At 65.2% G+C, this 230,686-nt stretch carries 196 protein-coding genes, 1 pseudogene and 1 CRISPR repeat array (2 of these 198 cut by a window edge); of the genes and pseudogenes, 104 read left to right on the forward strand and 93 right to left on the reverse strand.

Annotated features, from left to right (window positions below; translation table 11 throughout):
• The 3 genes in view from B0E46_RS03055 to fabG are tightly spaced (at most 16 nt apart) and all read left to right on the forward strand, a layout consistent with a single transcriptional unit that may run on beyond the window.
• Positions 1-1,771, forward strand: partial view of an MMPL family transporter gene (locus tag B0E46_RS03055; protein ID WP_174567055.1) — the 3' portion only. Its footprint begins 563 nt before the window's first position; only the last 1,771 of its 2,334 coding nucleotides appear in the window; its start codon lies beyond the left edge, outside the window; its stop codon occupies positions 1,769-1,771.
• Positions 1,755-2,189, forward strand: coding sequence for a phosphotransferase (locus B0E46_RS03060; RefSeq protein ID WP_077554235.1), 435 nt, complete (start codon positions 1,755-1,757; stop codon positions 2,187-2,189). The genes B0E46_RS03055 and B0E46_RS03060 overlap by 17 nt, the downstream gene beginning before the upstream one ends.
• Before the next feature lie 16 nt (positions 2,190-2,205).
• Positions 2,206-2,943: a 3-oxoacyl-ACP reductase FabG gene (fabG, locus tag B0E46_RS03065; RefSeq protein ID WP_077554236.1), complete on the forward strand. Its 738-nt coding sequence runs from the start codon at positions 2,206-2,208 to the stop codon at positions 2,941-2,943.
• Between the two features lie 83 nt (positions 2,944-3,026).
• On the opposite strand, the gene B0E46_RS03070 is transcribed toward fabG, so the two are convergent.
• Genes B0E46_RS03070 through B0E46_RS03085 form a run of 4 tightly spaced genes read right to left on the reverse strand, consistent with a single transcriptional unit; the run spans position 3,027 to position 5,964 of the window.
• A complete protein-coding gene (locus B0E46_RS03070; RefSeq protein ID WP_077554237.1) occupies positions 3,027-3,227 on the reverse strand; it encodes a hypothetical protein in 201 nt (66 codons plus the stop codon).
• A 3-nt stretch (positions 3,228-3,230) separates the two neighbouring features.
• Positions 3,231-3,986 carry a glycosyltransferase family 2 protein gene (locus tag B0E46_RS03075; protein WP_077554238.1) on the reverse strand — a complete coding sequence of 252 codons (756 nt, stop codon included), beginning with the start codon at positions 3,984-3,986 and terminating at the stop codon, positions 3,231-3,233.
• A complete protein-coding gene (locus B0E46_RS03080) occupies positions 3,983-4,774 on the reverse strand; it encodes a beta-ketoacyl synthase chain length factor (protein WP_077554239.1) in 792 nt (263 codons plus the stop codon). Before B0E46_RS03080 ends, B0E46_RS03075 begins: the two co-directional genes overlap by 4 nt.
• Positions 4,771-5,964, reverse strand: a complete 1,194-nt coding sequence (locus tag B0E46_RS03085; protein ID WP_077554240.1) for a beta-ketoacyl-[acyl-carrier-protein] synthase family protein — start codon at positions 5,962-5,964, stop codon at positions 4,771-4,773. The genes B0E46_RS03080 and B0E46_RS03085 overlap by 4 nt, the downstream gene beginning before the upstream one ends.
• Before the next feature lie 159 nt (positions 5,965-6,123).
• Here B0E46_RS03085 and B0E46_RS03090 point away from each other — a divergent pair, with 159 nt between their 5' ends.
• The 3 genes from B0E46_RS03090 to hemF all read left to right on the forward strand — a co-directional run bounded on the left by B0E46_RS03090 (position 6,124) and on the right by hemF (position 8,431).
• The gene (locus tag B0E46_RS03090; RefSeq protein WP_174567056.1) at positions 6,124-6,831 is read left to right on the forward strand and encodes a YdcF family protein; all 708 of its coding nucleotides are present in this window, start codon (positions 6,124-6,126) and stop codon (positions 6,829-6,831) included.
• Between the two features lie 135 nt (positions 6,832-6,966).
• Positions 6,967-7,401, forward strand: coding sequence for a hypothetical protein (locus tag B0E46_RS03095; protein WP_077554241.1), 435 nt, complete (start codon positions 6,967-6,969; stop codon positions 7,399-7,401).
• Positions 7,402-7,528: 127 nt separating this feature from the next.
• Entirely contained in the window at positions 7,529-8,431 is a 903-nt protein-coding gene (gene hemF, locus B0E46_RS03100; protein ID WP_077554242.1) for an oxygen-dependent coproporphyrinogen oxidase, read from the forward strand.
• A gap of 90 nt (positions 8,432-8,521) precedes the next feature.
• Here hemF and B0E46_RS03105 read toward each other — a convergent pair whose 3' ends face one another.
• Positions 8,522-9,181 (reverse strand): hypothetical protein, encoded by a 660-nt coding sequence (locus B0E46_RS03105; RefSeq protein WP_077554243.1) that lies wholly within the window; start codon positions 9,179-9,181, stop codon positions 8,522-8,524.
• 144 nt (positions 9,182-9,325) lie between these two features.
• On the opposite strand from B0E46_RS03105, the gene gpmA reads away from it, so the two are divergent.
• From gpmA to B0E46_RS03120, 3 genes are all read left to right on the forward strand, one after another.
• Complete coding sequence (gene gpmA, locus B0E46_RS03110; RefSeq protein ID WP_077554244.1) at positions 9,326-10,069, forward strand: 2,3-diphosphoglycerate-dependent phosphoglycerate mutase; 744 nt, start codon at positions 9,326-9,328, stop codon at positions 10,067-10,069.
• A complete protein-coding gene (locus B0E46_RS03115) occupies positions 10,069-10,446 on the forward strand; it encodes a cupin domain-containing protein (protein WP_254425021.1) in 378 nt (125 codons plus the stop codon). Before gpmA ends, B0E46_RS03115 begins: the two co-directional genes overlap by 1 nt.
• A gap of 98 nt (positions 10,447-10,544) precedes the next feature.
• Positions 10,545-11,078, forward strand: coding sequence for a DUF1453 family protein (locus B0E46_RS03120; protein WP_077554245.1), 534 nt, complete (start codon positions 10,545-10,547; stop codon positions 11,076-11,078).
• A 10-nt stretch (positions 11,079-11,088) separates the two neighbouring features.
• Here B0E46_RS03120 and B0E46_RS03125 read toward each other — a convergent pair whose 3' ends face one another.
• The 8 genes from B0E46_RS03125 to B0E46_RS03155 all read right to left on the reverse strand — a co-directional run bounded on the left by B0E46_RS03125 (position 11,089) and on the right by B0E46_RS03155 (position 18,016).
• On the reverse strand, positions 11,089-11,946 hold the full coding sequence (locus B0E46_RS03125; RefSeq protein WP_077554246.1) for a type 1 glutamine amidotransferase domain-containing protein: 858 nt from the start codon (positions 11,944-11,946) through the stop codon (positions 11,089-11,091).
• Positions 11,947-11,962: 16 nt separating this feature from the next.
• Positions 11,963-13,264, reverse strand: coding sequence for an amidohydrolase (locus B0E46_RS03130; protein ID WP_077554247.1), 1,302 nt, complete (start codon positions 13,262-13,264; stop codon positions 11,963-11,965).
• A gap of 156 nt (positions 13,265-13,420) precedes the next feature.
• Complete coding sequence (locus B0E46_RS17170) at positions 13,421-13,786, reverse strand: hypothetical protein (RefSeq protein WP_139350401.1); 366 nt, start codon at positions 13,784-13,786, stop codon at positions 13,421-13,423.
• A gap of 88 nt (positions 13,787-13,874) precedes the next feature.
• Positions 13,875-14,387, reverse strand: coding sequence for a hypothetical protein (locus B0E46_RS03135; RefSeq protein WP_254425022.1), 513 nt, complete (start codon positions 14,385-14,387; stop codon positions 13,875-13,877).
• A gap of 88 nt (positions 14,388-14,475) precedes the next feature.
• Positions 14,476-15,753, reverse strand: a complete 1,278-nt coding sequence (locus B0E46_RS03140; protein WP_077554249.1) for an MFS transporter — start codon at positions 15,751-15,753, stop codon at positions 14,476-14,478.
• Complete coding sequence (locus tag B0E46_RS03145; RefSeq protein WP_077554250.1) at positions 15,740-16,078, reverse strand: cupin domain-containing protein; 339 nt, start codon at positions 16,076-16,078, stop codon at positions 15,740-15,742. Before B0E46_RS03145 ends, B0E46_RS03140 begins: the two co-directional genes overlap by 14 nt.
• 71 nt (positions 16,079-16,149) lie before the next feature.
• Positions 16,150-17,268, reverse strand: a complete 1,119-nt coding sequence (gene zapE, locus B0E46_RS03150) for a cell division protein ZapE (protein WP_077554251.1) — start codon at positions 17,266-17,268, stop codon at positions 16,150-16,152.
• A gap of 58 nt (positions 17,269-17,326) precedes the next feature.
• Positions 17,327-18,016, reverse strand: coding sequence for an alpha/beta fold hydrolase (locus B0E46_RS03155; RefSeq protein ID WP_077554252.1), 690 nt, complete (start codon positions 18,014-18,016; stop codon positions 17,327-17,329).
• 48 nt (positions 18,017-18,064) lie between these two features.
• Between B0E46_RS03155 and B0E46_RS03160 the strand changes: the two genes are divergently transcribed.
• Positions 18,065-18,658, forward strand: a complete 594-nt coding sequence (locus B0E46_RS03160) for an ACP phosphodiesterase (protein WP_077554253.1) — start codon at positions 18,065-18,067, stop codon at positions 18,656-18,658.
• A 119-nt stretch (positions 18,659-18,777) separates the two neighbouring features.
• Here B0E46_RS03160 and B0E46_RS03165 read toward each other — a convergent pair whose 3' ends face one another.
• Positions 18,778-19,257 (reverse strand): c-type cytochrome, encoded by a 480-nt coding sequence (locus B0E46_RS03165; RefSeq protein WP_174567057.1) that lies wholly within the window; start codon positions 19,255-19,257, stop codon positions 18,778-18,780.
• 528 nt (positions 19,258-19,785) lie between these two features.
• Between B0E46_RS03165 and B0E46_RS03170 the strand changes: the two genes are divergently transcribed.
• From B0E46_RS03170 to B0E46_RS17175, 4 genes are all read left to right on the forward strand, one after another.
• The gene (locus B0E46_RS03170) at positions 19,786-21,048 is read left to right on the forward strand and encodes an efflux RND transporter periplasmic adaptor subunit (protein WP_077554254.1); all 1,263 of its coding nucleotides are present in this window, start codon (positions 19,786-19,788) and stop codon (positions 21,046-21,048) included.
• Positions 21,049-21,214: 166 nt separating this feature from the next.
• On the forward strand, positions 21,215-24,448 hold the full coding sequence (locus tag B0E46_RS03175) for an efflux RND transporter permease subunit (RefSeq protein ID WP_077554255.1): 3,234 nt from the start codon (positions 21,215-21,217) through the stop codon (positions 24,446-24,448).
• 227 nt (positions 24,449-24,675) lie between these two features.
• The gene (locus B0E46_RS03180) at positions 24,676-27,807 is read left to right on the forward strand and encodes an efflux RND transporter permease subunit (RefSeq protein ID WP_077554256.1); all 3,132 of its coding nucleotides are present in this window, start codon (positions 24,676-24,678) and stop codon (positions 27,805-27,807) included.
• Between the two features lie 157 nt (positions 27,808-27,964).
• Complete coding sequence (locus B0E46_RS17175) at positions 27,965-28,240, forward strand: hypothetical protein (RefSeq protein ID WP_139350402.1); 276 nt, start codon at positions 27,965-27,967, stop codon at positions 28,238-28,240.
• A 106-nt stretch (positions 28,241-28,346) separates the two neighbouring features.
• Positions 28,347-28,969: a CRISPR direct-repeat array (repeat unit 36 nt; unit sequence GCTTCAATGAGGCCGCAGCGAATCGCTGCGGAGCAC).
• Positions 28,970-29,075: 106 nt separating this feature from the next.
• Here the strand turns inward: B0E46_RS17175 and B0E46_RS03185 are convergent.
• Positions 29,076-29,987 carry a DUF6429 family protein gene (locus B0E46_RS03185; RefSeq protein ID WP_077554257.1) on the reverse strand — a complete coding sequence of 304 codons (912 nt, stop codon included), beginning with the start codon at positions 29,985-29,987 and terminating at the stop codon, positions 29,076-29,078.
• Between the two features lie 327 nt (positions 29,988-30,314).
• Between B0E46_RS03185 and B0E46_RS03190 the strand changes: the two genes are divergently transcribed.
• A complete protein-coding gene (locus B0E46_RS03190; protein WP_077554258.1) occupies positions 30,315-32,540 on the forward strand; it encodes an NADP-dependent isocitrate dehydrogenase in 2,226 nt (741 codons plus the stop codon).
• A gap of 170 nt (positions 32,541-32,710) precedes the next feature.
• Positions 32,711-33,799, forward strand: a complete 1,089-nt coding sequence (locus tag B0E46_RS03195; RefSeq protein WP_077554259.1) for a TraB/GumN family protein — start codon at positions 32,711-32,713, stop codon at positions 33,797-33,799.
• Here the strand turns inward: B0E46_RS03195 and B0E46_RS03200 are convergent, their stop codons facing one another.
• Together B0E46_RS03200 and B0E46_RS03205 are read right to left on the reverse strand one after the other, a co-directional pair.
• On the reverse strand, positions 33,800-34,747 hold the full coding sequence (locus B0E46_RS03200) for an aldo/keto reductase (protein ID WP_077554260.1): 948 nt from the start codon (positions 34,745-34,747) through the stop codon (positions 33,800-33,802). It lies immediately after the preceding gene.
• 104 nt (positions 34,748-34,851) lie between these two features.
• Positions 34,852-35,034, reverse strand: a complete 183-nt coding sequence (locus B0E46_RS03205; protein ID WP_077554261.1) for a hypothetical protein — start codon at positions 35,032-35,034, stop codon at positions 34,852-34,854.
• A 107-nt stretch (positions 35,035-35,141) separates the two neighbouring features.
• Between B0E46_RS03205 and B0E46_RS03210 the strand changes: the two genes are divergently transcribed.
• The 5 genes from B0E46_RS03210 (at position 35,142) to B0E46_RS03230 (ending at position 39,627) form a co-directional block, all read left to right on the forward strand.
• Complete coding sequence (locus B0E46_RS03210; protein ID WP_077554262.1) at positions 35,142-36,062, forward strand: LysR substrate-binding domain-containing protein; 921 nt, start codon at positions 35,142-35,144, stop codon at positions 36,060-36,062.
• Between the two features lie 71 nt (positions 36,063-36,133).
• Positions 36,134-37,246, forward strand: a complete 1,113-nt coding sequence (locus B0E46_RS03215; protein ID WP_077554263.1) for an S-(hydroxymethyl)glutathione dehydrogenase/class III alcohol dehydrogenase — start codon at positions 36,134-36,136, stop codon at positions 37,244-37,246.
• A 129-nt stretch (positions 37,247-37,375) separates the two neighbouring features.
• A complete protein-coding gene (locus B0E46_RS03220) occupies positions 37,376-38,038 on the forward strand; it encodes an NYN domain-containing protein (RefSeq protein WP_077554264.1) in 663 nt (220 codons plus the stop codon).
• A 105-nt stretch (positions 38,039-38,143) separates the two neighbouring features.
• Entirely contained in the window at positions 38,144-39,067 is a 924-nt protein-coding gene (locus B0E46_RS03225; RefSeq protein ID WP_254425023.1) for a methyltransferase, read from the forward strand.
• 23 nt (positions 39,068-39,090) lie between these two features.
• Positions 39,091-39,627 carry a pseudouridine synthase gene (locus tag B0E46_RS03230; RefSeq protein WP_077554265.1) on the forward strand — a complete coding sequence of 179 codons (537 nt, stop codon included), beginning with the start codon at positions 39,091-39,093 and terminating at the stop codon, positions 39,625-39,627.
• Between the two features lie 48 nt (positions 39,628-39,675).
• On the opposite strand, the gene B0E46_RS03235 is transcribed toward B0E46_RS03230, so the two are convergent.
• Positions 39,676-40,473, reverse strand: coding sequence for a TatD family hydrolase (locus tag B0E46_RS03235; protein ID WP_077554266.1), 798 nt, complete (start codon positions 40,471-40,473; stop codon positions 39,676-39,678).
• Positions 40,474-41,030: 557 nt separating this feature from the next.
• Between B0E46_RS03235 and B0E46_RS03240 the strand changes: the two genes are divergently transcribed.
• The 20 genes from B0E46_RS03240 to B0E46_RS03330 all read left to right on the forward strand — a co-directional run bounded on the left by B0E46_RS03240 (position 41,031) and on the right by B0E46_RS03330 (position 68,598).
• A complete protein-coding gene (locus B0E46_RS03240; protein WP_077554267.1) occupies positions 41,031-41,450 on the forward strand; it encodes a hypothetical protein in 420 nt (139 codons plus the stop codon).
• A complete protein-coding gene (locus B0E46_RS03245) occupies positions 41,447-43,468 on the forward strand; it encodes a PA domain-containing protein (protein WP_077554268.1) in 2,022 nt (673 codons plus the stop codon). Before B0E46_RS03240 ends, B0E46_RS03245 begins: the two co-directional genes overlap by 4 nt.
• Before the next feature lie 84 nt (positions 43,469-43,552).
• Positions 43,553-44,074 carry a hypothetical protein gene (locus B0E46_RS17180; protein ID WP_139350403.1) on the forward strand — a complete coding sequence of 174 codons (522 nt, stop codon included), beginning with the start codon at positions 43,553-43,555 and terminating at the stop codon, positions 44,072-44,074.
• Positions 44,068-46,080 carry a S8 family serine peptidase gene (locus B0E46_RS03250; protein ID WP_077554269.1) on the forward strand — a complete coding sequence of 671 codons (2,013 nt, stop codon included), beginning with the start codon at positions 44,068-44,070 and terminating at the stop codon, positions 46,078-46,080. Before B0E46_RS17180 ends, B0E46_RS03250 begins: the two co-directional genes overlap by 7 nt.
• A 454-nt stretch (positions 46,081-46,534) precedes the next feature.
• Positions 46,535-51,178, forward strand: coding sequence for an ESPR-type extended signal peptide-containing protein (locus B0E46_RS17865; RefSeq protein ID WP_217316312.1), 4,644 nt, complete (start codon positions 46,535-46,537; stop codon positions 51,176-51,178).
• A gap of 196 nt (positions 51,179-51,374) precedes the next feature.
• Complete coding sequence (locus B0E46_RS03260) at positions 51,375-53,414, forward strand: sulfotransferase (RefSeq protein ID WP_077554271.1); 2,040 nt, start codon at positions 51,375-51,377, stop codon at positions 53,412-53,414.
• Positions 53,415-53,808: 394 nt separating this feature from the next.
• Positions 53,809-55,503, forward strand: coding sequence for a type II secretion system ATPase GspE (gspE, locus tag B0E46_RS03265; protein WP_174567058.1), 1,695 nt, complete (start codon positions 53,809-53,811; stop codon positions 55,501-55,503).
• Position 55,504: 1 nt separating this feature from the next.
• Positions 55,505-56,722, forward strand: a complete 1,218-nt coding sequence (gene gspF, locus B0E46_RS03270) for a type II secretion system inner membrane protein GspF (RefSeq protein ID WP_077554273.1) — start codon at positions 55,505-55,507, stop codon at positions 56,720-56,722.
• 35 nt (positions 56,723-56,757) lie between these two features.
• Entirely contained in the window at positions 56,758-57,183 is a 426-nt protein-coding gene (gspG, locus tag B0E46_RS03275; protein ID WP_077554274.1) for a type II secretion system major pseudopilin GspG, read from the forward strand.
• A 3-nt stretch (positions 57,184-57,186) separates the two neighbouring features.
• Positions 57,187-57,645 (forward strand): GspH/FimT family pseudopilin, encoded by a 459-nt coding sequence (locus tag B0E46_RS03280; protein ID WP_077554275.1) that lies wholly within the window; start codon positions 57,187-57,189, stop codon positions 57,643-57,645.
• Positions 57,642-58,076, forward strand: coding sequence for a prepilin-type N-terminal cleavage/methylation domain-containing protein (locus B0E46_RS03285; RefSeq protein WP_077554276.1), 435 nt, complete (start codon positions 57,642-57,644; stop codon positions 58,074-58,076). The genes B0E46_RS03280 and B0E46_RS03285 overlap by 4 nt, the downstream gene beginning before the upstream one ends.
• Entirely contained in the window at positions 58,073-58,741 is a 669-nt protein-coding gene (locus B0E46_RS03290) for a prepilin-type N-terminal cleavage/methylation domain-containing protein (RefSeq protein ID WP_077554277.1), read from the forward strand. Before B0E46_RS03285 ends, B0E46_RS03290 begins: the two co-directional genes overlap by 4 nt.
• The gene (locus tag B0E46_RS03295) at positions 58,738-59,616 is read left to right on the forward strand and encodes a type II secretion system protein GspK (RefSeq protein ID WP_077554278.1); all 879 of its coding nucleotides are present in this window, start codon (positions 58,738-58,740) and stop codon (positions 59,614-59,616) included. The genes B0E46_RS03290 and B0E46_RS03295 overlap by 4 nt, the downstream gene beginning before the upstream one ends.
• On the forward strand, positions 59,613-60,803 hold the full coding sequence (locus B0E46_RS03300) for a type II secretion system protein GspL (protein ID WP_077554279.1): 1,191 nt from the start codon (positions 59,613-59,615) through the stop codon (positions 60,801-60,803). The genes B0E46_RS03295 and B0E46_RS03300 overlap by 4 nt, the downstream gene beginning before the upstream one ends.
• Positions 60,800-61,474 carry a type II secretion system protein GspM gene (gene gspM, locus B0E46_RS03305; protein WP_077554280.1) on the forward strand — a complete coding sequence of 225 codons (675 nt, stop codon included), beginning with the start codon at positions 60,800-60,802 and terminating at the stop codon, positions 61,472-61,474. Before B0E46_RS03300 ends, gspM begins: the two co-directional genes overlap by 4 nt.
• Positions 61,471-62,187 carry a hypothetical protein gene (locus B0E46_RS03310; RefSeq protein WP_077554281.1) on the forward strand — a complete coding sequence of 239 codons (717 nt, stop codon included), beginning with the start codon at positions 61,471-61,473 and terminating at the stop codon, positions 62,185-62,187. Before gspM ends, B0E46_RS03310 begins: the two co-directional genes overlap by 4 nt.
• 3 nt (positions 62,188-62,190) lie before the next feature.
• Positions 62,191-64,599, forward strand: coding sequence for a type II secretion system secretin GspD (gspD, locus tag B0E46_RS03315; protein WP_077554282.1), 2,409 nt, complete (start codon positions 62,191-62,193; stop codon positions 64,597-64,599).
• Between the two features lie 154 nt (positions 64,600-64,753).
• Entirely contained in the window at positions 64,754-67,279 is a 2,526-nt protein-coding gene (gene hrpB, locus B0E46_RS03320; protein ID WP_077554283.1) for an ATP-dependent helicase HrpB, read from the forward strand.
• Positions 67,280-67,342: 63 nt separating this feature from the next.
• Positions 67,343-68,035 (forward strand): metalloregulator ArsR/SmtB family transcription factor, encoded by a 693-nt coding sequence (locus B0E46_RS03325; RefSeq protein WP_077554284.1) that lies wholly within the window; start codon positions 67,343-67,345, stop codon positions 68,033-68,035.
• A 206-nt stretch (positions 68,036-68,241) separates the two neighbouring features.
• Positions 68,242-68,598 (forward strand): DUF1161 domain-containing protein, encoded by a 357-nt coding sequence (locus tag B0E46_RS03330; protein ID WP_077554285.1) that lies wholly within the window; start codon positions 68,242-68,244, stop codon positions 68,596-68,598.
• Positions 68,599-68,697: 99 nt separating this feature from the next.
• On the opposite strand, the gene B0E46_RS03335 is transcribed toward B0E46_RS03330, so the two are convergent.
• Both B0E46_RS03335 and B0E46_RS03340 read right to left on the reverse strand, forming a co-directional pair.
• Complete coding sequence (locus B0E46_RS03335; RefSeq protein WP_077554286.1) at positions 68,698-69,636, reverse strand: DUF2167 domain-containing protein; 939 nt, start codon at positions 69,634-69,636, stop codon at positions 68,698-68,700.
• 334 nt (positions 69,637-69,970) lie between these two features.
• Positions 69,971-72,637: a PKD domain-containing protein gene (locus B0E46_RS03340; RefSeq protein WP_077554287.1), complete on the reverse strand. Its 2,667-nt coding sequence runs from the start codon at positions 72,635-72,637 to the stop codon at positions 69,971-69,973.
• 790 nt (positions 72,638-73,427) lie between these two features.
• Between B0E46_RS03340 and B0E46_RS03345 the strand changes: the two genes are divergently transcribed.
• Entirely contained in the window at positions 73,428-74,663 is a 1,236-nt protein-coding gene (locus tag B0E46_RS03345; RefSeq protein WP_077554288.1) for a TIGR03862 family flavoprotein, read from the forward strand.
• 18 nt (positions 74,664-74,681) lie between these two features.
• Here the strand turns inward: B0E46_RS03345 and B0E46_RS03350 are convergent, their stop codons facing one another.
• The 10 genes from B0E46_RS03350 to B0E46_RS03395 all read right to left on the reverse strand — a co-directional run bounded on the left by B0E46_RS03350 (position 74,682) and on the right by B0E46_RS03395 (position 89,236).
• Positions 74,682-76,142 (reverse strand): efflux transporter outer membrane subunit, encoded by a 1,461-nt coding sequence (locus B0E46_RS03350; protein WP_077554289.1) that lies wholly within the window; start codon positions 76,140-76,142, stop codon positions 74,682-74,684.
• A 2-nt stretch (positions 76,143-76,144) separates the two neighbouring features.
• Positions 76,145-79,450, reverse strand: coding sequence for an efflux RND transporter permease subunit (locus B0E46_RS03355; protein ID WP_077554290.1), 3,306 nt, complete (start codon positions 79,448-79,450; stop codon positions 76,145-76,147).
• Positions 79,447-82,566: an efflux RND transporter permease subunit gene (locus B0E46_RS03360; protein WP_077554291.1), complete on the reverse strand. Its 3,120-nt coding sequence runs from the start codon at positions 82,564-82,566 to the stop codon at positions 79,447-79,449. The genes B0E46_RS03355 and B0E46_RS03360 overlap by 4 nt, the downstream gene beginning before the upstream one ends.
• Positions 82,567-82,583: 17 nt before the next feature.
• The gene (locus B0E46_RS03365) at positions 82,584-83,843 is read right to left on the reverse strand and encodes an efflux RND transporter periplasmic adaptor subunit (protein ID WP_077554292.1); all 1,260 of its coding nucleotides are present in this window, start codon (positions 83,841-83,843) and stop codon (positions 82,584-82,586) included.
• Positions 83,844-84,022: 179 nt separating this feature from the next.
• Positions 84,023-84,805, reverse strand: a complete 783-nt coding sequence (locus B0E46_RS03370; protein ID WP_077554293.1) for a glutaminyl-peptide cyclotransferase — start codon at positions 84,803-84,805, stop codon at positions 84,023-84,025.
• 40 nt (positions 84,806-84,845) lie between these two features.
• On the reverse strand, positions 84,846-86,243 hold the full coding sequence (gene dbpA / locus B0E46_RS03375) for an ATP-dependent RNA helicase DbpA (protein WP_077554294.1): 1,398 nt from the start codon (positions 86,241-86,243) through the stop codon (positions 84,846-84,848).
• A 57-nt stretch (positions 86,244-86,300) separates the two neighbouring features.
• Positions 86,301-86,720: an OsmC family protein gene (locus B0E46_RS03380; RefSeq protein ID WP_077554295.1), complete on the reverse strand. Its 420-nt coding sequence runs from the start codon at positions 86,718-86,720 to the stop codon at positions 86,301-86,303.
• Positions 86,721-86,760: 40 nt separating this feature from the next.
• The gene (locus B0E46_RS03385; protein ID WP_077554296.1) at positions 86,761-87,333 is read right to left on the reverse strand and encodes an NADPH-dependent FMN reductase; all 573 of its coding nucleotides are present in this window, start codon (positions 87,331-87,333) and stop codon (positions 86,761-86,763) included.
• Between the two features lie 84 nt (positions 87,334-87,417).
• A complete protein-coding gene (locus B0E46_RS03390; RefSeq protein WP_254425024.1) occupies positions 87,418-88,794 on the reverse strand; it encodes a DUF2867 domain-containing protein in 1,377 nt (458 codons plus the stop codon).
• A 121-nt stretch (positions 88,795-88,915) separates the two neighbouring features.
• On the reverse strand, positions 88,916-89,236 hold the full coding sequence (locus B0E46_RS03395; RefSeq protein WP_077554298.1) for a metalloregulator ArsR/SmtB family transcription factor: 321 nt from the start codon (positions 89,234-89,236) through the stop codon (positions 88,916-88,918).
• A 209-nt stretch (positions 89,237-89,445) separates the two neighbouring features.
• On the opposite strand from B0E46_RS03395, the gene folB reads away from it, so the two are divergent.
• From folB to B0E46_RS03410, 3 genes are all read left to right on the forward strand, one after another.
• On the forward strand, positions 89,446-89,805 hold the full coding sequence (gene folB, locus B0E46_RS03400) for a dihydroneopterin aldolase (protein ID WP_077554299.1): 360 nt from the start codon (positions 89,446-89,448) through the stop codon (positions 89,803-89,805).
• Complete coding sequence (gene folK, locus B0E46_RS03405) at positions 89,805-90,293, forward strand: 2-amino-4-hydroxy-6-hydroxymethyldihydropteridine diphosphokinase (protein WP_077554300.1); 489 nt, start codon at positions 89,805-89,807, stop codon at positions 90,291-90,293. The genes folB and folK overlap by 1 nt, the downstream gene beginning before the upstream one ends.
• Positions 90,294-90,370: 77 nt before the next feature.
• On the forward strand, positions 90,371-91,231 hold the full coding sequence (locus B0E46_RS03410; RefSeq protein WP_077554301.1) for a DUF6159 family protein: 861 nt from the start codon (positions 90,371-90,373) through the stop codon (positions 91,229-91,231).
• A 39-nt stretch (positions 91,232-91,270) separates the two neighbouring features.
• Here the strand turns inward: B0E46_RS03410 and B0E46_RS03415 are convergent, their stop codons facing one another.
• On the reverse strand, positions 91,271-92,017 hold the full coding sequence (locus B0E46_RS03415; protein ID WP_077554302.1) for a pteridine reductase: 747 nt from the start codon (positions 92,015-92,017) through the stop codon (positions 91,271-91,273).
• Positions 92,018-92,090: 73 nt separating this feature from the next.
• Positions 92,091-92,873 (reverse strand): hypothetical protein, encoded by a 783-nt coding sequence (locus B0E46_RS03420; protein ID WP_077554303.1) that lies wholly within the window; start codon positions 92,871-92,873, stop codon positions 92,091-92,093.
• Between the two features lie 208 nt (positions 92,874-93,081).
• Between B0E46_RS03420 and B0E46_RS03425 the strand changes: the two genes are divergently transcribed.
• Positions 93,082-95,256 carry a TonB-dependent receptor gene (locus B0E46_RS03425; RefSeq protein ID WP_077554585.1) on the forward strand — a complete coding sequence of 725 codons (2,175 nt, stop codon included), beginning with the start codon at positions 93,082-93,084 and terminating at the stop codon, positions 95,254-95,256.
• 165 nt (positions 95,257-95,421) lie between these two features.
• Entirely contained in the window at positions 95,422-96,615 is a 1,194-nt protein-coding gene (locus tag B0E46_RS03430; RefSeq protein ID WP_077554304.1) for an SAM-dependent methyltransferase, read from the forward strand.
• 54 nt (positions 96,616-96,669) lie between these two features.
• Here B0E46_RS03430 and B0E46_RS03435 read toward each other — a convergent pair whose 3' ends face one another.
• Positions 96,670-98,874, reverse strand: a complete 2,205-nt coding sequence (locus B0E46_RS03435) for a sulfatase-like hydrolase/transferase (RefSeq protein WP_077554305.1) — start codon at positions 98,872-98,874, stop codon at positions 96,670-96,672.
• Between the two features lie 89 nt (positions 98,875-98,963).
• The gene (locus B0E46_RS03440; RefSeq protein ID WP_077554306.1) at positions 98,964-100,211 is read right to left on the reverse strand and encodes a multifunctional CCA addition/repair protein; all 1,248 of its coding nucleotides are present in this window, start codon (positions 100,209-100,211) and stop codon (positions 98,964-98,966) included.
• A 132-nt stretch (positions 100,212-100,343) separates the two neighbouring features.
• On the opposite strand from B0E46_RS03440, the gene B0E46_RS03445 reads away from it, so the two are divergent.
• On the forward strand, positions 100,344-100,931 hold the full coding sequence (locus B0E46_RS03445) for a histidine phosphatase family protein (protein ID WP_077554307.1): 588 nt from the start codon (positions 100,344-100,346) through the stop codon (positions 100,929-100,931).
• A 103-nt stretch (positions 100,932-101,034) separates the two neighbouring features.
• On the opposite strand, the gene B0E46_RS03450 is transcribed toward B0E46_RS03445, so the two are convergent.
• Positions 101,035-103,080 (reverse strand): transglycosylase SLT domain-containing protein, encoded by a 2,046-nt coding sequence (locus B0E46_RS03450; protein ID WP_077554308.1) that lies wholly within the window; start codon positions 103,078-103,080, stop codon positions 101,035-101,037.
• Between the two features lie 133 nt (positions 103,081-103,213).
• Between B0E46_RS03450 and B0E46_RS03455 the strand changes: the two genes are divergently transcribed.
• Positions 103,214-104,812 carry a glycoside hydrolase family 17 gene (locus B0E46_RS03455; protein ID WP_077554309.1) on the forward strand — a complete coding sequence of 533 codons (1,599 nt, stop codon included), beginning with the start codon at positions 103,214-103,216 and terminating at the stop codon, positions 104,810-104,812.
• Here the strand turns inward: B0E46_RS03455 and B0E46_RS03460 are convergent.
• The 5 genes from B0E46_RS03460 to B0E46_RS03480 form a co-directional block, all read right to left on the reverse strand.
• Positions 104,723-105,157 carry a hypothetical protein gene (locus B0E46_RS03460; protein WP_254425025.1) on the reverse strand — a complete coding sequence of 145 codons (435 nt, stop codon included), beginning with the start codon at positions 105,155-105,157 and terminating at the stop codon, positions 104,723-104,725. The genes B0E46_RS03455 and B0E46_RS03460 overlap by 90 nt on opposite strands.
• Positions 105,154-105,969: an endonuclease/exonuclease/phosphatase family protein gene (locus B0E46_RS03465; RefSeq protein WP_077554310.1), complete on the reverse strand. Its 816-nt coding sequence runs from the start codon at positions 105,967-105,969 to the stop codon at positions 105,154-105,156. The genes B0E46_RS03460 and B0E46_RS03465 overlap by 4 nt, the downstream gene beginning before the upstream one ends.
• 132 nt (positions 105,970-106,101) lie before the next feature.
• Positions 106,102-106,752, reverse strand: coding sequence for a thiol:disulfide interchange protein DsbA/DsbL (locus B0E46_RS03470; protein WP_077554311.1), 651 nt, complete (start codon positions 106,750-106,752; stop codon positions 106,102-106,104).
• A gap of 67 nt (positions 106,753-106,819) precedes the next feature.
• A complete protein-coding gene (locus B0E46_RS03475) occupies positions 106,820-107,698 on the reverse strand; it encodes a thiol:disulfide interchange protein DsbA/DsbL (RefSeq protein WP_077554312.1) in 879 nt (292 codons plus the stop codon).
• A 99-nt stretch (positions 107,699-107,797) separates the two neighbouring features.
• Complete coding sequence (locus B0E46_RS03480) at positions 107,798-108,544, reverse strand: c-type cytochrome (RefSeq protein WP_077554313.1); 747 nt, start codon at positions 108,542-108,544, stop codon at positions 107,798-107,800.
• 116 nt (positions 108,545-108,660) lie between these two features.
• Between B0E46_RS03480 and B0E46_RS03485 the strand changes: the two genes are divergently transcribed.
• Positions 108,661-109,365, forward strand: a complete 705-nt coding sequence (locus B0E46_RS03485; protein ID WP_077554314.1) for a GTP-binding protein — start codon at positions 108,661-108,663, stop codon at positions 109,363-109,365.
• A gap of 49 nt (positions 109,366-109,414) precedes the next feature.
• On the opposite strand, the gene B0E46_RS03490 is transcribed toward B0E46_RS03485, so the two are convergent.
• A complete protein-coding gene (locus tag B0E46_RS03490) occupies positions 109,415-109,906 on the reverse strand; it encodes a GAF domain-containing protein (protein WP_077554315.1) in 492 nt (163 codons plus the stop codon).
• 122 nt (positions 109,907-110,028) lie between these two features.
• Here B0E46_RS03490 and bioD point away from each other — a divergent pair, with 122 nt between their 5' ends.
• From bioD to B0E46_RS03515, 5 genes are all read left to right on the forward strand, one after another.
• Positions 110,029-110,706 carry a dethiobiotin synthase gene (gene bioD, locus B0E46_RS03495; protein WP_077554588.1) on the forward strand — a complete coding sequence of 226 codons (678 nt, stop codon included), beginning with the start codon at positions 110,029-110,031 and terminating at the stop codon, positions 110,704-110,706.
• Positions 110,707-110,759: 53 nt separating this feature from the next.
• The gene (locus tag B0E46_RS03500) at positions 110,760-111,107 is read left to right on the forward strand and encodes a hypothetical protein (RefSeq protein ID WP_077554316.1); all 348 of its coding nucleotides are present in this window, start codon (positions 110,760-110,762) and stop codon (positions 111,105-111,107) included.
• Positions 111,108-111,222: 115 nt separating this feature from the next.
• Positions 111,223-113,433, forward strand: a complete 2,211-nt coding sequence (gene dcp, locus B0E46_RS03505) for a peptidyl-dipeptidase Dcp (protein WP_077554317.1) — start codon at positions 111,223-111,225, stop codon at positions 113,431-113,433.
• A gap of 137 nt (positions 113,434-113,570) precedes the next feature.
• Complete coding sequence (locus B0E46_RS03510) at positions 113,571-115,406, forward strand: monovalent cation:proton antiporter-2 (CPA2) family protein (RefSeq protein ID WP_077554318.1); 1,836 nt, start codon at positions 113,571-113,573, stop codon at positions 115,404-115,406.
• Positions 115,407-115,495: 89 nt separating this feature from the next.
• The gene (locus tag B0E46_RS03515; RefSeq protein WP_077554319.1) at positions 115,496-116,620 is read left to right on the forward strand and encodes a glycosyltransferase family 9 protein; all 1,125 of its coding nucleotides are present in this window, start codon (positions 115,496-115,498) and stop codon (positions 116,618-116,620) included.
• Here B0E46_RS03515 and B0E46_RS03520 read toward each other — a convergent pair.
• The 8 genes from B0E46_RS03520 to putA all read right to left on the reverse strand — a co-directional run bounded on the left by B0E46_RS03520 (position 116,596) and on the right by putA (position 131,511).
• A complete protein-coding gene (locus tag B0E46_RS03520; RefSeq protein WP_077554320.1) occupies positions 116,596-120,045 on the reverse strand; it encodes an ankyrin repeat domain-containing protein in 3,450 nt (1,149 codons plus the stop codon). The two genes, B0E46_RS03515 and B0E46_RS03520, sit on opposite strands and share 25 nt — an antisense overlap.
• Positions 120,046-120,118: 73 nt before the next feature.
• Positions 120,119-120,412: a YcgL domain-containing protein gene (locus tag B0E46_RS03525; protein ID WP_077554321.1), complete on the reverse strand. Its 294-nt coding sequence runs from the start codon at positions 120,410-120,412 to the stop codon at positions 120,119-120,121.
• A gap of 84 nt (positions 120,413-120,496) precedes the next feature.
• On the reverse strand, positions 120,497-121,912 hold the full coding sequence (locus B0E46_RS03530; protein ID WP_077554322.1) for a coniferyl aldehyde dehydrogenase: 1,416 nt from the start codon (positions 121,910-121,912) through the stop codon (positions 120,497-120,499).
• An 85-nt stretch (positions 121,913-121,997) separates the two neighbouring features.
• Positions 121,998-124,511 carry a TonB-dependent receptor gene (locus tag B0E46_RS03535; RefSeq protein ID WP_077554323.1) on the reverse strand — a complete coding sequence of 838 codons (2,514 nt, stop codon included), beginning with the start codon at positions 124,509-124,511 and terminating at the stop codon, positions 121,998-122,000.
• A gap of 62 nt (positions 124,512-124,573) precedes the next feature.
• Complete coding sequence (locus B0E46_RS03540) at positions 124,574-125,731, reverse strand: SO2930 family diheme c-type cytochrome (RefSeq protein WP_077554324.1); 1,158 nt, start codon at positions 125,729-125,731, stop codon at positions 124,574-124,576.
• A 17-nt stretch (positions 125,732-125,748) separates the two neighbouring features.
• Positions 125,749-126,984, reverse strand: coding sequence for a parallel beta-helix domain-containing protein (locus tag B0E46_RS03545; RefSeq protein WP_077554325.1), 1,236 nt, complete (start codon positions 126,982-126,984; stop codon positions 125,749-125,751).
• Positions 126,985-127,128: 144 nt separating this feature from the next.
• Positions 127,129-128,205: an AraC family transcriptional regulator gene (locus B0E46_RS03550; RefSeq protein ID WP_077554326.1), complete on the reverse strand. Its 1,077-nt coding sequence runs from the start codon at positions 128,203-128,205 to the stop codon at positions 127,129-127,131.
• A 150-nt stretch (positions 128,206-128,355) separates the two neighbouring features.
• Complete coding sequence (gene putA / locus B0E46_RS03555; RefSeq protein WP_077554327.1) at positions 128,356-131,511, reverse strand: bifunctional proline dehydrogenase/L-glutamate gamma-semialdehyde dehydrogenase PutA; 3,156 nt, start codon at positions 131,509-131,511, stop codon at positions 128,356-128,358.
• Positions 131,512-131,793: 282 nt separating this feature from the next.
• Between putA and B0E46_RS03560 the strand changes: the two genes are divergently transcribed.
• The 5 genes from B0E46_RS03560 (at position 131,794) to B0E46_RS03575 (ending at position 136,080) form a co-directional block, all read left to right on the forward strand.
• Positions 131,794-132,258 (forward strand): DUF2244 domain-containing protein, encoded by a 465-nt coding sequence (locus tag B0E46_RS03560; RefSeq protein ID WP_077554589.1) that lies wholly within the window; start codon positions 131,794-131,796, stop codon positions 132,256-132,258.
• Positions 132,255-133,190, forward strand: coding sequence for a cytochrome c oxidase subunit II (coxB, locus tag B0E46_RS03565; protein WP_077554328.1), 936 nt, complete (start codon positions 132,255-132,257; stop codon positions 133,188-133,190). Before B0E46_RS03560 ends, coxB begins: the two co-directional genes overlap by 4 nt.
• 66 nt (positions 133,191-133,256) lie before the next feature.
• On the forward strand, positions 133,257-134,873 hold the full coding sequence (gene ctaD, locus B0E46_RS03570) for a cytochrome c oxidase subunit I (RefSeq protein ID WP_077554329.1): 1,617 nt from the start codon (positions 133,257-133,259) through the stop codon (positions 134,871-134,873).
• Positions 134,874-134,930: 57 nt separating this feature from the next.
• On the forward strand, positions 134,931-135,077 hold the full coding sequence (locus B0E46_RS17660) for a hypothetical protein (protein ID WP_168171120.1): 147 nt from the start codon (positions 134,931-134,933) through the stop codon (positions 135,075-135,077).
• Between the two features lie 115 nt (positions 135,078-135,192).
• The gene (locus B0E46_RS03575; protein ID WP_077554330.1) at positions 135,193-136,080 is read left to right on the forward strand and encodes a cytochrome c oxidase subunit 3; all 888 of its coding nucleotides are present in this window, start codon (positions 135,193-135,195) and stop codon (positions 136,078-136,080) included.
• 160 nt (positions 136,081-136,240) lie between these two features.
• Here the strand turns inward: B0E46_RS03575 and B0E46_RS03580 are convergent, their stop codons facing one another.
• Positions 136,241-136,456: a twin transmembrane helix small protein gene (locus tag B0E46_RS03580; protein WP_077519187.1), complete on the reverse strand. Its 216-nt coding sequence runs from the start codon at positions 136,454-136,456 to the stop codon at positions 136,241-136,243.
• 59 nt (positions 136,457-136,515) lie between these two features.
• Between B0E46_RS03580 and B0E46_RS03585 the strand changes: the two genes are divergently transcribed.
• The 4 genes from B0E46_RS03585 to B0E46_RS03600 are packed head-to-tail and all read left to right on the forward strand — an operon-like array spanning position 136,516 to position 139,914.
• Positions 136,516-137,277, forward strand: a complete 762-nt coding sequence (locus B0E46_RS03585) for an SURF1 family protein (protein ID WP_139350404.1) — start codon at positions 136,516-136,518, stop codon at positions 137,275-137,277.
• Entirely contained in the window at positions 137,274-137,843 is a 570-nt protein-coding gene (locus tag B0E46_RS03590; protein WP_077554331.1) for a hypothetical protein, read from the forward strand. Before B0E46_RS03585 ends, B0E46_RS03590 begins: the two co-directional genes overlap by 4 nt.
• Positions 137,843-139,012 carry a COX15/CtaA family protein gene (locus B0E46_RS03595; protein ID WP_077554332.1) on the forward strand — a complete coding sequence of 390 codons (1,170 nt, stop codon included), beginning with the start codon at positions 137,843-137,845 and terminating at the stop codon, positions 139,010-139,012. Before B0E46_RS03590 ends, B0E46_RS03595 begins: the two co-directional genes overlap by 1 nt.
• Positions 139,009-139,914 (forward strand): heme o synthase, encoded by a 906-nt coding sequence (locus B0E46_RS03600; RefSeq protein WP_077554333.1) that lies wholly within the window; start codon positions 139,009-139,011, stop codon positions 139,912-139,914. The genes B0E46_RS03595 and B0E46_RS03600 overlap by 4 nt, the downstream gene beginning before the upstream one ends.
• A gap of 10 nt (positions 139,915-139,924) precedes the next feature.
• On the opposite strand, the gene B0E46_RS03605 is transcribed toward B0E46_RS03600, so the two are convergent.
• Entirely contained in the window at positions 139,925-141,502 is a 1,578-nt protein-coding gene (locus B0E46_RS03605; protein ID WP_077554334.1) for a sulfotransferase, read from the reverse strand.
• A gap of 361 nt (positions 141,503-141,863) precedes the next feature.
• Here B0E46_RS03605 and B0E46_RS03610 point away from each other — a divergent pair, with 361 nt between their 5' ends.
• From B0E46_RS03610 to B0E46_RS03630, 5 genes are all read left to right on the forward strand, one after another.
• Complete coding sequence (locus B0E46_RS03610) at positions 141,864-142,103, forward strand: hypothetical protein (protein ID WP_077554335.1); 240 nt, start codon at positions 141,864-141,866, stop codon at positions 142,101-142,103.
• Positions 142,104-142,259: 156 nt separating this feature from the next.
• A complete protein-coding gene (gene mgtA, locus B0E46_RS03615) occupies positions 142,260-144,905 on the forward strand; it encodes a magnesium-translocating P-type ATPase (RefSeq protein WP_077554336.1) in 2,646 nt (881 codons plus the stop codon).
• A gap of 351 nt (positions 144,906-145,256) precedes the next feature.
• A complete protein-coding gene (locus B0E46_RS03620) occupies positions 145,257-146,396 on the forward strand; it encodes an efflux RND transporter periplasmic adaptor subunit (RefSeq protein ID WP_077554337.1) in 1,140 nt (379 codons plus the stop codon).
• Positions 146,389-149,484: a CusA/CzcA family heavy metal efflux RND transporter gene (locus tag B0E46_RS03625; protein WP_077554338.1), complete on the forward strand. Its 3,096-nt coding sequence runs from the start codon at positions 146,389-146,391 to the stop codon at positions 149,482-149,484. The genes B0E46_RS03620 and B0E46_RS03625 overlap by 8 nt, the downstream gene beginning before the upstream one ends.
• Positions 149,485-149,486: 2 nt before the next feature.
• The gene (locus B0E46_RS03630; protein WP_077554339.1) at positions 149,487-150,992 is read left to right on the forward strand and encodes an efflux transporter outer membrane subunit; all 1,506 of its coding nucleotides are present in this window, start codon (positions 149,487-149,489) and stop codon (positions 150,990-150,992) included.
• Between the two features lie 21 nt (positions 150,993-151,013).
• Here B0E46_RS03630 and B0E46_RS03635 read toward each other — a convergent pair whose 3' ends face one another.
• Together B0E46_RS03635 and dnaG are read right to left on the reverse strand one after the other, a co-directional pair.
• Complete coding sequence (locus tag B0E46_RS03635; RefSeq protein ID WP_077554340.1) at positions 151,014-151,634, reverse strand: DedA family protein; 621 nt, start codon at positions 151,632-151,634, stop codon at positions 151,014-151,016.
• A 114-nt stretch (positions 151,635-151,748) separates the two neighbouring features.
• Positions 151,749-153,485, reverse strand: coding sequence for a DNA primase (dnaG, locus tag B0E46_RS03640; protein WP_077554341.1), 1,737 nt, complete (start codon positions 153,483-153,485; stop codon positions 151,749-151,751).
• A gap of 176 nt (positions 153,486-153,661) precedes the next feature.
• On the opposite strand from dnaG, the gene B0E46_RS03645 reads away from it, so the two are divergent.
• The gene (locus B0E46_RS03645; RefSeq protein WP_254425026.1) at positions 153,662-154,279 is read left to right on the forward strand and encodes a GNAT family N-acetyltransferase; all 618 of its coding nucleotides are present in this window, start codon (positions 153,662-153,664) and stop codon (positions 154,277-154,279) included.
• Between the two features lie 40 nt (positions 154,280-154,319).
• Here the strand turns inward: B0E46_RS03645 and B0E46_RS03650 are convergent, their stop codons facing one another.
• Positions 154,320-154,490, reverse strand: a complete 171-nt coding sequence (locus B0E46_RS03650) for a DUF1328 domain-containing protein (RefSeq protein ID WP_077554343.1) — start codon at positions 154,488-154,490, stop codon at positions 154,320-154,322.
• Positions 154,491-154,648: 158 nt separating this feature from the next.
• Between B0E46_RS03650 and B0E46_RS03655 the strand changes: the two genes are divergently transcribed.
• The gene (locus tag B0E46_RS03655) at positions 154,649-154,948 is read left to right on the forward strand and encodes a hypothetical protein (RefSeq protein ID WP_077554344.1); all 300 of its coding nucleotides are present in this window, start codon (positions 154,649-154,651) and stop codon (positions 154,946-154,948) included.
• 4 nt (positions 154,949-154,952) lie between these two features.
• On the opposite strand, the gene B0E46_RS03660 is transcribed toward B0E46_RS03655, so the two are convergent.
• Positions 154,953-155,399, reverse strand: coding sequence for a GatB/YqeY domain-containing protein (locus B0E46_RS03660; protein ID WP_077554345.1), 447 nt, complete (start codon positions 155,397-155,399; stop codon positions 154,953-154,955).
• Between the two features lie 214 nt (positions 155,400-155,613).
• A complete protein-coding gene (gene rpsU, locus B0E46_RS03665; protein WP_007081639.1) occupies positions 155,614-155,829 on the reverse strand; it encodes a 30S ribosomal protein S21 in 216 nt (71 codons plus the stop codon).
• Between the two features lie 110 nt (positions 155,830-155,939).
• On the opposite strand from rpsU, the gene tsaD reads away from it, so the two are divergent.
• Positions 155,940-156,962, forward strand: coding sequence for a tRNA (adenosine(37)-N6)-threonylcarbamoyltransferase complex transferase subunit TsaD (gene tsaD / locus B0E46_RS03670; protein WP_077554592.1), 1,023 nt, complete (start codon positions 155,940-155,942; stop codon positions 156,960-156,962).
• Between the two features lie 18 nt (positions 156,963-156,980).
• Here tsaD and B0E46_RS03675 read toward each other — a convergent pair whose 3' ends face one another.
• The 5 genes from B0E46_RS03675 to B0E46_RS03695 all read right to left on the reverse strand — a co-directional run bounded on the left by B0E46_RS03675 (position 156,981) and on the right by B0E46_RS03695 (position 160,234).
• Positions 156,981-157,328 (reverse strand): type II toxin-antitoxin system PemK/MazF family toxin, encoded by a 348-nt coding sequence (locus B0E46_RS03675; protein ID WP_077554346.1) that lies wholly within the window; start codon positions 157,326-157,328, stop codon positions 156,981-156,983.
• Complete coding sequence (locus B0E46_RS03680) at positions 157,325-157,576, reverse strand: AbrB/MazE/SpoVT family DNA-binding domain-containing protein (protein WP_077554347.1); 252 nt, start codon at positions 157,574-157,576, stop codon at positions 157,325-157,327. Before B0E46_RS03680 ends, B0E46_RS03675 begins: the two co-directional genes overlap by 4 nt.
• 98 nt (positions 157,577-157,674) lie before the next feature.
• Positions 157,675-158,394 (reverse strand): pseudouridine synthase, encoded by a 720-nt coding sequence (locus B0E46_RS03685; RefSeq protein WP_077554348.1) that lies wholly within the window; start codon positions 158,392-158,394, stop codon positions 157,675-157,677.
• A gap of 119 nt (positions 158,395-158,513) precedes the next feature.
• A complete protein-coding gene (locus B0E46_RS03690; protein WP_077554349.1) occupies positions 158,514-159,293 on the reverse strand; it encodes an ABC transporter permease in 780 nt (259 codons plus the stop codon).
• On the reverse strand, positions 159,290-160,234 hold the full coding sequence (locus B0E46_RS03695; RefSeq protein ID WP_077554350.1) for an ABC transporter ATP-binding protein: 945 nt from the start codon (positions 160,232-160,234) through the stop codon (positions 159,290-159,292). Before B0E46_RS03695 ends, B0E46_RS03690 begins: the two co-directional genes overlap by 4 nt.
• Before the next feature lie 95 nt (positions 160,235-160,329).
• Here B0E46_RS03695 and B0E46_RS03700 point away from each other — a divergent pair, with 95 nt between their 5' ends.
• The 4 genes and pseudogenes from B0E46_RS03700 to B0E46_RS03715 form a co-directional block, all read left to right on the forward strand.
• On the forward strand, positions 160,330-161,076 hold the full coding sequence (locus B0E46_RS03700; protein WP_077554351.1) for an FAD-binding oxidoreductase: 747 nt from the start codon (positions 160,330-160,332) through the stop codon (positions 161,074-161,076).
• Positions 161,077-161,102: 26 nt separating this feature from the next.
• The gene (locus B0E46_RS03705; protein WP_217316314.1) at positions 161,103-161,477 is read left to right on the forward strand and encodes a hypothetical protein; all 375 of its coding nucleotides are present in this window, start codon (positions 161,103-161,105) and stop codon (positions 161,475-161,477) included.
• Positions 161,399-162,151, forward strand: coding sequence for a nucleotidyl transferase AbiEii/AbiGii toxin family protein (locus B0E46_RS03710; protein WP_217316315.1), 753 nt, complete (start codon positions 161,399-161,401; stop codon positions 162,149-162,151). Before B0E46_RS03705 ends, B0E46_RS03710 begins: the two co-directional genes overlap by 79 nt.
• 268 nt (positions 162,152-162,419) lie before the next feature.
• Positions 162,420-162,596, forward strand: a pseudogene (locus B0E46_RS03715) (ferredoxin--NADP reductase); the annotation flags it as partial.
• Positions 162,597-162,701: 105 nt separating this feature from the next.
• Here B0E46_RS03715 and B0E46_RS03720 read toward each other — a convergent pair.
• The 4 genes from B0E46_RS03720 to B0E46_RS03735 form a co-directional block, all read right to left on the reverse strand.
• Positions 162,702-163,817: a fimbrial protein gene (locus B0E46_RS03720; RefSeq protein ID WP_168171121.1), complete on the reverse strand. Its 1,116-nt coding sequence runs from the start codon at positions 163,815-163,817 to the stop codon at positions 162,702-162,704.
• Positions 163,818-163,860: 43 nt separating this feature from the next.
• The gene (locus B0E46_RS03725; protein WP_077554356.1) at positions 163,861-166,578 is read right to left on the reverse strand and encodes a fimbria/pilus outer membrane usher protein; all 2,718 of its coding nucleotides are present in this window, start codon (positions 166,576-166,578) and stop codon (positions 163,861-163,863) included.
• Positions 166,575-167,318, reverse strand: coding sequence for a molecular chaperone (locus B0E46_RS03730; protein WP_077554357.1), 744 nt, complete (start codon positions 167,316-167,318; stop codon positions 166,575-166,577). The genes B0E46_RS03725 and B0E46_RS03730 overlap by 4 nt, the downstream gene beginning before the upstream one ends.
• A 75-nt stretch (positions 167,319-167,393) precedes the next feature.
• A complete protein-coding gene (locus B0E46_RS03735) occupies positions 167,394-167,984 on the reverse strand; it encodes a fimbrial protein (RefSeq protein WP_077554358.1) in 591 nt (196 codons plus the stop codon).
• A 420-nt stretch (positions 167,985-168,404) separates the two neighbouring features.
• Between B0E46_RS03735 and B0E46_RS03740 the strand changes: the two genes are divergently transcribed.
• Genes B0E46_RS03740 through B0E46_RS03765 form a run of 7 tightly spaced genes read left to right on the forward strand, consistent with a single transcriptional unit; the run spans position 168,405 to position 173,373 of the window.
• Complete coding sequence (locus tag B0E46_RS03740) at positions 168,405-169,013, forward strand: hypothetical protein (RefSeq protein ID WP_077554359.1); 609 nt, start codon at positions 168,405-168,407, stop codon at positions 169,011-169,013.
• Positions 169,010-169,477, forward strand: coding sequence for a hypothetical protein (locus B0E46_RS03745; protein WP_077554360.1), 468 nt, complete (start codon positions 169,010-169,012; stop codon positions 169,475-169,477). Before B0E46_RS03740 ends, B0E46_RS03745 begins: the two co-directional genes overlap by 4 nt.
• Positions 169,474-169,671, forward strand: coding sequence for a helix-turn-helix transcriptional regulator (locus B0E46_RS03750; protein WP_077554361.1), 198 nt, complete (start codon positions 169,474-169,476; stop codon positions 169,669-169,671). Before B0E46_RS03745 ends, B0E46_RS03750 begins: the two co-directional genes overlap by 4 nt.
• A gap of 3 nt (positions 169,672-169,674) precedes the next feature.
• Positions 169,675-171,255: an alpha/beta fold hydrolase gene (locus B0E46_RS03755; RefSeq protein ID WP_077554362.1), complete on the forward strand. Its 1,581-nt coding sequence runs from the start codon at positions 169,675-169,677 to the stop codon at positions 171,253-171,255.
• Between the two features lie 11 nt (positions 171,256-171,266).
• Positions 171,267-171,440: a hypothetical protein gene (locus B0E46_RS17665; RefSeq protein WP_168171122.1), complete on the forward strand. Its 174-nt coding sequence runs from the start codon at positions 171,267-171,269 to the stop codon at positions 171,438-171,440.
• Entirely contained in the window at positions 171,437-172,171 is a 735-nt protein-coding gene (locus tag B0E46_RS03760) for an ATP-binding cassette domain-containing protein (protein WP_077554363.1), read from the forward strand. Before B0E46_RS17665 ends, B0E46_RS03760 begins: the two co-directional genes overlap by 4 nt.
• Positions 172,168-173,373 (forward strand): ABC transporter permease, encoded by a 1,206-nt coding sequence (locus tag B0E46_RS03765; RefSeq protein WP_077554364.1) that lies wholly within the window; start codon positions 172,168-172,170, stop codon positions 173,371-173,373. Before B0E46_RS03760 ends, B0E46_RS03765 begins: the two co-directional genes overlap by 4 nt.
• Positions 173,374-173,478: 105 nt before the next feature.
• On the opposite strand, the gene acpA is transcribed toward B0E46_RS03765, so the two are convergent.
• Genes acpA through B0E46_RS03780 form a run of 3 tightly spaced genes read right to left on the reverse strand, consistent with a single transcriptional unit; the run spans position 173,479 to position 178,339 of the window.
• Complete coding sequence (acpA, locus tag B0E46_RS03770) at positions 173,479-175,179, reverse strand: acid phosphatase (RefSeq protein WP_139350406.1); 1,701 nt, start codon at positions 175,177-175,179, stop codon at positions 173,479-173,481.
• Between the two features lie 31 nt (positions 175,180-175,210).
• Positions 175,211-176,773, reverse strand: coding sequence for a peptidase S10 (locus B0E46_RS03775; protein WP_077554366.1), 1,563 nt, complete (start codon positions 176,771-176,773; stop codon positions 175,211-175,213).
• 15 nt (positions 176,774-176,788) lie between these two features.
• Positions 176,789-178,339, reverse strand: coding sequence for a peptidase S10 (locus tag B0E46_RS03780; protein ID WP_077554367.1), 1,551 nt, complete (start codon positions 178,337-178,339; stop codon positions 176,789-176,791).
• A 321-nt stretch (positions 178,340-178,660) separates the two neighbouring features.
• Between B0E46_RS03780 and B0E46_RS03785 the strand changes: the two genes are divergently transcribed.
• Positions 178,661-179,584 (forward strand): bestrophin family ion channel, encoded by a 924-nt coding sequence (locus B0E46_RS03785; RefSeq protein ID WP_077554368.1) that lies wholly within the window; start codon positions 178,661-178,663, stop codon positions 179,582-179,584.
• Positions 179,585-179,596: 12 nt separating this feature from the next.
• Here B0E46_RS03785 and B0E46_RS03790 read toward each other — a convergent pair whose 3' ends face one another.
• Positions 179,597-180,097, reverse strand: coding sequence for an Lrp/AsnC family transcriptional regulator (locus B0E46_RS03790; protein WP_077554594.1), 501 nt, complete (start codon positions 180,095-180,097; stop codon positions 179,597-179,599).
• Positions 180,098-180,219: 122 nt separating this feature from the next.
• Between B0E46_RS03790 and B0E46_RS03795 the strand changes: the two genes are divergently transcribed.
• Entirely contained in the window at positions 180,220-181,140 is a 921-nt protein-coding gene (locus B0E46_RS03795) for a DMT family transporter (protein ID WP_077554369.1), read from the forward strand.
• A gap of 22 nt (positions 181,141-181,162) precedes the next feature.
• Positions 181,163-181,861 carry a glutathione S-transferase family protein gene (locus B0E46_RS03800; RefSeq protein WP_077554370.1) on the forward strand — a complete coding sequence of 233 codons (699 nt, stop codon included), beginning with the start codon at positions 181,163-181,165 and terminating at the stop codon, positions 181,859-181,861.
• A 7-nt stretch (positions 181,862-181,868) separates the two neighbouring features.
• Here the strand turns inward: B0E46_RS03800 and B0E46_RS03805 are convergent, their stop codons facing one another.
• The 7 genes from B0E46_RS03805 to B0E46_RS03835 form a co-directional block, all read right to left on the reverse strand.
• Complete coding sequence (locus B0E46_RS03805) at positions 181,869-182,555, reverse strand: Pr6Pr family membrane protein (RefSeq protein WP_254425027.1); 687 nt, start codon at positions 182,553-182,555, stop codon at positions 181,869-181,871.
• The gene (locus tag B0E46_RS03810; RefSeq protein ID WP_077554372.1) at positions 182,518-183,228 is read right to left on the reverse strand and encodes a TMEM175 family protein; all 711 of its coding nucleotides are present in this window, start codon (positions 183,226-183,228) and stop codon (positions 182,518-182,520) included. Before B0E46_RS03810 ends, B0E46_RS03805 begins: the two co-directional genes overlap by 38 nt.
• Before the next feature lie 57 nt (positions 183,229-183,285).
• Positions 183,286-184,038 (reverse strand): bifunctional demethylmenaquinone methyltransferase/2-methoxy-6-polyprenyl-1,4-benzoquinol methylase UbiE, encoded by a 753-nt coding sequence (gene ubiE, locus B0E46_RS03815; RefSeq protein ID WP_077554373.1) that lies wholly within the window; start codon positions 184,036-184,038, stop codon positions 183,286-183,288.
• 98 nt (positions 184,039-184,136) lie between these two features.
• Positions 184,137-185,510, reverse strand: a complete 1,374-nt coding sequence (locus tag B0E46_RS03820; protein ID WP_254425028.1) for an amidohydrolase family protein — start codon at positions 185,508-185,510, stop codon at positions 184,137-184,139.
• A 100-nt stretch (positions 185,511-185,610) separates the two neighbouring features.
• On the reverse strand, positions 185,611-188,280 hold the full coding sequence (gene plsB, locus B0E46_RS03825; RefSeq protein WP_077554375.1) for a glycerol-3-phosphate 1-O-acyltransferase PlsB: 2,670 nt from the start codon (positions 188,278-188,280) through the stop codon (positions 185,611-185,613).
• A gap of 25 nt (positions 188,281-188,305) precedes the next feature.
• Complete coding sequence (locus B0E46_RS03830) at positions 188,306-189,244, reverse strand: hypothetical protein (protein ID WP_077554376.1); 939 nt, start codon at positions 189,242-189,244, stop codon at positions 188,306-188,308.
• 313 nt (positions 189,245-189,557) lie between these two features.
• Positions 189,558-190,463 carry an HAD family acid phosphatase gene (locus tag B0E46_RS03835; RefSeq protein ID WP_077554377.1) on the reverse strand — a complete coding sequence of 302 codons (906 nt, stop codon included), beginning with the start codon at positions 190,461-190,463 and terminating at the stop codon, positions 189,558-189,560.
• A 139-nt stretch (positions 190,464-190,602) separates the two neighbouring features.
• On the opposite strand from B0E46_RS03835, the gene B0E46_RS03840 reads away from it, so the two are divergent.
• On the forward strand, positions 190,603-191,634 hold the full coding sequence (locus B0E46_RS03840; protein ID WP_077554378.1) for an AI-2E family transporter: 1,032 nt from the start codon (positions 190,603-190,605) through the stop codon (positions 191,632-191,634).
• Here B0E46_RS03840 and B0E46_RS17225 read toward each other — a convergent pair.
• On the reverse strand, positions 191,600-192,034 hold the full coding sequence (locus B0E46_RS17225) for a hypothetical protein (RefSeq protein ID WP_139350407.1): 435 nt from the start codon (positions 192,032-192,034) through the stop codon (positions 191,600-191,602). The two genes, B0E46_RS03840 and B0E46_RS17225, sit on opposite strands and share 35 nt — an antisense overlap.
• Positions 192,035-192,188: 154 nt before the next feature.
• On the opposite strand from B0E46_RS17225, the gene B0E46_RS03845 reads away from it, so the two are divergent.
• On the forward strand, positions 192,189-195,032 hold the full coding sequence (locus tag B0E46_RS03845; protein WP_254425040.1) for a TonB-dependent receptor: 2,844 nt from the start codon (positions 192,189-192,191) through the stop codon (positions 195,030-195,032).
• A gap of 242 nt (positions 195,033-195,274) precedes the next feature.
• A complete protein-coding gene (locus tag B0E46_RS03850; RefSeq protein ID WP_254425029.1) occupies positions 195,275-198,379 on the forward strand; it encodes a TonB-dependent receptor in 3,105 nt (1,034 codons plus the stop codon).
• Between the two features lie 136 nt (positions 198,380-198,515).
• On the opposite strand, the gene B0E46_RS03855 is transcribed toward B0E46_RS03850, so the two are convergent.
• The 5 genes from B0E46_RS03855 to B0E46_RS03875 all read right to left on the reverse strand — a co-directional run bounded on the left by B0E46_RS03855 (position 198,516) and on the right by B0E46_RS03875 (position 205,621).
• Positions 198,516-200,093 (reverse strand): sulfotransferase, encoded by a 1,578-nt coding sequence (locus tag B0E46_RS03855; protein ID WP_077554381.1) that lies wholly within the window; start codon positions 200,091-200,093, stop codon positions 198,516-198,518.
• A gap of 94 nt (positions 200,094-200,187) precedes the next feature.
• Positions 200,188-201,768: a tetratricopeptide repeat-containing sulfotransferase family protein gene (locus B0E46_RS03860; RefSeq protein ID WP_077554382.1), complete on the reverse strand. Its 1,581-nt coding sequence runs from the start codon at positions 201,766-201,768 to the stop codon at positions 200,188-200,190.
• Positions 201,765-201,950, reverse strand: a complete 186-nt coding sequence (locus tag B0E46_RS03865; protein WP_077554383.1) for a hypothetical protein — start codon at positions 201,948-201,950, stop codon at positions 201,765-201,767. The genes B0E46_RS03860 and B0E46_RS03865 overlap by 4 nt, the downstream gene beginning before the upstream one ends.
• Positions 201,947-203,524, reverse strand: coding sequence for a sulfotransferase (locus B0E46_RS03870; RefSeq protein WP_077554384.1), 1,578 nt, complete (start codon positions 203,522-203,524; stop codon positions 201,947-201,949). The genes B0E46_RS03865 and B0E46_RS03870 overlap by 4 nt, the downstream gene beginning before the upstream one ends.
• 114 nt (positions 203,525-203,638) lie before the next feature.
• A complete protein-coding gene (locus B0E46_RS03875; protein WP_077554385.1) occupies positions 203,639-205,621 on the reverse strand; it encodes a UvrD-helicase domain-containing protein in 1,983 nt (660 codons plus the stop codon).
• A 122-nt stretch (positions 205,622-205,743) separates the two neighbouring features.
• Between B0E46_RS03875 and B0E46_RS03880 the strand changes: the two genes are divergently transcribed.
• The 3 genes from B0E46_RS03880 (at position 205,744) to B0E46_RS03890 (ending at position 208,601) form a co-directional block, all read left to right on the forward strand.
• Positions 205,744-207,075, forward strand: a complete 1,332-nt coding sequence (locus B0E46_RS03880; protein WP_077554386.1) for an NAD(P)/FAD-dependent oxidoreductase — start codon at positions 205,744-205,746, stop codon at positions 207,073-207,075.
• Positions 207,076-207,177: 102 nt separating this feature from the next.
• Positions 207,178-207,810 carry a thymidine kinase gene (locus tag B0E46_RS03885; protein ID WP_077554387.1) on the forward strand — a complete coding sequence of 211 codons (633 nt, stop codon included), beginning with the start codon at positions 207,178-207,180 and terminating at the stop codon, positions 207,808-207,810.
• A gap of 23 nt (positions 207,811-207,833) precedes the next feature.
• Positions 207,834-208,601 carry a hypothetical protein gene (locus tag B0E46_RS03890; protein ID WP_077554388.1) on the forward strand — a complete coding sequence of 256 codons (768 nt, stop codon included), beginning with the start codon at positions 207,834-207,836 and terminating at the stop codon, positions 208,599-208,601.
• A 5-nt stretch (positions 208,602-208,606) separates the two neighbouring features.
• Here B0E46_RS03890 and B0E46_RS03895 read toward each other — a convergent pair whose 3' ends face one another.
• The 6 genes from B0E46_RS03895 to B0E46_RS03920 all read right to left on the reverse strand — a co-directional run bounded on the left by B0E46_RS03895 (position 208,607) and on the right by B0E46_RS03920 (position 214,184).
• Positions 208,607-209,389: a sel1 repeat family protein gene (locus tag B0E46_RS03895; RefSeq protein ID WP_139350408.1), complete on the reverse strand. Its 783-nt coding sequence runs from the start codon at positions 209,387-209,389 to the stop codon at positions 208,607-208,609.
• 584 nt (positions 209,390-209,973) lie between these two features.
• Positions 209,974-210,801 (reverse strand): bifunctional DNA-formamidopyrimidine glycosylase/DNA-(apurinic or apyrimidinic site) lyase, encoded by an 828-nt coding sequence (gene mutM, locus B0E46_RS03900; protein WP_077554390.1) that lies wholly within the window; start codon positions 210,799-210,801, stop codon positions 209,974-209,976.
• A 15-nt stretch (positions 210,802-210,816) separates the two neighbouring features.
• A complete protein-coding gene (locus B0E46_RS03905) occupies positions 210,817-211,308 on the reverse strand; it encodes a hypothetical protein (RefSeq protein ID WP_077554391.1) in 492 nt (163 codons plus the stop codon).
• Positions 211,309-211,312: 4 nt separating this feature from the next.
• Positions 211,313-212,668 carry a GldG family protein gene (locus B0E46_RS03910; RefSeq protein ID WP_077554392.1) on the reverse strand — a complete coding sequence of 452 codons (1,356 nt, stop codon included), beginning with the start codon at positions 212,666-212,668 and terminating at the stop codon, positions 211,313-211,315.
• A complete protein-coding gene (locus B0E46_RS03915) occupies positions 212,668-213,423 on the reverse strand; it encodes an ABC transporter permease subunit (protein WP_077554393.1) in 756 nt (251 codons plus the stop codon). Before B0E46_RS03915 ends, B0E46_RS03910 begins: the two co-directional genes overlap by 1 nt.
• On the reverse strand, positions 213,420-214,184 hold the full coding sequence (locus tag B0E46_RS03920; RefSeq protein WP_077554394.1) for an ABC transporter ATP-binding protein: 765 nt from the start codon (positions 214,182-214,184) through the stop codon (positions 213,420-213,422). The genes B0E46_RS03915 and B0E46_RS03920 overlap by 4 nt, the downstream gene beginning before the upstream one ends.
• A 176-nt stretch (positions 214,185-214,360) precedes the next feature.
• Here B0E46_RS03920 and B0E46_RS03925 point away from each other — a divergent pair, with 176 nt between their 5' ends.
• Entirely contained in the window at positions 214,361-215,554 is a 1,194-nt protein-coding gene (locus tag B0E46_RS03925) for a fatty acid desaturase (RefSeq protein WP_077554395.1), read from the forward strand.
• A 119-nt stretch (positions 215,555-215,673) separates the two neighbouring features.
• Entirely contained in the window at positions 215,674-216,783 is a 1,110-nt protein-coding gene (locus B0E46_RS03930) for a saccharopine dehydrogenase NADP-binding domain-containing protein (protein WP_077554396.1), read from the forward strand.
• Positions 216,784-216,789: 6 nt separating this feature from the next.
• Here B0E46_RS03930 and B0E46_RS03935 read toward each other — a convergent pair whose 3' ends face one another.
• On the reverse strand, positions 216,790-217,200 hold the full coding sequence (locus B0E46_RS03935) for a thiol-disulfide oxidoreductase DCC family protein (protein ID WP_077554397.1): 411 nt from the start codon (positions 217,198-217,200) through the stop codon (positions 216,790-216,792).
• Complete coding sequence (locus B0E46_RS03940) at positions 217,190-217,738, reverse strand: DUF4166 domain-containing protein (RefSeq protein WP_077554398.1); 549 nt, start codon at positions 217,736-217,738, stop codon at positions 217,190-217,192. The genes B0E46_RS03935 and B0E46_RS03940 overlap by 11 nt, the downstream gene beginning before the upstream one ends.
• Positions 217,739-217,853: 115 nt before the next feature.
• Here B0E46_RS03940 and B0E46_RS03945 point away from each other — a divergent pair, with 115 nt between their 5' ends.
• The 3 genes from B0E46_RS03945 to B0E46_RS03955 are packed head-to-tail and all read left to right on the forward strand — an operon-like array spanning position 217,854 to position 220,106.
• Positions 217,854-218,765 (forward strand): IS1595 family transposase, encoded by a 912-nt coding sequence (locus B0E46_RS03945; RefSeq protein WP_077554399.1) that lies wholly within the window; start codon positions 217,854-217,856, stop codon positions 218,763-218,765.
• Positions 218,766-218,817: 52 nt separating this feature from the next.
• Positions 218,818-219,561 carry a hypothetical protein gene (locus B0E46_RS03950; RefSeq protein WP_139350409.1) on the forward strand — a complete coding sequence of 248 codons (744 nt, stop codon included), beginning with the start codon at positions 218,818-218,820 and terminating at the stop codon, positions 219,559-219,561.
• Positions 219,561-220,106: a hypothetical protein gene (locus B0E46_RS03955; RefSeq protein WP_077554401.1), complete on the forward strand. Its 546-nt coding sequence runs from the start codon at positions 219,561-219,563 to the stop codon at positions 220,104-220,106. Before B0E46_RS03950 ends, B0E46_RS03955 begins: the two co-directional genes overlap by 1 nt.
• A gap of 162 nt (positions 220,107-220,268) precedes the next feature.
• On the opposite strand, the gene B0E46_RS17230 is transcribed toward B0E46_RS03955, so the two are convergent.
• The 3 genes from B0E46_RS17230 to rpmB form a co-directional block, all read right to left on the reverse strand.
• Entirely contained in the window at positions 220,269-220,550 is a 282-nt protein-coding gene (locus B0E46_RS17230) for a hypothetical protein (RefSeq protein ID WP_139350410.1), read from the reverse strand.
• Positions 220,551-220,722: 172 nt separating this feature from the next.
• Positions 220,723-220,890 carry a 50S ribosomal protein L33 gene (gene rpmG, locus B0E46_RS03960; RefSeq protein ID WP_017463578.1) on the reverse strand — a complete coding sequence of 56 codons (168 nt, stop codon included), beginning with the start codon at positions 220,888-220,890 and terminating at the stop codon, positions 220,723-220,725.
• Between the two features lie 11 nt (positions 220,891-220,901).
• Positions 220,902-221,138 carry a 50S ribosomal protein L28 gene (gene rpmB / locus B0E46_RS03965; protein WP_077554402.1) on the reverse strand — a complete coding sequence of 79 codons (237 nt, stop codon included), beginning with the start codon at positions 221,136-221,138 and terminating at the stop codon, positions 220,902-220,904.
• Between the two features lie 320 nt (positions 221,139-221,458).
• Here rpmB and secB point away from each other — a divergent pair, with 320 nt between their 5' ends.
• The 7 genes from secB to B0E46_RS04000 all read left to right on the forward strand — a co-directional run.
• Positions 221,459-221,962 carry a protein-export chaperone SecB gene (secB, locus tag B0E46_RS03970; protein WP_077554403.1) on the forward strand — a complete coding sequence of 168 codons (504 nt, stop codon included), beginning with the start codon at positions 221,459-221,461 and terminating at the stop codon, positions 221,960-221,962.
• Positions 221,963-221,972: 10 nt separating this feature from the next.
• Positions 221,973-222,998, forward strand: a complete 1,026-nt coding sequence (locus B0E46_RS03975; protein WP_077554404.1) for an NAD(P)H-dependent glycerol-3-phosphate dehydrogenase — start codon at positions 221,973-221,975, stop codon at positions 222,996-222,998.
• A gap of 112 nt (positions 222,999-223,110) precedes the next feature.
• Positions 223,111-226,128, forward strand: coding sequence for a DEAD/DEAH box helicase (locus B0E46_RS03980; RefSeq protein ID WP_077554596.1), 3,018 nt, complete (start codon positions 223,111-223,113; stop codon positions 226,126-226,128).
• A 128-nt stretch (positions 226,129-226,256) separates the two neighbouring features.
• The gene (locus B0E46_RS03985) at positions 226,257-226,922 is read left to right on the forward strand and encodes an ABC transporter ATP-binding protein (RefSeq protein WP_254425030.1); all 666 of its coding nucleotides are present in this window, start codon (positions 226,257-226,259) and stop codon (positions 226,920-226,922) included.
• A complete protein-coding gene (locus B0E46_RS03990; protein WP_077554406.1) occupies positions 226,906-228,810 on the forward strand; it encodes an HlyD family efflux transporter periplasmic adaptor subunit in 1,905 nt (634 codons plus the stop codon). Before B0E46_RS03985 ends, B0E46_RS03990 begins: the two co-directional genes overlap by 17 nt.
• Positions 228,807-230,006 (forward strand): hypothetical protein, encoded by a 1,200-nt coding sequence (locus tag B0E46_RS03995; protein ID WP_077554407.1) that lies wholly within the window; start codon positions 228,807-228,809, stop codon positions 230,004-230,006. Before B0E46_RS03990 ends, B0E46_RS03995 begins: the two co-directional genes overlap by 4 nt.
• A protein-coding gene (locus tag B0E46_RS04000) for an ABC transporter permease (protein WP_077554408.1) crosses the window boundary here: on the forward strand, positions 230,003-230,686 show its 5' portion. Its footprint extends 549 nt past the window's final position; the window shows 684 of its 1,233 coding nt (coding positions 1-684); it begins with the start codon at positions 230,003-230,005; its stop codon lies off the right edge, out of view. The genes B0E46_RS03995 and B0E46_RS04000 overlap by 4 nt, the downstream gene beginning before the upstream one ends.

A 230,686-nucleotide genomic window follows, 5' to 3' on the forward strand; every position in this document is an offset into this window, starting at 1 on the left:
GCAGCACGAAGCCCTGCTGCTGGTGCAGACCACGGCCGCGGGTTTCGATCCGGATGCGCAGCAGCTGGCGATCGATGGCATCCGGCACGCGTTCGAGGCACTGCCCGACAGTACCGCCGCGAAGCTCGAGTTCAGCGGTCCGGGCTATTTCAGCGTGGTGGTCGGTGCGCAGACCCGCCAGCAGGCCGACTGGATCGGCCGCATTTCCACCGTGGGTTTCATTGCGCTATTGCTGCTGGCATACCGCAGCCTCAGCTCCCTGCTGCTGTCGGCGTTGCCGATCGCCAGCGCGGCACTGGCCGGCATCGTGGCACTGACGCTGGCTTTTCCCGAGGTACACGGGATCACCCTGGCATTCGGTTTCACCCTGCTCGGGGTGGCGCAGGAGTATCCGATCCGCGTGCTCAGCCATCGCCGTGCCGGCGAGGATGCAGTGCAGAGCGTGCGCGCATTGTGGCCGCTGCTGCTCACCGCGATCGCCTCGGCCTGCATCGCCTATCTGGCGTTCTATGCGTCCGGCGTGAACGGTTTGAAGCAGCTCGCCGTGTTCACCATCGTCGGCCTGCTGGTGGCGGGCTTCAGCACACGCTACCTGCTGTCGCGATTGCTGCCGGTGCGCGTGCGCGACGTGGCGCAGATGCGCTGGCTGGCAAGGGCACGCGACTTCGTCGACCGGCTGCCGCGGCCGCGCTGGATTCCGGTGCTGGTGGCGCTGGCGATCGCGCTGATGCTGGCGTTCGCGCCCGGCCCGTTCTGGCAGAACAACCTCGCCGCGCTGACTCCGCTGCCGCAGGACATGCTGCAACGTGATGCCCGGTTGCGCGAGGCGCTGGGCGCGCCGGATGTGCGCTACCTGCTGGTGCTGCAGGCGCCGACCGAGCAGGGCGTGCTGGCGCTGTCGGAAAAACTGCAGCCGCAGGTCGATGCGCTGGTGGCGAAACACGCCGTCGATGCGCTGGAACTGCCGTCACGCTACCTGCCAACCGTCGCGTTGCAGCGGCAGCGCCAGCAGAAGCTGCCCGATCGTGCCACGTTGCGGCATGTGTTGAGTGAAGCACTGCAAGGCCTGCCGTTTCGTCCCGATCTGTTCCAGCCGTTCCTGGACGACGTGGAAACCGCACGGCAGTTGCCGCCACTGACGCCCGAGCAATACGCGCGGACTCCGCTGGGCCAACGTCTTGCGGCGATGCTGGTGCAGCGCGATGGGCACTGGCTCGGGCTGGGCACGGTCAGCGGCGTGCACGATGTGGCAGCGCTGCAGGCGCTCGGCGAAAGCACGAACGGTGCGGTGCGCCTGCTGGACCTGAAGGCTGCCTCGGAATCGCTGGTGGCGGTGTATCGCACGCGCATCCTGCAGGCCTTGCTGGCGGCCACCATCCTGCTGGTGCTGACGATCACCCTGGCATTGCGCAGCCTGCGCCGCGCCTGGCATGTGCTGGCGCCAATGACCCTGGCGACCTTCCTGGTGCTGGCGGTGGAGCGCATGGCCGGCATCGAGATCTCGCTGTTCCACCTGGTCGCGTTGATCCTTGCCGGCGGCCTCGGTCTGCATTACGCGCTGTTCTTCGAGCGCGACACGGGCGACCCGGCCGAGCAGCGGCGCACCCTGCATGCCACCCTCGTCTGCGTGCTGTCGGCGTTGCTGGTGTTCGGCATGCTGGCGTGGGCGACGATTCCGGTGTTGCGGGCGATCGGCCTCACGGTGAGCCTCGGCGTGGCCTTCCATTTCTGTCTTTCGATCCTGATGGCACCGCATGCTTCCGAAGACTGACTGGGCGCCGCTGATCCCGCACGGCGGCAGCATGTGCCTGCTGGATGCCGTGCTGGCATGGGACCCGCGCACGATCCACGCGGTCAGCGCCGGCCACGTGCGGATGGAGCATCCCTTGCGCAGCGCGCAAGGCCTGCATGCGGTGCATCTGGCCGAATACGGCGCACAGGCGATGGCGGTGCATGCTGCGTTGCTGGCACGCGGGGAGGGCGGCGAAACGGTGCGACCGGGCCGACTGGTCAGCCTGCGCGACGTGCAGTTGTTCGAGGAGTATGTCGATCGGCTGGACGGTCATCTGGACGTCCATGCCGAATGTCTGTATGCCGATGATGGCGGTGCGCAGTATGCGTTCCGCGTCGAGCATCGCGGTCGCCTGCTGGCCAGCGGGCGTGCCGCGGTCATCCATCCCCCGTCCTGAGCTGCGAGGTCACGCCATGTCTGCAACAGCTGTTCCGCGCCGTGCCCTGGTCACCGGCGGCAGTGGCGAACTGGGTGGGGCCATCTGCCATGCGCTGGCGGCGGGCGGTTATCACGTCATCGTGCATGCCAACCAGAGCCTGCCGCGCGCGGAGGCCGTGGTGGCGGCGATCCGTGCCGCCGGCGGCAACGCGCAGGCGACCGCGTTCGACGTCACCGATGCCGAGGTGGCGCACGCGGCACTGGACGGGCTGCTGTCCGGCGGCCCGATCCACGCGGTGATCAACAACGCCGGCATCCACGACGATGGGCCGATGGCCGGGATGAGCGCCGAGCAATGGCATCGGGTGATCGACGTTTCGCTGCACGGTTTCTTCAACGTCACCCAGCCACTGCTGCTGCCGATGGCGCGGGTGCGCTTCGGCCGCATCGTCTCGGTCAGTTCGGTGGCCGCGCAGCTCGGCAATCGCGGCCAGACCAACTACGCCGCGGCAAAGGCTGCGCTGCACGGCGCCAGCAAGTCGCTGGCGCGCGAAATGGCCTCGCGCGGCATCACCGTCAACGTGGTGGCGCCTGGCGTGATCACAGGGCGCATGATCGGCGAGGATTTTCCGCCCGAGCGCATCCGCGAGATCGTGCCCGCGCAGCGTGCCGGCACGCCGGAGGAGGTCGCGGCGCTGGTGGCCTTCCTGTGCAGCGAGGCGGCGGGATACATCAACGGCCAGGTGATCGGCGTCAACGGCGGCATGGGCTAGGCGGCGTCACATCGCCGGCAACACGCCATCATCCTTGCCCGGTTGCCTGCGCCATGGATGGCCGAGGAGTATCCGGCAACAGGTCAATTCATCGCCGACGGGCGAAGTACGGCAGCATCGGCGCGTTCATCATGGTGGTGATGGCCGTCGGCAGAAGCGGGGGTGCACATCCCGCGGCCGATCACGCCGGCATCGAGACGGATCTTCGGCATGATCAGTTCGACGATGCCGCGCGCATTCAGCAGGATCGCGATCAGCCGAATCAGCACCAAGGCGTGCCCCATGCCTCAGCCCGTCGGGCTTGGGCAGACGACCGGTTCATTGCGTGAGCGACGATAGCTGGCCAGGATGTTGCCGTAGTGCAGGACCCGGCCGATGGTATAGGCGGTGATGCGGGTGACATCGCGAACCGGCCTGAAATGGCTGCCGCGGAACTCGCCGTGGTAGCGCGAGGCGATCGGTACCGAGACCACGCCGAGTTTCTTTTCGCGCGAGGCGGCGATCAGGATGGCCGCCTCGAACACGAAGTTCTGCGCCGGCAGATCGACCAGGTCCAGTGCCGCGCGTGGATACCAGCGCTGGCCACTCTGGGTATCGGCGACCGGCTGCGCACAGGCCCAGGAGATGCCCCAGTCCGCGACGGCGTTCGCGCGACGACGCCCCTTCGGCTGCTGCGCACGATCGAGCAGGCGCGCACCCACCACGATGTGCCCGGGATATTGGGCCGCGGCGGCCACGATGCGCGGAATGTCGCTGGCCAGGTGCTGGCCGTCGCCATCCATCGTCAGTACCGCGTCGTAACCCTGCCGCAGCGCCTCGCGGAAGCCGTGCCGCAAGGCTTCGCCCTTGCCGTGCCGTTCGGCGTGGCGCAACAGGGTCACTGGCAGTGTGGCGACGATTTCCGGTGTGCGGTCGTCCGAACCGTCGTCGATCACGATGACCGGTGCGCCCAGCGCGAGCACGGATTCGACCACCGAGCGGATGGCAGCCTCTTCATTGAGGCAGGGAATCAGCACGCACCAGCGTGCAACAGCCGTGTTCAAGCGACGCTCTCCATGTCGATCTGCAATCCCAGTGTGGCGGCAGCGTCCAGCTGGCAGCGTCCGTGACCACGAGCTAGCAACGCAAGCAGCGGCAACGCTGCGGCCGAGGCATTGGCATCGTGCCAGCCGGGCAGCGGCTCTGCCAGCTCGCCGCCAGCGAGTCGCGAAGTCACGCTAAGGTCCAGCGTGGCCAGCGACGTCGTGCTCGCTTCCGGCGCCAGCACCAGGGCACAGCCGAACGGCTGAGTGCAGCCGGTGATTTCGAGCAAGGGCTCGTCGCCGGCGGTATCGCTGCATACCAGCAAGACCGGCCGCTGATCGGCCAGCACCTGGCTGACGGCTTCCAGCAATCCGGCGCCGAAGCTGGCCCGCTGTGCCGCCACGGCCGTGGAAGGTGCGTGGCAGCCGGTGGCGATCGTCCAGTAGCCGACCGCCGCGTTGTGCACCGAGTTGTGGAAGCGGATCGGCGACAGCTCGGCCGGCGCCCGCGCCAGCGTGGCGCACATGTAGTCGGTGATCGGCTGGTCGCCGTGGGCGGAGGCGAACACGCAGGCCAGCGTGGCGGCCTCGCGGCCGCTCATCGCCACCGCCTGGCCGGCGACTTCCACGGCCAGCAGCACACTCTCCGGTGCGCGCCGGCGTTCGTTCGGCGGCAGCGTGGCGGCGGCAGGTCGCGCCGGCGGCGGTGTCGGTACGGTGCCGGCCAGCGACGACTTGAGTGCGGCAAAATCGGCCAGCTGCGGCGACCACAGACCGACGCCATCCACATAGACGCGCAGCGTGCTCATGCGGCACGGCCGGCGCGGGCGAACGCGAGGCAGGCATTGTTGCCGCCGAAGCCGAACGAATTGCTGAGCGCCACCTCGACGCGCTGCTGTTCGTTGTGCCAGGCGAACTGCGCGCCGCAGATGGGGTCGGGTGTGCTGCCGCCGAGGTTGCCGGGAATCAGGTCGTGCTCGATCGCCTGCAGTGCAATGGTGGCCTCGACGATGCCGGCAGCGCCCAGCGTGTGGCCGGTGAAGCCCTTGGTGGAACTGGCTCGCGTGCGGACGGGGAAGGCGCGGCTGACCAGCGCGGCCTCGACCTCGTCGTTCTTCAGGCTGGCGGTGCCGTGCAGGTTGATGTAGTCGACCTGGGCCGCATCGAGGCCGGCGCGTGCCAATGCATCGCGCAGCGCCAGCTCGGCGCCGAGTCCGTCCGGATGCGGGGTGGACATGTGGTGTGCGTCGCTGGCTTCGCCGTAGCCGAGCAGCTGCGGCGCATCCGGCGCGACATCGGCACGCTCCAGCAAGGCGAAGCCCGCTGCCTCGCCGATCGAGATGCCGTTGCGCGCGGCGTCGAACGGTCGGCACGGTGCGGGCGACACCAGCTCCAGTGCGTTGAAGCCGAACAGCACGCTGTCGCACAGGGTGTCCACGCCACCGACGACGGCTGCATCGACCAGGCCCAGCCGGATCATCCGTTCGGCATTCGCGAACACCTTGGCGCTGGACGAGCAGGCGGTGGAAATCGTCAGGCACGGCCCTTCCAGCCCCAGCGCGGCAGCGACGAAGCCGACCAGGGAATGTGGCGCGTGGATCGCCGGGCGCAGCATGTCATCGGCGAAGCCGCCATCCGGATCGAGCCGGCGATACGCTTCCTCGGTGGCACCGATGCTGGCGGTGGAGGTGCCCAGCAACAGCGCGATGCGGCCGGCACCGTAGCGTGCGCGCGCAGCGTGTACGCGATCGATGAAGCCGTCCTGGTTCAGGCCGAGCCACGCCAGCCGGTTGTTGCGACATTCCCAGGTGGCCAGGGCAGCGGGCAAGGGGGCCTGCTCCACGTCATCGACACGGCCGACCCAGCAGTCCAGCGGCGCGCTGCTGAAATCGTTCGGGCGCAGGCCGCTGCGGGCGCACTGGAGCGCATCGAGCTGGGCCGCCAGGCCGCGGCCCATGGCCGAAGTGGCGGTATACGCGGTGATTGCAAGCGGGGTCATCAAAGCAGGCATCCTGAAAGCCTAGCGGCCACCCCGAGGCTTGCCTAGCCTGCGCAGGGCTCGCCAACAGGCGGTTGGCCATCGTGGTCGCGCCGGCATGAAGCTGCCGCGAACCTTGTGCGGGCGGTTAAGCTGGCTTGTCTTCACCGCGCGCCGATCATGCCCGTGCCATCCAACCTTGCATCACGAAGCCCATGGCGTTATCTGCGCGACCGCGACATACAGCATGCGGCGGCGGTCACCGTGCTCGCGCTGCTGCTGAGCGGCGGTCTGGTCTGGCTGGGTTATCTGATCCGTGTCTGCCGGGTCGCCGCGCGCAGTCCGCTGGCGCCGCCGCGGCGGATGATCGCGCTGGTGTTCGGGCGCCGGCTTGAGCACGACAGGCCGGAGCAGGACTACCAGCTGCGCCTGCAACGCGTGCTGACCCTGGCGCAGCAGCAACAGGCCGATCACGTGCTGCTGCTGGGCGGTTGCAGTGGCGGCCAGTGCAGCGAGGCGGTGGCTGGTCATGCCTGGCTGCAGCAGCATGGCCTGGCCGCCGATGTGCGGGTGGAGCTGGAGCAGGATTCGGTCGATTCACTGGAGAACCTGCGCCATGCGCGTCGCCTGCTGCAGGCGCACACGGGGCAGGCCGGGTTGCCGCCGGTGGCCCTGGTGACCAGCCGCTATCACCTGGCCCGTTGTCTGCTGCTGGCGCGCCGGCTCGGTTTCGACGGACAGCCGGTCGCCGCCGAAGCGGAATTGCCTTGGCATGCGCGTTACCTGGGTTTGCTGCTGATCGAGGCCGCTTACCTGATGTGGATCGATCTGGGCCTGCGCTGGGCGCAGCTGATCGGCCATCGCCGGATGCGTGCGCGGATCAGCTGACGCACGGCGGTCGGGCGCGTCGTTGATGACGCCGGCAACAGCACCGATCGGGCCCTGCGCTGACTTGTGCGCCGCCGGATGCGCGGGCAGACTGCGCAGGCCGCGCGGATTGCCGGCTTATCCAAGGGGGAAGAGATGTCGCGTTCACGCCTGCTTTTGCTGTTGCTGCTGCCTTTGTTGCTGCTGACCATGGCCTTCCGCCAGGTGCCCCTGGTCGATGTGCCGCCGATCAACGTGCCCAGTGGCATGAGCGCAGTGCAGGTGAGCAAGGCGGTCAAGGGTGCCTTGCTCGGTCGTGGCTGGACCGTCACCGCCGAGCAGGCTGACGGCATCGATTCGACCCTGGTCGGCAACGATTACACCGCCAAGATCCATGTCGCCTTCGATACCACGCAGATCAAGATCAGCTACGTCGACAGCACCAACCTCAAGTACGAGGTGAAGAAGAACGGCCAGCGCATGATCCACACCAATTACATGGGCTGGATGCAGTACCTCAGCCAGGACATCAGCCGCAACCTCCAGTTGATCTCGGCAGGTGGTCTTCCGTCAGTCGCCCCGGCGGCCTGACCACACCGGAATCAGCGCTTGCGACGGCCCCGCTTGCGGGGCCGTCGTCGTTTGCGACGTCTCGCCGCAGCCGCGGCCTGCGGCGCCTTGCTAAGCTCGTCCCGCCGTCGAATCCGGAAATATTGATGTGAGCCAGCAAGCCGATCGAGCCGAAACCTTCCTGCGTGAACTGCAGGACCGCATCTGCACCGCCATCGAGCAGATCGATGGCAGTGCGCGATTCGTCGAGGATGCGTGGACGCGTGCGGCCGGCGGTGGCGGGCGTACGCGGGTGTTGCGCGATGGCGCGATCTTCGAACAGTCCGGCGTCAACTTCTCGCGGGTCAGCGGCAACCAGTTGCCACCCAGCGCGACGGCACACCGGCCGGAGTTGGTCGGTGGCGGCTTCATCGCCACCGGTGTGTCGCTGGTGCTGCATCCGAAGAATCCGCACGTGCCGACCACGCACGCGAATGTGCGCTACTTCGAGGCCAGCAAGGAAGGCGTGGAGCCGGTGTGGTGGTTCGGTGGCGGCTTCGACCTCACGCCGTTCTATCCGGTCGACGAGGACGTGCGGCACTGGCACACCGTCGCGCGCGACCTGTGCGCGCCATATGGCACGGACGTGTATCCGCGCTACAAGCAATGGTGCGACGAGTACTTCTACCTGAAGCATCGCGAGGAGACGCGCGGTGTGGGCGGCCTGTTCTACGACGATCTGAACGAGGGCGGTTTCGAGCGCTGCTTCGCGTTCACCCGCGACGTCGGCCAGGGCCTGCTCGACGCGTACCTGCCGATCGTCGCGCGCCGAAAAGACACGCCGTACGGGGAGCGCGAGCGCGAGTTTCAGCTGTACCGGCGCGGCCGCTACGTGGAATTCAACCTGGTCTACGACCGCGGCACGCTGTTCGGCCTGCAGTCGGGCGGGCGCACCGAGTCGATCCTGATGAGCCTGCCGCCGCGGGTGCGCTTCGAATATGCCTACACGCCCGAACCGGGTTCGGCGGAAGCGAAGCTGGCCGAATACCTGAAACCGCGCGACTGGCTATGAGCGGGAAGTGAGGGAAGAGGAGAGAGAAGTGAGAGAAAGCGACGCGCGGGCCTTGGTATTTCTCTCACTCCTCTTCCCTCACTCCTCACCTTACGGTTGTGCGCCGCTGAACTTCACCACCGTGGCACCCTTGACCGGGCCGATCTGCGCGCTGTCGCTGACCTTCAGCACCACGTCGCGGCGAAATTCCAGCGTGCCCTGCACCACGGCATGCGGGCCGATGATCACCAGTGGCGTGCGGCTGTTGAAGTTGAACCAGCCGTTCGGCTTGTCGACCAGAATGCCGCCTTCGACGTGCGAATCGGCACCGATCGTGATGTCGCCGCCGACCGTCTCGATGCCGCCGGCAACGTGGGCGTTGTCCAGCACGATCGAGCCGTTGACGTTGCTCAGCTTGCCGCCGACGTCGGCGCCCGGGGCCAGGTGCAGGCTGCCATTGACGGCGTCGACCTGGCCGCTGACGCGGCTGCCGCTGCCCAGGCTGATCGAGCCGTTGACCGTGCCCAGTTCGTTGGCCTGCGCCTTGTCGCCCAGCTCGATCGCGCCGTTGACCGTGCTGGTCTTGCGTACGACGGCGCCGCCGGCGATGTGCACCGCGCCGTTGACGGTGCTGACCGTACCGGCATGCTGGCCGGCCTCGACCCGTACCGAGCCATTGACCTTGTCGATATCGCTGTCCTGCGCCACGGCCAGCAGGGGCAGGCCGAGCGCGAACGCAGCGGTGATGAAAACCGTCGAAAGACGACGCATGGCTAGTCTCCGTGCATGAATGGTGTAGCTAGGATGCCTCCACGGCGGCATCGGTTTAGCATGACCTGTGGCAGGGTCGGCATTTGACGATGCCGGGTCCCGCCTTCACCATGCCTCGTTTAAGTCATCCGGTTGAGCGCACCCATGCACAGACTCGTACTGATCCGTCACGGCCAATCGCAGTGGAATCTCGACAACCGCTTCAGCGGCTGGGCCGATGTCGACCTCACCGCGCAGGGCATGGCCGAGGCACAGGAAGCCGGTCGCTTGCTGCAGGCGGAGGGTTACACGTTCGACGTGGCGCATACCTCGGTGCTCAAGCGCGCGGTGCGCACGCTGTGGGGCGTGCAGGACGCGATGGGCCTGATGTGGTTGCCGGTGCATACCGACTGGCGCCTCAACGAGCGCCATTACGGTGCGCTGACCGGCCTCAACAAGGCCGAGACCGCGGCGAAGTACGGCGAGGAGCAGGTGAAGGTGTGGCGCCGCAGCTACGACATTCCGCCGCCGCCGCTGGAGCGCGGCGCCAACGAGGCGGTGCACGATCCGCGCTACGCCAGCCTCGATCCGAAAGACATTCCCGACACCGAGTGCCTGAAGGACACCGTGGCCCGCGTGTTGCCGTACTGGCACGAGGTGCTGGCGCCGGCGATCCGTTCCGGCCAGCGCGTGCTGGTGGCGGCGCACGGCAATTCGCTGCGCGCGCTGGTGAAGTACCTCGACGGCATCTCCGACGAGGCGATCGTCGAGCTGAACATCCCCAACGGCGTGCCGCTGGTGTACGAATTCGACGAGCGGCTCAGGCCGCTGCGCCACTATTACCTCGGCGACGCCGAGGCGATCGCGGCGAAGATGGCCGCGGTGGCGAACCAGGGCAAGGCGAAGTAGTGCCAGTGCCGCAGGCCACCTCGCCGAGAAAGGCCGCCGCCGCGCTGGCCGACTACTGGTCGCCGCGGATCATTGGCGAGCTCGATGATTCCTACCTCAAGGTGGCCAAGGTGCTGGGCACGTTCGGCTGGCACAGCCATGACGACGAGGATGAGCTGTTTTTGATCCTGGCCGGCCAGCTGCGCATCGAGATGGAAGCCGGTGCGGTCGAGCTGGCCGAAGGCGAGATGTTCGTGGTGCCCAAGGGGGTCAGGCACAACCCGGTCGCGGCGGCGGAGTGCCTGCTGATGCTGATCGAGCGCAAGTCGACCCTGCATACCGGCAGCGTGGTGACGGCGCGGACGCGTTCGCTGGCCGAGCAGTTGGGCAACGGCTGAACCCGTAACCTGGCGTCCTGACGAAGGGTGACAAACGTCAGTCGTCAGCCGCCGTTCGCTCGATTAAGCTGGGCGTCGTCCATCCCGTGGTGTCGCCCATGCCTGTCCATCTGACCAATTACCTGATCATGCTGCCGCTGCTGGCGTGGATCGTGTGGCGGCGCGTGAGCCGCCAGTTCGGCCGCCAGCCGATCCAGCGCAAGCGGATGATCGCGCGCATCGTGATCTTTGCGGTGGTGGGTTGCCTGCTGAGCCTGGCCGGCTTGCACAGCATCCAGTTGCTCGAGGGACTGCTCGTGGGCGCGCTGATCGGTGCGTTGATCGGCATGGTCGGGCTCAGGCTCACCCGCTTCGAAGTCGATCCGGTGAAGGGCGACTGCTACGTGCCGAATGCGTGGATCGGTGCCCTGCTCACGGTGCTGCTGCTGGGGCGCTTGCTATGGCGTTTCATGCAGATGCAGCAGGTCTCCGCGGCCGCACAGGCCGGTGGCTACCCGGCGAGCTACACCTATAGCCCGCTGACCATGCTGGTAGTCGGCTTGCTGGTCGGCTACTACATCGTCTACTTCAGCGGGCTGCTGATCCATCATCGCCGTTTCCAGCAAGCGCATCCGGGCACGAGTACGCTGTAAAAGCCTGCCGTTACGGCCTGGCGAGCAGCGCCGAGAATTCCCGTGCAAAACGGTGCACGTCGCCAGGCCAGCGCGCGGAGAGATAGTTGCCGTCGCGCACCACGAAGGCCGGCGAGGCATCGCGCTCGCTATCCCGTGCGAGGCCATTCGTCTTGCGGCGGTAATCCGCTGCGTCGGGCGGCACGTCGAGGAAGTCCCGCGGATCGGCCAGCGCGCGCGTCACTTCCTGCTGCACCGACATGTAGCCGACCGGCTGATCCGGTGCTTCGTCATACGTGCGGTAATAGAGCGGATCCCAGAAGCGGCTGATCCGTGCCGTTGCCCAGGCCTTCCTTTCCAGCGCCCAGGTCAGCGCGGTGGTGCGACGGCCATACAGCACCGACTTGCCGTCCGCCGAGCGGCTGCGCGCCGCCAGCAGCACGCCGTGGCAGATCGCGGCGACGGGCTTGTCCGCGGCGAAGAACGCAGCGACCAGCTGCTGCAGCAAGGGACTCTCCAGATACTCGCGCATGCCGCGTGCCCGATGTCCGCCCGGCAACAGCAAGCCATCAAACGCCGATGCATCCAGTGCCTCCCAGCGCAGCGGTGCGTGGAACGCGGCATCCTGCAGCATCGCCGCATAGTCCTTGCGCGCGTCGGCGTTCGCGCGCAGCAGCAGGCCGACCAGGCGCAGGCGGTTCAGTCCCGGCAGCCAGCCCCACGGATCGAGGCCGATGCCGTTGAGCATCAGCTCGTCGGCGCTGGCCGGTTGCCCATCGGGCGTGGCGAAGACCACGGCGTGTCCGTCGGCGTGCAGCGTGCGCCAGCTCACCGCGACTTCGGAAGGATCGAAATCGCGGTGCGGCAGCGGGATCAGGATGCGGGCCATGCGCGTGGTCCGCCTCTCACGAAGCCGGTGCGTCGAGGTAATCCAGGCTGGCCTGCAGCATCGCTTCCATGCCGATCTTCAGCGCGCCCTCGTCGAGATAGAACTTCGGCGAATGGTTGGCCGGCGCTTTCGACGCATCCTGGCCCAGCGGGGTGGAGCCGACGAAGAAGTACACGCTGGGCACCGCCTTGGCGAAATAGGCGAAGTCCTCCGAGGCCATCCACGGTTTCGCCTCGATCACATGCGCGTTGCCGAGCGCCTTGCCGATGCTGCCGCGCACGCGGGCGGCGAGCGCGGGATCGTTGACCAGGACCGGATTGCTGTCGCCGACCGGGATCTGTTCTTCCACCGTGGCGCCGTTGGCGGCGGCGATGTGCTCGGCGATGCCCTTGAGGTTGTCGATCGCCTGCTGGCGCATGCCGGCATCGAAGGTACGCAGGGTGCCCTGCAGTTCCACCTGGTCCGGCACGATGTTGTAGCGCGAGCCACCCTCGACGATGCCGAAGCTGAGCACCGCCGGCAGGTTGCCGATGTCCAGCTTGCGACTGACGATGGTCTGCGCGGCGCTGATGATCTCGGCCGAAGTGACGATCGGATCGACGCCGTTCCATGGCATCGCACCGTGCGTCTGCCGCCCGTGCACCACCATGCGGAACCAGTCCGAGCCGGCCATCGTCGGCCCCGGCCGCACCGCCACCGTGCCCACGTTGAGCGAGCTGACCACGTGCATGCCGAACATCGCATCCGGCTTGAAGTCGCGGAACAGGCCTTCCTTCAGCATCAGCGCCGCGCCGCCTTCCTCGCCGGCCGGCGCACCTTCCTCGGCCGGCTGGAACACGAACAGCACCGAACCATGCAACTGCTTCTTCATGCGGCTCAGCGCCTGCGCCATGCCGAGCAGCATCGCGGTGTGCGCGTCGTGGCCGCAGGCGTGCATCACGCCGGTCGGCTTGCCGCGGTATTCGCCCTTGGCCTTCGAGGCGAACGGCAGGTCGACTTCCTCGGTCACCGGCAGCGCGTCCATGTCGGCGCGGATCGCCAGCCGCGGCCCGGGCAGGTCGCCCTTCAGCAACCCCACGACGCCGGTATGCGCGATGCCGGTATGCACCTCCAGCCCCAGCTTCTTCAGTTCGGCGGCGACCAGCGCCGAGGTGCGCACCTCGCGATTGCTCAGCTCGGGATGCTGGTGGATGTCGCGCCGCCACGCGGTGACCTGCGGCAGTTCCTGCTGCGCCATTGCTTGCACGCTGGGGGTGTCGGTGGCATGCAAGGGAACGATGGCGGCGGCGAGCGCCATGACAAACAAGGTACGACGCATGGGTATCTCCTCCGAGGGACGACCGATGCTAGCGCGTTGCCATGACGCGGTGCCGAATTTTTGGCGTTGGCTCGCCGAAAAATGTGTTGACCACCCACATCATGAGGGTGGATTCGTTGGTGTTTTAGATCGCCTTCGGCGACCAGAAGTAGACGTTCAGTGCTTTGTTGAAGCATCGACACCAGAAGGTGACATGACTTGACCGTGTGGCCCAATTTCCTGAAGAAGCTTGCCAGACGGCGAGTAATAAAATAGGAGGGCTCGCATCTCGACAATTACTGGATTGCCACGGTCGTCCTCATAGTCTGGACCTGCGCCAACGGTCCACCTGCCAGAACTAAAAGACGCTATGAAATCGCAGCGAACTGTATGAAGGTCATCCAATGTGTGTGCAGGATTTTGGCAATAGCTTGCAGATGCCTGCTTTGCAAGTTCGATGATTTGTTCTTTCGTCAACTTGACGTCGGAGGCTGCCACGCTTGTCGTAAGCAACAAAAAAGCTAAAAAGACTTTACCAATCATGGAATGCTCTGAATGTTTAGAGGCGCTTTCAGATTCTGACACTGAAAATGCTCGTTTTTGGCGGCGACCGAAGGCCGCACTTGCCACGCTACTGGGAAAAGTCCTTCGGCACGTTGGCATCGATCCAGTGGGTGATGAATTCCTCGAGCGCAACACGTTGCGGAATCTCGATGCCGGCTTCCCGGACAAACGCCGCGGCGACCTTGATGAACGATTGCTTCGACCGGCTGGAGGCTTGCCGGGCAGACGCCTGCTTCTGCCGGAGCTGGACGGTGTGCGCCGAGGGCTGGCCGGCCTTGGCGAACTTCTGGTAGCGACGCAGTTCGTCGGCCGCCAGCTCCGTGTCGAATGCTGCCTGCAGCATTGCCTGCCTGGCCTTCAGCAGCGGGATCAGGCAATCCGCGGCTTTGGTCAGTGCGCCGGTCACATCCGAAGTCAAAAGGATGCGGGCCAGTGGCGGTGGGAGCGTCATGCCAGCGACCGTGGGAGTGGCTTCGTCGAACAGCTCCAGATGGCGAAGGAAACTGTCATGGGGAAAGGACGTTTTCGCTGCCATGGGGAGCCTGATACTGGGAACTACGGACGATACGCCTTTGCGCATGGTGCGCCATGTCGCCAACGGCCTGGTATCTCATCGTGATGCATTCACTCGACGCAGAACTGCACGGGCCCAGGTGCATCGCAGCAACCTATGCCCGATGCAAGATGTGCCTCTCAGGGTTGCGATACACCAGTACCGTCGCGATCAATCCACACAGTGCCGCGAACGACAACCACAACCCGGGCGCGGCGTTGTTGCCGGTGAGATGGATCAGCCATTGCGAGATCGCCAGGCTCGAACCACCCAGCGTGGTGGCGAGGCTGTAGGCGAGCGAGAACCCGGCGGTGCGCACTTCGACCGGCATGATTTCGGTGAGCGCCACCACCAGGGCGCCGTTGTAGCTGGCATAGATGAAGGACAGCCACAGCTCCACGCCGAGCAGCCGATCGAAGCCGGGCTTGGCCACCAGCCAGTGCAGCACGGGATAAGCGGTAAGCAGGGCGAGCACGGTGCAGGCGAGCAGCAAGGGCCAGCGACCGATGCGGTCCGACAGCGCGCCCATCAGCGGCAGCCAGATCAGGTTTGAGATGCCGACGTACAGCGTCACCACGAACACGTCGGACTGCGACAGCTTCAGCACTTCCCTGCCGAAGGTCGGCGTGTACGCGGTGATCAGGTAGAACGACACCGTGGTCATCAGCACCATCGCCATGCCGAGCAGCACGATGCGCCAGTGGGCGAGCATCGAGCGGTAGATTTCGCCGGCGCCGAGGCGACGCTTGCGGGCGAGGAAGGCCTCGGTTTCCTGCAGCGAGCGGCGGATCAGGAACACGAACGGCACGATCAGGCAGCCGATCAGGAACGGCACGCGCCAGCCCCAGTCGCTCATCGCCTGCGGCGACAGCCAGCGTTGCAGCAACAGGCCGAGCAGGGCGGCGAACATCACTGCGACCTGCTGGCTGGCCGATTGCCAGGAACAGTAAAAGCCGCGGTGCCCCGGCGTGGCGATCTCGGCCAGGTAGACCGACACGCCGCCCAGCTCGACGCCGGCGGAGAATCCCTGCAGCAGGCGTCCGGCCAGCACCAGCAGCGGCGCCAGCGCACCGATGCTGGCGTAGCCCGGAACCGCCGCGACCATCAAGGTGCCGGCGGCCATCAGCGCGAGGGTGAGGATCAATCCCTTGCGGCGGCCGTGATGGTCGATGTACGCGCCAAGCACGATCGCACCGACCGGCCGCATCACGAAGCCGGCGGCAAAGGTCAGCAGGGTCAGCAGCAGCGACGCATAGGCGTCGTGGCTGGGGAAGTACGTGCGTGCGATGGCCGCGGCGTAATAGCCGTAGACCATGAAGTCGTACATCTCGAGGAAATTGCCGCCGACGACGCGGAAGATCGCCTTGATGTTCTGACGCCTAGTGTTCTCCACCGTGCGGCCCCCAGAACACGACCCATGTGGCGAAGTCGGCAGTGAAATTCTCAAACCGGTGCTCGGCGCCGGCTTCCACAAACAGCACGTCTCCAGCCTTGAACGGGATGCGCTCTCCGTTTCTTAGAAAATCGCCTGCGCCGCTGATGATGATGTAGAGCTCGTCCTGCTGGTGTGGCGACTGCGGGTCAATGCTTCGGGGCGCATAGAGTCCGACTTTCATCGAACCATGTCTCAGGCCGTAGTGGAAACGGAATTCATCCGGGCTGTCGGGAAGCTTTTTCAAAGCATCTTCAAGCCCGAACATCCAGTCGCTAGCTGACATGACGTGTCGACCTTCCGGCGGTGTGCGGGGTTGCATGCATGGCTGAGTCCCGCGGAGGCAGGACGTCAAGGCTAATCCGCGCGATGTTCCAGCGCCAGATAGTCCCTGCTCTGCATCTCGATCAGGCGTGATTCGGTGCGGCCGAATTCGGCGCGCAGGCGTTCGCCGTCATACAGCTCGGTGATCGGTGCGGCGGCGGACAGCACCAGCTTGACGTGGCGGTCGTAGAACTCGTCGACCAGTTGCACGAAGCGCTTCGCGGCGTCCTCGCTGTAGATGGTGAACTGCGGCACGTTGGAGATGATGATCGCCGGGCCGGCCTTGGCCAGTGCGATGTAGTCGGCGACTGCGCGGGGCCCTTCGCAGAGTGCGTCGAAATCGAACCACAGGATGTTGTCGGCGCGCTTGCGATACGGGATGTCACGACCGTTGATCTGCAGTGCACCGTCCTGCTGGATCGAGCCGCTGGCCTGGTTGCCGAAGATGCGCCCCAGCGCACGCTCGGCTTCGGCGCCCGGTGGGGTCAGATACACCGGTGCCTGCGCCAGTGCACGCAGACGCCAGTCGTGCGACGAGGCCATCTCGACTACGTGGCAGCGCTGTTCGATCAGCGCGATCGCGGGCAGGAAGCGCACGCGCTGCAGGCCGTCCTTGTAAAGGTTGGCCGGTGCGGTGTTGGAGGTGGTGACCAGGGTCACGCCACGCGCGAACAGCGCGTCGAGCAGGTTGGCCAGGATCATCGCGTCGCCGATGTCGTTGACCAGGAATTCGTCCAGGCACAGCACGCGGCAGCGCGCGGCGAGGCCGGCGGCCACCTCGACCAGCGGACTCTGGCGCTCGCCCAGCGCGCGCAGGCTGTCATGCACCTCGCCCATGAAGCGGTGGTAGTGCCGGCGCAGCGCGATGCCGTGCGGCAGGCTGGCCACGAACAGGTCCATCAGGAAGGTCTTGCCGCGACCGACCGTGCCCCACAGGTACAGGCCGGGCAGCGCTTCGGGCTGATCGTTGCCGAGCAGCGATTTCAGCCGCCCGAACAAGCCGTTGTTGGCTTCAGGTAGCACGCACAGCGCCGCGTGCATGCGGTCGAACTCGGGCAGCAGGGCGAGCTGGGTGGGATCGGACTCCCAGCGATGCGCGGCGACGCCTTCCTGGTAGCGCGCGCTCGGCGCGAGCGGTGGGGTTTCACTCATGGAACGGCGTCTTGGATGAGATGGATAAGTGAGTGTCAGGCGCGACGGGCGACATGCTTCACGGCCGACGTGCCGGTGGCAGCCAGTCGAGTGCGGCATGTTTCACGGCGCCACGCAGATCCATCAGCCGGCGGTGGAAGAAGTGACCGGTCTCGGGCATGCGCACCAGTTCCGGCGGTACTTCAAGGCTGTCGATCCAGTCGAACACGGCCTGCGGCTCGACGACCTCATCTTCCTCGCCCATCACCACCAGCCAGGGACAGCCGGGCGGGGTGAGCGAGGCGAACGACCAGCGACCGGCCGGCGGGGCGATGCTGATCAGCGCCTTGGCTTGCAGCCTGGCGGCGTTGCGGATGGTGACGTAACTCCCGAACGAGAAGCCGGCCAGCCACAGCGCATCGTCCGGCCGCGTGCGGCGCACCCAGGCCACCACGGCGGCGAGGTCGTCGCCTTCGCCGTCGCCGTTGTCGTACACGCCTTCGGAGGCGCCGGTGCCGCGGAAGTTGAAACGCACGGTGTCCAGCCCGGATTCGCGCAGCGCGCGTTCGACCATGGTCACCACCTTGTTGTGCATGGTACCGCCCTGCACCGGGTTCGGGTGGCAGATCACGGCGACGCCACGACGTGCGCCAACCGGTTCGGCGACATCGCTGACGGTTTCGAGCTTGCCGGCGGGACCGTCGAGCATGAAACTGGCGGTGGTCTGGGGAAAGCTGGCAGGTTCGGCGGGGAGCTCGGTGGGATTCATGCCTGCGATGATAACCGCCATGGCGATTCGCCGCCGCGGACACTGCGGATGAACCATCTGGCGCACGTGCTGCTGGCCGGCGACGACGAATGGCTGCAGCTCGGCGGCATGCTGGGCGATTTCGTGCACGGCCAGCCCGATGCCGCCTTGTTTCCGTCGCGGGTGATCGCCGGTATTCGCCTGCATCGCGCGATCGACGTATATACGGACGCCCATCCCGAGGTGCTGGCGGCCAAGGCGTTGCTGCCGCCACCGTACCGGCGCTATGCCGGCATCCTGCTGGACATGTGGTTCGACCATTGCCTGGCGCGCGATTTTTCGCGCTGGTGCGTGCAGCCGCTGGCTGATTACTCCGCTGCCTTGCGTGGATTGCTCAGGCGTCACGACGGACTGCTGCCACCCGCGCTGCGGCGGTTTCGCGGCTACATGGAGGCGCATGGGCTGCCGGCAGGTTATGCCGATCCCGCCGTGCTGGGCGATGCGCTGGCGGGGATCGGGCAGCGGTTGAGCCGTGCCAATCCGCTGGATTCGGCGCTGCTGGTGCTGGTGGCGCATGAGGCGCTGTTGCAGGAACGTTTCGAGATGTTCTTTCCGCAGTTGCGGGAGTTTGCGCGCGAGTGGGTTGCGGTGCATGGAGGGTGATCGGGGCGGATTGCTCGCGAGCACCGACCCCTCTCCCCACTCCTCTCCCGCGAGGGAGAGGAGGAAAACGAAAACGCCGCCCGAAGGCGGCGTTTGATTTCATTTCATTGAAGCGAGGCTTACTTGGCCTGACCGACGATCCAGGTGACGGCGGCCTTGACCTGCTCGTCGGTGAGCGCCGGGTTGCCGCCCTTCGGCGGCATGAAGTTGCCGTCCGGGCCGTGGTAACCCTCGGTGGCGTGCTTGATCAGGGTGTCCAGGCCTTCGGCGATGCGCGGGCCCCACATGCTCTTGTCGCCCAGCTTTGGCGCGCCGGCAACGCCGGAGGTGTGGCAGCTGGTGCACAGGTTTTCGTAGATGGTCTTGCCGTCGGTGGTGCCACCGTAGGCCACCTGCGAGGCAGCGGCCTTGGCAGCAGCGTCGGCGGCAGCCTGCATCGCGGCGCGGCCGGTATTGCCGGCGTAGACGGCGCCGGCTGGCGCGATCCGCTCGGCGATCTGGGCCGGTTCGTTCGGGTTGGTTTCGTGCGGCGCGTGTTCGTAGATCGCCAGTGCCGAGAGGATCAGCACCAGGGTCAGCACAACCAGACCACCGAGCATGACGGAGAACTGGCGCAAGAAGCTCTGATCGGATTTGCTTATGGGACCGCTCACTCACGTACTCCTGTCAGTGGGCAAGACGGCAAGGCCACGATGGCCGTCCCGGCATGCCTGATTTGCTTGTACTGGATCACCGGGGCCGCAGGTGCGCGGCATCAAGGCCCGGTTGCTGCAGGACCCGTGATCCGGACCGAACAGACAGCCAGTCGCGGATTATAAACGAAGCGCGCGGCAAGTTTCAGGCCTCCATGCGGGGGTGCTGGCCGCGTTGCCCGGTTTTCGTATGGAGGCCCGCAAGCCTTGGTGGAAGCCGTGTGGCAGGCTGCCCCTGCCATCGGTCATACCCCACCCCTGTCAACCGGCATTGTTCAAGTTCGTTCAACTGCCCCTATGCTTTCACCCCGAGAGGAGTCGGTCGGACTTTCTCCAGGCGGGTGGAGCCGACAAACTTCATATACATCGGGTATGCATACTGCGTGATGGTGTGCCGGGTGGCCGCGCCGTTTCAGTTCAGTCCAGGAGTTTCACATGTCGCGTTTTTGGAAGATCGCATTGATCGTCATTGCGGTGATCGTGGTGGTGGCAATCGGCTTCCGGCTGCTGCACAAGCCGGCGGCGGAAGGCACCCATCGTCGTGGCGCCCGTGCGGATGCAGCCGCAGAGCAGGGCAGCGGACAGGACGGCAAGGACAACGCCCCGGTACCGGTCACGGTCGAGCCCGTGGTGAGCCAGAACGTGCCGATCTACCTGACCGGCCTGGGCACCGTGCAGGCGCTCAATACGGTGACGATCAACTCGCAGGTCGCCGGGCAGATGATGAGCATCAACTTCACCGAGGGCCAGTCGGTGAAGAAGGGCGACCTGCTGGCGCAGATCGATCCGCGCACCTTCCAGGCGAACTACGACCAGGCGGTCGCCAAGCAGAAGCAGGACCAGGCCCTGCTCGCCACCGCGCAGAGCACGCTCAAGCGCAACCAGGCACTGGTGGCCAGCGGCTACGTCGCCGCGCTGGACATGGATACCTACCGCAACAATGTCGGGCAGCTGACCGCCACCGTCGCCGCCGACGAGGCCGCGATGCATTCGGCCAAGGTGCAGCTGGATTTCACCCGCATCATCGCGCCGTGCGACTGCGTCACCGGCATCCGCAGCGTGGATCCGGGCAACGTGGTGACCACCAGCACCGCGATCGTCACGCTGACCCAGGTGCACCCGATCTATGTGATTTTCTACCTGCCCGAGCAGAACCTCGAAGTCGTGCGCAATGCGTTCAAGGGCGGCGCCCGGCTCGAGGTGGCGGCGCTGGATCGCACCGACTCCCATCCGCTGGCCAACGGCGGCGTGCTGCAGGTGATCGACAACCAGATCGACACCAGCACCGGCACGTTCAAGCTGCGTGCGCAGTTCCCGAATGCGGACAACACCTTGTGGCCGGGCCAGTTCGTCAACGTGCAGCTGAAGGTGCGCACGGACGCCGGCGGCCTGGTGATCCCGGCACAAGCCGTGCAGCGCGGCCCGGATGGCGATTACGTGTACCAGTTGCAGGACGACAAGACGGTGAAGATGCAGCCGGTGACGGTGGCGAACGAGGTGGGCGCCAGCCACGTGATGATCAGCAAGGGTCTGGCGGTGGGTGACCAGGTGGTCACCGAAGGCCAGTTCCGGCTCAAGCCCGGCAGCAAGGTGCAGGCGCTGAAGCCCGGCGAAGTGCCGGCGGCGCCTTCCGCCGCCGAACTGCAGAAATCCAAGCAGAACGGTCAGAAGGGTGGTGGCCGCCGTGACGGTGGCTGACAAGCTGCGCTTCGCGTTGCGGGTGATGCCGGCATGCTTGCCGCTCACCCGCAGCGGCCCGCTCTTGCGAAACCTGCATCTACGCCGTCCCGATTCGCCCGGATTTGATGCGGCACTTCCATTGATGGTCGCCCACGACCACGCCTACTGACGGTTGCGACGCCCCATGGGATTTTCGACACTCTTCATTCGCCGGCCGATCGCCACCTCCTTGCTGATGGTGGCGATCCTGCTGCTCGGCATCCTCGGCTACCGCCAGCTGCCGGTATCGGCGCTGCCGGAGATCGAGGCGCCCAGCCTGGTGGTGACCACGCAGTACCCCGGGGCCAGCGCGGCCACCATGGCCTCGCTGGTGACCACGCCGCTGGAGCGCAACCTCGGCCAGATCTCCGGCCTGTCGATGATGACCTCCGACTCGTCGGCCGGCCTGTCGACGATCGTGCTGCAGTTCAACATGGACCGCGACATCGACATCGCCGCGCAGGACGTGCAGTCGGCGTTGAACCAGGCGCGCGGCACGCTGCCCAGCACGCTGCCGTACCCGCCGGTGTACAACCGGGTGAACCCGGCCGATGCGCCGATCCTCACGCTGGAGCTCACCTCCGACAGCCTGCCGCTGCGCGATGTGAACAACTACGCCGACTCGATCCTGGCGCAGAAGCTGTCGCAGGTGCAGGGCGTCGGCCTGGTCTCGATCGCCGGCAACGTGCGCCCGGCCGTGCGCGTGCAGGTGAATCCGGCACAGCTGTCGAATCTCGGCATGACCATGGAGGACGTGCGCAGCGCGTTGACCCAGGCCAACGTGAACGCGCCGAAGGGCACGCTGAACGGCGCCACGCAGAGCTACAGCATCGGCACCAATGACCAGCTGGCCACCGCCGAGGAATACAAGAACACCATCATCAGCTACCAGAACAATTCGGCGGTGCGCCTGTCCGACGTGGCCAACGTGGTCGATGGCGCGGAGAACGACCAGCTCGCCGCCTGGGCCAACGGCAAGCCGGCGGTGCTGCTGGACATCCGCCGCCAGCCCGGCGCGAATATCGTGCAGACGGTGGAATCGATCCGGCAGATCCTGCCGCAGCTGCGCGCAGTGCTGCCGGCCAACGTGCATCTGGACGTGTTCGCCGACCGCACGGTGACGATCCGCGCCTCGGTGCACGACGTGGAGTTCACCCTGCTGCTGACCATCTTCCTGGTGGTGGCGGTGATCTTCGTGTTCCTGCGCCGGCTGTGGGCCACGATCATCCCGTCCGTCGCGGTGCCGCTGTCGCTGCTGGGCACGTTCGGCGTGATGGCGTTCACCGGCATGTCGCTGGACAACCTCTCGCTGATGGCGCTGACCGTGGCCACCGGCTTCGTGGTCGACGATGCGATCGTGATGATCGAGAACATCGTGCGCTACATCGAGCAGGGCAAGGACGGCAAGGAGGCGGCCGAGATCGGCGCGAAGGAGATCGGTTTCACCGTGCTGTCGCTGACCGTGTCGCTGGTGGCGGTGTTCCTGCCGCTGCTGCTGATGCCCGGCGTCACCGGCCGGCTGTTCCACGAATTCGCCTGGGTGCTGACGATCGCGGTGACCATCTCGATGCTGGTGTCGCTGACCCTGACGCCGATGATGTGCGCCTACCTGCTCAAGGCCGACCAGCTGCCCGAAGGCGACGACGCGCACGAGCGTCATGCCGCGGCCGGCAAGAAGAACCTGTGGACGCGCACCGTCAACGTCTACGAGAGTTCGCTGGACTGGGTGCTTGGGCACCAGCGCCTGACCATCACGGTCGCGGCGATCACCGTGGTGATCACCGTGTTCCTGTACATCGTGATCCCCAAGGGCCTGCTGCCCGAACAGGACACCGGCCTGATCACCGGCGTGGTGCAGGCCGACCAGAACGTGGCGTTCCCACAGATGGAACAGCGCACCAAGGCAGTCGCCGAGGCGCTGCGCAAGCAGGCGGGCGTGGCGGGCGTGGCGGCGTTCATCGGCGCCGGCTCGGTCAATCCGACCCTCAACCAGGGCCAGCTCAGCATCGTGCTGAAGGATCGCGGCGACCGCGCCAGCCTGGACGCCATGGTGGCGAACCTGCAGGCCGCTGCCGCAGGTATTCCGGGCGTGGCGCTTTATCTCAAGCCGGTGCAGGACGTGACGCTGGACAGCCAGGTGTCGGCGACCGAATACCAGTATTCGATGTCGGACGTGAACGCCACCGAGCTGTCCGGCTACGCCAACCAGATGACCCAGGCCATGCGCCAGCGGCCGGAGCTGGCCGACGTCGGCAACAACCTCGCCGACCAGGGTACGGCGCTGAAGCTGACCATCGACCGCGACAAGGCCAGCCGGCTCGGCGTGCCGGTGCAGACCATCGACGACACGCTGTACGATTCGTTCGGCCAGCGCCAGATCTCGACCATCTTCACCCAGCTCAACCAGTATCGCGTGGTGCTCGAAGTGGCCCCGCAGTTCCGCACCAGCACCTCGCTGCTGAACCAGCTTGCGGTGAAGAGCAACGGCAACGGCGCGCTCACCGGCAGCAATGCGACCAGCTTCGGCCAGGTCGCGTCGAGCAATTCGTCCACCAGTACCGGCATCAATGTCGCCAACACCGGCGTCATCATCGGCAGCGGCAGCATCATCCCGATCGCGTCGCTGGCGACGTCCGAGATCACCACGGCTCCGCTGGTGGTCAGCCACCAGCAGCAGTTGCCGGCGGTGACCGTGTCGTTCAACCTGGCGCCGGGTTATTCGCTGTCGCAGGCGGTCGATGCGATCCACGACATCGAGAAGCAGATGAACTTCCCGCCACAGGTGCGTGGCCAGTTCATCGGCAAGGCGGCGGAGTTCTCCTCCAGCCTCGGTGACGAAGTGCTGTTGCTGTTGGCCGCGATCGTCGTGATCTACATCGTGCTGGGCGTGCTGTACGAGAGCTACATCCATCCGCTGACGATCATCTCCACCCTGCCACCGGCCGGCGTCGGTGCGCTGCTGGCGCTGATCCTGTGCGGCATGAGCCTGTCGGTGGACGGCATCGTCGGCATCGTGCTGCTGATCGGTATCGTCAAGAAGAACGCGATCATGATGATCGACTTCGCGATCGAGGCGAAACGCACCGGCCTGAATGCGCACGACGCGATCCGCCGTGCCTGCCTGCTGCGCTTCCGCCCGATCATGATGACCACCGCGGCGGCGATGCTCGGTGCATTGCCGCTGGCGCTGGGCAACGGCATCGGTTCGGAACTGCGCCGCCCACTCGGCGTGTCGATCGTCGGCGGTTTGCTGCTGTCGCAGCTGGTGACGCTGTACACCACGCCAGTGATCTACCTGTACATGGAGCGGTTCTCCGACTGGCTCGCCACGCGCCGCGAACAGCGCGCGCTGCGGCACGCAAACCAGGGCGTGGCGTGATGCGGGAGTCCCACGGGGGCATCCTGCGGTCGTGCACGATGTCAATCGCAATGCCGGCGGTGAACCCGCCGGCTGTTGCCTTTGCATGGCCCCGGTGACAGGGGATCCGGTGGCCGCTCATTCCCTCGGATCGCTCAACCTTTTCGCGGTTGATGCGTTAGCCATGGGATGAGACTTTCACGTGCCGTCTGGCATAACCTCATCCGCACCCTGGCCAAGCTTGATCCATGAATATCTCCGGACCGTTCATTCGCCGCCCGATCGGCACCTCGCTGCTGGCGATCGGCGTCTTCGTGGTCGGCATGATCTGTTATGCACTGCTCGGTGTCGCTGCGCTGCCGGACATGCAGTTTCCGGTGATCTTCGTGCAGGCCAGCCAGGCTGGCGCCAGCGCCGGCAACATGGCTTCCACCGTGGCTGCGCCGCTCGAGCGCCACTTGGGCCAGGTGCCGGGCATCGACACCATGCGCTCGTCCAGTTCGCTGGGCAGTACGCAGGTATTCCTGATGTTCAACACCAGCCGCAACCTGGATGCCGCTGCGCGCGACGTGCAGGCGGCGATCAATGCGGCGCAGTCGGACCTGCCGTCCGGTCTCAACAGCCCGCCCAGTTACGAGAAAGCCAACCCGAACGACGATCCGATCATCGCCTTCGCGCTGACCTCCGATACGCAGTCCACGCGCGATCTGTACGACGTCGCCGACTCGTTGCTGGCGCAGCGGCTGCGCCAGCTCGATGGTGTCGCCTCGGTGGATATCGCCGGTGCCTCGACGCCGGCGGTGCGCGTCGACGTGAACCTGCGCGCGCTCAATGCGATGGGGCTGTCGCCGGACGATCTGCGCAACGCGCTGACCGCGGCCAACGTGACCTCCCCGCAAGGCTTTCTGACCGACGGCCACACCACCATGGCGGTGACCGCGAACGACGCCCTGCACAGCGCCGATGATTTCGCCAGGCTGATCATCTCCAACCAGAAGGGCGTGGCGGTGCGCCTGTCCGATGTGGCCAAGGTGTACGACGGCACCCAGGACGCCTATCAGGCGGCCTGGTTCCAGGGCAAGCCGGCGATCCTGATGTACGTGTACAAGCAGTCCAACGCCAACATCATCGGCACGGTGGACCGCGTCAAGGCCACCATCCCCGAGCTGCGCGGGTACCTGCAGCCGGGTACTTCGCTGACCTCGTATTTCGACGGCACGCCGACCATTCGCGCGTCGCTGCACGAAGTGCAGGCCACCTTGCTGATCAGCCTGGCGATGGTGGTCCTGACGATGGCGCTGTTCCTGCGCCGGCTGGCGCCGACCCTGATTGCCGCGGCGACGGTGCCGCTGTCGTTGGCCGGTGCAGCCACGCTGATGTACGTGCTCGGCTACACCCTCAACAACCTCACCCTGCTGGCGCTGGTGATCGCCATTGGCTTCGTGGTCGACGATGCGATCGTGGTGATCGAGAACATCGTGCGGCACATCGATCAGGGCATGACGCGGATGCAGGCTGCGCTGGCCGGCGCGCGGGAAATCGGCTTCACCATCGTGTCGATCACCGGATCGCTGATCGCGGTGTTCATCCCGCTGCTGTTCATGGGCGGCATCACCGGCATGTTCTTCAAGGAGTTCACGATGACGCTGGTGGCGGCGATCGTGATCTCGGCGCTGGTGTCGCTAACCCTGACGCCGTCGATGTGCGGCCACTTCCTGCGCGGGCATCGCCAGGCCGCCGAATCGTCGCGCTGGGGTCTGGCCATCGATCGCTTCCACGAGCGCATGCTGGCGGTCTACGTCCGCGCACTGAATTTCTCGCTGCGGCATGCCTTGCTGCTGTCGCTGACCCCGCTGATCCTGATCGGCGTCACCGTGTTCCTGTTCACCCAGGTCAAGACCAGCCTGTTCCCGCCGCAGGATACCGGCCTGATCCGCGGCCGCGCGACGTCGGGCGCCACCGTGTCGTTCCAGGACTCCGTCAACCGCCAGCAGCGCCTGATCGACATGCTGCTGAAGGACCACGACGTGGCCACGGTCGGCTCGCGGCTGGGCAGCAGCCGGCAGGGTGCCAGCGGCTTCTTCGACATCCAGCTGAAGACGCATGCCGAGGGGCGCAAGGACGACACCTTCGAGGCGCTGGCGCGGCTCAGTGCGAAGGCGGCGAAGTATCCCGACCTCAACGTGCGCCTGCGCCCGATCCAGGATCTGCCCAGCTTCGGCGGTGGCGGCACCAGCCAGGGCGCGCAGTATCAGATATCCCTGCAGGGCGACGATCTGGCCGAACTGCAGGAATGGCTGCCGAAACTGGTCACCGAGCTGAAGAAGAACCCGCAGCTGCGGGATGTCGGCAGCGATGTCGACGATGCCGGCCTCGAGCAGGACATCGTGATCGATCGCGACAAGGCCTCGCGACTCGGCTTGTCCATCGGCACCATCGATGGCGCGCTGTACGACGCCTTCGGCCAGCGCCAGGTATCGACGATCTATTCCGACCTCAACCAGTACAAGGTGGTGATCAACGCGCTGCCGAACCAGACCGCGTCGCCGGCTTCGCTGGACAGCACCTATGTGCGCTCGACCAACAACCAGATGATTCCGCTGACCGCGTTCGCGCACCAGCGGGCCGGCCTGGCGCCGACCCAGGTCACCCACGAGAACCAGCAGACCACGATGGATCTCAGCTTCAACGTGGCGCCCGGCGTGAGCCAGGGCGAGGCGCTGCAGGTGATCCAGGCGACGGCCAAGAACATGCGCATGCCGGGCGACATCAAGCTCAACGTGGGTGGCGATTTCCGCCGCTTCCAGCAATCGCAGAGCGGCATGCTGTGGCTGGTGCTGGGCGCGATCCTCACCGTCTACATCGTGCTGGGCATGCTGTACGAGAGCCTGATCCATCCGGTGACGATCCTGTCCACCCTGCCGGCGGCGGGTGTCGGCGCGCTGATGGCGCTGTGGCTGACCGGCACCGAGCTGTCGGTGATCGCGCAGATCGCGCTGGTGTTGCTGATCGGCATCGTCAAGAAGAACGCGATCATGATGATCGACTTCGCCCTCGTCGCCGAACGCGAGCACGGCAAGAGTCCGCTGGAGGCAGCCCGCGAGGCCTGCATCGTGCGCTTCCGCCCGATCATGATGACCACCATGGTCGCGATCCTCGCCGCGCTGCCGATCGCGATCGGTCTCGGCGAAGGCTCCGAACTGCGCCGCCCGCTCGGCATCGCGCTGATCGGCGGCCTGCTGATTTCGCAAAGCCTCACCCTGCTCAGCACGCCGGCGCTGTATGTGGTCTTCTCGTGCATGGCGGCGCGGCGGAAGGCGTGGTGGGCGGATCGACAGGAACGCGCACGGTCGCGACGGATCGTCAGCGTGCGCGGCTGAGACATCGTCTTCGACAGGCCAATCCCGCAGCTGACTGCATGGGCTTTGTAAGCAAAGCGTTGCCTTCATGCACACGGCTTGTTAACCCCGCGCTGGCTATCACTGCACTCCCCCCACAAATCCACGTGCGCTTGTTCGCCCGCAGCAGGAGATCCCGATGAAGATGACTCGCCATACCCTGATGTACACCGTCGCACTGGCCGCCGTGCTGGCGCTGAACGCGTGTGGCAAGAACGAGGAATCGGTGTCCCAATCTCCCACTGCGCCACCGTCCGCAGCCACAGCTCTCGCACCGGCACCGGCACCGGCAACGGCAACCGGTGCCTCTACCCAGGCACCGGCTAGCAGTGGTTCGGCGATGACGCCGATGCACAGCGGCTCTTCCGCCCAGCCATCACCCGCCAGCAACAGTTCGGCCGGCGCAGGGCATTGATACGGCCGCGGCGGGCGTGGCGTAGCGTCTGCTGCGGATCTGCCGGAGTGCACTTGGACGTGTTCCTGGAGATCCGCGCGGCAACCGGCATGGTTGTTCTGGCTACCATCGAATGAGGCCGCAGCGAATCGCTGCGGAGCACCTCCTACTTGGCCGATTTCGCCGCGGCGATCAACGCCTGCTTCAATGAGGCCGCAGCGAATCGCTGCGGAGCACACAAGCCCGAATATGCCGCGCAAAAATTGAATCTGGGCTTCAATGAGGCCGCAGCGAATCGCTGCGGAGCACCACGGGACGGCACATGTCCAGACCGTTGGCACGGTAGCTTCAATGAGGCCGCAGCGAATCGCTGCGGAGCACAGGTGACGACGAGCGAGGGCCACGTCGTCACTTTTGGAGCTTCAATGAGGCCGCAGCGAATCGCTGCGGAGCACCCGGTGTGTCCCACCGCGCTTAGGAGAACGGAGAACATGCTTCAATGAGGCCGCAGCGAATCGCTGCGGAGCACAGACCGAAGTGGAGGGGGCGCTGCAGGCATGGCAGTAGCTTCAATGAGGCCGCAGCGAATCGCTGCGGAGCACCCCGCGCAGTGCCCAACCACGCGCGACCCGAGCACCAAGCTTCAATGAGGCCGCAGCGAATCGCTGCGGAGCACCCATAGGGGCGTCCGATGCGCGCGGTATTGACCGCATGGCTTCAATGAGGCCGCAGCGAATCGCTGCGGAGCACACCACCTTTCGCGTCGCGTACCCATCGTCAGTCTCACGGCTCGCGACGAGATAAACGATTTGGGTTACCGCAAAATTATACGATTCGACGACTTTGGTGGTGGCTCTCAGCGCATGCTGCTGCGCAATTCCTTTAGCCGCCGCGCCGCCGAACGGAACTTCACCTTGCCGGCGTCGAATGCCTCGGGGTCGTAGTCGCCGCCGAGCCATTCCAGCAGTTCCTCGGCTTCCTCGTCGGCCTTGGCCGGGTTGGCGAGAGCGGTACAGATCTGCTGATAGCCATGCACGCCGCCGCAGTCTTCGGGCGGGCAGGCTCGGGCGCCGGCGAGGCAGCGCGGGTATTTGGCTTTTGCCTCGGCGGGCAGGATGGCCTCGAGCAGGACCTTGTGGCTCCAGCCGTCGCCGAAGTCGTAGAGATAGACGCAGCTGGTGCCGGGTTCGGCGAGATGGGCGGTGATCGGCACGTCCCAGTCGGCGAGGCCGGGGGCATCGCCCCACGGCATGTCGTATTCCATCGGGATGCCGATCTGCAGGCCGTTGCGTTTGCCGCCGATGCGAAACTCGTGCATGTGCGCATCTTCCCAGCCCATCGCGTCGCTGAGGGTGCAATGCAGGTCCCAAAAGGTGGCGCTGCTGGGCAGCTGGATGCGTCGCCAGACCGGCGGCTTGACACGGTCAAGGGTGATCTTGAACTGATGTACCGTGGCAGTGGTTGCCTTGGTTCCGGTTCGTGCGATGGCCTTGACGGTCGTCGGTACGGGTGCCCTGGATGGGGCGGCGAACCACTGTTCGAAGAGGGCCCGGCCACGTTCGAATGCCGCAGGGTCGAGCGCCACGCTATGGGCGCGACGGCGGGCGTCGCCGATCAGCCCTCTGGCATGCAGCCGGTCGAGCGCATCCCACGGCAGCGATTTCCAGGCGCGATGACCGCCGAATTCTTCCTCGAAGCTGTTGGCCCATAGCAAGGCCAGTACGACGTCGTCGAGGCGGTCGGTGTCACAGGTGCTGTCGTCGGACATGGCGATGTCTCCGTGGAGCGGCGGCCTTCATCATAACGGTGCGCAAGAGCCGGAAAGCTTCATCGTGCCGAATGGCTGGTGACCATGGCCGACATCGTCGCCGAATGACGTCCAGGTCGTCAGCAAGGATTTCCCAGTCAGGCAAGTCGTGACGATGAGGGTCACCTTGGCTCGCGCTTTCCCCTTCAGGGCGAAAACGCGACAATGGGAGGCTTCCATGAACTCCGGTCGATCCTGCTGGGGTGGCTTCGGATGAAGCCGGGCGTCGTCGCACCAGGCGATCCCTCCATCCCTGAAATGCGCTAGCTAACGAGGTCAATGCAGACAATGTCCACCACGCCAAAGATCATCTACACGCTGACCGATGAGGCGCCGTTCCTGGCCACGCAGTCCCTGCTGCCGATCATCGCCGCGTTCACCGGCACCGCGGGGATCAAGGTGGAGACGCGCGACATCTCGCTGGCGGGGCGCATCATCGCGCTGTTCCCGGAGTTCCTGCGCGACGATCAGAAGATCGCCGACGACCTGGCCGAGCTGGGCCAGCTCGCCACCACGCCGGAAGCGAACATCATCAAGCTGCCGAACATCAGCGCATCGATGCCGCAGCTGAAGGCGGCGATCAAGGAACTGCAGCAGCATGGCTACGCGCTGCCGGACTATCCGGACGAGCCGAAGGATGCGCACGAAAAGGACGTCAAGACGCGCTACGACCGGGTCAAGGGCAGCGCGGTGAATCCGGTGCTGCGCGAAGGCAACTCCGATCGCCGCGCGCCGGCGTCGGTCAAGAACTACGCGCGCAAGCATCCGCACAAGATGGGCGCATGGAGCCAGGATTCGAAGACCCACGTCGCGCACATGGATGGCGGCGATTTCTACGGTACCGAAAAATCCGCACTGCTCGAACGGGCCGGCAACGTCAGCATCGAGTGGTTCGGCAAGGACGGCAGCCACGCCGTGCTGAAGCCGAAGACGGCGCTGCTGGCCGGCGAGATCATCGACGCCGCGGTGATGGGCAAGCGTGCGCTGGCCAGCTTCATCGATGCGCAGGTCGAGGATGCCAAGCGGCAGGGCGTGCTGTTCTCGCTGCACCTGAAGGCCACCATGATGAAGGTCTCCGACCCGATCATGTTCGGCGTGGTCGTCGGCGAGTTCTACAAGGACGTGCTGGCCAAGCATGCCGATGCACTCAAGAGCATCGGCTTCAATCCGAACAACGGCATCGGCGACCTGTATGCCCGTCTCGGCGCGCTGCCGGAAGCGACGCAGGCCGCGATCAAGGCCGACATCGCGGCCGAATACGCGCAGCGCCCGGCGCTGGCGATGGTCAATTCCGACAAGGGCATCACCAACCTGCACGTGCCCAGCGACGTGATCATCGACGCCTCGATGCCGGCAATGATCCGCGACTCCGGCAAGATGTGGAACGCCGAAGGCAAGCTGCAGGACACCAAGGCGGTGATCCCGGATCGCTGCTACGCCGACGTCTACCAGGCCGTGATCGAGGACTGCAAGGCGCATGGCGCCTACGATCCGGCGACCATGGGCAGCGTGCCCAATGTCGGCCTGATGGCGCAGCAGGCGGAGGAGTACGGCTCGCACGACAAGACTTTCCAGATCGCCGCCGACGGCGTGGTGAAGGTGATCGACGAGACCGGCAAGGTGCTGCTCGAGCACGCGGTCGAGGCGGGCGACATCTGGCGCATGTGCCAGACCAAGGATGCGCCGATCCAGGACTGGGTGAAGCTGGCGGTGAGCCGCGCGCGTCACACTCCGGCGGTGTTCTGGCTGGATGCCGCGCGCGCCCACGATGCGCAGGTGATCGCCAAGGTCGAGCGCTACCTGAAGGATTACGACATCAGCGGCCTGGACATCCGCATCATGACGCCGGTGGAGGCGACGAAGTTCTCGCTGGAGCGCATCCGCCAGGGACTGGACACGATTTCCGTCACCGGCAACGTGCTGCGCGACTACCTGACCGACCTGTTCCCGATCATGGAACTGGGCACCAGCGCCAAAATGCTGTCGATCGTGCCGTTGATGGCCGGCGGCGGCCTGTTCGAAACCGGTGCCGGCGGTTCGGCGCCCAAGCACGTGCAGCAGTTCCTTGAGGAGAACTATCTGCGCTGGGATTCGCTGGGCGAGTTTCTCGCCATGGCGGCCTCGCTCGAGCATCTCGGCAGCCGCTACGACAGCGTCGATGCCGGCGTGCTGGCGAAGACGCTCGACCAGGCCAACGGCAAGTTCCTGAACAACAACAAGTCGCCGTCACGCAAGGTGGGCGAGCTGGACAACCGCGGCAGCCATTTCTACCTGGCGCTGTACTGGGCGCAGGCGCTGGCGATGCAGGATACGCATGCCGCGCTGAAGGCGAGGTTCGTTCCGCTGGCCAGGGCGCTGGAGGAAAACGAGGCGAAGATCATCGATGAGCTCGCCAGCGTGCAAGGCCAGCCGGTGGACATCGGCGGCTACTACCATCCGGACCTGGCGTTGGTGAGCCAGGCGATGCGCCCGAGTCCGACCTTCAATGCCGCGCTGGCGACGCTGTCGGCTTGAGGCGAATCGTGTCGGCGTCAGTGCCGTAGGCGTGATGGCAGCATGAAGCGGGACGCCTGTCGGCGCCCCGTTTTCATTTCGAGCGGTGCGTGCGTCGCTGCCACCGTCGGCAACGTGCGGGTCAGGATCGCCCTGCCACAATGGCTGCTGTTGAGAATGGAGCCACCCGGATGCGCTTGTTGCCTGTTGCCTTCGTGTTCGCGCTGAGTGGCCTGTCGCCGCTGTTCGCCCAATCGACCACGGCCAGCACGCCTGTACCACCGGTGCCGTCGAATGTGGCCGAGCTGGCGACCGTGGTGGTCAGCGGCGTGCAGCCTGGCCCAGGCCTGTGGAAGGTGTCGAAAGGCAACCACGTGATGTGGGTGCTCGGCACGATGTCGCCGTTGCCGCAGAACATGCAATGGCAATCGCGCGAGCTGGAGCAGGTGATCAGCCAGTCGCAGCAGGTGCTGCTGTCGCCTTCCGTGACGATGAAGGCCGATGTCGGCTTCCTGGGCAAGATGTTCCTGCTGCCATCGGCCTACGGCGCACGCAAGAACGATGATGGCGAGACCCTGCAGCAGGTGCTTCCGCCACCGGTGTATGCGCGCTGGCAGGTGCTCAAGCAGAAGTACATCGGCAACAACCGCGGCATCGAGCGCTGGCGGCCGATCTTCGCGGCGCAGGAGCTGTACAAGAAGGCGATCCAGGCCAATGGCCTGAGCAAGACCGGCGGCATCCAGGCCAGCATCAATGCGTTGGCCGCGCGCTACGGCGTCAGGGAGACATCGACGGACTATCAGGTCGTCATCGAGCATCCGGGCGCGGCGATCAAGGCATTCAAAAACTCCGCGCCGCACGACACGACCTGCTTCATCCGCACGTTGGACAGCATCGAGCAGGACATGCCGGCGATGAAGGTGCGTGCCAACGCCTGGGCCCGCGGCGATCTGCAGGCGTTGCGTGAGCTGCCCGACAGCGAACGTCGCGACGCCTGTGTCTCGGCGGTCGCCAGTGCCGGTTTCGCACGTACGCTGGGGCTGGACGATGTGCCGGCCCGGTTGCAGGCCACCTGGCTGGCAGCCGCGCGTGCGGCGCTGGGCAGCAACGCGCAGACGTTCGCGATGCTGCCGATGAGCGAGTTGCTGAAGCCGGGCGGCTATCTGGCGGCGTTGCAAGCCGACGGCTATCGGGTCGAATCGCCGGAAGATCTGGATGCGGATCCCGCCTCTGCCGAGAGTGCCGAGGCCCCGGCGAGTGCAGGCACCTCACCGAGATGATCAGTAGGCGCTGGCCAGATCCAGCTGCGCAATCTCGTCGTGCGTCAGTTGCAGTCGAGTGGCACCGAGCAGCTCATGCAGCTGTGCCACGCTGGTGGCGCTGGCGATGGGGGCGATGATGCCCGGTCGCGCGATCAGCCAGGCCAGCGCCACCTGTGCCGGAGTGGCCTGGCGGGCGGCGGCAATCGCGTCGAGTGCAGCGAGCACCTGCATGCCGTGCGGGTTCAGGTATTTTTTCACCGCGCCGCCGCGCGCGCTGCTTCGGGCCAGGTCGGCGTCGCTGCGGTACTTGCCGCTGAGAAAGCCGCTGGCCAGCGCGTAGTAGTTGATCACGCCGATGTGCTCTGCGCGGATCAGCCGCTCCAGTTCCTTTTCGTAGCCATCGCGGCTGACCAGGTTGTATTCCGGCTGCAGGCTTTCGTAGCGTGGCAGGCCATGTTGCCTGGATGCCGCCAGCGCATCGGCGAAGCGTGCGGCGCCGTAGTTGGATGCACCGATCACGCGCACCTTGCCGGCCTCGATCAGCCGGGCGAACGCACCGAGAGTCTCGGCCAGCGGCACGCTGGCATCGTCCTCATGCGCCTGGTACAGGTCGATGTGGTCGGTCTGCAGGCGCTTGAGCGAGCCGTCCACGGCCTGGTGGATGTTTGCCGGCGACAGGCCGGGATGCTCGGCCCACTTCGCCACCTTGGTGGCGATCACCACCTGGTCGCGCTTGCCGCTCTGCCTGAGCCAGCGACCGATGATGCTCTCCGACTCGCCGCCGCGATTGCCGGGGACCCACGCGGAATACACATCGGCGGTATCGATCAGGTTGCCGCCACCGTCGACGAACGCATCGAGCAGTTCGAACGAGCGCTTTTCGTCGGCACTCCAGCCGAACACGTTGCCGCCGAACGCCAGCGGGAAGATGGACAACGACGATTTGCCAAGTGGGCGCTTGTGCACGGAGGAACACCTCGGGTCATGGGAGGTGCCAAGCATGCACGCATCCGGGCAAAAGGAGCGTGATGTGTCCGGGGCGGTTGCGTGCCGGAACAGGCGGTGTCGGCTCAACGCGGCCCGACGAGCCGCGGCCAGATCATCGCCGCGCAGCACATCCGCGCGATTGACTTGGACTTCCCGGCGCCGGGCTTGCGTCGATCCGTCGTGGTACGGGTATCGGGCCGCCAGGGCAGATCGTTATGGGCGACGTGACCGTGCAGGAACAACAGGTTGGTCCAGAGTGAGCTCATGACGGAATCTCCTGGAAGCATGGAGGCTTGGTGAGGGTTCAAGATACGCAGGCAACATTCCCTAAAAAAGCGATATATTTGCAAGCCAGACTTGAAGGATATTCAAGATGGGACGCGTGCCGCTGGGCCTGTTGCAACAGTTCGTGCTGGTCGCTCGGCTGGGCAATCTGTCGCGCGCCGCGACGCAGGCGAATCTCACCGTAAGTGCGCTCAGTCATCAGATGCGCCAGCTGGAGGAACGGCTGGAACGACGGCTGTTCCAGCGCGGGCCACGCGGGGTGACGCTGACTGTCGATGGTTGCAGCCTGCTCGAGGCGGTCGGCGAGCATTTCGACGGCATCGAGCATGCGCTCTCGCGCTACCACCTGCGTCGCCACGATGCGCTCACGCTCAGCGCCAGCCCCGGCATCATGTCGAGCTGGCTGGTGCCGCGACTGCCACGACTGGTCGCGCGGCATCCGGACCTGGAACTCAGCCTGCAGTCGACGTCGGCACTGGTGAATTTCGAGCGTGAGCCGGTCGATGTCGGCCTGCGCTACGGTCGTGGCGACTGGCCTGGCCTGCATGGCGAGCGGCTGTTTGGTGAATGGATCGCGCCGGTCGCTGCGCCCGAGCTGGTGGCGCGGATGGAAGGCATCGATCCGCGTGACCTTTCGCGCTGGCCGCTGCTCGGCGAGCCGCCACCGTCCACGCGCTGGAATGACTGGTTCGCCCGCATCGGTGGCACGCCACCGACGCGCTACGTGGCGCAGTTCGACAGTCTCGATGCGCTGCGTCACGCGGCGCTGGAAGGTCTCGGCGTGGCACTGGGGCGGATGGTGACGTCGAAGTCGCTGATCGACGCCGGCCGGCTGCAGGTGCTGGGCGACAACTACCTGGCAGTGAAGGAGGCGTACTGGTTGGTGTATCCGCCGCGCTCACGGGAGCATCGCGGCCTGCAGCTGTTCCGCGAATGGCTGCTGGCCGAGGCGGACGACTACGGTAGGCAGATGTCGGCGTTTCGGCCCGATGACACGCCACTGGGCTGACGCGGTTTCGCAAAGCGGGCAGACGCGTCATCATCGGGGGTCGTTGCAGAACTATCGTCAGGAGTTGAACCATGAAGTCACGCGCCGCTGTTGCCTGGGAAGCGGGCAAGCCGCTCACGATCGAACAGGTCGATGTCGCCGGGCCGAAGGCCGGCGAAGTGCTGGTGCGCATCGTCGCCACCGGCGTCTGCCACACCGATGCGTTCACCCTGTCGGGCGCCGATCCGGAAGGCATGTTCCCGGTGATTCTCGGTCACGAGGGTGGCGGCATCGTCGAGGAAGTCGGCGAAGGCGTCACCTCGCTCAAGGTCGGCGATCACGTGATTCCGCTGTACACGCCCGAATGCGGCGAGTGCAAATTCTGCCGCTCCGGCAAGACCAACCTGTGCCAGAAGATCCGCGTCACCCAGGGCAAGGGCCTGATGCCGGACGGCACCAGCCGCTTCTCCCTCAACGGCAAGCCGCTGCTGCACTACATGGGCACCAGCACGTTCAGCGAATACACCGTGCTGCCGGAGATCTCGCTGGCGAAGATCAACAAGGCCGCGCCGCTGGAGAAGGTCTGCCTGCTCGGTTGTGGCATCACCACCGGCATCGGCGCGGTGCTCAATACGGCGAAAGTCGAGCCGGGTGCGTCGGTGGCGGTGTTCGGCATGGGCGGCATCGGCCTGTCGGTGGTGCAGGGTGCGGTGATGGCGAAGGCCGGGCGCATCGTGGTGGTCGACACCAATCCGGACAAGTTCGAGATGGCCAGGCTGCTCGGCGCCACCGACTGCATCAACCCGAAGGATTACCCGGACACGCCAATCCAGCAGGTGATCGTGGATCTCACCGATGGCGGCGTCGATTATTCGTTCGAGTGCATCGGCAACGTGCACGTGATGCGCGCGGCGCTGGAGTGCTGCCACAAGGGCTGGGGCGAGTCGATCATCATCGGCGTCGCCGGCGCCGGGCAGGAGATCAGCACGCGGCCGTTCCAGCTGGTCACCGGCCGGGTCTGGCGCGGTTCGGCGTTTGGCGGGGTCAAGGGTCGCTCGCAGCTGCCGGGTTATGTCGATCGCTACATGGCCGGCGAAATCCGCATCGACGAAATGATCACCGAGGTGTTGCCGCTGGAACGCATCAATGAGGCGTTCGAGCTGATGCATGCGGGCAAGGTGATCCGCTCGGTGATCCATTACTGAGCCCAGCCGCGGGGGTGGTCCAAGCCGCTCCCACCACGCACGCAGACGCCTTAGAATGTGCACAGACCGCCGGCCCCATCCTGCCGGTGGCCTTCATTCATCCATGCCGCATGCCCATAAGGTTGTCCTATGAACCGCACCGCCATCCTCGTCGACGGCGCTTTTTTCCTTGCCCGCTACCGCAAGGTTTACGGCGAGCGTGACGCGAACGATGCACGCGCCGTGGCGAAGACCGTATTCAGCATGGCGCTGGAGCATCTGAAGGCGGTCGACCGCCCGCGCGAGTCGCTGTACCGCATCTTTTTCTACGACTGCCCGCCGCTGGAGAAGAGTTTCCTCAAGCCGGTCAGCGGCGACAGCATCGATTTTGGCCGTACCGGCGCCGCGGCGTTCCGGCGCGAGCTGCACGACCAGCTGCGCCGCCAGCGCAAGATGGCGCTGCGGCTGGGCCGGCTGGCCGAACGCGGCGAATGGCAGCTCAAGCGCATCGCCTATCAGCAGCTGCGCGACGGCAGCCTGCAATGGGACGATCTCGGCGACGAGCATTTCGAGCCGGACATGCGTCAGACCCAGGTCGACATGAAGATCGGCATCGACATCGCCGCATTGACCTACAAGAAGCTGGTCGACCAGATCATCCTGATCGCCGGCGACGCGGATTTCATCCCGGCGGCAAAGCTGGCGCGCTACGAGGGCATCGACTTCATCCTCGACCCGATGTGGCAGGGCATCGCGCCGGATCTGCACGAGCATATCGACGGCCTGCAGTCGGTCTGCCCGCGGCCGTTCTGACACATCTACCGGGTCTGCACATCGCCGGCGCCATGATGGCGTCGAGTCGGGGCGACCGACACGTCCAAGGGGCAATCAATGAATCGCAGGACACAAGCAGCAAGCATGGGCACGGCGCGTCTGGGCACGACACTGGCGGCGCTGCTGCTGGCGGCCTCTCTGGGCCGGCCGGCCGTGGCCGTCGCGCAAGCGGCACCGGCGGCCACGGTCGAGTCGGACCAGCCGGCCGACGAACTGGTGCCGCCGACCAGCGCCAGCGATTTCACTTCCGCCCAGCTGGACAGCGTGCTGGCCGGCAACTGGCGCTCGGCCGCAAACCGTGCGCGCGATGTATATCGCCACCCCAAGGCCACCTTGCAGTTCTTCGGCATCCGGCCGGACCAGACGGTGATCGAGATTACCCCCGGCGGCGGCTGGTACAGCGAGATCCTGGTGCCGCTGCTGCACGACAACGGCCACTATGTCGCCGCCGTGCAGGCGCCTGCCGGTGGTGGCGAAGCGCGTCGCGACGACGACGCCCTGCATCAGAAATTTGCCGCCGATGCGGCGCATTACGGCAATGCGAAGTTCGTCGAGTTCGATCCGAAGGCGCCCGTGTTCGGTGCGCCCGGCTCGGCCGATCTGGTGCTGACCTTCCGCAACGTGCACAACTGGGTGATGGCGGATACCGCGCCGGCCATGTTCAAGGCGTTCTTCGCGGTGCTGCGGCCCGGCGGTGTGCTGGGTGTGGTCGATCACCGTGCCGACGACGATGCTTCGCTGGCGACGGTGAAGGGCAGCGGCTACCTGCCGACCCGCTATGTAGTGAAACTGGCCACCGAAGCGGGCTTTACCCTGGATGACAGCAGCGAGATCAACGCCAATCCGAGGGACACCAAGGACTATCCGAAAGGGGTGTGGACGCTGCCGCCCACGCTCACGCTGGGCGAGCAGGACAAGGCCAAGTACCTGACGATCGGTGAGTCCGACCGGATGACCCTGCGCTTCATCAAGCCGGCGGCGCCGGTGTCGGCCGCCTCGACGCCCTGAGGCATCGTGCGCTGCGCATCGCCATGCTGATCGCATTGAACAAGCCGTATGGCGTGCTGTGCCAGTTCACGGATGCGGACGGTCGGCGCACGCTGGCCGAATTCGTCAGGCAAAAAGACGTCTATGCGGCTGGACGGCTGGATCATGACAGCGAAGGGCTTTTGCTGCTGACCGACGACGGCGGGCTCGCGCACCGGTTGACCGATCCGCGCCACAAGCGGGCGAAGACCTATCTCGTGCAGGTCGATGGCGAAATCGACGAGGCCGCGCTGGTGGCGCTGCGCCGCGGGGTGGTGCTGAGCGATGGTCCGACCCTGCCGGTCGCCGCCGAGCTTTCGGTGGAGCCGGACTGGCTGTGGCCGCGTGACCCGCCGGTGCGTTTCCGCAAGAGCATCCCCACCAGCTGGCTCAGTCTCACCCTGCGCGAAGGCCGCAACCGGCAGGTACGGCGGATGACCGCCGCGGTTGGTTTTCCTACGCTGCGACTGATACGTGTGCGTATCGGCGAGCACGCGCTGGACGGGTTGGCGCCTGGCGAGACGCGCACGCTGTTGCCGTAAGGGGCGCATCCTGTGCACTCCAAGGGATGAGGAGTTGTCAGGCCATCCCTAGGGGAGCGGCGCCAGACCGAAGAACGCCTCGGCGGTCGCCGTGCTGTTCGCCGCCGTGTCGGCCACCTGCTCACCACGATCGCGCGCGATCTCCTCGCAGATGTGCTTGAGGTACATCGGCTCGTTGCGCCGGTGCGCCGGTTGCGGCCGTACCGTGCGCGGCAGCAGGTAGGGCGCATCGGTCTCGATCATCAACCGGTTTGCGGGAATCTCGTGCACCAGTTCGCGCAGATGGGTGCCGCGGCGTTCGTCGCAGATCCAGCCGGTGATGCCGATGTGGCAGTCCAGCGCAAGATAGTCGCGCAGCGCCTCGCCGCCGTCGGTAAAGCAGTGCACCACGGCGGCCGGCACCTTGTCGCGATAGCGCCGCAGCAGCGCGATGAAGTCAGCATGTGCATCGCGCTGGTGGAGAAATAGCGGCATGTGCATATCCACGGCGATCTGCAACTGGCGCTCGAATACCTGCAACTGCACTTCGCGTGGCGAATAGTTGCGGTTGTAGTCCAGCCCCGTTTCGCCGATCGCCAGCACCGAAGCATCCCGCGACAACTCGCGCAACAACGCATCGGTGGCATCGTCATAGTCGATCGCGTGGTGTGGATGTACGCCTGCCGTGGCGAACAGCTTGCCGGGATGCGCCCTGGCCAGCACCAGCGCCTGCCTGCTGCTGTCGCGCGAGGCGCCCGTCACGATCATTCGCCCTACACCATGCGTATGCGCACGTTGCAGCACGGCATCGAGGTCAGGGTGGAACGACTCGTGGCAGAGGTTGGCGCCGATATCTAGTAACTGCATGGGTCTTGGCCGTGACATGACTCCCAATTCTGGCAGACGTCGACCGGTGCACAAGGTCAGGCATGCCGGCATCGCAACATTTTGCGTGCTTGGTTGGCCGTGAAATTACGTTGACGACCGCAAGAAATTGCTGTTAGTTTCGGTGATGGGATTCGCAGATTTGGAAATCGCGGATGGAATGGGGTGGCGATCTTCATATCGGAAATGGAGATCGCGATGACACGGGACTCGCAGCAGGTGAAGACCGTCGATGTCTTGAGCTGATCGGACATTGCCGGGGGTGAGAGGCGGTATACGGGGGTGGGCGAGTCACGGGGTAGGTGAGTCGTTGGGCGACTTTGGCATGGTCGAAATGTGGCTCGGGCGCATGCGCAGCGTACTGCTCGCGCGTTCCTCCATTCCTCGGGCGTAGACGCGTGAAGAGTTGATCAAGTTCTGGTGCGCAATACGCGCGCCACGGACAAGTGCGCTCCATTTTCGGTGCCGGCTTGCGGCGCCTTTTTCAACGGGAGGGTTTTGCATTGATGAAGAACGTAAGGACTCAGGCGGCGGCTGTGATGCTCACAGGCCTGTTCGCCTGTGCGGCGATCGCCGCCGACAACAAGCCGGTACAGCCAGCACAGCCGGTGGAGACTTCGGTCGCCGGCGGTTCCATGCAGGTCGCCTTCTTTGATCCGGTCACCAAGAAGCTGCGCGCGCCCACGCCCGAGGAGGCGGCGGCATTCGCCAAGTCGGTGGAACTCAAGCGCCAGCAGCAGGCCTTGCTGCCCAGCACCAGTGGCCGGCCGCGCACCGAGGCCGAGTCGCTCAAGACACTGCGCAAGGTGCGCGTGAACGGCGTCGAACTGGAGCTGGTGGATACCCCGGAGAGTGAAATGAGCAATGTGGTCGGCAAGCGCGATGCGCAGGGCCATCTGGTGGTGGTGCACCCGGGTGACAGCGTGCAGCATGCCGTCGCCGCGGAGGTGACCCAATGATCCGTCGCAGCAAGCTTTTCAGCGCCCTGCTGGTTGCGGGCCTGCTGGGTATGGCTGGCAGCGCCGCCGCTGCCGAGATCCAGATCATCAACAAAGACAAGGCCGGTGTTGGCCTGAACGATACGACGCCAGCCACGCCGGTCGGTGGCAACCAGGGCACCACCCGTGGTCAGCAGGCGCAGATCGTTTTCAACTTTGCAGCCTATATGTGGGGCGCCGTGCTCAAGAGCACCGTGCCCATTCAGGTCGATGCCAATTTCGGCCCGCTCCAGTGCGACGCCAACGGCACGGTGCTGGGTTCGACCGGCACCTTGGGCTACGCGGCCTTCACCGATGCAAACAGCTTGCCGGCAGGCGCGAAGCTGAATCTGTGGTACCCCGGCGCCCTGGTGAACATGTACCTCGGAACCGATGCGACGCCGACGACGTCCGACATGTCGATGTCGTTCAACGGTGCGCTGGGCACCTCCACCTGTCTGCCGGATTCGGGTTGGTACTTCGGTCTTGACGGCAATACGCCTGCGGGCAAGTCCAACCTGCTCAATGTGATGCTGCACGAGATGGGCCACGGTCTGGGCTTTGCCGGTCGCAGCACGCTCAGCAGCGGCGCGCTCTCCGGCAGCCGGAACGACATCTATTCGTCCTACGCTTACGGCAACACCGCCCAGAAGTATTGGGGCGACATGACCAACGCCCAGCGCAAGGCGGCGGCATTGGACGATGGCAAGCTCGTCTTCCGTGGTCCCAACGTCATGGCAGAAGCGCCGCTGGCGCTGGGTCCGCCGCCGGTGCTGTTGGCAACTACACCGGGCGGTTCCCTGGGCGGCTTCGAGTATGCAGCTGCCTCGTATGGTCCGGCACCAACCGCGCAGAATTTCTCCGGCAACGTGGTCGTGGGAATCTCGGGGGCCGATTCGCAAGGCTGCGTTCCGTTTGACAATGCGGCGGCTATTGCAGGACATGTCGCTATCGTCGATCGTGGTACCTGCAGTTTTCAGCTGAAGTCGGTTAATGCCGAGGCTGCTGGCGCAACGGCCGTGATCCTGGCTAACAACACGACTGGCGTCTTGACCCCGGGTGGCGACGCTAGTTATGCCAATCCGACTATTCCGACGCTGCTGATCAGCCAGGCCGACGGCGCGACCCTCAAGCAGCACGTCAGTGATGCGTCCGTGAGTCTCGGTTTCGGCAGCGGTCTTGCCGGCACGGATGCCGCTGGCGCCGTGTTGCTCTATGCGCCGACGACGCTGGCTTCGGGTTCGTCGTTCTCGCATTACGACACCCGTCTGTCGCCGAATGCGCTGATGGAGTACGCCGAAAGTCCGGACCTGAAAGGTCACATCAACCTGGACCTGACCCCGGCGCTGTTCAAGGACGAGGGCTGGCAGCTCAACGAAACCGGCCAGATGCTGCTGACCTGCAACACCGGCGTGCCGACCTGGATCCCGGGTGGCATCGTGATCGGCGCCAACGTGTATTCCAATGCCAAGACGATTGCGGTTTCGGCAGCCCATTTCGGCATTTACCGCACGTCGATGCTGGCCTATGCAGCTGACCTTGCTGCCAAGCAGCTGATCTCGGCACCGCAGGCCACCAGCCTGAATGCCTGCCTCAGCGACGCCGAATTGCACAATCAGTTCAATGCATGGGGCAATGGCTTGCCTGATCCGTCCGTTCCGACAGGCCCGGTCGCGGTCCAGCTGACCAACGGGGTTGCCCTGGGCGGCCAGTCCGGTACGGCGGGCGGTTCGAGCCTGTACAAGCTGGACGTACCGGCCGGCGCGCTCGCGCTGACCTTGCGTACCTTGGGCGGTACCGGTGACGTTTCGCTGTTCGTGAAGGTCGGCGCCGAGCCGTCCGAGACCGACAACGACTTCAAGTCGGTTCACGCAGGCACCAACAGCGAGTCGGTTGCTGTCAGCAGGCCGGTGGCGGGCACTTACTACATCAAGGTGGTCGGTGTAACCGCGTTCTCCGGTGTCACGGTGCAGGGCAGCTTCGTCCAGCCTGCGCAGTAAGTCAGGCGTATTGGCGAATGCGTTGCGCGGGTGCAGGAACTTCGGCTTCTGCACCCGCGCAATCCGCAGCGGACGTTTGAGCATGTGCAGGATGTCGTGCTGGCCTGTGCTTTCAACCGCGATGCCATCGCAGGGCCTGGGCATGATCGTGTCGGGCATGCCTGTGAGAACGACTGCTGCGGGCTCATCAGGCTGCAACCATTCGCGAACGCACGTTGCAACACCGCATCGGTTTCTGACGAAGCAATGCACGCAACAGAAGCTGCCGATATTCAGTGGATATGCGGTTTCCACGTATACGGAAGTCTCGTGGTCACCGGCAGGCGGGTTCGCGGCGTCGTGCAGGCCATCGCGCTGCAGCATGCCCTTAGCAGATCAGGCTCAGAAAAATCATGCGATTTATCGCAATTTCTCATTGACGCTTGTAAAAATCGAATGCTAGATTCGCAAGACTGTGCGATATCCGCAGGCGGATCGCATGAACTGGCGGCTGAACTCTTCAGTTGGCGCCAGGCGTGGAACGGGGGTTTCGCGCAGCAGGGTTTCCATCGACGTATCCATGGAAAAAAACCATCATCAAAATTCGGGGATCTATCGCAATGGTGAATAGTTTGGGGATCAAGGGGCTGCTGGCAGCCTCCATCGCAATCACTTTCTCGGTCACGGCCTTTGCAGGCGACGTAACGCCGGCCAGCCCAGGGCTGAGTGCAAAGTTCAATGTCAGTGCCCTGCAGACCGACGGTAGCTACAATCGCTTCATCGTGCGGTATCGCACCGATTCCACCGAGCAGGGCAGCAAGACCGCCGCCCTGCAGAACGTCAAAGCCGCTGTCGGGCGCGCGGCGCTGAGCCAGGCCTCGTTGTCGGGCAACCTGCCGGCCGTGAACTACCAGCGCAAACTCGCGACCGGCGCCGACCTGGTGACCACCTCGCGCCGGCTGAGCCAGGCTGAAGCGACTGCCCTCATCCAGTCCATTGCCGCCGATCCGGCGGTGGCCTTCGTGGGTCCGGACGTGATGCGCCAGGCGATCGGCATCAAGGCCGAAACCACCCTGGACCCGGCCAGCTTCTCGCCGAACGACCAGTATTTCGCGGCATATCAGACCGATTACCTGCCGCCGGATGGCACGCTGACTCCGACCGGCAAGGTCGCCAACGATGGCGGCGCCAATATCACAGGTGCATGGAATCTCGCCGACGGTACCGGCGTGACGATCGCTGTGCTCGATACCGGCATCGTCCAGCACGCGGACGTCAATACGTCGCTGGCCAATGCGGGCTACGATTTCATCAGCGATGCTTTTGTTTCCGATCGCGCCACGGATGATCGTGCGCCCGGCGGTTGGGATACCGGTGACTGGACGACGGATAGCAAGTATCTGACGACCAACGGCGGCTGCGTTACCAAAGCTCAGCAGCAACCGAGTTCCTGGCATGGCACCCATGTGGCCAGCGCCAGCGGTGCCGAGATCACCAACAATGGTCCGGCCGCTGGCAGCTGGGGCGCAGGCATTGCCTATAACGCCAAGGTGCTGCCGGTACGCGTGCTGGGCCATTGCGGTGGCTATGACAGCGATATCAACGATGCCATCGTGTGGGCCGCAGGTGGCCATGTGGATGGGGTTCCGGACAACCAGAACCCGGCGAAAGTGATCAACCTGAGCCTGGGTGGCGCGGGTGCCTGTCCGGCCGACGACGACGCGGCCATTGCCATTGCCAAGGCCAATGCCTTGGGTGCGGTCGTGGTGGTCGCTGCCGGCAACAACAGTGCCGATGTTGCCAATTTCTCGCCGGCCAGCTGCCCGGGTGCGATCACGGTGGCTTCGACCGGCTACACCAGCAAGTTGTCGTACTACTCCAACTACAACGTGCCTGGCGAAAGCATTATTGCTCTGGCTGCACCGGGTGGTGGTGTATACAAGAACGACGGGAGCTCGGGTACGCAGCTGAATCCGGAAGGCTTCATGTGGCAGGCCCTCAACAAAGGCACCACCACGCCGACCGCCAGCCCTGCCGGCGACACGCTTGGTGGCATGGCCGGCACTTCGCAGGCCACTCCTCACGTGACCGGTACGGTTGCGTTGATGCAGAGCGCGCGCATCGCGGCCCAGAAACCCCTGCTGAAGCCAGCGGAAGTACTGAGCATCCTGACGAGCACGGCTCATGTACCGAAGGTCACGCCGGCAGCGGCGAAGACCTTTGGAGCCGGCCTGCTCGATGCGGGTGCGGCCGTGGCGGCGGCGGCGGTTTATGACAACGGCGGCGGCGATGGCGGCAATCAGGACACCACGATCCCGCTCACCAATGGCGTCGTGCTGGCCAACCAATCCGGCGCGGCCGGTTCCAGCACCGTCTACACGCTGAGAGTACCGGCGGGTGCGCTTGCACTGACCCTGCGCACGCTAGGCGGCACCGGCAGCGTGTCCATCTATGTCAAGGCGGGTTCCGTAGCCAGTGCCACCAATTACGACTTCAAGTCGGCGGCGGGCACCGGTACTGCCAAGTCGGTGGCGATCTCGCGACCGGTGGATGCAACCTACTACGTCACGGTGGTTGGTGATGCTGCTTACAGCGGCGTAAGCGTGAGCGGCAACTTCGTCGCACCCAAGTAAGAGAACCACGCTCGACAGGAACGGGACTCCGCCCGCATGGGCGGAGTCTCACATGCTTCGACTGGCGAAGTGTCGTGACGGCGAAGACGCATGCTGCCACGAAGGCGCGGCTTGAAGTCCAGCCGAACCGATGGATTGCAATGACAAGGTGGCTTCACGTCGTCATTGCATGACCCGGTCATATGGCCGGCTCGCTCAATGGCTGGCGGAAGTCGGGAGCGCTCGCGCTCGCGTGTAAGAGCGCAGGTATTGGAGAAATGGCGCGGCGAAAGTGTCCGCTGCGGTGGCGCCGCTGTGCTTCTGGTGTGTGAATCCGGCAGCCGCGGGCGTGCAAGTTTTCGCTACGTGATTGAAGTAAAGGCCTGCCAGGTGCAGGCGCAGTTCATGTCATCCGGTGCGCGCTTACTGCGGTATGGGTGTGCCGGATTCAAAAAATCCAGTGGGGAGTCGTGTCTTGAACAAGAAGATCTACAGCAAGGTTTGGAACAAGTCGCTGGGCATGCTCGTGGTGGCTTCCGAGCATGCCAAGGCCAACGGCAAGGGCGGCGCATCGAAGCGTTTGCGCGCCACGGTGGCTGCGGCGGGTATGGCGTTGGTGCTTGGTGCGGGCCAGGTATCGGCGGCGGGAGTTCCTCCATCGGATTTTGTCACTGACCCGGGCTGGGATGTTTATGTGGCGCCGACCGTGGATTTTGGAGGCACCGCAGGTGGCAGTTCGGCGGTCGCTGGCTATTACGCGACGGCCATCGGCAAAGGTGCCAAGGCCGCGGGCGGTTCGTCGTCTGCCTTTGGGTACAACGCGGATGCAGAGGGCTCCGCCAGTGTTGCGCTGGGCAGTGGGGCAAGTGCTCTTTACACGAATGGCCTGGCGCTAGGCGCTGGTGCGACTTCCTACGCCGATAACGCCATCGCCATGGGTTATCTCAGTTATGCGGCGGGCGCCAATTCGCTGGCGCTGGGTTACAACTCGGATGCGCGTTACAACCATGCCATTGCTGTCGGGAGCGACAGCAAGGCTTACGCGGACAACAGCGTGGCGTTGGGTGCGGGTTCGCTGGCAGATCGTGCGAATAGCGTGTCGGTGGGTATGGTGGGAAGCGAGCGTCAGATCACCAACGTCGCTGCAGGCACGGCCGACACGGATGCGGTGAACGTGGGTCAGCTGGATGATGCAGTGGCTTCGAGCACGCGTTACTTCCAGGCCGATGGCGCCAATGACGGAAGCGATGATGCCCAGGCAACCGGCCTGTATTCCATCGCCAGCGGTGCTTCGGCCAAGGCCACCGACATTTATGCAACCGCCATCGGTGCAGGCAGCACGGCCACGGTTGCCGGCACGTCGGTAGGCGCCCAGAGTCAAGCCACCGGGGCGGTATCGACCGCCGTCGGCTATGACAGCAATGCAACGGGTACGTTGGCGAGTGCCTTTGGTACATCAAGCCGGGCCACGAACGACGGTGCGCTGGCCATGGGTGCGACCAGCGTGGCATCGGGTCGTGACTCTACGGCGCTGGGTCTGGGCTCGAAGGCGACTAACGCAAGCACGGTGGCGCTCGGTAATTACAGCGAAGCCACCGGTGCCGAAAGCGTGGCATTGGGCGGTCTTGGCGATAGCGGCACGGTCAAGACACAAGCCACGGCTCTGCGTGCGACAGCCTTGGGCGCAGCGAGTCAGGCAACCGCACAGCAAGCATCTGCAGTGGGTTATAAGGCCTTGGCTGAGGGTTACAACAGCACCGCCCTGGGTTCGGGCTCGCACGTGGACAGCGGCGCGCAAAACGCAGTCGCCCTCGGCTCTGATTCGGTAGCGGACCGTGCGAACAGCGTGTCGGTCGGCAGCGTAGGCCAGGAGCGCCAGATCACCAACGTGGCGGCAGGCACCGTGGCGGCGGGCAGCACGGATGCGGTGAACGGCGACCAGCTCAAAAGCACGAATGAGGCGGTGGCGCAGCTGGGTGATGCGACTGCGGTGGCGAGCCACCTGTTCTCGGCGGACGGTGCAACGGACGGCAGCGAAGATGCGCTGGCGATCGGCACGCATGCGGTGGCGGCCGGTGCGAGCAGCTTCGCGGTGGGTGAGGAGAGCGCGAGCTACGGCTACGGTGCGGCGGCGTACGGCAACAACGGCGTGGCGATCGGTGCGGGCAGCGGTGCGCTGAACGACAACGCGACGGCGTTGGGTGGCGGTGCCAATGCGGTGAACGCGAACAGCACGGCGGTGGGCTACGCCAGCGCGGCGACGGCGGACAACAGCGTGGCGCTGGGTGCGAACTCGCAGGCGGACCGTGCGAACAGCGTGTCGGTCGGCAGCGTGGGCCAGGAGCGCCAGATCACCAACGTGGCGGCAGGCACCGTGGCGGCGGGCAGCACGGATGCGGTGAACGGCGGTCAGCTGAACACGACCAACCAGGCGGTGGCGGCGAACGCGGCGAACATCGCGGGGAACACGGCGGCGATCGGCACGATCAACAACTCGGCGGTGTTCTACAGCAATGCCGGTCACACGTCGGTGGTGCTGGGCAACGGCACGACGCCGGTGACGGTGGGCAACGTGGCGGCCGGTGTGGCGGGTACGGACGCGGTGAACAAGAGCCAGCTGGATGCGCTGACGGTGGCGACGACGACGGCGTCGCACCTGTTTGCGGCGGACGGTGCGACGGACGGCAGCGAAGATGCGCTGGCGATCGGCATGCATGCGGTGGCGGCCGGTGCGAGCAGCTTCGCGGTGGGTGAGGAGAGCGCGAGCTACGGCTACGGTGCGGCGGCGTACGGCAACAACGGCGTGGCGATCGGTGCGGGCAGCGGTGCGCTGAACGACAACGCGACGGCGTTGGGTGGCGGTGCCAATGCGGTGAACGCGAACAGCACGGCGGTGGGCTACGCCAGCGCGGCGACGGCGGACAACAGCGTGGCGCTGGGTGCGAACTCGCAGGCGGACCGTGCGAACAGCGTGTCGGTCGGCAGCGTGGGCCAGGAGCGCCAGATCACCAACGTGGCGGCAGGCACCGTGGCGGCGGGCAGCACGGATGCGGTGAACGGCGGTCAGCTGAACACGACCAACCAGGCGGTGGCGGCGAACGCGGCGAACATCGCGGGGAACACGGCGGCGATCGGCACGATCAACAACTCGGCGGTGTTCTACAGCAATGCCGGTCACACGTCGGTGGTGCTGGGCAACGGCACGACGCCGGTGACGGTGGGCAACGTGGCGGCCGGTGTGGCGGGTACGGACGCGGTGAACAAGAGCCAGCTGGATGCGCTGACGGTGGCGACGACGACGGCGTCGCACCTGTTTGCGGCGGACGGTGCGACGGACGGCAGCGAAGATGCGCTGGCGATCGGCACGCATGCGGTGGCGGCCGGTGCGAGCAGCTTCGCGGTGGGTGAGGAGAGCGCCGCGTACGGCTATAACACGTTGGCCAACGGTGCCAACACGGTAGCGTTGGGTTCCGGCAGCTTCGCATGGGGCGACAACGCCTCGGCCGTGGGTTCGTTGGCCACGGCGATGGGCGTGAATAGCACCGCGGTTGGTTATGGCAGCGTGGCCGGGGCGGACAACAGCGTAGCCTTGGGTGCCGGGTCGCAGGCAGACCGCGCGAACAGCGTGTCGGTGGGTACGGTCGGCAACGAGCGCCAGATCACCAACGTGGCGGCGGGCACCGTGGCGGCGGGCAGCACGGATGCGGTGAACGGCGATCAGCTGAACACGACCAACCAGGCAGTGGCGCAGAACACCACGGATATCTCCACGATCAACAGCTCCGCGGTGTTCTATGCCGATGCCAGCCACACGGCAGTGATGCTGGGTGATGGCAATACCCCGGTGACGGTGGGCAACGTGGCCGATGGTAGTGCGGCGCATGACGCGGTGAACAAAGGCCAGCTGGATGCTGCCGTGGCTGGCGTGAGCAGCGATCTGGGCGCTCTGGCCGACAGCGCGGTGACGTATGACGACGACAGCAAGGAGCAGATAACCCTGGCTGGAGCCAATGGCACACGCATCAGCAATCTGCAGGCGAGCAGCGTCCTGACCGACGCCGCCACGGTGGGACAGATCTCCGATCTGCTCAGTGCCTTCGGCGGGGGTGCCATGTTGCAGGCGGGTGGCAGCGTCATCATGCCGAACTACGCGATCCAGGGTGGCAGCTACAACAACGTCGGCGATGCGCTGAATGCACTGGACGGCGTGCTTAGCGGAGCGCTGGCCAGCATTGCCAGCCTGCAGCAGGCCGGTGCCGCCGGTCCCCGCGTGGCGGTTGGTGGTGCCGACGATGGCAGTGATGCGGCTTCGGTGTCCGCCGGTACGAAGGGCGTGGCGATCGGTTCCAATGCGGCGGCCGGTGGCGAATACGGTACGGCGGTTGGTGGCGACAGCTACGCCGCTGGCCCGAACGATACCGCGATCGGCGGCAACGCCAAGGTGAATGCGGACGGCAGCACGGCGGTCGGTGCCAATACCACCATTACGGCTGAAGCGACCAATGCGGTGGCGGTGGGCGAGGGCGCAACAGTGACGGCAGCCTCCGGTACGGCGATTGGCCAGGGCAGCTCGGTGACGGCGGAAGGGGCGGTCGCGCTGGGCCAGGGTTCGGTGGCCGATCGCGCCAACACGGTGTCGGTGGGTAGCGTCGGCAACGAGCGTCAGATCGTCAATGTGGCGGCGGGTAGCCAGGCCACCGATGCGGCGAACTACGGTCAAGTCACGGATGCTCTGGCCACCGCGAAGGCTTATGCCGATGCCGGTGACACGCAGACGCTGCAGAAGGCGAATGCGTATACCGACCAGCGGCTCGGCAGTTTCGCTACCAGCAATGACCTCAACACGCTGCGCGACCAGGTCAATACCCAGTTCCGTGTCGTCGACAGGCGCATAAACCAGGTGGGTGCGATGGGTGCGGCCATGTCGCAAATGTCGTTCAGCACGCAAGGTATTGCCACGGAGAACCGGCTTGGCGTGGGTGTTGGCGGTTATCGCGGCCAGGCGGCGTTGTCGGTGGGCTATTCGCGGCAGCTGTCGCCCAAGGCGAACGTGACATTCGGCGCCGCCATCAGCGGCAATGAAACGACCGGCGGCGTAGGTGTGGGCATCGGCTGGTAAGCCGGTGAGGCCCGGCTTGCCGGGCCGCTGGATATGATCGTGACCGGCGCCCTCGCGGCGCCGGTTTTTTGTATTTGCGCGATCACATGCACATTCGCCTGACCGGGATGGTGAAAATTTGGTCGTTAGTTTATGTACTGTGTTCGTTCCTGATATTTCGTCGATGACCGCGCCACTACGCGAATGAAGGACAGCCATGCCGCACGATGAAATGATCGAGCATCGACGCCGCCATCCGGATGCGGCTGCGGTCGGCTCGCCCAGCCGGCAGGAGCTGGACCTCCTCGTCGGTCTCATCCATCAACAGCAGTACGCCGAAGCGGAAGCGCAGGCACGCCGGCTCATCGCCCGTTATCCGCGGCACGGCTTTGCCTGGAAGGCCTTGGGTGCGTCGCTGAAGTCCCAGGGGCGCATGCCGGAAGCGATGGCCGCGCAGCAGCAGGCCGTTGCGCTGTTGCCGGGCGATGCAGGTGCGCATTACAACCTGGGCAACAGCCTGTTGGCGTTGAGGCGGCCAGCCGATGCCGCCGCCCGTTATCGTGATGCGCTTGCGATCAGGCCGGACTATGTCGAAGCGCACTTCAACCTCGGCAACGCATTGGGTGCGCAGGATCGACTGACGGATGCGGCGGACAGTTACCGGCGCGCCCTGGGAATCAAGGCGGATTTCATCGAGGCGCATGCCAAGCTCGGCTACACCTTGATGGCGCTGGGCTGCGCCAGCGAAGCCGAGGCGCACTTCCGGCAGGTGCTCGCGGCGCGCCCTGACGAATCACGGGTGCACAACAGCCTGGGCATCGTTTACCGCGGCCTGAGCCGTCTGGCCGAGGCTGAGGCGTGCTATCGCCGGGCCCTGGCGATAGCGCCGGATTACGCCGAGGCGTACAGCAATCTCGGCAACGTGCTGGGTGACCAGCAGCGCCACGACGAGGCCGAGGCGAGTTATCGGCAGGCGCTGGCGATCAACGACGGGATGGCCGAGGCGCATTTCAATCTCGGCAACATCCTGCGCCACCAGGACAGGCAACCCGAGGCGGAGCAAAGTTATCGGCGCGCATTGGATATCCAACCGGGATACCTGATGGCGCTCAACAACCTGGGCCTTTGCCTGAAGAGGCAGGGCCGGTTGGACGAGGCCAGCGAATGCTTCCAGGCCGCGATTTCGCTCAAACCGGATTTCCTGCAGTCGCACTGCAATCTCGCGCCGCTGAAGACTTATGCCGTGGACGACGCGCAGCTCGGCCTGGTCGAGGGCCAGCAGCATCAGCTGCCCGCTCTGCCGGTGGCAGGGCGCATCAGCTATTGGTTCGCCCTGGGCAAGATGCGCGAGGATGTAGGTCGTTACGACGATGCGTTTGCGGCCTACGCGGAGGGTAATCTTCTGCAGCGCACGCAGTTCCCGCACGACGAGGCACGCGAGGTGGCGTTGCTGGAGCGCCTGCGCTCGGTATTCAGTGCGGCCTTCTTTGCCGAGCGGGCGCAGCCGGTGCATCCGGGCAAGGCGCCGATCTTCATCGTCGGCATGCCGCGTTCGGGTACCTCGTTGATCGAGCAGATCCTGTCCACGCATCCAGGTATCCACGGTGCCGGCGAGTTGACCGAGCTGGGTGACGTGGTGCATTCGATCGCCAGGGCGGCGGGTGATCGTGCGGCTTCCTATCCGGAGGTCGCCAGCACGCTATCGGCGGACGAGTTTCGTCGCCTGGGCGAGGCGTATACCGAACGCGTATGGCGGCATGCGCCGGAGGCCGAGCGCATCACCGACAAGTTGCCGGCCAATTTCCAGCATCTGGGCATGATCCATCTGATGCTGCCCCACGCCAAGATCATTCATGCGATGCGCGATCCGATGGACTCGTGCTTTTCGTGCTACTCGCGCCTGTTCGAAGGCGGCAACCTCGATTTCGCCTATGAGCTGGGCAGCGTGGGCCGTTATTACGTGCGCTACATCGAGCTGATGCAGCACTGGCAGCGCGTGCTGCCAGCCGGCACGGTGCTGGACATGCGCTACGAGGACATGGTGACGGATACCGAAGGCCAGGCGCGACGCCTGCTCGACTACCTCGGCCTGCCCTGGGACGAGGGTTGTCTCGCCTTCCATCGGAACCGGCGTGCTGTCAGGACCGCCAGTGCGGCCCAGGTACGCAAGCCGATTTACCGGTCCTCCGTGGCGCGCTGGCAGCATTTCGAGACGCATCTTGGTCCGTTGCTGGACATCGTGAAACGTTACCGATGACGCACCCGCCTTGCTGTGCCGACACATGTCGTCGCCGCAATCCGGTGACTAGCGCGATGCGCGCGCCGGCTTCTGTCGCGGCAACTCGAAATTTCGTGGCGTATCGGCATGGCTGCCGCACTGACATGAACTTGCGCAGCCTGTGCGGGTATCGGGAAATTTTCCTAGGCTGCAGGCGTCCATGAACATGCGGGCTGGCCTCACAATAGGCGTTCGTCACGCCGGTGATTTGTGAATGCGAAGTTGTCTGGTGCGGGCGATGCTCGCCTGATGCCAGATGGATGTGTTAACTATGGCGTTTGCCGTTTCGCTGAGGGAGCGTTGACGGTTTCGCGGGTACTGAGCGGGGTGGAGGATGTCGGCAGCCATTGAGCCGGCGGTCAACGGGACGGGCATGGCTGGAGGCGACCGTGAAGCGGAAGTCTGCGCATGGCTGGTTGCGCGTGGTCGTTTGAAAGACAGTGATCTGGGGCGTGCGCGCCGGCTGCACGAGGAGTCGGCCGAAGGCACGCTGACGACCTTGATGGCGCGGCTGGGGCTGGTGTCCGAGCGCGACCTGGCCGAGGCATGGGCGGATCTGCTGCAGATACCGTTGCTGGCCGTGCGCGATGCACCGGAACTGCCGCCAGCGGATCTTGAATTGTCGCTGCGCTTTCTGAAGCAGCAACATGTGGTACCGGTGCTCGACGACAAGGACGGGCTGGCCCTGCTGGTGGCCGATCCGGCCGATCCGTATCCGCTGCAGGCGGTCGAGCTGGCCGCGGGCCGGCCGGTGGCGTTGCGGATCGGCCTGCGCTCGGAAATCGATGGCCTGATCGAGCGTTATTACGGCAGCGGCCGCTCGGCGATGGGCACGATCGTGGAGAACCTCGATGGCAGCGCCGCGGAGGAGGACGATGTCGAGCATCTGCGCGATCTCGCCTCCGAGGCTCCGGTCATCCGGCTGGTGAATCTGATCCTGCAGCGCGCCGTCGAGCAGCGCGCATCGGACGTGCATATCGAACCGTTCGAAAACCGGCTGAAGGTGCGCTACCGCATCGATGGCGTGCTGCACGAGGTGGAGGCGCCGCCATCGTCGTCCACCGCGGCGGTGATCTCGCGCGTTAAGATCATGGCGCGGCTGAACATCGCCGAGCGCCGGCTGCCGCAGGACGGTCGCATCCAGCTGCGCGTGCAGGGCAAGGAGCTCGACCTGCGTGTGTCCACCGTGCCGACCAGCTTCGGCGAGTCGGTGGTGATGCGTATCCTCGATCGCGAATCGGTGGTGTTCGACTTCGCCTCGCTAGGCTTCACCGACAGCTTCCAGCAACGCTTCGTCGACGTACTGCAACGTCCGCATGGCATCCTGCTGGTGACCGGTCCCACGGGTTCCGGCAAGACCACCACGCTGTATACCGCGCTGTCGCAGATCAATACCAACGACGTGAAGATCATCACGGTCGAGGATCCGGTCGAGTACCAGCTCGAAGGCATCAACCAGATCCAGGTGAAACCGCAGATCGGGCTGGATTTCTCCGGCGCGCTGCGCTCGATCATGCGCCAGGATCCGGACGTGATCATGATCGGCGAGATGCGCGACCTGGAAACCTGCCGCATCGCGATCCAGTCCGCGCTCACCGGCCATCTGGTGTTGTCCACCCTGCACACCAACTCGGCCGCCGGCGGCATCACGCGCCTGCTCGACATGGGCGTCGAGGATTACCTGCTCGGCTCCACCATCAACGGCATTCTCGCGCAGCGGCTGGTACGCCGGCTCGATCCGGAAACAGCCATTCCGTACGAAGCGCTGCCCGAGGTGATCGCGCAGTTCGAACTGGAGAAATACACCGACGAACGGCCGATCCGGCTGTGGAAACCGGGCAGCAGTGCGGCCAATCCCACTGGCTATCGCGGTCGCCGCGCAATCATGGAATTCCTGACCATGAGCGACCCGCTGCGCCGGCTGGTGATGCAACGCGCCAACGAGGGCGAGATCGAGAAGCAGGCGCGTGCCGAAGGCATGCGCACGATGTACGAAGACGGCATCGCCAAGGCCGTGGCCGGCATCACCACGCTGGAAGAAGTCCTGCGCGTCACGCAGGAAGGCTGACGTGGCACAGTTCCGATACAAGGCGGTCAGCGATGCCGGTGAGATGCTGCAGGGCCAGATGGAGGCCGCCAGCGTCGAGGACGTGATCAGCCGCCTGCAGGATCAGGGTCACACGCCGCTGGAGGCGCAGCCGGCCGATGGCGCCGGCGGCGGTCGCGGCCTGGCGGCGCTGTTCAAGCGCGGCCCGTTCACCGGCGACGAGCTGGCGCAGTTCACCCATCAGCTGGCGACCCTGCTTGGCGCCGGCCAGCCGCTGGATCGTGCGCTCAGCATCCTGCTCGAGCTGCCCGAGGGCGAGCACGCGAAAAAACTGATCGAGCGCGTGCGCGATCGCGTGCGTGGCGGCAACACCTTGTCCTTTGCGCTGGACGAAGAGCACGGCGTGTTTCCGAAGCTGTACGTCAGCCTGGTGCGCGCCGGCGAGGCGGGCGGCTCGCTGGAGGAGACGCTGCGCCGGCTGGCCGACTATCTGGAGCGTGCGCAGCAGCTGCGCGGCAGCATCGTCAACGCGCTGATCTATCCGGCGTTCCTGATGGTGGGCGTGCTCGGTTCGCTGGTGTTGCTGCTGGCCTATGTGGTGCCGCAGTTCGTGCCGATCTTCGAGGACATGCAGGTGCCGATCCCGTGGATCACCGAGGCCGTGCTGGTACTCGGCAATACCTTGCAGAGCTGGTGGTGGCTGATCCTGCTGGTGGTGGGCGGCGGCCTGTTCGCCTGGCGCGCGCGCCTGCGCGATCCACAGGCGCGGCTGGCCTGGCATACAAAACTGTTGGGCATGCGCCTGGTCGGCCCGCTGCTGCTGAAGGTGGAGACCGCGCGGATCGCCCGCACGCTGGGCACGCTCCTGAAGAACGGTGTGCCGCTGCTGAGTGCGCTGACCATCGCGCGCCAGGTCACCAGCAACCGTGCGCTGGATGCGGCGCTGGATGCGGCGCACGAGCAGGTCAAGGGCGGCGCCGGGCTCAGTCTTGCGCTGGGGCAGTCCAAGCTGTTCCCGCGGCTGGCGATGCAGATGGTGCAGGTCGGCGAGGAAGCGGGCCAACTGGACGCCATGCTGCTGAAAGTGGCCGATACATTTGAACTTGAGTCCAAACGCGCAATCGATCGTTTACTGGCTGCACTGGTGCCGGCGCTGACCATCGTGATGACGGTGATGGTGGCGATCATCATGGCGGCGATCCTGCTGCCGCTGCTCAGCCTGACCAGCAATATCCAGTAGCCCCATTTTTTCTTGGCATCCCTGAGGTAATCCACATGCAGTACAGGCAACCACGACGAATCGGCGCGAGCGCCGGTTTCACCCTGCTCGAAATGCTCGCGGTGATCGTGCTGATCGGCATCATCGGTGCGGTGGTGGTGACCCAGGTCGGCAAGAACGTCGACAAGGGCAAGTACGGCGCCGGCAAGGCGCAGCTGCTGACGCTGAGCCAGAAGATCGAGAACTACGCGCTGGACAACGGCTCGCCGCCGCAGCAGCTGGAGGATCTGGTGGTGAAGCCGGCCAGTGCCACGAACTGGCAGGGCCCGTATGCGAAGGAATCCGACCTCAAGGATCCGTGGGGGCATCCCTTCGGTTACCAGTATCCAGGCCAGCACGGCAATTTCGACCTGATCTTCTACGGTCAGGACGGCAAGCCCGGTGGCGACGGCTACAGCGCCGACGTGGGCAACTGGCAGTAAACCATGCGGGCAGCGCGTGCCAGCGGTTTCACCCTGTTCGAGATGCTGGCCGTGATCCTGCTGGTCGGCATTGCGGCAGCGGCGGTATCGATCGCGGTGACGCAAGGCCTGGCCAGCGCACGCGTGCGCGCGGCCAGCAGCGAACTGGCCGACGCGTTGCGCGCCACCCGCGCGCAGGCGATCGTGCGCGGCGAGGAACTGACTTTCGACGTGGATACCCGCGCGGACACCTATCGCAATGTGAAGCAGCAGGACGTGCGGCTGCCGAAAGGTTTGCGCATCAGCATCACCAGCGCGAAGGAGGACCAGCCCAACGACCATACCGGGCGCATCCGCTTCTTTCCCGATGGCAGCTCCACCGGCGGCCGCATCACCCTGCAGAGCGGCAAGCGGCAGTGGCATGTCAACGTGTCCTGGCTGACCGGTGAAGTGCGCGTGGTCGACACGGTGGCGGCGCGATGATCGCCTCGCGCCAGCAGTCGCAGCAGGGCTTCAGCCTGCTCGAGGTGATCGCCGCGATCATGCTGCTGGCGATCGCATTCACGGCGCTGATGAAAGTGGCCGGCGCCTCGATCAGCCTGAGCCAGAACGCGGCGGAACACAGCGAGGCCGCGATGTGGGCGCGCAGCCTGCTGGACACGGCTTTCGTGGGTGAGCCGTTGCAGGCGGGCAGCCGCTCGGGCCGGTTCGATCACAAGTACCGCTGGCAGCTCGACGTGTCGCCGTGGAATGGGGCCGGTGCCGCTCCGCCCGCGGCGCCGCTGCATCTGTACCAGCTGGATCTCAACGTGCTGTGGGGGCCGCCGGCGCACCCGCGATCGGCGCATTTCCGCACCTTGCGCCTGACCGGTCCGCAGGTCGATGGTGCCGGCAACATGCAGGCGCCCCGATGAAGCGCGCCGCCGGGTTCACCTTGCTGGAAGTGCTCGCTGCGCTGGTGTTGCTGGCCTTGTTGCTGGTCGGTGTCTACTCGGGCGTGCGCACTGCCACCCACAGCGTGAGCTCCGGTAGCGCTGCGATCGAGCGCATCGATCAGGTACGTTCGGCCGAGGAATTCCTGCGGCGTGAACTGGCGCAGAGCCTGCTTCAGCCGATCAGTCACAACAGTCACGCCGAGGCGATCTATTTCGATGGCACGGCACGCGAGATGCGTTATGTCGCACCGCTGCCCGGCTATCTCGGCAAGCTCGGTCCGCAGCTGCAGCGACTGCAACTGGTCGATGATGGCAAGGGCGGCATGCGGCTGGAGCTCAGCCTGGCCATCCTGCCGCCGGACGGCCAGCCAGCCAGGCCGCTGGGCGATCCGCAGGTTTTGCTCGACCATATCAAGGGCGGCAGCTTCAGCTATCGCGGCGTCGATGCGGAGGGCAACGCCGTGCCGTGGTCCGGCACCTGGCCCGATGGCCGACTGCTGCCGCAGCTGGTTCGGGTCGAATTGCGCCTGGTGGGCAACCAGGGCTGGCCGCGGCTGGACGTGCCGTTGCGTACAAATCCGCTGAACAACAACCCGCAGTCCGGGCTGCCGCGGGCTGGCCTGGGCAACGGAGGCAGGCAATGAGCGGGTGGCCGTCGCTGGCGCAGCGTGCGCATCAGCGCGGGGTCGCCCTGCTGCTGGTGCTGTGGGCGTGCACCCTGCTGGCGATCCTGCTGGGCGGTTATGCCGCGCTGGCGCGCACCGAAGGTTTGCAGGCGCGCTATCAGTTCGCCGAGACGCAGGCGCATTACGCCGCCGAGGCGGGTCTGATGCGCGCGGTCTATGGGCTGCAGAATCCGGATCAGAAGCAGCGCTGGATCGGCGACGGGCGCATCTATCCGTTCCATTACGACAACGCCACCATCATGGTCTCGGCGGTCGATGAAGGCGGCAAGGTGGATATCAACAGTGCCACGCCGGAGGTGCTGCAGGCGCTGTTCCAGGTCGCCGGCATGGCCCCGGCGCAGGCCAAGGCGCTGAGCGACAACGTGGTCGACTGGCGCAATCCGGTGGGTATCGACACCGCAGCGGCAGCGCAGCGCGCGGCTTATGCGACGGCAGGTCGCGACTACGGCCCGCGCCACGCGCCGTTCGTCAGCATCGAGGAATTGCAGATGGTGCTGGGCATGACACCGGCGATCTACCGCACGATCGCCCCGGTGATCACGATCTGGTCGCACAGCGCGATTCCGGACGCCAACACCGCGCCACCGCTGGCGCTGGCGGCGATTCCCGGGATGACGCCCGAGCAGCAGAGTGTGATCCAGGCCAATCGGCTGCGGAACGCGAATGATCCGAGTCTGGTTCTTAACAACGGAACCACGCATAGTATCCGGTCGGAGGCCACGCTGGCCGACGGCACGCGCGCGATATTGCGCGCCACGATTCGCTTGCAGATGGGGCAGGCTGGTGCGCAACCGTATTCGGTGCTGCGCTGGCAGGAGGGGAGTGCGGAATGAGCAGTACGGCAACGCAGTCACTGCGGCCGCTGATGGATCGTTTGCGCCGCGCTTGGCGCACGTCGCCGTTGCCGGTGTTTTTCGGTTGGTGGGGCAATGAACTGCGCGGGCTGCTGCCGCCGCGCTGGCGCAACTGGTTGCGCAGCGGTGCGGACTGGCATCTGCTGCAGCACACGGGCGGGCAATGGACGCTGCATCGTGCCGGTCGCGGCGAAGTACTGGTCCGCTGGGACGACGGCGCCGAGGCGTCCGCCATCGACGCCGATGCCGGGCAGGCTGCGTTGAACGCCGTGCTGCGCAAGATCGATCGCGAGGATCTGCGGCTCGCGTTGCTGTTGCCGTCGGCGGTGGTGCTGCGGCGCACGCTGTCGCTGCCGTTGGCCGCTCGCGACAACCTGCAGCAGGTCGTTGCGTTCGAGATGGATCGGCAGACCCCGTTCAGCGTCGCGCAGGTGTATTACGCGGTGCGCGAGCTGACGACGCCGGCCGCCGCCGGGCGCTTCCACGCGGAACTGGTTGCGGTCACCCGCGATACGCTCGATCCCCTGCTGCTGCATCTGCGTGGCCTGGGCGTGTCGATTGACGCGGTGGATCTGGCGGCAGGCAACGACCGCCTGGGCGTCAATCTGCTGCCGTCGGAACAGACCCCGCGCCATGTGCGGCCACGGCGGCGCCTGAACCTGGCATTGGCTGCGGCCTGCGTGCTGTTGCTGGCCCTGCTGCTGGGCCAGTGGCTGCACAACCGGCAGGCGGTGCTGGCGCAGATGCAGGCCGAAGTCGACGACATGCGCGGCGAGGCACAGCAGGTGGCGTCGCTGCGCCAGCAGCTGCAGGACAACGTCGGCGCCGCGGGTTTTCTGGTGCAACGCAAGAAAAACACCGTGGCGATGCTGAGCCTGCTGCAGGACGCCACGACGCGTCTGCCGGACAGCGCATGGCTGGAGCGTTTCAGTGTCGACAACACGGGGCAGATCGGCATGCAGGGGCAGAGCCAGCAGGCCGCGAAGCTGCTCGATGTCTTGAAGGATTCCACGTTGATCACGCAGGCCAGCTTCCAGGGCAGCATCCAGCCCGATCCAACCACCGGCAAGGAGCGCTTCTACCTGACGGCGCAATTGCATCAGCCCGTGGCATCGAAGGCGAAGCCGGCGGTTGCGGCTTCGGCGGGCAACGGGGATACGCCATGAAGATGACCGCGCTCAATCCGCGCGACAGCCGCATCGCGGCCATCCTGCTGCTGTTGCTGGCGGTGGTGCTGGGTTATTTCGTGTTGCTGCACTGGTGGTTCGTCGCGCCGCTTCGGCAGATCAACGGCGAGATGGCCGACCTGCGCGACACGCATGGCCGTTACGCGGCGGCGATCGCCGAAAAGCCGGCACTGCAGCAGCGGCTTGCCACGCTTGGCGCCGGACAGGCGGCCAGCAGCGCCTTTCTGGCCAACGACGATCCGAATACCGCGGCCGCGGATCTGATGCAGCGTGTGGTCGACGTGGTCGGCAGCAATGCCAGCGGCGGCAACTGCCAGGTAAGCCAGAAGATGCCGCTGTCCAATCCGCCGGCGACGCCGGGCGAGCCCTACCGCAAGGTGGCGGTGAGCATCAATCTGAGCTGCGACATGGAATCGCTGGCCAGCGTGCTGCATGCGCTGGAGCAGGGTACGCCATACGTGTTCGTCGACGATCTCAGCATCTACCGCAATCCGGTGGCGGCGCAGCAGAACCGCGCCGCGCCGCTGGAGGTGCAGTTCACGCTGTCCGGCTACCTGCGTCCATCGCACGGCAGTTCGGCAGCGCCACCGCCGCCGGCACCGGGCGTACCGGCCGGCATGCAGCAGCTCGGTCAGGGGGCTGCGCCATGAACGCCGCCCATCAACGCAGTCTCACACCGGTACTTGCCGTGGCCGCCGTGGTGCTGGGCGCGCTGTGGCTGCTCCTGCTCGGTGGCGTCGGCAGCAAGGTGGACTGGGGTGCCGCGCGCACCCTGGCGGCATTGCCGCCGGCGACGGGCCCGGCAAGCCTGCCGACACCGCTGCCGCTGGAGCAGTTTGCGGTGGTCTGGCAGAAGCCGCTGTTCAGCCCCGATCGCAAGCCGGTGCCACGCATGGCCAATGACGGCGCCGGCCTCGGCGATCTGGAGTTGACCGGCATCATCCTGACCTCCGATCTGCGCATGGCCTTGTTGCGCGACAAGAACGGCGACCACCGCGAGGTGCGCCTGCGCGAGGGCACGTCGTTGCCGGATGGCAGCGTGACCCTGCTGGAGGTTCATCCACGCTCGGCGTTGTTCAACACCTCCTCCGGCCAGGTCGAACTGAAGCTGCCGGCCGGTGCGCCTTTCGATGGTCAGAAGACCGATGGGCCGGCCGCTGCGCCCGCCCAGGAGGCCCCAGGCGCCGCGATGATGAGCATCGTGCCACCGGGTAGTCAGGCCGGCCCTTCCGGCCATGCCCGGACCCCGCAGATCAAGTCACCGCAAGATCAGGCAAAGTCGCAGTTCCTTGACCGGCTCAGGGAAAATGTCCAGAAACGTCGGGCCGCCAGCGCTGCCGCGGCCAACGAAGGAGTACGTTGATTCATGTTCCGCACGCTCACTCAGCAAATCCTGCGCTCCGGCATCATTGCCGCTGCCGTCTGTGTGGCCGGTTGTGCCGGCCTGGCCCAGCAGCCACCGCATGACGATGGTGCGTTGCAGCGCGAGGCGATGGCCGGGACACAGAAGCCGGCGCCGGCGCCGTTGCCGTTGAACAACAGCACCGAGGCCGGCAGCACCGCGATCGCGCAGCCGGAGATCAGCCAGGGCAGCGGCCAGTTCATCCGGCCCACCGCCTTGAGTCAACCGCGTCCGGCGGCCAGTGGCGGCGGGTCGGTGACGTTCAATTTCGAGAATCAGCCGGTGCAGGCGGTAGTCAAGGCGATCCTCGGCGATCTGCTCAAGCAGAACTACACGATCGTGCCGGGCGTGCAGGGCAATATCTCGTTTTCCACTTCCGAGCCGGTGGATGCGGATCAGGCACTGCCGATCCTGGAAACCCTGCTGTCGTGGACTCACAACGCGCTGGTCAAGCGCAGCGGCGGGTATGTGGTGCTGCCGGAGAAAGAGGCCGTCGCCGGCAACATGGTGCCCAGCCTCGGTGCCAATGCACCCAGCGGCGGCCTGCAATCGCGGCTGTTTCCGCTGCATTACATCTCGGCCACCGAGATGCAGAAGCTGATCAAACCGTTCGCGCGAGCGGAGTCCATCCTGCTGGTGGATCCGGCACGCAACCTGCTGGTGATGTCCGGTACCCCGGACGAGCTGGCCAACTACCAGAGCATGGTGCGCACCTTCGACGTCGACTGGCTGCGTGGCATGTCGGTGGGCGTGTTCAACCTGCAATATGCGAATGTCGGCGAGCTGATGCCGAAGCTGGACGACATGTTCGGCGAGCACGGCAACACGCCGCTGGCCGGCATGCTGCGTTTCATCCCGATCGAGCGCACCAATGCGCTGGTGGTGATCAGTACCCAGCCGGAATACCTGCACGAAGTCGGCGACTGGATCACCCGCATCGATCGCGGCGGCGGCAACGAGCCGCAGCTGTTCGTCTACGACGTGCGCAACATCAAGGCGTCGGACCTGGCCAAGTATCTGGCACAGATCTACACCAACGGTGCCGGCGGCAACGGCAGCAGCACCGACAACGGTGGCAAGGTGGGGCCTGGCCTCAGCGGCGGCACGCTGGGCAGCGCCGACAACGCCAATGGCTCCACCAGCATGGGCAGCACGGCCGGCAGCTTCGGCAGTTCGGCTGGCGCGACGGGCTCAACCGGCCTGGCCGGTTCGACCGGTTCCAGCGGCTTCGGTGGGCTCGGCGGCACGGGCGGTACTTCCGGCATCGGCAGCAACAGTGGTCTCGCGGGCAGCACGACAGGCACGCGCATCAACAGCGGCGGGGCCAGCGGTGGCACGGGCGGCGGGAGCGGAAGTGGCAGCGGCGGATCGGGCGACCAGCAATACAGTTCCAGTGACGGCAGCGTGCGCATCAGCTCGGTCGACAGCAGCAACCAGCTGATGGTGCGCGCACGACCCACGCAGTGGGAGGAGATCAAGACGGCGATCGCCAAGCTGGACAACGTGCCGCTGCAGGTGCAGATCGAGACGCGCATCATGGAGGTGACGCTCACCGGCGACTTCCAGTTCGGCGTGCAGTGGTATCTGGAAGGCTTGACCGGCAGCACCACCAACAGCGACGGCACCGTCACCCCCGGCCAGCCGTATCGCCATCGGCAGGTCGCGCTGGGTTCGGGCGGCAACACCTACAACACCGGCGATGCGCTGTTCTACTCCTTCATCAACAGCAAGATGCAGGTGGCGCTCAGCGCGATGGAGACCAACGGCAACACCAAGACGCTGTCGGCGCCATCGATGGTCGTGCTCAACAACCAGCTGGCGCACATCCAGGTCGGCAACCAGATCCCGGTCAACCAGACCTCGATCATCGGTCTCGGCACGGGTAGCACGACGGACGCCACGGCCAGCAATGTCACCTATCTGCCGACGGGTGTGATTCTCGATGTGCAGCCGCGCGTGAATCCGGGCGGCCTGGTCTACCTCAACGTGCACCAGCAGGTCAGCTCGACGCTGGGCACGGCCAACGCGCAGGGCAACTTCACCATCGCGCAGCGCGACGTGGCCACCCAGGTCGCGGTGCAGAGCGGGCAGACCGTGCTGCTTGGCGGCCTGATCCAGCAGGACGAGTCCAGCACCGACACCGGCATCCCCGGGCTCAACCGCATCCCGTGGCTGGGCCGGTTGTTCGGCACCACCACCCGCAACCGCGATCGTACCGAGCTGATCGTGCTGATCACGCCACGGGTGATCCGCGGCGCCGAGGACGCGCGCCAGATCACCGAGGACTACCAGAGCAAGTTCGAGTCGCTGGCGCCGCTGCGCGAGGCCAAGCCTGCAGCGTCGACGGTGTCGCTGCCGAAGCCTGCGCACTAAGAATGATCTGAATAAGCCTTTGCCGTCATCCCGGCTCTGGCCCCTGTTCGGGGTTCGCTGGGATGGCGACGTATTCTGGCCGTCTCTGATCCAGGTCAGGCGCACCGCGACTTGCCGGGCTGCGGTGCCACGGTAGCCGTTATCATCCGCGCGGATGAATGCATCCACGCGCACCTTCCCCATCACTCCGCTGCTGCCGGAGCTTCGCGCCGCACTGGATGCGCATGCGCGGCTGGTGCTGGAGGCGCCGCCGGGCGCCGGCAAGACCACCCAGGTGCCGCTGGCCCTGCTCGATGCGACCTGGCTGGCAGGACAGAAGATCGTGATGCTGGAGCCGCGCCGGATCGCGGCGCGCGCCGCCGCACAGTTCATGGCGCAGCAGCTCGGCGAGCAGGTGGGTCAGACCGTCGGCTATCGCATCCGCTTCGAGTCGAAGGTGGGTGCGGCCACGCGGATCGAGGTGGTCACCGAAGGCATCCTGACCCGGTTGATCCAGCGCGATCCCGAACTGAACGGGATCGGCGCGATCGTGTTCGACGAATTCCACGAGCGCCATCTTGCCGGTGACCTGGGTGCCGCGCTGGCGCTGGACGTGCAGGCCACCCTGCGGCCGGAATTGCGCCTGCTGGTGATGTCGGCGACGCTCGATGGCGAACGCATCGCGGCATGGCTGCAGGCGCCACGCTTGACCAGCCCCGGCCGCAGCTTTCCGGTGCGCATCGAGCATCCGCCGGCACGCACGCAGGAGAGCGTCGAGCATCATCTGGCACGGGTGGCACGACAGGCGCTGCAGGAAAACGAGGGCGACGTGCTGGCATTCCTGCCTGGCCGACGCGAGATCGCGCGGGCCCAGATGCTGCTCGCGGAAACCGTTGCCCATGTCCAGTCGGTGGACGTGGTCGCGCTGCATGGCGAACTCTCGCTGGCGGAGCAGCAGGCCGCGTTGGATCCGGCGATGCCGGGTACGCGCCGGATCGTGCTGGCGACCAATGTCGCCGAGTCCAGCATCACCTTGCCGGGTATCCGTGCGGTGATCGACGCCGGCCTGGCGCGCGAGCCGCGGTTCGATCCGAACTCCGGCTTCACCCGGCTGGAGACGGTCACCATTTCGCAGGCCTCGGCCGACCAGCGCGCCGGTCGTGCCGGCCGCGTGGCGGCGGGTACGGCGTATCGGCTGTGGCCGCAGAGCAGGCGGCTGGAGCCGGCGCGCGGCGCCGAAATCGCCCAGGCCGAACTGTCCGCGCTGGCGCTGGAGCTGGCGGCCTGGGGCATCGCCGCGGGCAGCAGCGCGGATTTGCCGTGGCTCGATCCGCCGCCGGCTGGCGCACTGGCGCAGGCACGTGAATTGCTGACGAGTCTCGCCGCGCTGAGTGCGGATGGGCGCATCACTACGCTGGGCCGGCAAATGCTCGAACTCGGCGCCACGCCGCGCCTCGCCGCCGCCGCGCTGCGCGCCCCGGTCGAATGGCGCGCGCTGATCGCGGATTTGCTGGCCCTGATGGAGGCCCGTTCGCCGCTGCGCGGCATGCACGCGCGCAGCGATGACTTCCGCGTGCGGGTGGCGGCCCTGCATGCATGGCGCGATCGCCGCGGCACGGCGCCAGGTGGCGATGTCGACCGTGGCGCGCTGGCTGCGATCGAGCAGGCCAGCAAGGGCTGGCGCCGGCGCCTGGATGTCCGTACCGCCGCCAGCGGCATGCCGGACAGCCACGTCGTCGGCGATCTGCTGTTGCATGCGTTTCCCGATCGCATCGCGCGGCGCGACGACAACAACCCGTCGCGCTACGCGCTGGCGAACGGCCGCGGCGCACGCCTGCACGAAAACACCGCCCTGCTCGGTGAGCCGTGGCTGGTCGCGCTGAATCTGCGCTTCGAGGCGCGCGACAGCCTGATCCTCGCCGCCGCACCGCTCGACCCGCGCGTGTTGGAGCGCGATTGCGCGACGCAGTTCGCGCGTGAACGCACGCTGCGCTGGAACGACGAACGTGCCGCGGCCGAAGCATTCGACGAGCGCCGTTTCGGCGCCATCGTGCTGGAGCGCCGCAGCGTGCCGGTGCGTCCGGAAGATGCGTTGCCGGCGATGCTGGCCGCGGTGCGCACCAAGGGCCTTGGCGTGCTGCCATGGAGCGCGCATGCGCAACGTCTGCGCGCGCGCATGCAGGCCCTGCGAGCGTGGATGCCGGAACTCGGCCTGCCGGATATCTCGGAGGCAGCGCTGCTCGCATCGCTGGATGATTGGCTGGCGCCGTACCTCGGCGGCAAGCACCGGCTCGACGCGCTCGGTGCGGAGGAGCTGTCGCAGGCGCTGGCAACGCTGTTCGACTACGAGCAGCGCCGCCTGCTCGATGCGCAGGCGCCGGAAAGCCTCACCGTGCCGAGCGGCCAGCAGCGCCGGCTCGAATACGCCGAGGGCGAGCCGCCGGTGCTGGCGGTGAAGCTGCAGGAACTGTTCGGTCTCGCCGACACGCCGCGCATCGGTGGCGGGCGCATCCCGGTCACCTTGCACCTGCTGTCGCCGGCCGGCCGGCCGATCCAGGTCACGCAGGACCTGAAGGGCTTCTGGGAGCGCACCTATCCGCAGGTGCGCAAAGAGCTGAAGGGGCGCTATCCGCGCCATCCGTGGCCGGACGATCCGTGGACGGCCACGCCGACGCACCGGGCGAAGCCGCGCGGCAGCTGAGCGAACGCGACACTTCGGCCTGCGTCGAAAGCTTGCACGCGCGGGCCGGCTAGACTTGGTCGCATGAATGATGCCGCGCCGCTCAATCGTTATCAGCTGGCCGAACTCGGCAGCCTGCTGGCCGAGCCGGCACGGGCGGCGATGCTGCTGGTGCTGATGGACGGCAGCGCACGCCCGGCCGGCGAGCTGGCGCAGGCGGCGGGCGTGGGTGCGGCGACCGCCAGCGCGCACCTGAAGCGGTTGCTGGATGGCGGCTTGCTCGGCGTGCATGCGCAGGGCCGCCATCGTTATTACCGGCTGGCCGACGACGACGTGGCCGCATGGCTGGAGACGATGGCGTTGCCGCGGGCAGCGCGTCCGCTGCGGATAGCGGCGACGGATCCGGCGTTGTGCCGCGCGCGCACTTGTTACCGGCATCTGGCCGGGGAGTTGGGGGTGGCGTTGTGCGCGGCGTGGCTGGAAAGCGGCTGGCTGCAATCGAGAGGCGATGGTCTGCGCCTGCAACCGCTGGCGGTGGATGCCCTGCGGCAGGCAGGCTGGCCGTTGCCGGTGACGGAACGCCTGCTGCGTCTGCGCGGCCGTGCCTGCCTGGACTGGACCGAGCGGCGCCTGCATGTGGGTGGCCCGCTCGGCGTGGCGCTCACCGACGCCATGCTGGATGCCGATTGGTTGCGCCGCAGCCGCGACAGCCGTGCACTGCTGCCCAGCATGGCGGGCCTGCACCAGTTGACGGAACTGGGGGTATGCCTGAAGTGAAAGCTTGCAGGTTGCCGGCATATCCTCCGAAACAGCGTCATCGCGATACCGGCGCGGGAGCAGGTGCAAGGCGTGGATCTTCCCGCGGGACCGCTTTGATGACAGCATGGGCGGGCGATCCGGAGCCTGCCGTCGGAGCCATCCGTGCATGCGATGGGTCGCGATCATGATGATGTCTGGAAACTCGGCCACGGAGGAGAAAGTCCATGAACAAGCGTCTGGGAATTGCCGCGATCTTGCTGCTTGCCTTGCCGATGATGGCGCACGCGTCGTGCGACGACGTGAAGTCCAGCATCGATGCGAAGATCAAGGCCAATGGCGTATCGGGTTACACGCTCGACGTCGTGCCGGCCGACCAGGCGGATGCCGGCGGCAAGGTGGTCGGCCAGTGTGCGGGCAACATGAAGATCGTCTACACCCGCGGTGGTGCGGCGAAATCTGGCGACGCACCGGCCGCTGGCGACGCAGCTGCCATGCCCAAGCATCACCATGCCGCGAAGAAGGCAGCCGATGATGCAGTCAAAAGTGATGCACCGGCGCAGGCGGCATCCAGCGGCGGTTGATGGTTGCGTCGAGCTGGCCGAAACGGGGCGCTTGGCGCGCCCCGTTTCAGGTCAGCCAGGCAGCAGTAGCAGTACCAGGTGTGTCCGGGCGATCTTCACTCAGCGCGCCTTGTTGCGGTTGAACAGCTTGCGGAACAATCCGGCCACCGCGGCGATGCCGATGATGATGAACTTCTTGAGCGCCAGCAGCAGCACGCCCAGCTTGGCGAACAGGCCGGCCTTGGCGGCAATGCCGCCGGCCACCAGGGCGGCAATGCCATAGGTGGCGAGCTTGTCGGTTCCGCTGTTGTAGTCGGCATAGCGTTCGCCGGCGTCGAAATCGGTCATGTCCAGGACCTGCGGCATGTCGGCGCGCACCTTGCCGAGTTCATGGATCGGTGCGACCGCATTGAGCGACAGATAGCCACGGCGGCCGAGTACGCGGATGTCGTAGTTCAGCGACTGACCCTCGTCGGTGCCGTCCGCTTTCTTGAACCGCAGGTTGCGTGCCCAGTACAGCTTGTGCGAGGCCTCGTCGTAATGCGGCGGCTCGGCCCAGCCGAGCAGATCGATCGCGGGATAGCCCTGCTTGAGCCGTTCCGGATTCGACTCCTCGGTGCCTTTCTGCATCTTCTGCAGCAGCTCGGCGTAATCGATCTTCGCTGCATCGGCGTCGGACACGTAGCCATCGGCGACATAGGTCACCACCACGGCCCAGTTGTCGCTGTCCAGCAGGACATGCGGGTCGGTGCTGGGCAGGATCATGCCCAGCACTTCGCTGTCCGGTGGATTTCCCCAGAGCTGCGTGAGTACGCGCTGGGCGTCTTCGGCCGGCAGAAAGCTGTAGCCCGGGGCAAGCAGCAGCGAGGCCTTGGCGCTTGCAATGGGTATGTTGCCGGTGCGGAGGTGCAGCGAGCCGAGAAAATCCTCGAGCTTGGCGGAATGTGTGCCGGCGCTTGGCGAGCTGTCTCCCGTTTCGGCATGTGCCGGGGAGGCGGGTGTGGCGAAAGCGACGGCAGCCAGCAGCGCGAGCGCCGGCAGCAGGGTTCTGCGTGTCATGAAGTGTCCTTGAAATCATCCGTTGATCGGCGGCAAATCAATATGCCGCGGCAGGTCACTCCCCCATGGCGTGCCCGCCATGCTTTGTAGCAGTCCGGTGGGATTCGATGCCAGTCCTTGTGCAAGGATTGCCTGAATCCGGAATGCTCGGCCCGAAGCGAAAGCGCGGCTGCGCTGATCTCATCCAGGCACGGGCGCAGGCACGCCTCGTAAAAAAGGCCCGATCGTTGTCGATCGGGCCTGAGTATTCCATGTTCGAAACGGGAAGCGCTGCCTTGCGCCTCCTGGATGGCCGTTGACGACAGCCGCGCAAGGCGACTGTCGTCAGGGTGGCTTACTGCACGGTCAGGGTCACGTCATCGAGCGTGAAGTCGGTGTTGCCCGAGGACGAGGTCTCCTTGCCGGTGAACTTGATGGTCACCGTCTGGCCGATGTACGCGGACAGATTGGCGGTTTCCACGGCATAACCGGTGTTCGTGTTCTTGCTGGTGAACGAACCCACCGTGCCCAGCACCGTACCCGACGAATTCAGCACCTGCACGGTCAAGGTATCGACCGCCGTGCTCTTGGTCGAGTCGATGTGCAGGTAGTACTGCAGGGTCGCCGTCGTCTTGCCGCTCGGGATCGCGACCTTCTGCGAGACCGTATCGGTGTGCGAGGTGCCATAGCCGTCAAGCCATGCGAACCACGATCCGGCGTGCGAAGTCTCGCCGCTGCCGCAATAGCTGGACGAGGAGCTGCTGGTGCTGCACAGCGTGCCCGAGCTCATGCTCCACGGCGACGCCGTGCCGGTTTCGAAGCCGGTGTTGCTGAGGATCTGGGTCGGGGTGCCGCCGCTGGAGACCGTCACCGATGCCGTCTTGGAGCTGGTCTTGCCATCGACGCTGTCGGTCACCGTCTCGGTGACGCTGTAGGTGCCCGCTGCCGCGTAGGTATGGCTCGGGCTGGCCACGGTCGAGGTGCTGCCATCGCCGAAGGTCCACGCGTAGGAGCCGATGGTGCCGCCCGAGTCGGTGGAGCTGTCGGTGAAGGTCGCGGTCAGGCCGCTGGTGACATCGCTGAAGTTGGCGGTCGGCGTGCCACCTGTGGCGCCACTGGAGACCGTCACCGATGCCGTCTTGGAGCTGGTCTTGCCGCTGACGCTGTCGGTCACCGTCTCGGTCACGCTGTAGGTACCGGCGGCCGTGTAGGTGTGGCTCGGGCTGGCGGAGGTCGAGGTGCTGCCGTCGCCGAACGTCCACGAATACGAACCGATGGTGCCGCCCGAATCAGTGGAGCTGTCAGTGAAGGTCACCGTCAGGCCGCTGATCGAGTCGCTGAAGTTGGCGGTCGGCGTACCGCCCGAGCTGCCGCTGCCGCCGATGTTGCCGGACAGTCCGCTGACAATGATGCTGCCGAAGCCGGTGGTGTAATCCCAGCCGGTCGCGGCCGTCTCACCGCTGTTGTTGCCCGAGGTGATGTCATGGAAGTCGGTCGCGTAGTTGGCTGCGGCCGCCTTGTAGATCAGCGGGGCGGCGAAGCCGAGAGCGCCGCCATTGGCTGCCTCGATGCGTGCCCATGCGCCCACGAACAGCGGCGAGGCCAGGCTGGTGCCGCCGATCTGCTGGTTGGACTGACCGTCCACGATCACCAGGGCGCCGGAAACCGGACTGGCGTTATAGGCGATATCTGGCACGCCGCGGGTGGTATGCCCGGCGTTCTGGCCCACGCCCGACTGCCAGCTCGGCATCGGCTCGAAGGTGCTGGGGCTGCCGCCGGTGGCGCCTTCACTGGAGCTGAGGTTGTTCCACACGGTCTCGCTGGCCCAGGTGGTGGTGTTGGTGGTGTACAGCTCGGTACCGCCCGCCGCGATCACGTACTGCGAGCTGGCCGGCCAGCTCGGGGTGGTGCCGCTGCCGGTGCCGCATTCATTGGCGCCGGAATCGCCAGCGGAGACCGAGAAGGTCTGGCCCTGCGCATCGGCCTGCTCGAAGATCGCGTCTTCAGTGGTGGTCGTGCCCGCCGACTTCGCATCGGTTTCGCACTCGCCCAGCGAGACGTTGATCGCGACCGCCTTGTCGTCGGTCACGGCCAGGTTGTAGTCCGTGGTGAGGGCGGCGTCGGAGAGCGAGGCTGCATCGTAAAGGATCAGGCTTTTCAGGCCACCCGACATCGCGATGATGTCCTGGGTATCCAGATCCCATTCGCCGTCGCCACTGGCCGAGACGCTGCCGGTATTGCCGGTGCCCTCGATGCTCGGGACGAGCGAGGTCAGGCCGTTGGTGCTCTCGAAGGACTTGATGTCGCTGAGCACATCGCTCATCTGGCCCGACACCACATTGCCGATCGTGATCGACGTGGCGGCGGGAAGGCTGCTGGCGCCGTAGATCTTCGGGAAATCGAGCGGGTTGTGACCGACCGCCGTGCCGCTGGTTGCCTCCGGGTGGGTCAGCGAGCTGGTCATGCGGCGCGCGAAGATGTGCGACATGTGCACGTTGTCCAGGCCAAGCACGGACTGCACCGTGCTCTGCAGTTCGGCCGGGATCATCACGTCGCTGGCGTTGGCGTAGGCATCGCGCCCGTCATGCGTGCGCACCTGCACCATCGATGTACGGAAGGCGGACTGCACGGTATCTGCGTGGCCATCGCCCTCGACCAGCATGCGGTTCGGCGCGATCGTGACGTTGGTGAAGCCGGACAGCTTCAGGTAGTTCGCGACGGCCTGCGCCTGCGCCTGGGTCGGCGAATACAGCGCGGCGAATTCTGCCGGTGTCAGCGCCTTGTGCTTGGGATCGGCGACATAGGCATCCAACTGCGCCTTGTTCTGCAGTTTCAGCGAAATCACCACGTGCATCGGCTGCGAGAACGCTAGCGGACCCTTGGCAACATCGCCATTGCGCAGACTGGTGGCGTGATGTGGTTGCGTCAGCGTGACGAACGAGGAAGGTGCGGCGAAGACCGACGCGGTGGCAGCCATACCGATGGCGGCAACCAGCATCTTGAGACGAAAATGGCTTGGCATTTAGAACTCCCGGAATATTTTTTCAAGGCCGAACGAAGCCGATGAGACCGCGTGGACCTCATGAATAAAGTGCAGTGGACAGACACGGCACGACGAGTTTTCTTGGAGATTGCCCAGCGATCCCGTAGCTCTGCGCTCAACCCTCCCCATGTGTCCCTCAGGGTCAATGCGCAGATGCAGATTTCAAATGGTTTGACAGGGTTGCAACGGGATCATTCGCCAAGCTCCCAATTGACGAACCGCCTGACGGTATGAGTTGCACATGAAACTGGTCAATAGGACTTTTTGAGGTGACCGGTGATCGGAATCACATAATCGTTTGATTGCCTTGCCGGGAGCGAGCCGCAAGTATTTTCAATAATCACGGGGTGGCCTTTTGGGCACGGACGTGGGCGGGGCCTGATCTGTGCTTTTGCAAAATTTGTCGATTATTTTTCTTTGATTTCAATGGCTTGAAATCATTGTTCCGGGGCGGCCAGGTTGCCTCGGCGAATGATCGCCGGTCACGGAAAATCGCCTCCGGCAACGCAAAATGACGCGGATGAATGCGCAACTACGTGCGTTTGTAACGATATTAATTGAACGCCGCCCGAAATATATTGCAGGCTCTCGCGATAATGGATGGCGAGGGCGTCCGTGAATATCGCCGCGGCGTGATTTATCTGATTCATTTTTAATTCAGCTGCCGCCGCCGCGCGAACCGGGTAGCTGAGAGGAATGCCTGCCCGGCGATCGCCGGATGCTTTCGCCGCCGGTTCATTCCGTTACGCCAGCATGCGACCATGCGCGCATGACCCGGACAGCCCCTCCCCGACTGGCGATCATCGGCGGCGGCCCGGCTGGCCTGATGGCGGCCGAAGCTGCGTGCGCCAAGGGTGTAACGGTCGACCTGTACGACACCAAGGGTTCGGTCGGACGCAAATTTCTGCTCGCCGGCAAGGGCGGCCTCAACCTGACCCACAGCGAAGCACCGGCGCGCTTTGTCGAGCGTTACGGTTCGCGTCGGGCCGAGATCAAGCACTGGCTCGACGCATTCGATGCGGAGGCCTTGCGCGCGTGGGCACGCGGGTTGGGCGTGGAGACGTTTGCCGGCAGCTCCGGCCGGGTATTCCCGAAAGACCTGAAGGCGGCGCCCCTGTTGCGTGCCTGGCTGCATCGCCTGCGCGCCGCCGGGGTGAGCTTTCACATGCACCACCGCTGGCTGGGCTGGCAGGCACACGGCACCTTGCACTTCGCCACGCCGCAGGGCGAGCGCGCGGTGCCCACGGACGCGGTGATCCTGGCGCTGGGCGGCGCCAGTTGGCCGCAGCTCGGTTCCGATGGCGCATGGATGGCGCCGCTGCAACAGGCCGGGATCGACATCGCGCCGTTGCAGCCAGCGAACTGCGGGTTCGAGCTGGCATGGAGCGAACACCTGTCCAGCCGTTTTGCGGGTGCGCCGCTGAAGCCGGTGGTGGCGCACTGGACCGATCGCCGCGGCGTGGCGCATGCGCGACAGGGCGAATGCGTGCTCAGCGAATACGGTATCGAGGGCAGCCTGATCTATGCGATCGGCGCCGAGCTGCGCGAGCAACTGGCCGAGCATGGCGAGGCCGTGTTGCGGCTGGATCTGGTGCCGGGCCACGGTGAGTCCGCACTCGCGGACCGCCTGGCGGCACCACGCGGCAAACACAGCATCGGCGACTGGTTGCGCCGTCGCGCCGGACTGGACGCGGCGAAGTGCGCACTGGTGTTCGAACTGACCGCGAAATCGACGCTGGCCGATCCGTTCGCGCTGGCGGCGCAACTGAAGTCCTTGCCCTTGCGCCTGCGCGCGCCGCGACCGGTCGCCGAGGCGATCAGCACGGCCGGCGGTGTGCGGCTGGAGGGACTGGACGAGAAGCTGATGCTGCGCATGCGCCCCGGTGTGTTCTGCGCCGGCGAGATGCTGGACTGGGAGGCGCCCACCGGCGGCTACCTGCTCACCGCCTGCTTCGCCAGCGGGCTGATCGCCGGCCGCGGCGCGGCGCGCTGGCTGGGACAGTAGCCGGTACGTGCGTCGCCTTCAGTGCTGGGTAGCGGACGTCAGCGAGGACTTCGGCGGCTCGCCCAGTTCGCTAGCCGACCAGCCGCCACCCACATCCCCGATCAGCGACACCGCATCGAGCAGGCGTTGCTGCTGCACGCTCAGCGCGCTCTGCTGAGTGCTCAACTGGATAGCCCGGGCGGTGGCGGCGGTGGTGTAGTCGACGGTGCCGGCCTGGTATTCGTTGAACGCGATCTCGGCGCCGCGGGTGGCGTCGCGCACCGCGGAATCCAGCACCTCGGCCTGCTGGGCGAGGATACGCAGGCCGGCCAGGTCGTCTTCCACATTCTGGAACGCGGTCAACACGGTGCCACGATAATTGGCGACCGTCGCTTCGTAGGTGGCCTTGGCCGCGGCGACCTCGCCGTGGCGTGCGCCGAAGTCGAACACGGTTTCGCTCGCATCGGCACCCAACGACCAGACATGGTTGGCGATGTGCAGCAGGCCAGCGAGCGGCGACTGCGAAAAACCATCCGCCGCCGACAGCGAAAGAGTGGGGTAATACGCGGCGATGGCGACGCCAACCGCGGCGTTCTGTGCGGCCATCTGGCGTTCGGCGACGGCGATATCGGGCCGGCGCTGCAGCAGGGTCGAGGGCACGCCAGCCGGAACCGTGGGCAGCGTCGGCAGCGTGGTGCTGTGCGGAATGTCGAGCTCTTCCGGGTTCTTGCCGACCAGCACGGCAATCGCATGGGCGTATTTCGCGCGGGCGACACCGAGCGCGAGCAGGTTGGACTGTGCGTTCTCCAGCTGGGTGCGCGCACTGATGACATCGGAGGGCGCGATGGTGCCGGCGGCGTCCTGGTTGGCGATCACGCGCAGATATTCCGTATAGGCGTCGACGGTCTTCCGCAGCAGGTCGATGTTGGCGTCGGTCACGCGCAGTTCGATGACGGCGGTCGCCAGCGCGGTCTGCTCGGACAGGGTGGCGTTGGCCAGGGTCGCTTGGCTGGCCTGGGCGGTCGCCTTGTTCTCCTCGATGGTACGGCGGACCTTGCCCCACAGGTCAGGCGCCCAGCTGACATTGCCCTCGAGCGAGCCGGCGGTGCTGATCGGCGCCTTGCTGCCGAGGCTGAGGCCGCTGGCTCCGGCTGCGCTGCGCTGCTTGGTGGCCGAGCCGCTGATGCCGATGGTGGGGAACAGACTGCTGCGTGCCACCTGCACCTCGGCGAGCGCGGCCTGGTAGTTGGCGTAGTCCTGGCGCACGGTCTGGTTGGAGACTGACACCATCGGCTCGAGCTGGTCGAGCAGCGGATCGCTGAAGCCCGTCCACCAGTCGCCCTTCGGCACCTCGGCCGCCGGCGCGGCCTGCGTCCAGCCGGGTAGCTCCTTGTATTGCGGCGGTGTCGCCACCTGTGGGCGATGGTAGTCGGGGCCGACCATGCAGCCACCGAGCAACAGTGCCAACGAGGCAGCCAGGGTGGTGTGGAGCATCTTCATGTTCATGCGCTCGCGTCCGATCTGTTCCACGGCAGGGTGGCGGACCACTTGGCCAGTCTGGCGCGCAAGCGGTCGAGGTAGAGGTAGATCACCGGCGTGGTGTACAGCGTGAAGACCTGGCTGAAAATCAGGCCGCCCATGACGGTGATGCCCAGCGGCTGGCGCAGCGAGGCGCCCTGGCCGATGCCGACGGCCAACGGCACCGCGCCGAGCACGGCGGCGGCGGTGGTCATCATGATCGGGCGCAGACGCACCACGGCCGCATCGTGGATGGCCTTCTGCGGCTCATAACCTTCGTCACGCTGCAGGTGGATGGCGACATCGATCATCATGATCGCGTTCTTCTTGACGATGCCGATCAGCAGGATGATGCCGATCATCGCGATCACCGAGAACGGCGTGCCGAAGATCAGCAGGGCCAGGGTGGCGCCGATGCCCGCCGACGGCAGGGTGGAGAGAATGGTGATCGGATGCACGGTGTTCTCGTAGAGCATGCCGAGCACGATATAGACGGCCGCCAGCGCAGCGAGGATCAGCAGCGGCATGGTCGACATCGATTGCGCGTAGACCTGCGCGGCGCCCGCGAAGCTGCCGTGGATCGAGGCTGGCAGGCCCAGCTCCTGCGAGACCTGGTTGATCGCCGCGGTGGCCTTGCTCAGCGAACCGCCGGGCGGCAGGTTGAACGAAATCGTGGCAGCCACCAGGCCACCCTGATGGCTGACCTGGGTGGCGGTGTGATTGCTGGTGTAAGTCGCCAACTGGGTAAACGGCACCATGGTTTCGCTTGACGTGCTGTCCGCGCTGCCGCTGGAGCTGCCACCCTTGGCGTTGGAGATGGCGTTGGTGAGCTGGTTGGCCTCGGCATTGGCGTTGAGCGCATTGGTGCTGGATGCCGTGCCCCGGCTCGCGGTCACCGCCGATACCTGCGTCACCGGCTTCACGAGGGCACTGGATATCTGCGTCTGCTGGGTGCCGCTCGCATTGCCTGCTGCCGTGCTGAAGCGCATGCGGTCGAGCATCTGCGGGTACTGCCAGTACTTCGGCGCCACTTCCATCACCACGTAGTACTGGTTGAGCTGGTTGTAGACGGTCGACACCGTGCGCTGGCCGAAAGCGTCGTACAGCACGCTGTCGATCTGGTTCGGCGCAAAACCGTAGCGTGCGGACGTGGCGCGATCGAAGTTGACGTAGATCTGCAGGCCGTTCTGCTGCAGGTCCGAGTTCACGTCGGTCATCTGGCTGCGATCCTTGCCCAAGGCTGTCACCAGCTGCGGCACCCACTTGAACAGCGCGGTGGGGTCGTCGCTGGTCAGCGTGTACTGGTACTCGGCGGCGGACGAGCGGCCGCCGATATGCAGATCCTGCGCCGCCTGCAGGAATAGCTTGGCGCCGGACACCGCATTGAGTTTCGGGCGCAGGCGATCGACCACCTGCGCCGCGGAGAGCTTGCGCTGCGCCAGCGGCTTGAGTTCGATGAACACGTTGGCGGTATTGAGCGCACGGCCACCGGTGAAACCCGCTACCGAGGCGACGGCGGGATCCTTCTGCACGATCGCCTGCAACTGCGCGAGCTTCTGTTCCATCGCCTGGAACGAGATGCTCTGGTCGGCGATGATCTGGCCGATCAGGATGCCGTTGTCCTGCTCGGGGAAGAAGGTCGAGGGCACCAGCTTGATCAGCAGCACGTTGAGCACGATCAGGCCGATCAGGGTCAGTCCGACCAGCAGCGCGTGATCGAGCACGGTGGTGAGCGAGCGGGAATACGCATTCTTGAAGCGCTCGAACTGCCGCTCGTACCACAGCGCCCAGCGCGCCCTGGAGTGCAGCGTCTTGCGGTTGAGTACATAGGCCGCCATGGTCGGCGTGACCGTGAGCGAAATCACCAGCGAGAGCAGGATCGCGATCGACAGCGTCACCGCGAACTCGTGGAACAGCAGGCCGACGATGCCCGGCATCAGCAGGATCGGCAGGAACACGGCGATCAGCGACAGGCTCATCGAGATCACCGTGAAGCTGACCTCGGCGCTGCCGCGCAGGGCCGCCTCGCGCACGTCCATGCCGGATTCGACGTGGCGCACGATGTTCTCCAGCACCACCACCGCATCGTCGACCACGAAACCGGTGCCGATGGTCAACGCCATCAGCGAGAGGTTGTCGATGCTGTAGCCGAGCAGGTACATCGGCCCGAACGTGCCGACGATCGACAGCGGCAGCGCCACCGCCGGCACCAGGATCGCCCGCGGCGACTGCAGGAAGATGAAGACCACGCCGATGACCAGCAGCACGGCCATGAACAGGGTCCGCTCGGTGTCGTTCACCGCGGCGTTCACCGATTGCGAGCGGTCGATGGCGATGCCGATGTGCACATTGCGCGGCAGGGTCGCCTCGATCGACGGCAGCACCTTGCGGATCTGCGCCACGGTCTTGACGATGTTGCCGCCGGGCAGCGGATAGACGATGACGAGTACCGCATCCTTGCCGTTGTAGAGGCCCGCGTTGCGGATGTTTTCCGCGGAGTCCTCGACGTCGGCGACGTCGCGCAGCAGCACCGGCGCGTTGTTGCGATAGGCCACCACCAGGTCGCGATAAGGTGCCGCCTTGTTGATCTGGTCGTTCGAGGTGACCTCGAAGCGCTGGTCGCCCTGGTCGATGTGGCCCTTGGCACTGTTGGCATTGGCCGAGCTGATCGCGGCGCGCACGTCCTCCAGGCCGATGCCGTAGCTGTTGAGCTGGTCGGGCTGCAATTCCACGCGCACCGACGGCAGCGCGCTGCCGCCCAGGGTGATCTGGCCCACGCCGTCGACCTGCGACAACTGCTGCTGGATCACCGAGTCGGCCGAATCGTAGAGCTGCGCGCGAGTCAGCGTGTTGGAGGTCAGCGCCAGCACCATGATCGGCGAATCGGCCGGGTTGAACTCGCGGTAGTTCGGGTTGCTGCGCAGCGTGGACGGCAGGTCGGCGCGCGAGGCCTGGATCGCCGCCTGCACATCGCGGGCGGCGCCATTGATGTCACGGCTCAGGCCGAACTGGATGACGATCTGCGCCGAACCGACCGAACTGGTGGAGGTCAGTTCGCTGACATCGGCGATCGTGCCGAGCCGCCGCTCCAGCGGCGCGGCCACGGTGGACGCCATGATGTTCGGGCTGGCGCCCGCCATGCTGGCCTGCACCACGATGACCGGGTAGGTGACGTTCGGCAGCGGCGCGACCGGTAGATGGAAATACGCGAGCAGTCCGGACAGCACGATCGCGACCGCCAGCAGCGTGGTCGCCACCGGGCGTTGGATGAACAGTCCCGGGATGCTCACGGCGTGTGCTCGGATGCCTGTCCGGACGTCTGTTCGGGGCGCTTGCGCTGGAAGCGCTGCGCCAGACGGTCAAAGAGCAGGTAGATCACCGGGGTGGTGAACAGGGTCAGCATCTGGCTCAGCGTCAGGCCGCCGATGATGGCCAGGCCGAGCGGCCGGCGCAGCTCCGAGCCGGTGCCGGTGCCCAGCAGCATCGGCAACGCACCGAGCATCGCCGCCAGCGTCGTCATCAGGATCGGCCGGAAGCGCAACAGCGAGGCTTCGAAGATTGCCTCCTCGGGCGGCTTGCCATGCTCGCGCTCGGCCTCGAGCGCGAAGTCCACGATCATGATCGCGTTCTTTTTCACGATGCCGATCAGCAACACGATGCCGATGATGCCGATCACGTCCAGGTCGCTGCCCGCGATCATCAGCGAAAGCAGCGCGCCGATGCCGGCCGAGGGCAGGGTCGAGAGGATCGTCACCGGATGGATGAAACTCTCGTAGAGCACGCCGAGCACGATGTAGACGGCGACCAGCGCCGCGACCAGCAGGTACACCTCGCTCGACAGCGAATCCTGGAAGGCCTGTGCGGCGCCCTGGAACGACGAGGTGATCGAAGGCGGCAGCTGCACCGCCTGCTCGGCCTGATTGACCTCGGCCACCGCCTTGCTCAGCGAGGCGTCCTTGGCCAGGTTGAACGAGATGGTGACGGCGGGGAACTGGGCCAGATGGCTGATCACCAGCGGCGACTTGGTGACCTTGATGGTGGCGATGCCTTTCAGCGGCACCTGGCCGCTGCTGCTGGTCTGGCTGGGCAGGTACAGGTCGCCCAGCGACTCGATCGTCGGCAGGCTGGCGGGCTTGGCGACCAGGATCACGCGATACTGGCTGGACTGGTCGAAGATCGTCGACACGATGCGCTGGCCCAGCGCGTCGTACAGCGCGTTGTCGATCGTCGCCGCGGTAATGCCGTAACGCGCGGCCAGCTGGCGATTGACCTCGACGTCCACGCTGAGGCCATCGTTGTTCAGGTCGCTGGTGACGTCGGTGATCGAGCCGATCTTCTTCATGCGCGCGATCAGCGCGGGCACGTATTGCATGAAGGCCTGCTGGTTGGGTCCGCGCAGCACGAACTGGTACTGGTTGGGCGACACCGTGGTATCGAGGGTCAGATCCTGTTCGGGTTGCAGGTACAGCTTGATGCCGGGGATGTTCGCCACTTCGCCTTGAATGCGCCGGGCTATTTCCGCGGCGGTCTCCGGGCGATCGTCGCGCGCCTTGAGGTTGATCAGGAAGCGGCCGTTGTTGAGCGTGGTATTGGTGCCGTCGATGCCGACGTACGAGGTCAGCCCGGTGACGTCGGCATCCTTGAGGATTGCCTCCGCCAGCGCCCCCTGGCGCTCCACCATCGCGCTGTAGGACACCGAGTTGTCGGCGATGCTGATGCCCTGGATCACGCCCACGTCCTGCGTCGGGAACAGGCCCTTGGGGATCATGATGTACAGGATCACGGTCAGCGCCAGGGTCGCCAGGAAGATCAGCAGGGTCAGCGTCTGGTGCTTCAGGACGACGCGCAGGCCGCGTTCGTAGCCAGCCAGGGTCTTGTTGAACAGGCCTTCGCTGATCCGCTCGAAACGGCTCGGATGCCGCTCCGCCTGCGCCCGCAGCAGGCGGGCGCAGAGCATCGGCACCAGGGTCAGCGAGACCACGCCCGAGAGCACGATGGTGACCGCCAGGGTGACCGCGAACTCGCTGAACAGGCGACCGATCACGCCACCCATGAACAGCAGCGGGATCAGCACCGCGATCAGCGAGACGGTCAGCGACACGATGGTGAAGCCGATCTGCCCGGCGCCGGTCAGGGCCGCCTCCAGCGGCGTCATGCCTTCTTCCAGATAGCGCACGATGTTCTCGATCATCACGATCGAGTCGTCGACGACGAAGCCGGTGGCGATGATCAGCGCCATCAGCGAGAGGTTGTCGATCGAGTAGTTCAGTTCGTACATCATCGCCAGCGTGCCGATCAGCGACACCGGCACGGAAATGCTCGGGATGATCGTGGCCGGCAGGTTGCGCAGGAACACGAAGATCACCAGCACCACCAGCACGATCGCCAGCACCAGCTCGAACGCCGCATCGGTGACCGACGAACGGATCACGCCGGTGCTGTCGGACACCACCTCGACCTTCATCCCCGCCGGCAGCGTGGATTCCAGCTCGGGCAGCTCCTTCATGATCTGGTTGACGGTGGCGATCACGTTGGCGCCCGGCTGGCGCTGCACGTTGAGCACGATCGCCTGGGTCTTGTTGAACCAGGCACCCTGCTCGGTGTTCTGTGCGGACTGGGTGACCTTGGCGACGTCGCGCAGGTAGACCGGCGCACCGTTCTGGTAGGAGATCACCGTGGCCAGGTAATCCTCGGGGTTCTCGATCTGGTCGTTGCCGTTGATCGTGTAGTCGAGCTTCGGGCCGTCGAAATTGCCCTTCGGCTGGCTGACGTTGACGTTTGCGATCAGCGAACGCAGGTCGTCGATGTTGAGTCCGTAGGCGGCCAGCTTCTGCGGGTCCGCCTCGACCCTGACCGCCGGCACGTTGCCGCCGGCCGGGGTGACCAGGCCGACGCCGGACACTTCGGAAATCTTCGCGCCGAGCCGGTTGTTGGCGACGTCCTGCAACTGCGGCAGCGACATCGAGCTGGAGGTGACCGCCAGGGTGAGGATCGGCTGGTCGGCCGGATTCACCTTGGCATACGTCGGCGGTGCCGGCAGACCGCTGGGCAGCAGGCTGTTGGAAGCGTTGATCGCCTCCTGCACGTTCTGCTCGGCGACATCGAGGTTGAGCGCGAGATTGAACTGCAGCGTGATGACCGACGCCCCGGCGGAGCTGTTCGAGGTCATCTGCTGCAGGCCGGGGATCTCGCCCAGCTGCACTTCCAGCGGCGCGGTCACCGTGGTCGCCATCACCGTGGGGCTGGCGCCGGGGTAGAAGGTCTGGATCTGGATCGTCGGGTAATCGACATCGGGCAGCGACGACACCGGCAGGAAACGCACCGCGACCAGGCCCACCAGCACCAGGGCGATCATCAGCAGCGACGTCGCCACCGGCCTGAGGACGAACAGGCGGGAAATGTTCATCGGGTCGTCGCCGCCGCTTACGAAGCTTGGGAGGCGGAGGCGGTACCGTGTATCCGCTTCCTGCCCTGTTGCGGTGTGCGTGCTGCAGATGAAGCGGGCGCTGAGGTGCTCCCTGCTTCTGCCGGCTTCGCCGCCGCGAGCTTGACCTTGGCGCCGTCGCTCAAGCGATCCATGCCGTCGGTGACCACGACCTGGCCGGCCGCGAGGCCCGCCAGGATCACCGTATTCTTGCCGTCGCTGGGGCCCTGGGTCACCTTGTGCACGGAGACGGTGTCGTCGGCGTTGACCAGGTAGACGTAATCCCCGGGCGCGCCGCTCTGCACGGCAGGTGTCGGCACCAGCACCGCATTCTGCAGCGTGTCGACCAAAAGTTTCACGTTGACGAATTCGTTCGGAAACAACGCCTCGTCGTCATTCGGAATGGTTGCGCGCAGGCTCACCGTGCCAGTGCTGGTAGCCATCTGGTTGCCGAGCGCGTACAGCGTGCCGGTGGCGATCTGCTTGCTGTTGTCGCTGTCATAGACCGCCACGGCGAGCTTTGCGTTGGCGCTGTTGAAGCGCTGCAGCACTTTCGCCAGCGAGTTCTGCGGCACGGTGAACTGCACCGTGGTCGGCTTCATGGTGGTGATCGTCACGATGCCCGGCGAGGTGGACTGGGTGACGTAGTTGCCGGGATCGACCAGGCGCAGCCCGACCCGCCCGGCGACCGGTGCGGTGATGTGGCAGTAAGCGAGGTCGAGATCGTATTGCGCGATGCTCGCCTGATCCGCCTTGACCGCGGCCTCGTCCTGCTGGACCGTGAACTGCTGGTCGGCATAGGTCTGCTCGGCAATCGATTTCTGCGCGTGCAGCTGCGTATAGCGGGCCAGGTCGGCACGGGCCTGGGCCAGGGTCGCCTGGTCCTTGGCCAATTGCGCCTGGGCCTGTTGCTTGTTGATCTCGTACTGGCGCGGGTCGATCTGCGCGAGGAACTGCCCCTTGGTCACGTCCTGGCCCTCCCGATAGCCGACGGCCGTCAGGTAGCCGCTCAATTGCGGCAGCACGTTGACGGTGGCGACCGGCGTCACCGTGCCCAGCTCGCTCAGGATTTCCGGCATGCTGCCCAGGGTGGCGGTGGCGGCGCTCACCACTTGCGCGGGCGTGCCGGTTTTCTCCCTCTTGCCAGTGAGGAGGTGGAACACGACCAGGGCAACCAGCACCACGATGACGACTACCGTGATCAGCAGACCGCGTCTTTGGTGGGAGTGTCCGGCTGCTTTCGTGGTGTCGGCACTCATAGGACCATCTCCGGGGCGCCCAATAGCTTCTTTACTACAGCACTTTTGTTTGTCAAAGCAGCGTCATCATCGAGGCGGCGGAGCCAGCGCCGGGATGGCTGGCGGAGTGCTAGCTAACGGTTCGTCGTGCGCAAGGTTGACGCAAGAATTTGCACTTCGCCGGTGGCAGACCGTGCACCTCAAGGCAGGCGCGGCGGCAGCAATTTGATCTCGAACAGTTTCGGCCAGCGCTTGCCGGTGACGAACAGGCGGTCGTGGCTGGCGTCGTAGGCAATCCCGTTGAGCACGTCATTGCCGGGGTCGGGCAGCTTGCCCACATCGAGCAGGCCGCTGAGATCGATCCAGCCCACGACGTGGCCGGTGGCCGGATCGATCCGCGCAATGCGGTTGGTCAGCCAGACGTTGGCGTAGATCTCGCCCTTCACCCATTCCAGTTCGTTGAGATTGGTCACCGGCACGCCGTCGGCCATCACCATGATGCTGCCGGTGGTGGCCAGCGTCTCCGGGTCGAGAATGCGCAACACGGCGGAGCCGTCGCTCATGTAGAGGTGATGGTCGTCGCGGGTCAGCGCCCAGCCTTCGCCCGGGTAAGCGAAGCTGCGTTGCTGCCTGAAGCTGCCGAGGTCGTAGACGAAGCCGAGCTGGCTTTGCCAGGTGAGCTGCACCAGATGGTTTTTCCAGTCCACGATGCCTTCGCCGAAATACTGCGACGGCACGTCATGGCTTTGCACCACCTTGCCGGTTTCGAGCACCACCTTGCGCACGGTCGATTCGCCGGCTTCGCCGGTGCTTTCGTAGAGATAGCCGTCCTTGTAGAACAGGCCTTCGGTGTAGGCCCCCGTATCGTGCGGATAGACATGCACGATCTTGTAGCCGTACACCGGCACAGTCGCCTGCGCGATGCTGCTGCCCAGCAGCAGGGCGATGGCAAGGACCGTGGTCAGGCATGGCGATCGGATCATCGGGGCGGCTTCGGGTCGGGTGGAGGGCGGCGCCGGGTGCTCAGCCGAGCGAGCGCACGCGGAAGTTGCGGCCTTTGATCTTGCCGGCGCGCAAACGTTCCAGTGCCTTGTTCGCCAGCGCGCGGCTGATCGCGACGTAGGCGCGGGTGGCGAATACGTCGATCTTGCCGATGTCGTTCGCGTCGAGTCCCGCCTCGCCGGTGAGCGCACCGAGGATGTCGCCGGGGCGCAGCTTGTCCTGGCGCCCGGCGTCGATCACCAGGGTCTTCATCGGCGCGAGGTGCAAGGTCTTGCCCCTGGAAGCGGGTAAACCCCGAGCCGGCGCGAGCTTCAGCGGACGCCACGGCAACGGCGTACCGGTCAGCTCCTCGATGTTGGCGGCCTTCGGCCGCTCGCGCGACGAGCACAGCGTGATCGCCAGACCCGATTGCCCGGCGCGGCCGGTGCGGCCGATCCGGTGCGTGTGCGTCTCCGGGTCATGCGCGATGTCATAGCTCACCACCAGCGGCAGTGCCACGATGTCCAGCCCGCGCGCGGCGACGTCGGTGGCGACCAGCACCGCGCAACTGCGGTTGGCAAAACGCACCAGCACCTCGTCGCGGTCGCGCTGCTCCATGTCGCCGTGCAGCGCCAGCGCCGAAAAGCCGCGGTGGTCCAGTTCCTGCGCCACGGCGTCCACTTCGCGGCGCATGTTGCAGAACACCAGCGCATGCTGTCCGCGTTCGCTGCCGAGCAGCTGCGCCAGCGCATCGGGCTTCTGTGCCGGCTCCACCTCGATGAATTGTTGTTCGATCGCCGGTTTCGCCTCGGCCGGAGCCTCCACCGTGATCTGGACCGGATTCTTCTGCACGCGCTGGCTCACTGCGCGGATCTCGTCGGGATAGGTCGCCGAAAACAGCAAGGTCTGATGATGCTTGGCGATGCGCCCGATGATGTCGTCGATCGCCTCGCTGAAACCCATGTCGAGCATGCGGTCGGCCTCGTCCAGCACCAGCACCTTGATGCCGCCGCCGTGCAGGCTTTCACGCTTCAGATGCTCCTGCACGCGCCCCGGCGTGCCAACCACGATATGCGGATCATGCGTCAGCGAGGCCAGCTGCGGCCCCAGCGGCATGCCGCCGCACAGGGTCAGCAGCTTCACGTTGGGGATGTTCGCTGCCAGCTTGCGGATCGCCTTGCTGACCTGGTCGGCCAGTTCGCGGGTCGGGCACAGCACCAGCGCCTGCAGCCGGATCGTGTCCACGTCCAGCGATTGCAGCAGGCTGAGGCCGAACGCGGCGGTCTTGCCGCTGCCGGTCTGCGCCTGCGCGATCACGTCGCGGCCTTGCAGCATCGGCGGCAGGCTTTGTTCCTGCACCGGCGTCATCGTGGTGTAGCCAAGGGTTTCCAGGCTGGCGAGCAGGGCGGGTTTGAGCGGGAGTGCATGGAAATCGGTCATGCACCATGATCGCACCTCTGCCGCCCGGGCGGGCATTGCAGCAGGCCGCGCGGCCTGTTACTCGCCCGGATCGAGCACGCTGGCGATCTGGATCTCGCCGCTCAGCACCTTGTGGATCGGACAGGCATTGGCGATCTGCAGCAGTCGCTCGCGCTGCTCCGCGCTCAGCTCGCCATGCAGGGCGATCCGGCGCTGGATATGGTTGACTCCCGCCGGTGGCGCGCCGTCCGGGTTGAATTGCAGCGTGACCTCGGTGCCGGTCAGCGGCCAGCCCTTGCGGGCGGCGTACATCTTCAACGTGATCGCGGTGCAAGCGCCCAGACTGGAAAGCAGCAGGTGGTGCGGATCAGGTCCGGCATCGGCACCCTGCAACTCGGCCGGTTCGTCGCCCAGCCAGCGATGGCCGCGGCCGTCGCTGAGCGTGACGGTATAGGGTGTGTCGGCGATGACGGCGTTCACGGTGGGGATCGTGCTCATCGGTAACTCCTCGGATGACAGGCAGGACGGGCTGCTTCGTTCACTGGTCTGGCGCCGCACGATATCCATCGGCGTAGGCGCAGAAACCCTGCATGAAGCCGCGCAACCGGCTCTCGATACCGACATCGACCAGTTGTCCCGCCGCATCGAACACATGGTTGGCATGCGGAACCAACAGCCGCCCGCCAAACCACGGCGCGGCACCGACGGCACGGAACACCGACAGCCACGCGTTCTGGCTGAGCAGGGTGCCGAAGTTGCCGGGCGAAGTGCCGATCACGGCGATCGGCTTGTTGCCGAACACGCGGGGGATGTCGGAGGCCGGGCGGGTCATCCAGTCGATCGCATTCTTGAATACGCCGGGGATCGCGTTGTTGTACTCGGGCGTGACCAGCAGCAGACCATCGGCGGCGGCGACGGCATCCTTCAGGATCGTCACGGCAGATGGAATGCCGCTGCTGTCCTCGAGGTCGCCGTCATACAGCGGAATGTCGCGGATGCCGTGCACCTCGACGGCACTGCCTTCCGGCACCAGCCGCGCCGCGCTGCGCAACAGCGCGGTGTTGAAGGAAGCCGTGCGCAGGCTGCCGGACAGGCCGATCAGGTTTGCCATGATGGTCCTCGCGCTGATGCCGTAGGTTTGGAGGAATACTCGAAGCTGGCGTGGGTGCCTGGATTCACGCCATTCATGATTGCATCAATGTGCGTTGGCTGTCGGATGTATCGGGAATGGTGCGGCTGCATGCTCGCTTCCAGCCAGTTTTTGCAGTGGAAAGGCCTGCTCGACTGCCAGGCGCAACATGGCTGGTGTGATGTAACGGCGATGGATGAGATCGATCATTCCCATGTAGATGGTGCCGAACAGATTCTTGCAATGCACGCGGGTGCCTAGGGTAATGTCGATTTGCTGGTTGCTCACCACGCGTACGCTTACACAGGAGCGAAAAATCAGATGCTTGTCATCGGCGCCAAGGACGACTTGTGCACAGGCATTGTCGTGGTCGATGGCTTGATCAAGCACGGGAAAACGTTGATCGAAGAGGTTGTTCTTTGCGGATGACAGCAGCGAAGATACCGGGCAAGCCAGGGGCGAGGTACGCAAGCCGATCGGCCTCACCAGCAGATTGCGCAGTGCCATCATGCGCGAGACTCCACTCGGAGGACTGTTCAGGAAGCCATTCAGCAGGCAGCTGAGCAGAACGGATGCATCTCTGGTGCCGAGATCCTGGTTTGTAAGGGTGAGGCAGAACATATCCTCGTGATGGCAGGAAACCTCCATCAATTGGCGCAATAGCAGCGAATCTGCGGGTGCATGATCGAGTTCGGTCACCGTATGGCGGCCACCACTCTCGAACAGGAATCCGTTCGAGTGTCGCCAATCAGCCCATGCACCGCGAATGAGGCCGGCAACACAACGCGCTGACTTGCACAGGACGCCTTGCAGAGTACCTGGTGGCGTATCAAGTGACAGGTGGGTCGTTGGTATATGGAGATGGTCGACAGGAGTACTGCGCAGCAGCTTGTCGATGCAAGGTGGGAGCAGCATGGTGAGTGAAGGAATGCTCGCCTTGTTGGCGAGTACCTGGGTGCGCACCGGCTCAGGGAGGTCGCCACCCAGCTCGTTGGTATGACATGACAAGGCGAAGAATGCAGGGTGCAAGGTATTTTTCGCGAGTGGTGCGAACTGATGCCAGGTATCGCCGCCGAAGCGTACGGTGAACAGACAGTCTGGGGGAATGTTGATGTAATGAAGTGTGCGGATAAAGCTCGGCGGGTCGGCTTCGATCTGTTCGGGTGTTGCAGTTGAGAAGCGAAGTTGGGCGCCCCCGCTGCCGGAGATGGCAGTGAATACGCGATGGCCGGCATGGCGATGAAACGGATGGCCTTGCGCGCCGACCGCAAATGAATATAACGAGGTAGCGTCGCCCTTCGGCAAATCCGTTCCACCGAGTCGAGCCGATGGCTCATCAAGTGCATCAACAAAGTATTCATGAGCTTGCTGGCGTTTCAACGCACTGGCAAACAGGTGGTCGCCGGATCCGTGGCCGAGCTGTGCGATCAAAGAGACTTCCACGGGCAGACCACCCGATGGGGGGGGAATACATGCCGATGGGAATGTCTGGACTACCTTTGCATGGTTCGCCATCGAATGGCTCCGGGCACCAATCGTGATGTTGCCTGCAGGATTCGCTTGGTCAGGCGCTCTGTTTCTTCGTGGCGAGCTTGCGCGATTCGCGCTTGAGCGGTCCGGCCGTTGGGCAGATCTCGAAAGCAAAGCCGGTGAGCGTGTTGACCAGACTGTCCTTGTTGAGCCGGTAGAAGATGAACTGTCCACGCCGCTCGCTGCTGACCAGGCCGGCTGCGTCCAAGACAGACAGATGCCTCGAGATGGCAGGCGCGCTCATTGCGAAGCGGCTGGCGATCTCGCCGGCGGTCAGTTCCTGCGCGGACAGATAGGCCAGGATTTCGCGGCGAGGGCGGGAGGCGAGAGCTTCGAAGATGCGGTCTGTGGCCATGATAATTTAAATAATTAAAGTATTAGTTAAATATAGACTTAAAATTCCCCACGTCAAGCAGATTGCACATGCCAGCAATCCAGGATCGTACCTGTCGGTATAACGTCGACATGCCGAATACTGAGGTAGCCGCGCTGTACGATCAGGCGACTTGCATCTGCGCCTGCACTCGCCGACCCTGTACGGCTACCGCCCCAGTGATCGCTCCCATGGATATCGTTTTCATCGAAGATCTGCGCATCGACACCGTCATCGGCATCTACGACTGGGAGCGCCGCGTGCGGCAGACGCTGTCGTTCGACATCGAGATGGCGTTCGACAACACGGTGCCGGCAGCCAGTGACGACATCGCGCTCACGCTGAACTACAAGGACGTCTCCAAGCGCCTGATCGACTATGTCGGCGCATCGAGTTTCGGCCTGGTCGAGACGCTGGCCGAGCGTTGCGTGGCGATCATCCGCGAGGAGTTCGCGGTCGGCTGGGTGCGCCTGAAGTTGTCCAAGCCCGGTGCGGTGCGCGGCGCCAAGGCAGTGGGCGTGCGGATCGAACGCGGTACGCGGCCGAACTGATGGCACGCGTCTATCTGAGCCTGGGCTCCAATCTGGAGCCGCGGCGCTATCTGCCGGCGGCGATCGCCGCGTTGCGCGAGCGCTTTGGCGCGATCGCGGTGTCGCCGGCGTATCGCAGCAAGCCGGTGGGTTTCGAGGGTGCGGATTTCGTCAATCTGGCGGTGGGGCTGGATACCGAGCTGTCGCCCGAGTCGCTGAACGACTGGCTGCATGCGCTGGAAGACAGCCACGGACGCCGCCGCGACGTGCCGCGTTACTCCGATCGCACGCTGGATATCGACATCGTGTTCTACGACGCGCTGGTACTCGACGGGCCGGGGCATCTGCAGATTCCGCGCAAGGAGCTGCAGCATGCGTTCGTGCTGCGGCCGATCGCGGATATCGCGCCGACGTTCCGGCATCCGCTGGGCGGCCTGAGCATGGCCGAGTTGTGGGCGGCGTTTCCGGCGGGGCACGAACCGTTGATCGTCGAGCCGCTGCCGGACTGAGTGGTCCGCACTGTCGCGCGCATTCAACGGGTGCTAGAAAGGCAACTCCACAATCCACGGACGCGGGGGCGACGCACATGGCTGGAAAATTTGCACGCAGTTGGGCCTTGATGAAGGCAAGCGCGGCGGTGTTGCGCTCGGACAAGTCGTTGCTGGTGTTTCCATTGCTCTCCGGGCTGTGCACGCTGCTGGTGGCGGCGAGTTTCCTGATCCCGGTCGCGCTGATGGTGATCGGCGGCGAGCATGCCGGGCAGGATTTCCACCAGCGCATGTCGGTGGGCGCCTATCTGCTGATGTTCGCGTTCTACCTGGTGCAGTACTTCGTGATCATCTTCTTCCAGACCGCGCTGACCGGCGTGGCCTTGATGCATCTGCGCGGCGAGCCGACCAGCGTGGCGGCGGGTTTTGCGCTGGCCCGCTCGCGGCTGCCGCACATCTTCGGCTATGCGCTGATCGCGGCCACCGTCGGCCTGCTGCTGCGGATGATCCAGGAGCGGCTTGGCCTGATCGGGCGGCTGGTGGTCGGCTTCCTCGGGCTGGCCTGGACCGTGGCGACGTTTCTGGTGGTGCCGATCCTGGCCAGCCAGGACGTCGGGCCGGTGGATGCGGTCAAGCGCAGCGTGGAGCTGCTCAAGCGCAGCTGGGGCGAGAACCTGATCGGCAACGGCGGCATCGGCGTGGTGTTCGGCCTGCTGATGCTGCTTGCGGTGCTTGTGGCAGCCGTGCTGGTGGGCGGCGCGATCGCCTCGCAATCCATCGTGGCGATCGTGCTTGCCGTGGTCGTGGCGGTGCTCGGCTTCATCCTGCTCGGGCTGATCCAGTCTTCGCTGCACGGCATCTATGCCGCGGCGCTATATCGCTACGCGGAATCCGGCGAAGCCAGCGTGGGTTTCGATCCGGCACTGCTGGAGCAGGCGTTCCGCAGCAAGCAGAAGTAAGTGCGATGCCTGGCGATTCCTGAATGCAGGAATCGCCATTCACACCGACAACGTACGGCCGCCGTCCACGCGGATGATCTGGCCGGTGACGAACGGCGCGTCGCGCAACAGCCACAGTACGGCACCGGCGACATCGTCTGGCGAACCAGCACGCTGCAGCGGCGTGCGCGCCAGCAGCGCCTGCTGGTCGGCGTAGGGCTTGCCGTCGCTGGGCCACAGCACGGCGCCGGGAGCGACGCCGTTGACGCGTATCTCGGGGCCCAGTTCCAGCGCCAGCGAGCGCGTCATCGCGGCTTGCGCGGCCTTCGCCATGCCGTACAGCGTGTGTTGCGCCAGCGGGCGCTCGGCGTAGATGTCCAGCAGGTTGACGATGCCGCCGCGTGACTCGCGCAGCGCCGGCATCGCCGCCTGGCTGAGGAAGAACGGTGCCTGTGCATTGGAGGCGAACAGCTCGTTCCATTGCGCCGGTGTCGCGCTGCCCAGCGGTGTGGGATAGAACGCCGAGGCGTTGTTGACCAGCGCGTCGAGCCGGCCGTAATGGGCCAGTAGCCGTTCGATCAGCGCCGGCAGGACAGGGATGTCGGCCAGTTCGGCCTGCAGCAGCAAGGTGCTGCCGCTGCGCCGCTGTTCCAGCTCATCGGCCAGCGTGCGCGCGTCGTCGGCCGAGCGACGGTAGTGCAACGCCAGGTCGTAGCCGGCCGCATGCAGCGTGCGCGCGATCACCGCACCCACGCGCCGCCCGGCACCGGTGATCAGCGCGACGGGACGGTCGTGGCGTGGCTTCATGCGTCGGCTCCTGTGGCAATCCAGCGGCCCAGCTTGCCGCAAAGCGTGCGGGGCGTCATCCGCTGGCAGGCGGTCAGTCCGCCTTTGGCTTGCGTGGTGTCCTGCTGGTCGCCCTGCGTGCGGCGCTGGCGACCTTGCGCGCGGCACCGGTCGTCGCCTTGTCGACCAGCTTGTCCATCGCGCGGCGCACTGTGGAAGCCTTTTTCCGCGGCGCCGGTTTGACGGTTTCCGCGGCCTCTTCGTTGCCCTCGTCGGTCGTCATGACATCACCGCTGAACAGGGCAATCGCGGTGCTGGCGACCTGCCCGGTGTCGTAATACGCATAGGCGCCGACGCCGAGTGCGCCGATCACCGGCAGCCAGCGCGACACGCCTTCGCTCACGCTGCGCTGGGTCAGCTTGACGCCGACCTGCTTGGCCACGCGTTGGGCGACGGTGTAGGACATCCGGCGGAACACCAGCCGGTCGCCCATCTGCACGACCAGGTCGCGAAAGGCCTGCGCGGCGGTGTGGCGGAACAGGCACCACAGCATCTGCTCGCGGCCCAGGGTGTGATTGCGGCCATAGGCGGCTGCGATGTCGCTGACCATCTGGCCCTGGATCTTCCAGATCGCGATCAGCTCCGGCAGCAGGGTCAGCCAGCCCAGCGGTCCCGGCGGCAGCGCCAGCGAGCCGGCGGTGAGCGCGGCGCGCTGGGCCGCGCGCTGGGCCAGCCGGCGTGCCTCGGTCGCGGGGTCCTTGCTGCTGCCGACCTTGCTGTCCGGCACCTGGCTGACGAAATCGAGGATCGCCTGGGTCACCCGGTTGTGCTCGGCCGGTGCGATGACGGCAGGAACTTGCTCGCTGTGCTTGGCCATGCGGACTCCTGAGGGTCGCCGCCGTGAACAGGCGTGCATCTGCGCAGTCTAGATGAGCCGTGTGAAGCCGGACTCAATGGCCGGCGATGGCCGATCGCCGCGCGCTTCAGCCTTGGACATGACTTCTGGCCCAGGCGGTCGCGACGGATGGCAAGTAATGTTATAACATTACGTACATCTTCTCTTTCGCCCCTTGTTGGAATTTATGATGAAACCATCCCTGCTTGCGCTGAGCCTTGCTGCTGCCCTGGTCACGACCGTCGTGCATGCCACCGATACCCCCGCGGCGCCGACGGCGGCCGCTATCGGCACGGATGATCCTGCGGACAGCAGTACCGGCAACAATCAGCCTGCAACCAAGGATCTCAGCGCGATCGACGTGTCGGCCAAGCTGGACAAGGCGCGCAACGCGCTGTCGCCGGATACCGGCAGCAGCCAGTACGTGATCGACCAGAAGGCGATCCAGGCCCTGCCGCTGGGCGCTTCCACGCCGATGAACCAGGTGCTGCTGCAGGCACCGGGCGTGGTACAGGATTCTTACGGCGGCCTGCATGTGCGCGGCGACCACGCCAACCTGCAGTACCGCATCGACGGCGTGATCATTCCCGAATCGATCTCGGGCTTCGGCCAGAGCCTGGACGCGCGCACGGTCCAGAGCGTGAGCCTGCTCGACGGCGCGTTGCCGGCGCAGTACGGCCTGCGCACGGCGGCCGTGGTCGACATCACCACCAAGAGCGGCAGCGCGCTGGGCAACGGCGGCAGCGTCGGCGTCACCGCCGGCTCGTTCGGCACCTTCAATCCAAATGTTTCGCTGTGGGGCAGCAGCGGCGCGTGGAGCGCGTTCTTCACGGCGAACTACATGCAGAACGATGTCGGCATCGAGAACCCGACGGCCAGCCGCAAGCCGATCCACGATCACACCAACCAGACCAAGGCGTTTGGCGATGTCAGCTATCTGATCGACAGCGACACGCGCCTGAGCTTCCTGTTCGGCGTGGCCAACAACCGCTTCCAGATTCCGAACAATCCGGACCAGACGCCGCAGTTCGGTTATCTGGACACGGTCGACTTCAACTCCGCCAACCTGGACGAGCGCCAGAACGAGCAGACCCGCTTCGGCGTGCTGGCGCTCCAGGGCAAGCTGGGCACGACCGATTACCAGGTTTCGCTGGGCCAGCGCTACAGCGGCCTGCAGTATTTGCCGGACGACATCGGCGACCTGATGTTCAACGGTGTCGCCGGCGCGATCAACCAGAGCGATCGCGCCAGCACGCTGCAGGTGGATTTCTCCACGCCGATGGGCGACAGCCACACCTTGCGCTACGGTTTGTACGGCAGCTTCGATCGTGCCCGCACCAACACCAATTCGCTGGTGTTCCCGGCGGATGCCGATGGTAACCAGACCAGCACCGTGCCGTTCAACATCTTCACCGGCGACCAGATCACCGCCAGGACCTGGTCCGCCTATGTGCAGGACGAATGGAGCATCGGCCAGAACTGGACGGTGAACTATGGCCTGCGCGGCGACCAGTACCAGGCGTTCAATACCACCGCCAGCCAGTTGAGCCCGCGCCTGGGCATGGTGTGGCAGGCCACCGGCAGCACCACTGTGCACGCCGGCTATTCGCGCTACTTCACGCCGCCGGCGACCGAGCTGATTTCCTCCACGGATCTGGCCGCGTTCGCCGGTACCACCAACGCGGTGAAGAACTACGGCGACAACACGCCGCTGGCCGAGCGTTCCAATTACTTCGACGTCGGCGTCTCGCAGAACATCGGCAGCGACTGGACGCTGGGCCTGGACACCTACTACCGCAAGGTGAGCCGCCTGCAGGACGAGGGCCAGTTCGGCGCGGCGCTGGTGTACTCCACCTTCAACTACAAGTACGGCCGTGTCGGTGGCGCCGAGTTCACGGCGAACTACACCTCGGGTCCGTTCTCGGCCTATTTCAACTTCTCCTACACCAAGGCGATGGGCAAGGACGTGATGACCAGCCAGTACAATTTCAGTCCGGAAGATCTGGCCTACATCGCCAACAACTACATCTACCTCGACCACGACCAGAAGTTCACCTCGTCCGGCGGCTTCAATTACGCGCTGAGCGATACCACCAAGCTCGGTGCCGACTACCTGTTCGGCACCGGCCTGCGCAAGGACGGCAGCGTGCCGAACGGGGGCACCTTGCCGGACTACTTCCAGCTCAACCTCAACGTCTCGCACGATTTCACGTTCGATCATTTCGGCCAGCTGCACACCCAGCTGGCTCTGATCAATGCACTGGATCGTACCTACGAGTTGCGCGACGGCACCGGCATCGGCGTCGGTGCGCCGCAGTTCGGTCCGCGCCGTGGCCTGTACCTGAACCTGCAGAAGGATTTCTGATCGAGACGCGGCCGGTGTTGCAAGCGCACCCCGTGCGCGATGCTCTTGGCGCAATCAACGTCAAAGCATCGCGCACGGGGCGCGCTGCTGCGCGAACACGGTGAGGAACGCGCGTTGCGCCCCTTCCGTTATGCTTGCCGCGATTTTTCGCTACCGGCAAGCCCTATGCCTTCCCGTCTCCCCGAGCCCGGCGCCGACGAACGCGCGCATTCCGATCACCTGCTGCAGCTGTTGCGCGAGCAGATCGCCGCGCATGGGCCGTTGCCGTTTTCGCAATACATGGAGCGTTGCCTGTACGCGCCGGGGCTGGGTTACTACAGCGCGGGCAAGACCAAGTTCGGTGCAGCCGGCGACTTCGTCACCGCGCCGGAACTGGGCGAGCTGTTCGCACGCTGCGTGATCAAGGCGGTGCAGCCGGTGCTGGCGATGCTCGGCGACGAGGCGGATTTTCTCGAGTTGGGCGGCGGCAGCGGCGCGTTCGCCGAGGCGGCGCTCACGGCGCTGGCTGAGGGCGGCACGCTGCCGCGGCACTACCTGATCCTCGAACCCAGCGCCGACCTGCGCGAACGCCAGCGCGAGCGCCTGCGCGCGAATCTCCCGGCCGAGCTCAACGCCCGCGTGCAATGGCTGGATCGGCCGCCCGAGCAGGACTGGCACGGCGTGCTGTTCGCCAACGAGGTGATCGATGCGTTGCCGGCCACGCGCTTCGCGATGCGCGCCGGCGAAGTCTACGAGGAGTACGTGGCGCTGGATGGCGAAGGCCGCCTGCTGCGCGTCGATCGTCCGGCCGATGCACTGGTGGCCGGTGCGGTGCGCCATGTCGAGCGCGATCTCGGCGGCGATTTCAGCGAGGGCTACCGCTCGGAAATCCTGCCGCAGTTGCCGTACTGGATCCAGGCGATCGCGGGCTCACTGGTCGCCGGGCTGATGCTGTTCGTCGACTACGGCTACGTGCGCCGCGAGTTCTACCTGCCCGAGCGCGACGACGGCACCTTGATGGCGCATTACCGCCATCATGCACACAACGATCCGCTGTATCTGCCGGGTTTGAACGACCTCACCGCTTCGGTCGACTTCACCGCGCTGGCCGAGGCCGGCAACAGTGCCGGCTTCGGCGTCGCGGCGTACCTGCCGCAGGCGCAGTTCCTGATCGGCGCCGGCTTGCAGGAGATCTTCGAAAGCGAGCAGGCGAAGATCGCCGACGAGCACAGCCGCTACCGGCTGGCCCAGCAGGTGAAGCGGCTGATGCTGCCCGACCAGATGGGCGAACGCTTCCAGGCGATGCTGCTGGCGCGCGGCCTCGACATGCTGCCGTTGCCAGCCGAGCTGATGGCGGCCGACCAAGGTGGTCGGTTGTAGTCGCCGGTGCCGAACCCGGTGCTGTCGGCCGACGGCACCGGGGTAACCGCTTGATCAGTGCACGGTCGCTGTGGAGCTGGCCGCTGCCGGCATGGAGGTCGGGCTGGCAGGTGCCGGTGTCGAAGTGGCTACTGCCGGCATGGAGGCGGCAGGTGCCGGCAGCGGCAACGGTTGCACTGGTGTGGCATCGGCTGGCCGGCTGGCCAGCTGGCCGCACTTGAACAGCTCGCTGGCGACCTGGTAGTAGGCGATGGTCTGGTCGATCAGCGCCTGGTTTTGCGGCTGCACGGGCGTGGCGTCGCCGGTGGCGAAGTCCGGTTTCAGCTGCTCCAGCTTGCGTTGCGGCTCGAGCACGGTGAGCACGTCGCCGCGCAGATAACCGAGCTTCTCGTAGGTGCCCGGCAGCGCATGGCCTTCGCCGGGCGACAGCTGGAACACGTCCTGACCGAAGAAGCGCGTGCGGTAGCTGAAATTGAGCATGCCGAGCAGGGTCGGCGGGATGTCCAGCTGGCCCATCAGGGTTTCCACCCTCTGCGGCGGGAAATTCTTCGGCGAATAGATCCACAGCGGGATGTGGTAGTGGTTGATCGGGATGGCGGTCTTGCCGGCGCTGGAGGCGCAGTGGTCGGCGGTGATCACGAACACGGTGTTGTCGAAGTACGGCTTGCTGCGCGCACGCTGGATGAAATCCTTGATCGACCAGTCGGTGTACGCCACCGCGCCGGGACGCGACGGCGCGACCTGCGAGACGCGGCCGGCCGGGTAGGTGTACGGCCGGTGGTTGGAGGTGGTCATGATGTGCAGGAAGAACGGCTTGCCGGCGGCCTGCGCGTCGTCCATCTGCTTCAGCGCCAGCGTGTACAGGTCCTCGTCGGACACGCCCCACACATTCTGGCTGTGGATCACCGCATCCTTGGGGATGTCGCCGCGGTCCACCGTCTTGTAGCCGTTGTGGCTGAAGAAGTAGTTCATGTTGTCGAAGTAGCCGTAGCCACCGTAGACGAAATCGGACTGGTAGCCGCGATCGTTGAAGATATTGGCCAGCGAGAACAGGTTTTCGTTGTTGTGCTCGCGGATCAGCGAATCGCCCGGCGTCGGCGGTACCGACAGCGACAGCGCTTCAAGTCCGCGCACGGTGCGCGTGCCGTTGGCGTAGAGGTTGTCGAAGAACACGCTCTGGCCGACCAGCGAATCGAGATACGGGGTGAGGTTGTCCTTGTTGCCGAACGTGCCCAGGTAGTCGCCGGACAGGCTCTCAACGCTGATCAGCACCACGTTGAGATGCTTCTCCGGCCCGCTGTGCCGGATGGCGCGGGTGAGATCCTTCGGGTCGTCGCTGACGAAGCTCGCATTCGGCGCCTTCAGCGACTCGCGCACGAGGCGGAAGGCCTCGTCGTCGGGCAGCGTGCGGTAGAACTTCGCGTAGTCGAGGTGGCTGCTGCGGAACGCGGCGAAGAACTGGTAGATGCCGTTGCCGGCCAGCTCGTTGAGGTAGTTGTTGGCGGTGCGGTCCTTCATGCCGCTGTTCACCGCGTACAAAGAGACCACGGTCAGCACCAGCCACAGCAGCGCCACCTTGCCGCGCTGCCAGAAGCGGCTGCCATCGTCGCGCGTGCGCAGGCCGCGCTTGCTCAGCATGAACACCACCAGCGCAAACACCACCAGCAGCGCCAGCCAGCGGCCGATCGGATAGGACTCGCGGATGTTGCCGATCACCTCGTTGGTGTAGACCAGATAGTCCACCGCGATGAAGTTGAAGCGCACGCTGAACTCGTTCCAGAACACCAGCTCGGATGCGGCCACGAACAGCAGCCCGTACAGCAGCACCAGCCCCATCACGTAGATGCCCCATTGCCCGCTGCGCGCCGAATAGGCCAGCGCCGGCATCGGCAGGAAAAACAGGAACAGCGCGACCAGCGGCCACGACTCATGCAGGTGCACATGCCACAGCAGGAACACCAGGCCCAGGCAGGCCGCATACAGCAGAGCCATGCCGATCAGGTACAGCAGCCATTGCGCGAGCCCGGACACATGCGCGCGCCGCGCCGGCACCAGCCACAGGAACAGCACCATCGGCCAGGCCAGGTAGATGAAGGTGATCAGGTCGTAGCCCAGCCCCACGCCGAAGGCATAGAGCAGGTTGAACGGGCTGTGGGTGACTTCCTTGCCGGACATCACCAGCAGCGCGACGCGCGTGACGAAGCAGATGACCAGGAAGGTGATGGCCAGCCACCACAACGGACGGAAGCGCTGGCGCATGGGCGGGACCGTGGTGAATGCACGCGACACGGGCAACTCCAGAGAGGGGTGAGGGTCAACGCCCGCTGCGGACGCCGAAAACTGCAGCTTTATACAACGGCTGGGCCGGCGGAGTGTTCACTTTTCACTGCGGCGATCGACTGCAGGCGCGCCGCATCCATCGCCTTGCCGATCGCCGGGCCGGACAGGCCCAGTGCGACGAAGCCCGCGGCACTCACGGCCGCCGCCGCCGCGCGCGCCTCGCGCAGGTAGGTGGCTTGCGGATAGGCGTCGTCTGCATGCCCCAGGCGACCGCGCTTGTCCGCCTCGCAGGCGGCCAGGAACACCTCGAGCCGTTCGGGCCGGCGCAATGCGTCGAGCGAGCCGAGCAGTTTCAGCACGGTGGCCGGTTTCAGCTCGAAGGCGCGATGGGCATTCAGATGCTCGCGGCATACCTGTTCGGCCAGCGTGGCGTACTCGGTGGGCACCTTCAGCCGTGCGCACAGCCCACGCAGCGGCGCCACGCCGAGATGTTCGTGACCGACATGCCGCGGCAGTTCGTCGGGCGGCGTCAGCGCCTTGCCGAGGTCGTGCGCGAGCGCGCAGAAGCCGACCAGCTCGTCGCCCGGCGCCAGCCGCGCCGCGGCGTCCAGCACCAACTCCAGATGCACGCCGGTGTCGATCTCCGGGTGGAATTCGGCCCGCTGCGGCACGCCATACAGTGCATCGACTTCGGGAAACAGCACGGCCAGTGCGCCACACTCGCGCAGCACGCGCAGGAACGCCGACGGCTGCGGCTCGCCCAGCGCCTTGCGCGTTTCCGCCCACACCCGCTCGGGCACCAGGTGGTCGACCTCGCCGTCGTCGACCATCTGCCGCATCAGCGCCATGGTCTGCTCGGCCACCGTGAAACCCAGCGGCGCGAAGCGCGCGGCGAAACGCGCCACCCGCAGCACGCGTACCGGATCTTCCACGAACGCGGGCGACACATGCCGCAGCACCCGCGCCTCGATATCGCGCACGCCGTGGTACGGATCGGTCAGGGCGCCCTGCGCGTCCTCGGCGATCGCATTGATGGTGAGGTCGCGCCGCGCCAGGTCCTGCTCCAGTGTCACCGAGGCGTCGGCCTGGAACACGAAGCCGCGGTAGCCACGCCCGGTCTTGCGCTCGGTGCGCGCCAGCGCGTATTCCTCGCCGGTCTTCGGATGCAGGAACACCGGGAAATCCTTGCCCACCGGCCGGTAGCCGAGCGCGAGCAGGTCCTCCGGCAGCGCGCCGACCACCACATGGTCGTGATCGACCACCGGCCGCCCCAGCAATTTGTCACGGACCGCGCCGCCGACCAGATAGATGTGCATGGCGGGATTCTGCCATGCGCACCCGCACCGTCGCGCATCACGCGACGGCTTGCACGCGCGTTCAGCTCCGCGGCCATGGCTGGCCGGTTGCGCTGATATTCTGGCGCGCACCCTTCAGGAGGAGTCCAGGTCATGCATTTGCGCCACTGTTTTCTCGCCTTGTTGCTGTGGCCGGTACTGCTGTCGGCGCACCACGCCGGCAAGGACGCACAAGGCCTGCGCAATGTCACGGTGCTGATCGTGCGGCACGCCGAGAAGCCCGACCAGGGCAACGGTCTAAGTCCGCGCGGCGAGCAGCGCGCGCAGGCTTACGCCAGCTATTTCGATCCGCTGCAGCTCGATGGCGGCACGCTGCTGCCGCAGCGTCTGATCGCCACCAGCGACAGCAAGGCGAGCATGCGCCCGCGGCTCACCTTGACGCCGCTGGCCGCACGCCTGCAGCTGCCGATCGAGCAACCCTGGGCCGACGACCAGGTCGACGCCCTGGCCAAGGAGTTGCGCAAGAAGAACCAGGCCCCCGTCGTGCTGATCGCCTGGCATCACGGCCATATCGTGAAATTGATCGAGGCGCTGGGCGGCGATGCCAAACAGTTGCTTGGCCGCAAGACATGGCCGGGCGATGTCTACAACTGGGTGGTGGTGCTGCACTTCGATGGTCAGGGTCGCCTGAGCGAATCCGCCAGCCGGCTGGTACGGGAGCAATTGTTGGCGGGGGATTGAGCAGGGAGTGGTGGCCTTCCTTTGCCAAGCCGGGATGCGTGTGGTTGCTGGGCCAGAGATAGTTCTGCCGTTTAATCACCTCAGCTCCTTAAAATCAAAAGCTCTACGGCGAAGCAGGTTGCGTGGAGGTGGCGTTGGCCGGTGCGCCAGCCGGCGCGGGCGCCGGGCAGTCGATCGCCCTGCGCACCGTACCGGCATCCGGCAGTTGGTATGCCCGACCGATCGCCGTCAGCCGCGAACTCATCGGCAGCGCGTTGCCGTGCATGCGCCAGTCGTACATCACGCTGAAGTCCATCACGCGCGCCACGTATTCGCGGGTTTCCTTGAACGGGATGGTGGCGATGAACAAGTCGGGCGGCAGCTGGCTGCGTGCGGCCACCCATTGATCCGCGCGGTTGGGGCCGGCGTTGTAGGCGGCGCTGGCGAGCCAGGGGGCGCCGTTGTAGCGCGCCGCCACCTGCGCCAGGTAGCGCGTGCCGAGTTCGATGTTGACGGCCGGGTCGTACAGCGTCTCGCCGCCGCCCCAGTCGAGGCCGTTGCGCTTGGCCACCAGCGCGGCGGTGGCCGGCACCAGCTGCATCAGGCCGCGCGCGTCGGCAGCGGAGCGGGCGTCGCTCACCCACGCGCTTTCTGCGCGCAGGATGCCGTAGGCCCAGGCGGGGTCGATGCCGGCCTGCTCGGCCTGCGCTACCAGGCCGTCCTGGCTGGCGAGCGGGAAGCGTAGCGTGTAGTAGTGCATCGCCTCGTCGTGGTTGAGGGTGAATGCCGCGCGGTCGTACCAGCCGCGGGCGTCCGCCAGTTTGACGGCCAGCACTTGCGTGCGCTCGTCGACGCCATCCAGCGCGCGCGCCCATTCGCGCCGCGCCAGCTTCGGCAGGTCCACCGCGAACAGCTCGAACGCGCGCTGCAGGCCAGGTTGCGCAAGCAGCGCCTGCTCCTGCTGCGGGTCGTCGATCGGCGCACGCGGGCAGATCGCGTAGGGCAGTCCAAGCCGGTCGGCGGCGAGGAAACCGAAGAACGTGGTCTCCCGGGCGAGGCTGGCATACAAGGTCTGTGCCGGCATGGCCTGACCGGTGGCGGCCAGCGCACGGGCGCGGAAGTAGCGCCATTCACCGTTCTGCTGCTGCCTGGCCGGCATCGCGTCGATCGCGGCCAGCACCGCCGGCCACTCCTGCTGAGCCAGCGCCACCCGCACCCGCCATTCGCGGCTGGCGTCGGACTGCGCGGCGGCGGGCAGGGCGATCAGCCGGGCCAGCGCGTCGTCGTCATAATCGGTGGCGTGGAACAGCGCCAGCGCGTGCAGGACCTGGTTGCGCTGCGGCTCGCTGAAGCTGAAGCGAGCCTGCAGCTTCTGCCAGGCGCTGTCGGCGCTGGCGGACTGGCGTCGCGCCAGCCGGCTCAGCGCCAGCGTCACCGCCTGCGTGTAGCGTGCGGTGTCGGGCCAGTTTGCGGCCGCTGCCGCTGCACTCGCCGGATCGCGCAAGGCCAGCGCCAGTTGCTGTGCGCTGGCGCGTTCGTCGGCCGGCAGCCAGTCGGCCAGGCTGGCGATGGTGCCGGCCTGGCCGGCATCGGCGGCGCGGTCGATCCGCGCCCATAGCCGGGCGCTGGTCAGCAGGCCCTGGTCGTGCGCGGCGTTCAACACCGGGTCGCAGGCGCCGGGCAGGTTCGGTTTCGCCCATAGCGCCGCCAGGTCCTTGTCGAAATCCAGCATGCCGCCGCTGGCCAGCCGCGCCTGCAGCGCATCGCAGCTCAGGGCGTCGTTGGTGCCCGGCTGGTACAGCGCGAGAAAACCGTCCCAGTCCTGGCGCCGCGCCAGTTCCAGCAGGAAGTCGCGGCGCAGGTCGGTGGCGGGAATCCAGTCCGGGTATTGCTTCAGGTACGACTCGACTGCGCTGCGGTCGACCTGCTGGATGTCGTGCTCGAGCGCGGCGGCCTGCAGGTAGGGGTACAGCGGATAGTCGCGCAGGCCGGTGGCCAGGCTGCGCCAGCCGTCACCGCCCTGCTGGGCAGCGGCATAGGCCTGCTTGAACGCGGCACGCTGGGCCGCATCGGGTTCGCCGGCATGTGCGCTCGTGGCACCGAGCAGCCAACTGGCGGCCAGCAGCAAGCCGGCCAGCATGGGGCGTCGTGACGTGGCGGGAACAGACATGGAAACTCCTGCGATCAATCCGCTTGAAGTGTAGTTGATGCTCCCCGGACGGCCAGATGAACACGGGTGATCGGCGCATTCTGGCGTGCCTGTTAAGCTGACGCGCTTCCTCGTCAGCATCTACGGACCCGGCATGTCGTCAGCCTCTTCGCCCGTCAATCACCGGCACGGATTTGCGTGGCTGGCGCTGGCCTTGCTGGCGCTGGCCGGTGCGTACTGGTGGTGGGCGGTGGGGCGGCCGGTAGCGTTGCCGGACGCACCGTCGGCGCGGATTGCCTGCGTGTCGTATGCGCCATTCCGCGAGGCGGGCGAAACGCCGCTCGATCCGAATGCGTTCATCAGCCCCGAGCGCATCGATGCCGACCTCAAGGCGTTGTCGCAGCGTTTCGATTGCGTGCGCACGTATTCGCAGGGGCAGGGTCTGAGCGCGGTGCCGGAGATCGCCAGCCGCTACGGCATGAAGGTGCTGCTGGGGATCTGGCTGGGTGCCGACAAAAAGGCGAACGAACAGCAGGTGCAGCTCGGCATCGCCACCGCGCGCAAGTATCCGCAGGTGCTGCGCGGGGTGATCGTCGGCAACGAGGTGCTGTTGCGCGGTGAACTGTCCTCGGCGCAGCTGGCCGGTTATCTGCACCAGGTTCGCGCTGCGGTCAGCGTGCCGGTGACCTATGCGGATGTATGGGAGTTCTGGCTGCGCCATCCGGAACTGGCCAGCTCGGTCGATTACCTCACCATCCATATCCTGCCGTACTGGGAGGACCAGCCGGTACCGCCGGAGCGCGCGGTGCAGCACGTGGCGACGGTGTACGCGAAAGCGCAGGCGGCGTTTCCCGGGCGCCGCGTGATGATCGGTGAAACCGGCTGGCCCAGCGCCGGGCGCCCGCGCCAGGCGGCCAGTGCCAGCGTGGTCAACGAGGCGCGCTACCTGCGCGAATTCCTGCGCTACGCGGCCACGGTGAACATGCCGTACAACGTGATCGAGGCGTTCGACCAGCCGTGGAAGCGTGCGCAGGAGGGCACGGCTGGCGGTTACTGGGGCATCTTCGATGCGCAGGCGCGGCCGAAGTTCGCGATGGTCGGGCCGGTGACCGAGGAGCCACACTGGTGGGTCGGCTGGCTGGCTGGTGTGGCCGGCGCGGGCCTGTTCGTGCTGGTGGGGGCTTGGCGTCGTCGCTGGCGCGGTTGGCGCGGCTGGCTGATCTTGAAGCTGGCCGGGTTCGCCAGCGGTTGCGCGCTGGCCTGGCAGGTCCGGCAGATGCTGTTTGCCTGCCGCGATCCGTGGGAGTGGTCGGTGTCGCTGCTGGCCTGCGTGCTGGCCTTGTTCAGTGCGCTATGGCTGGCGCGCTGGCTCACGGCGCAAATGACGGCAGGCGAGTTGCCTGCGTTGCCGCGCTGGCTGCGCTTCGGCTGGCTGTTTGCGCTGGCGTTCTACGGGCTGCTGCTGGTGTTCGATGGCCGCTATCGTGATTTTCCGCTGGGCCTGTTCATGCTGCCCTGTACGGGTTACGCGCTGGTCGGCTGGCTGTTCGATCGGCGTGCGACGGCGATGCCGCTGCTGGAAGAGCGCTTCCTCGCCGTGGCGGTGTCCCTGCTGGCGGTGAGCGTGCTGGCGCAGGAGGCATGGCTGACGCCGGTGGCGTGGCTATGGCTTGGCCTGAATCTGGCGATCGCGTGGCCGGTGCTGGCCGAGTGGTGGCGTGGATGGCAGAGCCTGCAAGCGCAGCAGGCGTAGGCAACCGATCAGCAGCGCCAGCGCACCGGGCTCGAAGCAGTACAGCTCCAGCGCAAACATGCCCAGTGCAGCGGCCAGCCAGGCGGTCCATGGGTGCTTCCACAGCAGTGCCATCGCCGCGGCGGCAAGTGCGGCGACGCCGTAGACGGTGACCCCGTAGGCGTGATGCTGGAAGCCCAGCACCAGCCATTGCCGCCATTCGCACCAGGCCGGGCTGTGCTCACCGCTGCACAGCTGGCCGATGGCGCTGGACTCGATCAGGTCATAGCGCAGCCACGCGGCGCCCAGCGCCACACTCAGCAGCATCAGCCATGCAGCCGCATGTCGCCACACGCGTGCAGTCACCGGTGACGCCTCCGCGCAGGTGCCTTGCCGCCGACATGCGCGGGCAGGCGGATTTCCGCCGCCAGTGGCAGGTGGTCGGAAAAGGCCTGTGGCATGGCCCAGCGCCTGTCGAGCCGAATCGCCGCCGAGGTCAGGATGTGATCCAGCGCGCGCCGCGGCTTCCAGCTGGGGAAGGTGAGCGTCGGTTCGGTCGGCGGCTGCAGGCTGCATCTGTTGAACAAGTGGCGCATCTCCGCACTGTCGGGCTCGGTGTTCAGGTCGCCCATCAGCACCGCATGCGGGAAATCCTGCAGCAACTCGGCGATGAAGCCGAGCTGGCGCACGCGCGCCGGTGCACTCAATGACAGATGCGCGATCATCACCGCCAGTGCGCTGTCGCCTTCGCCGAACTGGGCCAGCAGCGCGCCACGGCCGGGGATGCGGCTGGGCAACGGGTAATCCAGCACCGAATGCGGTTCCAGCCGGCTGATCAGCCCGTTCGCGGTGTGCGCCAGCCGTGCCATCGCGCGGTTCGGTTGATGGCTCCAGTACGGCATCCCGGCGGTTTCGGCGAGATAACGGGTCTGGTTGAGGAAGCCCGAGCGCAGGCTGCCGGCGTCGGCTTCCTGCAGGCCGATCACGTCGAACTGCGGCAGCATCTCGGCGAGCCGGTCGAGGTTGTCCATCTTGCTGCGCCCCGGCAGCACCGCCTTGATGCTGCGGGTGACGTACTCGCTATAGCGTTGCACGCTGGCGCCCGCCAGGATGTTGCAGCTCAGCAGGCGCAGGCGGCGCTCGGCAGGGGCGGCTTGGAGGGAAGCGGCGCGGGTCATTGCAACACACTGCACGGGGAGGGGATGCCGACGGTCCCGCAAGCGGAACCGTCGGCCGATACTGCAGAAAGCATGATTCACCGGAAGTGAACCACCCACCAGCCGCGCTCGGCGCGCCCGCAGGTGGCCGGATTACTTGTTGCCCAGCTCGCGCTTGGCCAGCCACAAGGCGACGGCGGCCAGCTCATCCATGGACTGGACGTTGTTCACCTTGTACTTGCCATCGATCACGATGCTCGGGGTGCCGTCCACCTGCCATTTCTGGATCAGGGCCAGATCGGCCTTCAGCTTGGCGGTGGCCTCGGGCGAGTTGGCGATGCGCAGGAATTCGTCGCGGTTGACGCCCTGGCGTGCATAGAAATCGGCCAGCTCATCCATCGAGTTGATCGGGTAATGCTCGTCGAACTTGGCCGTGAACAGCTGCCGGTGCGTGCGGTCGACCACGCCGAGCTGGTTGGCCGCGTAATAGGCACGCGCAAACGGCAGCCACTGCTCGCTGAAGGGGGCCGGCACCAGCTTGAATGCCACGCCGGCCGGCAGTTCCTTGCGCAGCTTGTCGGCGATCGGTGCGAAATGCGCGCAGTGGATGCAGCCGTAGGAGAACACTTCGACCACCTCCACCTTGCCCGCGCTGCTGTAGCGCTGGTGCGGGCCGGGCAGGGTCACGTATTGGTTGCCTTCGGTATACGGTGCCGGCGAGACGGACTGGGCGGCGCAGGTGCTGGCCAGCAGCAGGCTGCCAAGCAGGGCGAGCAGGCAGGGACGGGCAAATCGCTTGAACATGTGACGATCTCTACGCAAGGTGGCGGTTCGGTTGTCGGACAGTGAGACTAACCGAACCGTTCGGGACCTACTTGCCAGCCGCTTCCTTGGCCACCAGCCACTGGGTCAGCTCGACCGACTGCGCGTAGCCACCGGCAGTGGCTGCCGTGAAACGATACTTGCCGTTGACCACCATGGTCGGCGTGCTGTCCACGCCGTAAGCCTTCATCAGGTCGTCGGCGCGCTTCATCTTGGTGTTCACCGTGAACGAATTGGCGATACCGGTGAACTCCTGCGGATTGACGCCGTACTTGGCATAGAACTTCGCCACATCATCGATGGTCGGCCATGCTTCCTTCGGCTTCAACTTGCCGGCCTTGAGGTCGTAGCTGGCCAGCTCGCCGCTCTTCCACACCGCGTCGTACATTGCATCGTGGGTCTTGTCGACCACGCCCAGCGCCTGGGCGGCGTAGAACGCGCGCTGGAACAGCGGCCAGTTCTCGTCCGGGCGGAACGAGGCCGGCAGGTAGTTCATCACGGCATCCGCCGGCAGGCTCTTGGCGATCTGGTCCACGGTGTCATGGAACGCATTGCACGCCGGGCAGGCATAGGAGAACACCTCGGTGACCTCGATCTTGCCGGGGTGGCTGGTCGGTTGCGCCGGGTCGATCAGGAAGTAGTTCTTGCCCTCGACCCACTTGCCGGTATCGACAAACGGAGTGGCCGGTGCCGCCGGGGCTGGCGCCGCGGCTGTCGTGCCGCTGGCCGCCGGAGCGGTGCTGGCCGAGGCGGCAGGAGCCGTCGCGGTCGCTGCGACAGCCGGCACCGGACTGCTGGCTGCCGGGGTGGCGGCTGCGCTGGTGGTCGCGGCAGGTGCAGCTGGCTGGGCGGCACCGCTGCCATTGTCATGGCTGCAGGCGGCAAGCGCGAGCAGGGCGGCACACAGGATCGGCAGACGCTTCAACATGGAGTACCTCGGCGGCGGAACTTGGACTTGATTGACTCGGGGGGAGTGCGGCTGAAACCGACAGCGCCGACCTTGTGGTCGGCGCATGAATCGTCCGGATCAGGGTGTGGCGGCAGCAGGCTGGTTGTCGGTGCTGTGCAGACCTTCGATGTAACTGGCCAGTGCGGCGATATCGTCGGCGTCGAGTTTCTGTGCGATCGACGGCATGATCTGCGCGTGCGCGTCGTCGCCCCAGGTGGTGCCGTCGTGCCAGGACTTCAGTGTGGCCTGGATGTACTGCGCGTGCTGGCTGGTGAGCTGCGGGTACATCGCGCCCGGGTTGCCGCGGCCATCGACGCTGTGGCAGGCCATGCAGGCAGGGATATCGCGCTTGGTATCGCCCTGGCGGAACAAGGTTTCGCCATGCTCGACCAGTGCCTGGTCGGCTACGCCGGGCAGCGGGGTCTTGCTGGAGAAGTAGGCGCCGATGTCATGCATGTCCTGTTCGGACAGCGGTGTGGCCATGCCCAGCATGATCGGGTTCTGCCGCGTGCCGGCCTTGAAGTCGGTCAGCTGGCGGACGATGTACTGCTCACTCTGGCCAGCCAGCTTCGGATACTGTGCATCGCTGGAGTTGCCATCGAGGCCGTGGCAGGCGCCGCAGACTGCCGCCTTGGCTTGGCCGGCGGTGGCGTCGCCCGGCTTGATGGCGGCTTCCGCCGGTGTGGCCGCGGTGGCGGCAGCGGCTGGCGCGTTGGTTTTCGGCTGCGCATCCTGTGCCATCAGCACACTGGCAGACAGCGCAAACACCAGGGCAATGGCGGACCCGAGAACAGCGGGCCGAAAACCAGCGGACCGAAAACTCATACACTTGACTCCCGAGAGACTTGCGAACACTGCCGTGGATTGCAGCCATCAGGCCTGCAGCAGGCAGAAACCGCAGAATTATCCCTGTGCCACCATAGCTTGGTCAAACCATTCCCATGTCCAATCCCCTGCAAGGCGCGCAGTTCGTGCTCGCCGCACATCGCATCAGCCAGCTGCCTGCCGATCAAGGCGCCGAAGTGGCGTTCGCCGGCCGCTCCAATGCGGGCAAGTCCAGCGCGCTCAATGCACTGACTGGGCACAAGGGGCTGGCGCGCACCTCCAAGACGCCCGGACGCACCCAGCAGATGGTGGCCTTCAGCCTGCCGCCGTACAAGGATGTACCAGTGTCGCGGGCGCAGGATGCGCAGGAGCGACCGCCGCTAACCCAGGTCGATGGCCAGCCGCCGCTGGACGTGCGCCTGATCGATCTGCCCGGTTACGGCTACGCCAAGGTGCCGCTGGAGATGCGCGAGCACTGGAAGCTGGAAATCGATGCCTACCTGCACCAGCGCCGCAGCCTGCGCGGGCTGGTGCTGATCGTCGACATCCGCCATCCACTGAAGGAGTTCGACCGGCTGATGCTGGAGTTCTGCTCCGCCACCCAGCTGCCCTGCCATCTGCTGCTGACCAAGGCCGACAAGCTGTCGCGCGGGCAGGCCACGCAGGCGCTGGCGGCGCTGCGCAAGCAATTTGCGGCTGAAGGCTTGCATGCCACCGCGCAGGTGTTTTCCTCCTCGGCCGGTACGGGCGTGGACGAGGCGCGCCAGGCAGTGATGACGCTGCTGCGGCAGCCGCGCGAAGGCGCGCATCAGCGGCGCTAGCCCGGGTGTTGCCGATGGCAGCGACCTGGGTCGCTGCCATCCGAACGGATCAACCGGGCACGGCTTCCATGAACACCGCGCACAGCGCCTGCATGCCGGCGCGGTCGTCCTCGTCGAAGCGGTCGATCACCGGGCTGTCCACGTCCCAGACGCCGAGCAGGCTGCCGTCGGCCTTGATCAGCGGCACCACGATTTCCGATTGCGAGGCGGCGTCGCAGGCGATGTGACCGGCGAATGCGTTGACGTCGCGCACCAGCTGGGTCTTGCGGGTCTGTGCGGCGGTGCCGCAGACGCCGCGGCCAAGCGCGATGCGGATGCAGGCGGGCTTGCCCTGGAACGGGCCGACCACCAGCTCGCGGCCGTCGTACAGGTAGAAGCCGGCCCAGTTGAGGTCAGGCAGGCTGTGATAGACCAGCGCACTGAAATTCGCCGCGTTCGCGATCAGGTCGCGTTCGCCGGCGAGCAGGCCGCGCGCCTGCTGCGCCAGATCCTCGTAGTGCTCGCGCTTGCTGGCGTGAGTGTGTGACTTCAATTCGAACATGAAGTGATCCGTAGCGAAAATATCTATTATGCGCCGGGTGATCCGTACCAAGGCCTGTGCATGGCTGTGGGTGGAAAGGATCGCCATGAACTTCACCCGACATGGGATTGGACTTGTCCGAGATCAACCGCAGCGTGTTCATCGCCGGCACCGACACCGGCATTGGCAAGACCCATGCGGCGTGCACGTTGCTGCATGCCTTGCGGGCGGCCGGGCATGCGGCGTGCGGCATGAAGCCGGTGGCCAGTGGCTGCATGGAGACGCCGGATGGTCTGCGCAACGACGATGCGCTGGCGCTGCAGGCAGCCGGCAGCAGCGCGCTGCCGTATGCGGCGATCAATCCGGTCGCGCTGCGCGATCCGTTGTCGCCGCACCTGGCGGCGGCTCACGACGGCATCGAGATCTCGCTGCCGCCGCTGCGGCGTGCGTTCGAGCAGCTCGTTGGCAGCCATCGACGCGTGGTGGTCGAAGGCGTAGGCGGCTGGCTGGTGCCGCTGGCACCGGGGTTGTTCGCGGCGGATATCGCCAAGCAATGGCAATTGCCGGTGATTCTGGTGGTCGGTTTGCGGCTGGGCTGCCTCAACCATGCGCTGCTCACGGCGCGGGCGATCGAAGCGGACGGTTGCCGCCTGCTCGGCTGGGTCGGCAACTGCATCGATCCAGCCATGGACGCGCTGCAAGAAAACCTGGCGACCCTGCGTGAACTGCTGCCCGCACCGTGCCTGGGCGTGTTGCCGCACGGCGTGGCGCCGGTGGCGGCGGCCGCCGGCCTGGTTGCAGCCGTGGCGGTCTTGGACTGAGCTTCACATCCGTTGTGCTTGGATGGGCGCGTAACCCTGCTGTCGGAGGCGACATGACCCGCAACCACTATTACCTTTCCATCGCCGATCTGGCGCATGCGCGCGGCGCCGATCCGCGCTTCGCCTTCGACGGCGCCGGCCCGAACGACTTTGCCGCTGCGCTGCAGCAGGCATTGCGCGATGACGGCCTGTACCAGCGCTGGCGTGTCGCGCAGCCGGATCCCGACGCGGTGGACATGGCGCTAGCCGCCACCGACCCGGAGGCCCAGGTCGACGCAAAGGTCGTCGATCTGCATACCGAGGTCGATCTGGTCACCAGCCTGCCGATGAGCGTGGTGCGGCACCGGCTGTATCTGCTGATCGGCGCGGCCTGGCAGCTGCGCGACCTGCGGGCGGCCTGAACCCGAAGTGTCGTAGGCATGACTTCCGGGCTTGGAGAATCGGCCCGGGAATGGTTACAGTCGGAAGTTCCGACTTACTGTGTCCGATCATGGACGCGCCACTTGGGGAAGCCAGATGCTCCGTCTCCGCTTGATTGTGATTGCCACCACGATGGCGCTCGCCGCCTGTTCGCAGCAGCCGAATGATGCCGCCACATCGCCCGCCAAGGCCGCCTCGGCGGCTCCCGCCAGCAGCGCCGCACCGGTCGCCACCGCCATGACCAGCAACCCGTTCTTCGCCGCCAGCACGCTGCCGTACCAGGCGCCGCCGTTCGACAAGATCCACGATGCGGATTACCAGCCGGCGATCGAGGAGGGCATGAAGCAGCAGCTGGCCGAGATCGAGAAGATCGCGGACAACCCGGATGCGCCGACTTTCGAGAACACCTACGTGGCGATGGAGAAATCCGGCGCCATGCTGAATCGCGTAATGGCCGTGTTCGGTGGCGTCACCGGCGCCAATACCGACGACGCGCTGCAGAAGGTGCAGGAAAATGTGGCGCCCGAGCTGGCGGCCCACCAGGATGCGATCTACCTCAACAGCAAGCTGTTCCAGCGTGTCGAGGCGGTCTACAACCAGCGCGACACGCTCAAGCTCGATCCGGAATCGGCGCGCCTGGTCGAGGTGGTCTACAAGGGTTTCGTGCACGCCGGCGCCAAGCTGTCCGATGCCGACAAGGCCAAGCTGAAGGATCTCAACAAGGAAGAATCCACGCTCAGCACGTCGTTCACCAACAAGCTGCTGGCGGCCACCAAGGACGCCGCCGTGGTGGTCGACGACAAGGCCAAGCTGGCCGGCTTGTCCGATGCCGAGATCGCCGCCGCCGAACAGGCCGCCAAGGATCGCAAGCTGGATGGCAAGTACGTGCTGACCTTGCAGAACACCACCCAGCAGCCCGAACTGCAGGACCTGAGCGACCGCGACACCCGCAAGGCGCTGTTCGAGGCCTCGTGGAACCGCGCCGAGAAGGGCGACGCCAACGACACCCGCAAGATCATCGAGCGCCTCGCGCAGATCCGCGCAGAGCAGGCCAAGCTGATCGGCTTCCCGAACTACGCGGCGTGGAAGCTGGACGACCAGATGGCGAAGACACCGGAAACGGCGATGGCCTTCATGGACAAGCTGGCGCCGGCCGCGGTGGCCCGTGCCACCAAGGAAGCCGCCGACATCCAGGCGCAGATCGACAAGGACCAGGCCGCGCTCAAGCAGCCCAGCTTCAAGCTGGAGCCGTGGGACTGGAACTACTACGCCGAGCAGGTGCGCAAGGCCAAGTACGATCTGGATGAAAGCCAGATCAAGCCGTATTTCGAGCTCGACAACGTGCTGCAGAACGGCGTGTTCTACGCCGCCAACCAGCTGTACGGGCTGACCTTCAAGGAGCGCAAGGACATCCCGGTATACCAGCCGGACGTGCGCGTGTTCGAGGTGTTCGACAAGGACGGCAAGTCGATTGCGCTGTTCTACTGCGACTACTTCAAGCGCGACAACAAGAACGGCGGCGCCTGGATGGACAATTTCGTCGGCCAGTCCAAGCTGCTCGGCACCAAGCCGGTGATCTACAACGTGGCCAACTTCAACAAGCCGGCCGCGGGCCAGCCGGCGCTGCTGTCGTTCGACGACGTGATCACCATGTTCCACGAGTTCGGCCACGGCCTGCATGGCATTTTCGCCGACGAGCAGTATCCGACCCTGTCCGGCACCGCCACCGCACGCGACTTCGTCGAGTTCCCGTCGCAGTTCAACGAGCACTGGGCGACCGACCCGAAGGTGTTCGCCAACTATGCGAAGAACTACAAGACCAATGAGCCGATGCCGCAGGCGCTGGTCGACAAGATGAAGAAGGCCGGCAAGTTCAACAGCGGCTATGCCATGACCGAGCTGACCGCGGCGGCCCTGCTCGACATGAACTGGCACATGCTCGGCGCCGATGCGCCGCTGCAGGATGCCGACCAGTTCGAGACGGCCGCGCTGAAGAAGGACAAGATCGACCTCAGCTACGTGCCGCCGCGCTACCGTTCCAGCTACTTCCAGCACATCTGGGGCAACGGCTACGCCGCCGGCTATTACGCCTACCTGTGGACACAGATGCTGGCGGACGATGCCTTCATCGGCTTCAAGGATCACGGTGGCCTGACCCGCGAGAACGGTGACCGTTTCCGCGCGATGATCCTGTCGCGCGGCAACACGGTGGAGCTGGCCAAGCTGTACAAGGACTGGCGTGGCCAGGATCCGAGCATCGAGCCGATGCTGGAGAATCGCGGCCTCAAGGACGCGCCGGCGAAATAAGCGACAGCCCGGCTGTCACGTTGCAAACAGGCCCGCCATGTGCGGGCCTGTTTCTTTTTGGGTGCCGTGCGCGATATCGCCGCACGAAGGGTGGCTGCATGGAATAATCGGGCCTCTACGACACGAATGGCGCACGCGTGGACAGCTCTCATTTCCTGCAGACCGCGGTGGTGTTCCTGCTCGCCACGGTGATCGCGGTGCCGCTGACCAAGCGCTTCCGGCTGGGCTCGGTGCTGGGCTATCTGCTGGCCGGCGTGGTGATCGGCCCGCAGCTGCTCGGCCTGGTCAGCGATACCGAGGGGGTCGCCGCGATCTCCGAGTTTGGCGTGGTGCTGATGCTGTTCGTGATCGGCCTGGAGCTGTCGCCGCAGCGGCTGTGGGTGATGCGTCGCTCGGTGTTCGGCACCGGCCTGCTGCAGGTGCTGAGCTGCAGCCTGGCGATCGGCGCGGCGGCGTACTACCTGTTCGGACTTTCCGGCAGCGCGGCGGCCATCATCGGCGGCAGCCTGGCGTTGTCGTCCACCGCGTTCGGCCTGCAGATCCTCGGCGAGCGCAAGGAGGCCGGCTCGGCCTATGGGCGCCAGGCCTTCGCGATCCTGCTGTTCCAGGATCTGGCGGCGATCCCGCTGATTGCCGCGGTGCCGTTGCTGGCCAGTTCGTCGTCGGCGCACGGCATCGATCTGCTGGCGATGTTGCGCACGATCGTGGTGATCGCGCTGGTGATGGTCGGCGGCCGTTATCTGCTGCGCCAGGTGTTCCGCTTCGTGGCGCGTGCCGACTCGGTGGAAGTGTCCACCGCCACCGCCTTGCTGGTGGTGATGGGCACCGCGCTGCTGATGGAACTGGCGCATGTCTCGACCACCCTCGGCGCGTTCCTCGCCGGCGTGCTGCTGGCCGATTCGGAATACCGGCACGAACTCGAATCGCATATCGAGCCGTTCAAGGGCCTGCTGCTGGGGCTGTTCTTCATCAGCGTCGGCATGTCGATGGATCTGTCGTTGCTGCTGCATCAGCCGCTGCTGGTGCTGGAGCTGGTGATCGCACTGATGCTGCTGAAAGGCGTGCTGCTGTGGCCGCTGGGACGGTGGCTCGGCGAACTCGAGCGGACCGATGCGCTGCGGCTGGCGGTGCTGCTGGCCTGCGGTGGCGAGTTCGCCTTCGTGGTGCTGAAGCTGGCCACGGGGCAGCAGCTGCTCAGCTCATACCAAGGCAGCCTGCTGGTGCTGGCGATCACCCTCTCGATGGCGCTGACGCCGTTGCTGGTGGCGCTGGTGGCGAAACTGCTGGGCGGCAAGTCGAGGAAATCGACACGTCCATACGACACGATCGACACCCATACGCCGCGGGTGATCATCGCCGGCTACGGTCGCATGGGGCAGATCGTCGCCCGCGTGCTGCGCGCGCAGGGCATTCCGTTCGTGGCGCTGGATCACTCGGTGGAGCAGCTCGACCTGGTCCAGCGCTTTGGCAACGTCACCGACATTTTCTACGGCGATCCGGCACGGCCCGAACTGCTGCGTGCGGCGCAGGCGGACAAGGCCGAGGTGTTCGTGCTGGCCAGCGACGACCCGGAATCGAGCTTGCGCGTGGCGCGGGTGGTACGCCGACAATATCCGCACCTGAAGATCATCGCCCGCGCGCGCAACCGCCAGCACGTATGGCGCTTGATGGACCTGGGCATCGACGAGCCGGTGCGCGAGACGCTGTATTCCAGCCTCAAGCTGACCCGCAAGGCGCTGGAGGCCTTGGGCCTGGCGCCGGAGCGGGCCGCTGATCAGGTGGAGCGCTTCCGGCGCCAGGACGCGGAGCTGATCAAGCTGCAATACGCGGTCTACGACGACGAAGCCAAGCTGGTGCAGACCACCCGCGAGGCACTGGCCGACCTGGAGAAGCTGTTCGAGGCCGATGCCGAGCCTGCCGCCGCACGGATCCGCCAGCGCGATGCCGATGTGCCGTTGGCGGGTTCGGATTGACCGCGCCGGTCCAACGATTGCCGTGAGATCGGTCGGAGGTTGGCGTAGGCTGCGTCAACCGCCTGCAAATTCCGGCGTTGATTGGAAACATGCCCACGAATCAGCTTTCCGCATCGACCGGCCCCGTCGTCATCCGCTTCGGCCGGCTCGGCGACACGATCCTGTTGCAGCCTTTGTTGCGCAAGCTGCACCAGCGCTATGGCCGACCCTGCCAGTTGCTCGCCCTGGGCGATTGGTCGTCGGCGCTGTATTCGGCGCAGCCGGAGGTGGCTGGCTGCATTCCGCTCAATTCGCAAGCCGGGCCCATCTGGATGCGCCCGCAGCGTTGGCGTGCCGCGATGGCCTTGCGGCGACTGCGCGAAGCCCCGTTCTACATCAGCGAGCCGGTGGAACGCGCGCGCACCAAGATTCGTCCGATGCTCGAACTGGCCGGTGTGCCGGTCGAGCACTGCACCTTCATCGAAGACATCCCGCTGATCCCGCACGAACACTGGGTGGATCTGCTGCTGCGTTTTGGCGATACCACGCCAGCCGCGTTCCGCAGTGTCTGCCCGCCGCTGGCGTCACCGGTGCGCACCGCGCCGCAGCTGCATGTCAGTGCGGCCGAGCGTGCCGAGCGGGATGCCTGGCTGGGCGCGAAAGGCTACAGTGCGCGCCCGCTGGTGCTGCTGCAACCGGCCAACAAGCGCACCATGCGCTGGAACGGGGTGCGCGCCGCCGAGGACGACGACAAGTCCTGGCCAGCCGAACGCTGGGCCGCGCTGGCGCGCGCGATCAGTTGCCGCATGCCGCAGGCACAGGTGCTTTTTTGCGGCTCGCCGGCCGAGGCCGGTTACCTCGATACCTTGTTGTCGGTCACGGGCGTGCGTTCACCCAGGATCGAGGCGGCGGTCTTGCCGCTCGGCCGCCTGAAGGCGCTGCTGGAGATCGCCAGCAGCATGGTTTCGGTGGATACCGGTCCGGCCCATCTGGCCGCCGCCATGGGTTGCCCATTGGTGGTGCTGATGGGTTCGCGTGACCCGCAGTTGTGGACCCCGCGCAGCGGAGCAGGCAGTGAGGTGGTGGTACTTGGCGGGCTGCCGGCGATCCAGCGGGTCGATGAAATCGAAACGGCCGAAGTGGTGAGTGCCTGGCGGGCACTGCGGCGACGCCCGCCGTTGCCGGACGCCGCCGATATCGAGATGGCCGCCTACTCGGCGGGCTGCGCCGGCTGACGCAAGGTCTGTCGTACGCTCGGGATCGCACTGCTGCGGGCGGCCAGTTCATGCGCGATATCGATGTAACCCAACTGGCGCGCCACGTCGGCCGCGCTGCGGCCGAAGGCATCGGCGGCGGAGCGGTCGGCGCCGCGCGACAGCAGCACGCGTGCCGGCGGCAGCAGGGCATGCATGGCACAGGCGTGCAAGGCGGTGACGCCGCGCTGGTCGGCGTGTTCGACCTTGGCGCCGGCTTCCAGCAGCAACGGCACCAGCGCACCGATGTGCGTGGCATCGCATTCGCTGCCGGGGCGAAGTTGCGCGCCCAGCAGCAGCAGCAGCGGGGTCTTGCCCTCGCTGTCCGCACGGTTGATGTCGGCGCCGCGCTTGAGCAGGCCGTCGAACAGGCGGCGTGCGCGCAGGCTGTCGTTGTGCTCGAAGCCGAATTGCGCGGCGGCATGCAGCGCGCTGCGGCCATTCGCATCGACCGCGTTGACGTCGGCGCCGGCATCCAGCAGGCGCTCGGCGATTTCCGGATACCCCATCGCGGTCGCCACCATCAGCGCGGTGGCCTCGTTCGGCAGGCGCTGGTCGGCGGCAACGTGGTGTTCCAGCAGCAGCTCGACCAGCGCCTCGCGCCGTGCGGCCACGGCCGCGGCCAGCGGCGTCACGCCGCTGCTGGCGCTCTGTGCGGCATCGGCACCGGCAGCGAGCAGGCTGGCGGCGATCTCGCGATGTCCGGCGCCACACGCGCGCAGCAGCGCCGAGGCGCCTTGCTCGTCGCGCGTGTCGACCGCGAAGCCCAATTCCAGCAGTCGTTGCACCGTGGTCAGCGCGCCGGCGGCCGCGGCTGCGGGGAGGTCTTGCGCGCGCAGCGGGCGATTCGGCCGTTGCCAGTCGCGCCAGTCCAGCCAGCGCTCCACCGCTGGGTGTTCCAGCGCCAGCCCGAGTGGCGTTTCGCCGTTGGCGTCGGCCGCTTCCGGGTTGGCGCCATGGGCGATCAGCGTGCGTACCAGCGGCAGTGCCTGCGCGCCATGCTCTAGCGCGGCAAACAGCGGCGTGCGGCTGTCGCGATCGCGGGTGTTCGGATCGCAGCCGCGCGCCAGCAGCGCCTGCAACAGGTCGAGCTGGGCATTGATCACGGCCAGGTGCAGCGGCGTGCGCTCGCGTGCGTCCGGACCGAACGGATCGGCACCGCGTTCGAGCAGGTTCAGCGGCAACGCGGCGCCTTGGGCTGCGCCGTTCAGTCGCGCTAGTGCTTGGGCCAGGAGCCCGGCGCCAGCCGGGCTGGCGCCGGCCTGCAGCAGATCGTCGAGCGCTTCGGTCGAGTTCGGCAATTGCTGCAGCAAGGCATCGAACAGGCGCCGGCCCAGCGGCGGCAGCGCGGCGACTTCACCGGTTTCGGCATCGTCGAGCCGCGGTGCTTCCAGCCGTGCCTCGGCATCGAGGCCGTGTTCGAGCAACCAGCGCCGCGCGGCGGTGAGGCCGGGCGTGGCCAGGTCGAGGTACAGCTGGGCCAGTTGGGCCTGTGGCCATTCACGCACGCGCTCGGCAAAGCTCGACACGATCGCCCAGTGCCCAAAGCGCAGCGCATCGAGCAGGTGCGCCGGCGTATCCGCGCCTTCGGCCAGCAGCTCGCGGCTGAGGTTGGCCGGCAAGGGCGTATCCGGATCGAGCAAGGCGACCAGGTCCCAGCGGCCGGCGGCGGCGGCATGGTCGAGCGCGCTGCGACCGTCGCCGCCGGCTGCCTTTGGCTCGGCACCCAGCGCGAGCAGGGCGCACACGGTTTCGCCATGCGCATGCGGCGATTGGCAGGCGAGGGTGAGCGCGTCACGGCCGTGCTGGTCGCGGGCGCGCGCGTCGGGCTGCGCTGCGGCCAACAGTTGCACGATGCTGCTGGCGCCGGCGCGGGCGGCTTCCATCAGGGCGGTGCTGCCATGCTGGTCGGCCAGGTTGATGTCGGCGCCGGCGGCGCATAGCGCGCGCGCGATCTGCTCGTGGCCTTCCGCGGCTGCATTCAGCAGCGCGTGCCGATGGCGTGCGTCCACCGCGTTGACGGTGGCGCGATGCTTGAGCAGCAGCTTGACGCCGGTGGCATCGTCGTCGGCGATGCCGGCGGCGGCGACCAGTGCCGGTTCGCCATCGGCCGGCGTGGGCTTGGCGCCGTGTTCCAGCAGGAATTTCGCCAGTGGCCAGTTGGCGGCACGGCAGGCCGTGGCCAGCGGGCTGATGCCGGCCTGGTTCAGCGCGTTGATTGGTGCGGCGGCATCCAGCAGCATCGCCGCCACGCCTGCGTCGGCGCTGAGCACGGCGCCATGCAGCGCAGTATTGCCTTCGGCGTCGGTGGCCAGCGGGCTGGCGCCATTGGCGAGCAGGGTCAGCACCGCCTCGGCACGGCCGTGCCAGCTGTCGCGGGTGGCGGCCAGCAACGGCGTGAGGCCGCCGGTGGCACGGTTCACGTCGGCACCCTTGACGATCAGTGCGCGCAGCAGGCGCGTATCGGGCAGCAGCGCGGCCAGCATCAGCACCGGGCGCTGGTCGCGGTCTTCGGCGGTGGGTGCGGTGTCGGGATCGGCGCCGGCCTCGATGAGTGCCAGCGCGCGTTCGATGTCGCCGTCGCGGGTGGCGGCCAGCAGGGCCTCGGCCTGTTCGGGTGTGCCGGCGGTGCGCTCCACTTCGCTCAACACAGGGCGCGGAGTACTGGTGGTGTTTGGTGGCGTTGCGGCGTTGTCGCTGCGCCGCCGCGGCTGGTGTCGTTCGCACAGCAGGGCACGCAGCGTGCGGTTGGCAATGACCAGGCAACCCAGCGGCAGCAGCACGATGCCATACAGTGCAAGCGCGGCGATACGCGGTTCGGCCGGCAGCATGCCGACCAGCCCGGTCAGGGCGATCGCGCCGAAGGCCAGCGCCAGCAGCGCCAGTGAAGCGGGCAGGAAATGACTGAAAAAGCGTTCCTCGTGCGACAGGTGGCGACCGAACGCGATGCTGCGCAGGGTGGCGGTGAAGATCCATGAACCATCGCGCTGGGTCGGATAGGCGTCATCCCACACGAACACCAGTCCGAACGCAGGCCACAATCGCCACAAGGCCACCAGCGCCAGCACGAGCGCCGCCGCCAGCAGCAGCGCCGCACCGAGGCTCGGGTTCTGGCTCAGTTGCAGCATCGGCCACGCCACCAGCACGAATACCAGGGCGGCGTATCCGGTGAACATCACCAGATGCGCGGCACCGCGGCGTAGCACGGTACGGCCGAAACGCGGCTCGGGATCGAAGCCGATCGCATGGCATACCGCCGCCATGGTCAGTGCATTGGCCAGCAGCAGCGGGATCAGCGTCAGCGGATGCGTGGCGAATCCGGCCGCGGCGATGGCGATGAGTCCCGGGATGAACCAGGCGAGAGCCTGCAGCAGAGGCGGGCGGCGGCGCGATTTGGGTTGAGTCATGGCCACAGTATAGAAATCGTTGGACGGACAGACGGTAACCAAGTGTTAACGCCATGGACTGGATCAGCGTGGCTCATTCGTCCCGGTCGTCCCGCGGTGCATGTGTATAGGCGAGGTGGTTGGCCGTCGCCAGTGTTTCCTGCGGCGGCAGCTGCAGGTGCCAACCCTGCATGCGCAGATGTTCGAGTACCTGTCTGGTGTCCTCGATCGGCAGTTTGCGCTGTTCGTCGAGCGACACCTCCATCACGAAACGCAACTCACCGAGCAAAAGCACCAAGGATTCGGGCAAGACATCGAACGCATCGCGCTGCGCCAGCCACAGGTAGCTGTCGTGCTTGCGCAGGCTGGCATAGACAAAACATTGCATGGCGATACCTGCTTGGAATGCATGGCTGGGGCGACGCCCAGAGCATTCGCGAGGGTAGCAGGAGCGCGGCCCGGTCGCGCCGTTCTAGCCGCGTTTCAGCAACAGGCCCAGCATGCGCTTGAAGCGTGCACCGTACGGCGGGTTGAGCAGGCCGACGCCGTTGAAGCGCGCCTGCCGGAACACCGGCTTCAGATGCGAGAACGTGTGGAAGCCGGCCTCGCCGTGGTAACCGCCCATGCCAGAGGCGCCGACGCCGCCGAACGGCAGGCCGTGCTGGGCGATGTGGAACAGGGTGTCGTTGAGGCTGACGCCGCCGGCCACGGTGCGTGCCAACACGCGGTCGATCAACGCCTGATCCTGTTCGAACAGATACAGCGCCAGCGGATGCGGATGCGCGGCGACGTACGCGATCGCCTCGTCCAGGTTGTCGTATGGCACCAGCGGCAGCAACGGGCCGAAGATCTCTTCCTGCATCACGCTCATGGTGTCGTTGACACCGGTCAACAGCACCGGCGACAGCCGACGCGGCTGCGTGTTACTTGCGGTCTCGTCGCCCAGTGTTTCGGCACGCGCGCCAGCGGCCACCGCGTCGTCACGCAGCGCCGCAATGCGCTGATATTGGCGATCGGAGACGATGCTGGTGTATTGCTCGTTCTCACCCAGCCTGGGGTACAGCCGGCCAGCGGCAGTGCGAGCTGCTGCGACGAAATCGGTCACCTGCGCACGGGGCAGCAGCACGTAGTCGGGCGCGATGCAGGTCTGCCCGGCATTGACCAGCTTGCCGAACAGGATGCGTTCCACCGCGTGCTCGAAGCGCGCGCCAGGCCCGATGATGGCCGGCGACTTGCCGCCCAGCTCCAGCGTTACCGGGGTCAGGTTGGCGGACGCCGCGCGCATCACATGATGGCCCACCGCAGTGGAGCCGGTGAACAGCAGGTGGTCGAACGGCAGCGCGGAAAAGGCCTGCGCCACGGCCGCATCGCCGGTCACCACGGTGACTTCGTCGGGCCGGAAATAGCGTGCCATCTGTTCGGCGAACAGCGCCGAGAAGCGTGGCGTGAACTCGCTCATCTTCAGCATCGCGCGATTGCCGGCGACTAGCGCGTCGACCAGCGGGCCGACTGCCAGATACAGCGGGTAATTCCACGGCACGATGATTCCGATTACGCCGAGCGGCTGTGGGCGCAGCTCGGTGCGTGCCGGCAGGAACGCCAGGCCGGCCAGTTTTCGCCGTGGCTTCATCCAGCGCCGGCCGTGGCCGAGCGCGTGGCGGATCGCGGACAGGCTGGGGAACAGTTCCAGCAGGTCGGTTTCCTCGCGCGGGCGGCAGCCGAAGTCGGCGTTGATCGCCGCTGCGAAAGTCTCGCGCTGTTCGAGCAGCATCTTCTCCAGCGTACGCAGCCTGGTGGCGCGCGCGCGCCAGTCCGGCATCGGCTCGGCGCGCTGGGCGGTGCGCAGGAGTTGCAGGCGCTGGTTGAGGTCGTTGGCGGAATCGGTCATGGCAGGCACTTGTATGAAGGATGCAGCATGCGCTCATCCATCGGAGTGTGCGAGGACAGGCTGTGTGGCTGCGCAGGCATGGGCATCAGAATTTCGCGCGCAGCTCCACGCCCCACGTGCGCGGCGGCGTGATGTTCGCGTAAGCCGAGCCCAAGGGTGCGGCGGTGTTGTCGACACCGGTGACGTAGCGCTTGTCGAGCAGGTTGCTGACGAAGATGCCGACGCCCCATTGGTCGCCCGGTGCATTCCAATCCAGCCGCATGTCGACGCTCTGCTGGGCCGTCCCGACGGGGAAGTTGGGGCTGACCTGGCAGGTGCCCTGAAACCCGGAGCCGCTGTTACAGCGCGTCTTGCCGCGAAAACCGTACGCGGCGTTGTAGACCAGGCTGCCGTTGAATACATCGGGCACGGTATAGCTGAGGTTGGCGGCACCGGAGAAGAAGGGGGTGCCGGTGGGTTGGCCGGACAGGTTCTTGCTGTCCGTGGAGATGTAATGCGTGTAGGTCGAATCGATATAGGCGCCATTGAGGCCCAGCCGCAGATTGCCGAACGGTATCCACTGCAGCTCGGCCTCCAGTCCATGAGCGTGCTGGTCGCTGGTGGTGATCACGTATTGCGGAACGCCATTGGTGCCCGTCGGCGCCGGCTGCAGCGACAGCCCCTGAAGGTTGTCGTAGGTGTAGTAGTACCCGGTCACATTGAACAACAGGTGCTGATCCGGGAACACGGTCTTGACCCCACCTTCATAGTTGGTCACGTGTTCCGGCGCGTAGGTTCCGCCGACCTGCTGGAAGTTGAAGCCCCCGGCCTGGTAGCCCCTCGTCACGGAAGCATAGGCCATCACGTTCGGGGTGAAGTGGTAGTCCAGCACGATGCGCGGACTGACGTTGCGCCAGTTGCTGCGCTTTTGTGTCAGCACGCCGATCGGACCGGCGGTATCGGGGGTGAATATGAGGTTTTGCTCGAACTCGGGAAGGACAAGGCCGTCAAAAATCGGATTTCCCGAGGGAGGCAGAGCGGCCAGGGTGGCATCGAGCTGGGGTGCGTAGCGTGGCGGGATGAACCAGCTGTACTGTTTCTGGTCGAGGGTGAAGCGCACGCCAGTGGTCAGGTTGAGCTTGTCGCTGAGGTGCCAGATCACGTCGCCATAGGTCGCGTACGAGGTGATGGTCTGGCCGTTGCGGACCTGTTCGCTCCAGGGGTCGCCGAGCAGGGAGGCCAACTGCGGCATGGTTGGAATGAGGCTGTCGACCAGCGGCCATCCCACCTGGCTGGCAAAATTATTGAGGATCAGGGTGGTCACGGAGTTGGTGTTGACATCGACCTGGCTGGTTTGATGCGACTTCTCCAGATAGAAGCTGGTGCCGGCGACCCAGTCGATCAGGTCGGTGTTGCCGGACAGCTTGAACTCCTGGTACCAGCTGTTGCTGTGCTCGATGTTGGCGGTGTCGAGATAGACGTTGTAGTTGTTGGTGCCGTCGTAGTCGCCCAGGTTGAACGTGTCGAAGTTGCGCCACGCCGTGGTGGACGTGAAGCTGCCCCAGCTGAAGGTATGGTCGACGGTCAAGGTGGCGCCGTCGAAACGGCGCGTTTCGGCCCCGCCGACGGCGTCGTTGTACAGCGGCGAATGCAACGGGTTGACATAGGTGGCCGGGTCGGTGGGGTATGGCGGTATCGTCATGCTGTTCAGCGGTGCCGGGAGCTGCGTATAGCTCGACAGCGGAATCAGCCCGAATGCCGGATGCGGCGCCTGCTTGAGTTGCTCATGGTCCCAGGCCAGCAGCACCCGCGTGTCCGGCGTGATGTTCCAGCGATACACGGCCCGCGTGCCCCAGTCGTCGTTGCCCCCGTAATGCTTGCCGCTGGCGGCGTCTTTGACCCAGCCGTCGCTCTGGTTGTCCAGCACGCTCACGCGCAGCGCCATGTCCTTGTTCAGCGGAATGTTGATCAGCGCGTCGCCGTAGCGCTCGCCGTAGTTGCCGTAGCGCAGGGTGGCCTTGGCTTCGAACTTGTCACTGGGTTCATTGGTAACGATGGAGATCGCGCCGCCAGCGGAATTGCGACCGAACAGCGTGCCTTGCGGGCCTTTCAGCACCTCGATCCGCGCGATGTCGTTGAATGCCAGCAGTGCGCCGCCGGTACGCGCGGCGTAGACGCCATCCACATAGACACCGACCGCGGATTCCGTGCCGGCGCCGAACCCGCTGCCACCGATGCCGCGCAGCTCATACGAGGGCTGGGTCGGCTGGTCGGCACTGACCACCAGGCCCGGCACGAAGATGTCCATCTTGCTGATGTCGGTGGCGGCCAGCGTCTGCACCTGCTTCGCGGTGATGATCTGCACCGGGATCGGTACCGACTGCACCTCCTGCGAGCGGCTCTGCGCCGTCACCGTCACGTTGCCAAGCAGCTTCGCTTCGGCGACCTTGGCCTTGCTGTCGGGCGCCTGATCGGGCGTGGCGGCCGTTCCGCTGGTGGCAGTGTCCTGCGGCGCAGGGTCGGCGGCGATGGCCAGCGACGGGCCGCACAGAAACAGCGTACTGGCGCCCAGCAGCAACCGGTGCAAGGCGATCGAAAGTGGACGTTGACGCATGCTCATGCCGTGCTCCCCATGCATGGTGTGGCCATGCCTCGCGGGCACGGCGCTCTTGGTATTGGCTCTCAATGCAACGTCACGCAGCTCCCCGGCTGCGCGGCGATCCAAGCCTTGATCAGTGCCACGCCTTCGCGGTGCACGGTACTGCGGCCGATCTCCGGCATCATCGTGCCCGGTTCGGTGGACGACAGTCGATAGGGAATGATCGAATCCTCGGGCTTGCCCGGCACAATGTCGAACAAGTGGTCGCCGGTACCCTGGCCGGCAGCAGTCGGCGGTTTGCAGATGCCCAGATGGCGGTCTTCCGGCGTGTCGTAGGTCAGCGACAGCCCGGTGGTGTTGGCTGCACCGTGCGGGTTGTGGCAGTGGCCGCAGTTGATGTCGAGGTAGGCGCGTGCACGCGCATCCAGCGGCGCTTTCGGATCGGCCCAGTCCGCATCGCGCGGTGCCGCTGCGGCTGCGGGCGCGTCGCTGAGGTAGCCCACCTGCATCAGATGTTCGAGCTGGTTCTGCTCACCGCCGGCATAGCGGTAGTCCTTGTTGATGTGGCGTGCCTTCGGGCCGATCGGATGGATCTTGCGGTCGATCCAGTCCTGCGCATGGCAGCTGGCGCACTGGCTTTCGTCCGGCACCACGTAGTTGAAGTCTTCGCGCGCAGGTGTGCCGTCGCTGGGCATGGCATCGACCAGGGTCAATGGCATCACCGCACCGGTGCGGGCGAGCGTGGCTTCGGTCTGTGCCTCGTTCCACACGTAGGGCATCGCCGCCCAGCCATCCTTGCGCCGCACCAGGATGCGGGTCTCGACCAGGTGCACGTGCGCCATGTCGAGACCCTGGCCGGCGAAGTCGTGCGAGTAATCGTAGCTGCGTGCGATATCGGCGAACTTGCCGTCGGCGGCTTTCGGGTAATAGAACGTCTTGCTGATCACCGTGCCGACCGGGAAGTCGAAGGTGTCGCTGGGGTTGTACTTCGCCGACGTGCCCTTCGGCATCCAGATCGTGCGCAGCTTGTGCGCGTAGTCGGTGAACAGCGGTGTATTGAGATCGTACGGCACCACGCCGTCGTTGAGCTCAAGCTTGCCGTCGCGCACCTCGACCACGTGCCAGTCGCTGAGTTTCGGTGGCCGGCCGTCGGCGTGGAAGGCCACCGGCGGCATGCCGCGCTGGCATGCCGTCAACAGCAACAGGACGAGCAGCGGCAACGCATGTCTGATCCATTTCATCCGCACTGACGATACCCTCACACCTTCGGCTCCGGATTCAGCACCACCGGCGGCAGCTTGGGCAGGGTGCACTGATATGGTTTGGTGTCGGTGCTTGGGTTCTTGTAGTCGTGCGCGCCGTCGGCATTCAGCACCCCGTTGACGTCCTGGATGCAGATGCGGTCATCCGGTGGCGGCAGGCCGTTCACCAGGTCCTTCGGGTCGCTGTAGCCGTCCCACAGCACGTCGGGGAAGCGGCCAGTGAGTCCGTAGACGGCGGTCTTCAGGGTCTTCAGCTTGAGCCCGTCGGGCGAATCGCCGCCGCCCGTCAGACGGTTGCCGTAGATGAAGATGCCCTTCGGGTACGGGTTGTAGTCGGCGGCCACACCGCGGGTGTTGTAGTAGTTGGTGGAGAAGTAGCTGGCGACGATCAGGTTCGCGGTCTGGTTGTCGGCGATGTCGTTGTCGAAGATCTCCACCTTGTCGTTGGAGTTCACCACCACGCCGGAGCCGGCCGGCACGCTCGCCACCGCCGCGCCCTTGGCGGCGAAGTTGCCGGTGTTGTTGGCGAACACCTTGTTCTTGAACACGCGGGTGGCGTGTCCCGCCTGCGAAAGGTTGGGCATGTTGAACACCAGGATGCCGCCGGTGTTCTTGGTCGCGGTGTTCTCGTAGACGTCGGCGTTGATCGAGTTCTCGATCTCGATGCCGGCCACGTTCTGTTCGGCGCGGTTGCGCCGCACGACGATGTTCTGCGACTGGCCGACGTAGATGCCGGCATCGGAGGCGCCGATCACCACCGAATCTTCGACCAGCACGTTCTGCGTCTTCACCGGGTACAGGCCGTAGGCACCGTTGGTGGTCTGCGGGCCGGCGGTCCACTCGATGCGCACGCCGTGGATGGTGATGTTCCTGCCCTGGTTGATCTTCAGCGCGTCGCCCTTGGTGTCCTCGATCGCCAGGTTCTCGATGGTGAAATCGTTGGCGTTGACCAACAGTCCTTCGGGCCCGACCAACTGGCCCTTGAACGACAGCACGGTCTTGTCCATGCCGGCGCCCTTGATGGTGACGCCATCGGTGCGCAGGCTGAGACCGCGCTTGAGCGAATAATGGCCGGCGGGAATCTCGATCACGCTGCCGGGTTTGGCGTCGAGCAACTGCTGTTGCAGCTTGCTCTCGAACGATGCATCGGTTTGGCTTTGCGGTGCCGGTTCGTGCTGGCCACAGCCAGCCAGCAGGATGGCGGCGGCAATCGGCATGCAGATCTTGCGCATGATGGAAGCTCCCCAGGCGCCGTGCGGCGCGGTATGGCCCACTGTCGTGCAAGCGTGCGATGAGGGGGAGGGCAAAAAGGACGAACAGGGGGGGCGAATCGGCCAGTCTTGAATCTGTAATGAGGGTCGGGCCCAGCTATCCGTTCAGGACATGCTGCGACGGGCCGACTGCGGCGGCATGCCGGTCCAGCGCTTGAACGCGCGACGGAATTCGCGCGGGTCGCTGAAACCCAGCTCGTTGCCGATCTCGGCCACGCTGAGCTGGCCCGCGTGCAGCAGTTCCAGTGCGCGTTCGGCGCGGACACGATCGTGGATCTCGCGAAAGATGCGGCCGCTGTCCGCCAATCTGCGCCGCAGTGAGCGCTCGCTCAGATGCAGTGTGCGCGCCACTTCGGTCAACCTGGGATGTTCACGTAGCTGGCTGCGCAGCAGGCGCTCGACCGAACCGACGATCTCGTCATGACTGGCGTTGCCGCGCAGCTGTTGCTGGCACAGCGCCAACGCTTGCCGCGAGGTCAGCGGGTTATAGCCGGGCAACGGGTGAGCCAGCCAGCCGGTATCCACCAGGATGCGGTTGTACTGGGCGCCGAAAAGCACTTCGCAACGGAAAATCCGTGCGTATTCGTTGGCATAGGCCGGTGCGGGATAAGTCAGTTCCATCCGGACCGGCACCAGCTTCGGCCCGACCAGTTCGCGCGCAATGGCCAGCGAGCTGGAGAACAGCTCCTCGCACAGGAACGGCAGCAGCTCGATCTCGCCGAAGCGCGGCCACGCCTGCACCGCTACGGTCTGCGCGTCGAGCACGGCAAAGTCCACATCGAGCAGGCTGCCGCAGACCTTGTGGTTCTCGATGCCCACGCTCATCGCCTCGCCGAAATTGCGCGAGGTCATCATCGCCAGTCCGAGCAGGCCGAAGCTGCCGATGGTTTCATTGCTGCCAACCACCAGGCCCAGCGCCGGATCGCGCAGGACTTTCAGCCCGCGCCCGATCAGCGTGCGCGCCTGCCGGTAGGAGACCCGCACGCTGGGATCGTTGATCTGCTGGCGGGTGAGGCCGAGCCCGGCGAACCACGCATCGCTGGACAGCCCGCGTCTTGCCGCGAGCTCGGTCAGGTGCACCAGTACGTTGGGCGGTATGTCGGCAGCCAGGGCGCGCGGATCGGGCTCGGCCACCGACGACGGTGTAAGCCGTGAAACCTGCATTCCCGCCGCTTGTGACATGCCTGAGCCCTTTCCGTGCCGACCCCATCGGCGCAGGAACGAGTTCTAACACGGGCAGCGCCGGCGTGGTTGGCGCGGCGCACAAGGGTTGTTGCGGAGTGCGTGGCGTATCCATGGATGAGGCCCGCCGAAGCGGGCCTCATCGGGCGTTTACTCGCCGATCGTCAACAGCGAGGCGTTGCCGCCGGCCGCCGTGGTGTTGATGGTGAGCGTGCGCTCGCCAGCGAAGCGCAGCAGGTAGTGCGGGCCGCCGGCCTTGGGGCCGGTGCCGGACAGGTTCTCGCCGCCGAACGGCTGCACGCCGACCACCGCGCCGATCTGGTTGCGGTTGACGTAGCAGTTGCCGACGCGGGCGTGGCTGGCGATGTAGTCGACGGTGTCGTTGATGCGGCTGTGGATGCCGAGCGTGAGGCCATAGCCGGTGGCGTTGATCTGCTCGACCACCTGCTTCAGTTCGCTGCCCTTCCAGCGGATCACGTGCAGCACCGGGCCGAACACTTCGCGGGTCAGCGTGGCGAGCGAGGGAATTTCGTAGGCGCGCGGGGCGAAGAAGGTGCCGTTGGCGGTGAGTGCCGGGTCGAGTGCTACTTCGCCGATCTTCTTCGCTTCCTTGTCCATGCGCGCAGCGTGGTCGACCAGGATCTTCCTGGCGTCCTCGTCGATCACCGGGCCGACGTCGGTGGACAGCTGGCCGGGGTCACCCACCTTCAGCTCGCCCATTGCACCGGCAAGCATCGCGCAGACCTTGTCGGCGATGTCTTCCTGCACGAACAGCACGCGGGCGGCCGAGCAGCGCTGGCCGGCGGACTGGAACGCGGAGGCGATCACGTCCTTGACGATCTGCTCGGGCAGCGCGGAGGAGTCGGCGATCATCGCGTTCTGGCCGCCGGTCTCGGCGATCAGCGCGGCGATCGACGCATTGCGCGCAGCCAGCGCGCGATTGATCGCCCAGGCGGTCTCGGTGGAGCCGGTGAAGGCGACGCCGGCCACGCGCGGATCGCGGGTCAGGGCGGCGCCGACGGTGGCGCCGTCACCCGGCAGGTACTGCAGCACGTCGGCCGGCACGCCGGCGTCGTGCAGCAGCTTCACGGCGGCGTAGCCGATCAGCGAGGTCTGCTCGGCCGGCTTGGCGATCACGCTGTTGCCGGCCGCGAGTGCGGCGCTGACCTGGCCGAGGAAGATCGCCAGCGGGAAGTTCCACGGGCTGATGCAGACGAACACGCCGCGGCCGTTGAGGAACAGCTGGTTGCTCTCGCCGGTCGGGCCCGGCAACTGTTCGGGCTGACCGAACAGGCGGCGCGCCATGGTGGCGTAGTAGCGCAGGAAGTCGGCGGCCTCGCGGATCTCGGCGATCGCGTCGGGCAGGCTCTTGCCGGCCTCGCGCACGCACAGCGCGATGAACTCGCCGCGGTGCGCTTCGAGCTGCTCGGCGGCATGTTCGAGGATCGCGGCGCGGCTGGCCGCGGGCAGGCGATCCCAGCCGTGCTGCGCGGCGACGGCATTGCTCAGTGCCTTGTCGACGGTGGTGCCGTCGGCGCTGACGTAGCTACCCACGGTCTGGCGGCGGTCGGCGGGGTTGGTCACCTGCACGGTCGGGCCGTTGGCCGTTGCACCCGGCACAAGCGGACCGGCGGTCCATGGGCCAGCGTTCGCGTTGACCGCATCGGCCATCGCCTTCAGTTCGTTGTCGTTGGAGAAGTTGACGCCCATGGAATTCTTCCGAAGTTCACCATAAAGATTCACCGGCAGCGGAATGCGCGGGTGCGGGATCGAAGCGAAGGCGCGCACCGTTTCGCACGGGTCGGCGACCAGCGTGCGCACCGGCACGCTCTCGTCGACGACGCGGTTGACGAAGCTGGTGTTGGCGCCGTTCTCGAGCAGGCGACGCACCAGATACGGCAGCAGGTCTTCGTGCGTGCCGACCGGTGCGTAGACGCGGCAGGGCACGTTGAGGTTCTGCGGGCCGATCACTTCGGCATACAGGTCGGTGCCCATGCCGTGCAGGCGCTGGTATTCGTACGGACGGCCCTGCGCGATGTGATGCACGGCGGCGATCGAGTGCGCGTTATGCGTGGCGAACTGCGGGTAGATCAGCTCGACGCCGGCGTTGAACAGGCGGCGTGCGCAGGCCAGGTACGACACGTCGGTGTTCGGCTTGCGCGTATACACCGGATAGCCGGCCAGGCCGTTTTCCTGCGCGCGCTTGATTTCGGCGTCCCAGTAGGCGCCCTTGACCAGGCGTACATACCAACGACGATTGGCGGCACGGGCGGTCTCGATCAGCCAGTCGATCACGAACGGGGTGCGCTTGGCATACGCCTGCACCACGATGCCGAGGCCGTTCCAGCCTTCCAGCGAAGGATGCGCGAACACGTCGCCGATGATGTCCAGCGACAGTTCCAGCCGCTCGGCCTCTTCGGCATCCACCGACAGCGCGATGCCGTGCTTCATCGCCAGCTGCGACAGTTCCAGCAGCTTCTCGCTGAGCTGGCGGTGGGCGAGTTCGCGCTTGGCCACCTCGTAGCGCGGGTGCAGCGCGGACAACTTCACCGAGATCGACGGCGCATCGGTATGGTTCGCGAACGGGCCGCGCGCGCCGATCGCGGCGATCGCGTTGCGGTAATCCTGCTGGTAGCGCTCGGCGGTCTCGCTGGTCAGCGCCGACTCGCCCAGCATGTCGTAGGAATAGCGGTACACCGCGTATTCCTTCTTCGCGCAGCGGTCCAGCGCCTCGTCGATGGTCTGCCCCATCACGAACTGGTGACCCATGATGCGCATCGCCTGGCGCACGGCGAGGCGGATCGCCGGTTCGCCGGCACGGCCGACCAGCCGCTTCAGCGCGCCGGTGAAATCGTGGCGGGTGTCCTCGGCGAGATTCACCAGATGTCCGGTGAGCATCAGGCCCCAGGTGGAGGCGTTGACGAACAGCGACTCGCTCTGGCCCAGATGCTTCTTCCAGTCCGCATCGCCCAGCTTGTCGCGGATCAGCTTGTCGGCGGTGGCCTTGTCGGGGATGCGCAGCAGCGCTTCGGCCACGCACATCAACAGCACGCCTTCCTCGGAGGAGAGGTCGTACTGGCGCATGAAGGATTCGACGGCGCTCTGGTCCTTCGCGCGTGCACGCACGCGCGTGACGAGGTCGGCGGCGAGATCGATCACCTTCTCACGCTCGACCGGCGGCAAGGTGGCCTGGACGAGCAGGTCGTTGACCGCTTCGGTCTCGTCGCGCAGCCATGCGGCGGTGATGCGCGCACGGGCCGGCTCGGCGCCGGCGGGGAGTTCGGGGCTGAGGATGGGTTGGGTCACAGGGGAAGCCGGTGCGAGGGCAGGGACGGTGTAAACGTCGAATTGTACGCCGGACTCCGTGTGCCCGCTGCACGGGTCGGCGCTGTCCGTTACCGGCCCGGGTGGCCGGTCAATCGCGGTGTCGCCATGCTCGCTGACGTAAATCCGCGGCTTGATGCGGATCGCATGGGTGCGACATTCTTGCCCGTTGACTCGCCGCAGCCTATCATTCCGCTGTTCCAGGCACGCCGGATCCCCATGATCGTGCTTCGACCAGCTGCCGCCGGCCTGCCGTGCGTGACGATGTGGCTCAAGCCCAATCGCGCGCTCAGCCGACGCGGCCTGCGTCGATTGATCGTGGTTCTGGTGGCGCTGGCGCTGATAACGGCAGGACTGGGTGCGTGGCAGGGGAATGTATTTGCTCCGCTGTTTGCCTTGGTTGAATCCGCCGCCGTGGCTTGCGCGTTGAGCGTGGCCTGGCGGGCCGGTGACCGCAGTGAGCGCATCACCCTCGACGCCATGTCGCTGGAGGTGCAGTCGCTGCCCGGTCGCCGCCGCATGCGTTTCCAGTCGTACTGGGTGCGCGTGCTGCTGGAGCCGGGTAATGGGCGCCAGCGCCTGCTGTTGTCATCGCACGGGCGCGAAATGGAAATTGGCGCTTTTCTGGCGGATCAGGAACGCGTCGAGCTGTCGAAGAAACTCATGGTGTTGCTGGCGGATTTCCATGGCCGGTCACGCGAACAGGTTCAACAAAGGTGCAAGACATGACATCTGGCGGCATCAGGCGATCATTCACGGCATGGGCGGCGCTGGCCCTTGCACTGTTCGGCGGCGTGGCTCAGGCCGATCCGCACCCGTATCAGCTGAACATGCAGCGCGGTGCGAGTACCTGGTCGCAGGTGCCCTACGATCTGAACAACATCTCGCTCGGCGTGTGCGTGGTGATCGGCATCCTGGTGTTCGGCGCGATGTTCATCGCCATGTTCCGCTTCCGCAAGTCGCGCGGCGCGGTGGCCGAGAAGTGGTCGCACAACACCATGCTGGAAATCGTGTGGACCACGATCCCGGTGATCATCCTGATCGTGCTGGCCTACCTGGCCACCGGCGGGATCACCTCCTGGTCCGATACCACCGGTTCGCAGATGACCGTCAAGGTCACCGGCTACCAGTGGAAGTGGCGCTACGACTATGTCGACTACCTCGGCAAGCCGATCAGCAAGGTCGGCTTCATGTCCAAGCTGGACACGCAGAGCGACCAGACCCGCCAGCTCGGCTCGGGCATGGATCCCTATGCGGTCAAGGTGGGCGACGAGAACACCTACCTGCTGAACGTGGACAAGCCGCTGGTGGTGCCGGTCGATACCAAGATCCGCTTCGTGATCACCGGCGCCGACGTGATCCATTCGTGGTGGGTGCCGGCGCTGGGCTGGAAGCTCGACGCGATTCCCGGGATCATCAATGCGGCCTGGACCAACATCAAGGAACCGGGCACTTATCGCGGCCAGTGCGCCGAACTGTGCGGCCAGGATCACGGCTTCATGCCGATCGTGGTGGTGGCGAAGTCCAAGCCGGATTTCGCCAAGTGGCTGGCCGAGCAGGAAGCGCAGTCGGCAGCACCTGCCGCGGCACCGGCAGCGGCATCGACGGCTGCTGCTCCGGCGGCCGAGCAGACCGCTACGGCACCTGCCACGGCCAAGTAGGTCCATCCCCGCTACTCGCAGTCTCATTGCAGCCGCATTCAATTTTCAGGTTAGAGGTGCAAGGCCATGTCCCACGCAGCCACCCATGATCACCACGATGATCACCACGGCGCGCCGAAGAGTTTCTTCCAGCGTTGGTTCATGTCGACCAACCACAAGGACATCGGCACGCTGTACCTGGTCTTCGCATTGGTGATGTTCTTCATCGGCGGCAGTTTCGCGATGCTGATCCGCGCCGAGCTGTTCACGCCGGGCATGCAGCTGATGCAGCCGTACTTCTTCAACCAGCTGACCACGATGCACGCGCTGGTGATGATCTTCGGCGCGATCATGCCGGCCTTCGTCGGCCTCGGTAACTGGATGATCCCGCTGATGGTCGGCGCGCCGGACATGGCGCTGCCGCGCATGAACAACCTGTCGTTCTGGATCCTGCCGTTCGCCTTCACCCTGATGCTGTCGACCCTGTTCATGGCCGGCGGTGGCCCGGCCGGCGGCTGGACGATGTACCCGCCGCTGTCGCTGCAGAGCGATTCGCTGGCTTACGTGGTGTTCGCGGTCCACCTGATGGGCATCAGCTCGATCATGGGCGCGATCAACATCATCGCGACCATCCTCAACATGCGCGCGCCCGGCATGGAACTGCTGAAGATGCCGGTGTTCGTGTGGAGCTGGCTGATCACCGCCTTCCTGCTGATCGCGGTGATGCCGGTGCTGGCCGGTGCGGTGACGATGCTGCTCACCGACAAGTACTTCGGCACCAACTTCTTCAATCCGGGCGGCGGCGGCGACCCCGTCTTGTATCAACATATTTTCTGGTTCTTCGGGCATCCCGAGGTCTACATCATGATCCTGCCGGCGTTCGGGATCATCTCGGAGATCATCCCGACCTTCGCGCGCAAGCCGATCTTCGGCTACAAGGCGATGGTGTTCGCGATCGCCTCGATCGCCTTCCTGTCGTTCATCGTGTGGGCGCACCACATGTTCGCGGTCGGCCTGCCGATGGGCGCCGAGATCTTCTTCATGTACGCGACGATGCTGATTGCGGTGCCGACCGGCGTGAAGGTGTTCAACTGGGTCAGCACCATGTGGGGCGGCTCGATGACGTTCGAGACGCCGATGCTGTTCGCGATCGCGTTCGTCATCCTGTTCACCATCGGCGGCTTCTCCGGCCTGATGCTGGCGCTGGTGCCGGCCGACTTCCAGTACCACGACACCTACTTCGTGGTGGCGCACTTCCATTACGTGCTGGTGACCGGCGCGCTGTTCGCGATCATCGCCGCCACGTACTACTGGCTGCCGAAGTGGAGCGGCCGGATGTACAGCGAGTTCTGGGCCAAGATGCATTTCTGGAACTCGGTGATCTGGGTCAACGTGCTGTTCTTCCCGCAGCACTTCCTGGGCCTGGCCGGCATGCCGCGCCGTATCCCGGACTACAACGTGGCCTTCGCCAACTTCAACATGATCAGCTCGATCGGCGGCTTCCTGTTCGGCGCCTCGCAGCTGATCTTCCTCGGCGTGCTGATCCACGGCGTGTGGTTCTCCAAGAAGAAGGCCACCGACCGCGTGTGGGAAGGTGCCAAGGGCCTGGAGTGGACCGTGCCTTCGCCGGCGCCGCACCACACCTTCGACGTGCCGCCGGTGATCCACGACGACGAACTGGCGCACGGCCACGTCAACGATTGAACAACCATCAGGGCGCGTATGCCGGAAGCGGCAGGGCGCCCAGAGAAGCCGATCCACATGACGCAACCGAAGATGCAACATGCCGCGATTGATCAGTACGACGCAGAACGCCGCAAGGGCGTGCGGCGCACCGTGAAGATACTCGTGGTTATCGCCGCCGCTTTCTTCCTGGTGTCGTTCGTGCAGATCGTGCTGATGAAATAGCGCTACCGCAGTCGTTACATGTGTTCTTCAACCGGTCGGGTTCGACGACCGGCATGCAGTTCCCCGGTCGGCATCACGGGGTTAAGTCATCAAGAGAAATCCACGGGGTCTCACCATGGGTCAGCAGCACGACGCTTACTTTGTCCCGGCCAAGAGCTACTGGCCGTTCGTGGCCGCAGTGGTCATGTTCACCACCGTGTTCGGTGCTGCGCACTGGCTGAATGCGGAGCCAGGCGATGCCGGCTTCGGCAAGACCGTGCTGCTTGTCGGCGTGATCGGCGTGCTGGGCATGTTCTTCGGCTGGTTCCGCTCGGTGATCAACGAGTCGCTGGCTGGCAGCTACAACCACCAGGTGGACACCTCGTTCCGCATGGGCATGATGTGGTTCATCTTCTCCGAGGTGATGTTCTTCGGCGCGTTCTTCGGTGCGCTGTTCTACATCCGCATGTTCTCGGTGCCGTGGCTCGGTGGCACCGGCCATGGCACGCTGACCCACGAGTTCCTGTGGAGCGATTACGCCGCCTCGTGGGGCGCCAACGGCGGCAATGGTCCGGAGCATGTCGGCGGCGCGTTCTCGACCGTGCCGGCGTGGGGCCTGCCGTTGCTGAACACGTTGATCCTGCTCAGCTCCAGCGTCACCGTCACGATCGCCCATCATGCGCTGCGCGCGGGGCACCGTGGCAAGATCCTGGTGTTCCTGGGCCTCACCGTGCTGCTGGGTGCGCTGTTCCTGAACTTCCAGGCGCACGAGTACATCGAGGCCTACAAGGAATTGAACCTGACCCTGCACAGCGGCGTCTACGGTTCGACCTTCTTCATGCTGACCGGCTTCCACGGCCTGCACGTGACGCTGGGCACGATCATGCTGGCGGTGATCTGGTTCCGCGTGCTGAAGGGGCACTTCAACAAGGATCACCACTTCGGCTTCGAGGCCGTGGCCTGGTACTGGCACTTCGTCGACGTGGTCTGGCTCGGCCTGTTCATGTTCGTCTACATCCTTTGATCTGCTGCCGTTGAGCCGGCCACGCCGGCTCAGGCAACAAAAAGCCCGCCATCGGCGGGCTTTTTGTTGGGCAGAGGAAGGTTCGGCCGTTGCTGTTGGCGGGCGCCGTGTCGCGCGATTTGTCGCGGTTGGGCCGCGCCGCCGGCACAGCCGGTTACAATTACTGGCCGACGTCGTGTGGGTGCAGCCAGCCCATCCAGATGCCCAGCGCGACCATGCCGATCAGCACCAGCGACAGGCCGATGCGGCGGGTCAGCGCCCACACGGTGCGCTTGTCGTCGTCCTTGTCGGTCATCATGAAGTACAGCGCCTGGCCGAGGCTGAAGATCACCACCAGCAGCACCACCACCAGCGCACATTTGTAGACGGTTTCCACGTGATTGATCCGATCCATTTCGACAGCGGCAGTATAGCGATCACCGGCGGATACGCCGCGTGATCGGATTTCGCCGTCCGCCATGGTGGGCCTTGCTGCTGACCGCGGCTGGTGCGTTGCTGTTCATGCGTTTGGGCGTTTGGCAGCTGCATCGTGCGGACTTCAAGGAAGCGCTTCTGCGGCGGTATGCCGCATCGGCTTCCGCACCCCGGCAGGACTTCGCCAAGGTGGCCGAGACGCCACCCGCCGACGGTTTTCCACGGGTGCAGGTGGACGGTCGCTACCTGGTCGACCGGCTGTACCTGCTGGACAACCCGCAGCATGACGAGCGCGGCGGGGTGGAAGTGTTCGCGCCGTTCGTGGTGCGCGATCAGGCCCAGCCCGTGCTGCTGGTGGACCTCGGTTTCCTGCCCGGCAACGGTACGGCGCAGGTGCCGCAGCTGCCACCGCTGCCCACCGGCGCGGTCAGCCTGGAAGGTCTGTACGTGCCGCCGCCGCCGCTCGGTTTCGAGATGGGCGGCGATGCGCTGGCGCGACAGACGCAGTGGCCGAAGAGCAGCATCTTCCTGGACCCGCAGGCGGTCGCGCGCGATCTCGGTCGGCCGCTGTATCCGCGCGTGCTGGCGCTGGATGCCGACCCGGCCTCGATCTACGTGCGCGTGCACACCCTCGACTTTTCCTCGATGCCGCCGGCGCGGCATCGTGCCTATGCGTTCCAGTGGTTCTCCTTCGCCATCGCCGCGGTGGTGATCCTGCTGGCGCTCAATCGCCGGCGCAAGCCGCGCGAATCCCGATCCCTGACTGACGATGAAGTCCAATGAATACTGTTGATCCGAAATCGTTGCGCCGCAGCCGGATGCTGCTGATCCTGATCGCGCTGGTGTTTGCCGCGCCGATGATCGCAGCGGGCCTGCTCACCTGGAGCGGCTGGCAACCGGGCGCCAAGGGCAATGGCCAACCGATCCAGCCGCAGCGCAATTTCGTCGACGAGAAACTGCAGGTGCAGCTGAGCGATGGCCAGGCCTATGCCTGGCGCGACAGCGAGCCGCGCATGACCCTGGTGGCGCTGGCCGGCCCCGGCTGCGCGAAGCAATGCCTGGCGACGCTGACCGGCATGGCGGCCGCGCGGGTCACGCTCAACCGCAACCAGTCGCGCCTGCGCCTGCTTTATCTCGGCACGCCGCCGGCGGATGACGACCGCGACGGCATGAAGAACTACTGGCAGCTCGGTGAGGATGTCGCCGGCAAGCTGGCCAGCTACCGGCCGACCACGCCGGACAGCGTCAGCGCGTTGCTGGTGGAATCCAACGGTACCGCGCTGTCGTGGTATCCGGCCGGATTCGATCCTTCCGGCCTGCGCAAGGACCTGCAGAAGGTGATCAAGTGATGGCGCCGCGCTCGCTGAGGATCCTGCGCGGCCTGTCCCTGCTCGCCGCGGTGTTCGCGTTCGGGCTGGTGATGTTCGGCGCCTTCGTGCGGCTGTCCAACGCCGGCCTGTCTTGCCCGGACTGGCCGACCTGCTACGGCCAGGCGACCTGGCCGCAGCATGCGCAGGCGGTGGCCAAGGCCGATGCGGCCTTCCCCGATCGCCCGTACGAGGCGCACAAGGCCTGGCGCGAGCAGGTGCACCGCTTCCTCGCCGGCACGCTCGGCGTGCTGGTGCTGTTGCTGGCGCTGCTGGCCAGCTGGCGTCGGCGCGGCGCGCAGTTGGCAATCATCGTTGCCGCGGTGTTTGCGGCCGTCGGGGTGGGGCTGTACATCGGCGGCGAACATCGTTGGTCGCCGCTGCTGGCCACATGCGCGATCGCGTTGCCGCTGTTGGCGGCAATCGCGCTGCGCCGACCGGGTGCATGGCGGATCAGCGTGCTGGTGCTGGCGGTGATCATCTTCCAGGCCATGCTCGGCATGTGGACGGTGACGCTGCTGTTGAAACCAGTGGTGGTGATGGGTCACCTGCTGGGCGGCATCACCACGTTCGCGCTGCTGGCATGGGTGGCCATGCGCTACGCGGGGGTTGGCGCGAATGACGACAGTCATGCGGCCCTGCGCAAGGCGGTCGTGTTCGGCATCGTGCTGCTGATCTGCCAGATCGCGCTGGGTGGCTGGACCTCGTCGAATTATGCGGCGCTGGCCTGCGGTACCGATTTCCCCAAATGCATGGGTCAGTGGATGCCGCCGACCGACTTCAAACAGGGTTTTGTGTTGTGGCGTGGCATCGGCGTGAACTACGAAGGCGGCGTGCTGGACATGGCGGCGCGCAGCGCCATCCAGATCGCCCATCGGCTTGGTGCGCTGGTGGTGTTCTGCTACCTCGCCTGGCTGGCGCATCGTGCGGCGAAGCGTGGCCTGCGCCGGCATGGCATCGCGATCGGCGTGGTGCTGGTGGCCCAGGTGCTGCTGGGCATCAGCAACGTGCACTTCGGTTTGCCGCTTGCCGTGGCCACCCTGCACAACGGTGTCGCCGAGCTGTTGCTGTTTACCTTGCTGGCCACGCTGGCGCGGACGCAGCCAAGGCACCATGATGTGCCGTTCCACTCGCCCAGGGCGCTTCGATGACCGCGCACGTCCACGAATACCTGCAGCTGACCAAGCCGCGCGTCGTCGCGTTGCTGGTGTTCTGCGCGGTGATCGGCATGTTCCTCGCCGTGCCGGGCATTCCGCCATGGCGCGCGCTGGTGTTCGGCACGCTGGGCATCTGGATGGCTTCCGGTTCGGCGGCTGCCTTCAATCACCTGGTGGACGAGCGCATCGACAAGCTGATGGCGCGCACCGCGCGGCGCCCACTGGCCACCGGCTCGCTCACGCCGCGTCAGGTGCTGGTGTTCGCGGTGCTGCTCGGCATCGCCTCGATGCTGGTGCTGGTGCTGCTGGTCAACCCGCTCACCGCGTTGCTCACCTTCGGCGGGCTGATCGGCTACGCGCTGGTGTATACCGCTTACCTGAAGCGAGCCACCCCGCAGAACATCGTGATCGGCGGCCTCGCCGGCGCGATCCCGCCGGTGCTGGGCTGGACCGCGGTGACCGACGCGCTGCATCCGTTCGCGTTGCAGCTGTGCCTGATCATCTTCGTGTGGACGCCGCCGCATTTCTGGGCGCTGGCGATCTTCCGCCGCGACGATTACGCGCGCGCGCAGGTGCCGATGCTGCCGGTCACCCATGGCGTGGTCTACACGCGCTGGCAGGTGCTGTTCTACACGGTGCTGCTGGTGCTGGTGACCCTGCTGCCGGCACTGACCGGGATGAGCGGCCTGATCTACCTGGGCGGTGCGGTCGTGCTGGGTGCGGGCTTCCTGTATTACGCGGTGCGGCTGCTGAACCCGCCGGACGAGCTGTTCCCGATGAAGGTGTTCAAGTACTCGATCGTGTACCTGATGGCGCTGTTCGCGTTCCTGCTGGCCGACCATTGGCTGGTCGAGCCGATGGTGCAGCAGGGACTGGTGTTGCAGCCCACGCTCTGAGTGTCGCGCTTTACGGTTTGAGCGCGATGCCCGCACTTTCCAGCAGTTCCCTCAGTCCGGTCAGCTGCGTCTCGTACTGCTTCCAGCGCTGGACTGCGCGCCGGTAGATCGGCTCGCGCACCTGCACGGCGCTGGCCGTGGTGGCCGGTGCCTGGTTGTCCTCGAAATGCAGGCAGGCGTCGTTCCACGGCAAGTCGCAGAATGCCAGCAGCTGTCGGGAGCCGGCCTCCTGCGAGTCCACCAGGGTTTCGTAATCCACTTCCAGGATGCGTCCCGGAAACAGCTGTTTCCAGTGCGCCATCAGGCGGTCAAACAGGATGTAGTAGCGGCCGGTATCGAGCAGGTCGTACGAATAATCGTGATTCGGCGACGTGACGGCAAACAGCTGGCGGAAATTGCTGAGGCAGGTGTCCATCGGATCGCGACGCAGGCAGATGATCCTGGCATTCGGTAACGCGTTCGCGATTGCTCCGAGGTACAGGAAATTGTGCGGCAACTTGTCGATGAAGCGCGGCTTGTGGCTGGTATCTGGGCGGGTGCTGGCCAGATAGGCCTCCCCCAGCTTTTGCCAGTCGATTTCGCGCGTACGTTCGATGGTGTCGATATCGAGCAGCTGAGGCGTACGGCTGCCGGAAGCGCGTTTTAGCGCGATCCCGAAATTCTGCAATTCGCCGGCTGCATGCACATCCGGGTGGCTGGAGATGATGCGTTCGACCAGGGTGGTGCCCGAACGCGGCATGCCGATCACGAAGATCGGCTCATCGCTTGAACAGCCGGCGCCAACGGGTTGTGGCCCCGGCGATGCCTGGATCAACTTCTCAAACAGCGCTTCATCCTGCCGTGGCGAATAATGGCGCATGCTGCCGGCAGCAGCCTTGCCGGCCACGAGATGTTCGAACGCCCTGGGATAGTCCGCCAAGTCTTCGTATTCCTTGGCAAGCGCAAGGTGCAGGTTCATCTGCGCTAGCGGGTTGCCTGCGCTTTTCGGCAATCGCGCATGCAAGGGTTCCAGATGGTTGCTGGCCAAACTCTGCTTGCGCAGTTGCGACAGGGTCAGATACACGCCCCAGTAGTCCGGTGCGAGTCGGAGACAAACCCCAAGTTCGCGCTCGGCATCGTCCATCCGGCCGAGGAACACCAGCGACTTGGCGAGGTTGTAACGGTAGTTGGCATGCTCGGGCGCCAGCGAGACAGCACGCTCGTACAACGCCGTTGCGCGCTCGTGGGCGTTGGCGCGCGTGAAGATGACGCCGAGCGTGTCGAGCGCATGTGCATCCAGCGGCGACAGGGCGAGTGCCCGCTCCGCGACAACCATCGCATCGGCGGAAAGATTGACCATGGACAGCGCCTTCGCGAATTGCGTCGCGTAGTCCGCGCGTAGTGGATAAAGATTGGCGGCGCGCTGCAGGTACTGCAGCGCTGGCGACATCTGCTGCAGTTCCAGCGCCGCCAGCCCCGCCAGAAAATGCAGCTCGGCATGGTTTGGCGCTTGCGGCAGGAGCTGCATCGACAATCCCAGTGCTTCTCGCCAGTTCCTCTGGTTGTAGGCGGAGGTGGCCCTGGCGTAGAGCTTGGCTGGATCAGTCATGGGATTCCGGAGCGTGGCGTGGTCGTATACGGGCGTCCCTACACTGTATTACGTGCGCCTGGTGCGAACACTGGGGTCGTCGGCCAGATTCATGATCCATGGGTTGACACTTGCGCAGCGCAGCACGACAATGCGCGCGCCTCCCGGCGCACCGCGTCGGCTGGCTCCCAGTCCTGACAAACCAAGGCATATGGACGTTTACCCTAGTCGCAACGTCGACATCCGCGAGCATCGGATGCCGGCATTGCATAACAAGCTGATTGTCTGCGGCGACCGCCTGCGGTCGGCTGGCGCTTTCCTCGACTAGGGAAGACCGGCCCACCTCTGCGGCGCCGCAGGCGCCGTAACGAGGAGATGGGCTATGAAGCTCCTTCGCGATTCCGTTTTGCTGCACACGGTGCGCCGGCTGCTGGCTGGCCGACGTGGATCCGTGCGCGCCGGTTACACCGTCACCGTACCTGCCCCGCTGGCAAAGCCGGCCGGCAGCAATGTGATCGAATTGCACCGCCGGGCTGCTTCGCCCGTCAGCGGGCCGTCGACACAGGCCCACGGCGATGCACTGCCATCGTCCGTACATCTCGCTCTGGTATCCAGTCGCTGATGGTCGCCATGACGTCATGCAAGGGATGGCCCCCGCCAGCGGCGGCGCCATTCCGGCCGCATGGGCGGCCATGCGCACCCATGGTGGCGCAGTTGGCGGATTGATTCCGCAGACTCGCACCGGCGGCAGGCATCAGCGAATTCACGGAAGCGGGTCATGATCAAGCAATCCAATCAAGCTGCCGCGGGCAAGGTGGCGGGCAAGACGGCGGCCGTGCATGCGGTGGTGGCGCAGGAAGCCTTCCGCGCAAACGACGAACTGCTGGCGGCACTGGAAACCACGCCGGCCGGCCTCGATGAGGAACAGATCGAGGCGCGGCTGCATCGCGACGGCATCAACGAGGTATCGCACGAGAAGCCGCCGCACTGGTCGCTGCAGCTGCTGCGCGCGTTCAAGAATCCGTTCATCATCGTGCTGCTGGTGCTGGCGGTGGTGCAGATATTCGCCACGCCGGACGACATGTCCGGGCCGATCATCATTGCAGTGATGGTGGCGATCAGCGTGCTGCTGAACTTCACCCAGGAATTCCGTTCGTCGCGCGCAGCCGAGAATCTCAAGGCGATGGTGCGCAATACCGCCACGGTGACGCGCAAGGCGTCCGACGGCCACAGCGAGCAGATCGAGGTGCCGGTGGTCGAGTTGGTCGCCGGTGACATCGTGCACCTCGGTGCCGGCGACATGGTGCCCGGCGACCTGCGCCTGCTGAGCGCGAAGGATCTGTTCATCAGCCAGGCGATCCTTACCGGCGAGTCGCTGCCGGTGGAGAAATCCGCGCCGGCGCGCATGAGTGGCCCGCAGCATTACGACAACGCACTCGACCTGCCCACCGTCTGCTACATGGGCACCAACGTGATCAGCGGCACCGCCACGGCGGTGGTGGTGGCGACCGGTGCACGCAGCTATCTCGGTTCGCTGGCGCACAGCATGTCCGGCCAGCGCGTGCAGACCAGTTTCGACCGCGGCGTCAAAAGCGTCAGCTGGCTGCTGATCCGCTTCATGGCGGTGATGGTGCCGGTGGTGTTCCTGATCAACGGGCTGGACAAGCACAACTGGACCGAGGCCTTCCTGTTCGCGCTGTCCGTCGCGGTGGGCCTGACCCCGGAAATGCTGCCGCTGATCGTCACGGCGAACCTTTCCAAGGGTGCGCTGGCGATGTCCCGGCGCAAGGTGGTGGTGAAGCGGCTCAACGCGATCCAGAACTTCGGCGCGATGGATGTGCTGTGCACCGACAAGACCGGCACGCTGACGCTGGACAAGATCGTGCTGGAGCGCCATCTCGACCTGGATGGCGAGGAGTCCGACGAGGCGCTGGAGTTCGGCTACCTCAACAGCCGCTTCCAGACCGGGTTGAAGAACCTGATGGACAAGGCGGTGCTGGAGCATCGGGACCTGGAAGCGGCGGCGATGCGCTACCGGGTCATCGACGAGATTCCGTTCGATTTCCAGCGCCGGCGCATGTCGGTGGTGGTGGCCAGGGACGATGGCGAGCACCTGCTGATCTGCAAGGGCGCGGTCGAGGAGATGCTGTCGATCTGTGCCCATGCCAGGGTCGGCGATGTCACCGAGCCGATGACCGACGAGCGCCGGCGCGACATCAAGGAGATGACGCACAAGCTCAACGAGGACGGCCTGCGCGTGCTGGTGGTCGCGGTGCAGCGCGAACCGAGCCACGATCGGCCCTATAGCGTGGCCGACGAAAGCGACCTGATCGCGGTCGGCTGCCTGGCGTTCCTCGATCCGCCGAAGGATTCGGCCGCGACGGCCATTCGCGCGCTGCACCAGCACGGCGTCGAGGTGAAGGTGATCACCGGCGACAACGAGGCGGTGACCCGCAAGATCTGCCGCGAAGTAGGACTGGACGTGGCGCATTCGGCCCAGGGCAAGCAGATCGAGTCGCTCGACGATGCCGCGCTGGATGAGCTGGTGGCGCGCACCACGGTGTTCGCCAAGATGTCGCCATTGCAAAAGGCGCGGGTAGTGCGTTCGCTGCAGCGGCAGGGCCACACCGTGGGTTTCCTCGGCGACGGCATCAACGATGCGCCGGCCCTGCACGACGCCGATGTCGGCATCTCGGTGGACACCGCGACCGATATCGCGAAGGAGTCGGCCGACATCATCCTGCTCGAGAAGAACCTGATGGTGCTGGAGGAGGGCGTGCTAGAAGGGCGCGTCACCTTCGGCAACATCATGAAGTACATCAAGATGACCGCCAGCTCGAACTTCGGCAACGTGCTCAGCATGCTGATCGCCAGCGCGTTCCTGCCGTTCCTGCCGATGCTGCCGCTGCAGATCCTGGTGTTGAACCTGTTGTACGACATCTCGCAGCTGTCGATCCCGTTCGACCGCATGGACGAGGACTATCTGCGCAAGCCGCGCAAGTGGGATGCCGGCGACATCGGTCGCTTCATGGTGTGGGTGGGGCCGGCCAGTTCGGTGTTCGACATGACCACCTTCCTGCTGCTGTGGTACGTGTTCGGCGCCAACTCGGTGGCGCACCAGTCGTTGTTCCAGTCCGGCTGGTTCATCGAGAGCCTGCTGACGCAGACCCTGGTGGTGCACATGATCCGCACGCGCAAGATCCCGTTCCTGCAGAGCAGTGCCGCCGCGCCCGTGCTCGGCCTGACCACGGCGATCATCGTGATCGGCATGCTGCTGCCGTATACGGCGGTCGGCGCGAAGATCGGCATGATGGAAATGCCGCCGGTCTATTTCGCGTGGCTGGCATTGACCGTGGTGGCGTATTGCGCGCTGACCCAGCTGGTGAAGGTGGTCTATACGCGCCGCTACGGGCGCTGGCTCTGATCCATCCGCCTCATTCCCCTGCAACCGGGGATGAGGTGAACGCCCGCGCCATGCATCGGCCCGGCGTAACGCTTTTGTCATCGGCATCGAGCAAACAGGAGAACCCAGGCTTTGCACAGTAGCCCTCCAACCGATCAACCACCTCCAAGCCAGTCGCACTGACGCCGTGCCCGCGCACACTTCGCCCTGAAGTGAGCCCCGGACGCGGCGGCCGTTGACGGCCTTACCGCGGTCCGGGATGCGCCTGCAGTTCACCCATGAGCTGCCTGCCTTCCCCCAGCCGTATGCATTGCCCGTTGGCCGCATGGCCGCCGCGGGCTTGTTCGTACCTTCATGCCGAAGGGGAAACCCATGTCGTTCCGTTTCTTTGAAAATCCGTCGCCGCTGAATTTGGCGGGCCTGGTTGTCAGCATCGTGCTGGCATGCTGTCTCGCCGCCTGCTCGCATCCGGCAGGCGAGGTGCAAGCAGCGCCGGTGGTGGTCGCCGATCACGGCCTGCTGCAGGTGCCTGAGAAATCGCCGCTGCGTTCCGAGCTGGTGGTCCAGCCGGTCGAGATGCGCGATGTGCCGCACGCGATGGTCTTCCCGGCGACGGTCGAGGCGGATCCGGCGCGTATGGCGAACGTGCTGCCCTCGCTGACTGGCAAGGTGGTCGAACTGAAGGTGGGCCTGGGCGATCGCGTCACTCGTGGCCAGTTGCTGGCGGTGATCGATTCGGGTGACCTGGCCCAGGCTTATGCCGATGCGGACAAGGCGCGCGACGCGCTCGATCTGGCCAAGAAAAGCCTGGATCGCGCACGTGGCGTGCAAACCGCCGGTGGTGCCGCGGTGAAGGACCTCGAAGCGGCGCAAAGCGGCTACAACCAGGCGCTGGCCGAATCCAACCGCGCGCAGACACGGCTTGCCGCCGTCGGCGGCGCCTCGGGCGCACATGCGGCGCGCGCGATGAATGTCACCGCGCCAGTCAGCGGTTACGTCACCGCGCTGTCGGTGTCGCCGGGCGTGTACGTCAACGATCCCACCGCCGCGATGTTGACCATCGCCAATCTGGACACGGTGTGGATCACCGCGAATGTGCCGGAAAGCGATGTCGCCCTGGTCGCCAAGGGACAGCCGGTGGATGCCGTGCTGCCCGCGTATCCGGACCAGGTCTTCCATGGCCGGGTCAGCTTCGTCAGTCCGCTGCTGCAGCCGGATACCCGCCGCGACATGGTGCGCGTCGCCGTGGCCAATCCGGATGGACGGCTGAAACCTAACATGTTCGCGAGTGCCAGCTTCGACATCCCGCAGCCGGCGCAGGTGTTCGTGCCGGAGTCGGCGCTGCTGATGAACAACGACAGCACCACCGTGTTCGTCGAGGTGTCGCCGTGGACGTTCGCGCGCCGCACGGTGGAGCTGAGCTACGACGAGACGGCCGGCGCACGTGTGGTGAAAGGCCTCCAGGCCGGCGATCGCGTGATCGTGAAGGGCGGAGTGCTGCTCAATGATTAACGCGATCTTCCAGTTCTGTTTCCAGAAGCGCATGTTGTTCATCGTCGTGACGATCCTCGTCGCGTGCTTCGGCTACTACTCCTGGACCCAGCTGGCGATCGAGGCGTATCCGGAGCTGAGCGACGTCACCGCCCAGGTCACCACCCAGGTGCCGGGTCTGGCCGCCGAGGAGATCGAGCAGCAGATCACCACCCCGCTGGAGCGCGGGCTGGCCGGTACGCCCGGGCTGGTGAGCATGCGTTCGAGCAGCACCTTCGGACTGTCGCTGATCACGCTGGTGTTCAAGGATGGTGCCGAGGATTACTGGGAACGCCAGCGCATCACGGAGCGGATCAGCCAGGTCACGCTGCCGCCGGGGATCACCCCGGGGCTCGACCCGGTGTCCGGGCCGGCCGGCGAGATCTATCGCTATACGCTGGAGTCCGACAGCAAGAACCTGATGCAGCTGTCGGAACTGCAGAACTGGGTGATCATCCCGGCGCTGGAGCAGGTTCCCGGCGTCGCCAATGTCGACAACTTCGGCGGCTTCACCAAGGAGTTCCAGCTGGAACTCGACCCGGCCCAGCTGCTGCACTATGGCGTCAGCGTAGGGCAGGTCAGCAGCGCGATCTCGGCCAATACCGCGAACGCAGGCGGCGGCCGCATCACCCGTGGCGAGCAGTCGTACATCGTGCGCGGCATCGGCATGGTGCATACGCTGAAGGATCTGGGCGACATCGTGGTCACCCAGACCAGTGGCGTGCCGGTGTACGTGCGCGACCTTGGCAAGTTGCAGTACGGCCATCAGGTTCGCGAAGGCATCCTCGGCAAGGACAACAACCCCGATACCATCGAGGGCATCGTCGACCTGCTCAAGTACGAGAATCCGTCGCGCGTGCTCGAAGGCATCCACGCCAAGGTCGCCGAGCTCAACCAGCAGTTTGCCGCGCAGGACGTGCGCATCGTGCCGTACATCGACCGCGACGACCTGGTCAGCGCGACCAAGGAAAAAGTCTTCCACACGGTGATGGAGGGCGTCGGCCTGGTCTGCATCGTGCTGATCCTGTTCCTCGGCAGCCCGCGTTCGGCGCTGGTGGCCGCGGTGGCGATCCCGATGTCGCTGGTCACCGTGTTCATCCTGATGCAGTTCACCAGGATGCCGGCGAACCTGTTCTCGCTCGGCGCGATCGACTTCGGCGTGATCGTCGACGGCACCATCGTGGTGATGGAGGCGATCCTGCGCCGGCGCGAGGAGAAGCCCAGCGAGATGCTCACCGAAGACGATGTGATGACGGTGACCAAGCAGGTCGGCCGTTCGATCTTCTTCGCCACGCTGATCATCGTTACCGCCTACCTGCCGCTGTTCGCATTCGAACATGCCGAGGGCAAGCTGTTCCGGCCGATGGCCTTCACCGTGGGCTATGCGCTGCTGGCGGCGTTGCTGTGCACGGTGACGCTGACACCGGGGCTGGCGTATATCGCGCTGCGCAAGCCGCGCAAGCTGTTCCACAACAGGCCGCTGGAAAAGTTGCAGGCGGCTTACCACAGCAGCCTGGGCCGGCTGCTGCACAAGCTGCCGGTGGTCTACACGACGGCGGCGGCGGCGTTTCTTGGCGTGGTGGTGCTGGGCGCGACGATCGGGCGCGAATTCCTGCCCGAGCTGGACGAAGGTTCGCTGTGGCTGCAGGTGCAGATGCCGACCGGGCTGTCGCTGGACAAGGCCAGCGCGATGACCGCCGAACTGCGTCGTGCCGTGCGCGAATTTCCGGAAGTCTCCTACGTGGTGACCCAGCTCGGCCGCAACGACAGCGGCACCGATCCGTGGACGCCGTCGCACGTCGAATCCGCAGTTGGTCTCAAGCCTTACGGCAGCTGGGCGAATGGCGAGACCAAGGCGGAGTTCCTGCGCAAGTTCAACGCGCGGATGCAGCAGATTCCCGGCATCACGGTAGGCATCAGCCAGCCGATCGTGGATGGCGAGAACGACATGGTCGGCGGCGCGCACAGCCCGCTGGTGCTGCGCATCTATGGCGACGACTTCAAGGAACTGCGCCGCATCGGTGGGCAGATCGTCGACGTGCTGCGGGATGTGCATGGCACGGCGGATGCGTCGATCTTCCAGGAACCGCCGATCCCGCAGCTGGCGATCGAGGCGGACCGCGATGCCGCGGCACGCTACGGCATCAACATCGCCGATATCAGCAGCCTGATCCAGACCGCGATCGGCGGCGCGCCGATCACCCAGGTCTATGTGGGCGATCGCGTCTACAACGTCACCGCGCGCGTGTCGAACGCGGTGGCCAACAATATCGAGGCGATCGGCCAGCTGCCGCTGACCGCGGCCAACGGCGCCCAGGTGCCGCTCAAGCTGCTGGCGCATATCAGCCTGAAGACCGGCGAGAGCACGATCTCGCATGAGCAGGACCATCGCGAACTGACCATCCGCATCGACAACCGCGGTCGTGCGCTGTCGGAGTACCTGGCCGACGCCCAGCAGCAGATCGATGCGAAGGTGCACTACGACAAGCAGGACTATCGGCTGGAATGGGCCGGCAATTTCCAGAATGCGCAGCGCGCGCAGGCGCGCCTGATCGTGGTGCTCGGCATGGTGCTGGCGATCATGGCGGTGCTGCTGTTCGCCGAGTTCGGCAAGCTGCATCAGGCGTTGCTGGTGCTGGCCGTGGTGCCGCTGGCGGCCGTGGGCGGCCTGATCTCGCTGCATCTGCGCGGCGAGACGTTGAACATCGCCACCGCCGTGGGCTTCATCGCCCTGTTCGGCGTGGCGGTGCAGAACGGCATCATCATGGTGTCGAACATCAACCGCGTGCGCCAGGAGGGCTTGACGCTGGCCGAAGCGGTGCTGGCCGGTGCCGCCGAGCGTTTCCGTCCGGTACTGATGACGGCGACCGTGGCCAGTGTGGGCATGCTGCCGGCCGCGCTGGCCACCGGCATCGGCACGGACGTGCAACGTGGCCTGGCCACGGTGGTGGTGGGCGGCCTGCCGATCGCCACCCTGCTTACGCTGTACATCCTGCCCGGCTGCTATTTCGCGATCGAGCGCTTCATCGAACGGCACCGCGGCCATGCGCCGTCGGCGCGGGACCTCTGACCATGCACGCTTTGCAAAAAATCACCCCGTGGCGCGCCGGCGACACGTTGCTCGGTCTGGGCATCGGCCTGCTGCTCAGCGCATGCGCCGTCGGACCGGACTACCGGCGTCCGGCGGCACCGGCCGCGCATGACTACGCGCCGACAGCCCTGCCGCAAACCACCGCTGCGGCATCCGGACCGGGCGGCGATGCACAGCAAATCGTGCAGGGCATGGATATCCCTGGGCAGTGGTGGACGCTGTTCCATTCGGCGCCCCTGAATGCGCTGATCGACGATGCGTTGAAGCACAACGCGGATACGGAAGCGGCGCAGGCGGCCCTGCAGGCGGCGTGGGAAAACGTGCGCGCGCAACGTGGCGCGTACTTCCCCAGTGTCGATGCCAGCGTGAATCCGACCCGGCAGAAGACCGGCAGCGTGCTGTCCAGCAACGTCGCCTCGAACAGCACGCTGTACAACCTCACCACGGCGCAGCTCAGCATTTCGTACTCGCCGGATCTGTGGGGCGGCAACCGCCGGCAGGTGGAATCGCTGGTGGCGCAGGCGAACGCGCAGCGCTTCCAGCTCGAGGCGACCTACCTCACGCTGACCACCAATCTGGTCAATGGGGCGATCCAGGAGGCCTCGCTGCGTGCGCAGATCGGCGCCACCCGCGGCATCATCGCCGATCAGGCGAAGATCATGGCGACGCTGCAGCGCCAGCAGGCGCTCGGCGATGCTCCCGAGGCCGCCGTCGCCGCGCAACAGGCGGCACTGGAGCAGAGCCGCGCCACCTTGCCGCCGCTGGAGAAACAGCTGGCGCAGCAGCGCGACCTGCTCGCCGCACTCAGCGGGCGGATGCCGAACGAGAGCATCGATGCCCGGTTCACGCTGGATGCGCTGCAGCTGCCGGCCGAGTTGCCGTTGAGCCTGCCGGCACGTCTGGTCGAGCAGCGTCCCGACGTGCGCATGGCCGACGAGCAGCTGCATGCAGCCAGTGCCCAAGTTGGCGTGGCGATCGCGAACCGCCTGCCGGACGTGCAGATCACCGCGAACATCGGCAGCGCGGCGGGCAGCGCGAGTTCCTTGCTGGGTGCCGGCACCGGCTTCTGGAATATCGGTGCTGCGATCACCGCGCCACTGTTCGACGGCGGCATGCTGAAGCACAAGCAGCGCGCCGCCGAGGCGACCTATCGGCAGAGCGCCGCGCAATACCGCAGCACGGTGATCGACGCGGTGCAGAACGTGGCCGACGTGCTGCACGCGGTGCAGTCCGATGCCGCGGCGCTGGCGTCGGCCGAGCTGGCCGATCGCGCCGCCGCGCGCAGCCTCGCCATCGCGCGGCAGCAGCTGGCGCTGGGCGACATCAGCGAGGTGGCCATGCTGAATGCCGAACAGGCCTGGCGGCAGGCCGAGATCAGCCTTGCGCAGGCGCGCGCGAGTCGCTACGCAGATACCGTGGCGCTGTTCCAGGCGCTCGGCGGCGGCTGGTGGAACCGGCATGACGTGGCGCAGACTCCGTCACCGTGAACCGGGATGGCGCCGCGTCGTTCAGTCCTGGGCGCAACGCGCGCGGCGCCGATGCCGCCACCACAGCAGCAGCATGGTGAGCACGACCAGGCCGACGAGGATCCACAGGCTGTTCTGGCCGCGCCGCACCCACTTCATCAGCCATTCGTGGTTGTCGGCGCCGAAATAGCCCAGGTAGACCCAGAACGGCACGCTGATCAGCGCCGCCAGTCCATCGATCAGCAGGAAGCGCGTGAATGACACGCGATGGCTGGTGCCGGCGGTGATGTAGACGGTGGTGCGCATGCCGGGCAGGAAGCGCGCGATGAACAGCATGCGGTTGCCGTAGCGCGCGAACTTTTCCTGCACCATGGCATAGCGCCTGGGCGTGAGCACCCGCGCCACCAGCCGCCATTTCAGCATGCGCGCGCCGTAGTGGTGACCGAGCAGGAAGATGCCGGCATCGCCCAGCAGCACGCCGAACATCGCCAGCGCGAACATCGCATGCACGTTGGCGTAGCCGAGCCCGGCGATGACGCCGCCGGCGACCAGGGTGATGTCCTCCGGCAAGGGCAGCCCGGCGCCACAGATCATCAGCGCGATGAACACCGCGACATAGCCGTTCTCGGCGAAGATCGTGATCAGTCGTTCAAGCAGATCCATCAATATCCTTGCGCTTCATGCACAGCCGCATCGTGCTGCGTGGCATGATCCCACAGTCGGCTCGCGATGACCGCCCGACAAGGCATGACGTCTGGCATGCGGCACGGGATCCCATCAGGTCGACGCGACCGGCGGCCGCACGCGCGCCGCCAGCAACTCGCGCAGCTCGGCCTTTTCGGCGCTGTCCAGTGTGCCTTCGCGGCTCTTGGCGGTCAGCGTGTCGCGGCGCTGGGTGGTGGCCTGGTCGTCCATGCGGGCCAGCGCATCGAAAAATTCGGCGCGCTGGGCCTCGGGTTCGCCCACGGCGACCGCGGCCATCAGCTTCTGCAGCGACGGATACTCCGGGCGCTCGGCAAAATGCTCGACCAGCATGGCCGAATTGATGCCGGGGCGCGAACGCGCCAGGTCCAGCAGTTCGGCGAGCAGGCCCACGCCAGGCTTGTCCAGGCGCAGGAAGCGATAAGGCTTCTCCACCTGGTCGGCCAGCCCCGGCTGTGCCAGCAGCAGCGAGATCGCGCTGCGCACCAGACTGCGCTGCACCACCACCGGGCGCTGCACGGCACGATGCGCGGCCGGGTCGGCCTGCAGCACCGTGCGGGCACCGCTGCGCTTCTCCAGCTCCTGCGCCATCAGGTCGCGGAACGCGCCGTCCGGCAGTTTCGCGATCAGCGGGCGGGCGCGTTCGGCCAGACGCGCGCGGCCGTCGAGGCTGCCCATCTCCACATCGTGCGACAGTTCGTTGAAGAAGTAGTCCGACAGCGGCAGCGCCTGCTTGATGCGCTGCTCGAAGCCGTCCTTGCCCTCCTTGCGCACCAGCGAGTCCGGATCCTCGCCATCGGGCAGGAACAGGAAGTACGCCTGGCGCCCGTCGCGCAGTCGCGGCAGCGCGGATTCCAGCGCCTTCCACGCGGCAGCGCGTCCGGCACGGTCACCATCGAAACAGAACACCACGTCCGCGGCGGCGCGGAACAGCACCTCGGTGTGTTCCGGCGTGGTCGCCGTACCCAGGGTGGCCACCGCGATCGGCAGCCCGGCCTGGTGCAGCGCGATCACGTCCATGTAGCCCTCGACCACCATGATCCGCGTCAGGTTCGCGTTGGCCTGCTTCACCTGCCACAGCGCGAACAGCTCGCGGCCCTTGTGGAACAGCGGCGTCTCGGGCGAGTTGAGGTATTTGGGGCTCTGCTCCGCTTGCAATACGCGGCCGCCGAACGCGATGACCCGGCCGCGGCGGTCGAGGATCGGGAACATCAGCCGTTCGCGGAAGCGGTCGTACTTGCTGCCACGCTCGCTGCTGGCGACCATGCCGGCCTCGTTGAGCAACTGCATGCGGCGCTCGCTGCTGCCCAGCGCCTTGATCACGCCGTCGTAGCCGGCCGGCGCCCAGCCGAGCCGGAACTGCTTGATGGTCGCCGCGTCGAGCCCGCGTTTCCTGCAGTAGGCCTGCGCCTCGGCGCTGCGCGGCAGCTCGCCCTCGTACCAGCCGGCGGCGGCGTCCAGCAGCGCGTACAGGTCGGTCTTGTCCTCGCGCGGCGCGGCTTCGCGACCGCCTTCGCGCGGCACCTTCAGGCCGACCGTCTGCGCCAGCTCCTCGACCGCGTCGGGAAACTCCAGCCGCTCGTAGTCCATCAGGAACTTCACGGCACTGCCGTGCGCGCCGCAGCCGAAGCAGTGGAAGAACTGCTTGGCCGGGCTGACGTAGAACGACGGCGAACGCTCGTTGTGGAACGGGCAGCACGCGGTCCACTCGCGGCCCGCCTTCTTCAACGGCACGCGCCGCTCGATCACGTCGACAATGTCGACGCGGGCAAGCAGTTCATCGATGAAACTGTCGGGAATCAGGCCGCGCATAAGCGCCCTAGTTTAGGGCCTGAACCGCAGGGCGGGGGCGCGCCGGCCAAGGCGGTGGGCAAGCCGGCCAATCTGCCGGCGCGGGACTCCGCGCGCAGGGTCGTCGAGCTAGCATCCCGGATCATCCCCGGTTGCCCATGATGAGGCCCTTGATGCATCAGGCTGGAGATACAGCGGTGCAGTTTCGGCAGGCTGCGGCGGAGGATGCACCGCAGGCGGTGCCGCTGATCCACAGCTCCGGCCCGGGAGCGTTCGACTACGTGTTTGCCGTGCCGGGGCATGGCGATGCGCAGGCGTTCCTGCGCCAGGCCTTTGTCGACGGCGCCGGCGAGTTCGGCTGGCGCAACCACGTGGTGGGCGAGCTGGATGGCGCGGTGGTGGCGGTCGGGGCCGGTTTTGGCGGCGACACGAAGTGGCCGTTCACGTTGGCGGCGGCGCGGCAGATCCTCGGTCATTACGGCTGGCGTCATGCCGGTGGCGTGATCGTCCGCGGCTTGCGCGTGGAGACGGTGATTCCGCCACCCACGGGCGCCATGCATTACCTCGCCCACCTTGCCGTGACGCCTACCTTGCGCGGGCATGGCATTGGCCAGGCATTGATCCATCACCTGCTGGCGCAGGCGCGTGAACTGGGCCGGCAGCAGATCGTGCTGGATGTCGCCAGCAGCAACCCGGCGGCCGAGCGGCTCTATGCGCGCCTGGGCTTCGAGGTGAGCGGTGAGCGGGCGTCACGGCTGGTCAACGCGCAGGGACGGGTGCCGGACCATCGGCGCATGCAGTGCCGGCTCGATTGACGCGGCGCGACGACGGGGCGCTGCCGTCGCGCCGCAATCGTCACAGGATGTGGAATACGCCGATGACGGCCAGCACCGCGATCAGGAACAGGATCAGGAAGATCGCGAACAGCACCTTGGCGATGGTGCCGGTGGCGCCGGAGATGCCACGGAAACCAAGCAAGCCGGTAACCAGCGAAATGATGGCGAAAATAATGGCCCACTTGAGCATGTGTTTCTCCTGCAGCGATGTGCGCCCGCGCGGCGGGGAATGACTGGCGGGTCGAGAGCCGTTTTGTAACGAAGCCGATGTGAACGCGATGCATGGTGGCTTGTCAGCCACCGCCGCCGCCGGCAAGCTGCATGGCCGGATCGACAGGAGGCGCAGGCATGGTGATCACCGCGGTGATGGCGTACCGACAGCGTGCGATCGTGCGGGCGTTCGAGCAGGCTGCCGCGACCACGGTGGCGACGGCGCATACGGCGGAGCAGCTGGGGTTGAAGCCGGGCCTGGCCTGGCATCAGCTGGTGGGCCAGGCGGTGCTGCGCTGCCCGGGCCAGGCGCGTTACTTTCTGGATCTGGCGAACTGGCAACGGTTGCGCCAGCGGCGCCGGCGTCATGCGCTGGCGGTGGTTGCCGGCTCGCTGGTGGTGGTCGCGCTGATCCTGCTGGCGACGCGCGCCCGCTGAAACCTCAGCCGGCCAGCTTGGCCTTGATCTTGCCCGACACCACGGCCATGTCGGCGCGGCCGGCGGCCTTTTCCTTCACCGCGGCCACCACCTTGCCCATGTCGCGGGCCGTGCTGGCGCCGGTGTCGCTGATCGCGGCCGCGATCAAGGCATCGATCTCCGCCTCGTTCAGCTTGCTCGGCAGGTAGGTCTCGATCACCACCATCTCGGCCCGTTCGATCGCCGACAGGTCCTCGCGGCCGGCGGCGTCGAACTGGTTGACCGAATCGCGCCGCTGCTTGAGCATCTTTTCCAGCGTGGCCAGCACCTGCACGTCGTCCAGCTCGATCCGCTCGTCCACCTCGCGTTGCTTGATCGCCGCCAGCATCAGCCGGATCACGCCCAGCCGGTGCTTGTCGCCGCCGCGCATGGCGTTCTTCATGTCTTCGGTGAGCTGCTGCTTGAGCGTCATGGCGAAAGCCTCGGTGGATTTGGGGGCGAGTGGCAATGGGAAGCCGATTCTACGGAAACGACGAAGCCGGCGTTGCCCTTGGGGACAACACCGGCCAGGTCGTATCGGCTGTGCTTGCGGCGGCTGCGAGAACCCGCGCCGACCGCGTTTCCTGTGCGCGCAGCGCCGGTGGCGCTGCAGGATCCACCGACGGAGCGGCGGACCAGGGGGAAACTCAGTACAGGCGGACTTTGCGCGAAACGTCACGCGACAGGCGACGCAGGTGACGCTTCACCGCGGCAGCGCGCTTGCGCTTGCGCTCCTGGGTCGGCTTTTCGTAGAACTCGCGCTTGCGCGTTTCAGCGAGCACACCGGCCTTTTCGCAGGTACGCTTGAAACGACGCAGAGCAATCTCGAACGGCTCGTTCTCGCGAACTTTTACGTTGGGCATGGAAACTCCGAGTGGTAGTCTTCCCGCGGATACGGGACTGTTGAATAGGGCGAGCCGCGAAGTATACCGTGGATAACACAGAATTTTCAAAGCCGGGCCAGACCCGGCCAATCTTGGGCATCGAAACCTCGTGCGACGAGACCGGCGTGGCGCTGTTGCGCTGGGAGCCGGATGCGCCGGGGCGCGGCCTGCTGGCGCACACCTTGTACAGCCAGATCAAGCTGCATGCCGACTACGGCGGGGTGGTGCCGGAACTGGCCAGCCGCGACCACGTCCGCAAGCTGCTGCCGTTGATCCGCGAGGCGCTGGCCAGGGCCGGCATGACCGTGCAGGACCTGGGCGGGGTGGCCTATACCGCCGGTCCCGGTCTGGTCGGCGCGCTGCTGGTGGGGGCTTCCGCCGGGCGCGCGCTGGCCTGGGCGCTGGGTGTCCCGGCGATCGGGGTACACCACATGGAGGGTCACCTGCTGGCGCCGCTGCTGGAGGAAAACCCGCCGGAGCCGCCGTTCGTGGCGCTGTTGGTGTCCGGCGGCCATTCCATGCTGGTCGAGGTCAAGGCGATCGGCCAGTACACCATCCTCGGCGACACGCTGGACGATGCCGCCGGCGAGGCGTTCGACAAGACTGCCAAGTTGATGGGCCTGCCGTATCCGGGTGGCCCGGCGCTGGCCAAACTGGCCGAACAGGGCCGCGCCGGCGCCCTCCGCTTCTCCCGCCCGATGACCGACCGACCGGGGCTGGATTTCAGCTTTTCCGGCCTGAAGACCCAGGTGCTGCTGGCCTGGCAGAAGTCGGATCAGAGCGATCAGACCCGTGCCGACATCGCCCGCGCGTTCGAGGAGGCGATCGTCGACACCCTGATCATCAAGTGCCGACGTGCCCTGCAGGCCAGCGGCGCCCATCGGCTGGTGATCGCCGGCGGCGTCGGCGCGAACCGGAGATTGCGCAGCGAACTGGCCGCAGCCGGCATCAAGGACGGGTTCCAGGTGTATTTTCCGCGACTGGACTTCTGCACCGACAACGGCGCGATGATCGCCTTGGCTGGCGCGATCCGGCTGGCCGGTGGCCAGCATCAGGATGCATCGGTGCAGGTTTATCCCCGCTGGGATCTGCAGAGCCTGCCGGCGGCGTAAGCGATACGCGCCGCGGTGCTATTCGAGAATCGAGCGCACCGCATCGAGCGCTTCATCGACCAATTGGATCGGCGCCTTTTCGATGCGTCTGAAAGTGCGGGCGCACGCGTCGACGGTATGCGTCTGGTCGCATAGAACCACGCCTTGCGTCGCGGTGCCGGTTCCCATCAGGGTCACGCTGAAGCCGTTTTCGCGGGAAGCGCTGCCGCCTTGGGTGATCGGCGCCACCAGCAACAGGTCGGACGCCTTGTTGAAGGTATCCGCCGAAAGGACGAGAACGGGGCGTGAGCCGCGGATTTCCCGAACATGGGTCGGATCAAGGCTCAGTTCGAGAATGTCGCCGCGCTGCGGTATGCCACGGCTCACAGCAGTTCGCGTCCGGCCGGTTCGTCCGTGAGCCAGCTTTCCTCACGCTGCCAGGCGGCAGGTGACTTCGGGCTGACGGCAAGGCGATCTGCCAGGCTGCGTTTCGCGGGGGCCACGGACAAGACGCGACCTTCCACCGACAGCTCAACGATCGAGCCGGCTTCAACGGCAAGTGTCTGCGCGATGGCCTTGGGGATCGACAGGATGATCGAGCCGCCGGATTGACGAAGCGTGGCTGTGCACGACATCAGGAGCGTCCGTGAAGTTTTACTTGAGTAAAACACAATGCCGTGATGGCGAAAGCGCAAGCGAACCTACGGGGTTCGTTCAGCGATGCCTCGCGAACTCACCATTGCGTACGCCCCGGCAGCAGGCCCTTCAACTCTGCCTCGGTGAGATTGCGCCACTGCCCGACCTTTAGATGGGCGAGCTTCACGTTGACGATGCGCACGCGGCGCAGCTGGGTCACGCGGTAGCCGAACGCGGCGGCCATCAGGCGGATCTGCCGGTTCAGGCCCTGGGTCAGCACGATCGAGAAGCCGAACTTGGCGATCCGGCGCACGCGGCAGGGCTGGGTCATCTGGCCGTGGATGCGCACGCCCTTGGCCATGCCGGCCAGGAAGTCGTCGGTGACCGCCTTGTTCACCGCGACCAGGTATTCCTTCTCGTGGCCGTTCTCCGCACGCAGGATCTCGTTGACGATGTCGCCGTTGCTGGTGAGCAGGATCAGCCCTTCCGAATCCTTGTCCAGCCGCCCGATCGGGAAGATCCGCTGCGGATGGTCGACGAAGTCCACGATATTGCCGTCGACGCCGTGATCGGTGGTGCAGGTGATGCCGACCGGCTTGTTCAGCGCGATATACACCGCCTTCTTCGCCGCGGGCGTGGCGGCGAGGATGCGCGCCCGCACGATCTCGCCATCGACGCGCACTTCGTCGCCTTCGAGTGCCTTGGCACCGGTGCCGACGACTTCGCCGTTGATGGTGACGCGGCCGGCGAGCAACAGATCATCCGCCTCGCGGCGCGAGCACAGGCCGGCTTCGCTGATGTATTTGTTTACGCGCATAGGCGAACAACCTTGAACGAATACGAGGAGTCCGTCATTCCAGCGCAAGCTGGAATCCAGTGCCTTTAGGCGGCAAAGTCACTGGATCCCTGCCTTCGCAGGGATGACGAGCAAAAAAATCAGGAGCGCAGCCCGACACCGCGCTTGAGCAACTGCAGCGCCACGATCGACAGCCCGACCACGAAGCCGATCATCACCACGAACGCGACGCCTACATCCACGTCGCTGATGCCGAGTACGCCGAAGCGGAACGCGTTGACCATGTACAGGATCGGGTTCGCGTGCGAGATCGCCTGCCACGGCTCGCTCAGCATCTTCACCGAATAGAACACGCCGCCCAGATAGGTCAGCGGGGTCAGGATGAAGGTTGGCACCAGCGCGATGTCGTCGAACTTCTTCGCGTACACCGCATTGACGAAGCCGGCCAGCGAGAAAATCGTGGCGCCGAGCAGCACCGACAGGAAGGTGATGAAGGGATGCGCCACATGCAGCGAAGTGAAGAGCAAGGCGATGCCCAGCACCATCGCGCCGACCACCAGCCCGCGCGCCACCGCGCCGGTGACATAGCCGAGCAGGATCACCCAGTTCGGCATCGGCGACACCAGCATCTCCTCCACCGCGCGGCTGAACTTGGCGCCGAAGAACGAGCTGGAGATGTTCGCGTAGCAGTTGTTGATCACGCTCATCATGACCAGGCCGGGCACGATGTACTGCATGTAGCTGAAGCCGCCCTGGATCGTGCCGATGCGGCTGCCGATCAGCTTGCCGAAGATCACGAAGTACAGCGTCATGGTGATCGCCGGCGGGATCAGCGTCTGCGTCCAGATCCGCACGATGCGCACGATCTCGCGGCGCACGATGGTGTTGAGGGCGACCAGGTTGGCGGCGGTATTGCTCATGCTGCCTGCTCCTTGCCGTTGCGGCCGCCTTCAACGAGGCGCACGAACAGCTCCTCCAGCCGGTTGGTCTTGTTGCGCATCGAGGTCACCATGATGCCGTGCGTGGACAATGCCGCGAACAGCGAGTTGAGGTCATGCGAGCGGGCCATCTCGGCTTCCAGCATGTGTTCGTCGCGACGGCGCAGGGTGACGCCGGGCAGGCTGGGCAGTTCATCCGGCATGGCAGTGACGTCCAGCACGAACGTCTCCACATCCAGCGTCGCCAGCAGGCGCTTCATCGTGGTGTTCTCGATGATCGTGCCGTGGTCGATGATCGCGATGTTGCGGCACAGCGACTCGGCTTCCTCGAGGTAGTGCGTGGTGAGGATCACCGTGGTGCCGGCGGCATTGATGGCGCTGACGAACTGCCACATCGAGCGGCGGATCTCGATGTCCACGCCGGCGGTCGGCTCGTCGAGGATCAGCAGCTTCGGCTCGTTCATCATCGCGCGGGCGATCATCAAACGGCGCTTCATGCCGCCGGACAAGGTGCGCGCCTGCATCTGCGCCTTGTCCCACAGGCGCAGTTCCTTCAGGTACTTCTCCGCGCGCTCGGCGGCGATCTTGCGCGGGATGCCGTAGAAACCCGCCTCGTTCACGCAGATGTCGAACGGCTTCTCGAACTGGTTGAAGTTGATCTCCTGCGGCACCAGGCCGATCAACTTCATCGCCTCGCTGCGCTGCTTGTTGACCGACACGCCGAACACCTGCGCGTCGCCGCCACTGGAGTTCACCAGCGAGGACAGGATGCCGATCAAGGTGGATTTGCCGGCCCCATTGGGGCCGAGCAGGGCAAAGAAATCGCCGGGCTGCACCGTCAGCGAGATGCCCTTGAGGGCCTCCACGCCGTTGCTGTAGGTCTTGCGCAGGTTGTCGACGACAAGGGCGGGAGTGGGGGACATGGGCTGCACCGAAGGGGCCAAGCCACTTATTATAGCGGGCCAACCCCTGTCGACCGGATTTGCCGGGCGCACGCACTGTTTCCCGGATTCCGTTCATGGCCGATCATTTCCAGCTCCGTCTCGTCGACAGCCACATGCTGGCACCCAGCGTGCGCCATCTGGCGTTCGAGCGCGTCGACGGCCAGCCGCTGGCGTTCCAGCCGGGCCAGTTCCTGCAGGTGCACTTCCATTACGACGACGGCACCGCGACCAAGCGCAGCTACTCGGTGGCCACCGTGGGCGACGGCAGCTCGCCGGTGCAGCGCATCGAGATCGCGGTGAGCTATGTCGATGGCGGCGCCGCGACCAAGTTGCTGGGAGGCCTCGAAAACGGCGGCATCATCGACGCCAGCGGTCCGTACGGCCGTTTCTGCCTGCAGGAGGCGGATACCCATCCGCGCTACCTGCTGCTCGCCACCGGCACCGGCGTCACCCCGTACCGCGCGATGCTGCCGCAGATCGAGAAGCTGCTGGCGAGAGGCGGCCGCGAGGTGGTGCTGCTGTACGGCGCGCGCAACGAAGGCGAACTGCTGTACGGCGAGGAGTTCGAGGCGTTCGCGCAGTCGCATCCGGGCTTCACCTTCCACGGCTGCCTCAGCCGCGCGCCGCGCGCGGTGCCGCGCGCCAGCGACCGCAGTGGCCATGTGCAGGCCGTGCTGGCCGAACTGGCACCCAGCGCCGAGCGCGATATCGCCTACCTGTGCGGCAACCCGAACATGGTCGACGCTGCCTTTGCGGCGCTGAAGGAGTTCGGTCTGCCGGTGCCGCAGATCCGTCGCGAGAAGTACATTTCGTCGCGGTAGGCGCGCCCCGCAAATGAACGTTGCAAATGGTCTTCTCCACGTCTGTGCCAGCCGCTTTCAAGTACAATGGAAACCGGCGTTTCGCGAGGACCATCGTCATGGCGACAGGGCAACTTGATCCTTTGCTGTTGCACCGACTCGCCGCCAAATACGTCTGGTGGAAGGGCGCTGACGAGGCCGCGGTCATGCCGGAGCGTGTGATCGCGCAGACGATGAACATGGGCGACTACGATGATGTGCTGGCGCTTTCGGAACAGCTTGGCGATGACCGCCTGCGCCGGGTGCTGCAACACGCTGAAATCGGGCAGTTCAACGAACGCTCGTGGGCGTACTGGCACTACCGCCTCGGCATGGCGAAGCCGGGCGTGCTGCCTCCTCTGCCGAAACGCCGGCTGGGATGAGCGGGACATTCAGCCCGCGCCTGTCGATCCTGCCGGAGAGTCAACGACGTCTCTGGCCGGAGCTTCGTCCGGCGACCGGACTCGGGTTCGTGTTGTACGGCGGCACCGCCATCGCGTTGCGGCTGGGTCATCGCCAGTCGGTCGATTTCGACTTCTTCACGGCAAAGCCGCTTGACCGGGAGGCACTGAACGAGGCATTTTCGTTCATTCGACGTGCGATTGCGCTGCAGAGCGGCCCCGAGACCCTCACCCTCAACGTGCCGGATGCGGAGATGTCCGACCGGTACGTCAAAGTGTCGTTTTTCGGTGCGATCGACTTCGGCCGCTACGCCGCACCGGACATGACGGAAGACGGCGTGCTTCAAGTGGCTTCGCTGGACGACCTGATGGCGACCAAGCTCAAGGTTCTGATGCAGCGGGTCGAGGCCAAGGATTACCAGGACATCGCCGCCATGCTGAACGCCGGGAGCGACCTCAGTCTCGGCCTGGCCGTTGCGAAGGAGATGTTCGGCAACACCTTCCAGCCGAGCGAAAGCCTCAAGGCCATGACCTGGTTCGAGGGCGGCGACCTTCAACGGCTGACCGACGACGAGAAGCGCGCTCTGATCGAGGCGGCAAGCGCCGTGCGTCGGCTTCCGCATGTCGAGATGGCTATGCACGGACTTGGAGCGTAGCGCCGCGCATTGCGGTCTCGACGCATCTTTTCGGCGACACGGTCAGTGCAAACCGAACGTGACATGCTTGGCTGCGCCGGCTCTCGGCCATGGCCGCTGCTGTATGTGCACTGCAGGCGGAGTTGCAAAACTCAACCTGACTCCGTTCGTCGCGGAGTTCGACCCGCCCATCGACCGCGCAAGCCACCGGGGTCGGGGTAAGTGACCCCGTTCTGTAGGAGTTTTCAGGAAGTTGGCGCGGTTTCAGCCATGTGCCACTTCGCGCAGCACCGACCGCAGCGGCCACGTGCAGAACGTGCTCGCCGAAATCAGTCCCAGCGCCGAGCGTGACATCGCTTATCTGTGTGGCAACCCGAACATGGTCGATGCGGCATTTGCTGCACTGAAGGAATTTGGCCTGCCAGTGCCGCAAATCCGGCGCGAGAAGTACATTTCGTCGCGTTGAGTGGACCGGTGCTCCCGGCCAAAGGATCGCATCTGCATGTGTGCACGCTTGAATGCGTGGAATACCAATGTTGGCCAGCACAAGTCGAGGCCCGGGTGCCCCGCATTATTGATAGGTCATAGTGTAGGTGGCGGTGGCTTGCACATTGCCCGGAGTTACCGGGGTGGCGGTCTGGTAATACTGCGCATAGAGATTGAACGTGAAATTGGAATTGGCGCCGCTGGTGGTGCCTACGGAGAAGGCTGTGCCGAACGTGACCGGGGTCGTGCCATTGGACTGGAGTATCCGGATGCCTACGTTGCTGGCGTAGCCGGTGCCTGCGGGCGCAATCACGCCGTTGACGCCGGTGTAAGGCGTATTGGTGTTCAGTGTCGCGCTCACTTTCAGATTGCTGGTGCAGCCGGTGAGGTTGATGCTGAACGGCGTAGTGCCGGCCGTGGTTCCCGCGCTGGTGAGGCTGACCTGCGGCACGGCTGGCAGGGTCACCGCCACGTTCTGGCTGCCCGTGCTCACGCTGCAGGTGGATGCCGTGAACGTCACGCCGCCGGAAAGGAAATTCATAAATGCGTAGCCATTGGCGGCAGTCCCACAACTTTTGAGAGCGTTGCCATTATTGTTTAGTTTGGCATTTTGGGTGCAGATATTATCTATCTCCCACTGGCCAAGTAGCGTTCCGGCTGGGATCTGATTGCCGCTGGAAGGTAGGACGCCAGTGGAAAATAGTTGAAACGTACTGTTATCAGTGAACTGCGTTCCAGAGTAACCGGGAGCGGGATAGGAGCCCGTGTTGTATATAGGGATGGGAGTTCCGGCGCGCTGAATTTGAAAAGCCACGCCTGGCGTTGGGCTGTAAATGGTGTTGTTGGCCGTGTTGTAGGTGCCGTATACGGGCGACAGGCCACCCGTTGTGGAATTTGAGCAATAGATATAAATGGTGCCACTGCTTGCGGTGGCCGAAACAGGGTTGCCAATTGGGTTGCCAGCGACGGGGTTCGAAGGCAGTGCGATCGTGATGGGGGTCATGGTGACGTTTTGCACGGTTGGAGCGTTGATAGGCGTGTTACTGGTTGCCGAGTTTCCAAACCAGCATGTTGCACTTTGTGCGGCTGCCGCCTTGGGCATAATGGCCAGGACAAACAGCAGCGCCAGCAGCCATGTCTGGAGGGATGGCGCATAGGCCGAACGTGCTTGATGGAAACATTGCGCAAGGTTCGTTTTCATGGCGCACCAGAAAAGCATTGATGGGTGTTTGTTACGGCCGTCATCAGGGTGTGGCGCAGGAGACAGGGATCGGCTGGAGCGATGTTGCCGCTTTCCTGTCATGCGCTGCGACCTGGTAATTGAAGCGACAGATGTTCGTGCCTTGATCCTGCTGCAGCGTGAGCGTGCCCGAGGTCGCGTGTACGCCGAGCAAGGCTTGGCCTGCTTGCCCCACGATACCCACGGTGTTGCCCCGGGCGTCAAGAACCTCGGCGCCGAACGGCGCCGGCTTGCCGTCCGGCATGCGGATCTTGACGATCAGCGGTGACCCGGCCTGGCTCTTGAAGTTCGCCATCACCACGGCGCCCTGGTAGGGGGCCACTTGGGCGCTGGTCGCATCCAGTTGCACGCCCAGCGAGAAATCCTGCGGATCGAGCTGGATGGTGTTGAGCTGGTAGGGCGTCAAGTAGGGCACCAGGCCGTAGCCAGAGCTGTTCACTTGGGCGTTTGGTGCGTTGGCGATACGCGTGCCCCCGGCGTCGGGCGCATGCACGATTGCCACAGTGTCGCCGGTCGGCTGGCCGAAGAGGACGCCGCCACGGAATGCGACCACTGCGCCGCTGACGTTCACCGATTGCTGCGAGTAGCCGCTGCCGGTGCCGGCGCTCGCGTTGAACACGGCGTAGGGGCTGCTGTAACCGGCATTTGCGCTCACGGTGTCGCCGATGGCGCCGTCGCCGTGCGAAGCCGTGGCGCCATAGGTGAACTGGTTCCACTGGCCGGCGGTGCCGCTCAGCATGGCCTGTTCCTGGGTGCCGGTGGTATCGCCGTGGCTGACGTTGACCGACAGGTTCGGCGCGTGGGCGCTGCGGCCCAGCGGCAGGCTGGCATTGAGAAAAACCTGGTTGTCGTAGCCGCCAAGCCCGGTGCGGCCGCGCGACAGCGTGACGTTGTAGGAAAGCCGCTTGATGTGGTTGCTGTAGCCGAACTGGAATTGCGTATCACGACCGTGCTGGTTCCAGTAGTCGTTGACGGATACGTTGGCGTACAGGTTGCCGTAGCGCTCGCCCAACTGCTGGTTGGTGGTCAGCGTGAAGCGATCGCGCTGTTGCAGAAGGCCCGTGGGCGTCAAAAGGTTGTCCGGGTTATAGGTGGTGCCGGCCAACGCCGCGCGCTGCGCGGGCGTCAAGAGGCTCAGTACGGGCACACCATCGACCATGGGAATGTTCGCCAGCTGGTATTGCAGGGTGTCGATGCCGCGCTGCGCGTAGTCGCGCGCGTACTCGGCGTTCCCGAGGCTCAGGAACCCGCTGGTCGAATAGCGGTAGGCCGCAACGGTGATCGAGGTTTTCGTTTCCGGGATGATCTTGCTGTAGGTGATGCGGAAGCTTTGGCCGTTGTGGGTGCCGTAGCCCGGAATGCTGGCGTGGGCCTGGGTGACGTCCAGCGCCAGCGCACCGAAACGCGTGTTGAAGGCGCCGCCCACCAGGGCCGCGGCGTAGCCCGTCGAACCCTGCACGCCCGCGTAGCCGGTCAGCAGATTGTTGAAACCGTGCTGGATGGTGCCTTCGATCACGCCCGGCTTGTTGGTCAGGGCGTAGGTGTTGCGCAGCTGGCCGGCCGCGATGTCGAACCGGGTGATGCCCGGCCGCAGCAGCTGCGCCACCGACGCGTAGGGCATGCTGAACGTGTGGGTGTGGCCGTCGGCTTCGGTTACGGTGACGATGAGATCGCCACCGTAACCGGTCGGATACATGTCGTCGATGACGAACGGCCCGGGCGCGACCGTGGTCTGGTAGATCTGCACGCCGTTCTGGCTCACCGTGACCTTGGCATTGCTGTCGGCCACGCCGCGGATGACAGGGGCGTAACCCTGCAGCGATTGCGGCAGCATGCTGTCGTCCGTGCCGAGTTGCACGCCGCGCAGGCTGAGGCTGTCGAACACCGCGCCATCGGTGTAGCTGTCGCCGATGGTCAGGGTGGAATGCAACTTGGGCAGGTCGCGCTGCACATAGGTGTTGATGTTCTGCCAATGGTGCTGGCTGGGTGTGCCGGCGCCGCCGGATGTCCATGTGGCGGTGGATTGTTCGCGGAGATGCCACGGCCCCAGGTTGAAGCCGGCGTTGAGGCCAAGATAGGTACTGGTCTGGCTTTGGCCGCTGTTGCTGGTGTGATAGCTGTTGAGGTTGTAGTTGAGCAGGAACGCCGGCACGCCGGCATCCCACGATGCCGGGCTGACGTAGCCGCGCGGCATCTGCCCCGAATAGGCTTGGGGGATGCTGGCATCGAGCCGCAGGTCGGACTGGTCGTAGGTGAAGGTTGCTCCCGGGATCAGGTCAGCAAGTTGCACGCAACCGGTACCGGCTGCCAACTGCGCCGCAGCGGCTGTGGCCGACTTGGCCGGCGCAAGGCCCATCCGATTCATCAGGTCGGTGGTGACGCAGGGCTCTGCGTTGGCGTCGTCGGATGGTGCGGCAAAGCGGACGTCTGTGCGGGCCTTCCACGCGCCGTTGACGTACACGTCGAGGCTGTAGCTGCCAGGCAACACGGTGACGCCATGTTCGAAGCGAGCAAGGTCGGCGGCGTTGGCGCCACCGCCTGCCAGCATGCTGCGGTCGAATTCGACAGAGCTGTTGCTGGCTGTCGCCGGCCCCGCAGCTGCGGCGGCGGCATTGCTGGGCATGGCCCAGCCCATGGTGGCCAGCCCCGCCACACAGGCCAACGCCAACGCCGAGTACTTCGGCGCGTTGATAGCGTTGGCAGTGGCGTGCCGGAACGTCATTGCGCGATCACGCCCTTGTGATCGTTGGTGGCCCCAAAGTCGTTGATGGTTGCAAAGACGACGGGCGTGCCGGCAGCGGCCGTGTGGGCCACGCCTTTCAGCGTGAGTTTCAGATCACTGAAGGGCGCCACCATCCCGTTGTTGTCGCCGTTGGCCTTGGTGTCGCTACCCAGCGCGAGGCCGTTGATGGTGATGTAGTACGGCGTCGGGTTGTGGATTTCGACTGCGCCGCCGGGTGCCGCTTTGAAGGTCAGTTGGTCCGGTGCTTTCAGCACATCGCCCGGCAATTTCGCCGAGCGGTAGAAAAGCTTGATCCGCGAGCGGATCGCGAACTGCAAATAATTCTTGTCGGCGAATTGCAGGTCGGTCGGCTTCGGCGGAATTTCGAGCACGTTGAGGTAGAACACCGACTCGCGGTCGGTCGGCAACGGCTTGGCGCCCGGTACGAACAGGATGCGCAGGCTCTGGTCCTTGTGCGCGTCCATCCGGAACAGGGGCGGCGTAATCAGGAAGGGCGTCTTGTTGGTAGTGTCGGGCGTCGAGTTGACGTCGCCGTCGTCGATCCAGGCTTCGACCAGCGCCGGCTGGGTGTTTTCGTTGGTCAGGCGCACCGTCGCCTCGTTCTGCGCGGCGTTGAAGATCACGCGGGTGCCAGTGATGACGACGCTGGCGTGGGCGGCGGGCGCTGCAAGGCACAAAGCTGCCGCTGCCGTGCCCAGTGCACGGGTCAGGATATTCATGGACGATCTCCAGTGGTGGGGTCAAACCTCGAACCCGCTGCGCGATCCGCGCACAGCGGGTTCGAGGTTTGCGGCTTACTGGTAGCTGACGTTGAACTGAGCGCTGGTGCTCACGGCGCCGGTACCGGTCGTCGCCGACCACGCCGCAAGCGGGTAATACATCGCGTAGAAGTTGTAGTACGCGGAGGTCGCAGGCCCAGCGCCCATGTTTACCGCGCCGGTGACCGTCGCTCCATCCAGTACCACGGCGGTACCACCCGTAGTCGCGGGTGCCGTTGCTGTCCCGGTTGCGCTCGTCGTGTACATCAACTGCACATCCATGTTCGTCACGCCGGTGTTTTTGAGGGTGCCGGTAGCGGTGTCTGCGTTGGTCGTTTGGAACCCAAGACCGATCGACAGGCCCGTTGGGCTTGCCGGGCAGCCGGTGAGTGCCACGCTGAAGCCCTTGGCGCCAGTCGTATAGGCGCTGCCGGCGGTCAGGGCTGATGCTTGCACGTTAGGCAATACCACATTTGCATTTGCGCCATTGACGGCAACGGTGCAGGTGCCGCTTATCACCTTGCCGGTGATGTTGATGGTTCCGTCGGCGGCGCGGGCCGCCTGCGGGGCGAGGGCTGCGACGCCGAAACCGGCGATCAGTGCAGCGGAGAGGAGAGTCTTGTTCATGCGTATTTCCTTTCAGGATGTTGGGTAACTAACTGGTTCGACGCGCTGGTGGACAAATGTGGTCGCACTACTGCACCACCCCGACTGCAGCCTTGCGCGTGGCTGGTCACCGGGGAATGTGCAATCTGTATGCCAAGCCTTGGCTGTGAACGATTACCGCGGCCCCTTGCCATCGGTGAGGGGATGAAATATGCAGCGCATATGGATGTTTGGCCTGCGTTGTGGGTCATCCCTAACAAATTATGGCAGTTAAAGTGCGAACTGCGTCACCTATTTTGAGCGATATCTTCACCAAACGAATACGCACGCAATTGCGTTTCTGCTAGAAATTGCCCGAATGTAAAGCACGCTTGACACCGGTTGGGGCGCTTCGTACTCTATGCCTGTCAAGTCAACTTGACATGGCCATGGGAGCTTTCCTTGAGCAAGCCGCGTTCGATTCATCAGCGCTACCAGCGCGAGTTCTGGCCGGCGATGGCGGCCTATATCGCCATCATGTTTCTGCTGTGGCCGTTGCTGCCGCGGGTGCACGACCACGCGCTGCTGGAAATCGCCCTGGCGTTGCTGCCGGTGCTGCCGGTGCTGTTCGTGGTGCGCGCGATGGTGCGGCTGGTGCTGGGCAGCGACGAACTGGAACAGCGCATCCACCTGATCGGCTTGGCGGTGGCGGCCACGGTGGTGAGCATGCTGAGTCTGGCCGGCGGGTTTCTCGCCGCCGCCGGGGTGATCAAGCTCGATGGCGCGATCCTGATCTGGGTCTGGCCCACGCTGGTGGTGGTGTATGCCATCGGGCGTGGTTGGGCCAGTCGCCGCTACGGCGGCGGCAGCGATGTGCTGTGCAACAACGGTGTGGCCCTGTACTGGCGCGTGTTGCTGGTGGCGCTGGTGATTGCCGCGATCGCCGGGCTCGGCTGGCATCAGTTGGGCGATTACCAACTGGGCATGCTGTGCGGCATGAGCGCGGCGCTGGCGGCATGGGGGCTGGTGCTGGCCATCATGAAGTGGCGTCGTGGGAGGATTGCCGAATGAGCGGCCTGCGCGGATACGTGCAGGCCCTGCGTGATCTCCTCCTGCATGCTTACACACGCAGGGTGCTGGAAGTGGAGGAGCGCACGGCGGAGCGGCGGATGCGCCTGTCGCCGGCAGAAATGGTCTCGCTTGTCGCCTATCTGGCCGCGCTGCTCGTTTCGCACCTGGGGCTGCCGCACGTGCAGTCGGGCTTGACACGCGTCCTGGTGGCGTTGCTGCCGTTGCCGCCGATCGTGCTGATCGTGCTGCTTTCGGTGCGCCGTGTGCTGGCGCTGGATGAGCTGCAACGACGGATCGAGCTGGTTGCGCTGGCGGTCGTTGCCGTCAGCACCTGGCTGGGCTGCGTGACCTGCTGGCTGCTGCAGCATGCGGGCATGGCCATGCCGTCGCTGTCGCTGGGGTTTCTTGCCATGGGCGTTCTGTATGGCGTCGCCCGGCGTTGGGCACAGCGTCATTACGCATGAATAACCACGTACGCGAACTGCGCGGCGAGCAGGGCTGGTCGCAGGCGGATCTGGCCGAGCGGCTGGAGGTGTCGCGGCAGACCATCAATGCGATCGAGACCGGCAAATACGATCCCAGCCTGCCGCTGGCATTCAAGATCGCGAAACTGTTTGGCCGTCCAATTGAATCCATTTTTGCACCGGGTGAGGAGTAGGGCATGGCATTGAAGGGACGTACCGCGATGCGCATCGGCGCGGTGGTCGTGGGGCTGGGGGTGCTGGCGTGGAAGCAGTTCCACCATCCCCAACAGGCCGCGGCACCGGTTGCGCCGGATCTACAGAAAGCCACAGCCGTGGCCAGCACGCTGCCGCCGGCCAAGCCGGCGACATGGACCCTCGGCACGGTGACGCTGACCGCGTGCCAGCTGCACCAGCCCAACAGCGGGCTCAGCACGACGGCGTGGTGCGCCGATTTTCCGGTACCGGAAAACCGCGACGATCCGCACGGCCGCACGATCAAGCTGAAGCTGGCGCTGCTGCGCTCCAGTGCGCAGGTGGCGAGCAAGGACATGCTGGTGTTTCTTGCCGGCGGCCCGGGCCAGGCGGCGACTGATTCGGCGGGCACGATCGCCTCGATGCTGGAGCCCTTGCGCGCCCATCGCGACGTGTTGCTGCTCGACCAGCGCGGTACCGGCGGCTCCAACGCGCTGACCTGCAAGCAGTCCGACGACGCGGCCACGCCGGCTGACGACGACAGTTTCGATGCCGACAAGATGCGCGCGGCGGCGGCCGACTGCCTGAAGCAGCTGGCCAGCCACGCCGATCCGCGCTTCTACACCACCACGGTCGCGACGCAGGATCTGGAAGACGTGCGCAAGGCGCTCGGTTCGCCGCAGTTCGACCTGGTCGGCGTGTCGTACGGCACGCGGATGGCGCAGCAATACCTGATGCGTTATCCGGATGCGGTGCGCAGCGTGGTGCTGGACAGCGTGGTACCCAATTCACTGGCGCTGGGCGAGGACTTTGCACGCAACCTGGACGACGCGCTGAAGGCGCAGTTCGCCCGCTGCACCGCCGAGCCGGCGTGCAAGAAGCAGTTTGGCGATCCGGACCAGACGCTGTATCAGCTGCGCGACGCGTTGCGCGCGAACCCGCACGAAGTGAGCTTCCGCGACCCGCAGAGCTACCAGACCGTCAAACGCGTGCTGAACGAGAATTCGCTGGCCGGCGTCGTGCGCATGTTCGCCTATACGCCAGCCACGGCGGCGCTGCTGCCGTTGTCGATCGACGCGGCCGCGCATGGCGATGTCGGCCCGCTGCTGGGCCAGGCGAAGATCCTGTCCGGCGACCTGTCCGAACTGATGGGCAGCGGCATGCAGTATTCGGTGATCTGCGCCGAGGATGCCGACCTGCTCAGCGCCCGCCCGCAGGACGCCAGCACCATCCTCGGCACGCGCATGGTCGACGCGCTGAAGGCGGTCTGCTCGGTATGGCCGAAGGGCGCGCGCCCGGCGGATTTCCATCAGCCACTGAAGACCGACAAGCCGGTGCTGCTGCTGACCGGACAATACGATCCGGTGACGCCGCCGCGCTACGCGCAGGAAGTGGCGAAAGGACTGCCGAACGCGCGCGTGCTGGAACTCAAGGGCCAGGCCCACAGCGTGATGTCGGCCGGCTGTACGCCGACGCTGGTCCAGCATTTCGTCGAGAAGCTCGACCCGAAGGGGCTGGATGCGACCTGCCTGGATCGGCTGCGGCCCACGCCGATCTTCATCGACTTCAACGGTGCAACCCCTTGAGGAGCCGCGCCATGAGAAAGCGCTACGTATTGGCGAACGCCATGCTGTGGGCCGCGGCGATCCTCGCTGCCGCCGTGCTCAAGACACCCATGTTCTTTTCCCTCATCCTGCTTCCGCTGCTGGCCACGCTGTCGCTGCTGACGGCCAGCCGGGATGCATGCCTAAACCGGAGTGACATCTCGTGATCGAAGTCAGGGACCTGCACAAGGCCTTCGGCGCGGTGAAAGCCGTCGACGGCGTCAGTTTCACCGCTCGCGATGGCGAGATCACCGGCCTGCTCGGCCCCAACGGCGCCGGCAAGACCACCACGCTGCGCATGCTGTACACCTTGATGGCGCCGGATCGCGGCCAGGTGCTGGTGGATGGCATCGATGCGGCGGTCGATCCGCTGCGCGTGCGGCGCGAGCTCGGCGTGCTGCCGGATGCGCGCGGTCTCTACAAGCGGCTCACCGCACGCGAGAACATCGAGTACTTCGGCCGCCTGCATGGCCTGCCGGAAGACCTGCTGGCCAGCCGGCGCGACAGCCTGATCAAGGCACTGGAGATGGGCGACATCGCCGATCGTCGCACCGAGGGTTTCTCGCAGGGCCAACGGGTGAAGACCGCGATCGCCCGCGCACTGGTGCATGACCCGCGCAACGTGATCCTCGACGAGCCGACCAACGGGCTCGACGTGATGGCCACGCGCGCATTGCGCCAGTTCATGACCGGGCTGAAGGCGGAAGGCCGTTGCGTGCTGTTTTCCAGCCACATCATGCAGGAGGTGGCTGCGCTGTGCGACCGCATCGTGGTGATCGCGCACGGCCGCGTGGTCGCCGACGAATCGCCGGACGCGCTGCGTGCGCAGACCGGCGAGAACAACCTGGAGGATGCGTTCGTGAAGATCATTGGCAGCGACGAGGGCCTGGCCGCATGAATACCGTCCCCACGAAACTGCGAAGCGGCGGCGCCTTCCTCACCGTGTTCCTGAAGGAGGTGAAGGAAAACCTGCGCGACCGGCGCACCCTGATGAGCGCGTTCCTCACCGGCCCGTTGCTGGGGCCGCTGATCTTCGTGATGCTGATCAACGTCACCCTCAACCGCGAACTGGACAAGGCGGAGAAGTCGCTGCCGGTGCCGGTCATCGGCGCCGAGTACGCACCGAACCTGGTCGACGCACTGAAGGCCGGCGGCGTGGTGCCGGGTCCGGCGGTGGCCGATCCGGAGCGGGCCGTGCGCAAGCAGGATGCCGACGTGGTGCTGCGCATCGCTCCGGATTACGGCAAGGCCTGGCGCAAGGGCGAGCCGGTGCAGGTGGAGCTGTTCTACGACTCGTCGCAACGCGATGCGAATACCTCGGTAGAGCGGGTGAGCCGGCTGGTCGAAAGCTATGGCCGCCAGCAGGGCGCGCTGCGTCTGGTCGCACGCGGGATGTCGCCGACCACGGCGTGGCCGCTGCAGGTCGCACGTCGCGACCAGGCCACGCCGCAGTCGCGCGCGGTGCTGATGTTCGCGATGCTGCCGTACTTCTTCGTGATCACCGTGTTCATGGGTGGCATGTACCTGGCGATCGACCTCACCGCCGGCGAGCGCGAGCGGCAGTCACTGGAGCCGCTGTTCGCCAACCCGGTGGCGCGCTGGAAGATCCTGTGCGGCAAGCTGGCGGCGATCTGCGCGTTCTCCAGCGCCAGCCTGCTGATCACCCTGCTGGCATTCGCGGTGGTGGGGCAGTTCATCCCCGCCGAGAAGATCGGCATGGAGCTGGACCTGGGCGTGCATTTCGCGGCCAACGTGCTGCTGCTGATGCTGCCGCTGGTGCTGCTGCTGTCCGCGCTGCAGTCGATGGTGGCGGCGTTCGCCAAGAGTTACCGCGAGGCGCAGACGTATATTTCGCTGCTGATGCTGGTGCCGCTGATTCCCAGTGCGTTGCTGTCGTTCATGCCGATCAAGGCGCAGGCATGGATGTATGCGATCCCGCTGCTGGGCCAGAACCTCGGCATCATGCAGTTGCTGCGCGGCGACGGTGTCAGCACGGAGCAGATCGGGCTGTGCCTGCTGGGCAGCATGGCGGCGGCGCTGGTCGCGCTGCTGGCCACCGTCCAGATGTATCGCTCCGAACGGTTGGCGATTTCGGCCTGAGCCAGGCCACATCGCAGTGAAATGAAAGGGAGGTGCCTGTGGCACCTCCCTTTGCCGTTCGGGCGCGGGGGTTGCCTGCGGGTTCTGGTGCCGCTGACAGTGGCGTCAGTCGAACCGCAGTGCCGCGGTGAGATCGCCGGGCGGTGGTCCGCCAGCGGCGATCATCGCATCGTCGCGCCGTTGCAGGCCGGGCAGTTTCTTCAGGCCGAAGCGGCGGGTGATGAAGCGCAGGATCGAGCCGGTGTCGTAGATGGTGTGGTCGACGAAACCCTTCTTCGCATGCGGCGACACGACCAGCGCGGGAATGCGCGAGCCCGGTCCCCAGCGGTCGCCTTTCGGTGGCGCCACGTGGTCCCACCAGCCGCCGTTCTCGTCCACCGTGATCACCACCAGCATGTGCGGCCACTGCGGGCTTTTCTGCAGCGCGTCGACGATGCGTGCGAGGTGGCGGTCGCCGGCGTCCACGCTGGAATAGCCGGCATGCATGTTGAGGTCGCCCTGCGGCTTGTAGAACGACACCGGCGGCAGCGCGCCGGCCTCGATCGCGGCGATGAAGTGGTTGCTGGCGGCGCTCTCGCCGACGCCGGCATCGCGCAGATGCCGCTGTCGTGCGGGTGTGCCGGGTGCGAATCTCCGGAAATAATTGAACGGCTGATGATGGATCTGGAAATTCGGGGTTTCCGGAAACACGCGATGGTCGCCGTCGCCATGCCCGTCCAGCGCGAGCTGCCAGCCGCCGGCGTACCAGGCCCAGTCGATGCCGGCGTCCGACAGTGCGTCGCCGATGGTCTGGTGTACCTGCGGCGGCAACGTGGTCGGGTTGTCGGCATCGGCCAGTTGCGGATCGTGCTTGTCGTGGCTGAACGCCGGCGCATATGCCGGGCCCATCGTATTCACCGCCCAGAAATCGGGAGTGAGCGCATCGGGCGAGGCGAACTTGGCGCGGCCCTGCATGGCGCTGGCCGGCGAGTTGTCGGCCAGCCGGGGGCGCGTGCCGGTGGGGTCGTCGCCTTCCACCTGGGCCAGCTGGAATTTCCCCGGCCGCTGGTCCGCATCCGGATAGAACGGCGGCTGCGCGGCGATGAGGTACTGGTGGTTGAGGAACGAGCCGCCGAAGGCGCCCATGAAGAAGTTGTCGCACAAGGTGTACTGCTGCGCGAGCTGCCACAGCCGCAGGTTGCTGGCGCTGTCGGCGTAGTGGCCCATCACCATCGCGCCGGTATTGCCCCAGGCGACGAAGCCATCGTTCCTGCCGCCGTTGATCTGCAGCTGGTTTTCGTAGAAGCGGTGCACCAGGTCGCGGGTGACCACGCCATGCGGCAACGCCGCGCCGTCCGGCGTATGCAAGGCAAATGGCTGGTTGGGCAGGCCGCTGATCGCGTGTTCGTCGATCTGGTAATGCCGGCCATCGACCGTCTGCGCATGCGGCGCCAGGCCGCCCCAGATCGGCGGCAGGGTGGTCAACAGGCTGCCATCGCGATCGCGCTGGCGGTATTCGGGCGAGTCGAGAGCCTTCAGCGGCTGGGCCAGCCCCGGGAAGTGGGCGAACAGGTTGTTGAAGCTGCGGTTCTCGGCATACAGCACCACCACCTGCTGGATGTGCTGGCGCAGCAGGGCGTCGAGCGCATCGGGGGACAACTCGCTGGCGCCGGACGCTACTGCCCGGCCGGCGCCGGCCGGGCGACAGCTGCCTAGGGTCAACGCCGCACCGGCCAGCGCGATGCCACCGAGCAGGCGCCGACGTTCGGGATTGGACGGTGCCTCGTCAGCCGCCTTCGGCGGCTGCTCGGTGGGCTTGTGGGTCATCGGCTCGGTCGGTGATGGCGGGCGGACCATTTTAGGATTGCGGTGCCGTCTCGTCATAGAAGCGTGCCAGATCCGCCTTGACCTGCTTCAGCGCATCCACGTCGAAATAGATCATGTGCCCGGACGGGTAGAAGCCGAACTCGATGTTCTTGCGGATGGCCGGGTCGAGGCCAAGATGGCCGAGGTCGAACTCGGTGGCATAGAACGGCGTGGCGAGGTCGTAATAGCCGTTGGCCGAAAACACCTTCAGGTGCGGATTGCGGCGCATCGCGTCGGCCAGGTCGGTGCCGACGTACGGCGCCTGGGTGAATCCGTGGCCACCCTTGCGCTTCCAGTCCCAGCCACGGTTGATCACGCCGTAGTTGTTGGGCAGGTAGGCATGGTCGCCGGTGTACTTCAGCTCGCTCTCGGCATACTGGTTGAACGCGGCGAGATAGGCGCCGGTGGCGGCGTCGCTGGCGGCATCGCCGTCGGGCGTCTCGCCGGCGGCGTCCGGGTCGATGCCTTCGAAACGGCCGTCCAGACGTCCGACTGTGCGGCGCTGGTCGCGCAGCAGTTCCTTGCGGAAGCGGCTGGGATTGATGCGCAGGTTGGCCTGCTTGATATAGGTCGGCGACAGGCCGATGTACTGGCTCAACTGGTTGGCGATGCGGTCGGCCTCGGCCGGCTCGATCGCGTCGCCTTTGCCCAGCGCCAGCGTGTAGTCGGTATCGGCGAAATGGCGCACGCCGGCGAGGAAGCTGGCGATGTCGGCCGGCTTGTTCGGCACCTTGTTGTGGTACCAGGCGATCGCCGCCTCGGTCGGCAGGTTGACGATGTAGGCATGGTCGACGCCGGTGCTGGCCCACACGTTGAAGTCGAGGATCGAGGACATCAGCACGACGCCGTTGAACTCCATGCCCTGCTCCTGCAGCAGCTTCACCAGCACCGCCGAGCGGGTGGTGCCGTAGCTTTCGCCGAACAGGAATTTCGGCGAGTTCCAGCGATGGTTGTCGCCAACGTAGCGGGTGATGAATTTCGCGAACGCGTCGGCGTCCTGGTCCACGCCGTAGAAGTTCTTGCCTTCGGCGGCGCCGACCAGTTGCGAGTAGCCGGTGCCGGGCGCGTCGATGAAGACCAGGTCGGTCTTGTCGAGCAGGCTGTCGTCATTCGGCACCAGCTGGTACGGCGGCGGCGGGATCGGCTGGTCGCCGCGGTTGGCCACGCGCACCGGGCCGAACGAGCCCATGTGCAGCCACATGCTGGAGGAGCCGGGGCCGCCGTTGTACATGAAGGTCACCGGGCGCTTGCCCGGCTTGCCGTCGTCGACGGTGTAGGCGACATAGAACATGCTGACGGTCGGCTTGTCCTTGTCGTCCTTGATCAGCAGGGTGCCGGCGGTGGCCTTGTAGCTGATCGTGCGATTGCCGATGCGCACGCTGTGCTTGCTGGTAACGGCATGCTCGGGCGGAATCGGCAGCTCGTCCTTCTTGCTGTCCTTGTCGGCCTGCGCCGCCTTGGCCGCATCCTTCGGCGTCGTGTCGTCGGCATGGACGGGGCTGCCCAGGGTCAGCAGCAGGGCGAGGGCGAGCGGGGCGAATGGGGATTTGTGCATGATGGCGATTCCGTATCAGCGCTGCGGCGCGGCATGGTCGTAGAAGGGCGCGAGATCGGTCTTGAGCTGCTTCAGCGCGTCGGTGTTGAGATAGATCATGTGCCCCGAGGGGTAGTAGAGGAACTGCAGGTTGCCGCGCAGCGACGGGTCGAGGTTCATGTGCGCGAGGTCGTACTCGGTGATGAAGAACGGCGTGGCGAAGTCGTAATAGCCGTTGACCGAGAGCACCTTGAGGTTGGGGTTGGTGCGCATCGCGTGGGCGAGATCGCCGGCCACGTAGGCCAGTGGCAGGGGACGCCGCTCGTCGGCAGCTTTGTGCTTCCAGTCCCAGTTCTTGATGATCTCGTCGAACGTGGGTCGGTAGTCCAGCTCGGTGTGATAGTTGAGCTGCTTGTCGACGTAATCGTGGAATGCGCTGACGAATGCGCCGCTGATGCCGCTGTCGGAAGCGTCGTAGTCGGGTGTCTCGCCTGCGGCATCCGGATCGGTGCCGGTGAAGCGACTGTCGTAGCGGCCCAGGGTGAGGCGCTGGTCGCGCAGCAGCTCCTTGCGGAAGCGGCTGGGATCGACCCGCAGGTTGGCTTCCTTGACGTACTGCACCGACAGGCCGGTATAGGCGGCAAGCTGCTGCGCCACGGCATCGAGCTGGGCGTCCGGGAGATTCTGCCCCTGCGCCAGCGCGGCGGCATACGGACCCTGCGCCCAGGCGCGGACCTGCTCAAGGAAAGCCTTCAGATCGGCCGGCTTGTTCGGAATCTTGCCGTGATACCAGGCCGCGGCGGCATAGGTCGGCAGGTAGCCGACGTAGCTTTCGTCGTAACCCGGGATGCGGATGCCGTAGTTGAGTATCGACGACATCAGGATCACGCCGTTGAACGCCATGCCCTGGTCCTGCAATGCATCGACCAGCGCGGCGGAGCGGGTGGTGCCGTAGCTTTCGCCGTACAGGAATTTCGGCGAGTTCCAGCGCTGGTTGAGGCTCACATAGCGCTGGATCGCGCGCGAAAACGCGGAGATGTCCTGGTCCACGCCCCAGAAATCCTTGCCGGTGGCCTTGCCGAGCGGGCGCGAGTAACCGGCGCCGACCGCGTCGATGAAGACCAGGTCGGTCTTGTCGAGCAGGCTGTCGCTGTTCGGCACCAGATGGTATGGCGGCGGTGCGGTGGCCGCGGGACTGGCCGTCTCGATCCGTACCGGTGCGAACGAACCCATGTGCAGCCACATGCTGGAAGAACCCGGGCCGCCGTTGTACAGGAAGGTCACCGGTCGTTTCTCCGGTTTGCCGGTGTCGACCGTGTAGGCCACGTAGAACACGCTGGCCTGCGGCTGGTTCTTGTCGTCGCGGATGATCAGCGTGCCGGCGGTGGCGGTGTACTTGATCGTGCGGCCGCCGATGCTGACGCTGTGCTGCGTGCGCGTGGCGTTTTCGGTCGGCGGCGCCGGGTTCTCGTGATGGTCGGTTGCAGTCTTGGCATCCTTGCCGGCGGCGTGGTCTTCGGCATGAATGGCTGCCAGCGGCAGCAATGCCAGCGCGCTGCCCAGCAGCAGGGATTTCAGATGATGCATGCAACGCCCCTTGGTCATGTTTGGATCGAGCTAAATGCACCTTGGAGTATGCGTGCCGCGGTCGCGTCCCGACCGTGACAGAAGTAATAGGCGGAGGTCCGACCTTGGTCGGATCTCCGCATGCGCGATGCCTGTTTCGCGCGACGGTGCGTGCGCTGTCCCGCGTGGCACGGATCAGCGGGAGGTCGGTGCGGGATGCCGCCTCCAGCATGATCGGCGCGAGGCGGCCGGCAGCGTTGCTGGTATGGAGCGGTCGGGCTGGCCCGGCCTTGCCGGTATATGGGGATAATGTGGCCTCTCTTTCCGGCAGCCCGCCCGCCCATGATCGTTCGCCCGCATCTGCACTGGTTTCGCATGCTGCTCGCCTGGCGAGGCTCCGTCCTGCCGGAGCTGCTGCCGCGGCTGTTCCTGATCCTGTGCATTTCTTTGCTTGCGGTGGCGTGCCATGACCACATTTTTCCTGTCACGATCAGCCTGAGCACGGCGCCGTTTTCGCTCGTCGGCATCGCGCTGGCGGTGTTTCTCGGCTTTCGCAACAACGCCAGCTACGACCGTTACTGGGAGGCGCGCAAGCTGTGGGGGCAACTGCTGAACGAGACGCGTTCGCTGACGCGGCAGGCCCTCACCTTGCCCCACGGCGCGCTCGGCAGCGTCGACGCGCGTGAATTTGTCCGGGTGCTGGCCGCGCTGCCGCATGCGCTGCGGCATCAGTTGCGTGCGACGGATCCGCGCGACGATCTTGCGGCACGCCTGCCCGCGCCGCTGTTCGAGCGGGTGATGGCGTCGCGCCATCGTCCGGCGACGATCACGCTGTGGCTCGGCGAATGGGTGCAGCGGCACGCTCGCAAAGAGGCGCTCGATCCGTGGGCCGTGCTCGCTTTCGATCGCAATCTCAATGGGCTGTCGGACGTGATCGGCGGCTGCGAACGCATCGCCTCCACGCCGCTGCCGTTTGCGTATTCGGTGATGATCCACCGCACGGTGTATTTCTTCTGCGCGCTGCTGCCGTTCGGGCTGGTCGACAGCATCGGGGTCTTCACGCCGGTCTTCTCGATTTTCGTCGCCTATACGTTCATGGCGCACGAGGCGATTGCCGCCCAGATCGAGGATCCCTTCGGCACCGAGGACAACGACCTTGCACTGGGCGTGATGTCCTCGTTCATCGAGGACGCCGCGCACGATCTGCTGGGAGAGCCGGCGATCCCGGTACGTGCGCCGACCCGGCAGGATTTCATCCTCGACTGAGGCCTGCTCGGCTCAGTCGCGTGACAGCGCACGGGCGGCATCCCACATCGCGCGGGTCAGCGGGCGGTTGGTGTGCGGCGCCTGCAGCACGATCAGCGTGGTGGTGCTGATGCTGGCGTGGATCTTCAGCAGGCGGTCGAGCACGGCTTCCAGATGGCCGATCGACATCGCCACCACGCGCAGCAGGGCGGAATCCTCGCCGGCGAGGCGACGGCAATCGATCACCTCGGGGATGTCCGCCACGATCTTGCCGATGCGTGCGCAGATGCCACCGTCGCAGCGCAGGCGCACCATCGCGTCGATGCTGAAGCCCAGCCGCTTCGGCTCGATCACCGCGCGATAGCCGGCGATCACGCCGGCTTCCTCCAGCCGCTTCACGCGCTCGGCCACCGCCGGTGCGGACAGTCGCACCTTGCGGCCCAGCTCGGCGTAGCCGAGACGCGCATCCTGCTGCAGCGCCTCGAGCAGCTGCCAATCCTTGTTGTCCCATTCGGGTTTCGATTCAAAGGTCATATCGGGATATTCTGGATTCGTTCGACGGCGAAACATCGCATGTGCACGATGTTCCATCATTCCGGTGGCTAGCCGCCACCACTAGCATGCGCACATTCCCCTTTTCACCGGAATCCTTCCCCATGGATACCTCCGAGCGCCTGGACGGGCGCGCACTCGGCTACATCGGCATTGCCCTGCTGACCTGGTCGTCGGCGTATGCCGCGATCGCCTATGCACTGGCCTCGTTCACGCCGGGCGAGGTGGCGCTGGCCCGGCTGGCGATCGGTTCGTTGTGCTTTGCATTGTTGTTGCTGCTCAGGCGCGTCGCGCTGCCGGCGCGCCGGGATTGGCCGCAGCTGGCGCTGCTCGGCGTGATTGGGCTGACTGTGTACCACCTGTGCCTCAATTATGCGGAGACGCGCATCGCCAGCGGCACCGCGGCGATCCTGATCTCGCTGGTGCCGGCAGCCACGGCGGCGGTCTCGGCGGTATGGGTGCGCGAGCGCCTGTCCGCACGCACGCTGGCCGGGCTCGGCGTGGCCCTGGTCGGCGTGGTGATGGTGGTGCTGGCCAGCGGCAAGCAGGTGAAGTTCGAGCCGATGGCGGCACTGGTGCTGATCAGCGTGCTGGCCTCGGCGATCTACTTCGTGGGGCAGAAGCCGTTGTTCGCGCGCAACGGCATGGTCGGCGTCACCGCGTTCACCTTCTTCGCCGGCACGCTCGGTACGCTGCCGTTCGGCACCGGTTTGCCGCATGCGCTGGCCGGCGCGCCGTGGTCGCATATCGCCGCGTTGCTGTGGCTGGGCATTGCGCCCACCTTCATCGGCTACCTGGCATGGAACGCCGCCTTGCGCCGCGCAACTGCCTCGCAGGTGTCCAGTTTCATCTACTTCTCGCCGCCGATCGCGGTGCTGATCGGCTGGCTCTGGCTGGGCGAGCGGCCAGGTGCCTTGACCCTGGTCGGCGGCGCGATCACCGTGGGTGGCGTGGTGCTGGCGAATGCACGTCGACGGGCAGCACCAGTTGTGCCCGTGGCTTCCGATACCTGCGAACAGAACTAGTCCACAGCGGGAGGACAGCGCCATGTACGAATTGCATATCGCCAACAAGAATTACTCGTCGTGGTCGCTGCGGCCGTGGCTGCTGTTGAGCGAACTCGGTATTGCGTTCGAGGAGCGGCTGGAGTCATTCGCGCCCGGCACCGGGTCGAGCTGGCAGGCGTTCCGTGCGTTCTCGCCGACCGGCAAGGTGCCATGCCTGCACGACGGCGACACGGTGGTATGGGATTCACTGGCGATCGCCGAGTATCTGGCCGAGCGTCATCCGGGCGTGTGGCCGGCCGATCCGAAGGCGCGCGCGTGGGCCCGTTGCGCCGTCGCCGAGATGCATTCGGGTTTCGTCGCGTTACGCACGCACTGCGCGTTGAACTGCGGTTTGCGCATCCGTTTGCCGGACGATCTTCCTGCGGCGTTGCGCAGCGATATCGCGCGCATCGATGAGTTGTGGAGCGAGGGCCTGGCCCGCTTCGGCGGCCCGTTCCTGGCCGGCGACGCGTTCGGTGCGGTCGATGCGTTCTTCGCACCGGTGACGTTCCGCATGCAGACCTATGGCCTGACGCTGGGCGATGCGGCGACGGCCTATGCGCAACGCCTGCGCGAGCTGCCGGGCATGCGCCGCTGGTATGCCGAGGCATTGCAGGAGAGCTGGCGCGATCCGGACCACGAAGAAAGGGTGAAGCGCTTCGGCACCTTGCTGGCGGACTTGCGCGCTCCGGTACGCTGATGTCGTTTCAGGGCAACACTGCCAGCGGCGTACCCTTGCCGGCGCGCCGCACCTGCCAGCGTCCCAGTGCGACCAGCAGCAACGCGACCGCGATGAACGCCAGCAGCACCGCGCAGGCATCGACCAGCACGCGCAGGTAACCCAACTTGGTGACGTCGAGGAATGGATACGGATACCAGTGATCCACCGCGCCACGCGCCAGCACGTAGACGAAATAGGCGGCCGGATACAACTGCCAGTAAATCACCTGCGGCCAGCGCAGCGTCGCTTTCGGCACCGCCAGCCACCAGTGCAGCAGGAACAGCACCGGCATCAGCACATGCAGGGTGTTGTCGGTGACGATCTGCCAGCCGTGTGGCTGCCACAGCTGGCGCAACATCAGGTTGTAGATCGCCGCGACGATGACGATGCTCATCGCGATCGCGGTATGCACGTCGGCTCGAACGAAGAAGCGGCTGACCGCACCATGCGGGCCATATGCGGCTGCCGTCAGCGCCATCGCCACCAGCACATTCGTCAAGATGGTGAAGTAGCCGACATAGATCCACACCCCGGCCGGCGCACCTTGCCCGTTCGCGATCGTCAGCTGGACCGATAGCCACAATTGCAATGCAAGCGCGAGCCACCCCAGCAGGGCGACAGCAGCGACAAGCGGACTACGCGATGGCATCGGTGGCGGTGGCGACGGGTTCATGAGATGGGCTGCCTTGCATGATGGGCGCTGCAGGATCGTCGCTGCTCGGTGCCATCCGTGATTTTTCCGCCCGGACGCGGGCGAGGTGTGCAAACAGCCGTGTCAACAGCGGAATGCCCAGCAGCACGATGTTGTTCAACGCGGGAATGAACCACGCAAGTACCAGCGAGAGCCCGGCTGCCACGGGCAAGCCCCATGCTCGTCCCAGTGCGCTGGCGACATCCACGGACCCCAGTTCTGGCTGCAGGTACGCTGTCTGCAGTGCGCGACCGAACAGCCAGCGCTGGATCAATGCCACCAGCAGCAGCGTCGCTGCGTAGAACATTTCCGCCACGCGTGACAGCGGGTTCGCGCTCATCAATGCCGTGGCAAACGGCATGAATGCGATCACCATCAACTGCAGCATGTTTGGCACCATCACGCCGCGGCTGTAGCCGACCAGCATGCCGAATACCCGGTGATGCGCTGCCCATAGCGCGCCGATCACCAGGAAACTCAGGATGAACCCGAAAATGCTCGGGCGCAGAGCGGCGAGCTCGGCGAGAAATGTGCGGTCGTCGACCACGCCTAGATGCGGCACATGAATCTCGATCACCAGCAGCGTGATCGCGATGGCAAACACGGCGTCGGAAAAAAAGGTCAGACGTTCGAGTTGCGCGGCGTTGTTGCTCATCGGGTCACTTCCTGTTGCTCGACGTTGTTGCGTGAGTCGCTGGCGATGGATTGCGATTCAGAGCTTGTAGGCGCGGTGGATCGCCACCACGCCATTGGTCAGGTTGCGCACTTCCACGCGCCCGAAGCCGGCGCGTTCCATCATGCCTTTGAGGGTTTGCTGGTCTGGATGCTTGCGGATCGATTCGGCCAGGTACTGGTAGCTGTCGGCGTCGCCGGCGAACAGCTGGCCGAGCTTGGGCAGGATCTTGAACGAGTGGAAATCGTAGAGCTTGCTGAAAACGTCGCTCTGCACTTTCGAGAACTCCAGCACCAGCAGGCGGCCACCGGGCTTGAGCACGCGGCAGATGTCGGCCAGCGCCTGGTCCTTGTCGGTGACGTTGCGCAGGCCGAACGCCATGGTCACCGCATCGAACGAGTTGCCCGGGAACGGCAGCGCTTCGGCGTTGAGCTGAGCCCAGCGCAGGCCGCCGACCAGGCCGCGATCGGTCATGCGGTCGCGGCCGACACCGAGCATCGCGGCGTTGATGTCGCCGACGATCACTTCGCCCGCGTCGCCGACGACGGGCTTGAGCAGCGCGGCGATGTCGCCGGTGCCGCCGGCCAGGTCTAGCACGCGATCGCCGCGGCGCACGCCGCTGACCGCCACGAAGTGGCGCTTCCACAGCCGGTGCACGCCGAACGACATCAGGTCGTTCATCAGGTCGTAGCTGCGCGCGACCGAGGTGAATACCTGGCCGACCAGCTTCTGCTTGTCGCCGACCGGCACGTCGCGGAAGCCGAAATGGGTGGTTTTGGGCTGCTCGTTCATGGGTGCAATGCTACAGGATCGGGCCGGTTTGCTTGGAAATCCGGCATCCGGTGGGCTCGTCGCCCCGCCTGTGTCGGGGCGACGAGGGGCGCCATGGCTTACTCGGCGATCGGCTTGCCGGCTTCCTTGTAGATCACGCCGTCCTTCATCACGAAACTGACGTGCTGCATCGTGGTGATGTCGTCCAGCGGGTTGCCGGGTACCGCAATCACATCGGCCTGGCGACCGACCGCGATCTGCCCCAGCTGGTCCTGCTTGTGCAGCAGTTCGGCGGCATGGGTGGTGGCGGCCTGCAGGGCCGCCATCGGCGGGATGCCGGCCTGCACCATGTAGGCGAACTCCTTGGCGTTGTCGCCGTGCGGATAGACGCCGGCATCGGTACCGAAGGCGATCTTCACCCCGGCCCGATAGGCCTTGCCGGCGGTGGCCATGATGATCGGGCCGACCTGCTCCGCCTTGCGTGCGACCTGCGGCGGATACCAGCCTTCCTTTGCCTTCTCCATCACGAACTGGCCGGCGATGATGGTGGGCACATACCAGGTGCCGTGTTCCTTCATCAACTTCATGTCTTCGTCATTCATGAAGGTGCCGTGCTCGATCGAGTCGACGCCGCCGAGCACCGCGCGACGGATCGCCTCGGCCCCGTGCGCGTGCGCGGCCACGGTGAAGCCATAGTCGTGCGCGGCGGCGACGACGGCCCTGATCTCGTCCAATGTCATCTGCGCGTTGTCGACGCTGTTGCTTTCGTCGAGCACGCCGCCGGACGGCATGATCTTGATCAGGTCGGCGCCGTCCTTGTAGTGCTGGCGCACGGCCTTCCAGGCGTCTTCGGGCGAGTTGATGATGCCGTCCTTCGGATCCGGGTCGCCCTGCAGGTCCCAGCGGTAACCGTCGGTCGGGTCGGCATGGCCTCCGGTGGTGCCGACGAACTGGCCGGCACTGAAGATGCGCGGCCCGGGGATCAGGCCTGCATTGATCGCGTTGCGCAGCGCGATGGATTCGTTGTGCTCGTCGCCGACGTTGCGCACCGTGGTGAAGCCGGCCAGCAGGGTGCGCTTGGCGTAGACGGTGCCCTCGATCGCGTAGTCGGCGGGATTGAGGCGGAACTGGTCGCTGTAGGTGCTCTTGCTGAACTGCATGGTGAGATGGGTATGCGAATCGATCAGGCCGGGCATGCAGGTGGCGTCGGCGAGTTCGACCTGCTGGAAGCCGGCGCCGGCCTGACGCGCGGCATCCTCGTAGGGCTTGCCGTCCGCGTTGCCGCTGCGCAGCTCCTTGATGTGCCCGTCTTCCACGATCACGGTCGTGGCGCCCAGCAGCTTGCCGGCCACCGGATCGATCAGGCGGGCGCAATGCAGCACGCTGATGTCGTGATGGGCCGGCGCATCGGCAGCCATGGCGGCAACGGGTAGCGACAGCAGGATGGCCGTGCAGATCAATGCACGGCGTGCAGTCATGGGACGGGCAGTCATGGGCGTGGCTCCGGCGGGGTGAGCCGCCATCTTAGGCGCGCACCCCGACCAGCGTCATGTGACGTTTGGTACGGCGATACGCAAGCATCGCCGTGCCTGGTTACTCGCGAGGAGGTGTGATGGAGCCATCGTCTGCTGTCGCCGCATCGGCATGCGCATGCCGGTGGTGCTCGGCGTCGACATGTCGTTGATGCAGTTCCGCAGCGGAGGCGTCTTCGGCCGGCTGGACGATATCGTGCGAACCGGTGCCAGTGACGCCAGCCTCGTTCGCCGCCGCCTCCTTTTCGCCGCCGGGAGTGATCTTGAGGATCGAATGACGCACTTCGCGCGACAGGATCACCCTGGCGTCGCGCACCATGACTTCCAGTGCGCCGTCGTAGTCGAGCTTGCCGCCCTCGTCGGTCCACACCACGCGGCGTTCGCGCAACTTCTGGATGAAGCCGCGGAACAGCGCCTTGTCGAAGAACTCCGGCGCCGACAGTTCGTTGAGCAGGCTCAGTCGCTGCGCCGTCAGCGTGCAGGCGTTTTCCAGCTCGGCGCCGGTCATCGTGTGCGGGCCGTTCTTGGCCAACGCGGCGATGGTGATGTAATAGCGCTCGAACGCCTGGATCAGGCTGCGTGCGATCACCTTGAGCTGGAACGCGCTGTCGTCCTGGCCCGGTGCACGTTCCAGCACACGGCCGTCGCCGGTGGATTCGAGCAGGCCACGGCGCACGAAGAGGTCGATCGTCGCCTGCAGCTGCACGCCGAAGCCATCCTCGTCCCAGGGCAGGAACAGCTCGCCCTGGATGAACGGGTAGATGATCCGGCCCAGCCGCAGCACCGAGGCACGCGACATGCGCCGGTTGTTGAGGAAACAGCAGGCCACCCATGCGGCGGTCGCGGTGAGGTGCAGCACGTTGTTGCGGAAGTAGCTGAGCAGCACCGCCTGTTCGTCGTCGGTGACCAGCACGTCGCCGAGCGGATGCTGCACGCGGCGGATCCAGCCCATCTGTTCGCCGTAGGCGATGATCCCGGACGGGTTCATCGGGGTCAGCGTGACGCGATCGGAATACGGCAGTTCTTCCAGCAGGGTCTTGCTCAGTTCGAGCTGGGCGAGCAGGTCGCTTTCGGCCATCGCGTGCTTGGGCGTGGCGAGCAGGGCGAGCGCCAGCAGGTTGATCGGATTGACGTCGGCGGCGCGGTTGATGTTGACCTGGATCCGCTCGGCGAGCTGATCGACCACACCGTTGAGCCACTCCGGCTTCGCATCCGGGTCGGCACTGGTCGCGCGCCAGTCGGCGCTGGCGGCTTCCAGCAGCGGGGTCAGCTCGATCGGCTCGCCGAAGTTCAGTGCCACATGGCCATAACGCTGGCGCAGCACCTTCAACCCGCGCAGCAGGCCGAGCAGGGATTCCTTTTCCTTCGGCTTGCCGCTGAGTTCGCCGATGTAGCTCTTGCCCTCCATCAGCTTCTCGTAGCCGATGTATACCGGCTGGAACAGCACCGGCCGGCGCGGCGCGCGCAGGAAGGCGCGCACGGTCATCGACAGCAGGCCGCCGCGCGGCGCCAGCAGGCGACCGGTGCGCGAGCGGGTGCCCTCGGTGAAGTATTCGATCGGCACGCCGCGGTCGATCAGCTGCGCCATGTATTCCTTGAACACCACCGAGTACAGCGGATTGCCGGTGAAGCTGCGGCGCATGAAGAACGCGCCGCCGCGGCGCAGGATCGGCCCGATTCCCGGCAGGTTGAGGTTCACCCCGGCGGCGATATGCGGCACCACCACGCCGGAGACGTGCAGCTGGTAGCTCATCAGCAGGTAGTCGGCGTGGCTGCGATGGCTGGGCACGTAGACCACCTCGTAGCCGGGCGCCGCGGCGCGGGCCTTGTCGAAGTGGTGCATGGCGATGCCGTCGTACAGCTTGTTCCAGAAATTCGACAGCAGGAACGACACCGAACGCACCACCGGATGCGAGTAGTCGGCGGCGATTTCCATCATCAATTTGTGCGCCTTGCGCCAGGCCTTGGCGTGGCTGATCTTTTCCTTGGCGGCGCTGGCGGCGATCGCGGCGCGCACCGGTTCGGCATTCAGCACGGCATCGACCACGGTGCGCCGGTGCGACAGGTCCGGACCGATCACCGCGGCGCGGATGCGGTGGAAGTGGGTGCGCAGCACCCGTGCGAGCTTGCGCGTGAAGCGTTCCGGCGCGAGCTCGCCGGATTCGGCCAGCACGCTGCGCAGGGATACCGGTGCGGAGAAGTGCACCACGGTGTCGCGACCGTTCAGCAGCAAGGCCAGCAGCCGGCGGAAGCGGCCGACCATGACCCAGTTTTCCGAGAACAGCACGCGGAACCAGCCGCTGTCACGGCTGGGCGCACGGCCGACGTAGATCGATACCGGCACGATCTGGATGTCGCGATCCGGCATCCCTTCCAGCGAGCGCACCAGCTGGCGCAGCGGCTCGTTCGGCGCGCGCTTGCGGTTGCGGCCGAAGATCCAGCCATCGCGCCGGGCCAGCGCAAACACCGAGCGCCGGCGGCGGGTGCCGGCCAGCGCCTGCATCGGGCTGGGCAGGCCGGCTTCGCGGCAGGCGCGCTGCAGGATCAGCGCGTCGGAGAACCCGTCGCGCTCGATCACATAGCAGACCGGCACCCCGGCTTGCAGCAAGGCGGCCGGCTCGGCGGGGTCGCGGCGGATGCGCACCCACGGCTGCAACAGCTGCCCGGCCAGGTTGAACCACCAGGGCGCGCGCTGGCGGGGAGTGGAATCGGCGGTGTGGATATTCTGCATCCGTCTATTCTAACGGCTGCACTGTTTAGTCTTTCGTTGCCACGCTGCCGGCAGCGGCTGGCACGCCGGTGCTGCGGGCCGACGGTGGCTGCTCGCTCAATTGCTGGTGCGACTTGCGCACATTGTTGAGCATGTCCTCGCTGTACCAGCGGCCATCCTGCTGCACCAGGGTCGATTCGGTCGACAGCGGCTTGCCGAGCAGGGTGTAATCGATCTTCACCACGGCATGGCCGTTGCTGTTGGAGACCGGGGTGAACTTGACCGAATTCAGCGTGTCGTCCAGCGACAACCCATAGATCGCCAGCAGCTGCTTGGCGCCGTTGAAACCGGTCGAGTATTTCGCCATGGCGGTATCGAAATCCATCGTGCGCAGCTGATCCGGGTTTTTCAGATCCAGCTGGCGTGCCGTGGTCACCGCCACGCCGACCGCCTGCTTTGCCTTGGCCTGGTCGAACCACGGCGTCTGTTGCGCCCACGGTCCGAGCACGTCGAGCACGCTGGCGGTCTGCGCTTTCTGCGCTTCGGTGAGGCTCTTGTTCTGCGCGATGCCGTTTTTCACAAAGGCTTCGCCGACGCTGATCAGTACCGGCAACTGGTCCTTGTACTGCTGTTGCATCATGCTCAGTTTCGGCTGCAATTCGGCATACAGCTTGTTCTCGGCGTCGGGTCCGGTGAGCTCCTGCATGGTCTCGCTGAACTTGGCACGATCCTCGGCGGTGATCGGCTGCGGATCCTGTTCGTGGCGGCTCCAGTCGGCGCGCAGGTTGGCGTAGTCGGCCGGCGGCAAGGCGTGTTTCCACAGGCCGTTGAGGTCGCCGGCCTTGAGCAGGTCGATCGAACCTTGCAGGGCCGACTCCGGCGTGCTGCCACCCGGCTGCGAGGCGTCGTCCTTGCCGTGACAGGCACTCAGCAGCAGTGCGGCGAACAGCGGCAACAGAGCGTAGCGAAGGGTAGGCAGACGCATGGAAGATTCTCGCGGAAAGGGCAGGGGGCGGGAGCATGCCTGGGCGGCACGGAGAACGGGCAGGGTAAGTGGCTCGGCAGCATGGAACAAGGGTCGCGCCGCAGGATTTCACGACGAGCAGCCATGCCGCAAAAAAGAAAACCCCGCGGGCGCAGGGCCTCACGGGGAAATCCGGCAGAGCCGGAAGGGAAATGGCCTTGCCCGCAAAATGAGCTGGTCAGCAGGGTCGGCGGGTGAATATTACTTGTCCGTTAAAGCTAAGGCAATACTTTTGTTAGTTTCTTTAAATTATTGATTTATATCAATATTTACTTCACTGATAATGCAGCGCATCGATCTTCTGCTGGCGCCGCTGCTGCAGTGGGGCACTCCAGTCGTTGTTGAACAGCGCCGGCTCCCAGGCGCCATAAGTGGGATTCGGCAACACGAACCAGCGCGTGCCAACCCACGCCAGATAATCGGCGACAGCCTTGCGGCGGCCGGCGTCGTTATTGCCGAGCACGTCGACAAAGTCGCCAACCTGATCGCCGAACTGCATCAGCACCCGGTAATGCCGGGCGACCAGCTGGCGCCGGCAACCCTTTTCGGTGCCGGCCTGCTCGCAACCGTCGACCACGGTGCCGAGGCCGAGAAAGGCGTCCGGTCCGTTCACCGGAAACCCTGCTTTGCGCAGGTTGGCCACGGTGGCCTCATCCAGATCCTTAGCACGGTTGGAGATATAGATCACGGCGACGCCATGCCTGGCGGCGAACTGGGTGAACTCGACCGCACCGGGCAGGGCGCGCGCACGTTCCTCCTTGCACCAGGCCGCCCAGTCGGCCTCGTTGAACTCGCCGCCGCTTTTCACCAGGCGTGCCTGGTACGGCGAGTTGTCCAGCACGGTTTCGTCGATGTCGAGAATGACGGCGGGCTTGAGGCCCTTCAGCGGCGTCGTCCGATCCGCCTTGCCCAAGGCATCCCATTGCTTGTCATGCAGGGCGGTGAGCAGGCGCGACTGGGCGTCGCGGTAAGTCTGCAGATAGATCAGGTCATGCTCGATGGCCGTCTGGCTCCAGGCCACCGCATTCAGATTGTCGTTGGCAGCGACATGCGTGACGACGCTCGACGTGGCTGACGGGGCCGACGGTGCGGATGCCGTGGCGACGGGATGCGATGGCGCCGTGGCGCAACCGGCAAGCAGGCCGAACATGGCCAGGGTCAGCGGTAAACGAACAGACATGGGGAGTCCTTGATGGTGAAGATCTTACGATGGGCGGAGTTTACGACAGGCACATGTCAGGACTGTCCGTGCGGGGTTGGCAGGCATTGCGGGCTGCTGACAGACTGGCCATCCCGACATCCTCACGGTTGCGACCCGCATGAACTTTCCTTCGCCTGCATCGCGCGAGCCTTCGGCGGCCATCCGTTACGCCAGCTGCCTGCTGGCGGCCGGGGCGTTGCTGTCGGTGCTCGGGCTGCACCTGCTGTCGGCCCTGCTGGCCGGCCTGCTGGTGTACGAACTGGTGCAGGCGGTGACGCCGCTGCTGGGCAAGCGCATCTCCGGCGACCGCGCACGGATGCTCGTGGTGGCGGCGCTGGGCGCGATCGTGGTGGGTCTGCTGATCCTGTTGATCCTCGGCGCGATCAGCTTCTTCCGCAATGAAATCGGCAACCCCGAGCTGCTCTGGCAGCAGCAATTGATGCCGCTGGTGGAAAAGGCCCGCCAGCAATTGCCCGCGATGCTGGTCGATAACCTGCCCGATAGTGTCGAAGATCTGCGCGTGGGCGCCGTGGAGCTGGCCCGCAAGCATGCGACGACCCTGCAGCTGGCAGGCAAGGGGGCGGTGCGGGTGTTCGCGCATATCCTCATCGGGCTGGTACTGGGCGCGATCATTGCGCTCAGCCGCGCCCGTCCTGCGCACCAGGTCGGTCCGCTGGCCGCCGCGCTGGGACTGCGCTGCCAGCGCCTGGCCGAGGCGTTCCACAATATCGTGTTCGCGCAGATCAAGATCTCGCTGATCAACACCCTTTGCACAGCGATCTTCCTGTTGGGCGTGCTGCCGTTGCTGGGCATCCATGTGCCACTCGCCAAGACCCTGGTGGTGTTGACCTTTGTCGTCGGCCTGCTGCCGGTCGTCGGCAACCTGCTGTCCAACACGGCGATCACGATCGCGGCGCTGTCGGTGTCGCTCGGTGTCGGCGTCGCCGCGCTCGGCTTCCTGGTGGTGATCCATAAGCTGGAGTATTTCCTGAATGCCCGCATCGTCGGCACCCAGATCCGCGCCCGCGCGTGGGAACTGCTGGTCGCGATGCTGCTGCTGGAGGCCGCCTTCGGCCTGCCGGGCGTGATCGCCGCGCCGATCTACTACGCCTATCTCAAGAGCGAACTGGAAGCGGAAAAGCTGATCTGAGCGCCGCTTGACCTGGGAATTTCCTCACGTCGCGCGGGGCAGCGCGTGGCGATATCTTGCGCATGTGTGAAGAAATTGTTGCAAGTTCTTTCGCGTACATGTTAGAAATTGGCTGGTCATGAGTCGACCAAGCCGGCACGGAGTTGCTGGTTTTCGCATCCCGGATGCCGACTTGTGCCACTGTAGGTTCGCTAATTGGCGGGCATTGCCCTGCTTTTGAAGATTTTGCAGGAAGTTCGAGAAAAGCGGCCGGCACGAAAGATCGCAAAGGACGTTGAGGCTTCCCCGGGTTCATCAGGGGTTTGCTGCCAGGCAAGTTGAAGTTACTAACTTTTTGCGTCGCAAAAAAACGAGGCGCATGGCTGGCTGAAATCATAATTCGCAATATCTTGCGCATCATGCGAGTTGGTCTCACTAAAAGTTCTCCGTTCGTCACGCCCTGCGGGGAAGGGTTCGGGGGTTGTTGTTAAACACAGTTTGGGGAGTTTTTGATGAATTTGCTCGATAACAAACTTACGTCTGCCGTGCGTATTGCACTTGCAGTCGGAACCCTGATGACGGCCGGCTCGGTGTTCGCCCAGGACACCAGTAATGACAAGGCCGCCCCGGAGAAGGCGAAGAAGCTGGAAACCATCACGGTTACCGGTTCGCGCATTCGCAGTGTCGACGTGGAAACCGCACAGCCGGTGTTCACCATGACCCAGGCCGACATCCAGAAGACCGGCTTGGTCAATGTCGGCGACATCCTGCAGAACCTCACGAGCGCGGGTACCCCAACGTTCAGCAAGGCCGCCGTACTGGTCTCCAACTCCGAAGAGGGCGGCCAGTACATCAACCTGCGCAACCTCGGTGAAAACCGTACGCTGGTGCTGGTGAACGGCAAGCGCTGGGCGAGCAGCCTGGCTGGCTATACCGACTTGTCGACGGTGCCGTCTGCATTGATCGAGCGGATCGACATCCTGAAGGATGGCGCTTCGGCGGTATACGGTTCCGACGCCATTGCCGGCGTGGTCAACATCATCCTGAAGGATCACTACGAAGGCGCCGAGGCTTCGGGTTACTACGGTGAGAACGAAAAGGGTGACGGCGCCCAGCAGGCTTACTCGCTGACCATGGGCACGTCGAGCGACAAGTCGTCCATGATGTTCGGTGCCAACTACACCAAGAGCGACGTGATCTGGTCGAAGAGCCGTGCGATAACCGGTTACACCTATGGCCCCAACCATGCCGAAGACGGTCTCAGCGGCACCGGTCCGTGGGGCCGTTTCCGTTACGTCTCGCCGACCGGTGGTCCGACCGGTAACACCTACACCCGCAATCACACCGGTACCTGGGATGGCGTCGGCGTGGCGCAAGGTCCCTCGAACCAGCTGTCGAGCTATCACCCTGGCGTGACTGAAGATGATTACTTCAATCCGACCCAGCAGATGATGTACCAGCCGCCGAACGAGCTGAAGTCGATCTTCACGGCGGGTCGTTACGACATCAGCGAGTACGTCACCTTCAAGACGAATGCGATGTATGCCGAGCGCGACAACAGTCGCCAGGTCGCCGGTTACCCGCTGAACAGCCTCAGCCAGCCGACCCACCCGGTCTATGTCAGCGGCCAGAGCTACTACAACCCCCAGCCGGGCCAGGATCTGTTCTTCTATCGCCGCATCATCGAGCTGCCGCGCGTCAGCGACAGCAACGTGAAGTCGTACCACTTCGACGGCATGTTCGAAGGTGCATTCAATGTCGGCGAGCATGCCTGGAACTGGGACGTCGGCTTCGACTACAACAAGTACAACGTGGTGGAAACCAATACCGGCAACATCAACCTGCTCAACCTCACGAAGGCGCTTGGTCCGTCCTTCCTGAACTCCGATGGTGTGGTGCAGTGCGGTACGGCGGCCAATCCGATCTCGCTCGGCCAGTGCGTGCCGTTCGACATCCTCGGCGGCCCGAGTAACTCGACGGCGGCGGCGCTGAAGTACATCGGCACTTTGGGCCAGGGCACCCAGCAGAGCCTGACGAAGGACTATACCGCGAACATCACCGGTGGCTTGGTCGACCTGTGGGCTGGCGAGCTTGGCTTTGCGGCGGGTTACGAGCATCGCCAGATCTCCGGCTACGATCGCCCGGATCAGCTGTCCTCCTCTGGCTGGAGCACGGACTTGGCTGGCGGCGGCACCAATGCCAAGTACAAAACGGACGAGTTCTACGTTGAGTTGAACGTGCCGCTGCTGAAGGATCTGCCCGGCGCGAAGGAACTGTCGCTCGACCTTGCCAGCCGCTATTCGGACTACAGCAATTTCGGCAGCACGGTAAACAACAAGTACAGCCTGGTCTGGAAACCGATCGACGACCTGCTGGTGCGCGGCACCATCGCCAAGGGCTTCCGCGCGCCGACGCTGGACGACACCTTCGGTGGCGGCTCGCAGACGTTCGACCAGTACACCGATCCCTGCGATACACGCTTCGGTGCAGCGGCGACCAATCCGGCCGTGGCGGCGAGCTGCGCGGCGGCCGGCGTTCCGGCTAACTTCCGTCAGCTGGCCTCGACCGGCCTTCCGATCACGGCACCGAACACGCAGAGCACCAGCCCGTTCAATGCTGGCGTGGGTAACAGCAGCCTGCGGCCGGAATACAGCACTACCCGTACTGCCGGTCTGGTGTACAGCCCGCAGTGGGTTGCCGGGCTGGACGTGAGTGTGGACTGGTACAACATCATCGTCAGGAACGAGATCACGGGCCTCAGCGCCAACTACATCCTGGGCCAGTGCTATGTGCAGGATGTTGCTTCGTTCTGCAATGACTTCAGCCGTGATCCGGTGACGAATCAGGTGATCAACCTGAATCGCGGCAACGCGAACCTGGGCATGCTGCAGACCTCGGGCTACGATTTCGGCGCGCATTACCGTTTGCCGGAATTCGGCTTCGGCAAGTTCAGCGTCAACCTGGATTCCAACTACCTGAAGGCCTACAACACGCAGAGCACGGGCGGTGCCGAAGTGCTGGGCTATGCGGGTCAGTTCGGTCTGCCGCGCTGGCGCATCAACCTCGGGTTTGACTGGGCGATGGGTAACTGGGGTGCGACGTGGGGCATGCGTTACTACGGTGCCTACCGCGACGTGTGCTGGGATACCGACGTCGAGTGTAACCAGCCGAACTACGAGGGCAAGAGCTGGGGTGACGTTGGCGCGAACCGCAAGGGCGCGATGGTGTTCAACGATCTGCAGGTGCGTTACAGCCTGCCGTGGAACGGCAAGCTCTCGGTGGGCGTCAAGAACATCTTCGACAAGGCGCCGCGGACGGTCTATTCCGCGTACCTCGATGGTGCCAACAGCGCGTCCTCGGTGGATCCGCTGATGGATCTGGATCGTTACATCTACGTCCAGTACACCCAGAAGTTCTAAGCCACACCAGTTGTTGATGTCATTGACCGGGGTTCCGCAAGGAACCCCGGTTTTTTGGTTTGGTGCGGGCTTGTTCGTATGCGCCGCATTGCCGGGTTATGAGGCGGCGTTTCAGGCATGCGCCCTTATCGCAGGGTTCCGCGCCCTGCTCTTAAGGTCTTATAGGGGATCTTGCCGATAGGGCAGTGAGTCGAGGAGCAAATGCCGGCAAATTCGCATTAAATTGCGATTAAGTTAAGTACTTGCGCTTCGAGTGCCAAGATACTGCGATATGTAAAAATATTATTGCGCGCCCTTCAGGGGGCATGTTAAACGTGACGGGTCATGAATCGGCCGGCCAGCAGGGAGAGATGCTGGGCCAAGCGTCTCGCATGCCGTTTCGTGCCATATGCCAAGCGTTGCCAATTGACCGGCAAGTGCATCTTGTTGCCGAAAACTCTGAGGGGAGTTCTGAAGAAATGATCAAGTCGAAAATTGCAGTAGCCATCGTGGCCGCCTTGGCGCTTGGCTACAACTCTGCCCATGCGCAGTCGACGCAGACAGATGCATCGCAGCAGAACGCAGACCAAGCACCGAGTACCGCCAAGGCAAAGAAACTTGAAGCGGTTACGGTGACTGGTTCGCTGATTCCGCAGACACAGATCGAGACAGCCACGCCGGTCATCACGATCACGGCAGACGATATGAAAGCCCGTGGTTTCGCTACCGTGGCTGAAGCATTGCAACAGGCATCGTTTGCCACAGGCGCCGTGCAAGGCGCGCAGGACACCAATTCGTTCACGCCCACTGCTCAGACATTGAGCATGTTCGGCTTGCCGGTTGGATTCACCAAATACCTGATCGACGGCCGGCCGATGGGCAATTTCCCCGGCTTGTACAATGGCAGCGATACGTTCAACAGCATCAGCGGCATACCGATGGATATGGTCGATCACATCGACATCCTGCCGGGTGGCCAGTCTTCACTTTACGGCTCGGACGCGATCGCCGGCGTGATCAACATCGTGCTGAAAAAGCATATCGACGCGCCGACGATCGATGTGCGCTATGGCTGGGATTCGGATGGCGGCGGTGCAGATCGCCGTATCAGTCTCGCCGACAGTTTCAGCGCCGGGAATTTCAACTCGTTGGTTGGCGTGCAGTTCGAAAGCACGCAGCCGGTCTGGCGGCGCGATCGCGCCATCACCAGTCAGTACTACACCGAGGGCGCCTCGCCGCCAGTAGCGTCACGAGATGCGCTTGCGCTGTCGGTCTACAGTGCCAACGGCGCTCCTACCGGATACCAGCAGCTGGATCCGAACGACTGCAAGGACATCAGCCAGCTTTGGTGGGGAACCGAGGGTCTGCAGACCCGCCCGGGTCATGGCCAGTATTGCGGTTCGTTCTATACGCCGGGTGCGGGCACGCTTTCCCCCGACAACAAGACCGCGAACATCTATACGCACAATACGTTCGACGTCAACGACAACCTGCAACTGTACGGTGACCTGCTCTACAACTATCAGGAATCGAAGTACACCAATGGTGCCAGCACCACGTGGTGGGGCACCTCGGTCAACGAGGGGCCGTACTTCTGGGATCCGACTTACAACAATGGCTCACTGATGCTGCTGCAGCGCTCGTTCGCTCCGGAAGAGGTCGGCGGCTACTCGCATATCATGAACAAGGAGATCGAAAACTCGTACATGCTGACGTTCGGTGGTCACGGAACGTTCGGTCAGTCGAACTGGGACTACGATCTCGGATTCACCCATTCCGACGACAAGTTGCTCGATCACGATTTCCAGCGTCTGGCCGGCCCGATGGAGCAGTATTTCCAGGACCATGTGCTGGGCAAGATGAAGGGCACATATGCCGGGTATCCGGAATACACGCCGAATTACGCTGCGCTGTACCAGCCGATTCCCGTGTCGGCTTTCGACAGCTTCACCGGTTACTCCGACAGCAGGGCGAAGACCTGGGACAACCTGGTGCGTGGTCAGTTGACGAATGCATCGCTGTTCTCCCTGCCTGGCGGTGAAGCCGGTGTTGCGGCGGTACTGGAAGGCGGAAACGAGGGCTGGAATTCCTCGCCAGACCCGCGATTGCTCGAGACGATCACGCTACCCAACGGCAATCAGGGCGACTATTTCTGGGGTACCAGCGCTACGCCGGGCGCCGGCCATCGGTCGCGCTATGCGGCGACGACGGAATTCAAGTTTCCGCTGCTGCAACAGCTGACCCTCGATGCGTCCGGCCGTTTCGACAATTACTCGATCGATGGGAACAACGTGCATCACGGCACGTATAACCTCGGCCTTGAGTACCGTCCGTTCGATAGCTTGCTGTTGCGCGGCCGCTATGGCACGGCCTTCAAGGTTCCCACCTTGTCCGATACAAACCAGGGCCCAAGCAGCTTTTACAGCTCGGTCACGGATTACCTGAACTGCGGTCGCTTGGGATATTCCGGCACGACGGTAGGTAACTGCCCGTATGGCCCTTACGGTGATGGCGCTGTCGAGTACAAGGGCGAAACATATGGCGTTCCCACCCTCAAGCCGGTTACTGCGAAGGTATGGAGTTACGGCATCGTCTGGGCACCCATCGAACGGATGTCCGTCACTGTCGATTACCTGCACTGGAACATCAACAATGAGGTGACACCGCAAAGCGCGGATCAGCTCTCCAGGTATGAATACCTGTGCGATATCGCGGCACCCGGGTTTGATCCGAGTTCGCCCACCTGTGTGAATGCATTCAGCCAGATCATCCGCGGCCCCGGTTCGGGCGGCCTGCTTGGTCCGATCGAGGAGATCATCCAGCCCAAGATCAACACCGCCAATGAGCTGGTCAATGCCGTCAGCGCGAGCTTCAGCTATCTGGAGGATATCGGCAGCTTCGGCAAGCTGACCTATAGCCTTTCCTACTCCGATGAACTCAAGCACACGACCCAGGCCTACGTCGGCGACGCGCATATCGATGTGTTGCGCAACCCGGCTTACAGCACCGACTTCAAGTCCAAGGCGAACGCCTCGCTGACCTGGTCCAAGAGCAAGTGGAGTACCACGTTCTTTGTCAACCGGTTTGGTCGTACGCCAAACTATGCGGCACAGTCGGACAACAGCTATGCCAATCCCGGCGATGGCAAGCTGCCGGCATGGATCCTGTGGAACGCGAGCGTGACCTACAATCCGATCAAGGCTCTTGGGCTGTCGTTGCTGGTGAACAACGTATTCAACAAGATGCCGCCGGCGGATCACACCATGCCGGGTACCACATATATCCCGTACAACCAGGACAACTACAACCCCTACGGCCGCACGATCTACCTGGAAGCCAACTACAAGTTCGGCAACGGCGACAAGTAAGAGCCAGCTTCGCGTTGAACAAAACGGCCCCGTTTCGGGGCCGTTTTGTCATGCGGGAATTGGACTTTGACCTGTCGTCGTGGTGTCGATGCGCAATTTGCACGATACCCGTGAATAGTCGGGTCGCTGCTTGGTTTCAGGTCGCGATGTGAATGCCTGCGCTGGATAGCAGCTCTAGCAGTTCACGCAATTGCGGTTCGTATTTCTTCCAACGCTGGAGGGCGCTCCGATAGACGGGGGTACGCACTTGCACGGCGCTGGCGGTATTGACCGGTGCAGGATTGTCCTCGAAATGCAGGCAGGCGTCGTCCCAGTTCAAGCCACAGAACTCCAGTAATCGTCGTGAGCTGGCCTCCTGCTCGTCCACTAGGGTCTCGTAGTTCACTTCGAGGATGCGGCCGGGAAATGCACGTTGCCAATGCGCCATCAGGCGGTCGAACAGCACGTAATATCTGCCGATATCGAGCAGGTCGAACGAATAACCGTAATATGGAGCGGTTGGCGAGAAAGACTGTCGAAAGTTGCTGAGGCAGGTATCCACTGGATCGCGTCGCAAACAGATGATTCTGGCATGAGGCAGTGCCTGGGCAATGAAGCCGGCATAGAGAAAGTTGTGCGGCAACTTGTCGATGAAGCGAGGTTTGTGTCCCGTGCCGGGTCGTGTGCTGGAGAGGTAGGTTTCTCCGAGCTGCGTCCAGTCAATCTGGCCCGCACGTGCGATGGTTTCAGGATCAAGCAGCATGGCTGACTCGCTGCGTGTGACATAACCGAAGGCCATGCCGAAGTTCTGCAGTTCCCCGGCTGACTGCACGTCGGGGTGACTGGAAATGATGCGTTCCAGCAGAGTGGTGCCGGTGCGTGGCATGCCGATGACGAAGATGGGCTCCTCGTTCAGGCACCCTGATGTTGTGGCCTGAGGCCCGGGTGCAACCGTTTCCAAGGCCTTGAACAGCCGTTCGTCCGATTCGATGGTGTAGCCGTTGCTCTGCCTACCGGCTGCTTTGCCCTGGACAAGGTGTTCGAATGCCTCGGGATAATTCCCGATGTCCTCGAATTCCTTGGCAAGGGCCATATTCAGATGAAGCCTGGCATCAGCATCGCCGTTATGCCGAGCGAGCAACATCTGCAGACGTTCAAGATGATTGTCCGTCACGGTCTGGCGGCGCAGCTGCGCCAGCGTCTGGTGCGATCGCCAGTAAAGTGGGTCAAGCCGGATGCAAGCTTCCAGTTCCTGCTCGGCGTCATCCAGGGCACCGATCGCAATCAATGCTGTCGCTAGGTTGAACCGGTAGGGCGCATAGTCAGGCATGAGCGCCACGGCACGACGAAGAATCGTAGACGATTGTTCGTGCTGGTGAGTGGCTGCGTAGACGACACCGAGGGCATTGAGGGTGGCAGGATCGTTGGGCGACAACGCCAGCGCACGATCGGCGGCAAGCCGGGCTTCCCGCGTCAGTCGCAGTAGAGCGAGCGCCTTGGCATATTGCGTGGCGAAATCGGCACGTTGTGGCTCGAGATAGGTCGCCTTGCGCAATAAGCTCAGTGCCTGCGACATCTCTTCGAGTTCAAGATGGGCGACCCCCGCGATATAGCAGACGAAGGGCTGATTCGGCGTGTGCGGCAGCAATTTTTCTGCAAGTTGCAGCGCCAGCGGCCAGTTGCCCGTGTTGAATGCGGCAATCAGTTGGGCAAAGGTTTCAGCCGAATTTGCCATGAACTTCCAGATCGTGATGAATGGAGGTGGTCGACGCCGCTGCGGCAAGACAGTCGAGGGTTATCGAGCATGCACCGGCTGCATGAATACCTTCTCAGGCTATCGTGACACCGGCCCCGATCAGAAGAGCCCGCAGTTCGCTCAATTGCGACTCGTATTTTTTCCAGCGACGGATACCTGAAGGATCGAACCGAGAGCGTACTTGCATGGCGCTGAAAGTGGCGACAGGCGCAGGGTTGCTCTCGGGGTGCAAGCATGCGTCATGCCAGGGCAGTCCGCAAAAATCCAGCAACTGCCTGATCTGTGGCTCAGGTGAGTCCACCAGATCTTCGTAGCCTACTTCCAGTATCCGATCCGGAAATATGCGTCGCCAGTGCGCCATCAGGCGATCGAACAGGATGTAGTACCTGCCCGTATCGAGCAGGTCACAGGAATAATCGAAGTGGAGCGATGTTCGGGAAAAAAGCTGGCGAAAATTGCCCAGGCAGGTGTCCATCGGATTACGTCGGACGCAGATGATTCTGGCGTTGGGCAGTGCCTGAGCGATATAGCCGACGTGCAGGAAGTTATGCGGAAGTTTGTCGATGAAGTAGGGCTTGCCTGCCGTGAGGAAGCGAGTGCTGGCCAGATAGATGGAGCCAAGCCGTTTCCAGTCGATATGGCGCGTACGCCGGGTTATGTCCGGGTCGAACAGGAACGAACCTCGGCTCCCGGTCGCGTGCTGAAGAGCCATCCCGAAATTTTGCAGCTCTCCGGCGGCATGGACGTCGGGATGGTTGGAGAGGATGCGCTCGACCAACGTAGTGCCCGAACGTGGCATGCCCAGGACAAATATGGGGCCACCATCGATGGGTCCGCCCAAGGGCACGACGGCTTGCGGTGCCGGAAATGCATGCATCAATGCTTTGAATAGAGTTTCGTCGCGTTGTATCGAATATGGACGCTGGACATGCTCCGCGGACTTGCCACGCGCCAGGTGATCGAATGCCCTGGTGTAGTCGCCGAGATCCTCGTATTCCTTGGACAGTGCAAGGTTGAGGTAGGTGCATGCCGCAGTGTCGGCTTGATTCTGCGAGAGGAGTTCATGGAGCCGGTCCAGATGATGGCATGCAGGCGTCTGCCGGCGTAGTTGCGACAGGAGCAAGTGAGCGTGCCAGTACTTTGGATTCAGCCGGATGCAGGCTTCGAGCTCATTCTCGGCCGTGGCCAGGTCGCCATTGGATATCAGTGCGGTAGCCAGATTGAGCCGGTAACTGGCGTGTTCGGGTGCCAACGAGACGGCATCGCGGAACGCGCAAATGGCGCGCTCATTGGCGCCTGCCTGGGTATAGACGACGCCCAGGACATCGAGCGTCGCGGGATCGGTTGGTGACAAGGAAAGTGCACGATCAGCCGCCGCCGTTGCGGCTGTTGGCATCTGGTTGGCGGCCAGTGACTTGGCGTGCAAGGTAGCGAAATCGGCGCGTGCGGGATCGAGCTCCGTGGCGCGACGCAGATATGGCTCAGCCTGAGCGAACTGCTGCAGCTCCATGCAGGTTACGCCGGCCATGCCATAGACACCTGCATGTTGGGGTGCTGATGGCAGCAGCTGATTGGCCAGGTTCTGGGCCTCCTGCCATTGGCCATGCTGGAAGGCAGCCACAAGCCGTGTATATAGCTGTTCGGGGCTGGTCATGGGATCACCCGCTGCAACGGAGGCTTGTTCATGCGGGGAGGCACATGCAGATGATCCATGCATTCGTTGTGCGTGCGGCAGATGGTTGAAGTCTCTGCTGCAAGCGAATCCACGGCTTCGCCGCATGACATCACGGTCTGCAACGGAGTTGCCAGCGGATGGCTGGTGTTCGGCAAGATCATGCGGGAATGCGGATTCCGGAGCTGATCAGCAGCTCATGCAGTGGGTCGAGCTGCGCGCCATATTTCCTCCAGCGCTGCAGCGAACCCTTGTGGACAGGCGCACGCACCTGCACGGCGCTTGCGGTAGCGACCGGGCTCGGGTTGCTCTCGAAGTGCAGGCAGTCGTCATGCCAGGGCAGGCCGCAGAACTCCAGTAGCTGCCGTGACACGGATTCCTGCGCGTCGATCAGCGCCTCGTACTGCACTTCCAGGATCCGTCCCGGAAAGACACGCTGCCAATGCGCCATCAGGTGGTCGAACAGGATGTAGTACCTGCCCGTGTCGAGCAGGTCGAAGGAGTAGTTGTAATAGGGCAGTCTCTCGGCGAAAAGCTGGCGGAAATTGCTGAGACAGGTGTCCATGGGGTCGCGCCGCAGGCAGATCATTTTTGCGTTGGGCAGCGCACTGGCAATGAAGCCCGCGTATAGAAAATTGTGCGGCAACTTGTCGATGAAATGCGGTGTATGCCCCGTGGCTGGGCGGGTACTGGAAATATAGTCCGCACCAACGCGCTGCCAGTTGACCTGGCGTGCATGAGAGGCGATATCGGGATCCTGCCATAGTGGCGTCTGGCTGCTCCACGCACGCCGAAGCGCCACACCGAAATTCTGCAGCTCACCGGCGGAAGCCACCTGTGGATGGCTGGACAGGATGCGCTCCACCAGGGTGGTGCCGGACCGCGGCATGCCGAACACGAAGATGGCTTCCCGGGATGGATCGCCGGCCGGCACGGACTGCGGTTCGGGAAAGGCGCGTGCCAGCGCGGCAAACAGCATCTCGTCTTGCTGGATCGAATAGTCGATTTCCCTGCGACTGACAGCCTTGCCGTGGAGCAGGTGCTCGAACGCGCGTGGATAGTCGGCCAGGTCCTCGAGCTCCTTGGCCAGGGCAAGATTGAGACAGATCTGCGCCTCACGGCTGTCCCCGGCTTGCACGAGCAACGACTGCAACCGCGGCACGTGATGACTGGTTGGCGATTGCGGGCGCAGATGGGCCAGGGTCAAATGTGCCCGCCAGAATGCCGGATCAAGCGCGAGGCAGGCCTCTATCTCGCGCTCGGCGTCGTCGATATCGCCATTCGCGATCAGGGCCGTGGCCAGATTGAAGCGGAAGGGCGGGTGTGCCGGCATGAGCGTCACGGCGTGGCGAAACGCGGTCGCGGCTTTTGCATGAGCCTCGTTCTGCGCGTAAATGCCGCCCAGCAGGTCGAGCGTCACGGGATCCTGCGGCAAGAGTGCGAATGCGCGATCTGCCGCGGAAAGCGCCTCCTGCGACATCCGCGCGAAGGAAAGGGCCCTGGCGAAATGGGCGGCAAAACCAGCATGCGTGGCATCCAGTTCCGTTGCACGGCGAAGGTGCTGCAAAGCCTGCCCCAACTGCCGCTGCTCCATGCAGGCGATGCCGGCAAAGTGATGGGCAACGGCATGATCGGGCGCGCGGGAAAGCAGTCTTGCCGTCAGCTCTCTCACGCGCTGCCAGTCGTGCTGGTTGAATGCAGCGACAGCCTGCGCATAGAGATGGACGGGGTCGGTCATGCGGCTCCAACTCGCGGCTTGGGGATGCGGTGACTATCGCGCGTGCAGATCAGGCCTTGACGAAGTCCACGTATTGTAGCTTTCGTCGGGCATCGCCTGCGTGTTCAGGTCCGGCTAGTTGCCAGCCAGCATCGCCGCAATTTTCGCCATATGCGATTCGGCCGTCTCGCGCACAGCTTCCTTGTCCGCTTCCGGATCCTTGCCCTGCCAGTGCAGGTCGGCCTGCGGCAGCTCGTGCAGGAAGCGGCTGGGCTGGTTGGCGTGGACTTCGCCGTAGCGCTTGGTCCTGGCCGACCACGACAGCGTGAGCAGTTCCTTGGCGCGGGTGATGCCGACATACATCAGGCGGCGCTCCTCGTCGATGCGACCCTCGTCGATCGCGCCTTCGTGCGGCAAGGTGCCGTCCTCGCAGCCGACGATGAAGACGAAGCGGAACTCCAGGCCCTTGGCCGAGTGCAAGGTCATCATGCGCACTGCATTGCCCGGTTCGTCGCGATCGGCATGGCTGAGCAGGGCCAGCTGCGAGGCGAGATCGCCGGCGCTGTTGCCACCCTTCTGCATTGCGCGGAACCAGTCGGCAAGTTCCTTCAGATTGCCAAGCTTGCGTTCGCGCACGCTCGCATCGGTGGTGCTTGCCGCGATCTGCGCGGCGTAACCGGTACGCTTGAGGATCAGCTCGACCAGGTCGGCCGCGCTCTCGTGCAGCGAAGCACTGCGCAGTTCGTCGAGCAGGTCGGAGAACGAGGCCAGCGCGGCAGCCGGGCGCGGGGTAAGCTGGCGCAGCACGCTGTCGCTGCGGGTGGCGTCGAGCAGCGAGCTGTGGCGGCTCTGCGCGATCTGGCCGAGCTTCTCCAGCGTGACGGCACCGATCTCGCGCTTGGGCACGTTGACCACACGCAGGAAAGCGGCGTCATCGCTGGGGTTCGTCAGAAGGCGCAGATAGCACAGCAGGTCCTTCACCTCGGCGCGATCGAGGAAGCTCAGTGCACCGGTGAGGTGGTAGGGAATCCGCGCCAGGCGAAGCGCCTTCTCCAGCGGACGCGCCTGGAAATTGCCCCGATACAGGATCGCGATGTCGTGCCAGCGCGCCTTGTGCTTCTCGGCCAGGGTGGTGGCGAGCGCGGCGACGCGCTCGGCCTCGTGCTCGGCCTCCTTGCATTCCAGCACGCGGATCGGCGCGCCTTCCGGGTGTTCGCTCCACAGCTTCTTTTCGTGCAGGTGCGGGTTGTTCGCGATGAGCTGGTTCGCCGCGCGCAGGATGCGCTTGCCACAGCGGTAGTTCTGCTCCAGCTTGATCACGCGCAGGCTCGGCCAGTCGTGGCCGAGCTGGTCGATGTTTTCCGGGTTCGCGCCACGCCAGGCGTAGATCGACTGGTCGTCGTCGCCGACGCAGGTGATGCCGCCGCGTTCGCCAGCCAACACTTTCAGCAATCGGTACTGCGCGTCGTTCGTGTCTTGGTATTCGTCGACCAGGAGGTAGCGCAGCCGTTCGTGCCAGGCGTCGCGGCAGTCGGCGTCGCTTTCCAGGATACGCAGCGGCAGCCGGATCAGGTCGTCGAAGTCGACCGCGTTGAATGCCGCTAGGCGCTGCTGATACATGTCGTAGATCGTCGCCGCTTCCAGCTCGCGCGGGCTGCGTGCGGCGGCCAGCGCTTCTTCCGGCGAGAGGCCACCGTTCTTGGCGCGGCTGAGCAGGTTGCGGATGCCGAACAGCACGTCCGGCTTGGCACCTTTCGGTGCCAGTTCCTTGACGATGCCCTCGCTGTCGTCCGCATCCAGCACGGAGAAACCGCGGCGCAGGCCCGCACGCGCATGCTCGATCTGCAGAAATTTCAACCCCAGCGCATGGAAGGTGCACACGGTGAGTGCAGCCGCATCCTCGCTGCTGACCAGCTTGCCCACGCGCTCGCGCATCTCCTTCGCGGCCTTGTTGGTGAAGGTGATCGCGGCGATCTTCGATGCGCTGAGCTTCCTGCGCGCGATCAGGTACGCGATCTTCTGCGTGATCACCGAGGTCTTGCCTGAGCCGGCGCCGGCCAGCACCAGCAGCGGGCTGTCGCAATGTTCTACGGCGGCCAGTTGTTGCGGATTGAGCATGGATCGAGGCGATACGTGAGGCGGCGGTCGATGGTAGCAGAGCCCTGCTGGCTGGCCGACCGGTTGCGTCATAATTGAATGCGGGAGGCGCTGTCGGGGTGACGGCATCGGGCGGGGTGAGCATGACGGATCAAACGGTCGAACAGTGCGATGTGGCGGTGATCGGAGGTGGGCCCGGCGGCAGCACGGCGGCCGCGCTGCTGGCGCGGCGTGGTTACAAGGTGATCGCACTGGAGAAGGCACACCACCCGCGCTTCCATATCGGCGAATCGCTGCTGCCGATGAACCTGCCGGTGTTCGAGCGGCTCGGCGTGCTGGACAAGGTGCGTGCGCTGGGGGTGTTCAAGCCCGGTGCGGACTTCGAGGCGGACAACGAGCGCGGTTACAACACCTACGCGTTTGCCCGCGCGATCGGCCAGAGTCCGCCGCATGCGTACCAGGTGTGGCGGCAGGACTTCGACCAGATGCTGTACCAGCACGCGCGCGAATGCGGTGCGGATGCGCGCGAAGGGCACGAGGTGGTACGGGTCGAGCAGCGTGGTTTGCGCGAGACCTGGCTGGACGTGAAGACCGACGATGGCCGCAGCTATGGCATCGAGGCGCGCTACCTGGTCGACGCCAGCGGCCGCGATGCATTGCTGTCGACGAAGAACAAGCTGCGCCGCAAGAACGACCAGCACCAGAGCGCGGCGATCTTCGGCCATTTCCGCGGTGCCGAATACCGACCCGGCGAAGACGCCGGCAATATCAGCATCTACAGCTTCGAACACGGCTGGATGTGGATGATCCCGCTGCCGGATGGCGTGATGAGTGTGGGAGCGGTATGCCGACCGGATTATCTCAAACAGCGCAAGGGCCGCACCGTGGAGTTCCTGCTCGACACGCTGAAGTTGAGTCCGGCGCTTTGGCGACGCGTCGAGCAGGCCGAACTGGTCGGCAACGAGGTGCGCGTCACCGGCAACTACTCCTACGATTCGACGCAGATGGGTGGTCCGGGCTGGGTGCTGGTGGGTGATGCGTTCGCCTTCCTCGACCCGGTGTTCTCCTCCGGCGTGTATCTGGCGATGAGTGGGGCGGAGCAGGCGGCCGCCGTGGTCGACCAGTCGCTGCGCGAGCCAAAGCGCGAGCCGGGCTTGCTGCGCAGGCTGGAGAAGCGCCAGCGCGCCGGCATGGCGCGTTTCTCGTTCTTCATCTACCGCTTCAACGGGCCGGTGATGCAGCAGATGTTCCGCCAGCCGCGCAACACCTGGCAGCTGGAACAGGGCGTGATCTCGATGCTCGCCGGCGATCTGTTCGACACGCCGAAGGTGCTGTGGCGGTTGCAGCTGTTCAAGCTGGTCTACGCGATCTGCGGCCTGCGCGACTGGCGGCGCTGGCGTGCCGAGCACAAGTACCGGCTGGCGCAGGCCCGTGCACAGTTCGCCGGAGGCAACACGCCGCTGGACAAGGCCTGAACAGGAAAGAGTGGGTGAGCAACGAGAAACGAGAGTGCATACTCGTCACTCACGGCCAGCCCTGCTGTTCTCACTTCCCTTCCTGCCTCCTATTCCCGTCCCATGGCCAAACTCTATTTCTATTACTCGGCAATGAATGCCGGCAAGACCACCACGTTGCTGCAGAGTGCGTACAACTATCACGAGCGCGGCATGCGCACGTTGATACTCACGCCGGCACTGGACAACCGCTACGGCGAGGGCGTGGTGGCTTCGCGCATCGGCCTGAAGGCGAACGCGCGGCGCTTCAGCGGTGAGGAGAACCTGTTTGCACTGGTCGAGGCCGACATCGCCGCACGCGGTCCGCTGCACTGCGTGTTCGTCGACGAGGCGCAGTTCCTGACCAAGTCGCAGGTATGGCAGATCAGCGATGTGGTCGATCGTCTCAACATCCCGGTGCTGGCCTACGGCTTGCGCACCGATTTCCGCGGTGAACTGTTCGAAGGCAGCCGCTACCTGCTGGCCTGGGCCGACAACCTGGAGGAGATCAAGACGATCTGCCACACCGGGCGCAAGGCCACCATGGTGGTGCGTGTGGATGAACAAGGTCGCGCCGTGACCGAAGGGCCGCAGGTTGAGATCGGCGGCAACGACCGCTATGTCTCGGTCAGTCGCGCCGAGTTCAAGAAGATCAGCGAAGGCAGCGGACGCATCGAGTTGCAGCAATCGGTGCTGCCGCTCGGCGAAGGTCGTTGAGCGGTCACCAACCAAGGAATGCCATGAACAACCCGATCACCTTTCCTGCCTGGCAGCGTCCGCACTGGCAGCCCAGCGGCGAGGAAATCCTGCTGCAGTTCTACGTGTTCGGTCAGTTCGACGCGGTGCGCGCGCCGTCGGCTGTATACGGCAGCGATGGTTTGCCGGAGGGCGTCGAGTTGACCAGTCATCATCACGGTGCGCTGCGCCAGTGGGAAGGCTATCCGCTGAAGGGCTCGCTGGGCAGCATGTTCAAGGACGACGCGCCGCAGGCCTGGCAGCGTGCGTTCGATGCACCCCAGGTGCTGGTCGTGCGCGGCAAGCTCGGGGACAGTGCCGATACCGGCTATTTGCGTGACACGCTCGGCGTGCTGGCCGGCCTGCTCGACATCGGCGGCGTGGCGATCCTCGATCCGCAGACCCTGAGCCTGCTGGATGCCGATGGCTGGCGCCGGCATTATCTGATACGCGATGGTGCGCCGATCCGCAACCATCTGCTGATTCTGCGCGACACCGATGCGAAGCCGGACCATTCATGGATCCACACCCGCGGCATGCGCAAGTTCGGTCGTCCCGACATCAGCATTCGCCAGGTACCGGACCGCGCGCTCGATCGCGCCGGCATGCTGTGCGAGCGACTGGTCGAGCTGGAAGCGCTTGGCGCGCACTTCGTCGATGGTCAGGCTCTGGATATCGAGGGCCTGCCCGGTGGTGCTATGGTGCAGCTCGGCGGTGGTCTGGATGACCCGGATTTCAACAACTCTTTCGTGGAATTCCGTTGGCCGACGTGATGGGTTTACTTGTCTTTTGAAGTCGATGGCGCAGGTACGCTCTGCAATGAGCCCACTTCGACAGTACCCATATCGGCCAGCGAGTCTTCCCACACGTGGTCCTTCAGCTTGGCGTAGAGTTCCGGATTCCACAGCACAGGCGAGTAATAATCGGTTCCGCGTACTTGCGTGCCACGCAAGACCATAGGCGCTCCGTCTTCCGTCTTCAGCGAACGCCCAGCGGCGCCATCACGCATCAGGATAGTCAGGTAGTTGCCACCGAAACCGGTCCGGCTGCCGGTGGCACTGGCCAGCTCGCGCCGAAAAATGTTGCCCAGCCGCTTCAGCCCTGATTTGTCGTCATAGTAGGCGTAAATTTTGCGACCCTCAGCAATCGCCAGCTGGCGTTCCTGTGGATCGAGTTGTTGCCAGAATTTTTCGCGATTGGCTAACAGGTCGGGATAACCACGATCCGCGGCCAGATCCATCCATGCGTAACCACGTGGGCGATCCATCGGGATGCCATCGCCATTCCAGTACATCGCCGCAAGCATCGACTGTGCTGGTTTGTCGGCAAAACTTGCCGCCTTGAGCAGCAAGCGCATGGCAGCCTGCTTGTCACCCGTCTTATAGGCACGTATGGCGGAATCGCGATAAAACAGGTCGGGGTGTGAAGACGCTATCTGAGTCGTGTTGAGCAAGCCGGCCTGCAGACTTTCATCAGGCAACTGGGCAATGGCCGGGACAGGCAACACTGCAAGGATTGTGCTTATGGCGAGAGTGGCGAGCACCTTGTGTGGTAGGCACATGACAAGTGTCCAATGTCAGTGGCACGAACGAGGACGGAATTTTTAACTGCTGCAAGTAGCAAAGCGCTTGCTTCTGCACGCGTCCAGTCGGAGCCTTATTATTACTTTCGGCGGGAGGTGGCGGCGATACCAAATGAATTGGAAGATACGCCGCCATGATGGGCATCCGGCACTCACTAGGAGCCGCTGCATTGGCTTGTGCAAACAGAGAGCCTGAGGCTTAACCGGAAAACACCTAACTTTTCAAATGATTTGACATATGTTGTCGCAACAAAGTAGCCGCGCATCACCGACGATTATTGTCGAACATATTGACAAGGGTTCATGGCTATTCTCCGCGGACAAGGTCTGTGCAGGCAGAGTCTGCGATGCAATAGCACTCGAAAGAGTCAGCAAAGAAATGAAGCTGGCAGCAATTGAGCATTGAATTAGTCTTTTCACAAGAATTTCCCCCAAGCTGATTTGTGCGTTTCGCAAAAATTTGCGAAACGCACTTGTTGTATATTTCTTTTGCCAAACCGTTGTCAATGGGTTCCCGGGTTGCTGCACAATTAAGGTTGTGGTACACCAACGCTGCCTCCGGCTCAGCGCTGGCAGTGCGGACACAAGAACGTCGAACGCTGTCCCAGCACCACCTGCCGGATCGCCGTACCACAGACATGGCACGGTTCACCCGTGCGGCCATACACGTTGAGTTCGCGGAAGAAGTAGCCGGGAGCCCCATCGGGATTGAGGAAGTCGCGCAAGGTGGTGCCACCACGCTCGATCGCCCAGGCCAGGATGCGTTTCACTTCAGAGGCTAGCCGCGCATAGCGTGCACGCGAGACGGAACCGCCCGATCGGCGTGGATCGATGCCGGCGGCGAACAGCGCCTCGCTGGCGTAGATATTGCCCACACCGACCACGACGGCGTTGTCCATCAGGAACAGTTTCACCGCGGCCGTGCGGCCACGTGAGAGATGCCACAGCAGATCGCCGTCGAAGGCGTCGGTCAGCGGTTCAGGCCCGAGCTTCGCCAGCAGTTCGTGAGTCTCGCCGGGCGCCTGCCACAACAGGCAGCCAAAGCGGCGCGGGTCGGTGAAGCGCAGGATGCGCGGCGCCTGCGCCGCGGTGCGTTCCAGCGCGATATCGACATGATCGTGCCTGCCCAGCGGTGCATCCGGCGGCAGCACGCGCAGCACGCCCGACATGCCCAGGTGCAGCAGCGCGCTGCCGGCTTCGGTGTGCAGCAACAGGTATTTCGCGCGTCGTTCCACCGCGTCGATGCGCTGTCCCGGCAACAGCTCGCTGATCTGCGCGGGTATCGGCCAGCGCAGGTCGGGTCGGCGCAGAGTCACGCCGGTGACGCGTCGGCCGACCAGATACGGGGCGATGCCGCGCCGGGTGGTCTCGACTTCGGGCAGTTCAGGCACGGTCGGCTCCGCGACTCAATGCAGTTCGGTGGTCTGGAGGGCGGGCGAGCGCGGCATGTAGCGCGTGGACACCAGCGCCACCCGCTGACCGACACGCACGTAGTGTTGTGGCCCGGTGACCGAGGATTCGCCGAATTCCAATGACTGCCCATCCAGCACAAGTGTGGCGCTGGGCGGTGCCAGGCCGATCTTCGCCGGATCGAAATCACTGGCTGGCCGCCAGCTGAGCACATGCGCCGCCGCGGTATCGGCCAGTTCATTGAGGCGGCCATCGATCGCGCGTGCCGGTGTGCCGTCGGTGCGCCACCAGTGGCCGTCGCGTTTTTCATAGTGCATGGCCGGCGTGCCGCGCAGGGTCAGCTCGACATGCGTGATGCCGGCCGGATCAAGCGCGAGCAAGGTGCCGGGATCACTCTGCGCATCCTGACGCATCTGCCAACCGGCCAGCCCCAGCAGGGCCACCACGACGAGCAGCAGGATCAGGCGCTGGCGGGTGGCGCGCTTCATCGGATCAACGCCGTCGCCGGCGCCACACGATCAGGCCGCCGGTCAGCAGCAGCAGCGCAGGCAGGGCGATCAGGAAGCCGATGCTCACCGCGTTCAGCTCGATCTGGCTCATCTGGATCAGCCGATCCGGCGCGCCGCGCGGGGGGAGGTCGACCAGCTTGTCATCGCCGAGCAGCCAGTCGAATACACGCTCGCCCAGCGCGCGGTTGCCGCCGTTGCCGAGGAAGGTGTTGGAGAGGAAATCGCCGTCGCCGATCACCACCGCACGCTGCTCGCTCTTGTCCGGGCTCGGCGACAGCCGGCTTAATGCGAAGCCGAAATCCAGCGGTCCCTTGAGCTCGCCCGAACTGGCGTCGAAGCGGATGTCCGAGGGCTTGTTGTTGTCGATGGGGTGGAATTCGGTCCAGCTTTGTGCGCTGGAGCGCAGGAAAGACTTGACGCCCCAGCCCGCCTGCGACACCTGAGCCAGCGCGGATACCTGCGGGAACAGCGTGGTCAGCGTGAAGCCGCGGGTAATTGCCTGCGGCGGATAGTCACCGAGCGTGATCAGGCGTGGGTCATGCAAGCCCAGGGCCGCACCGGAACCATCGACCAGTACGCCGGGCAGTACGTGTACACCGAGCGCATCTGCCAGCGGCCGCAGGCCGAGATCATCGTTCGACGGTTCGGTCAGCCACAGCAGGTTGCCGCCGCCCTGCACGTAGTTGACCAGTGCATGCACCGCGCCCGGTGGCAGCGCCAGCGTGGGGCTGGCCAGCACCACCAGGTCGGTGTGCTGCGGCACGTCGGTGACCTGGGCGAAGTTCAGCGGCACCGCGCGCATGCCGCGGCCTTCCAGCTGCATGATGAAGGTGCCGAGGTCGGCATTGCCCGGGCCATCGGCGCGGCGTTCGCCATCGCCGGTGACAAACGCGACGATGCGGTCGCTGCCGCGGATCAGCCGCTCAAGCGCATTGGTGAGGCTGCGCTCGGACAGTTCGTCCAGCCGCTGCTCGCGGCCTTGATAGTGCAGGATCAGTGCGCCATCGACGGTGATGCCCAGTTCGCGCATCTTCGCCGGATCCTGCTGCGGATCGACGAAGCGCAGGCTGAAGTCGGGCTTCACCGCCTGGTAGCGTTGCAGGAAGCCGGCCACGGTCTGGCGCAGGTCACCCTGCGGGTTTGCGTAGCTGACAATCTCCACCGGACCTTGCAGTTGGGCCAGCACGGCCCGGCTTTCCGCCGACAGGCTGGTACGGCCATTCGCGGTCCAGTCGGCCTCGTGTGTGTAGCGTGTGCTCAGGTAACCGAGCGCGCCCGCTGCCAGCAACAGCAACAGCGCGAACAGCCAGCCATCCAGACGTCTGAACAGCGCGTCCATCAGTTGCGCTCCTTGTCGGCGGCCAGCCGGCGCGTGGCCAGCGCCAGTGCCAGCACGATGAGCAGCGCGAACCAGACGATGTCGGTGGTCGATACCAGTCCGCGCAGCAGCGGCTGCAGGTGCGAACTCATCGCCAGCCAGTTGATCGCACCACCATTCATGCCGGCCATCTGCGCGCCGAGGTTCACGCTCCACAAGGCCAGCGCAATGACCAGTGCGGCGCTGGCGGCGATCGCCGGATGCGAAGCAAATGCAGAACAGGCCACGCCGATTGCCCCGAGGGTGGCCAGCATCAGCGCCAGACCCAGCGTGGCGGCCGCCAGCTTGCCCCAGTCGAAATGGGTGGTGTGCATCAGCGCCAGCGGCATCGCCAGGGTCAACGCCAACCACAGCAGCAGCCAGCCCAGCACGGCCAGGTATTTGCCCAGCACGATGCGGGACGCAGGCACGCCGGCGGCGAACAGCAGTGGCAGCGTGCCGTTGCGGCGCTCACCGGCAATCACCGACATGGTGATCAGCGGCACCACCAGAAAGGCCAGCTGGGCGAGCTGGCCCAGAAGCGGCACGCCGACCAGATCGATGAAGCCGGGGCCATCCGGCTGCGCGGCACGCTGGATCTGCGAGGAGAGAAAACTGCCGAGCATCAGCGTGAAGTTCCATGCCAACCACGCCAGGGTCAGCGCTGCCAGCACCCAGGCCAACGGACGCACCAGCAGCCGGCGCCATTCCAGCCGCGTCACCGCGAAGGGACTCATGCGGCGCGCGCCGGTTGGGGTTGGCCGTTCATCGCGATCTCGAAGAAGGTACGTTCCAGTGCCGCATGATCGTCACTGTGCACGTGGCCGTCATGGCGCAGCGTGCCATCGTGCAGGATCGCCACGCGATCGCAGACTGCGGTGACTTCGGCCAGCAGATGGGTGGAAAGGATCACCGCGGTACCGGCCGCAGCCTGTTCGCGGATCAACGTACGCAGGGCGGCGACCTGCACCGGATCGAGCGCGTTGGCCGGTTCGTCCAGCACCAGCAGGGCAGGACGATGCAGCAGGGCGCAGGCGAGGCCCAGACGCTGGCGCTGGCCCTGCGACAGCACGCCGGCCAGGCGCCGTGCCAGTGGTTGCAGTTCCAGCCGCTCGATGATCGCCGTGCGTGCCTGTTTCAGTGCCGCGCCGCGCAAGCCGCGCAGGTGACCATGCGCGTCCAGGTGCTCGCTTACCGTCAGTTCCGGCCACAACGGGGCACGTTCGGGCAGCCAGCCGATCAGTTGGCGGGCCAGTTCGGGCTGTTCCAGGAAATCCGCACCGTTCAGCCGGATGCTGCCGCTGTCCGGTCGCAGCGCGCCGGCAACCATCGACAAGGTGGTCGATTTGCCGGCGCCGTTGACGCCGAGCAGGCCCAGCACCTGGCCGCGCGGCAGCGACAGGCTCAGGCTCTGCACGGCCGGCCGGCCGGCGCGGCGGCGGCTGAGCTGGTCCAGTCGCAGCATGGGGGCGGCGGATACGTCGGTTGGCAAGGTCATTGCCTGATTGTCACGGTGCCCCCACTGTTTAGACAACAGGCGATTGTCACGCGCGTGAACTAACGACGTATTAGCTTCTCCCTCTTGACTGGCTGTTACTATTGTGGGCCAGGCCATGCTGGCGGGTATGGAAACCCCTCCACTAGACTGAATCCGTCCCCAACCCGGTGCTTTCCATGCTCGATGCAGTGCTCAATTTCCTGAACCACGGTCTCGCCAGCGCAAGCTGGGGGCAGATCGTGGTCTACATGCTGGTCGTGACCCAGCTCACCATCTTCACGGTGACGCTGTACCTGCATCGCAGCCAGACCCATCGCGGCGTGGATTTCCACCCGGTGCTGGCGCATTTCTTCCGTTTCTGGGGCTGGCTTACCACCGGCATGGTCACCCGCGAGTGGGTGGCGGTGCATCGCAAGCACCACGCCAAGGTCGAGACCGAGGAAGATCCGCACAGCCCGATGATCTACGGCATCAAGAAGGTGTTCTGGGACGGCGTCTCGCTGTACCGCGATGCCTGCGAGTCGAAGCAGGACATGGAACAGTACGGCCGCGGCACGCCGGACGACTGGGTCGAGCACAACGTCTATGGCGCGCATCCGTACTGGGGTCCGACCCTGATGCTGCTGATCAGCATCGCGCTGTTCGGCGTGATCGGCGCCGCGCTGTGGGCCGTGCAGATGGTATGGATCCCGTTCTGGGCCGCCGGCTTCGTCAACGGCATCGGCCACTGGGCCGGCTACCGCAATTTCGAGAGTGCCGACACCGCGCGCAACCTGCTGCCGTGGGGTTTCTGGATCGGCGGTGAAGAACTGCACAACAACCATCACGCCTTCCCCAGCTCGGCCAAGTTCGCGCTGCGCAAGTGGGAGTTCGACATCGGCTGGGCGGCGATCTGCGGCCTGCGGGCGATCGGTTTGGCCAAGGTGTTGCGCGTGGCGCCGTCGCTGGACGTGCGTCCGAACGTGCGCCTGCCGGACGCCGAAACGCTGAAGGCCGTGCTGACCCACCGCTTCCAGGCGATGACAGACTATTACCGTGGCGTGATCGTGCCGACGCTGAGCGACGAAGCGCAGCATGCCGGTGAAAGCCTGAAGTCGATGCCGCGCCGCATTCGCCTGGCGATGGCTGACGGCGGCCGCTGGCTGGACAGCGAAGGTCGTGAGCGCATGCAGGCCGTGCTGGCCAAGCGGCCGACCCTGACCATCGTGTTCGAGTTCCGCAATCGCCTTGCCGCGCTGATGGAACAGCGTGGCGCCGAGCAGGCGCTGAAGGGTCTGCAGCAGTGGATCCACGAAGCCGAGGAAAGCGGCATCCGCGCGCTGCAGGATTTCGCCCAGCGGCTCAAGGGCTACGCCGTCGCAACGGCCTGATCGCGTAATCGCCAAAGCCATTGGAACAAGCCCGCCGCATGGCGGGCTTTTCTTTTGCGCGGAGCTGCAGGCGTGCGAGAGTTGCGATGCATGCGTCGAGTATTTCTCAGGGAGCGGGTATGGCTTTGCGAGTGGTCTTGATCGGCGCAACGGGCGTGTTCGGTTCGCGCATCGCGCGGCGGCTGGCGGGTGATCCACGCTTCATGCCGGTACTGGCCGGACGGCAGCGGCCGGCACTGGAGGCGTTGCGTGAAGAGCTCGGGGATGCCTCGATGGAGGTCGCCACGCTCGACGTTGCCGGGCTCGATCTGCCGGCCGCGCTGGCGCGGTTGGCGCCGCAGCTGGTGATCCATACCGCCGGCCCGTTCCAGGGTCAGGATTACCGGGTCGCCGAGGCCTGTCTGGCCTGCGGCAGCGACTATATCGACCTTGCCGATGGCCGCGACTTCGTCAGTGGCATCGGGAGCCTGGACGAGCGTGCCCGCGAAGCCGGTCGGTTGCTGGTGAGCGGCGCGTCGAGCGTACCGGCGCTGAGCAGTGCGGTGGTCGACGCGTTGCTGCCGCGTTTCGGTGCCATGCACTCGATCGAGCACGCGATCAATCCCGGCAATCGCACGCCGCGTGGCGATGCCACGGTGGCCTCGATCCTTGGCTATTGCGGGCGGCCGATCCGGATCTGGCGCGACGGTCGCTGGCAGCATGTCCATGGCTGGATGGCCGGCAAACGGCAAGTGTTTCCGTTCGGGCGCCGGCGCGTCGGCGTTTGCGAGGTGCCGGATCTGGAGCTGTTCCCGGCACGTTACCCGCAGGTTCGTACGGTATTGTTCCGCGTCGGGCTGGAGTTGCCGCTGCTGCAATGGGGTACCTGGTGCGCGGCGTGGTTGGTGCGGCTGGGCTTGGTCCGCAATCTCGCTGCGTACGCGCCACGCCTGCGCCGCTTAAGTGAGCGCTTCATCCGCTTCGGCTCGGATGTCGGTGGCATGGTGGTGGAGCTTGCCGGTCAGGGTATCGATGGTGTGCCGTTGCGACTGCGCTGGTGGCTCGATGCGGCGGCGGGCGACGGCCCCCAGGTGCCGGTGACACCTGCGGTGGTGCTGGCGCAGCGGTTGGCCGATGGCCTGGTCACGGCGAAGGGCGCGCAGCCATGCATGGGCCTGCTTACCTTGGATCAGCTGCTGGATGGCTTCGCCGGCTATGCGTTGCGCACCGGGCTGGAGGTGCTGGATTGAGTGGAATCAGTCCAGAAACCGTGCGGCATGCGCGGTGTCAGGCAGGCGGCATTGCTCGCGTCGCCCGAACAGGTGGTAGCGATGCCGCGCGATCCAGCGATAGGCTGGATCACGCAGGAACCGTGGCACGGCACGCGACAATCCGCTGACCAACGTCCAGCCACCGCCCAGTTGACGCAGCACGCGTGCGATCGCATCCGTATCGGTATAGCCATGGCCGTCCTGCACCAGCAGGAAGGACGAGGGGTCATCCGGGGACAGGCCATGTGCCCGCAGCAGGTGACTGCCATGACTGCCCTGCATCGCCGCGAGCCGGAAGCGGCCATCACGGTCATGCCGCAGGATGAAATCGACCCAGCGGCTGCACAGCAGGCAGACGCCGTCGAACACGATCACCGGTCCGTCTTCAGTCGCCATCGACGATCTCCAGCCAGCCGCGATAGGCAACCAGGCGGCCGAGCAACGGCAACCGGGTGTCAATGTGGAAGGCGTAGCGGCTATCCTGCGCAGCACTGCGCGACAGCACCTCGCCGAACAGTGCGCGTGGCAGTGGCAGACCGAACATTCGCGCACCACGCAGCTGCCAGTCGATGGTCTTGTCATCGCGGAGCAGCTCGAAACGCAGGGTGATCGGCCCCAGTCGTTCGCTCAGCAGCGGTGAGTTGGTCACGCGATCGAGTACCGAGCGCATTTGCTTGCCGGCGAAGCGGCGCGTCCAGATCTCGCGCCTGCCGCGGCGCTCGATGGTCACTTCCAGCGGTTGTTGCAGGCCAGGCTCCGGCAGTCCCAGCAGGTGCCGCAAACAGCGAATCGGCAGGTTGGTCGCGCCTTCCACATCGGCCGCACCGCGTGCCAGTAAATGCGATGTGTCGCCATGCATCTGCTGTACGGGGGCGGCCAGCAGGTGCCAGTGCTCGCCGAGCAGGGCGGGGAACAGGGCCCGGTTCGAGGTCATCGGGAAATGATGCGGGATGGGTTGCGCTGGCGGCAAGCGGGCAAAAGAAAGGCGATTATATACTTGACAAACCCAACTATTGGCGTAGTCTAGGCCTCAATAGAGGAACACAGTCATGACCGCCGATCTTTTCGCACCGCACTTCCAAGACGCCGATAAGGCTCGCGCCTATCTGGAAGCGTTGCGCTGGCCGGATGGTCCAGTCTGCCCGCATTGCGGCGTGATTGGCGATCACTACGCACTGAAGGGCGCCGCACATCGCCCGGGTCTCATGAAGTGCAAGGACTGCCGCAAGCAGTTCAGCGTGACCGTTGGCACTGTGTTCGAGCGCAGCAAGATCCCGCTCAACAAGTGGCTGTTGGCGGTGCATCTGATGTGCGCCAGCAAGAAGGCCATGAGCTCGCATCAGATTCACCGCATGCTCGGCGTTACCTATAAGTCGGCTTGGTTCATGACTCACCGCATTCGCGAAGCTATGAACTCGGGTAGCGCTGGCCTGCTTGGCTCGGGTGGTGGCACGGTTGAGGCTGACGAAACGTATTGGGGCAACAATGGCAAGCAGCCCAAAGGCGCGCGCGGCTACCAGCATAAGATGAAGATCGTTTCGCTAGTCGAGCGTGGTGGCGAGAAACGTAGCGTGGTTGTTCCTGCCGTCACTGGTAAGACCCTGCGCGAAGTATTGGATAAGAATGTATCCAAGTCGGCTCATCTGATGACTGATGAGCACGCCGGATACACCAAGGCTGGCCGCGACTATGCATCGCATGGCTTCACTCGCCATAGCGCTGGTGAGTACGTGCGCGGCGATGTTCATTCGAATACGGTCGAGTCGAGCTTCAGCTTGCTAAAGCGTGGCTTGGTGGGTACGTTTCACCATGTTGGCGAACAGCATCTACAACGTTATGTGACAGAGTTCGATTTCCGGTGGAACCATCGCAAGATATGCGACAGCGAACGCGTTCAGTCGCTCCTTCGTGAAGTCGGTGGTCGCCGCTTGACCTACCAGACTTCTGATCGGAAGCACTGAAACTCTGACACGTCAAAACGGTCAATGCAGTGCGATACAGAAGGTGATGATGATGGAAGATGACATCTACACATTCCGAATCGACGCGTACACACCAGACACGATGCCTATGGCTCGTCTGGCGGAATACATGGCTGTGATCGCCAACATGTTTGGCGAGCAGGGTAGCGTTCACTTCAAAGGGATAGAGCTTGGCAGTACGAAACTGTTGAGCAGGGTTGAGCGCGAAGCCGCGCCAAAAGTTCGCGACAACATCCATAACGCGCAATCGGGTGATGGTAAGCCGGAGGCCGTGAAAGCTTATAAAAAAGCGAATGAAATGCTCCGCGAAGACAATGCGGCAGCAACGCTACAACGTAGCGGCGCAAATGTGCTGGATTTCCCTGGTCGTAAAGCGATTAGACCGCCAAAACTTGGCCCATTCAATCAAGGGATTGAAAAGGATGGCGTGTTAGTTCGTATTGGAGGGAAGGATGCAAGCGCTCACGCCATGATTGAAGATGGTGTAGGCAACATATGGAGCTTTGAAGTTACGCGCGAATTAGCTATTGAGCTGGCACCTCATCTTTTTGGCGCGCCCATCAGGTTAGTTGGAACAGGACGCTTCTTCAGAGACGAAGAAGGGCAATGGCAGCACAGTGTACTCAAGGCAACAAATTTCCTTGAGCTGAATAACGATAGTTTGTCGGACGTTGTAGGCAGGATAAGAAAGCTGCCGCAGGACACATGGAATTTAGGTGTCGATCCGCTCGCGATGCTTCGTTCGTTGCGTAACGACGACAGCGAGATGCATTGATGGTCGTCATAGACGCAACAACATTGATGCTGCTATTCCATCCAACTGCAAAGCCTCCGTTGGATGAATTGACAGGCGAGCCGCTCACGAAATGCAAAGAGCGCATTGAGCTGTTGTTGCAGAATTTAAGTAAAGGTGGCATTCAGGTGATGGTGCCAACACCTGTACTCAGCGAAATCTTAGTGACCTCAGGTGCCGATAAGGCGCGGATACTCGCTGAGATCAACAATGCCTATGCATTCAAGATTCAACCATTTGACATGCTTGCTGCAGTCGAAGTGGCGGTTCTGACAGATCCTGATTTGCAATCGAATAAAGTACTGACAGAAGATGAAACTAAGGCGAAAGTGAAATTTGATCGCCAAATTATCGCTATCGCAAAGGTTGCCGGCGTTAAGACGATTTACTCCGACGATGGCAGGTTAGGGAAGAAAGCGGCAGCAAATGGAATCACAGTTGTGAAGACTTCGGATTTGCCACTTCCTCCCGAGCCACCTCAGGGCGAACTTCCTTTACAGGCCCAAAAAGATGACGAAGAAGAGTGATGCTGGCGATATGCTGAAGACTCAAGAGGATGCAGTCTTGCGACGAATGCTCAGCATGCCGCCAGATCCAAAGAAGCCAAAGAAGCCAAAGGTTCAAGAACCAAAGAAATCAAACAAGAAGCCCGCCTAGAGCGGGCTTTTTGTTTCTGGGAGAAGCCAATGTCAAAGATCAACGTCAGCAATGAAGCGCCACTGACGGCTGGATGGTGTATGGGTACTGGTGACAGTGAACATGGAAGATCGCTTTGCTGTATTCCCAACCATGTCAGCGATCTTCTGCGCCGCCATTTCTTGGACGTACTCGCCCACTTCGGAAATGACTGTCTCGTATCTGTCACCCTCCCCGCAGCGCGGGCAGGCTATTCGATCATCGGACTTCGGTTCAGCGGGCCCTTCGAGAGCTATATGGCAGCGTGCACAAAGAACATTCGTGGTTTGAGTCATGACGATCCTTCCTGTGATTCATCGCCATCCTGCGCCCAGTCAATGGGTGCGTCAAGTATATAATCGCCAAAAGAAAACCCGCCACATGGGCGGGTTTTCCTGAAGGCACTGGACCGCTGCCTTCGCAGGGGTGACCGACGGTAAACCACGCGCCATGCGCGTGGGCCGTTGGTCACTTGATCTTGCCTTCCTTGTAGATCACGTGCTTGCGCACGACCGGATCGTACTTCTTGAACTCGAACTTTTCCGGCGTGTTCTTCTTGTTCTTCTGCGTGGTGTAGAAGTGGCCGGTACCGGCCGAGGAGATCAGGCGGATCTTGTCTTGGGTCTTGTTAGCCATGATTTAACTCCTCAGACCTTTTCGCCGCGGGCGCGCATGTCGGCAATCACGGCTTCGATGCCATTCTTGTCGATCGTGCGCAGGGCGTTGTTGGACACACGCAGCTTGATCCAGCGATTCTCGCTGGCAACCCAGAAACGACGCTCATGCAGGTTCGGCAACCAGCGGCGACGGGTACGGTTGTTGGCGTGCGAAACGTTGTTGCCGCTCTGCACACCCTTACCGGTGACTTGACATACACGGGCCATGACTTGCCTCCGTTGAATGACTTCAGAAGCCGTGGCTTTGAAAGTCGGTTTAGCACCCGTTAGCCAGGGTGACATCGGCCCAGCGGCGCTGTGCGCCACGCGATGCTGGAGAGTGTTGCCACGCATGATCGTGAGGTCCGTACCGCGTGGCGGACTACCCGGAAGCTCCGGGCCGATCGAGGCGAGCCGCGTATTCTCGCAGAAAAACAAGGCTGTGCGCAATCTGTCCGGGGGCGGCAGTTTCCGTGCGGCGTGCGTCGAGGGGGGATGTATGGAACAATCGGTCTCTTTTTTGACCGACCGAACCCGAGGGATTCCCGATGGCAGAAGTGAGCACCAACGACCTGGCCAACGGCCAGGCCAATCAGCCGCAGCTGGTGCTGCAGAAGATCTATGTGAAGGATGTCTCCTTCGAGGCGCCGAATGCGCCGCAGATCTTCCAGGAAATCGACGAGCGGGATCAGCCCCAGGTGCAGCTGAATCTGGCCCAGAAGGCCACCGATCTGGGCAACAGCCTGTACGAAGTGGTGCTCAGCCTCACGCTGACCTGCACCGTCGGCCAGCGCACGGCGTATCTGGCCGAAGTCGAGCAGGCCGGCCTGTTCGGCATCACCGGCTTCGACGCGGCGGATCATGCCGGAATCATCGGCAGCTATTGCCCGAACCTGCTGTTCCCGTATGCGCGTCAGGTAATTTCCTCGCTGGTGCTGGAAGGCGGCTTCCCGCCGTTCCTGCTGCAGCCGATCAACTTCGACGCGCTGTTCGCCGAACAGCAGCGCCGTGCGATGGGTGGCGAGCAGGCCCCGGCCACGCTCAACAGCTGATCGATCCGACATGGCTGAACGTCCGACTCTGGCCGTCCTCGGTGCCGGTTCCTGGGGCACCGCCCTGGCGGCCCTGGCGGCGCGCAACGGAGTGCCGACCCGGCTGTGGGGGCGCGACCGGCAGGCGCTGGCGGCGATGGCGAAGAGCCATTGCAACCAGCGCTACCTGCCCGACGTCGAACTGCCGCCCGAACTGAATTACGAGAGCGACCTGGCCACCGCCGTGCGCGGTGCCGGCATCGTGCTGATCGTGGTGCCCAGCCACGCGTTCGCCTCGATGCTGGCCGAGCTGGCGCCGCTGCTGGACGCGGATACCGCGATCGCGTGGGCGACCAAGGGTTTCGAGCCGGGGACCGGACGCTTCCTGCACGAGCTGGTCGCGGCGCAGCTGCCCGGGCGTGCTGCTGCGGTGATCACCGGGCCGTCGTTCGCGCGCGAAGTGGCCGCCGGCCTGCCCAGTGCGGTCACCGTGCATTCCGAAGACGATGCGTTTGCGCATCGGTTGGCCAGCCTGCTGCATGCGCCGAACCTGCGTGCTTATTCCGGCAGCGACGTCCTCGGTGCCGAGCTCGGCGGTGCGATGAAGAACGTGCTGGCGGTCGCCACCGGCATCGCCGACGGCATGCAGCTGGGCCTGAATGCCCGCGCCGGCCTGATCACCCGCGGCATGAACGAGATGCTGCGCCTGGGCGTGGCGCTCGGTGCGCGGCCGGAAACCCTGATCGGCCTGTCCGGTCTCGGCGACCTGGTGCTGACCTGCACCGGCGACCTGTCGCGCAACCGCCGGCTCGGCCTCGCGCTGGGGCAAGGCGTGGCGATCGACGAGGCGGTGCGTCGGATCGGCCAGGTGGTGGAGAGCATCCTCACTGCCGATGAAGTGGCGCGGCTGGCCGACAAGCATGGGCTGGACCTGCCGATCAGCGCCGGCGTGCGCGCCGTGCTGCACGGCGAGGTCACGCCGGTCGACGGTCTCAAGGCGCTGATGGCGCGCGAGCAGAAACCGGAATATCCGCGCGGCCTGTTCGGTACGGCCTGAGCCTTTCGATAAGTGGCAGCGCAGGCCGAAAAATCGCCTGCGCGATGACGCCGCACGGAGCTCCGGCGCTGCTAAGCTCAACGTTTTGGTTGTCGCCACGGATCGCATGCGCATGCAGCAACCGGACGAGAAGCAGCACGACGCCGCCACGCCCACCGGCGACGACGAAGCCTTGCCGCAGGCATGGCGACGGCTGCTGGCCGCGCCGAAGCCGGTGGCAGTGGAGGATCGCGGCGTACTCGGTTTCTTCCTGGAGGTGGTGCCGGAGGAAGGCGCCGCCTTTGCACGGCTGGACGTGGCGCCGGTCTTGCTGAGCGTGGCCGAGCACGGCCGCTACGCGCGACCGGTGCCGATGGACAGCCGGCACCTGGCGCAGTCGACCTTGCCACCGCATGAGCAGCGGCTTGCCGCCACCATGCTCGGATTGCCGCAGAACGTGCGCAAGAGTCGCAGCTATGCGCGTCTCGGTGGCCATGTCGGCGACACCTTGCTGGCCGAGATTCTCGATACCGCGCCGTGCTTCCTCGGTGGCTTGGCCGGATTGCGCCTGTCGCGCGGCAAGTCGCACCAGCTCAACTGGCACTGGCAGATGGAGCCCGACGGCAGCCAGCGCCTGCTGCCCTTGCTGTCGCATAGCCAGCGCCTGTTGCGCATCGATGCGCTGTGGTACCTCGATGCCGAGCGCGCCACCCTGGGCCTGCTCGAGGCGGCAGCCGAGGAAACCCATTGGTTGGAGCTGCCGCCGCTGAAGCACGAGCACGGTCGCCGGTTGCGCAGCCGCCTGCCGGGCAGCCGGCTGGCGACGCGGGTACCGCTGCCGCAGGTATTCGGCGAGCTGCGCCGCTCGCAACTGGCACCGAAGCCGGTACTCATCCTGCATGCCTTGACCCGGCATGCGCGACTGGCGGCCGGCACGCCGCCGCTGGGCTATGCACGGCTGGCGTTCGACTACGCCGGCGAGCGTCTGCCCGGCCGCGGCGGCGAGCCGCTGGTGCGGCGCGTGCGTAACGGCCAACTGGTCGAGATCATGCGTCGTCGCGCCGAGGAACTGTCCGCGATGGAGCAGCTCGAACGCGCCGGCCTCACCCCTGGCGTGGATACCGAAGGACTGCCGTGGGACGTGGCCGACACCTTGCCGGATGATGCGTGGCTGTTCCCCGGCACCGGTTACGCCGGCGCGCTGGAAGTCAACACACCGGCGCGCTGGCTGGCGCTGCGACCGAAACTCGAGGCGGAAAACTTCCAGGTCGAGTACGCGCCCAGTTTCCCGTTCGAGGTGCTGGAAGGCCCGGTGCGCTGGTACGGCCACGCGGTGGAGGATGCCGACGACCACGCCTTCGATCTGGAAATCGGCATCGAACTGGACGGCCAGCGGCACAACCTGCTGCCGGCCGTGGCGCAGGCGCTGGCCGAGCACCAGCTGAACCTGAGTCCCGCGCCGAACGAGCCGGAAGATGCCGTGTGGTACGCGCCGGTCGATGCGCGCCGCCGCGTGCCGGTACGCCTGAAGGAACTGCGCGGCCTGCTGGCGCCGCTGGCCGAATACCTGGAGAAGCCGCGCAAGAAGCTGCATCTGCCGCGGGTGCAGGCCGGGCGGCTGGAAGAGCTGGTGGTGGCGATGCCCGCCGGCAGCACGCTGGAAGCATCGGAGCCGTTGCGCGGTTTTGCCGCGCGCCTGCGCGATGCCGCCGAACGCGCCAGCGACGTGGCGCCGGACGGGCTTACCGTGGAGCTGCGTCCGTACCAGCGCGAAGGCCTGCGCTGGTTGAACGCATTGGCCGAGGCCGGCGTCGGCGGCGTGCTGGCCGACGACATGGGCCTGGGCAAGACGCTGCAGCTGATCACGCATCTGCTGTCGCTGAAACAGCACGGTGCGCTGACCCAGCCGGCGCTGATCGTGGTGCCGACCAGCCTGATCCCGAACTGGCAATCGGAGATCGCCCGTTTCGCGCCGGACCTGCACGTGCTGACGCTGCACGGTCCGCAACGTGCCGAGGAGTTCATCCAGCTCGGCGCGCAGGACATCGTGCTGACCAGTTACGCGCTGTTGCCGCGCGACGTGGTCACCTTGCGCAAGCAGCCGTTCGCACTGATCGTGCTGGATGAGGCGCAGCAGGTGAAGAACCCGCGCACGCAGGCACGCCGTGCACTGCTCAGCTTGCGCACGCCGCGCTATGTCTGCCTCACCGGCACGCCGCTGGAAAACCACCTGGGTGAGTTGTGGTCGCAGATCGACCTGGCGGTGCCCGGCCTGCTCGGCGACGAGGGTGCCTTCCGCCGTTTCTACCGCGCGCCGATCGAGAAGCAGCATGACGAGGAATGCCAGCAGCGGCTTAACCTGCGCCTGGCGCCATTCATCCTGCGCCGGACCAAGGCGCAGGTCGCACAGGAGTTGCCGCCGAAGACCGAGATCACCCGCCGGGTGGTGCTGGAAGGTCGCCAGCGCGAACTGTACGAAGGCCTGCGCCTTTCATTGGCGGAGGAACTGCGCGAGGTGATCGCCCAGCGCGGCATCGCGCACTCGGGCATCGTGGTGCTCGATGCACTGCTCAAGCTGCGCCAGGTCTGCTGCGACCCACGGCTGGTGAAACTCGAAGTCGCGCGCGGCGTGCACGAGTCGGCGAAGTTCGAGTTGCTGATGGACATGCTGCCGGCCCTGCTCGACGAAGGCCGCAAGGTGCTGCTGTTCTCGCAGTTCACCGGCATGCTGAAGCTGATCGCGGCCGAACTCGATCGCCGACGCATCCGCTATGTCACCCTCACCGGCGATACCCGCGATCGCGCCGAGCCGGTGCAGCGTTTCCAGAACGGCGAGGTGCCGCTGTTCCTGCTCTCGCTGAAAGCCGGCGGGGTCGGCCTCAACCTCACGGCCGCCGATACCGTGATCCATTACGACCCGTGGTGGAATCCCGCCGCCGAGGCGCAGGCCAGCGACCGTGCGCACCGCATCGGCCAGGACAAGCCGGTGTTCGTGTTCCGCCTGATCACTTCCGGCACGGTGGAGGAGCGCATCGAGGAGCTGAAGGCGCGCAAGGCCGAACTGGCCGCCGCGGTGCTGGAGGGCGGCGGCAGTCGCGAGAAGCTCAGCTTCGACCAGGGCGATCTGGATGCATTGCTGGCGCCGGCATGATCCGGACCGTACACGGCGCATTGCCATGGTGTGTCATGCGGACCGTACTGAAAGAAGCTTGTCAAAGCAGCTTTCAGCCGTAAGACTCCGCTGAGAGGGTTCGACAGGGGTGCGGCACGATGGTCTGCATGGAAGCGGTGACTCGTCATTACCGGGTGGGCGGGCAAACGATAGCCGCCCTGGACGGGGTCGGTTTCGAGGTGCCGCAAGGCCAGTTCATGGCCATCGTCGGGCCGTCCGGCTCCGGCAAGTCGACCTTGCTCAACATGCTCGGTTGCCTCGATCGCCCCGATAGCGGGCGCTACCTGCTCGATGGCGTCGATGTCTCCACTTTCGACGACGAGCGCGCCAGCGATTTTCGCAACCGGCGAATAGGCTTCGTGTTCCAGTCGTTCCATCTGCTGCCGCGGCTGAGCGTGCTGGAAAACACACTGTTGCCGCGACGCTTCCTGCGCGGCTCCGACGAAGGGCTGGAGCAGCGCGCGCATGAGCTGTTGCTGCGAATGGGTCTGCAGCGGCATCTGGCGCATCGCCCGGGCCAGCTCTCCGGTGGCCAGATGCAGCGCGTGGCGATCGCCCGCGCGCTGTTGATGAAGCCGGCCCTGCTGCTGGCCGACGAACCCACCGGCAATCTCGACTCGAAGAGCGCCGCCGACGTGCTGGCGCTGATTGCCGAGGTGCATGCCGGCGGCCAGACCGTGGTTCTGGTCACCCACGATGCCGACGTCGCCGCACGTGCGCAGCGCCAGATCAGCCTGCGCGACGGGAGGACCGAGCATGATTCGGCGGCGTGAGGTGCTTGCGCTGCTGCTGATGCTTGCCCCATTGCCAAGCCCGGCCACGGTATTCAGTGGCGAGGTGCAAGTGGCCGATGCGCAGGAGATATTCACGCCGCCGTCGATGAGCTCGCCCGTGGTGTTGCGTTACTACGTCGCCGACGGGGCGCAGGTGCGCAAGGGCGACGATCTGCTGCGGATCGACGCCGGTCCGGCCGAAACCCAGCTGCGCACGCTGCAGTCGCAGATCGAGCAGACAGCTGCGAAGAACGCCAAGGAGATCGCCAGCCTCGAACTCAAGCAGGCTGACGCCGAGCTAGCACTCGCCGATGCGCAGGCCGAACGCGACACCGCTGCGCAGGATGCGGGGATTCCGAAGTCAGTGATTTCCGCGCTCAACTACGACCGCTACCAGGGCGAGATGCAGCGTACCGAGCGCGCGTTGGCACTGAAGCAGCAGGAGGTGGTCCAGGCCATCGCCGCCGTCGCGCGACGGCGCCAGGACAGCGAGCTGGAGTTGCGCAAGCAGCGTCTGTCGCTCGGCTTCTACCAGGACCAGGTGGCGGGCGCCGTGGTGCGCGCGGAGCGGGACGGGACGGTGATTCACGGCTTCGACAACATGTTCGGCACCGGTGGACGCTACGAAGAAGGCTCTTCCAGCTATCCCGGGACCAACGTGGGCGAGGTGGTGGGCAGCGGCAGTGCCTACACCGTGCATGGCTGGGTACTGGAGCCCGACCGTGCCGGTCTGCGAGTGAACCAGCCGGTGCGACTGCACTTCGACGCGCTGCCGGGCAGCGAGTTGCCCGGCCGCATCCGCGCGATTGCCGGCGCCTCCGCCAGCAAGAGTGAATGGGGTGACGGCCGTTATTTCGAGGTCGACATCGCGCTGCCTGCGGATATGACGCTGCCGCTGCGGCCGGGCATGAGCGTGCGGGTCGACAGCGAGCCTGCCACCGCCGGCGATCGTGGCACGCCGGTGGTCGCCGGGCACGACGAGCCGTTGCACATCGACGGCGAAATCTATGCGCAGCAGAGCCTGGCGATCTCTCCGCCGGCGGTGGATGGCCTGTGGCAGATGACCGTGACCCAGATGGCAGGCGACGGCGAGGTCGTGAAGAAGGGCGACATGCTGGTGGTCTTCGATGGCGGCGAGGTGGTCAAGAATCTCACCGCCAAGCAGGGCCAGCTGGACGAGAAACGGCGCACGCAGGAACAGCTCAGGCTGGACCTGGCCGACCGCGCACGCGAGGCCGAACTGGCCACGGCGCAGGCGAAGGCCGACATGGAAAAGGCGCAGCGCAAGGCCAACCAGCCGAAGGAATATATCGCGCGGGTGGACTACCAGAAGCTGGTGATTGCACGGACCAAGGCCGAGCGCCGGATGGCGCTGACGACGCAGCGTGAGCGCGTGGCCGCCGATGAGCGCGCCGCCGAACAGCGCATGGCCGACGCCGATGCCGGCCAGCTCGACGAAGAAGTGAAGAAGCTGAAGGAATCACTGGCCTCGCTCAACGTCACCGCACCGCGCGGAGGTATCGTGTTGCACCAGAACAGCTGGAGCGGCGGCAAGGTCGATGTCGGTTCGCAGATCTGGCGTGGCCAATCGGTGGCGCAGATGCCGGACCTGTCGACGCTGGCCGTGCGCGCCATGCTGCCCGAACGCGAACTCACCCGGGTCAGCCCGGGTCAGCGCGTGCGCGTGGTGGTTGCCGGCGGTGGTGACCGCAGCATGAGTGGCCGCATCGTCGAGCTGGGTGGCACGGTGCACAGCAAGTCGCGGGTGGAAGCCGTGCCGGTGGTGGATCTGGTCGTGCGGTTGGATCAGGATCCGGGCCGGCTCAAGCTCAAGCCCGGGCAGGCGGTGCAGGTGGAAATTCCAGTCGTGCCGGGAGCCTCACGATGAGTCGCTGCTGGTTGCTGTTGCTCGTGCTTGTCGGCGGTTGCGGTCGCGCCGGTGCGGATCGCACGGTGCTGGAACAGGTGCGGGTACGGCCGCTGGAATTCAGCGTACAGGCCGAGGGCGAGTTGCGTTCGACCAGGCCGACACCGCTGCTGGTACCGGGTGCGCTATGGACGGCCCGCCAGCTCAACTGGATGTTGCCGGACGGCAGCACGGTGGAGAAAGGCGAACTGGTCGCGCGCTTCTCGGCCGAGCAGAGCAAGCAGGATCTGGCGCAGGCGCGCATCGACCTGGAACGCAACACGCTGGCGCGTGCCACCAAGCAGGCCGAACTGGATGACAAGAGCGGCCAGCTCGGGGTCGATCTCACCCAGGTGGCCGTGCAGCACGCGATCGCCGCGCGCTATGCGAACGCTCCGCTCGAGGCGATGGCGCGCAATGACATTCTCGATGCGGTGCAGGACGTGCATTACCTCGACGTGCGCCAGCGCATCCTGCAGTGGCGCGAGGATCAGTCCGCCTCGCGCGGCAACGCCGAGCTGGCCGTGCTGGACGCACAGCGCAGCAGCTTCGACACCGTGGCGAAGCAGAAGCAGGACGATCTGGAGGCACTGGAACTGCGTGCCCCGCATGCCGGTGTGCTGATGCTGGAAAAGAACTGGTCGGACCAGCTGCCGCATGTGGGCAGCAGCCTGTATGCCGGCAACAGCTTCGCCAGCCTGCCTGATCTCGATGCGCTCGAGGTGCAGTTGGCAGTCCCGCAGATCGAGGCGCAGGGCCTCCAGGTCGGCGATACCGTGGAACTGCACCGCTGGGGGATGCCGGCGCAGCACGTGACCTCCCGGCTCAGTTGGGTCGCCACCGCGGCACAGCCGCGCAGCAACGAGAATCCGGTGAGGTATCTGGCGATGAAGGTGACCGTGCCGGCTGATGTGGCGCGGCGCTACGGCTGGGTACCCGGCCAGCGCTTCGTCGGCAAGATCATCCTGCTGCATGTGGACAAGGGGCTGAGTGTGCCGAACATGGCGTTGAGCCATGATGGCGATCAATCGAGTGTCGAAGTACTCGACGGCGGCCACGTGCAGACGCGCAAGCTGAAACTGGGCGTTCGTGGCGCGACGCGCACCCAGGTACTCGACGGTCTGCAGCCAGGCGACCGTGTCCTGCTGGCTGGGACCGCCGCCAGGGAGGCGAAATGATTTCCGCAGGCTGGCGCGAGGCGATCGAAGAACTTTCGCGGCGCAAGCTGCGCACCCTGCTGACCCTGCTTGGCATGATCTTCGGCGTCGGCGCGATCGTCGCGATGCAGGGCGTCGGCGAGGGCAGCCGGCGCGAGGCGTTGAAGCTGGTCGACAGCCTTGGCCTGCACAACCTGATCGTCGAGGCGAAGAGCCAGGACGGCGATGCGCTGAAGGAAACCCGCGCGCGCAGCCTCGGCCTCACTGTTGCCGATGCGCGTGCCGCGCTGGACGTGGTGCCGTCGGCCGAGCGCTACGCCGCCGAGAAGCGTGTCAAGCGCTGGGCCGTGTTCAGCGACAGCGGACATGCCGATGCGGAAGTCAGCGGGATCAGTCCGGACTATTTCCAGCTCGCTTCACTGCAGCTGGCCGAGGGCCGCGCGCTGAATGCGGACGATGACGCCAGCCTCGCTGCGGTGGCCGTGCTCGGCCACCAGGTCGCGCATGACCTGTTTCCCGACGGCAAGCCGCTGGGTCGGCTGCTCAAGGTCAACCAGGTCTGGCTGCGCGTGGTCGGCGTGCTGGCCGATCGCGATCTCGGCCAGGACAAGTTCGAGGGCGTCGCGCTCGGTGCCGACAGCAACCGCATCTTCGTGCCGCTGGCCAGTGCGCGGGCACGCTTTCGTTTCCAGCCGATGGAG

The sequence above is a fragment of the Rhodanobacter sp. B04 genome (genome assembly GCF_002001125.1).
GTDB lineage: Bacteria > Pseudomonadota > Gammaproteobacteria > Xanthomonadales > Rhodanobacteraceae > Rhodanobacter.

Excerpts from the sequence above, each read along its gene's own strand:
- B0E46_RS03340 (WP_077554287.1), bottom strand. The coding sequence starts at position 72,637 with ATGCCAAGCCATTTTCGTCTCAAGATGCTGGTTGCCGCCATCGGTATG.
- gspG (WP_077554274.1), top strand. The coding sequence starts at position 56,758 with ATGCAGTACAGGCAACCACGACGAATCGGCGCGAGCGCCGGTTTCACC.
- B0E46_RS03475 (WP_077554312.1), bottom strand. The coding sequence starts at position 107,698 with ATGTTGAAGCGTCTGCCGATCCTGTGTGCCGCCCTGCTCGCGCTTGCC.
- zapE (WP_077554251.1), bottom strand. The coding sequence starts at position 17,268 with ATGAGTGAAACCCCACCGCTCGCGCCGAGCGCGCGCTACCAGGAAGGC.
- B0E46_RS03695 (WP_077554350.1), bottom strand. The coding sequence starts at position 160,234 with ATGTCCCCCACTCCCGCCCTTGTCGTCGACAACCTGCGCAAGACCTAC.
- B0E46_RS17665 (WP_168171122.1), top strand. The coding sequence starts at position 171,267 with ATGAGAAAGCGCTACGTATTGGCGAACGCCATGCTGTGGGCCGCGGCG.
- B0E46_RS17225 (WP_139350407.1), bottom strand. The coding sequence starts at position 192,034 with ATGATGCGCAAGATATTGCGAATTATGATTTCAGCCAGCCATGCGCCT.
- B0E46_RS03845 (WP_254425040.1), top strand. The coding sequence starts at position 192,189 with ATGACGGCCGGCTCGGTGTTCGCCCAGGACACCAGTAATGACAAGGCC.
- B0E46_RS03810 (WP_077554372.1), bottom strand. The coding sequence starts at position 183,228 with ATGAGCAACAACGCCGCGCAACTCGAACGTCTGACCTTTTTTTCCGAC.
- B0E46_RS03910 (WP_077554392.1), bottom strand. The coding sequence starts at position 212,668 with ATGGACGCGCTGTTCAGACGTCTGGATGGCTGGCTGTTCGCGCTGTTG.
- B0E46_RS03370 (WP_077554293.1), bottom strand. The coding sequence starts at position 84,805 with ATGATCCGATCGCCATGCCTGACCACGGTCCTTGCCATCGCCCTGCTG.
- B0E46_RS03600 (WP_077554333.1), top strand. The coding sequence starts at position 139,009 with ATGACCGCGCACGTCCACGAATACCTGCAGCTGACCAAGCCGCGCGTC.
- B0E46_RS03870 (WP_077554384.1), bottom strand. The coding sequence starts at position 203,524 with ATGACCGACCCCGTCCATCTCTATGCGCAGGCTGTCGCTGCATTCAAC.
- folK (WP_077554300.1), top strand. The coding sequence starts at position 89,805 with ATGGCACGCGTCTATCTGAGCCTGGGCTCCAATCTGGAGCCGCGGCGC.
- B0E46_RS03285 (WP_077554276.1), top strand. The coding sequence starts at position 57,642 with ATGATCGCCTCGCGCCAGCAGTCGCAGCAGGGCTTCAGCCTGCTCGAG.
- B0E46_RS03145 (WP_077554250.1), bottom strand. The coding sequence starts at position 16,078 with ATGTCAGCTAGCGACTGGATGTTCGGGCTTGAAGATGCTTTGAAAAAG.
- B0E46_RS03895 (WP_139350408.1), bottom strand. The coding sequence starts at position 209,389 with ATGTGCCTACCACACAAGGTGCTCGCCACTCTCGCCATAAGCACAATC.
- B0E46_RS03260 (WP_077554271.1), top strand. The coding sequence starts at position 51,375 with ATGCCGCACGATGAAATGATCGAGCATCGACGCCGCCATCCGGATGCG.
- B0E46_RS03235 (WP_077554266.1), bottom strand. The coding sequence starts at position 40,473 with ATGCAGTTACTAGATATCGGCGCCAACCTCTGCCACGAGTCGTTCCAC.
- B0E46_RS03805 (WP_254425027.1), bottom strand. The coding sequence starts at position 182,555 with ATGAACCCGTCGCCACCGCCACCGATGCCATCGCGTAGTCCGCTTGTC.
- B0E46_RS03630 (WP_077554339.1), top strand. The coding sequence starts at position 149,487 with ATGCACGCTTTGCAAAAAATCACCCCGTGGCGCGCCGGCGACACGTTG.
- B0E46_RS03840 (WP_077554378.1), top strand. The coding sequence starts at position 190,603 with ATGAACTTTCCTTCGCCTGCATCGCGCGAGCCTTCGGCGGCCATCCGT.
- B0E46_RS03905 (WP_077554391.1), bottom strand. The coding sequence starts at position 211,308 with ATGAAGCGCGCCACCCGCCAGCGCCTGATCCTGCTGCTCGTCGTGGTG.
- dbpA (WP_077554294.1), bottom strand. The coding sequence starts at position 86,243 with ATGACCGATTTCCATGCACTCCCGCTCAAACCCGCCCTGCTCGCCAGC.
- B0E46_RS03950 (WP_139350409.1), top strand. The coding sequence starts at position 218,818 with ATGGAAGATGACATCTACACATTCCGAATCGACGCGTACACACCAGAC.
- B0E46_RS03350 (WP_077554289.1), bottom strand. The coding sequence starts at position 76,142 with ATGAAGATGCTCCACACCACCCTGGCTGCCTCGTTGGCACTGTTGCTC.
- B0E46_RS03500 (WP_077554316.1), top strand. The coding sequence starts at position 110,760 with ATGACCCGCAACCACTATTACCTTTCCATCGCCGATCTGGCGCATGCG.
- B0E46_RS03590 (WP_077554331.1), top strand. The coding sequence starts at position 137,274 with ATGAATACTGTTGATCCGAAATCGTTGCGCCGCAGCCGGATGCTGCTG.
- B0E46_RS03530 (WP_077554322.1), bottom strand. The coding sequence starts at position 121,912 with ATGACCGATTCCGCCAACGACCTCAACCAGCGCCTGCAACTCCTGCGC.
- B0E46_RS03120 (WP_077554245.1), top strand. The coding sequence starts at position 10,545 with ATGCCTGTCCATCTGACCAATTACCTGATCATGCTGCCGCTGCTGGCG.
- B0E46_RS03230 (WP_077554265.1), top strand. The coding sequence starts at position 39,091 with ATGCTGATCGCATTGAACAAGCCGTATGGCGTGCTGTGCCAGTTCACG.
- B0E46_RS03865 (WP_077554383.1), bottom strand. The coding sequence starts at position 201,950 with ATGATCTTGCCGAACACCAGCCATCCGCTGGCAACTCCGTTGCAGACC.
- B0E46_RS03445 (WP_077554307.1), top strand. The coding sequence starts at position 100,344 with ATGCATTTGCGCCACTGTTTTCTCGCCTTGTTGCTGTGGCCGGTACTG.
- B0E46_RS03300 (WP_077554279.1), top strand. The coding sequence starts at position 59,613 with ATGAGCAGTACGGCAACGCAGTCACTGCGGCCGCTGATGGATCGTTTG.
- B0E46_RS03800 (WP_077554370.1), top strand. The coding sequence starts at position 181,163 with ATGTACGAATTGCATATCGCCAACAAGAATTACTCGTCGTGGTCGCTG.
- B0E46_RS03820 (WP_254425028.1), bottom strand. The coding sequence starts at position 185,510 with ATGACTGCCCGTCCCATGACTGCACGCCGTGCATTGATCTGCACGGCC.
- B0E46_RS03735 (WP_077554358.1), bottom strand. The coding sequence starts at position 167,984 with ATGAACAAGACTCTCCTCTCCGCTGCACTGATCGCCGGTTTCGGCGTC.
- B0E46_RS03875 (WP_077554385.1), bottom strand. The coding sequence starts at position 205,621 with ATGCTCAATCCGCAACAACTGGCCGCCGTAGAACATTGCGACAGCCCG.
- B0E46_RS03595 (WP_077554332.1), top strand. The coding sequence starts at position 137,843 with ATGGCGCCGCGCTCGCTGAGGATCCTGCGCGGCCTGTCCCTGCTCGCC.
- B0E46_RS03545 (WP_077554325.1), bottom strand. The coding sequence starts at position 126,984 with ATGCGCAAGATCTGCATGCCGATTGCCGCCGCCATCCTGCTGGCTGGC.
- B0E46_RS03385 (WP_077554296.1), bottom strand. The coding sequence starts at position 87,333 with ATGGCAAACCTGATCGGCCTGTCCGGCAGCCTGCGCACGGCTTCCTTC.
- B0E46_RS03345 (WP_077554288.1), top strand. The coding sequence starts at position 73,428 with ATGACCCGGACAGCCCCTCCCCGACTGGCGATCATCGGCGGCGGCCCG.
- B0E46_RS03130 (WP_077554247.1), bottom strand. The coding sequence starts at position 13,264 with ATGCGTCGTACCTTGTTTGTCATGGCGCTCGCCGCCGCCATCGTTCCC.
- B0E46_RS03080 (WP_077554239.1), bottom strand. The coding sequence starts at position 4,774 with ATGAGCACGCTGCGCGTCTATGTGGATGGCGTCGGTCTGTGGTCGCCG.
- secB (WP_077554403.1), top strand. The coding sequence starts at position 221,459 with ATGGCAGAAGTGAGCACCAACGACCTGGCCAACGGCCAGGCCAATCAG.
- B0E46_RS03205 (WP_077554261.1), bottom strand. The coding sequence starts at position 35,034 with ATGAGCTCACTCTGGACCAACCTGTTGTTCCTGCACGGTCACGTCGCC.
- ubiE (WP_077554373.1), bottom strand. The coding sequence starts at position 184,038 with ATGAACGAGCAGCCCAAAACCACCCATTTCGGCTTCCGCGACGTGCCG.
- B0E46_RS03945 (WP_077554399.1), top strand. The coding sequence starts at position 217,854 with ATGACCGCCGATCTTTTCGCACCGCACTTCCAAGACGCCGATAAGGCT.
- B0E46_RS03920 (WP_077554394.1), bottom strand. The coding sequence starts at position 214,184 with ATGACCTTGCCAACCGACGTATCCGCCGCCCCCATGCTGCGACTGGAC.
- B0E46_RS03180 (WP_077554256.1), top strand. The coding sequence starts at position 24,676 with ATGAATATCTCCGGACCGTTCATTCGCCGCCCGATCGGCACCTCGCTG.
- B0E46_RS03795 (WP_077554369.1), top strand. The coding sequence starts at position 180,220 with ATGGATACCTCCGAGCGCCTGGACGGGCGCGCACTCGGCTACATCGGC.
- B0E46_RS03835 (WP_077554377.1), bottom strand. The coding sequence starts at position 190,463 with ATGTCTGTTCGTTTACCGCTGACCCTGGCCATGTTCGGCCTGCTTGCC.
- B0E46_RS03335 (WP_077554286.1), bottom strand. The coding sequence starts at position 69,636 with ATGACACGCAGAACCCTGCTGCCGGCGCTCGCGCTGCTGGCTGCCGTC.
- B0E46_RS03175 (WP_077554255.1), top strand. The coding sequence starts at position 21,215 with ATGGGATTTTCGACACTCTTCATTCGCCGGCCGATCGCCACCTCCTTG.
- gpmA (WP_077554244.1), top strand. The coding sequence starts at position 9,326 with ATGCACAGACTCGTACTGATCCGTCACGGCCAATCGCAGTGGAATCTC.
- rpsU (WP_007081639.1), bottom strand. The coding sequence starts at position 155,829 with ATGCCCAACGTAAAAGTTCGCGAGAACGAGCCGTTCGAGATTGCTCTG.
- B0E46_RS03785 (WP_077554368.1), top strand. The coding sequence starts at position 178,661 with ATGATCGTTCGCCCGCATCTGCACTGGTTTCGCATGCTGCTCGCCTGG.
- B0E46_RS03620 (WP_077554337.1), top strand. The coding sequence starts at position 145,257 with ATGTCGTTCCGTTTCTTTGAAAATCCGTCGCCGCTGAATTTGGCGGGC.
- folB (WP_077554299.1), top strand. The coding sequence starts at position 89,446 with ATGGATATCGTTTTCATCGAAGATCTGCGCATCGACACCGTCATCGGC.
- B0E46_RS03885 (WP_077554387.1), top strand. The coding sequence starts at position 207,178 with ATGGCCAAACTCTATTTCTATTACTCGGCAATGAATGCCGGCAAGACC.
- B0E46_RS17175 (WP_139350402.1), top strand. The coding sequence starts at position 27,965 with ATGAAGATGACTCGCCATACCCTGATGTACACCGTCGCACTGGCCGCC.
- B0E46_RS03830 (WP_077554376.1), bottom strand. The coding sequence starts at position 189,244 with ATGCGTCTGCCTACCCTTCGCTACGCTCTGTTGCCGCTGTTCGCCGCA.
- B0E46_RS03705 (WP_217316314.1), top strand. The coding sequence starts at position 161,103 with ATGGTCTTCTCCACGTCTGTGCCAGCCGCTTTCAAGTACAATGGAAAC.
- B0E46_RS03880 (WP_077554386.1), top strand. The coding sequence starts at position 205,744 with ATGACGGATCAAACGGTCGAACAGTGCGATGTGGCGGTGATCGGAGGT.
- B0E46_RS03245 (WP_077554268.1), top strand. The coding sequence starts at position 41,447 with ATGATCCGTCGCAGCAAGCTTTTCAGCGCCCTGCTGGTTGCGGGCCTG.
- B0E46_RS03790 (WP_077554594.1), bottom strand. The coding sequence starts at position 180,097 with ATGACCTTTGAATCGAAACCCGAATGGGACAACAAGGATTGGCAGCTG.
- B0E46_RS03465 (WP_077554310.1), bottom strand. The coding sequence starts at position 105,969 with ATGACCCGCGCCGCTTCCCTCCAAGCCGCCCCTGCCGAGCGCCGCCTG.
- B0E46_RS03745 (WP_077554360.1), top strand. The coding sequence starts at position 169,010 with ATGAGCGGCCTGCGCGGATACGTGCAGGCCCTGCGTGATCTCCTCCTG.
- B0E46_RS03295 (WP_077554278.1), top strand. The coding sequence starts at position 58,738 with ATGAGCGGGTGGCCGTCGCTGGCGCAGCGTGCGCATCAGCGCGGGGTC.
- B0E46_RS03995 (WP_077554407.1), top strand. The coding sequence starts at position 228,807 with ATGAGTCGCTGCTGGTTGCTGTTGCTCGTGCTTGTCGGCGGTTGCGGT.
- acpA (WP_139350406.1), bottom strand. The coding sequence starts at position 175,179 with ATGACCCACAAGCCCACCGAGCAGCCGCCGAAGGCGGCTGACGAGGCA.
- B0E46_RS03525 (WP_077554321.1), bottom strand. The coding sequence starts at position 120,412 with ATGCAATGTTTTGTCTATGCCAGCCTGCGCAAGCACGACAGCTACCTG.
- B0E46_RS03690 (WP_077554349.1), bottom strand. The coding sequence starts at position 159,293 with ATGAGCAATACCGCCGCCAACCTGGTCGCCCTCAACACCATCGTGCGC.
- B0E46_RS03930 (WP_077554396.1), top strand. The coding sequence starts at position 215,674 with ATGGCTTTGCGAGTGGTCTTGATCGGCGCAACGGGCGTGTTCGGTTCG.
- B0E46_RS03730 (WP_077554357.1), bottom strand. The coding sequence starts at position 167,318 with ATGAATATCCTGACCCGTGCACTGGGCACGGCAGCGGCAGCTTTGTGC.
- B0E46_RS03395 (WP_077554298.1), bottom strand. The coding sequence starts at position 89,236 with ATGGCCACAGACCGCATCTTCGAAGCTCTCGCCTCCCGCCCTCGCCGC.
- B0E46_RS03155 (WP_077554252.1), bottom strand. The coding sequence starts at position 18,016 with ATGAATCCCACCGAGCTCCCCGCCGAACCTGCCAGCTTTCCCCAGACC.
- B0E46_RS03470 (WP_077554311.1), bottom strand. The coding sequence starts at position 106,752 with ATGTTCAAGCGATTTGCCCGTCCCTGCCTGCTCGCCCTGCTTGGCAGC.
- B0E46_RS03225 (WP_254425023.1), top strand. The coding sequence starts at position 38,144 with ATGGGCACGGCGCGTCTGGGCACGACACTGGCGGCGCTGCTGCTGGCG.
- B0E46_RS03610 (WP_077554335.1), top strand. The coding sequence starts at position 141,864 with ATGAAGCTCCTTCGCGATTCCGTTTTGCTGCACACGGTGCGCCGGCTG.
- B0E46_RS03940 (WP_077554398.1), bottom strand. The coding sequence starts at position 217,738 with ATGACCTCGAACCGGGCCCTGTTCCCCGCCCTGCTCGGCGAGCACTGG.
- B0E46_RS03655 (WP_077554344.1), top strand. The coding sequence starts at position 154,649 with ATGGTGATCACCGCGGTGATGGCGTACCGACAGCGTGCGATCGTGCGG.
- B0E46_RS03860 (WP_077554382.1), bottom strand. The coding sequence starts at position 201,768 with ATGACCAGCCCCGAACAGCTATATACACGGCTTGTGGCTGCCTTCCAG.
- B0E46_RS03430 (WP_077554304.1), top strand. The coding sequence starts at position 95,422 with ATGCCTTCCCGTCTCCCCGAGCCCGGCGCCGACGAACGCGCGCATTCC.
- plsB (WP_077554375.1), bottom strand. The coding sequence starts at position 188,280 with ATGCAGAATATCCACACCGCCGATTCCACTCCCCGCCAGCGCGCGCCC.
- B0E46_RS03160 (WP_077554253.1), top strand. The coding sequence starts at position 18,065 with ATGAACCATCTGGCGCACGTGCTGCTGGCCGGCGACGACGAATGGCTG.
- B0E46_RS03560 (WP_077554589.1), top strand. The coding sequence starts at position 131,794 with ATGTGGCTCAAGCCCAATCGCGCGCTCAGCCGACGCGGCCTGCGTCGA.
- B0E46_RS03750 (WP_077554361.1), top strand. The coding sequence starts at position 169,474 with ATGAATAACCACGTACGCGAACTGCGCGGCGAGCAGGGCTGGTCGCAG.
- gspD (WP_077554282.1), top strand. The coding sequence starts at position 62,191 with ATGTTCCGCACGCTCACTCAGCAAATCCTGCGCTCCGGCATCATTGCC.
- B0E46_RS17660 (WP_168171120.1), top strand. The coding sequence starts at position 134,931 with ATGACGCAACCGAAGATGCAACATGCCGCGATTGATCAGTACGACGCA.
- B0E46_RS03215 (WP_077554263.1), top strand. The coding sequence starts at position 36,134 with ATGAAGTCACGCGCCGCTGTTGCCTGGGAAGCGGGCAAGCCGCTCACG.
- B0E46_RS03855 (WP_077554381.1), bottom strand. The coding sequence starts at position 200,093 with ATGGCAAATTCGGCTGAAACCTTTGCCCAACTGATTGCCGCATTCAAC.
- B0E46_RS03090 (WP_174567056.1), top strand. The coding sequence starts at position 6,124 with ATGCCCGTGCCATCCAACCTTGCATCACGAAGCCCATGGCGTTATCTG.
- B0E46_RS03210 (WP_077554262.1), top strand. The coding sequence starts at position 35,142 with ATGGGACGCGTGCCGCTGGGCCTGTTGCAACAGTTCGTGCTGGTCGCT.
- mgtA (WP_077554336.1), top strand. The coding sequence starts at position 142,260 with ATGATCAAGCAATCCAATCAAGCTGCCGCGGGCAAGGTGGCGGGCAAG.
- dnaG (WP_077554341.1), bottom strand. The coding sequence starts at position 153,485 with ATGCGCGGCCTGATTCCCGACAGTTTCATCGATGAACTGCTTGCCCGC.
- B0E46_RS03420 (WP_077554303.1), bottom strand. The coding sequence starts at position 92,873 with ATGGCCAAGCACAGCGAGCAAGTTCCTGCCGTCATCGCACCGGCCGAG.
- B0E46_RS17230 (WP_139350410.1), bottom strand. The coding sequence starts at position 220,550 with ATGACTCAAACCACGAATGTTCTTTGTGCACGCTGCCATATAGCTCTC.
- B0E46_RS03165 (WP_174567057.1), bottom strand. The coding sequence starts at position 19,257 with ATGCTCGGTGGTCTGGTTGTGCTGACCCTGGTGCTGATCCTCTCGGCA.
- B0E46_RS03625 (WP_077554338.1), top strand. The coding sequence starts at position 146,389 with ATGATTAACGCGATCTTCCAGTTCTGTTTCCAGAAGCGCATGTTGTTC.
- B0E46_RS03990 (WP_077554406.1), top strand. The coding sequence starts at position 226,906 with ATGATTCGGCGGCGTGAGGTGCTTGCGCTGCTGCTGATGCTTGCCCCA.
- rpmB (WP_077554402.1), bottom strand. The coding sequence starts at position 221,138 with ATGGCCCGTGTATGTCAAGTCACCGGTAAGGGTGTGCAGAGCGGCAAC.
- B0E46_RS03425 (WP_077554585.1), top strand. The coding sequence starts at position 93,082 with ATGAAACCATCCCTGCTTGCGCTGAGCCTTGCTGCTGCCCTGGTCACG.
- B0E46_RS03185 (WP_077554257.1), bottom strand. The coding sequence starts at position 29,987 with ATGTCCGACGACAGCACCTGTGACACCGACCGCCTCGACGACGTCGTA.
- B0E46_RS03325 (WP_077554284.1), top strand. The coding sequence starts at position 67,343 with ATGAATGATGCCGCGCCGCTCAATCGTTATCAGCTGGCCGAACTCGGC.
- B0E46_RS03575 (WP_077554330.1), top strand. The coding sequence starts at position 135,193 with ATGGGTCAGCAGCACGACGCTTACTTTGTCCCGGCCAAGAGCTACTGG.
- B0E46_RS03520 (WP_077554320.1), bottom strand. The coding sequence starts at position 120,045 with ATGACTCAACCCAAATCGCGCCGCCGCCCGCCTCTGCTGCAGGCTCTC.
- B0E46_RS03915 (WP_077554393.1), bottom strand. The coding sequence starts at position 213,423 with ATGAGTCCCTTCGCGGTGACGCGGCTGGAATGGCGCCGGCTGCTGGTG.
- B0E46_RS03765 (WP_077554364.1), top strand. The coding sequence starts at position 172,168 with ATGAATACCGTCCCCACGAAACTGCGAAGCGGCGGCGCCTTCCTCACC.
- B0E46_RS03280 (WP_077554275.1), top strand. The coding sequence starts at position 57,187 with ATGCGGGCAGCGCGTGCCAGCGGTTTCACCCTGTTCGAGATGCTGGCC.
- B0E46_RS03890 (WP_077554388.1), top strand. The coding sequence starts at position 207,834 with ATGAACAACCCGATCACCTTTCCTGCCTGGCAGCGTCCGCACTGGCAG.
- B0E46_RS03685 (WP_077554348.1), bottom strand. The coding sequence starts at position 158,394 with ATGCGCGTAAACAAATACATCAGCGAAGCCGGCCTGTGCTCGCGCCGC.
- B0E46_RS03250 (WP_077554269.1), top strand. The coding sequence starts at position 44,068 with ATGGTGAATAGTTTGGGGATCAAGGGGCTGCTGGCAGCCTCCATCGCA.
- B0E46_RS03985 (WP_254425030.1), top strand. The coding sequence starts at position 226,257 with ATGGAAGCGGTGACTCGTCATTACCGGGTGGGCGGGCAAACGATAGCC.
- B0E46_RS03290 (WP_077554277.1), top strand. The coding sequence starts at position 58,073 with ATGAAGCGCGCCGCCGGGTTCACCTTGCTGGAAGTGCTCGCTGCGCTG.
- B0E46_RS03635 (WP_077554340.1), bottom strand. The coding sequence starts at position 151,634 with ATGGATCTGCTTGAACGACTGATCACGATCTTCGCCGAGAACGGCTAT.
- gspM (WP_077554280.1), top strand. The coding sequence starts at position 60,800 with ATGAAGATGACCGCGCTCAATCCGCGCGACAGCCGCATCGCGGCCATC.
- B0E46_RS03135 (WP_254425022.1), bottom strand. The coding sequence starts at position 14,387 with ATGCGCAAAGGCGTATCGTCCGTAGTTCCCAGTATCAGGCTCCCCATG.
- B0E46_RS03955 (WP_077554401.1), top strand. The coding sequence starts at position 219,561 with ATGGTCGTCATAGACGCAACAACATTGATGCTGCTATTCCATCCAACT.
- B0E46_RS03450 (WP_077554308.1), bottom strand. The coding sequence starts at position 103,080 with ATGTCTGTTCCCGCCACGTCACGACGCCCCATGCTGGCCGGCTTGCTG.
- B0E46_RS03220 (WP_077554264.1), top strand. The coding sequence starts at position 37,376 with ATGAACCGCACCGCCATCCTCGTCGACGGCGCTTTTTTCCTTGCCCGC.
- B0E46_RS03485 (WP_077554314.1), top strand. The coding sequence starts at position 108,661 with ATGTCCAATCCCCTGCAAGGCGCGCAGTTCGTGCTCGCCGCACATCGC.
- B0E46_RS03415 (WP_077554302.1), bottom strand. The coding sequence starts at position 92,017 with ATGAAGCCACGCCACGACCGTCCCGTCGCGCTGATCACCGGTGCCGGG.
- B0E46_RS03440 (WP_077554306.1), bottom strand. The coding sequence starts at position 100,211 with ATGCACATCTATCTGGTCGGCGGCGCGGTCCGTGACAAATTGCTGGGG.
- B0E46_RS03660 (WP_077554345.1), bottom strand. The coding sequence starts at position 155,399 with ATGACGCTCAAGCAGCAGCTCACCGAAGACATGAAGAACGCCATGCGC.
- B0E46_RS17170 (WP_139350401.1), bottom strand. The coding sequence starts at position 13,786 with ATGATTGGTAAAGTCTTTTTAGCTTTTTTGTTGCTTACGACAAGCGTG.
- B0E46_RS03755 (WP_077554362.1), top strand. The coding sequence starts at position 169,675 with ATGGCATTGAAGGGACGTACCGCGATGCGCATCGGCGCGGTGGTCGTG.
- B0E46_RS03720 (WP_168171121.1), bottom strand. The coding sequence starts at position 163,817 with ATGAAAACGAACCTTGCGCAATGTTTCCATCAAGCACGTTCGGCCTAT.
- B0E46_RS03935 (WP_077554397.1), bottom strand. The coding sequence starts at position 217,200 with ATGGCGACTGAAGACGGACCGGTGATCGTGTTCGACGGCGTCTGCCTG.
- B0E46_RS03240 (WP_077554267.1), top strand. The coding sequence starts at position 41,031 with ATGCTCACAGGCCTGTTCGCCTGTGCGGCGATCGCCGCCGACAACAAG.
- B0E46_RS03170 (WP_077554254.1), top strand. The coding sequence starts at position 19,786 with ATGTCGCGTTTTTGGAAGATCGCATTGATCGTCATTGCGGTGATCGTG.
- B0E46_RS03780 (WP_077554367.1), bottom strand. The coding sequence starts at position 178,339 with ATGCATCATCTGAAATCCCTGCTGCTGGGCAGCGCGCTGGCATTGCTG.
- gspE (WP_174567058.1), top strand. The coding sequence starts at position 53,809 with ATGGCTGGAGGCGACCGTGAAGCGGAAGTCTGCGCATGGCTGGTTGCG.
- B0E46_RS03700 (WP_077554351.1), top strand. The coding sequence starts at position 160,330 with ATGGCCGATCATTTCCAGCTCCGTCTCGTCGACAGCCACATGCTGGCA.
- B0E46_RS03650 (WP_077554343.1), bottom strand. The coding sequence starts at position 154,490 with ATGCTCAAGTGGGCCATTATTTTCGCCATCATTTCGCTGGTTACCGGC.
- rpmG (WP_017463578.1), bottom strand. The coding sequence starts at position 220,890 with ATGGCTAACAAGACCCAAGACAAGATCCGCCTGATCTCCTCGGCCGGT.
- B0E46_RS03360 (WP_077554291.1), bottom strand. The coding sequence starts at position 82,566 with ATGAACATTTCCCGCCTGTTCGTCCTCAGGCCGGTGGCGACGTCGCTG.
- B0E46_RS03435 (WP_077554305.1), bottom strand. The coding sequence starts at position 98,874 with ATGCGCCAGCGCTTCCGTCCGTTGTGGTGGCTGGCCATCACCTTCCTG.
- B0E46_RS03190 (WP_077554258.1), top strand. The coding sequence starts at position 30,315 with ATGTCCACCACGCCAAAGATCATCTACACGCTGACCGATGAGGCGCCG.
- B0E46_RS03070 (WP_077554237.1), bottom strand. The coding sequence starts at position 3,227 with ATGGGGCACGCCTTGGTGCTGATTCGGCTGATCGCGATCCTGCTGAAT.
- B0E46_RS03490 (WP_077554315.1), bottom strand. The coding sequence starts at position 109,906 with ATGTTCGAATTGAAGTCACACACTCACGCCAGCAAGCGCGAGCACTAC.
- coxB (WP_077554328.1), top strand. The coding sequence starts at position 132,255 with ATGACATCTGGCGGCATCAGGCGATCATTCACGGCATGGGCGGCGCTG.
- B0E46_RS03380 (WP_077554295.1), bottom strand. The coding sequence starts at position 86,720 with ATGAGCACGATCCCCACCGTGAACGCCGTCATCGCCGACACACCCTAT.
- B0E46_RS03515 (WP_077554319.1), top strand. The coding sequence starts at position 115,496 with ATGCCCACGAATCAGCTTTCCGCATCGACCGGCCCCGTCGTCATCCGC.
- fabG (WP_077554236.1), top strand. The coding sequence starts at position 2,206 with ATGTCTGCAACAGCTGTTCCGCGCCGTGCCCTGGTCACCGGCGGCAGT.
- B0E46_RS03125 (WP_077554246.1), bottom strand. The coding sequence starts at position 11,946 with ATGGCCCGCATCCTGATCCCGCTGCCGCACCGCGATTTCGATCCTTCC.
- dcp (WP_077554317.1), top strand. The coding sequence starts at position 111,223 with ATGCTCCGTCTCCGCTTGATTGTGATTGCCACCACGATGGCGCTCGCC.
- B0E46_RS03310 (WP_077554281.1), top strand. The coding sequence starts at position 61,471 with ATGAACGCCGCCCATCAACGCAGTCTCACACCGGTACTTGCCGTGGCC.
- B0E46_RS03410 (WP_077554301.1), top strand. The coding sequence starts at position 90,371 with ATGGCTGGAAAATTTGCACGCAGTTGGGCCTTGATGAAGGCAAGCGCG.
- B0E46_RS03680 (WP_077554347.1), bottom strand. The coding sequence starts at position 157,576 with ATGTCGTGCACAGCCACGCTTCGTCAATCCGGCGGCTCGATCATCCTG.
- B0E46_RS03980 (WP_077554596.1), top strand. The coding sequence starts at position 223,111 with ATGCAGCAACCGGACGAGAAGCAGCACGACGCCGCCACGCCCACCGGC.
- B0E46_RS03775 (WP_077554366.1), bottom strand. The coding sequence starts at position 176,773 with ATGCACAAATCCCCATTCGCCCCGCTCGCCCTCGCCCTGCTGCTGACC.
- B0E46_RS03725 (WP_077554356.1), bottom strand. The coding sequence starts at position 166,578 with ATGACGTTCCGGCACGCCACTGCCAACGCTATCAACGCGCCGAAGTAC.
- B0E46_RS03535 (WP_077554323.1), bottom strand. The coding sequence starts at position 124,511 with ATGAGCATGCGTCAACGTCCACTTTCGATCGCCTTGCACCGGTTGCTG.
- B0E46_RS03330 (WP_077554285.1), top strand. The coding sequence starts at position 68,242 with ATGAACAAGCGTCTGGGAATTGCCGCGATCTTGCTGCTTGCCTTGCCG.
- B0E46_RS03085 (WP_077554240.1), bottom strand. The coding sequence starts at position 5,964 with ATGACCCCGCTTGCAATCACCGCGTATACCGCCACTTCGGCCATGGGC.
- B0E46_RS03605 (WP_077554334.1), bottom strand. The coding sequence starts at position 141,502 with ATGACTGATCCAGCCAAGCTCTACGCCAGGGCCACCTCCGCCTACAAC.
- B0E46_RS03540 (WP_077554324.1), bottom strand. The coding sequence starts at position 125,731 with ATGAAATGGATCAGACATGCGTTGCCGCTGCTCGTCCTGTTGCTGTTG.
- B0E46_RS03480 (WP_077554313.1), bottom strand. The coding sequence starts at position 108,544 with ATGAGTTTTCGGTCCGCTGGTTTTCGGCCCGCTGTTCTCGGGTCCGCC.
- B0E46_RS03105 (WP_077554243.1), bottom strand. The coding sequence starts at position 9,181 with ATGCGTCGTCTTTCGACGGTTTTCATCACCGCTGCGTTCGCGCTCGGC.
- B0E46_RS03925 (WP_077554395.1), top strand. The coding sequence starts at position 214,361 with ATGCTCGATGCAGTGCTCAATTTCCTGAACCACGGTCTCGCCAGCGCA.
- B0E46_RS03975 (WP_077554404.1), top strand. The coding sequence starts at position 221,973 with ATGGCTGAACGTCCGACTCTGGCCGTCCTCGGTGCCGGTTCCTGGGGC.
- B0E46_RS03095 (WP_077554241.1), top strand. The coding sequence starts at position 6,967 with ATGTCGCGTTCACGCCTGCTTTTGCTGTTGCTGCTGCCTTTGTTGCTG.
- B0E46_RS03060 (WP_077554235.1), top strand. The coding sequence starts at position 1,755 with ATGCTTCCGAAGACTGACTGGGCGCCGCTGATCCCGCACGGCGGCAGC.
- B0E46_RS03550 (WP_077554326.1), bottom strand. The coding sequence starts at position 128,205 with ATGTCACAAGCGGCGGGAATGCAGGTTTCACGGCTTACACCGTCGTCG.
- ctaD (WP_077554329.1), top strand. The coding sequence starts at position 133,257 with ATGTCCCACGCAGCCACCCATGATCACCACGATGATCACCACGGCGCG.
- B0E46_RS03365 (WP_077554292.1), bottom strand. The coding sequence starts at position 83,843 with ATGAGTGCCGACACCACGAAAGCAGCCGGACACTCCCACCAAAGACGC.
- B0E46_RS03195 (WP_077554259.1), top strand. The coding sequence starts at position 32,711 with ATGCGCTTGTTGCCTGTTGCCTTCGTGTTCGCGCTGAGTGGCCTGTCG.
- hrpB (WP_077554283.1), top strand. The coding sequence starts at position 64,754 with ATGAATGCATCCACGCGCACCTTCCCCATCACTCCGCTGCTGCCGGAG.
- B0E46_RS03455 (WP_077554309.1), top strand. The coding sequence starts at position 103,214 with ATGTCGTCAGCCTCTTCGCCCGTCAATCACCGGCACGGATTTGCGTGG.